The organism is Micromonospora trifolii, assembly GCF_050516465.1.
Classification (GTDB): Bacteria; Actinomycetota; Actinomycetes; order Mycobacteriales; family Micromonosporaceae; genus Micromonospora; species Micromonospora trifolii.
The window spans coordinates 6,800,651-7,028,430 of record NZ_CP191526.1 but is presented as its reverse complement, the minus strand read 5'-3'; the positions used below and the strand labels follow the sequence as shown (position 1 = coordinate 7,028,430).

The 227,780-nt window shown below is 71.6% G+C and carries 214 protein-coding genes, 3 tRNA genes and 2 pseudogenes (2 of these 219 running past the window's edge); 84 read left to right on the top strand and 135 right to left on the bottom strand.

Annotated features, from left to right (window positions below):
- Positions 1-449 carry the 5' portion of a mycothiol conjugate amidase Mca gene (gene mca, locus ACQRWP_RS32830; protein ID WP_430500013.1) on the bottom strand. The gene continues 433 nt to the left of window position 1, outside the view, so 449 of the gene's 882 nt are visible here — the first part of the coding sequence; it begins with the start codon at positions 447-449; its stop codon lies off the left edge, out of view.
- Positions 450-652: 203 nt separating this feature from the next.
- Here mca and ACQRWP_RS32825 point away from each other — a divergent pair, with 203 nt between their 5' ends.
- Together ACQRWP_RS32825 and greA are read left to right on the top strand one after the other, a co-directional pair.
- A complete protein-coding gene (locus tag ACQRWP_RS32825) occupies positions 653-1,093 on the top strand; it encodes a DUF4307 domain-containing protein (protein WP_430500012.1) in 441 nt (146 codons plus the stop codon).
- Positions 1,094-1,249: 156 nt separating this feature from the next.
- The gene (gene greA, locus ACQRWP_RS32820) at positions 1,250-1,747 is read left to right on the top strand and encodes a transcription elongation factor GreA (protein WP_030337948.1); all 498 of its coding nucleotides are present in this window, start codon (positions 1,250-1,252) and stop codon (positions 1,745-1,747) included.
- A gap of 96 nt (positions 1,748-1,843) precedes the next feature.
- Here greA and ilvA read toward each other — a convergent pair whose 3' ends face one another.
- The 4 genes from ilvA to ACQRWP_RS32800 are packed head-to-tail and all read right to left on the bottom strand — an operon-like array spanning position 1,844 to position 6,674.
- The gene (ilvA, locus tag ACQRWP_RS32815) at positions 1,844-3,064 is read right to left on the bottom strand and encodes a threonine ammonia-lyase (protein WP_430500011.1); all 1,221 of its coding nucleotides are present in this window, start codon (positions 3,062-3,064) and stop codon (positions 1,844-1,846) included.
- On the bottom strand, positions 3,061-4,062 hold the full coding sequence (locus tag ACQRWP_RS32810) for a DUF4328 domain-containing protein (protein ID WP_430500010.1): 1,002 nt from the start codon (positions 4,060-4,062) through the stop codon (positions 3,061-3,063). Before ACQRWP_RS32810 ends, ilvA begins: the two co-directional genes overlap by 4 nt.
- Positions 4,063-4,108: 46 nt before the next feature.
- Positions 4,109-5,518: an amidase gene (locus tag ACQRWP_RS32805; protein WP_430500009.1), complete on the bottom strand. Its 1,410-nt coding sequence runs from the start codon at positions 5,516-5,518 to the stop codon at positions 4,109-4,111.
- A 13-nt stretch (positions 5,519-5,531) separates the two neighbouring features.
- Positions 5,532-6,674: a cystathionine gamma-synthase gene (locus ACQRWP_RS32800; RefSeq protein WP_196921129.1), complete on the bottom strand. Its 1,143-nt coding sequence runs from the start codon at positions 6,672-6,674 to the stop codon at positions 5,532-5,534.
- Between the two features lie 97 nt (positions 6,675-6,771).
- Between ACQRWP_RS32800 and ACQRWP_RS32795 the strand changes: the two genes are divergently transcribed.
- From ACQRWP_RS32795 to ACQRWP_RS32780, 4 genes are all read left to right on the top strand, one after another.
- Positions 6,772-7,194: an HIT family protein gene (locus ACQRWP_RS32795; RefSeq protein WP_430500008.1), complete on the top strand. Its 423-nt coding sequence runs from the start codon at positions 6,772-6,774 to the stop codon at positions 7,192-7,194.
- Positions 7,195-7,270: 76 nt separating this feature from the next.
- The gene (msrA, locus tag ACQRWP_RS32790; protein WP_430500007.1) at positions 7,271-7,933 is read left to right on the top strand and encodes a peptide-methionine (S)-S-oxide reductase MsrA; all 663 of its coding nucleotides are present in this window, start codon (positions 7,271-7,273) and stop codon (positions 7,931-7,933) included.
- Between the two features lie 366 nt (positions 7,934-8,299).
- Positions 8,300-9,229 carry a ribonuclease Z gene (locus ACQRWP_RS32785; RefSeq protein WP_430500006.1) on the top strand — a complete coding sequence of 310 codons (930 nt, stop codon included), beginning with the start codon at positions 8,300-8,302 and terminating at the stop codon, positions 9,227-9,229.
- Complete coding sequence (locus ACQRWP_RS32780; RefSeq protein ID WP_430500005.1) at positions 9,226-9,735, top strand: N-acetyltransferase family protein; 510 nt, start codon at positions 9,226-9,228, stop codon at positions 9,733-9,735. The genes ACQRWP_RS32785 and ACQRWP_RS32780 overlap by 4 nt, the downstream gene beginning before the upstream one ends.
- Positions 9,736-9,851: 116 nt before the next feature.
- On the opposite strand, the gene ACQRWP_RS32775 is transcribed toward ACQRWP_RS32780, so the two are convergent.
- Positions 9,852-11,222, bottom strand: coding sequence for a cystathionine beta-synthase (locus ACQRWP_RS32775; protein WP_430500004.1), 1,371 nt, complete (start codon positions 11,220-11,222; stop codon positions 9,852-9,854).
- Between the two features lie 73 nt (positions 11,223-11,295).
- A complete protein-coding gene (locus ACQRWP_RS32770; protein ID WP_112582466.1) occupies positions 11,296-11,652 on the bottom strand; it encodes a YkvA family protein in 357 nt (118 codons plus the stop codon).
- 150 nt (positions 11,653-11,802) lie between these two features.
- Between ACQRWP_RS32770 and ACQRWP_RS32765 the strand changes: the two are divergent.
- The 3 genes and pseudogenes from ACQRWP_RS32765 to ACQRWP_RS32755 form a co-directional block, all read left to right on the top strand.
- Positions 11,803-12,866: pseudogene (locus ACQRWP_RS32765) on the top strand (SGNH/GDSL hydrolase family protein); the annotation flags it as partial.
- Positions 12,852-13,664 (top strand): SGNH/GDSL hydrolase family protein, encoded by an 813-nt coding sequence (locus ACQRWP_RS32760; protein ID WP_430503364.1) that lies wholly within the window; start codon positions 12,852-12,854, stop codon positions 13,662-13,664. The pseudogene ACQRWP_RS32765 and the gene ACQRWP_RS32760, both read left to right, overlap by 15 nt.
- 78 nt (positions 13,665-13,742) lie before the next feature.
- On the top strand, positions 13,743-15,005 hold the full coding sequence (locus ACQRWP_RS32755) for an acetyl-CoA C-acetyltransferase (protein ID WP_430500003.1): 1,263 nt from the start codon (positions 13,743-13,745) through the stop codon (positions 15,003-15,005).
- Positions 15,006-15,016: 11 nt separating this feature from the next.
- Here ACQRWP_RS32755 and ACQRWP_RS32750 read toward each other — a convergent pair whose 3' ends face one another.
- The 4 genes from ACQRWP_RS32750 to ACQRWP_RS32735 form a co-directional block, all read right to left on the bottom strand.
- On the bottom strand, positions 15,017-15,337 hold the full coding sequence (locus tag ACQRWP_RS32750; protein ID WP_430500002.1) for a hypothetical protein: 321 nt from the start codon (positions 15,335-15,337) through the stop codon (positions 15,017-15,019).
- Between the two features lie 46 nt (positions 15,338-15,383).
- Positions 15,384-16,142 carry a Bax inhibitor-1/YccA family protein gene (locus ACQRWP_RS32745; RefSeq protein ID WP_430500001.1) on the bottom strand — a complete coding sequence of 253 codons (759 nt, stop codon included), beginning with the start codon at positions 16,140-16,142 and terminating at the stop codon, positions 15,384-15,386.
- Between the two features lie 135 nt (positions 16,143-16,277).
- Positions 16,278-17,093 (bottom strand): Bax inhibitor-1/YccA family protein, encoded by an 816-nt coding sequence (locus ACQRWP_RS32740; protein WP_238683173.1) that lies wholly within the window; start codon positions 17,091-17,093, stop codon positions 16,278-16,280.
- A 106-nt stretch (positions 17,094-17,199) separates the two neighbouring features.
- Positions 17,200-17,280 (bottom strand) — tRNA-Leu (locus ACQRWP_RS32735).
- Between the two features lie 101 nt (positions 17,281-17,381).
- Between ACQRWP_RS32735 and ACQRWP_RS32730 the strand changes: the two genes are divergently transcribed.
- Complete coding sequence (locus tag ACQRWP_RS32730) at positions 17,382-19,241, top strand: hypothetical protein (RefSeq protein ID WP_430500000.1); 1,860 nt, start codon at positions 17,382-17,384, stop codon at positions 19,239-19,241.
- A gap of 106 nt (positions 19,242-19,347) precedes the next feature.
- Here ACQRWP_RS32730 and ACQRWP_RS32725 read toward each other — a convergent pair whose 3' ends face one another.
- The 13 genes from ACQRWP_RS32725 to ACQRWP_RS32665 form a co-directional block, all read right to left on the bottom strand.
- Positions 19,348-20,679, bottom strand: a complete 1,332-nt coding sequence (locus ACQRWP_RS32725) for an NAD(P)/FAD-dependent oxidoreductase (protein ID WP_124857748.1) — start codon at positions 20,677-20,679, stop codon at positions 19,348-19,350.
- Positions 20,680-20,781: 102 nt separating this feature from the next.
- On the bottom strand, positions 20,782-21,342 hold the full coding sequence (locus ACQRWP_RS32720; protein ID WP_430499999.1) for a hypothetical protein: 561 nt from the start codon (positions 21,340-21,342) through the stop codon (positions 20,782-20,784).
- 108 nt (positions 21,343-21,450) lie between these two features.
- A complete protein-coding gene (locus tag ACQRWP_RS32715; protein WP_430499998.1) occupies positions 21,451-22,893 on the bottom strand; it encodes a DUF58 domain-containing protein in 1,443 nt (480 codons plus the stop codon).
- The gene (locus tag ACQRWP_RS32710) at positions 22,893-23,900 is read right to left on the bottom strand and encodes an AAA family ATPase (RefSeq protein WP_430499997.1); all 1,008 of its coding nucleotides are present in this window, start codon (positions 23,898-23,900) and stop codon (positions 22,893-22,895) included. Before ACQRWP_RS32710 ends, ACQRWP_RS32715 begins: the two co-directional genes overlap by 1 nt.
- Positions 23,900-24,484 (bottom strand): hypothetical protein, encoded by a 585-nt coding sequence (locus tag ACQRWP_RS32705; RefSeq protein ID WP_425697807.1) that lies wholly within the window; start codon positions 24,482-24,484, stop codon positions 23,900-23,902. Before ACQRWP_RS32705 ends, ACQRWP_RS32710 begins: the two co-directional genes overlap by 1 nt.
- A gap of 58 nt (positions 24,485-24,542) precedes the next feature.
- The gene (locus ACQRWP_RS32700; protein WP_430499996.1) at positions 24,543-25,328 is read right to left on the bottom strand and encodes a DUF4129 domain-containing protein; all 786 of its coding nucleotides are present in this window, start codon (positions 25,326-25,328) and stop codon (positions 24,543-24,545) included.
- A 22-nt stretch (positions 25,329-25,350) separates the two neighbouring features.
- On the bottom strand, positions 25,351-26,064 hold the full coding sequence (locus ACQRWP_RS32695) for a uracil-DNA glycosylase (RefSeq protein ID WP_430499995.1): 714 nt from the start codon (positions 26,062-26,064) through the stop codon (positions 25,351-25,353).
- A gap of 19 nt (positions 26,065-26,083) precedes the next feature.
- Complete coding sequence (locus ACQRWP_RS32690; protein WP_112621668.1) at positions 26,084-26,770, bottom strand: dienelactone hydrolase family protein; 687 nt, start codon at positions 26,768-26,770, stop codon at positions 26,084-26,086.
- A gap of 199 nt (positions 26,771-26,969) precedes the next feature.
- Positions 26,970-27,542 (bottom strand): LppU/SCO3897 family protein, encoded by a 573-nt coding sequence (locus ACQRWP_RS32685; RefSeq protein ID WP_430499994.1) that lies wholly within the window; start codon positions 27,540-27,542, stop codon positions 26,970-26,972.
- Positions 27,543-27,674: 132 nt separating this feature from the next.
- Positions 27,675-28,664, bottom strand: coding sequence for an HAAS signaling domain-containing protein (locus ACQRWP_RS32680; protein ID WP_430499993.1), 990 nt, complete (start codon positions 28,662-28,664; stop codon positions 27,675-27,677).
- Complete coding sequence (locus ACQRWP_RS32675; protein ID WP_074316865.1) at positions 28,661-28,993, bottom strand: PadR family transcriptional regulator; 333 nt, start codon at positions 28,991-28,993, stop codon at positions 28,661-28,663. The genes ACQRWP_RS32680 and ACQRWP_RS32675 overlap by 4 nt, the downstream gene beginning before the upstream one ends.
- Positions 28,994-29,158: 165 nt before the next feature.
- Positions 29,159-30,103 carry an exopolyphosphatase gene (locus ACQRWP_RS32670; protein WP_430503363.1) on the bottom strand — a complete coding sequence of 315 codons (945 nt, stop codon included), beginning with the start codon at positions 30,101-30,103 and terminating at the stop codon, positions 29,159-29,161.
- A 22-nt stretch (positions 30,104-30,125) separates the two neighbouring features.
- Positions 30,126-31,166, bottom strand: coding sequence for an ArsR/SmtB family transcription factor (locus ACQRWP_RS32665; protein WP_430499992.1), 1,041 nt, complete (start codon positions 31,164-31,166; stop codon positions 30,126-30,128).
- 97 nt (positions 31,167-31,263) lie between these two features.
- Between ACQRWP_RS32665 and ACQRWP_RS32660 the strand changes: the two genes are divergently transcribed.
- A complete protein-coding gene (locus tag ACQRWP_RS32660) occupies positions 31,264-32,154 on the top strand; it encodes an alpha/beta hydrolase family esterase (RefSeq protein WP_430499991.1) in 891 nt (296 codons plus the stop codon).
- Positions 32,155-32,178: 24 nt separating this feature from the next.
- On the opposite strand, the gene ACQRWP_RS32655 is transcribed toward ACQRWP_RS32660, so the two are convergent.
- From ACQRWP_RS32655 to eno, 4 genes are read right to left on the bottom strand one after another with little or no spacing between them, the layout of a single operon-like run.
- Positions 32,179-32,715, bottom strand: coding sequence for an amino-acid N-acetyltransferase (locus tag ACQRWP_RS32655; RefSeq protein ID WP_430499990.1), 537 nt, complete (start codon positions 32,713-32,715; stop codon positions 32,179-32,181).
- On the bottom strand, positions 32,712-33,269 hold the full coding sequence (locus tag ACQRWP_RS32650; protein ID WP_238660960.1) for a DUF501 domain-containing protein: 558 nt from the start codon (positions 33,267-33,269) through the stop codon (positions 32,712-32,714). The genes ACQRWP_RS32655 and ACQRWP_RS32650 overlap by 4 nt, the downstream gene beginning before the upstream one ends.
- Positions 33,270-33,303: 34 nt before the next feature.
- Positions 33,304-33,942, bottom strand: coding sequence for an FtsB family cell division protein (locus ACQRWP_RS32645; RefSeq protein WP_238679743.1), 639 nt, complete (start codon positions 33,940-33,942; stop codon positions 33,304-33,306).
- A gap of 32 nt (positions 33,943-33,974) precedes the next feature.
- Complete coding sequence (gene eno / locus ACQRWP_RS32640; protein ID WP_430499989.1) at positions 33,975-35,258, bottom strand: phosphopyruvate hydratase; 1,284 nt, start codon at positions 35,256-35,258, stop codon at positions 33,975-33,977.
- A gap of 213 nt (positions 35,259-35,471) precedes the next feature.
- On the opposite strand from eno, the gene ACQRWP_RS32635 reads away from it, so the two are divergent.
- Together ACQRWP_RS32635 and nudC are read left to right on the top strand one after the other, a co-directional pair.
- Entirely contained in the window at positions 35,472-36,167 is a 696-nt protein-coding gene (locus ACQRWP_RS32635; protein ID WP_430499988.1) for a hypothetical protein, read from the top strand.
- Complete coding sequence (gene nudC / locus ACQRWP_RS32630) at positions 36,164-37,015, top strand: NAD(+) diphosphatase (RefSeq protein ID WP_430499987.1); 852 nt, start codon at positions 36,164-36,166, stop codon at positions 37,013-37,015. The genes ACQRWP_RS32635 and nudC overlap by 4 nt, the downstream gene beginning before the upstream one ends.
- Positions 37,016-37,039: 24 nt before the next feature.
- Here nudC and ACQRWP_RS32625 read toward each other — a convergent pair whose 3' ends face one another.
- The 4 genes from ACQRWP_RS32625 to mfd form a co-directional block, all read right to left on the bottom strand.
- Positions 37,040-38,659, bottom strand: coding sequence for a DUF885 domain-containing protein (locus ACQRWP_RS32625; protein ID WP_430499986.1), 1,620 nt, complete (start codon positions 38,657-38,659; stop codon positions 37,040-37,042).
- Positions 38,660-38,766: 107 nt separating this feature from the next.
- The gene (locus ACQRWP_RS32620; RefSeq protein ID WP_430499985.1) at positions 38,767-39,753 is read right to left on the bottom strand and encodes a nucleoside triphosphate pyrophosphohydrolase; all 987 of its coding nucleotides are present in this window, start codon (positions 39,751-39,753) and stop codon (positions 38,767-38,769) included.
- 2 nt (positions 39,754-39,755) lie between these two features.
- Positions 39,756-40,511 carry a hypothetical protein gene (locus tag ACQRWP_RS32615; protein WP_430499984.1) on the bottom strand — a complete coding sequence of 252 codons (756 nt, stop codon included), beginning with the start codon at positions 40,509-40,511 and terminating at the stop codon, positions 39,756-39,758.
- A gap of 116 nt (positions 40,512-40,627) precedes the next feature.
- A complete protein-coding gene (gene mfd / locus ACQRWP_RS32610; RefSeq protein WP_430499983.1) occupies positions 40,628-44,269 on the bottom strand; it encodes a transcription-repair coupling factor in 3,642 nt (1,213 codons plus the stop codon).
- 218 nt (positions 44,270-44,487) lie between these two features.
- On the opposite strand from mfd, the gene ACQRWP_RS32605 reads away from it, so the two are divergent.
- The 3 genes from ACQRWP_RS32605 (at position 44,488) to ppc (ending at position 49,481) form a co-directional block, all read left to right on the top strand.
- Positions 44,488-45,402 carry a cyclase family protein gene (locus ACQRWP_RS32605; RefSeq protein WP_430499982.1) on the top strand — a complete coding sequence of 305 codons (915 nt, stop codon included), beginning with the start codon at positions 44,488-44,490 and terminating at the stop codon, positions 45,400-45,402.
- Between the two features lie 110 nt (positions 45,403-45,512).
- On the top strand, positions 45,513-46,565 hold the full coding sequence (locus tag ACQRWP_RS32600) for a hypothetical protein (RefSeq protein WP_430499981.1): 1,053 nt from the start codon (positions 45,513-45,515) through the stop codon (positions 46,563-46,565).
- 129 nt (positions 46,566-46,694) lie between these two features.
- Entirely contained in the window at positions 46,695-49,481 is a 2,787-nt protein-coding gene (gene ppc / locus ACQRWP_RS32595) for a phosphoenolpyruvate carboxylase (RefSeq protein ID WP_112581942.1), read from the top strand.
- Between the two features lie 69 nt (positions 49,482-49,550).
- Here the strand turns inward: ppc and ACQRWP_RS32590 are convergent, their stop codons facing one another.
- A complete protein-coding gene (locus ACQRWP_RS32590; protein WP_430499980.1) occupies positions 49,551-50,387 on the bottom strand; it encodes a hypothetical protein in 837 nt (278 codons plus the stop codon).
- Between the two features lie 54 nt (positions 50,388-50,441).
- On the opposite strand from ACQRWP_RS32590, the gene ACQRWP_RS32585 reads away from it, so the two are divergent.
- Entirely contained in the window at positions 50,442-51,626 is a 1,185-nt protein-coding gene (locus ACQRWP_RS32585) for a DNA recombination protein RmuC (protein WP_430499979.1), read from the top strand.
- Positions 51,627-51,763: 137 nt separating this feature from the next.
- Positions 51,764-55,060 carry a S8 family serine peptidase gene (locus ACQRWP_RS32580; RefSeq protein WP_430499978.1) on the top strand — a complete coding sequence of 1,099 codons (3,297 nt, stop codon included), beginning with the start codon at positions 51,764-51,766 and terminating at the stop codon, positions 55,058-55,060.
- A gap of 71 nt (positions 55,061-55,131) precedes the next feature.
- Here ACQRWP_RS32580 and ACQRWP_RS32575 read toward each other — a convergent pair whose 3' ends face one another.
- The gene (locus ACQRWP_RS32575; RefSeq protein ID WP_430499977.1) at positions 55,132-55,572 is read right to left on the bottom strand and encodes a hypothetical protein; all 441 of its coding nucleotides are present in this window, start codon (positions 55,570-55,572) and stop codon (positions 55,132-55,134) included.
- Between the two features lie 41 nt (positions 55,573-55,613).
- On the bottom strand, positions 55,614-56,600 hold the full coding sequence (locus ACQRWP_RS32570) for a 4-hydroxy-3-methylbut-2-enyl diphosphate reductase (protein ID WP_238679730.1): 987 nt from the start codon (positions 56,598-56,600) through the stop codon (positions 55,614-55,616).
- Positions 56,601-56,762: 162 nt separating this feature from the next.
- Between ACQRWP_RS32570 and xseA the strand changes: the two genes are divergently transcribed.
- The gene (xseA, locus tag ACQRWP_RS32565) at positions 56,763-58,010 is read left to right on the top strand and encodes an exodeoxyribonuclease VII large subunit (protein WP_430503362.1); all 1,248 of its coding nucleotides are present in this window, start codon (positions 56,763-56,765) and stop codon (positions 58,008-58,010) included.
- Between the two features lie 45 nt (positions 58,011-58,055).
- Complete coding sequence (locus ACQRWP_RS32560; RefSeq protein ID WP_030328827.1) at positions 58,056-58,277, top strand: exodeoxyribonuclease VII small subunit; 222 nt, start codon at positions 58,056-58,058, stop codon at positions 58,275-58,277.
- A gap of 43 nt (positions 58,278-58,320) precedes the next feature.
- On the opposite strand, the gene ACQRWP_RS32555 is transcribed toward ACQRWP_RS32560, so the two are convergent.
- Together ACQRWP_RS32555 and ACQRWP_RS32550 are read right to left on the bottom strand one after the other, a co-directional pair.
- Positions 58,321-59,166 carry a hypothetical protein gene (locus ACQRWP_RS32555; RefSeq protein WP_430499976.1) on the bottom strand — a complete coding sequence of 282 codons (846 nt, stop codon included), beginning with the start codon at positions 59,164-59,166 and terminating at the stop codon, positions 58,321-58,323.
- Between the two features lie 212 nt (positions 59,167-59,378).
- A complete protein-coding gene (locus ACQRWP_RS32550; protein ID WP_430499975.1) occupies positions 59,379-60,026 on the bottom strand; it encodes a DUF4245 domain-containing protein in 648 nt (215 codons plus the stop codon).
- A 159-nt stretch (positions 60,027-60,185) separates the two neighbouring features.
- Here ACQRWP_RS32550 and glpX point away from each other — a divergent pair, with 159 nt between their 5' ends.
- Together glpX and ACQRWP_RS32540 are read left to right on the top strand one after the other, a co-directional pair.
- Positions 60,186-61,217 (top strand): class II fructose-bisphosphatase, encoded by a 1,032-nt coding sequence (gene glpX, locus ACQRWP_RS32545; protein WP_430499974.1) that lies wholly within the window; start codon positions 60,186-60,188, stop codon positions 61,215-61,217.
- Positions 61,214-62,185 carry a DMT family transporter gene (locus tag ACQRWP_RS32540; protein ID WP_430499973.1) on the top strand — a complete coding sequence of 324 codons (972 nt, stop codon included), beginning with the start codon at positions 61,214-61,216 and terminating at the stop codon, positions 62,183-62,185. Before glpX ends, ACQRWP_RS32540 begins: the two co-directional genes overlap by 4 nt.
- A gap of 76 nt (positions 62,186-62,261) precedes the next feature.
- On the opposite strand, the gene ACQRWP_RS32535 is transcribed toward ACQRWP_RS32540, so the two are convergent.
- From ACQRWP_RS32535 to ACQRWP_RS32505, 7 genes are all read right to left on the bottom strand, one after another.
- The gene (locus tag ACQRWP_RS32535) at positions 62,262-63,932 is read right to left on the bottom strand and encodes a hypothetical protein (protein WP_430499972.1); all 1,671 of its coding nucleotides are present in this window, start codon (positions 63,930-63,932) and stop codon (positions 62,262-62,264) included.
- Positions 63,933-63,997: 65 nt separating this feature from the next.
- Positions 63,998-64,966: an NAD(P)/FAD-dependent oxidoreductase gene (locus ACQRWP_RS32530; protein WP_430503361.1), complete on the bottom strand. Its 969-nt coding sequence runs from the start codon at positions 64,964-64,966 to the stop codon at positions 63,998-64,000.
- A gap of 106 nt (positions 64,967-65,072) precedes the next feature.
- Positions 65,073-65,726 (bottom strand): rhomboid family intramembrane serine protease, encoded by a 654-nt coding sequence (locus ACQRWP_RS32525; RefSeq protein ID WP_238679720.1) that lies wholly within the window; start codon positions 65,724-65,726, stop codon positions 65,073-65,075.
- A gap of 105 nt (positions 65,727-65,831) precedes the next feature.
- The gene (locus ACQRWP_RS32520; protein ID WP_430499971.1) at positions 65,832-66,509 is read right to left on the bottom strand and encodes a lytic transglycosylase domain-containing protein; all 678 of its coding nucleotides are present in this window, start codon (positions 66,507-66,509) and stop codon (positions 65,832-65,834) included.
- Positions 66,510-66,786: 277 nt separating this feature from the next.
- Entirely contained in the window at positions 66,787-68,202 is a 1,416-nt protein-coding gene (locus tag ACQRWP_RS32515; RefSeq protein ID WP_238666702.1) for a PhoH family protein, read from the bottom strand.
- A 413-nt stretch (positions 68,203-68,615) separates the two neighbouring features.
- Positions 68,616-68,951, bottom strand: a complete 336-nt coding sequence (locus ACQRWP_RS32510; RefSeq protein ID WP_091394339.1) for a hypothetical protein — start codon at positions 68,949-68,951, stop codon at positions 68,616-68,618.
- A gap of 31 nt (positions 68,952-68,982) precedes the next feature.
- A complete protein-coding gene (locus tag ACQRWP_RS32505; protein ID WP_030328857.1) occupies positions 68,983-69,327 on the bottom strand; it encodes a hypothetical protein in 345 nt (114 codons plus the stop codon).
- Positions 69,328-69,591: 264 nt separating this feature from the next.
- Here ACQRWP_RS32505 and ACQRWP_RS32500 point away from each other — a divergent pair, with 264 nt between their 5' ends.
- The 3 genes from ACQRWP_RS32500 to otsB all read left to right on the top strand — a co-directional run bounded on the left by ACQRWP_RS32500 (position 69,592) and on the right by otsB (position 71,444).
- Positions 69,592-70,035, top strand: coding sequence for an XRE family transcriptional regulator (locus ACQRWP_RS32500; protein ID WP_091394342.1), 444 nt, complete (start codon positions 69,592-69,594; stop codon positions 70,033-70,035).
- A gap of 162 nt (positions 70,036-70,197) precedes the next feature.
- Positions 70,198-70,551, top strand: a complete 354-nt coding sequence (locus ACQRWP_RS32495) for a hypothetical protein (protein WP_091394345.1) — start codon at positions 70,198-70,200, stop codon at positions 70,549-70,551.
- Between the two features lie 68 nt (positions 70,552-70,619).
- On the top strand, positions 70,620-71,444 hold the full coding sequence (otsB, locus tag ACQRWP_RS32490; RefSeq protein WP_430499970.1) for a trehalose-phosphatase: 825 nt from the start codon (positions 70,620-70,622) through the stop codon (positions 71,442-71,444).
- 41 nt (positions 71,445-71,485) lie between these two features.
- On the opposite strand, the gene ACQRWP_RS32485 is transcribed toward otsB, so the two are convergent.
- From ACQRWP_RS32485 to ACQRWP_RS32470, 4 genes are all read right to left on the bottom strand, one after another.
- The gene (locus ACQRWP_RS32485; protein ID WP_396705928.1) at positions 71,486-72,256 is read right to left on the bottom strand and encodes an isoprenyl transferase; all 771 of its coding nucleotides are present in this window, start codon (positions 72,254-72,256) and stop codon (positions 71,486-71,488) included.
- A 31-nt stretch (positions 72,257-72,287) separates the two neighbouring features.
- Complete coding sequence (locus ACQRWP_RS32480; RefSeq protein ID WP_091394351.1) at positions 72,288-73,430, bottom strand: geranylgeranyl reductase family protein; 1,143 nt, start codon at positions 73,428-73,430, stop codon at positions 72,288-72,290.
- 232 nt (positions 73,431-73,662) lie between these two features.
- Positions 73,663-74,520, bottom strand: a complete 858-nt coding sequence (locus ACQRWP_RS32475) for a hypothetical protein (protein WP_430499969.1) — start codon at positions 74,518-74,520, stop codon at positions 73,663-73,665.
- A gap of 37 nt (positions 74,521-74,557) precedes the next feature.
- Positions 74,558-76,402, bottom strand: a complete 1,845-nt coding sequence (locus tag ACQRWP_RS32470; RefSeq protein WP_430499968.1) for a phosphoenolpyruvate carboxykinase (GTP) — start codon at positions 76,400-76,402, stop codon at positions 74,558-74,560.
- A 439-nt stretch (positions 76,403-76,841) separates the two neighbouring features.
- Between ACQRWP_RS32470 and ACQRWP_RS32465 the strand changes: the two genes are divergently transcribed.
- From ACQRWP_RS32465 to ACQRWP_RS32455, 3 genes are all read left to right on the top strand, one after another.
- Positions 76,842-77,378, top strand: a complete 537-nt coding sequence (locus ACQRWP_RS32465; protein WP_430503360.1) for a GtrA family protein — start codon at positions 76,842-76,844, stop codon at positions 77,376-77,378.
- A gap of 63 nt (positions 77,379-77,441) precedes the next feature.
- Positions 77,442-78,149 (top strand): GtrA family protein, encoded by a 708-nt coding sequence (locus tag ACQRWP_RS32460; protein ID WP_430499967.1) that lies wholly within the window; start codon positions 77,442-77,444, stop codon positions 78,147-78,149.
- On the top strand, positions 78,146-78,862 hold the full coding sequence (locus ACQRWP_RS32455; protein ID WP_430499966.1) for a MaoC/PaaZ C-terminal domain-containing protein: 717 nt from the start codon (positions 78,146-78,148) through the stop codon (positions 78,860-78,862). Before ACQRWP_RS32460 ends, ACQRWP_RS32455 begins: the two co-directional genes overlap by 4 nt.
- A 44-nt stretch (positions 78,863-78,906) precedes the next feature.
- Here ACQRWP_RS32455 and ACQRWP_RS32450 read toward each other — a convergent pair whose 3' ends face one another.
- Both ACQRWP_RS32450 and ACQRWP_RS32445 read right to left on the bottom strand, forming a co-directional pair.
- Positions 78,907-79,479 carry a PH domain-containing protein gene (locus ACQRWP_RS32450; protein ID WP_210784420.1) on the bottom strand — a complete coding sequence of 191 codons (573 nt, stop codon included), beginning with the start codon at positions 79,477-79,479 and terminating at the stop codon, positions 78,907-78,909.
- Between the two features lie 107 nt (positions 79,480-79,586).
- The gene (locus ACQRWP_RS32445; RefSeq protein WP_430499965.1) at positions 79,587-80,462 is read right to left on the bottom strand and encodes a biotin--[acetyl-CoA-carboxylase] ligase; all 876 of its coding nucleotides are present in this window, start codon (positions 80,460-80,462) and stop codon (positions 79,587-79,589) included.
- An 84-nt stretch (positions 80,463-80,546) separates the two neighbouring features.
- Between ACQRWP_RS32445 and ACQRWP_RS32440 the strand changes: the two genes are divergently transcribed.
- The gene (locus ACQRWP_RS32440; protein WP_410820280.1) at positions 80,547-82,130 is read left to right on the top strand and encodes an acyl-CoA carboxylase subunit beta; all 1,584 of its coding nucleotides are present in this window, start codon (positions 80,547-80,549) and stop codon (positions 82,128-82,130) included.
- 16 nt (positions 82,131-82,146) lie between these two features.
- Here ACQRWP_RS32440 and ACQRWP_RS32435 read toward each other — a convergent pair whose 3' ends face one another.
- From ACQRWP_RS32435 to ACQRWP_RS32420, 4 genes are all read right to left on the bottom strand, one after another.
- Entirely contained in the window at positions 82,147-83,016 is an 870-nt protein-coding gene (locus ACQRWP_RS32435; protein ID WP_430499964.1) for a hypothetical protein, read from the bottom strand.
- Positions 83,009-83,509, bottom strand: coding sequence for a SigE family RNA polymerase sigma factor (locus ACQRWP_RS32430; RefSeq protein ID WP_196921048.1), 501 nt, complete (start codon positions 83,507-83,509; stop codon positions 83,009-83,011). Before ACQRWP_RS32430 ends, ACQRWP_RS32435 begins: the two co-directional genes overlap by 8 nt.
- A 62-nt stretch (positions 83,510-83,571) precedes the next feature.
- Positions 83,572-84,555, bottom strand: a complete 984-nt coding sequence (locus ACQRWP_RS32425) for a ketopantoate reductase family protein (protein WP_430499963.1) — start codon at positions 84,553-84,555, stop codon at positions 83,572-83,574.
- Between the two features lie 39 nt (positions 84,556-84,594).
- Positions 84,595-85,341 (bottom strand): M50 family metallopeptidase, encoded by a 747-nt coding sequence (locus tag ACQRWP_RS32420; RefSeq protein ID WP_430499962.1) that lies wholly within the window; start codon positions 85,339-85,341, stop codon positions 84,595-84,597.
- Positions 85,342-85,513: 172 nt separating this feature from the next.
- Between ACQRWP_RS32420 and ACQRWP_RS32415 the strand changes: the two genes are divergently transcribed.
- Positions 85,514-86,266, top strand: a complete 753-nt coding sequence (locus ACQRWP_RS32415) for a GH25 family lysozyme (RefSeq protein WP_430499961.1) — start codon at positions 85,514-85,516, stop codon at positions 86,264-86,266.
- Between the two features lie 84 nt (positions 86,267-86,350).
- Here ACQRWP_RS32415 and ACQRWP_RS32410 read toward each other — a convergent pair whose 3' ends face one another.
- Both ACQRWP_RS32410 and ACQRWP_RS32405 read right to left on the bottom strand, forming a co-directional pair.
- Positions 86,351-86,578 carry a hypothetical protein gene (locus ACQRWP_RS32410; RefSeq protein ID WP_430499960.1) on the bottom strand — a complete coding sequence of 76 codons (228 nt, stop codon included), beginning with the start codon at positions 86,576-86,578 and terminating at the stop codon, positions 86,351-86,353.
- A gap of 65 nt (positions 86,579-86,643) precedes the next feature.
- On the bottom strand, positions 86,644-88,644 hold the full coding sequence (locus ACQRWP_RS32405) for a protein kinase domain-containing protein (protein ID WP_430499959.1): 2,001 nt from the start codon (positions 88,642-88,644) through the stop codon (positions 86,644-86,646).
- Between the two features lie 90 nt (positions 88,645-88,734).
- On the opposite strand from ACQRWP_RS32405, the gene ACQRWP_RS32400 reads away from it, so the two are divergent.
- Both ACQRWP_RS32400 and ACQRWP_RS32395 read left to right on the top strand, forming a co-directional pair.
- Positions 88,735-88,929 carry an acyl-CoA carboxylase subunit epsilon gene (locus ACQRWP_RS32400; RefSeq protein WP_430499958.1) on the top strand — a complete coding sequence of 65 codons (195 nt, stop codon included), beginning with the start codon at positions 88,735-88,737 and terminating at the stop codon, positions 88,927-88,929.
- A gap of 91 nt (positions 88,930-89,020) precedes the next feature.
- The gene (locus ACQRWP_RS32395; protein WP_091394404.1) at positions 89,021-89,479 is read left to right on the top strand and encodes a hypothetical protein; all 459 of its coding nucleotides are present in this window, start codon (positions 89,021-89,023) and stop codon (positions 89,477-89,479) included.
- Positions 89,480-89,771: 292 nt separating this feature from the next.
- Here ACQRWP_RS32395 and ACQRWP_RS32390 read toward each other — a convergent pair whose 3' ends face one another.
- On the bottom strand, positions 89,772-89,915 hold the full coding sequence (locus ACQRWP_RS32390) for a hypothetical protein (RefSeq protein WP_430499957.1): 144 nt from the start codon (positions 89,913-89,915) through the stop codon (positions 89,772-89,774).
- Between the two features lie 948 nt (positions 89,916-90,863).
- Between ACQRWP_RS32390 and mycP the strand changes: the two genes are divergently transcribed.
- The 3 genes from mycP to ACQRWP_RS32375 all read left to right on the top strand — a co-directional run bounded on the left by mycP (position 90,864) and on the right by ACQRWP_RS32375 (position 93,587).
- On the top strand, positions 90,864-92,015 hold the full coding sequence (mycP, locus tag ACQRWP_RS32385) for a type VII secretion-associated serine protease mycosin (protein ID WP_430503359.1): 1,152 nt from the start codon (positions 90,864-90,866) through the stop codon (positions 92,013-92,015).
- Between the two features lie 253 nt (positions 92,016-92,268).
- Complete coding sequence (locus tag ACQRWP_RS32380) at positions 92,269-92,937, top strand: Maf family protein (protein WP_430499956.1); 669 nt, start codon at positions 92,269-92,271, stop codon at positions 92,935-92,937.
- Complete coding sequence (locus ACQRWP_RS32375) at positions 92,934-93,587, top strand: O-methyltransferase (protein WP_430499955.1); 654 nt, start codon at positions 92,934-92,936, stop codon at positions 93,585-93,587. The genes ACQRWP_RS32380 and ACQRWP_RS32375 overlap by 4 nt, the downstream gene beginning before the upstream one ends.
- Before the next feature lie 119 nt (positions 93,588-93,706).
- On the opposite strand, the gene ACQRWP_RS32370 is transcribed toward ACQRWP_RS32375, so the two are convergent.
- From ACQRWP_RS32370 to ACQRWP_RS32360, 3 genes are all read right to left on the bottom strand, one after another.
- Complete coding sequence (locus ACQRWP_RS32370) at positions 93,707-94,462, bottom strand: ABC transporter permease (protein WP_196928371.1); 756 nt, start codon at positions 94,460-94,462, stop codon at positions 93,707-93,709.
- Between the two features lie 18 nt (positions 94,463-94,480).
- Positions 94,481-95,440, bottom strand: coding sequence for an ATP-binding cassette domain-containing protein (locus ACQRWP_RS32365; RefSeq protein ID WP_430499954.1), 960 nt, complete (start codon positions 95,438-95,440; stop codon positions 94,481-94,483).
- 121 nt (positions 95,441-95,561) lie between these two features.
- Positions 95,562-96,173 carry a PadR family transcriptional regulator gene (locus ACQRWP_RS32360; protein ID WP_430503358.1) on the bottom strand — a complete coding sequence of 204 codons (612 nt, stop codon included), beginning with the start codon at positions 96,171-96,173 and terminating at the stop codon, positions 95,562-95,564.
- Positions 96,174-96,323: 150 nt separating this feature from the next.
- On the opposite strand from ACQRWP_RS32360, the gene ACQRWP_RS32355 reads away from it, so the two are divergent.
- Positions 96,324-98,069, top strand: coding sequence for an acetyl/propionyl/methylcrotonyl-CoA carboxylase subunit alpha (locus tag ACQRWP_RS32355; RefSeq protein ID WP_430499953.1), 1,746 nt, complete (start codon positions 96,324-96,326; stop codon positions 98,067-98,069).
- A gap of 16 nt (positions 98,070-98,085) precedes the next feature.
- On the opposite strand, the gene ACQRWP_RS32350 is transcribed toward ACQRWP_RS32355, so the two are convergent.
- Positions 98,086-98,979: a LysR family transcriptional regulator ArgP gene (locus ACQRWP_RS32350; RefSeq protein ID WP_430499952.1), complete on the bottom strand. Its 894-nt coding sequence runs from the start codon at positions 98,977-98,979 to the stop codon at positions 98,086-98,088.
- A 70-nt stretch (positions 98,980-99,049) separates the two neighbouring features.
- Here ACQRWP_RS32350 and ACQRWP_RS32345 point away from each other — a divergent pair, with 70 nt between their 5' ends.
- The gene (locus ACQRWP_RS32345) at positions 99,050-99,646 is read left to right on the top strand and encodes a LysE/ArgO family amino acid transporter (RefSeq protein ID WP_430499951.1); all 597 of its coding nucleotides are present in this window, start codon (positions 99,050-99,052) and stop codon (positions 99,644-99,646) included.
- A gap of 113 nt (positions 99,647-99,759) precedes the next feature.
- The gene (locus tag ACQRWP_RS32340; protein WP_430499950.1) at positions 99,760-101,199 is read left to right on the top strand and encodes a GuaB1 family IMP dehydrogenase-related protein; all 1,440 of its coding nucleotides are present in this window, start codon (positions 99,760-99,762) and stop codon (positions 101,197-101,199) included.
- A 145-nt stretch (positions 101,200-101,344) separates the two neighbouring features.
- Here the strand turns inward: ACQRWP_RS32340 and ACQRWP_RS32335 are convergent, their stop codons facing one another.
- On the bottom strand, positions 101,345-101,905 hold the full coding sequence (locus tag ACQRWP_RS32335) for a TetR/AcrR family transcriptional regulator (RefSeq protein WP_430499949.1): 561 nt from the start codon (positions 101,903-101,905) through the stop codon (positions 101,345-101,347).
- An 83-nt stretch (positions 101,906-101,988) separates the two neighbouring features.
- Here ACQRWP_RS32335 and ACQRWP_RS32330 point away from each other — a divergent pair, with 83 nt between their 5' ends.
- From ACQRWP_RS32330 to ACQRWP_RS32315, 4 genes are read left to right on the top strand one after another with little or no spacing between them, the layout of a single operon-like run.
- Entirely contained in the window at positions 101,989-102,435 is a 447-nt protein-coding gene (locus ACQRWP_RS32330) for a DoxX family protein (RefSeq protein ID WP_430499948.1), read from the top strand.
- Between the two features lie 25 nt (positions 102,436-102,460).
- A complete protein-coding gene (locus ACQRWP_RS32325; RefSeq protein ID WP_091394443.1) occupies positions 102,461-102,943 on the top strand; it encodes a MarR family winged helix-turn-helix transcriptional regulator in 483 nt (160 codons plus the stop codon).
- Positions 102,937-104,670 (top strand): ABC transporter ATP-binding protein, encoded by a 1,734-nt coding sequence (locus ACQRWP_RS32320; RefSeq protein ID WP_430499947.1) that lies wholly within the window; start codon positions 102,937-102,939, stop codon positions 104,668-104,670. Before ACQRWP_RS32325 ends, ACQRWP_RS32320 begins: the two co-directional genes overlap by 7 nt.
- A complete protein-coding gene (locus ACQRWP_RS32315; protein WP_430499946.1) occupies positions 104,667-106,772 on the top strand; it encodes an ABC transporter ATP-binding protein in 2,106 nt (701 codons plus the stop codon). Before ACQRWP_RS32320 ends, ACQRWP_RS32315 begins: the two co-directional genes overlap by 4 nt.
- Positions 106,773-106,811: 39 nt before the next feature.
- On the opposite strand, the gene thrS is transcribed toward ACQRWP_RS32315, so the two are convergent.
- Positions 106,812-108,029, bottom strand: coding sequence for a threonine--tRNA ligase (gene thrS, locus ACQRWP_RS32310; RefSeq protein ID WP_430499945.1), 1,218 nt, complete (start codon positions 108,027-108,029; stop codon positions 106,812-106,814).
- Positions 108,030-108,537: 508 nt separating this feature from the next.
- Here thrS and ACQRWP_RS32305 point away from each other — a divergent pair.
- Both ACQRWP_RS32305 and ACQRWP_RS32300 read left to right on the top strand, forming a co-directional pair.
- A complete protein-coding gene (locus ACQRWP_RS32305) occupies positions 108,538-109,164 on the top strand; it encodes a DedA family protein (RefSeq protein ID WP_430499944.1) in 627 nt (208 codons plus the stop codon).
- Positions 109,165-109,350: 186 nt separating this feature from the next.
- Positions 109,351-109,977 carry a DUF998 domain-containing protein gene (locus ACQRWP_RS32300; RefSeq protein ID WP_430499943.1) on the top strand — a complete coding sequence of 209 codons (627 nt, stop codon included), beginning with the start codon at positions 109,351-109,353 and terminating at the stop codon, positions 109,975-109,977.
- 127 nt (positions 109,978-110,104) lie between these two features.
- On the opposite strand, the gene ACQRWP_RS32295 is transcribed toward ACQRWP_RS32300, so the two are convergent.
- Positions 110,105-111,508 (bottom strand): NAD(P)H-quinone dehydrogenase, encoded by a 1,404-nt coding sequence (locus ACQRWP_RS32295; protein WP_091394456.1) that lies wholly within the window; start codon positions 111,506-111,508, stop codon positions 110,105-110,107.
- Positions 111,509-111,614: 106 nt separating this feature from the next.
- Here ACQRWP_RS32295 and ACQRWP_RS32290 point away from each other — a divergent pair, with 106 nt between their 5' ends.
- Entirely contained in the window at positions 111,615-112,070 is a 456-nt protein-coding gene (locus ACQRWP_RS32290; protein WP_091394460.1) for a gamma-glutamylcyclotransferase, read from the top strand.
- 75 nt (positions 112,071-112,145) lie between these two features.
- Here the strand turns inward: ACQRWP_RS32290 and ACQRWP_RS32285 are convergent, their stop codons facing one another.
- From ACQRWP_RS32285 to ACQRWP_RS32270, 4 genes are all read right to left on the bottom strand, one after another.
- Positions 112,146-113,105 carry a GNAT family N-acetyltransferase gene (locus ACQRWP_RS32285; RefSeq protein ID WP_430499942.1) on the bottom strand — a complete coding sequence of 320 codons (960 nt, stop codon included), beginning with the start codon at positions 113,103-113,105 and terminating at the stop codon, positions 112,146-112,148.
- A 62-nt stretch (positions 113,106-113,167) separates the two neighbouring features.
- Complete coding sequence (locus ACQRWP_RS32280) at positions 113,168-113,902, bottom strand: SCO6745 family protein (protein WP_430499941.1); 735 nt, start codon at positions 113,900-113,902, stop codon at positions 113,168-113,170.
- 104 nt (positions 113,903-114,006) lie between these two features.
- Entirely contained in the window at positions 114,007-115,002 is a 996-nt protein-coding gene (locus tag ACQRWP_RS32275; RefSeq protein WP_430499940.1) for a hypothetical protein, read from the bottom strand.
- 4 nt (positions 115,003-115,006) lie between these two features.
- Complete coding sequence (locus ACQRWP_RS32270; protein ID WP_430499939.1) at positions 115,007-115,639, bottom strand: MBL fold metallo-hydrolase; 633 nt, start codon at positions 115,637-115,639, stop codon at positions 115,007-115,009.
- Positions 115,640-115,732: 93 nt separating this feature from the next.
- Between ACQRWP_RS32270 and ACQRWP_RS32265 the strand changes: the two genes are divergently transcribed.
- Positions 115,733-116,698, top strand: a complete 966-nt coding sequence (locus ACQRWP_RS32265) for a DUF4349 domain-containing protein (protein ID WP_430499938.1) — start codon at positions 115,733-115,735, stop codon at positions 116,696-116,698.
- Here ACQRWP_RS32265 and ACQRWP_RS32260 read toward each other — a convergent pair.
- The gene (locus tag ACQRWP_RS32260; RefSeq protein WP_430499937.1) at positions 116,655-117,914 is read right to left on the bottom strand and encodes an amidohydrolase; all 1,260 of its coding nucleotides are present in this window, start codon (positions 117,912-117,914) and stop codon (positions 116,655-116,657) included. The genes ACQRWP_RS32265 and ACQRWP_RS32260 overlap by 44 nt on opposite strands.
- A 480-nt stretch (positions 117,915-118,394) precedes the next feature.
- Positions 118,395-119,978 carry an acyl-CoA mutase large subunit family protein gene (locus ACQRWP_RS32255; protein ID WP_430499936.1) on the bottom strand — a complete coding sequence of 528 codons (1,584 nt, stop codon included), beginning with the start codon at positions 119,976-119,978 and terminating at the stop codon, positions 118,395-118,397.
- A gap of 206 nt (positions 119,979-120,184) precedes the next feature.
- Between ACQRWP_RS32255 and ACQRWP_RS32250 the strand changes: the two genes are divergently transcribed.
- Both ACQRWP_RS32250 and ACQRWP_RS32245 read left to right on the top strand, forming a co-directional pair.
- Positions 120,185-122,251, top strand: a complete 2,067-nt coding sequence (locus tag ACQRWP_RS32250) for a serine/threonine-protein kinase (RefSeq protein WP_430499935.1) — start codon at positions 120,185-120,187, stop codon at positions 122,249-122,251.
- A 48-nt stretch (positions 122,252-122,299) separates the two neighbouring features.
- Positions 122,300-123,967 (top strand): phospho-sugar mutase, encoded by a 1,668-nt coding sequence (locus ACQRWP_RS32245; protein ID WP_430499934.1) that lies wholly within the window; start codon positions 122,300-122,302, stop codon positions 123,965-123,967.
- A 13-nt stretch (positions 123,968-123,980) separates the two neighbouring features.
- Here the strand turns inward: ACQRWP_RS32245 and ACQRWP_RS32240 are convergent, their stop codons facing one another.
- Positions 123,981-124,658, bottom strand: coding sequence for a GOLPH3/VPS74 family protein (locus ACQRWP_RS32240; protein ID WP_430499933.1), 678 nt, complete (start codon positions 124,656-124,658; stop codon positions 123,981-123,983).
- A gap of 72 nt (positions 124,659-124,730) precedes the next feature.
- A complete protein-coding gene (gene upp / locus ACQRWP_RS32235) occupies positions 124,731-125,363 on the bottom strand; it encodes a uracil phosphoribosyltransferase (protein WP_091394488.1) in 633 nt (210 codons plus the stop codon).
- A 133-nt stretch (positions 125,364-125,496) separates the two neighbouring features.
- Between upp and deoC the strand changes: the two genes are divergently transcribed.
- The 10 genes from deoC to ACQRWP_RS32185 all read left to right on the top strand — a co-directional run bounded on the left by deoC (position 125,497) and on the right by ACQRWP_RS32185 (position 137,218).
- Positions 125,497-126,456, top strand: coding sequence for a deoxyribose-phosphate aldolase (deoC, locus tag ACQRWP_RS32230; RefSeq protein ID WP_430499932.1), 960 nt, complete (start codon positions 125,497-125,499; stop codon positions 126,454-126,456).
- Positions 126,457-126,462: 6 nt separating this feature from the next.
- Positions 126,463-127,893 carry an aldehyde dehydrogenase family protein gene (locus ACQRWP_RS32225; protein WP_430499931.1) on the top strand — a complete coding sequence of 477 codons (1,431 nt, stop codon included), beginning with the start codon at positions 126,463-126,465 and terminating at the stop codon, positions 127,891-127,893.
- Positions 127,886-128,710 (top strand): aldehyde dehydrogenase family protein, encoded by an 825-nt coding sequence (locus ACQRWP_RS32220; RefSeq protein ID WP_430499930.1) that lies wholly within the window; start codon positions 127,886-127,888, stop codon positions 128,708-128,710. Before ACQRWP_RS32225 ends, ACQRWP_RS32220 begins: the two co-directional genes overlap by 8 nt.
- A gap of 273 nt (positions 128,711-128,983) precedes the next feature.
- Complete coding sequence (locus tag ACQRWP_RS32215) at positions 128,984-129,457, top strand: BlaI/MecI/CopY family transcriptional regulator (RefSeq protein ID WP_112679098.1); 474 nt, start codon at positions 128,984-128,986, stop codon at positions 129,455-129,457.
- Positions 129,458-129,467: 10 nt separating this feature from the next.
- Positions 129,468-130,373, top strand: a complete 906-nt coding sequence (locus ACQRWP_RS32210; RefSeq protein WP_112624284.1) for a M56 family metallopeptidase — start codon at positions 129,468-129,470, stop codon at positions 130,371-130,373.
- A gap of 373 nt (positions 130,374-130,746) precedes the next feature.
- Positions 130,747-132,000 (top strand): cytochrome ubiquinol oxidase subunit I, encoded by a 1,254-nt coding sequence (locus tag ACQRWP_RS32205; protein ID WP_430499929.1) that lies wholly within the window; start codon positions 130,747-130,749, stop codon positions 131,998-132,000.
- A gap of 10 nt (positions 132,001-132,010) precedes the next feature.
- Positions 132,011-133,018, top strand: coding sequence for a cytochrome d ubiquinol oxidase subunit II (locus tag ACQRWP_RS32200; RefSeq protein WP_430499928.1), 1,008 nt, complete (start codon positions 132,011-132,013; stop codon positions 133,016-133,018).
- Positions 133,015-134,691: a thiol reductant ABC exporter subunit CydD gene (cydD, locus tag ACQRWP_RS32195; RefSeq protein ID WP_430499927.1), complete on the top strand. Its 1,677-nt coding sequence runs from the start codon at positions 133,015-133,017 to the stop codon at positions 134,689-134,691. The genes ACQRWP_RS32200 and cydD overlap by 4 nt, the downstream gene beginning before the upstream one ends.
- A complete protein-coding gene (gene cydC / locus ACQRWP_RS32190; RefSeq protein WP_430499926.1) occupies positions 134,688-136,475 on the top strand; it encodes a thiol reductant ABC exporter subunit CydC in 1,788 nt (595 codons plus the stop codon). The genes cydD and cydC overlap by 4 nt, the downstream gene beginning before the upstream one ends.
- A 68-nt stretch (positions 136,476-136,543) precedes the next feature.
- The gene (locus ACQRWP_RS32185) at positions 136,544-137,218 is read left to right on the top strand and encodes a permease prefix domain 1-containing protein (protein WP_430499925.1); all 675 of its coding nucleotides are present in this window, start codon (positions 136,544-136,546) and stop codon (positions 137,216-137,218) included.
- Between the two features lie 21 nt (positions 137,219-137,239).
- Here ACQRWP_RS32185 and ACQRWP_RS32180 read toward each other — a convergent pair whose 3' ends face one another.
- Positions 137,240-137,578: a PadR family transcriptional regulator gene (locus ACQRWP_RS32180; protein ID WP_430499924.1), complete on the bottom strand. Its 339-nt coding sequence runs from the start codon at positions 137,576-137,578 to the stop codon at positions 137,240-137,242.
- A gap of 160 nt (positions 137,579-137,738) precedes the next feature.
- Between ACQRWP_RS32180 and ACQRWP_RS32175 the strand changes: the two genes are divergently transcribed.
- Both ACQRWP_RS32175 and ACQRWP_RS32170 read left to right on the top strand, forming a co-directional pair.
- Complete coding sequence (locus ACQRWP_RS32175) at positions 137,739-138,689, top strand: DNA primase (RefSeq protein WP_430499923.1); 951 nt, start codon at positions 137,739-137,741, stop codon at positions 138,687-138,689.
- A gap of 39 nt (positions 138,690-138,728) precedes the next feature.
- On the top strand, positions 138,729-141,173 hold the full coding sequence (locus ACQRWP_RS32170) for a transposase (RefSeq protein ID WP_430503357.1): 2,445 nt from the start codon (positions 138,729-138,731) through the stop codon (positions 141,171-141,173).
- A 255-nt stretch (positions 141,174-141,428) separates the two neighbouring features.
- Here the strand turns inward: ACQRWP_RS32170 and ACQRWP_RS32165 are convergent, their stop codons facing one another.
- The 4 genes from ACQRWP_RS32165 to ACQRWP_RS32150 all read right to left on the bottom strand — a co-directional run bounded on the left by ACQRWP_RS32165 (position 141,429) and on the right by ACQRWP_RS32150 (position 146,548).
- Complete coding sequence (locus ACQRWP_RS32165) at positions 141,429-142,022, bottom strand: GTP-binding protein (RefSeq protein ID WP_430499922.1); 594 nt, start codon at positions 142,020-142,022, stop codon at positions 141,429-141,431.
- A gap of 1 nt (position 142,023) precedes the next feature.
- Positions 142,024-142,398 carry a DUF742 domain-containing protein gene (locus tag ACQRWP_RS32160; RefSeq protein ID WP_124820399.1) on the bottom strand — a complete coding sequence of 125 codons (375 nt, stop codon included), beginning with the start codon at positions 142,396-142,398 and terminating at the stop codon, positions 142,024-142,026.
- Between the two features lie 98 nt (positions 142,399-142,496).
- Positions 142,497-142,901 (bottom strand): roadblock/LC7 domain-containing protein, encoded by a 405-nt coding sequence (locus tag ACQRWP_RS32155; RefSeq protein WP_030329023.1) that lies wholly within the window; start codon positions 142,899-142,901, stop codon positions 142,497-142,499.
- Entirely contained in the window at positions 142,898-146,548 is a 3,651-nt protein-coding gene (locus ACQRWP_RS32150; RefSeq protein ID WP_430499921.1) for a nitrate- and nitrite sensing domain-containing protein, read from the bottom strand. The genes ACQRWP_RS32155 and ACQRWP_RS32150 overlap by 4 nt, the downstream gene beginning before the upstream one ends.
- A gap of 502 nt (positions 146,549-147,050) precedes the next feature.
- Here ACQRWP_RS32150 and ACQRWP_RS32145 point away from each other — a divergent pair.
- Complete coding sequence (locus ACQRWP_RS32145) at positions 147,051-147,344, top strand: hypothetical protein (protein WP_355493894.1); 294 nt, start codon at positions 147,051-147,053, stop codon at positions 147,342-147,344.
- Positions 147,345-147,346: 2 nt separating this feature from the next.
- On the opposite strand, the gene ACQRWP_RS32140 is transcribed toward ACQRWP_RS32145, so the two are convergent.
- Both ACQRWP_RS32140 and ACQRWP_RS32135 read right to left on the bottom strand, forming a co-directional pair.
- Positions 147,347-148,420, bottom strand: coding sequence for an adenosine deaminase (locus ACQRWP_RS32140; protein ID WP_430499920.1), 1,074 nt, complete (start codon positions 148,418-148,420; stop codon positions 147,347-147,349).
- Between the two features lie 52 nt (positions 148,421-148,472).
- Positions 148,473-148,940, bottom strand: a complete 468-nt coding sequence (locus ACQRWP_RS32135; protein WP_430499919.1) for a PPOX class F420-dependent oxidoreductase — start codon at positions 148,938-148,940, stop codon at positions 148,473-148,475.
- A gap of 57 nt (positions 148,941-148,997) precedes the next feature.
- On the opposite strand from ACQRWP_RS32135, the gene ACQRWP_RS32130 reads away from it, so the two are divergent.
- Together ACQRWP_RS32130 and ACQRWP_RS32125 are read left to right on the top strand one after the other, a co-directional pair.
- Complete coding sequence (locus ACQRWP_RS32130) at positions 148,998-149,495, top strand: MarR family winged helix-turn-helix transcriptional regulator (RefSeq protein ID WP_430499918.1); 498 nt, start codon at positions 148,998-149,000, stop codon at positions 149,493-149,495.
- A gap of 1 nt (position 149,496) precedes the next feature.
- The gene (locus tag ACQRWP_RS32125) at positions 149,497-150,375 is read left to right on the top strand and encodes a putative RNA methyltransferase (RefSeq protein WP_430499917.1); all 879 of its coding nucleotides are present in this window, start codon (positions 149,497-149,499) and stop codon (positions 150,373-150,375) included.
- A gap of 2 nt (positions 150,376-150,377) precedes the next feature.
- On the opposite strand, the gene ACQRWP_RS32120 is transcribed toward ACQRWP_RS32125, so the two are convergent.
- From ACQRWP_RS32120 to ACQRWP_RS32055, 14 genes are all read right to left on the bottom strand, one after another.
- Positions 150,378-151,058 carry a DUF4272 domain-containing protein gene (locus ACQRWP_RS32120; protein WP_112677367.1) on the bottom strand — a complete coding sequence of 227 codons (681 nt, stop codon included), beginning with the start codon at positions 151,056-151,058 and terminating at the stop codon, positions 150,378-150,380.
- 110 nt (positions 151,059-151,168) lie between these two features.
- The gene (locus ACQRWP_RS32115; protein WP_430499916.1) at positions 151,169-152,452 is read right to left on the bottom strand and encodes a thymidine phosphorylase; all 1,284 of its coding nucleotides are present in this window, start codon (positions 152,450-152,452) and stop codon (positions 151,169-151,171) included.
- Between the two features lie 146 nt (positions 152,453-152,598).
- Entirely contained in the window at positions 152,599-153,303 is a 705-nt protein-coding gene (locus ACQRWP_RS32110) for a cytidine deaminase (RefSeq protein ID WP_350861810.1), read from the bottom strand.
- Positions 153,304-153,391: 88 nt separating this feature from the next.
- Positions 153,392-154,672: an ABC transporter permease gene (locus tag ACQRWP_RS32105; protein ID WP_430499915.1), complete on the bottom strand. Its 1,281-nt coding sequence runs from the start codon at positions 154,670-154,672 to the stop codon at positions 153,392-153,394.
- 3 nt (positions 154,673-154,675) lie between these two features.
- Positions 154,676-156,049 (bottom strand): ABC transporter permease, encoded by a 1,374-nt coding sequence (locus ACQRWP_RS32100; protein WP_430499914.1) that lies wholly within the window; start codon positions 156,047-156,049, stop codon positions 154,676-154,678.
- Complete coding sequence (locus tag ACQRWP_RS32095; protein ID WP_430503356.1) at positions 156,046-157,557, bottom strand: ABC transporter ATP-binding protein; 1,512 nt, start codon at positions 157,555-157,557, stop codon at positions 156,046-156,048. Before ACQRWP_RS32095 ends, ACQRWP_RS32100 begins: the two co-directional genes overlap by 4 nt.
- Before the next feature lie 250 nt (positions 157,558-157,807).
- Positions 157,808-158,875, bottom strand: a complete 1,068-nt coding sequence (locus ACQRWP_RS32090; RefSeq protein ID WP_430503355.1) for a BMP family lipoprotein — start codon at positions 158,873-158,875, stop codon at positions 157,808-157,810.
- Between the two features lie 276 nt (positions 158,876-159,151).
- Positions 159,152-159,493 (bottom strand): hypothetical protein, encoded by a 342-nt coding sequence (locus ACQRWP_RS32085; protein ID WP_091397247.1) that lies wholly within the window; start codon positions 159,491-159,493, stop codon positions 159,152-159,154.
- Between the two features lie 61 nt (positions 159,494-159,554).
- Entirely contained in the window at positions 159,555-160,934 is a 1,380-nt protein-coding gene (locus tag ACQRWP_RS32080) for a hypothetical protein (protein ID WP_430499913.1), read from the bottom strand.
- A 4-nt stretch (positions 160,935-160,938) separates the two neighbouring features.
- Entirely contained in the window at positions 160,939-161,349 is a 411-nt protein-coding gene (locus tag ACQRWP_RS32075; protein WP_430499912.1) for a hypothetical protein, read from the bottom strand.
- The gene (locus ACQRWP_RS32070; protein ID WP_430499911.1) at positions 161,346-162,068 is read right to left on the bottom strand and encodes a glycosyltransferase family 2 protein; all 723 of its coding nucleotides are present in this window, start codon (positions 162,066-162,068) and stop codon (positions 161,346-161,348) included. The genes ACQRWP_RS32075 and ACQRWP_RS32070 overlap by 4 nt, the downstream gene beginning before the upstream one ends.
- A gap of 171 nt (positions 162,069-162,239) precedes the next feature.
- On the bottom strand, positions 162,240-163,130 hold the full coding sequence (locus tag ACQRWP_RS32065; RefSeq protein ID WP_430499910.1) for a sugar ABC transporter permease: 891 nt from the start codon (positions 163,128-163,130) through the stop codon (positions 162,240-162,242).
- A gap of 108 nt (positions 163,131-163,238) precedes the next feature.
- Positions 163,239-164,882, bottom strand: a complete 1,644-nt coding sequence (locus ACQRWP_RS32060; RefSeq protein WP_430499909.1) for an ABC transporter permease subunit — start codon at positions 164,880-164,882, stop codon at positions 163,239-163,241.
- Entirely contained in the window at positions 164,882-166,129 is a 1,248-nt protein-coding gene (locus tag ACQRWP_RS32055) for a sugar ABC transporter substrate-binding protein (RefSeq protein WP_430499908.1), read from the bottom strand. The genes ACQRWP_RS32060 and ACQRWP_RS32055 overlap by 1 nt, the downstream gene beginning before the upstream one ends.
- A 199-nt stretch (positions 166,130-166,328) precedes the next feature.
- Here ACQRWP_RS32055 and ACQRWP_RS32050 point away from each other — a divergent pair, with 199 nt between their 5' ends.
- The 3 genes from ACQRWP_RS32050 (at position 166,329) to ACQRWP_RS32040 (ending at position 169,621) form a co-directional block, all read left to right on the top strand.
- Positions 166,329-167,375, top strand: coding sequence for a LacI family DNA-binding transcriptional regulator (locus ACQRWP_RS32050; RefSeq protein WP_238680467.1), 1,047 nt, complete (start codon positions 166,329-166,331; stop codon positions 167,373-167,375).
- Between the two features lie 32 nt (positions 167,376-167,407).
- Positions 167,408-169,042 (top strand): glycoside hydrolase family 13 protein, encoded by a 1,635-nt coding sequence (locus tag ACQRWP_RS32045; RefSeq protein WP_430499907.1) that lies wholly within the window; start codon positions 167,408-167,410, stop codon positions 169,040-169,042.
- Between the two features lie 207 nt (positions 169,043-169,249).
- Complete coding sequence (locus ACQRWP_RS32040; protein ID WP_430499906.1) at positions 169,250-169,621, top strand: VOC family protein; 372 nt, start codon at positions 169,250-169,252, stop codon at positions 169,619-169,621.
- A 4-nt stretch (positions 169,622-169,625) separates the two neighbouring features.
- Here the strand turns inward: ACQRWP_RS32040 and ACQRWP_RS32035 are convergent, their stop codons facing one another.
- From ACQRWP_RS32035 to ACQRWP_RS32010, 6 genes are all read right to left on the bottom strand, one after another.
- Positions 169,626-170,063 carry a hypothetical protein gene (locus ACQRWP_RS32035; RefSeq protein ID WP_091394593.1) on the bottom strand — a complete coding sequence of 146 codons (438 nt, stop codon included), beginning with the start codon at positions 170,061-170,063 and terminating at the stop codon, positions 169,626-169,628.
- An 81-nt stretch (positions 170,064-170,144) separates the two neighbouring features.
- Entirely contained in the window at positions 170,145-170,531 is a 387-nt protein-coding gene (locus ACQRWP_RS32030) for a GntR family transcriptional regulator (RefSeq protein WP_430499905.1), read from the bottom strand.
- Positions 170,531-171,457 (bottom strand): YihY/virulence factor BrkB family protein, encoded by a 927-nt coding sequence (locus ACQRWP_RS32025; RefSeq protein WP_430499904.1) that lies wholly within the window; start codon positions 171,455-171,457, stop codon positions 170,531-170,533. Before ACQRWP_RS32025 ends, ACQRWP_RS32030 begins: the two co-directional genes overlap by 1 nt.
- A 154-nt stretch (positions 171,458-171,611) precedes the next feature.
- Positions 171,612-172,181: a 2'-5' RNA ligase family protein gene (locus tag ACQRWP_RS32020; protein WP_430499903.1), complete on the bottom strand. Its 570-nt coding sequence runs from the start codon at positions 172,179-172,181 to the stop codon at positions 171,612-171,614.
- Positions 172,182-172,206: 25 nt separating this feature from the next.
- Positions 172,207-173,232 (bottom strand): tryptophan--tRNA ligase, encoded by a 1,026-nt coding sequence (gene trpS, locus ACQRWP_RS32015; RefSeq protein ID WP_124820377.1) that lies wholly within the window; start codon positions 173,230-173,232, stop codon positions 172,207-172,209.
- A gap of 33 nt (positions 173,233-173,265) precedes the next feature.
- Positions 173,266-174,435, bottom strand: coding sequence for a hemolysin family protein (locus tag ACQRWP_RS32010; RefSeq protein ID WP_430499902.1), 1,170 nt, complete (start codon positions 174,433-174,435; stop codon positions 173,266-173,268).
- A 195-nt stretch (positions 174,436-174,630) separates the two neighbouring features.
- Here ACQRWP_RS32010 and galE point away from each other — a divergent pair, with 195 nt between their 5' ends.
- Entirely contained in the window at positions 174,631-175,614 is a 984-nt protein-coding gene (galE, locus tag ACQRWP_RS32005; RefSeq protein WP_308193209.1) for a UDP-glucose 4-epimerase GalE, read from the top strand.
- Positions 175,611-176,780, top strand: a complete 1,170-nt coding sequence (gene galK / locus ACQRWP_RS32000; protein WP_430499901.1) for a galactokinase — start codon at positions 175,611-175,613, stop codon at positions 176,778-176,780. Before galE ends, galK begins: the two co-directional genes overlap by 4 nt.
- Before the next feature lie 203 nt (positions 176,781-176,983).
- On the opposite strand, the gene ACQRWP_RS31995 is transcribed toward galK, so the two are convergent.
- The 8 genes from ACQRWP_RS31995 to ACQRWP_RS31960 all read right to left on the bottom strand — a co-directional run bounded on the left by ACQRWP_RS31995 (position 176,984) and on the right by ACQRWP_RS31960 (position 184,689).
- Positions 176,984-178,279, bottom strand: coding sequence for a sulfate adenylyltransferase subunit 1 (locus tag ACQRWP_RS31995; protein ID WP_430499900.1), 1,296 nt, complete (start codon positions 178,277-178,279; stop codon positions 176,984-176,986).
- Positions 178,279-179,190 carry a sulfate adenylyltransferase subunit CysD gene (gene cysD, locus ACQRWP_RS31990; RefSeq protein ID WP_091394617.1) on the bottom strand — a complete coding sequence of 304 codons (912 nt, stop codon included), beginning with the start codon at positions 179,188-179,190 and terminating at the stop codon, positions 178,279-178,281. The genes ACQRWP_RS31995 and cysD overlap by 1 nt, the downstream gene beginning before the upstream one ends.
- Positions 179,191-179,265: 75 nt before the next feature.
- Entirely contained in the window at positions 179,266-180,096 is an 831-nt protein-coding gene (locus tag ACQRWP_RS31985; protein WP_430499899.1) for a 3'(2'),5'-bisphosphate nucleotidase CysQ, read from the bottom strand.
- A 132-nt stretch (positions 180,097-180,228) separates the two neighbouring features.
- Entirely contained in the window at positions 180,229-180,819 is a 591-nt protein-coding gene (gene pth, locus ACQRWP_RS31980) for an aminoacyl-tRNA hydrolase (protein WP_410820214.1), read from the bottom strand.
- A 94-nt stretch (positions 180,820-180,913) separates the two neighbouring features.
- A complete protein-coding gene (locus ACQRWP_RS31975) occupies positions 180,914-181,603 on the bottom strand; it encodes a 50S ribosomal protein L25/general stress protein Ctc (protein ID WP_430499898.1) in 690 nt (229 codons plus the stop codon).
- A 332-nt stretch (positions 181,604-181,935) separates the two neighbouring features.
- Complete coding sequence (locus ACQRWP_RS31970) at positions 181,936-182,916, bottom strand: ribose-phosphate diphosphokinase (RefSeq protein WP_030329105.1); 981 nt, start codon at positions 182,914-182,916, stop codon at positions 181,936-181,938.
- Positions 182,917-182,974: 58 nt separating this feature from the next.
- Positions 182,975-184,507, bottom strand: a complete 1,533-nt coding sequence (gene glmU, locus ACQRWP_RS31965) for a bifunctional UDP-N-acetylglucosamine diphosphorylase/glucosamine-1-phosphate N-acetyltransferase GlmU (RefSeq protein WP_430499897.1) — start codon at positions 184,505-184,507, stop codon at positions 182,975-182,977.
- A gap of 110 nt (positions 184,508-184,617) precedes the next feature.
- A tRNA-Gln gene (locus ACQRWP_RS31960) sits at positions 184,618-184,689 on the bottom strand.
- Positions 184,690-185,002: 313 nt separating this feature from the next.
- On the opposite strand from ACQRWP_RS31960, the gene ACQRWP_RS31955 reads away from it, so the two are divergent.
- Both ACQRWP_RS31955 and ACQRWP_RS31950 read left to right on the top strand, forming a co-directional pair.
- Positions 185,003-185,968, top strand: a complete 966-nt coding sequence (locus ACQRWP_RS31955; RefSeq protein ID WP_238680455.1) for an acyl-CoA desaturase — start codon at positions 185,003-185,005, stop codon at positions 185,966-185,968.
- Between the two features lie 224 nt (positions 185,969-186,192).
- Positions 186,193-186,894 carry a TetR family transcriptional regulator gene (locus ACQRWP_RS31950; protein WP_430499896.1) on the top strand — a complete coding sequence of 234 codons (702 nt, stop codon included), beginning with the start codon at positions 186,193-186,195 and terminating at the stop codon, positions 186,892-186,894.
- A gap of 6 nt (positions 186,895-186,900) precedes the next feature.
- Here the strand turns inward: ACQRWP_RS31950 and ACQRWP_RS31945 are convergent, their stop codons facing one another.
- The 6 genes from ACQRWP_RS31945 to ACQRWP_RS31920 form a co-directional block, all read right to left on the bottom strand.
- Positions 186,901-187,377 (bottom strand): DUF4383 domain-containing protein, encoded by a 477-nt coding sequence (locus tag ACQRWP_RS31945; protein WP_430499895.1) that lies wholly within the window; start codon positions 187,375-187,377, stop codon positions 186,901-186,903.
- Between the two features lie 223 nt (positions 187,378-187,600).
- On the bottom strand, positions 187,601-188,056 hold the full coding sequence (locus ACQRWP_RS31940) for a DUF4383 domain-containing protein (RefSeq protein WP_091394646.1): 456 nt from the start codon (positions 188,054-188,056) through the stop codon (positions 187,601-187,603).
- 100 nt (positions 188,057-188,156) lie between these two features.
- Complete coding sequence (locus ACQRWP_RS31935) at positions 188,157-189,962, bottom strand: ABC-F family ATP-binding cassette domain-containing protein (RefSeq protein ID WP_430499894.1); 1,806 nt, start codon at positions 189,960-189,962, stop codon at positions 188,157-188,159.
- A 120-nt stretch (positions 189,963-190,082) separates the two neighbouring features.
- Positions 190,083-191,030, bottom strand: coding sequence for a 4-(cytidine 5'-diphospho)-2-C-methyl-D-erythritol kinase (locus ACQRWP_RS31930; protein WP_430499893.1), 948 nt, complete (start codon positions 191,028-191,030; stop codon positions 190,083-190,085).
- Between the two features lie 86 nt (positions 191,031-191,116).
- The gene (rsmA, locus tag ACQRWP_RS31925; protein WP_430499892.1) at positions 191,117-191,986 is read right to left on the bottom strand and encodes a 16S rRNA (adenine(1518)-N(6)/adenine(1519)-N(6))-dimethyltransferase RsmA; all 870 of its coding nucleotides are present in this window, start codon (positions 191,984-191,986) and stop codon (positions 191,117-191,119) included.
- Between the two features lie 46 nt (positions 191,987-192,032).
- Positions 192,033-192,932 carry a TatD family hydrolase gene (locus tag ACQRWP_RS31920; RefSeq protein WP_430499891.1) on the bottom strand — a complete coding sequence of 300 codons (900 nt, stop codon included), beginning with the start codon at positions 192,930-192,932 and terminating at the stop codon, positions 192,033-192,035.
- A 129-nt stretch (positions 192,933-193,061) separates the two neighbouring features.
- On the opposite strand from ACQRWP_RS31920, the gene ACQRWP_RS31915 reads away from it, so the two are divergent.
- Positions 193,062-194,309, top strand: a complete 1,248-nt coding sequence (locus ACQRWP_RS31915) for a hypothetical protein (protein ID WP_430499890.1) — start codon at positions 193,062-193,064, stop codon at positions 194,307-194,309.
- 43 nt (positions 194,310-194,352) lie between these two features.
- On the opposite strand, the gene metG is transcribed toward ACQRWP_RS31915, so the two are convergent.
- Positions 194,353-196,155, bottom strand: a complete 1,803-nt coding sequence (metG, locus tag ACQRWP_RS31910) for a methionine--tRNA ligase (RefSeq protein WP_430499889.1) — start codon at positions 196,153-196,155, stop codon at positions 194,353-194,355.
- A gap of 149 nt (positions 196,156-196,304) precedes the next feature.
- Between metG and ACQRWP_RS31905 the strand changes: the two genes are divergently transcribed.
- Positions 196,305-197,366, top strand: coding sequence for a hypothetical protein (locus ACQRWP_RS31905; RefSeq protein WP_430499888.1), 1,062 nt, complete (start codon positions 196,305-196,307; stop codon positions 197,364-197,366).
- A 31-nt stretch (positions 197,367-197,397) separates the two neighbouring features.
- Here ACQRWP_RS31905 and rsmI read toward each other — a convergent pair whose 3' ends face one another.
- Positions 197,398-198,237 carry a 16S rRNA (cytidine(1402)-2'-O)-methyltransferase gene (gene rsmI, locus ACQRWP_RS31900; protein WP_430503354.1) on the bottom strand — a complete coding sequence of 280 codons (840 nt, stop codon included), beginning with the start codon at positions 198,235-198,237 and terminating at the stop codon, positions 197,398-197,400.
- Between the two features lie 140 nt (positions 198,238-198,377).
- Here rsmI and ACQRWP_RS31895 point away from each other — a divergent pair, with 140 nt between their 5' ends.
- From ACQRWP_RS31895 to ACQRWP_RS31885, 3 genes are all read left to right on the top strand, one after another.
- The gene (locus tag ACQRWP_RS31895) at positions 198,378-200,039 is read left to right on the top strand and encodes a dolichyl-phosphate-mannose--protein mannosyltransferase (RefSeq protein ID WP_430503353.1); all 1,662 of its coding nucleotides are present in this window, start codon (positions 198,378-198,380) and stop codon (positions 200,037-200,039) included.
- Positions 200,040-200,404: 365 nt separating this feature from the next.
- Positions 200,405-201,682: a VWA domain-containing protein gene (locus ACQRWP_RS31890; protein WP_430499887.1), complete on the top strand. Its 1,278-nt coding sequence runs from the start codon at positions 200,405-200,407 to the stop codon at positions 201,680-201,682.
- Complete coding sequence (locus tag ACQRWP_RS31885) at positions 201,682-202,464, top strand: peptidase (RefSeq protein ID WP_430499886.1); 783 nt, start codon at positions 201,682-201,684, stop codon at positions 202,462-202,464. The genes ACQRWP_RS31890 and ACQRWP_RS31885 overlap by 1 nt, the downstream gene beginning before the upstream one ends.
- A gap of 46 nt (positions 202,465-202,510) precedes the next feature.
- Here the strand turns inward: ACQRWP_RS31885 and ACQRWP_RS31880 are convergent, their stop codons facing one another.
- The gene (locus ACQRWP_RS31880; protein WP_396780275.1) at positions 202,511-202,780 is read right to left on the bottom strand and encodes a hypothetical protein; all 270 of its coding nucleotides are present in this window, start codon (positions 202,778-202,780) and stop codon (positions 202,511-202,513) included.
- Between the two features lie 198 nt (positions 202,781-202,978).
- On the opposite strand from ACQRWP_RS31880, the gene ACQRWP_RS31875 reads away from it, so the two are divergent.
- A complete protein-coding gene (locus ACQRWP_RS31875; RefSeq protein WP_430499885.1) occupies positions 202,979-203,635 on the top strand; it encodes a 4'-phosphopantetheinyl transferase family protein in 657 nt (218 codons plus the stop codon).
- A gap of 202 nt (positions 203,636-203,837) precedes the next feature.
- Positions 203,838-204,608 carry a DUF4352 domain-containing protein gene (locus ACQRWP_RS31870; RefSeq protein ID WP_430499884.1) on the top strand — a complete coding sequence of 257 codons (771 nt, stop codon included), beginning with the start codon at positions 203,838-203,840 and terminating at the stop codon, positions 204,606-204,608.
- 51 nt (positions 204,609-204,659) lie between these two features.
- Here the strand turns inward: ACQRWP_RS31870 and ACQRWP_RS31865 are convergent, their stop codons facing one another.
- Positions 204,660-205,178, bottom strand: a complete 519-nt coding sequence (locus ACQRWP_RS31865) for a hypothetical protein (protein ID WP_430499883.1) — start codon at positions 205,176-205,178, stop codon at positions 204,660-204,662.
- 30 nt (positions 205,179-205,208) lie between these two features.
- On the bottom strand, positions 205,209-206,294 hold the full coding sequence (locus ACQRWP_RS31860) for a Gfo/Idh/MocA family protein (protein ID WP_430499882.1): 1,086 nt from the start codon (positions 206,292-206,294) through the stop codon (positions 205,209-205,211).
- A 59-nt stretch (positions 206,295-206,353) separates the two neighbouring features.
- On the opposite strand from ACQRWP_RS31860, the gene ACQRWP_RS31855 reads away from it, so the two are divergent.
- Positions 206,354-207,088 (top strand): hypothetical protein, encoded by a 735-nt coding sequence (locus ACQRWP_RS31855; protein WP_430499881.1) that lies wholly within the window; start codon positions 206,354-206,356, stop codon positions 207,086-207,088.
- 107 nt (positions 207,089-207,195) lie between these two features.
- Here the strand turns inward: ACQRWP_RS31855 and ACQRWP_RS31850 are convergent, their stop codons facing one another.
- The 7 genes from ACQRWP_RS31850 to ACQRWP_RS31820 form a co-directional block, all read right to left on the bottom strand.
- Entirely contained in the window at positions 207,196-210,411 is a 3,216-nt protein-coding gene (locus ACQRWP_RS31850; protein ID WP_430499880.1) for an RHS repeat-associated core domain-containing protein, read from the bottom strand.
- Between the two features lie 388 nt (positions 210,412-210,799).
- A tRNA-Ala gene (locus ACQRWP_RS31845) sits at positions 210,800-210,873 on the bottom strand.
- A 259-nt stretch (positions 210,874-211,132) separates the two neighbouring features.
- Positions 211,133-211,915, bottom strand: a complete 783-nt coding sequence (gene sepX, locus ACQRWP_RS31840; RefSeq protein WP_430499879.1) for a divisome protein SepX/GlpR — start codon at positions 211,913-211,915, stop codon at positions 211,133-211,135.
- A gap of 200 nt (positions 211,916-212,115) precedes the next feature.
- Positions 212,116-212,727, bottom strand: coding sequence for a GNAT family N-acetyltransferase (locus tag ACQRWP_RS31835; protein ID WP_430503352.1), 612 nt, complete (start codon positions 212,725-212,727; stop codon positions 212,116-212,118).
- Positions 212,728-212,877: 150 nt separating this feature from the next.
- Positions 212,878-214,191, bottom strand: coding sequence for a molybdopterin molybdotransferase MoeA (locus tag ACQRWP_RS31830; RefSeq protein WP_091394702.1), 1,314 nt, complete (start codon positions 214,189-214,191; stop codon positions 212,878-212,880).
- Complete coding sequence (locus ACQRWP_RS31825) at positions 214,188-215,150, bottom strand: UTP--glucose-1-phosphate uridylyltransferase (protein ID WP_430499878.1); 963 nt, start codon at positions 215,148-215,150, stop codon at positions 214,188-214,190. Before ACQRWP_RS31825 ends, ACQRWP_RS31830 begins: the two co-directional genes overlap by 4 nt.
- Before the next feature lie 9 nt (positions 215,151-215,159).
- Positions 215,160-217,514: a diguanylate cyclase gene (locus ACQRWP_RS31820; RefSeq protein WP_430499877.1), complete on the bottom strand. Its 2,355-nt coding sequence runs from the start codon at positions 217,512-217,514 to the stop codon at positions 215,160-215,162.
- An 85-nt stretch (positions 217,515-217,599) separates the two neighbouring features.
- On the opposite strand from ACQRWP_RS31820, the gene ACQRWP_RS31815 reads away from it, so the two are divergent.
- Complete coding sequence (locus tag ACQRWP_RS31815) at positions 217,600-218,277, top strand: 5-formyltetrahydrofolate cyclo-ligase (RefSeq protein ID WP_430499876.1); 678 nt, start codon at positions 217,600-217,602, stop codon at positions 218,275-218,277.
- Positions 218,274-218,480 (top strand): annotated as a pseudogene (locus ACQRWP_RS31810) (FmdB family zinc ribbon protein); the annotation flags it as partial. The gene ACQRWP_RS31815 and the pseudogene ACQRWP_RS31810, both read left to right, overlap by 4 nt.
- A gap of 14 nt (positions 218,481-218,494) precedes the next feature.
- Here ACQRWP_RS31810 and ACQRWP_RS31805 read toward each other — a convergent pair.
- Positions 218,495-218,713, bottom strand: coding sequence for a hypothetical protein (locus ACQRWP_RS31805; protein ID WP_430503406.1), 219 nt, complete (start codon positions 218,711-218,713; stop codon positions 218,495-218,497).
- Positions 218,714-218,995: 282 nt separating this feature from the next.
- Between ACQRWP_RS31805 and ACQRWP_RS31800 the strand changes: the two genes are divergently transcribed.
- Positions 218,996-219,334 carry a hypothetical protein gene (locus ACQRWP_RS31800; protein ID WP_430499875.1) on the top strand — a complete coding sequence of 113 codons (339 nt, stop codon included), beginning with the start codon at positions 218,996-218,998 and terminating at the stop codon, positions 219,332-219,334.
- A 22-nt stretch (positions 219,335-219,356) separates the two neighbouring features.
- Here ACQRWP_RS31800 and ACQRWP_RS31795 read toward each other — a convergent pair whose 3' ends face one another.
- Positions 219,357-219,539 carry a hypothetical protein gene (locus ACQRWP_RS31795; protein ID WP_210781845.1) on the bottom strand — a complete coding sequence of 61 codons (183 nt, stop codon included), beginning with the start codon at positions 219,537-219,539 and terminating at the stop codon, positions 219,357-219,359.
- A 141-nt stretch (positions 219,540-219,680) separates the two neighbouring features.
- On the opposite strand from ACQRWP_RS31795, the gene ACQRWP_RS31790 reads away from it, so the two are divergent.
- A complete protein-coding gene (locus ACQRWP_RS31790; protein WP_430499874.1) occupies positions 219,681-220,061 on the top strand; it encodes a hypothetical protein in 381 nt (126 codons plus the stop codon).
- 34 nt (positions 220,062-220,095) lie between these two features.
- On the opposite strand, the gene ACQRWP_RS31785 is transcribed toward ACQRWP_RS31790, so the two are convergent.
- A complete protein-coding gene (locus tag ACQRWP_RS31785; protein WP_430503351.1) occupies positions 220,096-220,578 on the bottom strand; it encodes a DUF2231 domain-containing protein in 483 nt (160 codons plus the stop codon).
- A 201-nt stretch (positions 220,579-220,779) separates the two neighbouring features.
- On the opposite strand from ACQRWP_RS31785, the gene ACQRWP_RS31780 reads away from it, so the two are divergent.
- Both ACQRWP_RS31780 and ACQRWP_RS31775 read left to right on the top strand, forming a co-directional pair.
- Positions 220,780-221,208, top strand: a complete 429-nt coding sequence (locus tag ACQRWP_RS31780) for a Fur family transcriptional regulator (RefSeq protein ID WP_112581661.1) — start codon at positions 220,780-220,782, stop codon at positions 221,206-221,208.
- A gap of 78 nt (positions 221,209-221,286) precedes the next feature.
- Entirely contained in the window at positions 221,287-222,150 is an 864-nt protein-coding gene (locus ACQRWP_RS31775; RefSeq protein WP_430499873.1) for an oxygenase MpaB family protein, read from the top strand.
- 19 nt (positions 222,151-222,169) lie between these two features.
- On the opposite strand, the gene ACQRWP_RS31770 is transcribed toward ACQRWP_RS31775, so the two are convergent.
- The 7 genes from ACQRWP_RS31770 to ACQRWP_RS31740 form a co-directional block, all read right to left on the bottom strand.
- On the bottom strand, positions 222,170-223,120 hold the full coding sequence (locus ACQRWP_RS31770; RefSeq protein WP_430499872.1) for a RecB family exonuclease: 951 nt from the start codon (positions 223,118-223,120) through the stop codon (positions 222,170-222,172).
- Between the two features lie 13 nt (positions 223,121-223,133).
- Complete coding sequence (locus ACQRWP_RS31765; protein WP_091394729.1) at positions 223,134-223,748, bottom strand: MarC family protein; 615 nt, start codon at positions 223,746-223,748, stop codon at positions 223,134-223,136.
- A 41-nt stretch (positions 223,749-223,789) separates the two neighbouring features.
- Positions 223,790-224,662: a PHP domain-containing protein gene (locus tag ACQRWP_RS31760; RefSeq protein ID WP_430499871.1), complete on the bottom strand. Its 873-nt coding sequence runs from the start codon at positions 224,660-224,662 to the stop codon at positions 223,790-223,792.
- 62 nt (positions 224,663-224,724) lie between these two features.
- Complete coding sequence (locus ACQRWP_RS31755; protein WP_430499870.1) at positions 224,725-225,927, bottom strand: hypothetical protein; 1,203 nt, start codon at positions 225,925-225,927, stop codon at positions 224,725-224,727.
- A 56-nt stretch (positions 225,928-225,983) separates the two neighbouring features.
- Entirely contained in the window at positions 225,984-226,718 is a 735-nt protein-coding gene (locus tag ACQRWP_RS31750; RefSeq protein WP_430499869.1) for a SigE family RNA polymerase sigma factor, read from the bottom strand.
- 103 nt (positions 226,719-226,821) lie between these two features.
- On the bottom strand, positions 226,822-227,697 hold the full coding sequence (locus tag ACQRWP_RS31745; protein WP_210781838.1) for a PH domain-containing protein: 876 nt from the start codon (positions 227,695-227,697) through the stop codon (positions 226,822-226,824).
- A 6-nt stretch (positions 227,698-227,703) separates the two neighbouring features.
- Positions 227,704-227,780 carry the end of a hypothetical protein gene (locus ACQRWP_RS31740; protein WP_007455302.1) on the bottom strand. 82 nt of this gene lie beyond the right edge of the window, so 77 of the gene's 159 nt are visible here — the last part of the coding sequence; the start codon falls outside the window, past its right edge — the gene reads right to left on this strand; its stop codon occupies positions 227,704-227,706.

The window sequence follows — 227,780 nt, the reverse complement described above, 5'->3', positions numbered from 1 at the left end:
CTCACCTTGTGGCACATGATGTGGTCGGGGTGCGGGTAGCCACCCTCCTCGTCGTACGTGGTCACCACGTGCGGACGGAACTCGCGCATCAGCCGCACCAGCGGGCCCGCGGCGACCTCGACGTCCTGGAGGGCGAAACAGCCCTCGGGCAGCGGCGGCAGCGGATCGCCCTCGGGCAGACCCGAGTCGACGAAGCCCAGCCATGCCTGGTCGACGCCGAGGATGGCCCGCGCGGAGTCCATCTCGGCACGCCGGATCTCGCCGATGTTGGCCCACACGTCGGGCCGGTCGAGCTTGGGGTTGAGCACGCTCCCGCGCTCGCCGCCGGTGCACGTCACGACCAGGACGTCCACCCCCTGAGCGACATACTTCGCCGTCGTCGCCGCGCCCTTGCTCGACTCGTCGTCCGGGTGCGCGTGCACGGCCATGAGACGCAGTTGCTCTGCCAACTTCGGCGCTCCTCGTCTGTGCCGGACGGTGGACCCGACCGGGCTCGACCGGCTGACCTGCCGGGATCTTTCCTCGCCGCACCCTGTCGCCGGCCACCAGCGCCGGGCATGACCTGCCATTCCTGCCGCTGGACCGGGTGGGAAGATGGGGCTCTGTCATTCTTGCCGATGCCGCCGACAACAACGCCAGGAGATACCCGCCGGTGACCGAGACGCACGCCACAATTTCACCAGGCGCGCCGGTATTCCCGGCCGGGCGCTACGGCCGCCGTCGGGCACCGGGCGGAAAGCGCCGCCGTACGCTGCTGGCCGCGCTGGCGCTGTTGGCGCTCGTGGCGACGCTGACCGTGATCTCGGTCCGGCTCTACCGCCAGTACGGGGACCCGGTCTACGACGCCCAGGTGATCACGTACACCGACATCACGGACAAGCAGGTGCTTGTCGACTTTCGGGTGACCGTCCCCCCGGGCGGATCAGCGGTCTGCGTGCTGCGCGCTCGGGACCGTGCCGGCGCCGAGGTGGGCCGCGAACAGGTCACCGTGACCGCCGATCCCGGGGATCGGCACGTGACGACCCAGCACCTCCTGACCACCACCGCGCGGCCGTTCATCGGCGAGGTTCTGCGCTGCCGACCACCGTCCTGAGCTGCGCGAACAGCACCAGAAGCGGGGCTGGCGGGGCGCCTACCCCCGGTGTTGGATCCGGACACCGGCGGTGATGGCCGACACGCTGTGTCGTACCGCACTGGTAACTTGGTAGTTCACCTGTCAGCCAGCCACGCACAACTGAGGAGAACGCCTGTGTCCACTGGCAACGAGGCGCCCGCCACCTGGCTGTCGCAGGACGCGTACGACCGCCTCCAGGCCGAGCTCGACGAGCACATCGCCAACCGTCCGGCGATCGCAGCTGAGATCAACGCTCGGCGCGAGGAGGGCGACCTGCGGGAGAACGGCGGCTACCACGCCGCCCGCGAGGAGCAGGGCAAGGCCGAGGGTCGCATCCGCTACCTGCAGGAGCTGCTGCGCACCGCGAAGGTCGGCGAGGCACCGTCCGCCGACGCGGTGTCGCCGGGCATGGTGGTGACGATCTACTTCGACGACGACACCAACGACACCGAGACGTTCCTGCTCGGTTCCCGGGAGATCGCGGCCACGACCGACCTGACCGTCTACAGCCCCGAGTCCGCGCTGGGCAAGGCGATCCTGGGCGGTCGAGCCGGGCAGACCTGCACCTACACGGCGCCCAGCGGCGCCGACATCAAGGTGACAGTGGTCAGCTTCGAGCCGTTCTCCGGCTGACCGTCGCCGATCGCGCTACCCGCTGCCGGCCGGGTCGACCGACGCCGGCACCCGCTGTCGAAACACCGCGCATCCGAGGCGTGGCACCCACCGGTGTCACGCCTCGGCCGCGAAGACCACCTGGTAGCCGCTGGCCCGTAGGGCGCTGATCAGCGTGTCCGAGTGCTCGACGCCCCGGGTCTCCACCGACAGCGCCACCTCCACCTCACCGAGGCTGAGGTGCGGGTTGGCCCGCTGGTGCTCCACGTCCACCACGTTGGCCCGGTGCTCGGCGATCTGGCTGAGCAGCGACGCGAGCTGCCCCGGCCGGTCCGAACAGCGGACGGTCACCCGCAGGTAGCGACCCGCCGCGGCCAACCCGTGCTCGATCACCCGCAGCATCAGCAACGGGTCGATGTTGCCGCCGGAGAGCACCGCGACCACCGGGGTCTCCACCTCGACCACGCCGGCCAGCAGCGCGGCCACACCGACCGCCCCGGCCGGCTCGACCACCTGCTTGCCCCGCTCCAGCAGCATCAGCAGGGCCCGGGAGATGTCCTCCTCGGAGACCGTGACGATCTCGTCGACCAGCTTGCGCACGTGGTTGAAGGTGATCTCCCCCGGCCGGCCGACCGCGATGCCGTCGGCGATGGTGGAGAAGATGGGCAGCCGTACCGGTTCCCCGGCCACCAGTGAGGGCGGGAACGCCGCCGCCCCGGCCGCCTGCACGCCGATGATCCGGACGTCCGGCCGCAACGCCTTCGCGGCCACCGCCATGCCCGAGATCAGACCGCCGCCACCCACCCCGGTGATGATCGTCTTCACCTCCGGGCACTGTTCGAGGATCTCCAGCGCCACAGTGCCCTGCCCGGCGATCACATCGGGGTGGTCGAACGGGTGGATCAGCACCGCGCCGGTGCGCTCGGCGTACGTGTGCGCGGCGACCAGCGACTCGTCGACGGTATTCCCGGCCAGCTCGACCTGCGCGCCGTACCCCTTGGTGGCGGCCACCTTCGGCAGCGGCGCGTTGACCGGCATGAAGACGGTGGCGTGCGTGCCGACCAGGCCGGCGGCGAGAGCCACGCCCTGCGCGTGGTTGCCCGCGCTCGCCGCGACCACGCCGCGCTCCCGCTCCGCCGCCGACAACCGGGAGATCCGCACGTACGCCCCCCGCACCTTGTACGAGCCGGCGCGCTGCACGTTCTCGCACTTGAGCCACGTCGGGCCGCCCAGTGCCGCGCTGAGCGGCCGGGAGGGCTCCAGCGGGGTGGTGCGGATGACGCCAGCGAGCAACTCCCGTGCGGCCCGCACGTCGTCGAGACCGACCAGTTCCGTCATGCCCCGATCGTGCCACCCGACTCCGGAGCCCTCGGCGGCGACACCGGGCTCGACTGGTGCGCCGGCGGGGTCACGGCCGGCGCGGGAACGTCCGGCAGCGGCAGGCCCGCACCGACCGGCGCCTCCCCGCCCGGCCCAGAGGCCGACGGCACGGCACCACCAACGGGATCTCCACCCGGAACCGGCCCAGCCGGCCAGACGGGGGCGTTCGGCCAGACCGGGGCGGTCGGCCAGGCTGGCAGCGCGCGGGCGATGCGGCCTTCCTGAGCTGCGGAGATCCGCTGGATCAGCAGGTACAGCGCCACCGCGGCGACCACGCAGGCCACCGCGGGCACGATGTTGCGCAGGAGGGAGTCGCGGTAGTAGTCGGCGTACGCCTGGTAGTCGCCGTCGGTCAACGGTGTCTCCGGCAGCCTGTCGTACGCCCGGCTGTCGAGGCGACTGACCACCCGCTCGCCGATGCTGAAGACCAGCCAGGCACTCCACCAGACGGCCACCAGGGTCGGGGTGAACCGCCGCCAGAGGCTGTCGCGGGCCACGTTGGCGACCACCCGGGCCGGCACCACGAGATTGGCGAAGGGCACCAGCCAACCGGCGATCGCCCAACCCGCACCGAGCGTCGGCAGGGCACCCGGGAACGCCTCGATGTTCTTCCGCGCCCGCCAGGTCCAGATGATCACAAGTACGGCGGCGGTGAGGTACGCGACCACCATGGGCAGCGACAGCACCACCTGCACGATCACCGCAGCGAGCAGCAGCTCATGCTCGTTGTCGACCCGGGCCTGCCGAGCCAGGGCCATTCCCACCAGCGGCGAGAGCGCCACTGCCAGGTAGAGCACGGCGGTCACGCCGACCGCGATGCGGACGGCCAGACCGATCCCGCGTACCCGATAGGTCGGCAGCCCCGGCGTGACGGGGGGCTGGCCGAGCGGTGTGTGGCAACGCTGGCATTCGTGGTACTCGGGGGACGTGGCGTCCCCGCAGGTCTGGCAGCGCATTGGTGTCCCCCGGGTCCGCGCGACGATGCGCGCACACCCTAGACGATCATGCGGTGGCCGGTGACCCGGTGCCGACTCGGGGATAGCCGGGGGCGTGGCGCGTCCACGGGGCGGCCATCTCGAACTGACCGGCCACGCCGAGCAGCAGCAGCTCCGAGCCGGGCGGACCGACCAGTTGCACGGCGACCGGCAGGCCGTCCGGGCGGCGTCCGACCGGCACGACGACCGCCGGCAGGCCGGCGATGTTCCAGGGCGCGGCGTACGGGGCGTACCGGATGTTGGCTGCCATGTTCGCCCGCCAGGACCGCTCCGACCAGCGGGCCGCCTCCGGTGGCGCGCTGGCCAGCGCCGGGGTGAGCAGCAGGTCGACCGAGTGGTCGGTGAAGAAGTCGACCGACCGTTGCCGCCAGGCGGCCCGGTCCGCCTCCCGCACGTAGCCGCGACGCTGCGCCCACTCGCCCAGCGCGACGTGCCGTCGGGTACGCCGTTGCAGCCCACGCCGGTCCAGACCGGAGGCCCGGACGTCGGTGGCGGCTGCGGCGAACCAGGTGGCGATGCCCTGGAGGCCGAGCGCGGTCGGGTAGACCGGATCGGCCGGCACCGTGTCGTGCCCGGCAGTGGCGAGGAGCCGACCGGCGGCGGCGACCGCGTCCCGGTTGGGCGCGTCCGGTGCGACACCGCGCACCGGGGAGCGCAGCGAGACCCCCACCCGCAGCCGCTGCGGGGGGACCAGCTTCTCGGGACGCCGGCCGGCGAGCACCGAGAAGCCGACCGCCGCGTCGGCGACCGTGCTGGTCAACATGCCGTGCTCGGTCAGGCCGAACCAGTCGTCCGCCCCGAGCTGGCAGGGGACCACGCCCCGACCGGGCTTGAGCCCGACGAGTCCGCAGCAGGCAGCGGGAATCCGGATCGAGCCGAGACCATCGTTGGCGTGCGCGATCGGCACCAGCCCGGCGGCGACCGCGGCGGCGGCACCACCCGAGGACCCACCGGGGGTACGCGTGCTGTCCCACGGGTTACGGGTCACCGCGCTGTCGTCGTCGGTCAGTGCCCACAGCCCCAGCTCCGGCATCCGGGTCACGCCGAGGATCACCGCGCCGGCGCCGCGCAGCCGACGCACCACCTCGTGGTCGGCCTCCGCCACGTCGGTGCGGGCGGCGGCCGACCCGTTCCAGGTGGGCAGGCCGGCGACCGGGGTGTTCTCCTTGACCGCCACCGGAACCCCGGCCAGCGGCAGGTTGGCCAGGTCCTCCTGCTCGTCGACCTTCTCCGCCTCGGTGATCGCCTCACCGCCGCGAACGACGCGGAACGCGGCCAGCTCACGGTCGGCTCGGGAGATGTACTCGAGGTGGTCGGCGACGACCTGGGTCGCCGAGACGTCACCTCGGCGTACGCCCCGGGCGATCTGCTTGGCGGTCGCTCCGACCCAGGTCGCCATGATGTCCTGCACGGCCATCCTCCCCCAGCGGTCAGCCCAGCGCCTGCTCCAGATCGGCGAGTAGGTCGTCGACCGTCTCGATGCCGACAGACAGTCGCACGAGATCGCCGGGAACTTCAAGCGGCGAGCCGGCAGCACTTGCGTGTGTCATCCGACCCGGGTGCTCGATCAGGGATTCCACGCCGCCCAGCGACTCGGCGAGCACGAAGAGCTTGGCCCGGTTGCAGATGTCCACGGCGTGGTCCTCACCACCGGCGGCGCGGAACGAGATCATGCCGCCGAACCGGCGCATCTGCTTGGCGGCCACCTCGTGACCGGGGTGCGAGGGCAGCCCCGGATAGATCACCTGGGCGACCTTGGCGTGCCCGTCGAGGTACGCGGCGAGCCGCTCGGCGTTGTCGCAGTGCCGGTCCATGCGTACCCCGAGGGTCTTGATGCCGCGCAGGGTGAGCCAGGCGTCGAACGGGCCGTTGATCGCGCCCATCGCGTTCTGGTGGTAGCGCAACTCCTCGCCGAGCCCGGCGTCGGCGACGACGAGCGCGCCACCGACCACGTCGGAGTGCCCGCCGATGTACTTGGTGGTGGAGTGCACCACCACGTCCGCGCCGAAGGCGATCGGCTGCTGGAGGTACGGCGAGGCGAAGGTGTTGTCCACCACCAGCAGGGCGCCCGCGTCGTGTGCCACGGCGGCCAGTGCGGCGATGTCGGCGATGCCGAGCAGCGGATTGGTCGGCGTCTCCACCCAGACGATCTTCGTGCGGCCGGGCTGCACGGCCGCCCGGATCGCGGCCGGGTCGGAGACCTTGGCCGGGCTGAACTCCAGGCCCCAGCGCTGGGCGACCCGGGCGAAGAGCCGGTACGTGCCGCCGTACGCGTCGTCCGGGATCACCACGTGGTCGCCGGGCTGGCACACGGCCCGCAGCAGGGTGTCCTCCGCCGCCAGGCCGCTGGCGAAGGCGAGCCCCACCGGCCCGCCCTCCAGCGCCGCCAGGCACTCCTGGAGCGCGTCACGGGTCGGGTTGCCGGAGCGGCTGTACTCGTAGCCGAGGCGAGGTGCGCCGACCGCGTCCTGGGCGTACGTGCTGGTCTGGTAGATCGGTGGGATCACCGCGCCGGTGCGGGCCTCAGGGTCCTGACCGGCGTGGATGGCGAGCGTCTCGAAGCCGTGACTCATTCTGGTGAGGCTAGTGCCCCGTCCCGAGGGCTGGAACGGAACCCGTGCTCCCGGGCGTGGGCGGGACCGTCCGGGACCGCCGGCATAGCCTGGCCCGATGAGCGGTTGCGTGTTCTGCGGGATCGTGGCGGGCGAGGTGCCGGCGTTCCGGGTGGCCGACACCCCGGACGGGGTGGCGTTCCTGGACACCCGCCCGGTGTTCAAGGGGCATGTGCTGGTGGTGCCCCGGGCGCACCTGGTCACCCTGGCGGTGTTGCCGGCCGACCTGCTGCCCGGTTACTTCGCCATGGTCCAGCGGATGGCGGTGGCGGTGGAGACCGCTCTCGGCGCTGGTGGGACGTTCGTGGCGATGAACAACAAGGTGTCCCAATCGGTGCCCCACCTGCACACCCACGTGGTTCCGCGTACCAAGGGCGACGGGTTGCGCGGCTTCTTCTGGCCACGCACCCGGTACGAGGACGACACCGAGGCCCAGGCGTACGCGGACCGGATCGCGACGGCGCTTCCCGGTAGGGCCTGACTGACGGTCACGCGGGTAAGGAAGCTGGACCCTCCGGTGTTACACGCTGGGAGAGGTACGAGAGGAGATCCCCACCGTGTTTTTGCGCCGTATGAACGCCGATATGGTCTCGCCCGACCAGGCCCTGCCGGGCCGCCCGATCGCCATGCCGGTCGCCGACCGCCACGAGGTGCTGGGCACCCCGTTGAAGGGCCCGTTCCCTGAGGGCCTCCAGGTCGCGGTCTTCGGCATGGGCTGTTTCTGGGGTGCCGAGCGGCTGTTCTGGACGCTGCCCGGCGTCTACACCACCTCCGCCGGCTACGCGGGTGGCATCACCAAGAACCCGACGTACGAGGAGACGTGCTCCGGCCGGACCGGGCACGCCGAGGTCGTCCAGGTGGTGTACGACCCCAGCAAGATCAACTATGAGGACCTGCTGAAGGTCTTCTGGGAGAACCACGACCCGACCCAGGGCATGCGCCAGGGCAACGACGTGGGCACCCAGTACCGCTCGGCGATCTACACGACCACCGACGAGCAGCGGACCATCGCGGAGTCGTCCCGGGACGCGTTCCAGCCGATCGTGACGCGGGCCGGCAAGGGTGAGATCACCACTGAGATCGCCCCGCTCAGCAGCTACTACTTCGCCGAGGACTACCACCAGCAGTACCTGGCGCCGACCAAGAACCCGAACGGGTACTGCAACCACGGCCCGAACGGGCTGAGCTGCCCGGTCGGGGTGGCCCGAGTCGGCGGCTGACAACCGCCACCCGCACACGTGTGATGCCCGGCCACCCAGGAGGTGGCCGGGCATTCCCGTCCGGCCCTGTGATCGAAATCCGTTGCCGAGCCCGACGAGAACTCGATAACGTGGCCGTACACGTGAAAGGAGGTGGTCCAGACTTGTATAGCAATCGGACTCGTGAGGTGGCTGTCAGCTAGCCGCTGTCCCCGACAGTGATCGGCCTGCCGCGAAGCGGGCAAAAGCACCATCGTCGAGACCGTGTGGCAGCGGTGCGGCGAATCCACGACAGCCACCCGACCCCCGGGGTGCCGGCCAAGTCCAGCCGGCCCGCGCACATGCGCGGAGCGCCCCGGGGGTCGCTCCATATCCGCGGGAGTGGCGATGTCCATGCGCGAGCTGGTGGTGCTGGGGACGGCCAGCCAGGCGCCGACCCGTCAGCGCAACCACAACGGGTACGTGCTGCGCTGGGACGACGAGGTGATCCTCTTCGACCCGGGTGAGGGCAGCCAGCGTCAACTCCTGCACACTACGGTCACCGCCACCGACCTGACCCGGATCTGCGTCACCCACTTCCACGGCGACCACTGCCTGGGCCTGCCCGGCACCATCCAGCGACTCTCCCTGGACCGGGTGGCCCACCCGGTCGCCGTGCACTTTCCCGCCGGCGGCACCGAATACTTCGCCCGGCTGCGGTACGCCACCTCCTTCTACGAGACCGCTGAACTGCGGGTCGAACCCATCGAGGCCGACGGGCAGCGGATCGCCCTGCGCTGCGGCACGCTGGAGGCACGCCGGCTCCGCCACCCCATCGAGACGTACGGCTACCGGCTGGTCGAGCCGGACGGGCACCGGATGCTGCCGGAGAAGCTGGCCGCGTACGGCATCGCCGGGCCGGCCGTCGGCGAGCTGATCCGCGTCGGGCACCTGGACCTCGACGGACGCCGCGTCACCCGTGCCGAGGTGAGCGTGCCCCGGCCGGGCCAGCGGTTCGCGTTCGTGATGGACACCGGCCTCTGCGACGGGGTGTACGCCCTCGCCGAGCACGCCGACCTGCTGGTCATCGAGTCGACGTTCCTGGAGTCGGAGGCCGCGCTCGCCGCCGAGGTCGGCCACCTGACCGCGGCGCAGGCCGCCCGGGTGGCGACCGAGTCCGGGGTACGCCGACTCGTGCTCACCCACTTCTCCCAGCGCTACCCCGACCCACGCCGGTTCCACGACGAGGCGCGCGCGCACTTCGACGGCGACCTGATCATCGCCGAGGATCTGACCACGGTGCAGCTCCCGCCGCGCCGGGTAGCCTCGGCCGGGTGACCGTCACGCTCCGCCCCGCGACCGAAGGCGACCTGATGGCGGTGGGTGCCCTGCACCAGCGCTCCCGGGTCGCCGCGTACTCCGCCTTCCTACCGGCCGAGGCACTGGCCGACCCGACACCGGAGGCGATGGGGCGGTACTGGGTCGAGCGGTGGATCTGGGAGCGGGACACCCACCGGATGGCCGTGGCCGAGCGGGCCGGGGCGCTGGTCGGGTTCAGCCATCTGGGCCCGGACGACGAGGACGACCCGGCCACCGGGCTGCTCAACGCGATCCACCTCGACCCGGCCGAGCAGGGCCGTGGCGTCGGCCGAACCCTGATGGTGGACGCGCTGGACGCCATGCGGGCGCAGGGCTGGCGGCGTGCCGTGCTCTGGGTGCTGCGGGACAACGCCCACGCCCGCTCGTTCTACGAGCGCGGCGGCTGGACCCCGACCGGAGCGGAGCGTGAGGAGCACATCGGTACGGCCCTCACGCCCCAACTCCGCTACGCCCGCCTGCTCTAACCCCAGGCACTGGTCGATCATGGAGTTGCGGTGGGCGCTTTGGGCACGAGTGCCTGCTTTGCGCACCACCACAACTCCATGATCGACGCGAGCCGGGTTGGGTGGGGTGGGGTGGGTTAGTGGGCGCCCAGGTGGGACAGGAGGTCTTGGCGGGTTAGGACGCCCTTGGGCTTGCCGTCGACCAGGACCAGGGCGGCGTCGGACTTCTCCAGCATGCCCACCGCCTCGCTCACCGGCTGACCACCACCGATCATCGGCAGCGGGTCGCCCATGTGCCGCTCGATCGTGTCGTGCAGGTGGGCCTGGCCGGTGAACAGCGCGTCGAGCAGGTCCCGCTCGGCGATCGAGCCGGCGACCTCACCGGTCACCACGGGCGGCTCGGCCTTGAGCACCGGAAGCTGCGAGACGCCGTACTCGCGCATGTAGTCGATCGCGTCGCGGACGGTCTCGGTCGGGTGCACGTGCACCAGCTCAGGCAGCCCGCCCGGCTTGCTGGCCAGCGCGTCGGCCACCGTCGGCTCGGCACCGGAGTTGTCGAGGAAGCCGTACCGGGCCATCCACGAGTCGTTGAAGATCTTGGAGAGGTAGCCTCGGCCGCCGTCGGGCAGCAGCACCACCACCACGTCGTCCGGGCCGGCCCGACGGGCGACCTCCAGGGCGGCGACCACCGCCATGCCGCAGGAACCGCCGACCAGCAGCCCCTCCTCGCGGGCCAGTCGCCGGGTCATCTCGAAGGACGCCTTGTCGGAGACCTCCACGATCTCGTCGGCGACACCCTGGTCGTACGTCTCCGGCCAGAAGTCCTCGCCGACGCCCTCCACCAGGTACGGCCGGCCGGTGCCGCCGGAGTAGACCGAGCCCTCCGGGTCGGCCCCGACGATCCGCACGCGGCCCTCGGACGCCTCCTTGAGGTACCGGCCGATGCCGGAGATGGTGCCGCCGGTGCCGACGCCGGTCACGAAGTGGGTGAGCTCGCCGTCAGTCTGCTTCCACAGCTCCGGGCCGGTCGTCTCGTAGTGCGAGCGCGGGTTGGCCGGGTTGCTGTACTGGTTGGGCTTCCAGGCGCCGGGGATCTCCCGGGTCAGCCGGTCGGAGACGTTGTAGTACGAGCGCGGGTCCTCCGGCGCGACGGCGGTCGGGCAGACCACCACCTCGGCGCCGTACGCCCGGAGCACGTCCTGCTTGTCCTGGCTGACCTTGTCGGGGCAGACGAAGACGCACTTGTAGCCCTTGAGCTGGGCCACCAGGGCCAACCCGACGCCGGTGTTGCCGCTGGTCGGCTCGACGATGGTGCCGCCGGGCTTGAGCAGGCCGGCGGCCTCGGCGTCCTCCACCATCCGCAGCGCGATGCGATCCTTCACCGAGCCGCCCGGGTTGACGTACTCCACCTTGGCCAGCACGGTGGCCTGGATGCCCTCGGTGACGTTACGCAGACGCACCAGCGGGGTGTTTCCGATCATGTCGACGACGTTGTCGTAGTACTGCACGGTGTGCCCTTCGTTGCGGCGCCGGCGGTGGGCGGCCGGGAAGACGTTTGCTCACCGCCCAGCGTACGTGTCGTCAGGGCACCAGCCCCCCGGGGATGACCGAGCTGCGACGGGCCTCCCACTCCAGGAACCGGTCGGTCTCGGCGAGCACGCTGCCGGCCAACCAGGTGACCATGACCGCGTCGTCGGCCAGCCCGAAGATCGCCAGCGGGATCTCCGGGAGCAGGTCGATCGGCGAGACGATGTACGCCGTCGCCGCGGTCATCAGGGCCAGCCGAAGGCCGCCGTCGTACTCCCCCTTGGTGGTGGCTCGGATCATCCGGGGCAGCGCGGCCAACCGCGTGCCGATCGACGGCCCGTTGCGCGCCCCGGCCGCCAGGGCCCGCGCCAGGGCCGTGAACGCCGCGCTGCGCTTCAGTGTCTTACCCATCGTCGCGCTCCTCTCCGCCGGATCAGCGTGGCGGGTCGGCGCAAGTCGGCCGGCCTCTGGAACCCAGGTACCCCGTCGCGTCGCTTTCCAGGCACCCGGGTGCCGTCACGACGACAGCGGTGTGTCGGGCCAGCGCGATAATGTCGCGGTATGGGGGTGGCACATTCCGTCGTACCCGGTGGTGAGCGCTGGCGGCAGGCCCGGCGGTTCGTCCGGCTGGCCGCCATCGGCACCGGCGCCACCGCGGCGGCCGCGGTGGCGACCGGCGGGGTGCTGGTCGGCCAGGCCCGCCAGGCTCGACGGACCATCCCGATGGCCGAGGCGCCGCCGCCCCGCTGCGACGGGATGTACGGCGCGAAGTTCCCCGGTCCGGCGCTCACCATGGTCGTGCTCGGTGACTCGTCGGCGGCCGGCTACGGGGTGTACCGCCGTCGGGAGACGCCCGGGGCGCTGCTCGCCACCGGCCTGTCCCGTCGACTGCACCGGCCGGTGCAGCTGCACCGCTTCGCGGTGGTCGGCGCCATCTCGGCGGTGCTGCGCCACCAGGTGGAGGCGGCGCTGGAGTGCCGACCCGACATCGCGGTGATCCTCATCGGCGGCAACGACATCACCAACCGCACCCCGCGCGGCCTGGCGGTGCGCTACCTGGTCGAGGCGGTGCACACCCTGCGCGACGCCGGGTGCGAGGTGGTCGTCGGCACCTGCCCCGACCTGGGCGCGATCCGCCCGATCCAGCCACCTCTGCGCTGGCTGGCACACCGCTGGAGCCGCCAGCTCGCCGCCGCACAGACAGTGGCAGTGGTCGAGGCAGGCGGCTGGACGGTCTCCCTCGGTGACCTGCTCGGCCCCCGGTTCGCGGCCGAGCCGACCCGGATGTTCGCCTGGGACCGGTTCCATCCCTCCGCCGAGGGGTACGCGATGGCCGCCGCCGCGCTCCTGCCGACGATGCTCTCCGCCCTCGGCGCGACCCCGGAACGACGGGCCACACCGACCCGCGGCGACGGCGTACGGTCGCTGCCGGAGGCCGCGCAGGAGGCGGCTCGACACGCCGGCACGGAGGTCAGCGGCGTCCAGGTCCGGGGCCGCGACCGAGGGCCGGCCGGCCGGTGGGCGCAGCTGCGCCGACGGGCGTTCTTCGGTGTCGGCGCGGTGCCGCAGCACGGGTCCGCCTCGGACACCTCGACAGTGGAGGGACTGGCATGAACGAGCGCAGCGCGCGGAGCGTGACCTCCGGCCTCGCCGGCCGACTGGGTCGGGCGGCGGCGTTCTCGCTGCTCGCCGGCACCGTCGGGGGCGCGGCCGTCCTCGCTGGTGAGGCGTTCGTCGCCCGGCACCGACGCTACGCCGAACCGGAGCTGGGTCTTGCCCTGCGCGCCACGATCGGCCGGGCGGGCGCCTCCCCGCTGCGACTGGTGCTGCTGGGCGACTCGTCGGCACTGGGCGTGGGTGTCGACCGCCTGGAGGACACCATCGGCGGGCAGTTGGCCAACCTGCTCGCCGAGGGTCCGACCGGCCGTCGGGTGCACCTGTCCAGCGTCGGCGTCTCCGGGTCCCGCTCGACGGACCTCGCCACCCAGGTGGCCCGGGCCCTGCTAGGTGAGCGGCCCGACGTGGCGTTGATCCTGATCGGCGCGAACGACGCCACCGGGTTGCGCCGACCCTCCGACGCGGCGGCCTATCTCGGCGCGGCGGTGCACCGGCTGCGTGAGGCGCGCGTCGAGGTCGTGGTGGGCACCTGCCCCGACCTGGGCGCGGTGCGTGCGATCGCGCCTCCGCTGCGCCAGGTGGTCGGCTGGTCCGGGCGCCGGGTGGCCCGCGCGCAGACCACGGCCGTGCTCGAGGCGGGCGGCTCGGTGGTCGACCTGGCCACCGAGACCGGGCCGGTGTTCCGGGCCGACGCCGGGACGCTGTGCCAGGACGGCTTCCACCCCTCCGCCGACGGCTACCGGGTGTGGGCGCACGCGCTGCTGCCCGCCATCGTCGCCGCGGCGGCGGCCACGACCCGGCGCTAGATCGTCGCCGGCCAGGGTGACATTTCCCGCCGCGCCGGCTTCTTCCGCGCCATGTTACCGGCGGGTTAACGTTGGTCCATGCCGATTGAGTCGTCCCGCGACGCCGTCATCGTCGCCACCGCCCGCTCCCCCATCGGCCGGGCGCACAAGGGGTCCCTGCGCGACGTCCGCTCCGACGACCTCGCCGCGACCATCGTCCAGGCCGCACTGGACAAGATCCCCGCTCTCGATCCGACCACGATCGACGACCTCTACCTCGGGTGCGGCCTGCCCGGTGGCGAGCAGGGCTTCAACATGGCCCGGGTGGTGTCCACCCTCCTCGGTCTGGACACTGTCCCCGGCGCCACGCTGACCCGCTACTGCGCCTCCTCGTTGCAGACCACCCGGATGGCGATGCACGCGATCCGGGCCGGCGAGGGCGACGTGTTTGTCTCCGCCGGGGTGGAGATGGTCTCCCGCTACGCCCGCGGCAGCTCCGACGGCCTTCCGCCCGAGGCGCAGGCCCTGGTCGGCGGCAGCTGGGAGAACCCCCGCTTCGGGTCGGCCGGCGAGCGTTCGAAGCGCCGCGCGCAGGGCGGCGCCGAGGTGTGGACCGACCCGCGTGAGGCCGGCGAACTGCCCGACATCTACCTGACCATGGGGCAGACCGCGGAGAACCTGGCCCAGGTGCACGACGTCACCCGCGCCGACATGGACGAGTTCGGCGTACGCAGCCAGAATCTCGCCGAGAAGGCCATCGCCGACGGTTTCTGGGCCCGGGAGATCACCCCGGTCACCACGCCGGACGGCACCGTGGTGAGCACCGACGACGGGCCCCGGGCCGGCGTCACCCTCGACGCGGTCTCCGGCCTGAAGCCGGTGTTCCGCCCGGACGGTCGGATCACCGCCGGCAACTGCTGCCCGCTCAACGACGGCGCGGCCGCCGTGGTGGTGATGAGCGCCCAGCGGGCCGAGGAACTCGGGCTCACCCCGCTGGCCCGGATCGTCTCGACCGGCGTGACCGCACTCTCGCCGGAGATCATGGGACTCGGCCCGGTCGAGGCGTCCCGGCAGGCGCTGCGCCGAGCCGGCATGACCATCGACGACGTCGACCTCGTCGAGATCAACGAGGCGTTCGCCGCGCAGGTCATCCCCTCCTACCGCCAACTGGGCATCCCGGAGGAGAAGCTGAACGTGATGGGCGGGGCCATCGCGGTCGGCCACCCGTTCGGCATGACCGGCGCCCGGATCACCGGCACCCTGCTCAACGCGCTGGAGTGGCACGACAAGACCATCGGTCTGGAGACCATGTGCGTGGGCGGTGGCCAGGGCATGGCCATGGTGCTGGAACGGCTCAGCTGAGCCGAGCCCCCTCAGAGCGCGCTGCGGGTCGCCGTCACCTCGGCGGCGGCCCGGTTCAGCGCCTCGACCCCCGGGTCGGCGGCCAACAGGTCCGCCGTGACCACCCGCAACTGATCGGGTAGGGCCAGGTCGTTGTCGAGCCGGGGCACCACCCGACGGGGCTCCCCCTCGGCGTCGGCGGCCAGGTTGGCGATCTCCTGCACAAGGCGGTGCACCAGGTCGGCGCGGGACACGTTGCCTGCGGTCGCGGCCGCCGCCCACCGGGGCTGCTGCCAGTGCGCGATCTGACGGACCAGCAACTGCACGGCCTTGTCCAACTCCGCTGCGCTCATCGCCGCCGAGTCTACGGCCGACACCGACCGCGCCCGGTCGGGCCGGTCAGCGGCGCAGGTAACTGAGCAGCCGCAGCAGCTGCCAGTAGAGGAAGACCAACCCGGTGAGCAGGCCGAACGCGCTCAGCCACGCGTACCGACGGGCTCGACCGTCACGCACCGAGCGCTCGACGAGATCGAAGTCGAGGATGAAGCTGAACGCCCCGGCGATGATGGCCACCACCGAGAAGGCGTACGGCAGCCAGCCGACCTCCCCGCTGACGCTGTAGACCGCCAGGCCCGATCGCCCGGTGATCAGGTACGACACCAGATTGACCACGCTGAGCACGGCGATGCCGAGCAGGGTGCCGATCACCAGGCGGGCCAGCCGGGGCGTCGCCCGGATCACCCGGGCCCGGTAGAGCGCCGCCATGCCGAGGAAGACGCCGAAGGTGCCGGCCACCGCCTGCACCACGATGCCCGGATAGACCTGCTCGAAGGTGCGGCTCGCCACCCCCAGCAGCAGCCCCTGGAGGATGGCGTAGCCGACGATCGGCACCGGGTTGGTGATCCCCCGCAACGAGATGACCAGGACCAGCGCGATCGAGGCGAGCGCGCTGCCGGCCAGCGCGGCGCCCAGCCACACCGCGTCGGGGATCACCGCCCAGGACACCGCCGCGGCCGCGCCGGTCACCAGCAGCAACCCGACGGTACGGACCACCACGTCGTCGACGGTCATCGGCTCGACGTCACGGGCGCCGAGCACCCGGGCCTCCACCCGGCCGGTCTCGTCCAGCCGGTTGAGCACCGGGTTGTTGCTGCGCACCGCCGCCTCCTTCGCCCGCATACCCCCGAAGTCACTCTGCCCCGGGCGGACCGGCGGTGGCGGGCAAACGGCGCGGACGACGGCGCCCGCCCCCACCGGAGTGGGGACGGGCGCCGGTCGGCAGTGCGGACGAGGTCAGTCGTCGCCCTGGAAGTAGCTCAGCAGGCGCAGGATCTCGATGTAGAGCCAAACCAGGCTGACCAGGATGCCGAACGCGGCCACCCAGGAGTAGCGCTGGGGCAGGCCCATCCGGACGCCGTCCTCGATCTCCTTGAAGCTGAGCACGAAGCTCAGCGAGGCCACCACGATGCAGACCAGGCTGAAGCCGATGGCGAGCGGGCTGCCGTCGCGCAGGCCGGTGTTGACGCCGAACAGCGCCAGCACCAGATTGATCATCATGACCGCGAAGAGGCCGACCATCACGGCGATCATGCCCTTGACGAAGGCCGGGGTGGCCCGGATGACCTTCGCCCGGTAGAGCATCGCCATCAGGAAGAAGATGCCGAAGCTGGCCGCGGCGGCCTGGAGCACGATGCCGTCGAAGCGCGTCTCGAACGCCTTGCTGACCATGCCGACGAAAACACCCTCGACGACCGCGTACGCGATCACGAGCGCCGGGTTGGCCATCCGGGAGAACGAGATGATCAAGCCGAGGACCAGGCCGACCACCGCCGCGCCGATCCAGGCGGTACCGACCAGCGCGTCGGGCACGAGCACCCAGGCGGCCGCGGCGGTGATGCCGAGAATGCCGAGCAGAGCGACCGTCTTGACGACCACGTCGTCGACGGTCATCGGCGCAACGGTCGGCGGCGCGGCCGGGTAGTCGGCCTGGGACGGGTACTGCTGGGGAATGCCGGGCTGTCCGTACGGCCCGGCCGGGGCGTACCCGGCGGAGCGCTCCCGCTCGGCCGCTTGGCCGAGCCGGGCGAGCACCGGGTTCGAGGTCTTCACTGTCTGGCCTCCCTCAGGGGGTCGTTTGCACGTGAACGTGCCCTCCAAGAGTAAACGGCAGAGCCAAGTCCTGGAGATCACGAATGAGAATGTGTGAGTCGACCGGTGCCCGGGGCGGGGGTCGAACCCGCACGCCTTTCGGCAGCCGCTTTTAAGGCGGCCGTGTCTGCCTTTCCACCACCCGGGCGAGTGGCACCGGCGCGCCGACACGCCTGGTGCAGTGTCACCGTAGCCGGTCTACGGCGACCCGGCGTACCCCGCCGGCCTGGCCACATTAGGGTCGATGCCGTGAGCAGCGCAGCCCCCACGGCCCCCGACGCCGCCCCTGAGCAGGCATTCCGCCTCGCCGATCAGGTCAACCGCCGACCCCGGGCCACCCGGCTGCTGGCCGCCGTCCGCCGCCACCGGGCGGACCTGCTGGCCGCTCTGATCTTCGCGGTGCTGGCCGGCTGGCTCACCCACGGGCTGTGGCCCGACCCGGGCGGCCGCATCCTGGCGCTCAACCCGGAGGACCAGGCCCTCTACGAGTGGTTCCTGGCGGTGGACGCCCGCGCGCTGCTCGGCGAATTCGACCTGCTCACCGACCGGCTCAACGCCCCCGACGGCGTCAACCTGATGACCAACACCACGGTGATCGCCCTCGGCGTCCTCTTCGCGCCGGTCACCCTGCTGCTGGGCGCACCGGTCACCTTCGCGCTGCTCGCCGCCGCCAACCTCGCCGGCACCGCCCTCGCCTGGTACCTGCTGTTCCACCGGACGCTGCGCACGCGCCGGGTGGCCGCCGCACTCGGCGGCGGGCTGTGCGGATTCGGACCCGGCATGGTCTCGCAGACCAACAGCCACCTGCACATGACCGCCCAGTGGCTGGTGCCGGTGATCGTCTGGCTGGTGGTCCGGCTACTGCGAGCGGCAGACCCGGGGCCCGGCACTCCCGGCGAGGCCGGCCGTACCCGAGCCACCGGCCCGGACCGCCGTCGACTCCTCACCTCCGCGGCGGGGCTGGCCGGCGCGGTCACCGCGCAGGTCTTCATCGGCGAGGAGGTGCTCTTCCTCGCCGCGATCACGCTGCTGGTGATGGCGATCAGCTACGCCGTGGCGGACCGGGACCTGGCCCGCCGGGCGCTCCCCGGGTTCGCCGGCGGGTTGGCGATCGCCGCCGGGCTCGCCCTGCTGGTGCTCGGCTATCCGCTGTGGTTCCAGTTCGCCGGGCCGCAGGGAGTCGCCGACGGGATGTTCACCCCGGCCTACTTCTCCGCCGACCTGAGCAGTTGGTGGACGCTCTCCCCACTGTCGGTGGCCGGCAGCGACGAATCCGCCGGGCTGACCACCGGCCCCGCCGAATACAACACCTTCCTCGGCTGGCCACTGCTGCTGGTCGCCGCGGTCTGCGCGATCTGGGCCGGGCGACGCCGGCTGGTCTTCGCCTGCGTCGTGGCGGGCCTGGTGATGGGGGCGCTCTCGCTCGGCCCGGAGGTGGTGCTCGGCGGCACCAGGACGGCGATCCCCGGTCCGTACGCCCTGATCGGAGGGCTGCCGGTGGTGGACGGGGCGTTGCCGATGCGGTTCGCGCTGGCGTTGCTGCCGATCGTCGCGACACTGCTGGTGCTCGCGGTCGACCGGGCCCTGCGCAGCCCCGGTCGGGCGCGGCAGCTGGTGCCCCTGGCCGTCGGCGTGGCGCTGCTGCCGATCTTCCCGACCCCTCTGCCGACCGCCGGACGACCCGCCGTGCCGGAATTCATCACCGGTGGCCACTGGCGGCAGTGCGTACCGCCGGGCGGGGTGCTGGTCCCGGTGCCGCTGCCCACCCCGAAGGAGCCCTGGCCGATGCGCTGGGCGACCGCCGCCGACGCCGGTTTCGGGCTGCCGGAAGGCTTCTTCATCGGCCCGTACGGGAGGGGCGGCACCGCGGCGATGGGCACCTTCAAGCAGCCCACCTCCGCGCTACTGGCCGATGTCGCCCGGCGCGGCGACCAACCGGCCATCGGCGACGAGCAGCGCCGCCAGGCCGTTCGCGACGCGGACTTCTGGGGCGCCTCCTGCGTGGCGCTCACCGACGACGCCCCCCACGCGGAAAGCCTGCGCGCCACCCTGGAGCAGCTCTACGGCCCACCCACCCGCATCGCCGACGCCTGGACGTGGCGGGTCTAGACCAAGCAAAACCCCGCCGATCTTGCACTTTCTGTCCGAAACGCACCAGAAGGCGCATTACGGCATCCGGAAGTGCAAGATCGACGGGGTCAGCGTCGGTCTCTGCTCAGACGCGGGGCGCGCCTACCGGCTGGGAGGCCTCGACGAACTCCTCGCGCGGGTCGTGCAGCTGGCCCAGAGCGACAACCTCACGCTTGAGGAAGAACGCCAGGGACCAGTCCACCACCACGCGGACCTTCCGGTTGAACGACGGGATCCGGCTCATGTGGTACGTCCGGTGCATCACCCAGGCCGGCCAACCGGTCATCTTGATCCCGTACACCTGGGCCACGCCCTTGTGCAGGCCGAGGCTCGCCACGCTGCCGACGTGCTTGTGCTTGTAGTTCACCGGCTCGCGACCCCGGATCACGGCCGCGATGTTGTCGGCCATCCGGGCGGCCTGGCGCACCGCGTGCTGTGCGCTCGGCGAGCAGAAGTTGCCCGGCTCCTTGGTCAGGTCCGGTACGGCAGCGCAGTCGCCGGCGCTCCAGGCACCCTCGAGCACCTGGTCACCGTCGACCACCTGGAGCGTGGGCAGGCAGGTGATCCGGCGACGGTCGTCACGCGGGAAGTCCGTCGAGTCCAGCATCGGCGACGGCTTCACACCGGCCGTCCAGACGATCGTGTCGGAGCGGAAGCTGTCACCGTCGGAGAGCTTGACCACCCCGTCGACGCAGGACTCCAGGCGGGTGTCCAGCCGGATGTCCATGTTCCGCTTCAGCAGCTGCTGCACGGTGTAGGCACCCATGTCCCGGTCAACCTCGGGCAGCACCCGCTGCGTGGCCTCGACCAGCACCCAGCGGACCTCGTCCTGCTTGAGCTCCGGGTAGTAACGCAGGGCGTCGCGAGCCATGTCCTCCATCTCGGCGAGCGCCTCGATGCCGGCATACCCACCGCCGACGAAGGTGAAGGTCAGCGCCGAACGGCGGACGTCCGGATCCGGCGTGGCAGCCGCCACATCGAGCCGATCCAGCACGTGGTTGCGCAGGTAGATCGCCTCGCCGATGGTCTTGAACCCGATGCCCTGCTCGTGCAGGCCGGGAATCGGCAGGGTGCGGGAGACCGAACCCGGGGCCACGATCACGTGGTCGTAGGTGATCTCTCGGGCCGGGCCGCTGATCGGCTGCACAGTGGCCACCTTGCGGTCGTGCTCGATCCGCGTGACCGTGCCGGCCACCATCTTGCACCGGCGCAACTCCCGCCGCAGCGGCACCACGGAGTGCCGCGGGGAGATGTTGCCCGCCGCCGCCTCCGGCAGGAACGGCTGATAGGTCATGTGGGGCTGAGGGTCAACCACCATGACCTCAGCCTCACGGGAGCTGAGCTTCTTCGACAGGCGCAGGGCCGCGTACAGACCGACGTGCCCGGCACCAACCACAAGGATCCGCTTCGGATTCACGTTGTCTATCATTCCCCGGCCGGCTCAGGTAATCCCGCTCGCGCCCCCCATCTGTGACGGAGCACAACCCATGTGACCTGCGTAACCCTCACTTCGCAGTGGTCACCGGCGTCGCAGCAGCCAGCCCAGCAACGCTGCCAACCCCACCGCCACCAGCAGCCCCAGCACCGTCACCCACTGGTATCCGGCGCCTCCACCCGTCCCCGCCGTCTGCAACAACAGCACGCCGAGCACGGCGGCGCCCAACAGCACGGCGGCCGACCGCATCAACCAACGGGTGATCAACTCGGGGTCCACCACCGCGTCGTAGGGCAACAGCGCGGCCAGGGCACAGAGGGTGTGCCCCAGATAGAGCAGGGCCGCGACGGCGAGCAGCCGCCAGAGGGCGACCGGACGGCCGTACCCGTCGGTGGCGAACAGCCAGCCGCCGACCGTGACCAACGCCGTGAAGGTCGCCCAGACCTTGCGCGGCCCGATCGCGGGCAACAGGGCGGCCAGCGCCAGGAAGAGGATCGGCCGGCCGGACAGCACCTCCGCGGGGAACGCCAGGGCGAACCCGGCAAACACGATGACGAAGATCCCGGCCCGGACCAGCAGCGGGGCCGCACTGATGCGCGCGACCGCGTACTGCGCCGCCCGAACCCGCTCCACGACAGCGCTCACCGGGCCCGCCTCTCGTTCGCGACTGCGGGGCTCGCAAGCTCACTCCTCGCGCTCACCGCATCCGCCTCTCGTTCGCGACTGCGGGGCTCGCAAGCTCACTCCTCGCGCTCACCGGCCACCCACCCTTGGGGCCGTCGCCAACCGGGCCACGTCCCGCAACACCTGGTCCAGGCTGCCGGCGCCGGCCCAGCGCACCACCGGTACGCCGTGCTCCCGGAGCTGCCCGATCATGATCTCCCGATCCAGGCGCCACAGTCGGTACGCCACCTCGGCCCAACCCTGGTCCTTCGGCGACGCCAGGTCGGTCGGCAACGTGTCGACCGCCACCACGAACCGCCCGCCGCGGGCCAGCCGGGCGAGCATCTGCGCCGACCGTTCGTCCAGCAGCGGAGTGAGCACCACCACCAACGCGTCCGAGGAGAGCAACTGCGGGCCGAAGACCTGGTCGTAAGGCTCGTGCGCGGACGCGTGGACCCGGACGTCGAGCAACCACTCCAGGACGGTCAGGTACTGCCGTCGCCCGGCGGCCGGCCGGAGCCGGCGGGCGGCCGGCCCGTACTCCAGCAGCGAGACCCGATCACCTCGGTGCAGGTAGTGCTCGGCGATCGCGGCGGTGGCCCGGACGGTGGTGTCCAGCACCGAGGCGGCACCGTCCACCCCACCCGAGCGGCCCGCCTCGGCGAGCACGTCGAGCAGCACCACCACCTCCGCGTCCCGGTCGGAGAGAGTGGCGGCCACGTGCAGCTGCCGGGCCCGCAACGAGACCCGCCAGTCGATCCGGCGCAGCCGGTCCCCGGGGGCGAAGACGCGTACGCCGGCCAACTCGCCGCCCTCACCGGGTCGGCGAGAGTGGTGCGCCCCGACCAGGCCGGCGGCGCGGGGCATCGCCTCGACCGCCTCGAACGGCTCTGTACGCGGGTACACCCGCACCCGGACCGGCTCGGTGATCACCGCGCGGGAGACCAGCAGACCGCCGGCCGTGGCGACCCGGGCACCGGCGGGGCCGATCGGGTGCCGGCCCCAGCGCAGGGCCTTGCCGGCCAACTCCAGGTCCACCGCAGCGGCGATCGGCACCGAGGTCACGAACGGCCGGTCGGCGACGGAACGGCGCCCGCCGAAGCCCGGAGCCGCCGCACCGGTCGCCGGGACGGCGCTCGGTCCCCCGGCGTCGACGGCCTCGTCGCGGGCGAAACCGGCCCGGTCGATCCGCAGCCACGGCGACACCCGGGACCGCATCACCACCAGGTCGTAGTCGACCGTGTCCGGGTTACCGACGCTCACCGCCGCCGCCACGTCACCGCCCTCGACCAGCGGCCCGCCGTCATCCTGGGTGATCCACACCTGTGGCAGCGCCGTGGGCCGTCGACGCAGCGCGTACGCGGTGCCCAACGCGAACGGGGCGGCGAGCACGATCAGGTCCACCCGACCCAGCAGCACGCCGGCCACCAGCAGCAGGCCGGCGAGCAGCACCGCGCGGCCGAGCGCCGGGGTGGGCGCCCAGCCGGCAGCCGGTTCCGCTTCGGTGGCCGTCGGCACGGTCGGTCCGGTCATCAGTGCCGGGGCCCGCCGGCGGCGTAGCTGGGCAGCGCGCCACTGGCCGGGGCGGGAGTCGCCTCCAGCACCTCGCTCACCACGAACGCCGGGTCGACCCGGCGCAACCACATCTCCGGGCGCAGGGTGATCCGGTGGGCCAGGGCGGGCGCAGCCACCGACTTGACGTCCTCCGGCACCACGTAGTCCCGTCCGCCGAACACCGCGCGGACCCGGGCCAGCAGCAGCAGCGCCAGCGAACCGCGAGGTGAGGCGCCGACCAGCACCGACGGGTGCTCCCGGGTGGCCGCGGTGAGCGACACGATGTAGCGGCCGATGGAGTCCTCCACCACCACGTCCTCCAGGGCAGCCTGCATGGCCCGCAGCGTCGCCGCGTCGACCACCGCCTTGATGTCCGCCTCCTCCCGGCGACGGCTCATCCGACGGCGCAGCACCTCCCACTCCTCTTCGTGCTGCGGGTAACCGAACGAGACCCGCAGCAGGAACCGGTCCAGCTGCGCCTCGGGCAGCGGGTAGGTGCCCTCGTACTCGATGGGGTTGGCGGTGGCCAGCACGTGGAACGGCTCGTCGAGCTTGTAGGTCACACCCTCGACCGACACCTGCTTCTCCTGCATCGCCTCCAGCAGCGCGGACTGGGTCTTCGGCGGCGTCCGGTTGATCTCGTCGGCGAGGAGCAGGTTGGTGAAGACCGGACCGGCCCGGAAGGTGAAGTCGCCGTTGCGCTGGTCGTAGAGGAACGAGCCGGTGACGTCGGCGGGCAGCAGGTCGGGGGTGAACTGCAACCGACGGAAGTCCAACCCGAGGGCCTGGGCGAACGAGCGGGCGGTGAGCGTCTTGCCGAGCCCCGGCAGGTCCTCCAGGAGCACGTGCCCGCCCGCGAGGATGCCGGCGAGGACCAGCTCCAACGAGTCCCGCTTGCCGACCACGACGGTGCCGACCGCGTCCAGGACCGCCCGAGCCAGGTGCCCGACCTCGGCGGGGGCAATGCTCCGGTCCACGTCGTTCATCAGATGCTCTCCAGTTCGGCGACGATCACCGCGAGGTCGCGCGGCGACGGGGTGCGGCGAGGCGGGGTCTCCAGGAACGTCCACAGGCGGTCACCCAGCAGGACGCGAGCACGGGCGGGATCCGACTCACGGGTGACGCCGTGTTTCAGCCGCATCCGTTCGTCGGCCAGTTCACCGATCCGAGGCAGTACCGTCCCGGTGAACCGTTCGGGTCGGGTCGAGGACCAGTCCAGGGGCCATTCCCACCGGTTGATCGCGCTGCGCAGTGCGTCCCGGGCACCCCAGTTGTAGCTGCCGTCCTCCTCGCCCGTGCCGACCCGACCCCCGCCGGGTGGCGGGGGCGGCGGCGCAAGTAGGGCGGTGACCCGGCGGACCGCCAGCACGGCGAGCACCCCGGCGATCAGTACGGGTAGCGAGACCTGGAGGCCCACCGCGCGGAGGCCGACCAGCAGGACCGCGACCAGCGCGGCGGCCCACGCGAGCGAGCGCAGCACCGGACGCCATCGGGAGTCGCGCGCCTGCGGACCGGCCGGCGCCGCCTCCTCCTCGAACGCGAGCAGATCGTCGATGCTGGTGCTGCTCATGCGCTGGCACCTCCGGTTCGCGACTGCGGGGCTCGCAAACCCGGCTCACTCCTCGCGCTCACGAGGTCACCACCGCGGTGAGTTCGCCGCGCAGCCGGCCGAGCGCGGCGCGGGCCTGGTCCCGGGTGCTTTCGCCGACCGGATGGGTGGCGTACCGGGCCTCCCGGTAGACGTGCGCGAACTCGGCCAGCACGTCGGTGCTGGCGATGGCCGGCACGCCCGCCTCAGCGTCACCCTGCAACAGTCGGCTGACCAGGTCGGTGGGGGTGTCCCCGGCGAGCCTCGGCACACCGGCCGCGGCGGCGGTCTCCTCCAGGCGCACCCAGCAGGCGATCACCGCCACCCGGGGGTCGGTGTCCCGGTCGTCGAGCTCCACCAGGCCGGCGTCGAGGGCGGCGACCACCTCGCGGGCGGTGCCCTCGGCGGTACGGCGGGCCCGCTGCGCGGGTAGTGCCCGGGTGGTGCGGCGCAGCGCGCCCCGGATCAGTACCCAGCAGAGGTAGCCGAGCGCGGCGAGGATGGCCAACCCGAGCAGGACCACCGCCACCGTGCCGACCCACTGCGGGATGTGCGCCTGGGTGGCCTCGCCGGCGTCACGCGGCTCGATCGGGATGGACGGCGACGGCTCGACGGTCGGGTACTCGGGAACCCAGGGAACGTTGTCCGCGGCCGGCGGAATCCGGCTGGCCCCGATCGACGAGTGCGCGGACGCCAGCGCGGCACCGGCGAGCAGGGCGGCGACCGCGCCGACCGGCCACCACCGGCGGAACAGGCCGAGCACCGGCCGCAGCACACCCGGCTCGGCGGACGGTACCGGTGTGGGCGGGCGCGTTCCGTCTGTCATCGCCACCACCCCACGCGTCGTCTCAGTCCACTCCGGCCAGCTGTTTAGCCTGGCCGAAGACGTCGTCCAACATCTCTGGTGTCAACCGCCCGGTGAAGGTGTTCTGCTGACTGACGTGGTAGCAGCCCAGCAAGTCCGGAGCGTTCGTGCCGGACCAGTGTGCCCCATGACCGAACGCCGGTCGCGGGCTGGGCGGGCGCTGCCCGTACACCGCTCGGAGCACTGGCCACCACGCGGCCCAGGCGAACGCGCCCAGCGCGACCACGACCCGCAGCGTGGGCCGGATCAGGGTGACCTCGCGGTGCACCCAGGGTGCGCAGGTGTCCCGTTCCAGTGGCGTCGGCTTGTTGTCCGGAGGCGCACACCGGACGGCCGAGAAGATCCGCAGGTCGCGCACTGTGAGCCCGTCGTCGGCGGCCACGCTGGTCGGCTGGTTGGCCAACCCGGCCCGGTGCAGCGCGGCGAACAGCACGTCACCCGACCGGTCACCGGTGAAGATCCGGCCGGTGCGGTTGCCACCGTGAGCGGCGGGTGCCAGCCCGAGGATGGCGATCCGGGCGTCACCGCTGCCGAGGCCCGGCACCGGCCGCCCCCAGTACTCCTGGTCACGGAAGGCCGCCCGGCGGGTGCGGGCGACCTCCTCCCGCCATTGGACCAGCCGTGGGCAGGCGAAACAGTCGCTCACCGCCGCGTCGAGGTCGGCCAGGTCGGTCGCCCGCGCTGCGCGGGCGACCACCTGTGCGGGGGTACGCGTCTCAGCCAAGCTTGGCCCGGAAGAGTTCCAGGGTGCGGGCCCAGGCGCTGGCGGCGGCGCGCTGGTCGAATGCCTCCGGCCGGTCGTCGTTGAAGAAGGCGTGCGAGGTGCCCGGGTAGTCGTAGAGGTGGCAGTCGCCGCCGGCCTCCTCGATGGCCCGACGGGCGGTCTGTACGCCCTCGTTGGCCGAGGTGCCGTCCTCTTCGGAGCAGTGGATGACCGCTGCCTTGCCGGCGTAGTCGGCCCAGTCGGGGCGCATCGACTCCCAGGGCAGCACGGGATAGAAACCGGCGGTCGCGACGATCCGCTCGGAGATGGTGGCCGACCAGAGGGCCAGGCTGCCACCGGCGCAGAAGCCCACGGCACCGACCTTACCGGTGACCTCGGGCCGCCCGGCGAGATAGTCGGCCGCTCCGGCGATGTCCTTCGCCGCCTCGTCCATCCGCATCGCCAGCAGGAGCCGCTGCGCCTCGTCCGGCTCGCTGGTCGTCTCACCGTGGTAGAAGTCCGGGGCGAGGGCGACGAAACCAGCCTCGGCGAACCGGTCCGCCACCGACCGGATGTGCGGGACCAGGCCCCACCATTCCTGAATGACGATGACGGCGGGGCTGGCCGTGCCGCTGGCGGGTATCGCGAGATACCCCTCGCTCGTGCCCCCGTTGCTGCGGTAGCTCACCATTTCGCCCATGGGCCGTCCTCCTAGCGGTCAGTCATCGTTGGCTGGTCGCCCAGTGGTCCTACGTGCCGGTAGCCTGCCACGCCACACGGCCGTCGGGAAGACGCCGGAACAGTGGCATTCACCTCCTGTTCGCCCCCCGGTGACTCCGGGTACGCCGACGGCGGCGGGGTCTACTCCCGCCGCCGTCGATACCGAGCTGTCGCTGCGGTCAGACCTTCTTGGTCAGGCAGAGCACGTAGCCCGTCTTGCCCGGCTCGATGCTGGAGAAGACGTAGCCCTCCTCGCTCTCCTTGAAGAACTGGGTGCAGGTGGTGTCGGCCTTGGCCTGAGCCTCGCTCTGGCCGTCCAACCGACCGACCACGTTGTACGCCGCGTCGGTGGAGGTGCACTCGACGACCTTTGCGCCGTCGACCTCCTCCTGCTCGGTGCCGGTGACCTCGGGCAGCTCGGCGATGCAGTCGCCGGTCTTGGCGGCTGCGGTCTCGTCCTTGTTGAAGTAGTTGCCGATCGCCGAGACGACACCGAACTTCAGGCCGGCGATGACGACGACGACGAGGATCGCCCCGACGATGCCGAGGGCCTTCTTCGCACCCGACTTCTCCGCCTTCGGCTCGGCCGGCTGGGGCTCGGCCGGCTGCTGCCCGGCAGGCTGCGGCGTCTCGGCGGCCGGCTGCGGCTGCGGCTGCGCGGCAGGCTGTGGCTCGGCCGCTTGCGGCGTCTCGACGGCCGGCTCAGGGGTTGCGGCGTCGGGCGCGGGGGGCGGTGCGACCTGCTCTGGCACTGGGGTTCCTTCCGAGGGGTTGATGAGCAGACGACACCGTAACGATCATTGATTTACGGTGCCGTCCCGCTCGCCTCGTCCGTTCAGCTATTTCCCAGCTTCAACTGCATGATCCAGTTCACACACTGTGGTTCAGCGCGTCGGGGTAGGGGTTGGCGTTTCGCTCGGCGGCAGGCCGGTGGCCGTACCGGTCGGCAGCGGCGTCCCGGTCTCGCCGGGCGTGCCGCTCGGGCCCGGCGTGCTGGTCGGCGACACGGCCGGGAGGGGCGCGCCCGGTGCGCGGGGCACGAAGGGCGCCTGCTCCGGGCAGTACGGGTACGCCCGCAGCATCGGCTTGCCATAGGCGTCTTCCGAGCAGCTCGGGTAGCCAAGCCGGATCGGATTCCCGTCCTGGTCGAAGAGCCGGGCGTTCTCCACCAGGCGGCCCTCGCTGTCGTAGACGAAGACGTCCCGGACCCGGTCGTACGGGCTGTCGACCGAGGTCTGGTCGTAGCCGTAGTCGCCGTAGCGCATCCGGTCCTCGGCCTGCATCAGAGCGGCGAACGCGAAGACCACCAGCACCACGCTGCCGACCTGCACGGCCGAACGCGGCCAGCGGGTCAACCGCCCGGAGCGGCGGCCGATCCAGATGGAGGCGAGCACGAAGCCGACCAGCATGATCATGCCGGCGAGCAACTCACCACCGAACCTCGGCAGCAACCCGAAGCTGCCGCCGGTGCTGATCACCGTGACCAGCATCGCCGCCAGGTAGCCCCGGAGCACCCACCAGCCGGGGCGCAGCAGCTGGAGGAAGTCGCTGGCCGTCGCGTACCCCAGGGGTGGGCCGAGACGGGTGTCCATGGTGCGCAGCCGGCCGCGGACCCGGGCCATCGCGCTCGCCACCCGCTGGTCGAGGTTGCGCCCGCTGCCCGGCGCGGCGCCGGCCGCGGCGCGCAGCTCGGCGGCGTACGTCTCGGGCTCGCCCAACCGCTCGACCAGGGTGCCCTCGGACTCGGCGGCGACCTCGGTGAGGTGGTCGGCGAGATCCTCGGTCAGCTCGTCGCGTTGCCCGGGCGGCAGGTCGGCCAGAGCGGCCCGGACCCGCGCCACATAGTCGGTGATCTCCTGCTCCGCGACGGTCATGCCGCCATCCCCCGATCGTCGAGCAGACTGTCCATGGTGGTGGCGAACGAACGCCAGAGCTTGCCGGAGCGGGTCAGCTGGTCACGCCCCGCGGCGTTGAGTGAGTAGTACTTGCGGTGCGGCCCGGATTCGCTCGGCACAACGTAGGTGGTGAGCAGGCCGGCGGCGAAGAGGCGGCGCAGGGTCCCGTAGACCGAGGCGTCACCGACCTCCTCCAAGCCGGCCTCGCGCAGCCGGCGCAGGATGTCGTAACCGTAACCGTCCTCCTCTCGGAGCACGGCCAGGACGGCCAGATCGAGCACGCCCTTCAGCAACTGTGTGGTGTCCACGCATTGCACACTACTGCGTATTGCGAAGTAGCGTCAACGAATCCGCCGCGACACGCCGAGCCAGGCTCAGCGTCCGGGTCGGTGATCGACTCGGTTTTCAGGAAGTCGGGGCATCCACGCTGCCCGGACACCGCGACTTCAATGAAGGCGAGTTGATCAAGCCCGCTAGCGCGCGGTGGCTGGCTGGAGGCTCCAGGCGATGCCGTCGAGGATGTCGTGCTCCGAGGCGACCACCGACGGCATCCCGGCCCGCTCCATGATCACGCGAAGCACCAGCGCGCCCGCGCCGATCACGTCGGCCCGGCCCGGGTGCATCACCGGGTTCGCCAACCGCTGCGCACGGGTCTGACCCAGCAGCTCCGCGGTCACCCGGGCGACCTCGTCGTAGGACACCCGGGCGTGGTGGATGCGCTCCGGGTCGTACTCCCGCAGGCCCTGCGCCAGGGCGACCACTGTGGTGACCGACCCGGCGAGGCCGACAAGAGTGGCCGCCTCGCGACCGGGCACCACGGCGAGCGCCCGGTCCACCGCCGCCGCGATGTCGGCCTGCGCCGCCGCGACCTGCTCGGGCGTCGGCGGGTCGCCGGGCAGGTGCCGCTCGGTCATCCGGACGCAGCCGATGTCCACCGAGATCGCCGACCGCACCCCGGCGGCCCGGTCTCCGACCACGAACTCGGTGGAACCACCACCGATGTCGACGACCAGGAACGGCTCTTTCGCATCGGCGGGCAGCCCGCGCACCGCGCCGGTGAACGACAGCCGGGCCTCCTCGTCGCCGCTGACCACCTCGGGCGCGACACCGAGGGTGGCCTGCACCATCTCGGTGAAGTCGGCGGCGTTGGCGGCATCGCGGGAGGCCGAGGTGGCACACATCCGCACCCGCTGCGCACCCAGCTTCTCGATGTCGGCGGCGTACGACGCCAACGCCACCCGGGTGCGCTCGATCGCCTCCGGCGCCAGTCGGCCGGTGCGGTCCACGCCCTGCCCCAACCGGACGATCTCCATCCGCCGGGTCAGGTCGACCAGCGGCGCCTGCGGCCCGGCCGAGGCGTCGGGCAGGTCGGCGACCAGCAGTCGGATCGAGTTGGTCCCGCAGTCGATGGCCGCCACACGCGTCGTCACGGCAGCAACCTTACGGCAGGACGGGCGGCCACCCGGTGGCTTGGTTGGCAGTGGGCCACCACTCGCCCGGGTCGCCCGACGGGCCCCGCAACAACCCCGCCCCGAGCGTGGTCAGGTGATGTCGGACCGCGCCGCCCTCCCGCTCGCTGGTCACCAGACCGGCGGTCCGCAGCGCGCGGGCGTGCTCCGAGGCCGAGGAGAGACTGATCCCGACCGCCCGGGACAACACTGTGGTGGTCAACCCGCCGTCGGCCGCCAGTCGGCGCAGCACCAGCGCCCGGGTGACGCCGAGCAGCCGACCGAGGGCATCGTCGTCAGCGCGAGCCCTCCGCGCGGGCATCACCACCGGGTAGACGAGCAGGATCGGGTAACCCTGCTCAACCAGCACCCGGGGCCGTGGCCCGGCCAACGGGGAGGGCAGCAGGATGAGCCCGTGGCCGGTGCCGGGGAGATCGCCGTCCCACCACGTCCGTACCTCCAGCACCGGCTCCCGCCACCGGATCCCCGGGTGCAGACCGGCGAAGAGGCTGGCCAGGCCATGCTGCGCCAGCCGCTGGCTGGCAGCCGTCACCTGCTGACGGTACGCGGACACCAGCTCGACCCAGTGCGGTTCGAGCACCGCGTCGAACCAGGTCCGCACGGCCCCGCCGAACAGGTCCAGCACCTCCGGGTCGGCCGCCGCGAACCGCCGCCGCAGCGGGCTGACCGGCGTGTCCGCGTACGCCGAGGTGACCTCGGCGCGGACCCGCCGCGCCGGGGTGGCCCGAATCGCCTCCAGACCGGCCTGCACCGACTCCAGGCCGTCGAAGGGCGTGACGAAGTCCGGCAGGCGCCCCCGGTCGGGCAGCAGGTGCCGCAGGACCGCGGTGGCCGCCTGGGCGGCAGCCGTGCCCTCGGCCGCTGCCGCCCGCTCGGCCAGTGTCGGCGCCATCGCCGCGACCGTGGGATCGCGCAGCCACTGACCGGCCAGCAGTGCGGTCCCGACCGGATGGAGCCGATCGGCGAACCGCACCCGGCACAGGTCGGCCGACCCGAGCTGGAGGCGAAGCATGGCAACAGCCTGCCTGCCTTCGCCCAGGACCGAAAGGGTTGATCCACACCCGAATGATCTCCAGTGTGGACATCGGGGTCGACGGGGGGTGACCGGCGTGCGGCGAACGGTGGCAGTGTTGACGGGGCTCTGCCTCATCGTCGTGGCCGCAGCTTGTGGTGAGCGGGGGCAGCCCTCGTCGGCCCCGCCAGCCACACCGTCCGCGTCGATCGAACGACCAGCGGCCGGCGACCACCAGCTCACCCTGAAGCACAACGGGCTCGACCGCACCTACCTGCTGCACGCGCCGCCCGGGTACGACCCGGCCAGACCCTCCGCGCTGGTCATCGCGCTGCACTTCTATCCCGGCACCGGATCCTCGATGTGGGAGTTGGCGGGCCTGGACGCCAAGGCCGACAAGGACAACGTGCTGGTCGCCTACCCCGATGGGCAGGGCGGCGGTTTCAACGCGCTGATCTGCTGCGGCAGCGCGGACGACGTCGGCTTCCTCAACGCCCTCACTGACCATCTGGTGCAGACCTGGCACGCCGACCCGAACCGGGTGTTCCTCACCGGCATCTCGAACGGCGGCGACATGAGCTTCCGGGCGGCGGTGGAGAGCACTGGCAAGTTCGCCGCGATCGGGGTGGTCAGCGGTGGTTACAGCGGAAAGTTGACCACGGCCGACAGCTACGTGCCGAAGAGCCCGGTCTCCGTGATCACCTTCATCGGCGGCCAGGACCGGTACGTCTCGACCTTCCAGACCGGAATGCGGACCTGGCAGCAGCGGCTCGGCTGCCGACCGAGCCCGAAGGCGTCCGGGGTGCCGGGTGTGACGCACACGGTGGCGGGCTGCGCGGACGGCAGCGAGGTCAGCGTCTACACGCTCGAAAACATGGGCCACAGTTGGCCGGGCGCGAAAGCGGGCCAACTCGCCGCATCCTCCGCCGGGCTGTCCGCCACCGACCTGATGTGGGAGTTCTTCGCCGCGCACCCCCGCAAGGGCTGAGCCGCCCACCCCCGCAAGGCCTGATCACAGGTGCAGCAGCATCCGGCTGTTGCCCAGCGTGTTCGGCTTGACCCGCTCCAGATCCAGGAACTGGGCGACACCCTCGTCGTACGAGAGCAGCAACTGCTCGTAGACCGGCTGCGGCACCGGAGCGCCGTCGATCTCGCGAAAGCCGAACGAGCCGAAGAACCGTGTCTCGAAGGTGAGGACGAAGATCCGTGCCACACCCAGCTCCCGGGCCGCGTCGATCAGCTCGCCGACCAGCCGGTGGCCGATCCGTCGGCCCTGGCAGGACGGATCCACCGCCACCGTGCGGATCTCGGCCAGGTCCTCCCACATGACGTGCAGCGCACCGCAGCCCACCACGGCGTCATCCTCGGCCCGGACCGCCACCCGGAACTCCTGCACGTCCTCGAAGAGGGTGACGGTGGCCTTGCTCAGCAGCCGCCGGTCGTCGGTGTAGGTGTCGACCAGCCGCCGGATGCCCCGTACGTCTCCGGTGCGGGCTCGCCGCACCAGGATCTGGCTCTCGGGTGCCGAGGACCCGTTCGGCGCGTTCATTCGCCCGCCGGTACGTCCACGCACGGCCCCGCCGACCACCAGGGCTCGACCAGCTCCAGCGTCTCGTCGCCGAACGGGTTCACACCGGGGCCGGCGCCCAGCGCGTGACCCAGGTGCACGTGCAGGCACTTCACCCGGCCCGGCATTCCACCGGCCGAGATGCCGGCGATCTCCGGCACCTCGCCGATCGCCTCCCGGCGGGTGAGGTAGTCCTCGTGCGCGGCACGGTAGTGGGCGGCCAGCTCCGGGTCCGTCGTCAGCCGGTCCGCCATCTCCTTCATCAGCCCCGCCGACTCCAGGCGGCTGCACGCCGCGGTGGCCCGGGGGCAGGTCAGGTAGTAGAGCGTCGGGAACGGGGTGCCGTCGGCGAGGCGGGGGGTCGTCTCCACCACGTCGGGAAGGCCACAGGGGCACCGGTGGGCCACCGCCCGGGTGCCACGGGGCGTCCGGCCGAGCTGCGCGGCCACCGCGGCCAGGTCGGCCTCGGTGGCCGGCTCGCGCTGCGGCAGGGGAACGGAATCCGCCGCCGGCTCCGACGGTGGTACGACAGTCACGGTGCCCATCTCTCCTGGTGTGCTGGTCGGTGGATCACTGGCCCGGCTGCTGGCTGTCCGCAGCCCGCACGCTCGACCAGAGCGTGTCGTACCAGGTCACCGGCCCGGCCGGCGGGGCCGAACCGGCCGACTTCCCGGCGTCCCGAGCGGCGCCCTCCGGGTCGTGCAGCACCACCATCATCTTCTCGCCGGGCCGGCCCATGAAGAACCGCTCCCGAGCCTGCGTCTTGATGTACTCGGGGTCTTTCCAGTTGGCGGCCTCGGCGGCGAGCTTGGCGATCTCCCGCTCCTGCACCGCCTGGGCCGCCTCCATCCGCTCGATGTCGGCCTGCTGGTCCAGGTAGACCCGGACCGGATAGGTGTAGGCCAGAGCGAGCGCGATCAGGACCGCGAACAGCACGGTGGCCCGACCGGTGAAGCGACGGGGGTTGGGTGCGGCGAGCCGCTTCACGGCACCAGCGGCGGCGGTACGCCGAGCGGCGGCAGGACGATTCGCGGAGCGCACGCCTTCGGCGCCCCGGGCAGCACCCGGCGCGCGGCCGGCGGCGCGCGGCTCGGCGCGTACGCCGGCCTCCCGGACCGATCCCCGCGTGGCGCGCCCGCCGCCCGGCCGGCCGGACTGACCCGGCCGGCGGGCGGGACGCTGACCACCCGGTGTGCGGCGCTGCTGCATCGTCACACCCCTCCCCCGAGGCTTCGTGCGTCTCAGGCCGAACGGTAGCGCGGGAACGCGCCAGCGCCGGCGTAGCGCGCCGCGTCGGCCAGCTCCTCCTCGATCCGGAGCAACTGGTTGTACTTGGCGACACGGTCCGAACGGGCCGGTGCGCCGGTCTTGATCTGACCGCAGCCGGTGGCCACCGCCAGGTCGGCGATGGTGGTGTCCTCGGTCTCGCCGGAGCGGTGGCTCATCATGCACTTGAAGCCGGCCCGGTGGGCCAGGTCCACCGCGTCCAGGGTCTCGGTCAGCGAGCCGATCTGGTTGACCTTGACGAGAACCGCGTTCGCCGCCTTCTCCGCGATGCCGCGGGCGATGCGCTGCGGGTTGGTCACGAACAGGTCGTCACCGACGATCTGCACCCGGTCGCCGATCGAGGCGGTCAGCGTCTGCCAACCGCTCCAGTCGTCCTCGGCCAGCGGGTCCTCGATCGACACGATCGGGTACTCGTCGGCCAGCTTCGTGTAATAAGTGCTCATCTCCTCGGCGGACTTCGCGGCACCCTCGAACGTGTAGGTGCCGTTGTCGAAGAACTCCGTGGCGGCCACATCGAGCGCGAACACGATGTCGCTGCCGAGCCGGTAACCGGCCTTCTCGACCGCCTCGGCGATCAGGTCCAGGGCCGCCGCGTTCGTCGGCAGGTTCGGCGCGAAGCCACCCTCGTCGCCGAGCCCGGTGGAGAGGCCCTTCTTCTTCAGCACCGACTTCAGCGCGTGGTAGACCTCCGCGCCCGAGCGCAGCGCCTCACGGAAGGTGGGCGCGCCGATCGGCGCGATCATGAACTCCTGGATGTCGACGTTCGAGTCGGCGTGCGCGCCACCGTTGAGGATGTTCATCATCGGCACGGGCAGGAGGTGCGCGTTCGGGCCGCCCAGGTAGCGGAAGAGGCTCAGCTCGGCGCTGCCGGCAGCGGCCTTCGCCACCGCCAGGGAGACCCCGAGGATGGCGTTCGCGCCCAGCTCCGACTTGCTCTCGGTGCCGTCGATGTCGAGCATCTTCTGGTCGATCAGCCGCTGCTCGCTGGCCTCGTACCCGATGATCTGGTCGACGATCTTGTCTTCGACGTTGGAGACCGCCTTCTCCACGCCCTTGCCCTGGTAGCGGTCGGCGTCACCGTCGCGCAGCTCGATCGCCTCGAAGGCGCCGGTGGAGGCGCCGGACGGCACGGCGGCGCGGGCTACCGTGCCGTCGTCCAGACCGACCTCGACCTCGACCGTCGGGTTACCCCGCGAGTCGAGAATCTCCCTGGCGACGATTCCCTCGATGGTTGCCACTAAGTCGCTCCTCGTTGTTGTGATCCGGTCCGTGGGTGGGCCGCGACGGTGCGGCTGAGGCAGGTGTTGAACGCAGCGTATCGGGCGACGCGAACGGGCACGGCGTCGCCCGCGCACCCGGGTCACCCCGCGTTGACGGACATTCCCGGATTTCCGGGCGTCAACCGGCAACGGGTTTGCGCTGCGCGGACCAGATCCACCAGGCTGGTCGCCATGCCCGCCGCCTCGACCACCCTCCGCATGCTCGCCGTGTCGGTCATCGCGTCGCTCACGGTCACCGGCTGTCAGACATTCGAGGACGCCGGAGTCGCCATGGGCCGCTCGGAACTCGTCAACGACCTCGCCGCCCGGCTCGATCGGGCACTGGAGTTGACCTACTCGGCCGACTACCAGTTGCCCGGCGGCCAACGCGCCGCGATCGTGCAGGCGCAGGACCCGGCGCGATCCACGTACACCTATCCGGGCGGGCAACTCACCGTCACCCCGGAGGCCATCACCCGGTGCACGACGACCGGCGCCCGCCCGCAGTGCACGCTGATCACCCCGCCCACCCCGGGCAGCAAGCCCACCGTGACGCTGTTCGGCGAGGCCAACCAGCAGGGCCTCGTCACGCCGCCGGTGGTGGTCGGGCTGCTCACCGCCGCCGCGCTCGACCCACAGGCGGTCATCAAGCAGAGTGACACCACCGTCGCGGGGCACCACGCCGCCTGCGTCGCGGTGCAGAGCTCGTCGTCCGGCGACTTCACCGCCTGCGTGACCACCGAGGGCGTGCTCGGCAGCTTCACCGGGCCGGTCGACGGCAAGCCGATGGAGCTGGCACTGAGCAACTACTCCGCGACCGTCGACGAGGGCGCGTTCGAACCGCCCACCGGCGCCGACGTCGTCGACCGTCGCCCCGGCGGCTCGTGACCGACCCGCCGGCCGCGCCGCCCGGCGGGTTCACGCCCGGAGCCGATCGGAGCCGGCCTCCCGGCCCCGGCGACCTGGCCCTGCCGGTGACCGGCGCGAAGCTGCTGACCGGCGTCGACGGCCAACCCCTCCGGGTCGCCGACCTGCCCGCCGACACCGAGTGGGTGCCGCTGGGCACGCTCGACGGGGTGCCCGCCTGGGGCGCCGACCTGACCACCGCCGACGACCTTCCCGGCCAGGCGCGCGGCTGGGCGTCACTCGCCGCCGAGGTGCCGGAGCCGCACGCCACGCTCGCCGGCCGGGCGTTGGCGGTGCTGACCTGGCGGCGTACCCACCGGTGGTGCGGCGCCTGCCGAGCGGAGCTGACAGAGCGACCCGGCGAGACCGCCCGACAATGCCCCGACTGCGGCCTGTACGTGCCGATGCAGCTCTCCGCCGCCGTGCTGGTGGCGATCACCCGGCCCGGCCCGCCCGGGCACGCTGACGAGCTGCTGCTGGTCCGGCACGCCACCGGTCCGACCGGGCTGTGGGCGCTGGTGGCCGGCTTCGTCGAGGCCGGCGAGACACTTGAGGCGGCAGTGCACCGGGAGGTCGGCGAGGAGGTCGGGCTGCCCGTCGACCGGCTGGCCTACTTCGGCAGCCAACCGTGGGCGATTTCCGGCCCGGGCGTGCTGCTCGCCGGCTTCACCGCCCGTGCCGCCGACCCGCAGGCCGAACCGGTGGTCGACGGGCGGGAGCTGACCAGGGCTCAGTGGTTCGGCCTCGATGCGCTGCCGGCGCAACTGCCGCCCGCGTACTCCATCTCGCGCTGGCTCATCGACGCGACGGTGACCGCCGGGCGGCGCTGAACCCGCGCGGCCCGGCATTTCTCCTCAGAGACCGAGCAGGGTGCGCAGGTGGCGCGGGGGCGGGCAGTCGTGGGCGAGCATCGCGTCGTGCCAGTCGCGGACCGACACCCCGTCCGGGCGAGCGGCGGCGATCTCGGCCACCTCGCTGTACCCGACGAAGTAGGTGGAGAGCTGGGTGGAGGTCAGTTGCGCGCGCCGCCACTTGCCGGCCGCCTCGCCCTCCTCCTGGAAGCCGCGCCCGGTCATCAACGCCATCGCCTCGGCCTCGGGCAGGTCCTCGGCGTGCACCAACTGGTCGAGCAGCGCGTTGATGGTCATCCGTAGTTGCATCTTGAGCTGCTGCAACCGCACCGGCAGGCCGCCGAAGCCGAGCCCCGTCATCACCTCCTCCGCGTAGACCGCCCAGCCCTCGATGAACGGGCCGGACTCGGCCAGCGCGCGGACCCGCGTGCCACCGACGTAGCGGCGGGCGTGGGCGAGCTGGAGGAAGTGCCCCGGCATCGCCTCGTGCACCGTCAGGTTGCGGATCATGTGATCGTTGTATTCCCGGTAGAACGACTCGACCCGCTGCGCCGACCAGTCCGACGGGGTGGGCGCGATGCAGTAGAAGGTCGGCAGGGCGGCGGTCTCCAGCGGGCCGGGCGCGTCGCAGTACGCCACAGCGACCCCCCTGGCGAACTCCGGCATCTCCTGGATCACGCACCGGTCGTCGACCAGGGTGACCAGGTCGTGTGCGCGGACGAAATCGGTCGCCTCGTCCAGGGTCACCCCGGCCAGCTCGACGATCGTCGCGTCGTTCGGGTGCTCGGCGGCGAGCAGGTCCAGCGCCCGACGTACCGTCGCGTCGTCGGCCGGGCCACCGACCAGCTCGACGGCCGCCTCGCGGATCTCCGCGGTGACCCGGTCCAGGTTGGCCCAGGCGCGACGCTGGATCTCGGCGGCGCCCAACTCGGTGTCGAGGGTGTGCCAGAGCCGGGCCTCCCAGCGGCGCCGGCCCAGTCGCGGGTCACGGCCGGGGCCGGCATCGGCGGCCAGGCCGGTGCGCAGCCAGGCGACGAACTCCTCCAGCGCGGCGATCGCGGCGGTGGCCGCCGGCTCGACCCGGTCGAGGTGGCCCGGCGCCTGGGCGAGCAACGGTGGCAGCTCGTCGCGGATCAGCGCGGCCGTGCCGGCGAACTGCCCGACCGCCGTCTCCGCGTGGATGCGCGGCATGTCCCGCAGCGTCGCGCGGGCGGTGGCGAGGGCGTCCGGTACGGCGGCGAGCCGGCCGGCGAGTTGGGTCAGCCGCACTTCTGCGGGGGCGTACGGGCGGGCCAGCAGCGGATGCAGCAGCGGGCCGGGGTTGTGCCGCAGTGGATCCCACTCGTGCGACCGGATCTCGGTCAGCTCGAACAGCTCCCGATCCACGAATGAGGTGAGCAGCGCGTGGTCGACCTGCTCGTCGACGTCGAGCGAGTCCGGGTCCAGTTCGGACAGTGCGTTGGCCGCGTCGGAGAGCATCGCCCGATCGGCGCTCAACCCGTCGGCGGACAGGTCCGGCAGTCGGTCGTCGAACCGGTGGTCCCCGGCGGCGGTGGCAGCCCCCGGCCGCGACTCCAGTAAAGCCTCGACAACCCGCTCAGCCAGCACCCCAAACGCTTCCACCCGCCCACCCTACCGACCGCCGTGCGCTCCACCGCCGGTTCCGCCCACTCCGTCGATCATGAGGTTGTTGCCATCCACCTCGGCGCGTCGGGGCAATAACCTCTTGATCAACGCGGGCTGACGGGCGGGGGTTCGGCCTGGCGGATGGCTTCGGCGTGGGCCAGGGTGGTGCGGCGGAGGGCCGCTTCGGGGTCTATGCCCGCCTCGCGGGCTGCCGCGACCCTTGCCAGAAGGTCGGCGCCCAGCCTTGCCACGGCATCCGCCTGGGTGTCCGCCGGTGGGAGCGGGACCTCGATGCCCCTGCGGGCGGCCCGGTCCAGGATCTGCGTTGCCAGGGCCAGCGCGGGCTGGCTCAGGGCCACACCGTCCAACGCCGAGTGCCGCGCCTTCTCGGCGCGCTTGATCCGCTCCCAGTTCTCGGTGATCTCCTCCAGGGTGCCCGCCTCGGCACCCGCGAAGACGTGCGGATTACGCCGGATCATCTTGTCGACCAGGCCACCGGCCACGTCGTCGATGGTCCACCGCTCGTCCTCGGGCAACTCCTCGGCGAGCCGCGCGTGCAGCACCACCTGCAACAACACGTCGCCCAACTCCTCGCGCAGCGCGTCGGTGTCGTCGGCGCTGATGGCGTCGTACGCCTCGTAGCTCTCCTCCAGCAGGTAACCGGCGAGGCTGCGGTGCGTCTGCGCCCGCTTCCACGGATCGCCACCCGGAGAGGCCAGTCGATCCAGCACGGCCACCGCGTCGAGCAGCCGGGCACCCGGCGGATCCCACGAGCCGTACATCAACTCCATCTCGGCCAACCCCGGCTGCCGAGCCAGCCGCAGACCCAACTCCCGGGCCAGCGCCTCGTCACCCGTCGGACCGGCCAGCCACACCGCAGTGCCGTGCGTCGCCACCGCGTCCAGCAACGGCTGCGTCGCCGGGCCGTCCACCACCGTGACCTCGGCGCCCGCCTGGCGGATGGCCGTGGTCAACTCGCTGTCCGCGCCGGTGAACACCGGGTGCTGGCGTACGACGTCCCAGGCCGCAGAGGTCATCAGGCCGGCGGGCAACCGGGGTGAGGTGACCAGGAGGACGATCCGTGCGGTCATGCTCAGCTGGCCGTGCCCTCGGCCTCCGGCGTCGCGGTCGGCCCCTCCGGGGTGGAAATGTCGGTGACCGCGTCGGAGCCCGGCTCACCCAACGGCACGCTCACCGCAGGTGCGTCATCGGTGAAGCTGAGCAGCGGGAACTCAAGCGGACGGTACCGAGGGCTGACTGTGACGTCGTAACGACCGACCGCCTCGGCCAGGATCCTCTTGGTCGCCAGCGCGCCGCGCAGCTGCTCGCCGTCGAGCTGCTGGACAGCGGCTTCGTCGGTCACCTCGGCCGGGATCTTGCCGGCCGCACGCCCGGCGGCGATCACGTCGGCGAGCTCCTCCTTGGTCGGCTCGACCGGCTCGGCCGGCAACCCGGACAGGCAGGTGAAGAACTTCGCCACCTCCCGCACGTGCTCGGTCTCCGGGTCGAGGCTGAGCTGCTGGGCGGCCTGCTCGGCCGTCACCTGGCCGCGCGGCTGGTAGTTCTTCTCGGCGGAGAGCTTCTCGCACACCTTGGTCAGCACCATGGCCCGAACCACGTCTGCCACCTTGGGCAGGGTCGGTTGCGGCGCCGCGGGCTGCCCGCTGGCGGCGGAGGACTCCGGCGCCGGGTTCTTCGTCCGCAGGTCCTTCATCGCGGCGGTGACCTGAACGTCGGTGATGCGCTGGTCACCGACGTAAGCGGCGATACCAGGCTCAGCACGGCAACCGGAGAGGGCGACGAGGCCGAGCGCCACAGTGGCGACGGCGGCAAGACGGCGAGCACGCATAGCCGTCACTCTCTCACGCCGTCACCCGGGGTTGTGACGCCCCCCACCTTCGCCGATCCCCCGACCAGGGGCGGCGTCGACGCGCGACCGCCCCTGGTCCAGAGCACACCGCAGGCTCAGGCGCTCGCGCCCGCCGCGACGGCAAGTGGGGCGGGGGCACCGAGCACATCGGAGAGCAGTTGCGCGCACCACTGGAGCAGCGCCTGGTCACGCAGCGGCTCGCCACCGATCCGACGGGTGGTCGGTCGGGGCACGCTGACCTGGTCGGTGGCCTGCTTGTAGACGGCATCCGGGTGGTAGCGCTTGAGCCGCAACTGCTTCGAATCCGGTAGGGGCAGCGGGCCGAACCGTACGTGCTTGCCCTGCATGGACACGTCGGACAGGCCGTAGCGGCGGGCCAGCAGACGGAACCGGGCCACCTCCACCAGGTTCTGCACCGGGGCCGGCGGCTCGCCGTACCGGTCGGTCATCTCGGCGATCACCTCGCCCAGCCGCTCCTCGTCGCGCGCCTCGGCCAGCTTGCGGTACATCTCCAGGCGCAGCCGCTCCACGCTCACGTAGTCGTGTGGCAGGTGCGCGTCGACCGGCAGGTCGATCTTGACGTCGGTTTCCTCCTCCGGCCGCTCACCCTTGAACGCGGAGACCGCCTCGCCGACCATCCGCACGTACAGGTCGAAGCCGACGCCCTCGATGTGCCCGGACTGCTCGCCGCCGAGCAGGTTGCCGGCGCCCCGGATCTCCAGGTCCTTCATCGCCACGTACATGCCGGCGCCCAACTCGGTGTGCTGGGCGATGGTCGCCAACCGCTCGTGGGCGTGCTCGGTGAGCGGCTTCTCCGGCGGGTAGAGGAAGTAGGCGTACGCCCGCTCCCGGCCCCGGCCGACCCGGCCCCGGATCTGGTGCAGCTGGGCCAGGCCGAGCAGGTCGGCCCGCTCCACGATCAGCGTGTTGGCGTTCGGGATGTCGATGCCCGACTCGACGATCGTGGTGCAGACCAGGACGTCGAACTCCTTCTCCCAGAAGCCGACCATCACCTTCTCCAGGGCGTCCTCGCCCATCTGGCCGTGCGCCACCGCTACCCGCGCCTCGGGCACCAGCTCCCGCAGCCGCCGTGCCGCCCGGTCGATCGACTCGACCCGGTTGTGCAGGTAGAAGACCTGCCCGTCGCGGAGCAGCTCACGGTGGATGGACGCGGCCACCTGCCGGTCGTCCTGCGCGCCGACGAAGGTGAGCACCGGGTGCCGCTCCTCCGGCGGGGTGGCGATGGTGGACATCTCCCGGATGCCGGTGATCGCCATCTCCAGGGTGCGCGGGATCGGCGTGGCCGACATGCTGAGCACGTCGACCGACGCGCGCAACGTCTTCAGGTGCTCCTTGTGCTCGACACCGAAGCGCTGCTCCTCGTCGACGATCACCAGACCCAGCTGCTTGAAGCGGGTCGCCGTCTGCAACAGCCGGTGCGTACCGATGACGATGTCGACGGTGCCGTCGGCGACCATCTCCAGCGTCCGCTCGGTCTCCTTCGGCGTCTGGAACCGCGACAGCTGCCGGATCTGGACCGGGAACTGGCTCATCCGCTCGGCGAACGTGTTGTAGTGCTGCTGCACCAGCAGGGTGGTCGGCACCAGCACCGCCACCTGCTTACCGTCCTGCACCGCCTTGAACGCCGCCCGGACCGCGATCTCGGTCTTGCCGTAGCCGACATCACCGCAGATCAGCCGGTCCATCGGGACGGTCTGCTCCATGTCCCGCTTGACCTCGTCGATAGCGGCGAGCTGGTCCGGCGTCTCCTGCCAGGGGAAGGCGTCCTCCAGCTCCCGCTGCCACGGCGTGTCCGGGCCGAACGAGTGCCCCTTGGACGCCTTGCGGGCGGCATAGAGCTGGATGAGCTGCGCGGCGATCTCCCGGACCGCCTTGCGGGCCCGGGCCTTGGACTTCTGCCAGTCCGAGCCGCCCATCTTGTGCAGGGTCGGCTGCTCGCCGCCCACGTAGCGGGAGAGCTGGTCGAGCTGGTCGGTCGGGACGAACAACCGGTCGCCGGGCTGGCCCCGCTTGCTGGCCGCGTACTCGATGACGAGGTATTCCCGGCTGGCGCCGTTGACGGTGCGCTGCACCAGCTCGACGTAGCGGCCGATGCCGTGCTGCTCGTGCACCACGTGGTCGCCGGTCTTCAACTCCAGCGGGTCGATGGTGTTGCGCCGACGGCTCGGCATCTTGCGCATGTCCCGCGTCGAGGTGCCCCGACCGCCGGTCACGTCATTGCCGGTGAGCAGCACGAAGCGGGACGCCTCGTCGACGAACCCGCTGCTCAGCGCGCCACAGGTGACCACCAGCTCGCCGGGGACAGGCGCGGTCGGCACCTCCTCGGTCAACCGGGCACCCAGGCCGGCGTCGCGCAGCACCTCCACCGCCCGCTGGGCGGGGCCGTGCCCCTCGAAGACCAGCGCGATCGACCAACCCTCGCCGGCCCAGCGCTTGAGGTCCTCGACCACCCGCGAGGTCTCGCCGTGATAGAGCGGCGCCGGTTGGGCGGACAGGGTGACCGCGATGGCGTCGTCCGGGGTGACGGCGGCTTGCTCCGGCGCGTCCTCCCAGGGCTGCCGCGTCTCGGTCGCCGTCTCCCCCTCGACAAGGCCGAACGGGGACAGCGTCCACCACGGCTGGCCGAGCTTGCCCGCGGCGGCGCGTACCTCACCGAGGGTGCGGAAGGCGGCGGCGCCGACGTCCACCGGGGCCTGGCCGCCGACTGCGGCGGCGGCCCAGCTGGCCTGCAGGAACTCCTCCGAGGTACGCACCAGGTCGTGCGCCCGGGTGCGGATCCGCTCCGGGTCGCAGAGCAGGACGTGGGTGCCGGCCGGCATGGCGTCCAGCAGCAGCTCCAGCGAGTCGGGGCCGACCAGCACCGGAGCGAGGGACTCCATCCCCTCCACCGGGATCCCCTCGGCCAGCTTGTCGAGGATCTCGGCCAGCTCGGGGTGCTGCTCGGCGAGCGCGGCGGCCCGGTCGCGGACCGCCGGGGTGAGCAGCAGCTCCCGACAGGGCGGCGCCCAGAGCAGCGGTACCTGCTCGATGGTGCGCTGGTCGGCGACGGCGAAGGTGCGGATCTCCTCCACCTCGTCGCCCCAGAACTCGACTCGGGACGGGTGCTCGTCGGTGGGCGGGAAGACGTCCAGGATGCCGCCGCGTACCGCGAACTCGCCGCGCTTGGTGACCAGGTCGACCCGGGCGTACGCCATGTCGATCAGCCGGCGGGCGACCTCTTCCAGGTCCGCCTCCTCGCCGGCGGCGAGCTGCACCGGCTCCAGATCACCGAGCCCCTTGAGCTGCGGCTGGAGCAGCGAACGGACCGGGGCCACCACCACTCGCAGTGGCCCGGTGCCGCCGTGCGCGTCGGTCGCGTCCGGATGGGCCAGCCGGCGCAGCACGGCCAGCCGCCGGCCGACAGTGTCGGAGCGGGGGGACAGCCGCTCGTGGGGCAGCGTCTCCCAGGAGGGGAAGACCACGACCTGCTCGGCCGGCAGCAACCCGCCCAGCGCGGCGGCCAGGTCGTCGGCCTCCCGGGTGGTGGCGGTCACCGCCAGCACCGGTCGCCCGGCACCGTCGTTGTCCGCGGCGACCGCCGCGACGGCGAAGGGGCGCAGCGCCGCCGGAGCGGTGATGTCGAGGCCGTCGACCTGGGCGGCACCGGAGCGCGCCAGGTCACGCGCCCGGGTCAGCCCGGGGTCGGCCAGGGCGGCGGTGAACAGACCGGTGAGCAAGGGAAACCTTTCGGGGAGTCGACGCACACGACGGCGGCCCCTCGTCCAGCCGGACGGGGGGTGCACGACAACAAGCCTAGCCCCGTCGACCGACAGCCACCCCCTTCCGCCCAGGTCCGCGCCGCGCGCGTCACCCCGCGTCCCCGGCGATCTTGGGATCGAGCGCTGCCGCTGCCAGGGATCTTGACCGCCACCGGCAGGCATGGTCGGGTTTCGGTATGGGTGAGCAGTGGCGGGCACAGTTCGACGCGGAGGTGAGCTTCGCCAACGGCGGCGGGCTGCGTACCGAGGGATTCCGGCTGGACATTCCCGGTCAGGAGATCACCGACGACGACCTGGCGGCGTTGTTCGTCCGGCACCTCGGGCTGCTGATGGTCGCCGACGTACGGATCAGCGCCAAAACGATCATCGAGGAGCCGCACAAGGGCGGCCGGGGTGTCGCGGTCGACGAATCCGGCGCCGATCGTCGGCTGGTCGAGCTGAGCCACGTGATCAGCGATGGGATGACCACCCTGCCGGGTTGGCCTGGCCCCCGGATCACCGACTGGCTGACCTTCGAGGCATCCCGCGAGCGGTACGCCCCGGGCACCGAGTTCCACGTGGGCCGAATCGACATGATCGCCAATACCGGCACGTACCTGGACACGCCCGCCCACCGCTGGGCCGGCCGGGACGACCTGACCGGGGTGTCGCTGGACCGTCTCGCCGACCTACCGGGGGTGGTGGTCCGGGTGCCGGCCGACATCCGCGCTGTGGACCGGCTGATGCTTGCCCCGTACGAGGTGGCCGGCCGGGCGGTGTTGCTGCACACCGGGTGGGACGCGCACTTCGGCACCGAGCGGTACGGCGCGCCGGAAGCGCCGTACCTGACCGGGGACGCCGCCCAGGCGCTGGCCGACGCGGGGGCGGCCCTGGTCGGCATCGACTCGATCAACATCGACGACATGAGCTCGATGGCCGCCGGCGTACGCTCCGCACACAGCACGCTGCTCGCCGCCGGCATCCCGATCGTCGAGCACCTGACCGGCCTGGACGCGTTGCCGCCGAGCGGGTTCCGGTTCACCGCGGCCCCGCCGATGGTGGCCGGCATGGGCACCTTTCCGGTTCGCGCCTTCGCCGTCGTCGACGCCTGACGCCATCCGCGACGCCGTCGACGCACGGCCGGCCTCCGTAGCGATCCCGCCAGCCGCCCGGCCGACTGGTTCGGCCCGGCTGCCCACAAAGCGGACCATAGGCTACAGACGTGGACAAAGAATCGCACGGCACAGCTCGCGACTGGGCGCCGCGCAGCATCGGACTGCTCCTCGGCACCCTCGTGCTGGCCACGGCGTTCATCGCGGCCTACGTCGGCGCGTTGCACCAGCCCACACCCCGCGACCTGCCGATCGGCGTCGTCTCCGGCGACCAACGCGCCCAGGCGACGCTCGACGCCGTGCGCGGCCAGACCACCATCCTCAAACCCGTCGGGTACGACGACCCCGCCGCCGCCGAGCACGGACTGCTCAGCCGCGCGGTGTACGCAGTACTCAGCACCGGACCCGACAACGGCCTGCTCCTGACCGTGGCGAGCGCCTCCGGCCCCTCCGCCACCAGCGCGATCAAGGAGGTCCTCGGCACCGCCACCGGCCGCACCGGCACCCCGTTGCAGATCGTCGACAAGGTGCCGGTCACCTCGGCCGACCCGCGCGGGGTGGTGCCCTTCTACCTGAACGTCGGGTACGTGCTCGGCGGCTACCTCGCCTCGACCGTGCTCGGGATATCCGCCGGCACCACCCCGCGTACGGCGCGACGGGCCGGACTGCGCATCGCCGCCCTGGCGGTCTACAGCGTGCTGCTCGGCATCGCCGGCGCGGTGGTGGTCGGACCCGTCCTGGACATCTGGCACCACGACGTTCCGACGATCGCCGCCATCGGCGCGCTGGCAGTCTTCGCCGCCGCCATGTTCGCCAGCGCCATCCAGGGCTGGCTCGGCGTCGCGGGCACCGCGCTGGTCATCCTGCTGCTGGTGGTGCTCGGCAACCCGGGCTCCGGCGGCATCTACGCGCCCGAGTTCCTGCCCGGGGTGCTGCGCGGCATGCACCGCTGGAACATCCCCGGGCTCGCCAACGACCTGACCAAGGCCGCTGTGTACTTCGACTGGCGGTCGGCCGGCTGGCCGGCTGCCGCCCTCGGGATCTGGGCTGTGCTCGGCGGGCTCGGGTTGATCAGCGCGAGCCTGGTCCGGGGTCGCCGGGCCGCACCCTCCGGCCCCGGGACGACCCGCTCCCGCCCCTCGCCGGACCGCGACGGTGGTTGAGATCACCCCGGAAAACACCCTCCCGGAGGCAGTGGATCACCAGGGGGTCCTCCAGACATCCCCTGCGCGCGGATACCATCCAGTAAGTCGGACAGCGCTGTCCTTCGTATCCACGCAAGGGAGCGCATCGTGACCGACCAGCACGACCATGACGGCCCCGACGCCGCACTGCGCGCCGACATTCGCCGACTCGGCACCCTGCTCGGCCAGACCCTGGCCCGCCAGGAGGGTCGCCCGCTGCTCGACCTCGTCGAGGAGATCCGCGCCCAGGTCCGCTCCGACGCCCCGGCGGCCGCCCAGCGCCTCGGCGGGCTCGACGTGACCACCGGCACCAAGCTGGCCCGCGCCTTCTCCACCTACTTCCACCTGGCCAACATCACCGAGCAGGTGCACCGGGCGCGGGATCTGCGCCGCCGCCGCGCGGTGCAGGGCGGCTGGCTGGACCAGGCCGCCAAGATGATCGCCGAGCGCGGGGTGCCGGCCGAGGAGATCGCCAACGCGGCTCGCCGGCTGGCGGTGCGACCGGTCTTCACCGCGCACCCGACCGAGGCGGCCCGCCGCTCGATCCTGTCCAAGCTGCGCGCGATCGCCGACGAGTTGGACACCGAGACCGCCAACGCGATCCTCTACGGCGCCAGCGACGAGGGCCCGGCCAACCGTCGGCTGGCCGAGTTGCTGGACCTGATGTGGCAGACCGACGAGCTGCGGCTCGACCGGCCGGACCCGACCGACGAGGCCCGCAACGCGATCTACTACCTGCGCGACCTGTACGCCGAGGCCGCACCACAGGTGCTCGACGACCTGGCCGACACGTTGCGCACGCTCGGCGTGGAGACCTCACCGACGGCCCGGCCGCTGAGCTTCGGCACCTGGATCGGCGGTGACCGCGACGGCAACCCGTTCGTCACCCCGGCCGTCACCCGCGAGGTGCTGACCATCCAGCACGAGCACGGCATCGCGGCCACCGAGAAGGCGATGGACCACCTGATCAACGAGGTGTCGGTGTCCCGCCGACTGCGCGGGGTGTCCCTGGACCTCTCCGCCAGCCTCGCCGCCGACCTGGACGCGCTGCCCGAGGTGGCGCAGCGCTTCCGCCGGGTCAACGCGGAGGAGCCGTACCGGCTCAAGGCGCGCTGCGTGAAGGCGAAGCTCGCCAACACCCGGCTGCGGTTGCGCCAGGGCACCGCGCACGTACCCGGCCGGGACTACCGGGGCTCCGCCGAGCTGATCGCCGACCTGGACCTGCTGCGCGCCTCGCTGGCCCGCAACTCCGGGCAGCTCACCGCGGTCGGCCGGCTGGCCTCCACCATCCGTACGGTCTCCGCGTTCGGCCTGCACCTGGCCACCATGGACGTCCGGGAGCATGCCGAGGCGCACCACGCGGTGCTCGCGCAGCTCTACGAGGCGGTCGGCGAGGTCTCCGACTACCCGGCGCTGACCCGGCTGGAACGCACCAAGCTGCTCGCCGACGAGCTGACCGGCCGCCGCCCGCTGTCGACAGTGGACACGTCGCTGTCCGAGCCGGCCCGCAAGACGTTCGACGTGTTCGGGACCATCCGGGAGGCACAGGACCGGTTCGGCGCCGAGGTGATCGAGTCGTACATCATCTCGATGACCCTGGGCGTCGACGACGTGCTGGCCGCCGTGGTGCTGGCCCGCGAGGCCGGCCTGGTGGACGTGCACAGCGGACGGGCCCGGGTCGGGTTCGTGCCGCTCCTGGAGACCCCGGCCGAGCTGAACTCAGGCGGCGAACTCCTCGACGAGCTGCTGTCGCTGCCCGCGTACCGGGCGCTGGTGACGGCCCGGGGTGACGTGCAGGAGGTCATGCTCGGCTACTCCGACTCGAACAAGGAAGCGGGGATCACCACCAGCCAGTGGTCGATCCACCGGGCGCAGCGCGCGCTGCGTGACGTGGCCGCCCGGCACGGTGTGCACCTGCGGCTCTTCCACGGCCGGGGCGGCACGGTCGGGCGCGGCGGCGGCCCGACGCACGAGGCGATCCTGGCGCAGCCGTACGGCACCATGGACGGCGCGATCAAGGTGACCGAGCAGGGAGAGGTGATCTCCGACAAGTACACCCTGCCCTCGCTGGCCCGGGAGAACCTGGAGCTCACCCTCGCCGCGGTGCTCCAGGCGACCCTGCTGCACACCGCACCCCGGCAGCCGGCCGAGATGTTGGAGCGCTGGGACGCGACGATGGACGTGGTCTCCGAGTCGGCGTTCCGGTCCTACCGGTCGCTCGTCGAAGACCCGGACCTGCCCGCTTACTTCTGGGCGTCCACCCCCACCGAGCTGCTCGGCGCGCTGAACATCGGCTCCCGGCCGGCGAAGCGCCCGAACACCGGCGCCGGGCTGTCCGGGCTGCGGGCCATCCCGTGGGTGTTCGGTTGGACGCAGACCCGGCAGATCGTGCCGGGCTGGTTCGGCGTCGGCTCCGGGCTGGCCGCCGCCCGCGAGGCGGGGCTGGCGGACGTACTGGCCGAGATGCACCGCAACTGGCACTTCTTCCGCACGTTCCTGTCGAACGTCGAGATGATGCTGACCAAGACCGACCTGAGCATCGCCCGCCGGTACGTCGAGACGCTGGTGCCGAAGAAGCTGCACCCGATCTTCGAGCAGATCGAGCAGGAGTACGAGCTGACCAAGCGGGAGGTGCTGGCGGTGACCGCCTCACCGGCCCTGCTGGAGAACTCGCCGGTGCTCCAGCGCACCCTGGCCGTCCGCGACACCTACCTGGAGCCGCTGCACCATCTCCAGGTGGCGCTGCTGCGGCAGTACCGGGAGTCGGGCGCCGCCGGGCGGGCGATCGCCACCGCCCCGGGCGGCCGACGCGCGCCGAGCGACGGCACCGCCCTGGAACGCGCGCTGCTCACCACGGTGAACGGCATCGCCGCCGGAATGCGCAACACTGGCTGATCAACAGGTACGAGAACGGGCCCCGGTCGCTGTGACCGGGGCCCGTTTCGTAACAGGTCTGAACGACGGTCAGAAGTCGCCGCCGCCGAAGTCGCCGCCGCCGAAGTCGCCGCCGCCGAAGTCGCCGCCGCCACCGAAGTCGCCCCCGCCGAAGTCCCCACCGGCGTAGTCGCCGCCGCCGACGTCCCCACCCTGGTCGCCGCCGCCGAAGTCGCCGCCCTGGTCACCGCCGTCGCCGCCCTGGTCGACACCGTCACCGAAGCCCTCCTGGTAGCCGGCGTCGTAGCCGTACCCCGGGTCGGCGAAGGCGGGCGAGAAGAGCGCGTCGGCGATCAGGATGCCGCCGAGCACACCCGCGCCGGCACCCAGCGCCGTCTTCCACCAGGGCGTCGAATACCAGCCGGCGGGCACCGGTCGACCCTGATACCGCCCACCGGGGTAGTAGTAGGGCGTTTCCCGGCCCGGTTGCGGCCCGGCCCGGAAGGTCTGCCCCTGCACGTCGACCTCACGCTCCTTGGTGAGCTGCCCCACGCCGCGGGCGGCGGCCAGGGTCGGCACCTCGGGACCCGGATCGATGCCCAGCGCCGTGCGCGCCGCCCGGATGTACGCCAGACCCTCCAGCGCGGTCTCCCGGGCCAGCCCGAACTGGTGCGGCGTGGACGCCTGCTCCAGCTGGGAGCCCGCCGCGTTGTACCGCTCACCGGCGTCGGCCAGCGCCTGGCGTACCGCTGGTTCCTCGCCGTGCAGGTTCATCAACTGGCCGCCGAGGCGCTCGTACCACCGCTGCGCCTCCGCGCGGGCGTCGCCGAGCTCGGTACGCCGACGGGCATTGGCCTGAGCGCGGATGAGCGCGGCGGCGCCCAGCGCGCCGACCAGCACAACGGCGAGGCAGAGCACAAGTTCCATGTCATCGAACGTACCCCCGGGTCGCACGTCGTATCCGTCTGGCAAGCTCCGGTGATGGACGTCTCGACCCTGCTCCTGGTGATCGTGTGCCTCGGTGCCGGCGGGGCGGTGGGCTGGCTCGCGGCCCGGTCCCGGTCGGCGGCCGACATCGCCCGCCTGGATGCCACCCTGGCCGCCACCCGGGAGGGTGAGGGTCGGCTGGAGCAGTCCATGCGGGCGTTGAGCTACGAGGCCACCGCGCAGTCCCAGGAGGCGGTGGCCCGGGCGGTCGCGCCGCTGCACGACACCCTGCGCCGCTACGAGCAGCGGGTGGCCGAGTTGGAGCACGACCGCGTCGACGCGTACGCCGAGCTGCGTGAGCAGGTCCGCTCGATGAACGCGGTCTCCGGTGAGCTGCGCACCGAGACCAAGCAGTTGGTGGCGGCGCTGCGCGCACCGCAGGTGCGGGGCCGCTGGGGCGAGCACCAGCTGCGCCGGATCGTCGAGGCTGCCGGCATGCTGGAGCACTGCGACTTCTCCGAGCAGGTCACCGCCGCCACCGACCAGCAGGTCGTCCGACCGGATCTGGTGGTCCGCCTGCACGGCGGTCGCTCGGTGGTGGTGGACGCCAAGGCACCGTTCGACGCGTACCTGACAGCCATGGAGGCCCGCGACGAGCGCGGCCGGGACACCCACCTCGACGCGCACGCGCGGCACCTGCGCGGGCACGTCGACGCCCTGGCCGCCAAGTCGTACTGGTCGGCGTTCGACAACTCACCCGAGTTCGTGGTGCTGTTCGTCCCCGCCGACCCGTTCCTCGACGTCGCGCTCCAGCGAGACCCGACGCTGCTGGAGCACGCCTTCACCCGCAACGTGGTGCTCGCCACGCCGGCCACGCTGGTCGCCCTGCTCCGCACGGTCGCCTACTCCTGGCGGCAGGAGGCGCTGGCCCGCAACGCGCTCGCCGTGCACACCCTCGCCCGCGAGCTGTACGGTCGGCTCTCCACCCTGGGCGACCACGTGGGCAAGCTCGGGTCCTCGCTGGCCGGTGCGGTGACCGCCTACAACCGGGCGGTCGGCTCGCTGGAGGCCCGGGTGCTGGTCAGCGCCCGCAAGCTCGCCGAGTTGGGCGTCTCGGACGACGAGTTGGCCACGCCGGCCCAGGTCGAGTTGACGCCCCGGCAGCCGCAGGCACCCGAGCTGGCCGATCCGGTCGATCCGGCCCGCGCCGAGGTCTCGACCCGCCCGCCAATCATGTGACAGTGCGTATACCCGCATGTCACGAACTGGTCACAAGGGACTGACCAGTAGTGACAGTGCTCGTCGATACCACGAAAGATTCTGCTCACCCGAGCGCCCTTCTCTGAAGGGCCCTGTTCTCTGGAGGTAAAGAGAACGTGAGCAGACTCCGAAACCTGAGCCGGCGCACCTCAGCCGCGCTCTTCGCGTCGGTCCTGGCGGCGAGCGCCATGACGACCATGGGTGGTGCCGCCACCGCGGCCGCCGCTCCCGCCACCACACCGGACGCTTCCCCGGCCACCGCCGCCGAGACGCTGGGCGCCCACGACGCCAAACTGCTCAGCGAGGCCCGCGCCAAGAAGGCCCCGACCGTCACGTTGATCGTCGCCACCGAGAAGGGTGAGGCAGGGGACGTCGCCGACAGCCTCACCAAGCTCGGCGGCACCGTCAGCCAGCGGCAGGACCGGGTCGGCTTCGTGCTGGCCAAGGTCCCGACCGACCGGGTCCTCAAGGCGGCACGGCTGCCCGGCGTCTCGGCCGTCGACCTGGACGAGGTCATCCAACTGCCGGACCCGGCCCCGGAGCGCACTCCCGCCGGCGCCGCCGGCGCACGGCAGGCCGCCGTCGGGGCGCCGGGAGAGACCACCCCGGCCGACAACCCCTACATGCCGACGAACGAGACCGGCGCGGTGGCGTTCACCGCGGCCCACCCCGCGTGGGACGGCCGGGGCGTCACGATCGGCATCATGGACTCCGGTGTGGACCTGGCCCACCCGGCGTTGCAGCAGACCACCACCGGCGAGCGCAAGATCGTCGACTGGGTCACCGCGACCGATCCGCTGGAGGACGGCACGTGGCGGCGGATGCAGGCCGAGGTGGCCGGCCCGTCGTTCACCATCGCCGGCGGCACCTGGACGGCACCGGCCGGCGCGTACCGGTTCAACCTGTTCAGCGAGTCGGTCACCACCGCGAGCGACGCCCGGGGTGACGTCAACCGCGACGGCGACACGACCGACACCTGGGGTGTGCTCTTCGACGCGGCCACCAACAACATCCGGGTGGACGCCAACCAGAACCTCAACTTCACCGACGACCCGGTCATGCGGCCGTACAAGGAGAAGTACGACATCGGCTACTTCGGCACCGACAACCAGGCCACGCCGGTCGCCGAGCGGCAGCCCTTCGTCGTCGAGTTCCGCAAGAACGTGAACACCACGCCGATCGGGCTGCCGGGCACCTACGACTACGTCAACATCGGCATCGTCGAGAGCACCCACGGCACCCACGTCGCCGGCATCACCGCCGCCAACGACATGCTCGGCAACGGGGCCTTCGACGGTGCCGCGCCCGGCGCCAAGCTGGTCTCCGCCCGCGCCTGCTCGTGGGGCGGCGGCTGCACCGCTGCGGCCCTCACCACCGGCATGATCGACCTGGTGGCCAACCGTGGCGTCGACATCGTCAACATGTCAATCGGTGGCCTTCCGGGCCTGAACGACGGCAACAACGCGCGGACGAACCTCTACAACGAACTGATCGAGACGTACGGCGTGCAGTTGGTCATCTCGGCCGGCAACTCCGGCCCGGGCCTCAACACCGTCGGCGACCCGTCCGTCGCCAGCAACGTGATCAGCGTTGCCGCCAACATCAGCAAGGACACCTGGCTGGCCAACTACGGCTCGGTCGTCAAGAAGAAGAACGCCCTGTTCAACTTCTCCTCCCGTGGCCCGCGCGAGGACGGCGGCTTCAAGCCGAACATCGCCGCCCCCGGCTCGGCCATCTCCACCGCGCCGACCTGGCAGCTCGGCGCCCCGGTCCCCGAGGCCGGATACGCGCTGCCCCCGGGCTACGCGATGCTGAACGGCACCTCGATGGCGTCTCCGCAGACCGCCGGCGCCGGCGCGTTGCTGCTGTCGGCCGCCAAGGCCACCGACCGGGGCGTCAGCCCGGCGGCGTTGCGGCGGGCGCTGTTCAGCTCCGCCAAGCCGATCGCGGACGTGCCGACGTACGCGCAGGGCTACGGCATGGTCAACGTTCCGGGTGCCTGGCAGCTGCTGCGCCAGGGCGTCGAAACCAGGTCGTACGTCTCCGACGCGCCGGTCTGCAGCCCTCTCGCGGAGCAGCTGACCATCTGGAACGGTGTGAAGTTCGTGCCGAACCCGGGTCGGGGCACCGGCGTCTACAACCGCTGCACCTCGGCCGAGGGCGGCCACAAGGTCGGCCAGAGCAGGACCTACCCGGTCAAGCTGACCCGCACCAGCGGCCCGGCCGGCACCATCAAGCACGACATCACGCTCCAGGGCAACGACGGCACCTTCAAGGCGCCGAAGACCGTCGCGTTGCCGCTCAACAAGGCCGTCACCATCAGCGTCACCGCCAAGCCGGCCACCGAGGGCGCGCACGGCGCGATCGTGCGGATCGACGATCCGGCCACCAACGTGGTCGACTTCGAGGTGTCCACAGTGGTGGTGGCCTCGAACGACGTGAAGAAGCCCAACTTCTCGTACGCCAACGAGGGCTCGGTCGACCGGAACGGCTTCACGTCGTACTTCGTCACGGTGCCGGAGGGCGCCAAGGCCCTCCAGGTGAACCTCTCCGGGATCGGCACCGGTTCGCAGACCCGGTTCATCGCGATCAACCCGTTGGGTGTGCCGGTGGAGGCCACCACCAGCACCGTCTGCTACACCAACTTCTCCGACGTCAACGTCTGCAAGCCGCAGGAGCGTGACTACCAGAACCCGCTTCCCGGGGTCTGGGAGATCGAGGTGGAGTCGCGGCGGACGTCCCCGGCGCTGAACAACCCGTTCAAGCTCCAGGCGCGGGTGCAGGGTCTGACGGTCGAGCCGGCGCTGGTCGAGCTGCCCAGTGTCGAGGCCGGCGAGCCGACCCCGGTGAGCTGGAACGTCACCAACGCCTTCGGCCCGGTCTCGGTCAGCGGCCGCAGTGGCGCGCTGACCGGTGTGCGTACCGAGCGTCCGACCATCACCGAGGGCGGCCCCAACCAGGAGTGGACCGTCGAGATCCCGGCGGGCACGTCGACGTTCACCGCCCGGATCGGCAACCCCGCCAACGCGGGCGCCGACCTGGACCTGTTCGTCTACCGGGGCACCACCGAGGTCGGTCGGGCCGCGGACGGCGACTCGGAGGAGGCGGTCACGCTGACCAACCCGCCCGCCGGCACCTACCGCGTCGTGGTGGAGCCGTACGGGGTCGACGGGCCGGGGACCAGCACCGCCTACGACTACTACGACGCGTTCGCGTCCGCGTCGCTGGGCACGATCACCGCTCCGGCCGTCGCGGTGCCGCTGATGCACGGCGAGTCGGCCACCATCACCGGCACGGTGACCGCGGTGGCCGTTCCGGCCGACGGGCGTCAACTCTCCGGTGAACTGGCGATCGTCACCACCGAGGGTGCGATCGTGGGTCGCGGCAACGTGACCATCGGTGCCGTGAACTGATCCGCTCGTAACACCGGCAGGAGCCCGTCCCCACGTTCGGGGGCGGGCTCCCGCGTGTCAGGGGTGAACGGTCAGGACCGGTGGGCGGCCGTGACGACGAACGGGGTGCCCTGCTGGCAGGTGGTCATCATGCCGGGCTCCACCCGACCGGTGACCTCGACCCGCGCGCCCGGCGTCAGCACGTCACGCGGGCCGCCGAGCAGCAGGTAACCGTCGAGCAGTACGCAACCGGGCTCCACGCCGCCCTGGAGGGTGCCGCTCAGGGTGGTGGCCCCGACGCCTGGCGGCGTGCTCGGGCCGCCCGGCTTCGGAGTCTTCACCCCGGATGGCGCGGTGGGGGTGCCGGTCGCCGGTGGGGCGGTCGGGTCGGGCGTGGGCGTGGGCTGGCTGGTCACCGGCTGCGCTCCCGTCGGTGTCGGGGTGGGTGTGCCGCCCCCGACACCCTGGCCGCCGCAGGCGCTCAGCGCCACGCAGACGGCCAGCGCGGGAACGGCGAGCCGAAGAGTCCTCATGCCGAATCTGACGTACGCCGACCCGAGTTCGTTCCCGCGCCTCAGCCGCGCGCCGCGGCGGCCTTCATGTCCCGCCTCAGCTCCTGCGGGAGCGAGAACGTGAGCCGCTCGTTGGCGGTGGTGATCTCCTCGACGTCGGCGAAGCCGCGGGCGGCGAGGTGGACCAGCACCTCCTGGACCAGGTCGTCCGGGACGCTCGCGCCCGAGGTCAGGCCGACCGTGGTGGCCCCTTCCAGCCAGGCGTCGTCGATCTCGTGCGCGAAGTCGACCAGGTGACCGGCGCGGGCGCCGGCGTCCAGGGCGACCTCGACCAGGCGAACCGAGTTGGAGGAGTTCGTCGAGCCGACCACGATCACCACGTCACAGTCGGCGGCGATCTCCTTGACCACGTGCTGCCGGTTGGAGGTGGCGTAGCAGATGTCGTCGCTGGGCGGGGACTGCAACAGCGGCAGCCGCTGCTTGAGCCGGGCCACCGTCTCCAGCGTCTCGTCGACCGAGAGCGTGGTCTGGGAGAGCCAGACCACCTTCTCCGGATCACGTACGGTGATCTTGTCAGCGCCGTCCGGGCCGTCCACCAGCTGGATGTGCGCGGGGGCCTCACCGGCGGTGCCGATGACCTCTTCGTGCCCCTCGTGGCCGATGAGCAGGATGTCGTAGTCCTCGGCCGCGAAGCGCCGCGCCTCGTGGTGCACCTTGGTGACCAGCGGACAGGTCGCGTCGATCGCCTTCAGCGAACGCGCCTTGGCCTGCTCGTAGACCTCCGGCGCCACACCGTGCGCGGAGAAGATGACGGTGGCGCCCTCCGGCACCTCCTCGTTCTCTTCCACGAAGATCGCGCCCTGGGCCTCCAGGGTCTGCACCACGTGCTTGTTGTGCACGATCTGCTTGCGCACGTAGATCGGGGCGCCGTAGAGCTTCAGCGCCTCCTCCACAGTCTGCACCGCGCGGTCGACACCCGCGCAGTAGCCGCGGGGCTTGGCCAGGAGCACGCGCTTGCCGGTCCGGTGAGTCGCCTGAGCCTCAGTCACCACCCCATCGTACGTGCCACCCCTCCACCCGCCACCGGGCCGCAACCCACCCCCAACCCCCGGTGATCAAGAGGTTTGCGTCAGAAACGCGCCCAGCGCCGACGCAAACCTCTTGATCACCGGGGAGGTCCGTAGGGTGGGCGGGTGAGCGAGGGTGGGCGGGTGGGAAGCGGCGGAAGCGGCGGAAGCGGCGGCGGAAGCGGCGGCGGGGCCAGCAGCGCTGAGGAGCCTTGGCCGGTACGGGTGGTCAGCCAGAAGGTGGGGGCCTGGATCGCCAAGCTGGGCTGGGTGTGGGTGGACGGGCAGGTGGCGCAGATCAGCCGCCGCCCCGGAGCCAGCACTGTCTTCCTCACCCTGCGTGACCCGTCGGCCGACCTGAGCCTGACCGTCACCACCAACCGGGACGTCCTGGACACCGGCGCGCCGGAGCTACGTGAGGGCGCCCGTGTGGTGCTGCACGCCAAGCCGGAGTTCTACGCCGCCCGGGGCACGCTGAGCCTGCGGGCCGACGAGATTCGCCAGGTGGGGCTCGGGGAGCTGCTGGCCCGACTGGAGAAGCTCAAGAAGCTGCTCGCCGCCGAAGGGCTCTTCGACCGCGCCCGCAAGCGTCGGCTGCCGTTCCTGCCCGGCCGGATCGGGCTCATCACCGGTCGCGCGTCGGCGGCGGAGCGGGACGTGCTGACCAATGCCCGTCGGCGCTGGCCGGCGGTGGAGTTCCGGACGGTCAACGTGGCCGTGCAGGGCCCGTCCGCGGTGCCACAGATCGTCGACGCGCTCAAGGTGCTGGACGCCGACCCGAGCATCGACGTGATCATCATCGCCCGGGGTGGCGGCGGCATCGAGGACCTGCTGCCCTTCTCCGACGAGGCGCTCTGCCGGGCGGTGTTCGGCTGTCGTACCCCGGTGGTCAGCGCGATCGGCCACGAGACGGACGCGCCGCTGATCGACTACGTCGCCGACGTCCGCGCCTCCACCCCGACCGACGCGGCGAAGCGGGTCGTCCCCGACCTCACCGAGGAGGTACGCCTCATCGGTCAGGCCCGGCACCGCCTCGAACGGGCGGTGCGCAACCTGGTCGACCGGGAGACGCACCGGCTCGACGGGCTGCGTTCCCGGCCGGTGCTGGCCCGGCCCCAGGTGATGGTGGAGCATCGGGCGACCGAGCTGACCGCGTTGCGTCAGCGGGCCGGCCGCTGCCTGGAGCATCGACTCGCCGCGGCCGAGGATGACCTGCGGCACACCCTCGCGCGGCTGCGCGCCCTCTCCCCCGCCGCCACCCTCGACCGGGGGTACGCGATCGTGCAGCGCGCGGACGGCCACGTGGTCCGCGCGGCGGCGGAGGTCGGCAAGGGCGACCCGCTGCGGGTACGACTGGCCGACGGCGAGCTGGCCGCCACGGTCGATGGCTGAGTGGCGACGCGGCGCGGCGGGGAGTGGTGTGCTGAGATGAACGCGATGACTGACGACACGAAGGCCGGGCCGGACGAACGGCTCAGTTACGAGCAGGCCCGCGCCGAGCTGGCCTCGGTGGTGGAGCGGCTGGAGGCCGGCGGCACGTCCCTGGAGGAGTCGCTGGCGCTCTGGGAGCGCGGCGAGGCGCTGGCGGTGATCTGTCAACGCTGGCTGGATGGTGCGCGGGCGCGGATCGACGCCGCCCGGCAGGAGCCCGCTTCCTGACCGACCGCCGGTGGGGCGGCCGAAGCCGCCCCACCCGGGTACGTCAGTTGAACAGGCTGTACAGCTCGGCCGGCGCCTCGACGACCTGGCCCGCCGGCGGCTTCTGCGCTGCGGTGGCGGCACCGTAGTCGGAGTAGGTCATCTTGATCTCCTGGGCGGCGGTCTGCCCGGCGGCCGGCAACTGCAGCACCAGCTCGCTGAGCCGGCCCTGCGGATCCACCTTCGCGGTGAACGGGACGGTCTTCGCCTGGGTGCCCAGCGCGGCGATCGTGGCGGCGTTCAGCGAGCCCGCCTCGGCGGCCTTGGTGACGTCGATGGTGCCGGCGTACGCGCCGGTGCCGGTGCTGCGGACCTCGGTGATGCCCTGGGTGAGCACCGCGCTACCGGCCGGGTCGACCTTCTCGAAGTCGAAGCCGAGGTTGCGGTTGCCCTTGATCCGGTTCTGGTCGAGGTGCTGGTACTTGCCGAGGTTGAGCTGCTTGATGGCGGGCAGGCTGTCGGCGGTGGGGCCGGTCAACTCCAGCTTGACCCAGCTGTCCGGCTTGAAGTGGACCACGTCGAGCTTCATCGCCAGGTCGGACGAGGGGCCACCGATCGCGATCTTCATCGCCGCGCTCTGGCTCGGCTGGTGCACCAGCCCCTCCGCCGTCGAGCCGGCGCCGGCCAGGGTGAACCGGAAGTTCCCGTTGCTGATCTCCTTGGTGGAGTCGAGCAGGGCCTGCTTGGCGTCGCCCGCCACCGGGGCTCCGGACGGGCTCGCCGTGCCGGACGCGCTCACCGTCGGGGATGGCGTCGATCCGGCGGTGCCGGTTCCGCTGGCGCAGGCGGCCAGTGCGGGCGTGATCAGAGCGGCGGCTACCAGGCCGGCGCCGAGTCGTCGAACAGTCATACGTGTCTCCCAAGGGGGTCACCCGACGACCTGGACGGCGCCGGAAACCGGGCGACGCAGCAGCACCGTCGGCTGCGTCGCGCGATCCGGGCCGAGCAGCGCGCCCGGATCACCCCCTCCTTGTTCCCTGTCGACGCGTCGGACAATCACCCTTCGGCCCGGTTGCCCAGATTCGGTGCCAGCGGGGTCAGCGACCACCGGGTCGGGTCAGGTCAGCGCAGCGAGCCGGCCAGTTCGCGGAGTTCGTTGTCCCGGGCGTCGCCCACGATGATCACCGTGCGGGTCGGTTCCAGCAGGACCAGCGCCTGCTGGTTTCCCCGGGCCGTGTAGAGCTGCCAGGTGCGCCCGGCCAGCTCGGTGGGGCCCTGCGGCTGGCCCTGACTGGTCAGCTCGGCGGGGAGCAGACGATCCGCCGGGACGCTGCTCTGCAGCAGTTGGACGCCCCGCCCCTCCGGGGTGAGATAGCCGAGTCGCAGGTTCGCACCGCCCTCGACGGTCTGGTAGCGGGCGCTGACCGTCGTCCAGTCGGAGCCGAGCCCCTGCGGCTGGCTCACCGGAAAGACGTTCGCCGAGCGGGCCTGCTCGATGGCGGGTGCCGGATCGACGGTGGTGGCCTGGTCGCCGCCGAGGAATCCCCGGTAGAACGCCAGCAGCAGCGCGATCGGGACGAGCAGCACCAGCAGCGAGATCGCCATGTCCTTCGGCGACCGCTCGGACTTGCCGGACACCGCCGGCGGCGGTGGGGTCGGATCGGTCGCGGCGGGCTCACCGCCGCGGCCGGCGGGGACGTCGGCCGGCGGCTGACCGTCGGGCGGCGTGTGGTCGGCGGGTACGCGGTCGGCTGGCTGTGCGGGTTCCACCCCGCTATCTTCGCAGCCGCCCGACCGGCGGTATCCGGGCCATCACCGCCCCGCGCCGACGCCCGGTCGGCCATCGTGTGAGGATCAGCGACAAAGCCGGCAGTGGGGGCCTCCCCGCCGCCGGTCGTCCCCGCACCGTCGCGAGGAGGAGTAGCCGTCATGACGAACACCAGGACGCGGATCCCACAGGATCTCGACCGAAACCTTGCCCTCGACCTGGTCCGGGTCACCGAGGCCGCGGCGATGGCCGCCGGCCGGTGGGTCGGTCGGGGCGACAAGGAGGGCGGCGACGGGGCCGCGGTCGACGCGATGCGCAAGCTGATCAACTCGATCCAGATGCGCGGTGTGGTGGTGATCGGCGAGGGCGAGAAGGACAACGCCCCGATGCTCTTCAACGGCGAACACGTCGGCGACGGCACGGGCCCGGAGGTGGACGTCGCCGTCGACCCGGTCGACGGCACCACCCTGATGAGCAAGGGCATGCCGAACGCCGTGGCGGTGCTCGCCGTCTCCGAGCGGGGTGCGATGTTCGACCCCAGCGCCGTGTTCTACATGGAGAAGCTCGCCGTCGGGCCCGCGTACGCCGACGTGATCGACATCAACGCCGGTGTGGCGGAGAACCTGCGCCGGATCGCCAAGGTCAAGGGCACCGACGTCTCCGAGGTGACCGTCTGCGTGCTGGACCGGAGCCGCCACGACGACCTCGTCGCGCAGATCCGCCGGACCGGGGCGGGGATCCGGTTCATCTCCGACGGTGACATCGCTGGCTCCATCGCGGCCGCCCGGGGCGAGTCGGACGTGGACGTGCTGATGGGCATCGGCGGCACCCCGGAGGGCATCATCTCCGCGTGCGCGCTGAAGTGCATGGGCGGTGCGATGCAGGCCAAGCTCTGGCCGCGCGACGAGCAGGAGCGGGAGAAGGCGATCGCCGCCGGTCACGACCTGGACCGGGTGCTGAGCACCGATGATCTGGTCACCGGCGACAACTGCTTCTTCGTGGCGACCGGGGTCACCTCCGGCGACCTGCTGCGCGGGGTGCGTTACCGGGCCGGCGGCGCGTACACCCAGTCGATCGTGATGCGCTCGAAGAGCGGCACCATCCGGGTGATCGACTCGTACCACCGCCTGGAGAAGCTGGCGCTCTACTCGGCGGTCGACTTCGATGGTCGTCCGCTGGCCGAGCAGGAGTGACAGCCGCCGACACGGCGACCCCGCAGACCCTGTCGGCCGCCCGCCGGATCACCGGCGTCGCGCTGGCGTCGGCCTCCGGGGTCGCGGTGGCGGTGCAGTCGCGCATCAACGGCGAGCTGGGGGTACGCCTCGACGACGGTTTCGCCGCCGCGGTCGTCTCGTTCGGCATCGGCCTGCTGGTGCTGCTGGTGCTGGTGCCCGCGACCCCCGGTGGTCGGCGAGGGCTGGTCGCGACGCGGAAGGCCCTGCGGACGGGCACGCTACGGCCGTGGCAGTGCCTCGGCGGGATGTGCGGGGCGTTCCTGGTGGCCACCCAGGGGCTCACCATCGGCACGTTGGGCGTGGCGGTCTTCACCGTGGCGGTGGTCGCCGGCCAGACCGGCAGCAGCCTTGCCGTGGACCGGGCCGGGATCGGGCCGACCGGCCGGCAGCCGGTCACCCGGCAGCGGCTGGCCGGCGCGGTGCTCACCGTGCTGGCGGTCGGCCTGGCGGTCGGTGACCGACTCGGCGACCCGGGCGCGTTGGCGCTGGCCCTGCTGCCGCTGCTCGCCGGGGTGGGCATCGCCTGGCAGCAGGCCGTCAACGGCCGGGTCCGGGCGGCGGCCGACAGCGCGTTGACCGCCACGCTCGTCAACTTCGCCGTCGGCACTGTCACCCTGCTCGTCGCGTTCGCGATCGACATCGCCGTACGCGGCTGGCCCGGCGGCCACCTGCCGACCGAGCCGTGGCTCTACCTGGGCGGCCCGATCGGCATCGTGTTCATCGCGATCGCCGCCGCGATCGTGCGCTTCACCGGTGTGCTGCTGCTCGGCCTGGCCACCATCGCCGGGCAGATCGTGGGTGCCGTCCTGCTGGACCTGGTCCTTCCCACGGCGGCCTCGCACCCCGGTGTGAACACCCTGCTCGGGGCGGCGCTGACCATGGTGGCCGTGCTGATCGCCGCGCTGGCGCCACCCGCCCGCCGCTGACCAGCCGCCTGCCGAGAGGTCAGCCACCTATCGGAGGGTCAGCCGCCCATCGGAGGGTCGGCCGCACCTCTGAGGTTCACTGCGGCGGCGATTGCGACGGGTACGGCGGATCAGGCACCGCCGGTGGGTGCGCAGGGTAGGGCGCAGGCGGATAGGGCCCGTACGGCGGATAGGGCGGGCGCGGCGGGTACCGGCGCTCGAACCCACGGGCCGGGTCCACCAGCCGAGCGATCCGGGTGGCCAGCAGCACGCCCGGCACCGTGGCCAGCAGGGCGAGCGCCACCGCGAACCGGGTCCGCGACGGGGTGCCGTACAGCCAACCGACCAGCGGCAGCCCAGCCAGGAGCGCGGTGAGCAGGAGCCCGGTGAGCACCCACCTGATCCAGCGCCGCAGAGCGCCCTGGTAGGAAGCTCGAACGATCATGGCCACCGCGGTGAGGACGCCCACCGCCAGCACGAACGGCACGGCCATGAACGCCAGGGTGTCGTCGTCGCGCCCCCAGGCCGCGGCCAACACGATCCCCGCGACCAGCATCGACGCACTGCTGACGATCCCCCACCAGCGTGGACCTCCACCACGGCGGATCGCGAGATGACCGGCGAGCGCGGCGACCGCGCAGCCGAGAGTCAGCGCCAGCGCGACGACGAGCAACAGGTCCATCTGGCGGTCGCCGGGTCCGCCACCGCCCAGCCGGGGCGGTTCGTTCCACGACGTGCCGAGCTGCCCCTCCTCGAAGAGGAACCCGTCGCGCTGCCACCCACCGTCGGGCAGGCGGCGCAGAAACCCGTCCCGCCCGTTGGCGACCAGCACCTCGTGACCACCCCCGGCGTGGGGATAGACGACCAGATCGCGGGAGGCGAAGTGCCGCTGGACATCGCCCGGGTTCGGCGACCGGCGGGCCAACTCCTCCCGCTGCCCGTCGGGCACCTCCCAGGCCACCCGCCAGGTCGCACCGGCGTCGTCACTCTCCTCGACCCGTAGGTGCCCGGTGACGATCCGGTAGCAACGCCGGGGCTCGTCCGAAGCGCACGCCTGCTGCTGCCCGACCTCCTGGCGGGACAGTCGCCGCTGCTCATCCTCCGTGACCGGCCGCCAGGTGGTCGCGCCGTCCTCGCTGACCGACCACTGCCCGTCCAACGGGCTGGCCGGCCAGTCCGACGTGCTGTAGCCGCTGCCGACCGAGATCGCCGGGTGGCCGTCGAGGGTCGCGGTGCCCACTGCGTACGGATAGTAGATCGGGCTGGTCGCTGCCACCGCCAACACCGCCGGTGGCAGCACCACCAGCAGCCGGACCAGCCGTGCGGTCCGTTGGCGCACCGGGCGGCGACGTGACCGCGTCCAACTCCACCAGGCCAGGCCGAGCGCCGGCAGGGTGAGCAGGTCGGTCCAGTCGGCCCGGACCAGCGACGGCCCGGCCAGCACGGTCCAGGCCGAGGAGGCGAGTTCGGCGGCGTACCCGCTGGATTTGACGACCGCGAACCCGGCGCCCACCGCGACCAGGCCGGCCACCGCGGCGGCCCGGGACGGCAGCCGTGGCACCAGGAGGGTCAGCATCACCGCGACCAGCGGCGGGGCGAGCACCAGGCCGGCGACGTCGCTCAGCTTGCCGGTCACCAGGCCGGGGAAGGCCGTCTTCAGCACATGGTCGTTGACCAGCAGCAGGACCAGCGCGAACAGGGTGGCGGGGTGGCAGAGCCAGGACAGCGTGGTGGGCGCGCCGTCCTGCGGTGTCTCGGAACCCGTCATCCACTCAGGATCCGGTCGACCCGTCTCGATCCGGACTCAGGTCGGTCTGGGTCCGATACCGACGCTCAGCCGGCGTCGGAGGAGTGCCCGGGGAAGAGGTGTGCGCTCGGGTCGATGGCCACGGCCGCGTTGTTGACCGCCGTCGCCGCCTCACCGAAGCCGGTGGCGATCAGCCGGACCTTGCCCGGGTATTCGGTGATGTCACCCGCCGCGAAGACCCGGGGCAGGTTGGTGGCCATCGCGCTGTCGACCAGGATGTGCCGGCGGTCCAGCCGTAGCCCCCACTCGGCGAGCGGGCCCAGGTCGGCGGTGAAGCCGAGAGCGGCCACCACGATGTCCACCGGCAACGTCTCGGTCGCGCCGCCGCGCACGGTGACCTCGGCACCGGTCACGGTGCCGTCCCCGAGCAGCCTGGTGACCTCGGCATTGACCACCACCCGCACCGGCAGGGAGAGCACCCGGGCGACCGTCGAGGCGTGGGCCCGGAACTTCTCCCGGCGGTGCACCAGGGTCACCGACCGGGCCAGTGGTTGCAGCGCCAGCGCCCAGTCGAAGGCGGAGTCGCCGCCACCGACGATCAGCACGTCCCGATCGGTCAGCTCGGTCGGCTCGGTCACGAAGTAGACGATCCCCGAGCCGGGGGCGCCGTCGGCGCACGGCAACGGCCGAGGGCTGAAGCTGCCGAGCCCGCCGGTGACCACGATCGCGCCGCACGCGAGCTGCTCGCCACCGGCCAGGCCGAGCACCGGGCGACCGTCGGTGTACGCGAGCTTCTCCGCCCGGGTGCCGAGCAGGTACTGCGGACCGAACGGGGCTGCCTGGGCCACCAGGTTGGCCACCAGATCGCGGCCCTTGACCGCAGGGAAGCCAGCGACGTCGAGGATCAGCTTCTCCGGGTACATGGCGGTGACCTGACCGCCCGGCTCGGGCAACGCGTCGATCACCGCCACCGACAGCCCTCGGAACCCGGCGTAGTACGCGGCGAAGAGACCGGCCGGACCGGCCCCGATCACGGCGACATCGACCTCGCGCATGGCGTACCGTCGCTTTCCGCTCACGGATCAACGCGTGCTGATCTCGACCGTAAGCGGGCGGCGACGGTCGGGCAAGCACGTCCCAGAGGCGCGCCGGAGAATCGCCTCAGGGCAGGCTGAGCGTGGAGCCCGAGTAGTCCGGGCCGTCCACGGCGGGTCGCCGCCGACGGAACAGGATCGCCGCCACCACCCCGCCGAGCAGGCCGAACAGGTGCCCCTGCCAGGAGATCCGCTCGTCGGTGGGGAGGATGCCGACCAGCTGCCAGCCGTAGAGCAGACCGACCAGGAGGAAGACCGCGAAGTTCCACCAGCTGCGCTCGACGATGCCCCGGGTGAGCAGGATGCCCAGGTAGCCGAAGATGACGCCGCTGGCGCCGACAACCACCGAGTTGGGTGAGCCGGTGAACCACACGCCGAGCCCGCTTACCAGGATGATGACCAGGGTCGACCAGAGGAACCGGCGGGCGCCGGCGGCGAGGACGAAGGTGCCCAGCAGGATCAGCGGGATGCTGTTGCTGTAGAGGTGGTCGAAGCCGTGGTGCAGGAACGGGGAGAAGAAGACCCCGTCCAGCCCGTCGATGCGCTGCGGGATGATGCCGGCGGTGGCGTCCAGTCCGAACGCGAGCCCTTGGTCGACGGCCTCGATGAGAAAGAGGAACGGAACCACCGCGCACATGGCGACGAACGCCCGGCCGAGCGCGGCGTAGAACGCCTCGGTGCCGAACCGGTAGGGGTCGCCGCTTGACGGGTGCAGGGTCACTCCACAACTGCTATCAGCAAAAGCGGCCGACCGCCACTCACGTCCCGTCCGGAGTACGCGAAGGCGGGGCGAGTGGAGAGCCACCTGCCCCGCCTTCGAGAGCCGTCAGTAGTGCCCGTTGTTCTGGAAGTAGGTCCAGGCGCCGCAGGGCGTCTTGTACCTGCCCTTGATGTAGCCCAGCCCCCACTTGATCTGCGTGGCCGGGTTGGTCCGCCAGTCGGACGCGACGGAGCCCATCTTGCTGCCCGGCAGAGACTGCGGGATGCCGTACGCACCGGACGAGGAGTTGCTGGCCTTGTGGTTCCAGCCGCTCTCCTTGGTCCAGAGCTTCTCCAGGCAGGGGAACTCGGCGATGCCGAAACCCGCGCTGATCATCAGGGCGCAGCCGGTCTTGCGGTTGCCGCTGTACTCGGCGCAGGACGCCGGGATCGGCCCGTCGTACGGCTTGGCGGGCGCGTTGGCGGCGGCGCGCTCGCGCTTACGGGACGCCGCGGCGGCTTCGGCCCTACGGGCCCGCTCGGCGGCTTCCTTGGCGGCCTGCGCGGCCCGCAGCTTGGCCTGGTACTCGGCGGCCCGCTGCTTGGAGAACTGCACCTGGTGGGCGGCCTGCCGCTCGCGCTGGTACGCGAGGTCGGCCCGGTCGACCTCGAGACTGACCTGCTCGGTCAGACCCTGTTGCTGGGTTTCCCGGTCTTCGCCCAGGTAGAAGCCACCGGCAACGCCCACGGAGAGCAGCGCTACAGCAGCCGTACGGGCGCCCAACCGGCTCCACAGCCGACTCACGAAGTGGTCCCTTCGTCGGGAGCAAGGACGTGGCGCGGCGCAGACCACAGGTGGGCCGTCAGCCGTGCCACGAGCGCCCCGACCGGTTGCCGGTCGCACCGACGCACCGACCTTCGCCGATGCCGTCCGTCTCGGGACGAACGATCGCCAACGATTCCGGTGGTGCATGGACGCTCGTGGGACACGATTGCGCACAGTGAGGCTGATGGGAAACCAACCAGGCCGTTTGTGATCTGCGCCACACCGAAAATGCGGACAAAAGCCCGCATAACACCCGTCAGATCGGGATGTCCTCCAGGAGGTCCGTGACCATAGCGGCGATCGGCGACCGCTCCGAACGGCTGAGGGTGACGTGCGCGAAGAGCGGATGGCCCTTGAGCGCTTCGATGACAGCCGTCACCCCGTCGTGCCGGCCGACCCGCAGATTGTCCCGCTGGGCCACGTCGTGGGTGAGCACCACCCGGGAGCCCTGCCCGATCCGGGACAGCACTGTCAACAGCACCCCCCGCTCCAGCGACTGCGCCTCGTCCACGATCACGTAGGCGTCGTGCAGGCTGCGCCCGCGGATGTGGGTCAGCGGCAGCACCTCCAGGATGCCCCGCGAGGTGACCTCCTCCAGCACGTTCTCGTGCACCACCGCGCCGAGCGTGTCGAAGACCGCCTGGGCCCACGGCGACATCTTCTCCGACTCCGAGCCCGGCAGGTAGCCCAACTCCTGGCCACCGACGGCGTACAGCGGGCGGAACACGATCACCTTCTTGTGCCGGCGGCGCTCCATCACCGCCTCCAGCCCGGCGCAGAGCGCCAGTGCCGACTTGCCGGTGCCGGCCCGGCCACCCAGCGAGACGATCCCGATCGACTCGTCCAACAGCAGGTCGAGAGCGATCCGCTGCTCGGCCGAGCGGCCGTGCAGCCCGAACGCCTCCCGGTCGCCCCGGACCAGACGCACCGACTTGTCCGGCAGCACCCGACCGAGCGCGGAGCCACGCCCGGAGTGCAGCACCAGACCGGTGTGGCAGGGCAGCCCGGCCGCCTCGTCGAGGTCGAGCGTCTCGCCGGCGTACAGCTGGCCGATCTGCTCCTCGCTCAACTCCATCTCCGACATGCCGGTCCAGGTCGGGTCGCTGGCCTGGCCGTGGCGGTACTCGTCGGCACGCAGACCCACCGAGGCCGCCTTGACCCGCAACGGCATGTCCTTGCTGACCAGGGTCACCTCCCGCCCCTCGGCGGCGAGGTTGAGCGCGACGGAGAGGATCCGGGCGTCATTGCTCTCGGTGCGGAACCCGGGCGGCAGGACGCCGTCGTCGGTGTGGTTGAGCTCCACCCGCAGGGTGCCGCCGACGTCGTTGGCGGGCACCGGGCGGTCGAGTCGGCCGTGCCGAACCCGCAGGTCGTCGAGCATCCGCAGCGACTGCCGGGCGAACCAGCCCAGCTCCGGATGGTGCCGCTTGCCTTCCAGCTCGGTGATGACCACCAGAGGTAGCACCACCTCGTGCTCCGCGAACCGGTGGAACGCCGCCGGATCGGAGAGAAGCACCGACGTGTCCAGGACAAAGGCCTGGCCGGCTGGTCGTGGCTCCTTGGGGTCGGCCGGCGCGGCGGCCGCCGAACGGCGGCTCCTGGTGGCTCGGCGGGGCGTGGCAGTCGCGGCCGGGGTCTGGTCGGCACCGGCGATGGTACGGCGAGTCGTCACAGGCCTGCTCCGACGGATGGGCACCCGCCACCCGTGTTCCGCCTCCTCCGGTGCCCGGGGACACGGGGTCGGATGCGGAACCCCATGCGCGAGGTCGCAGATCCGGGCGGACCGGCTGGCTCGGGAGAACCCCGTGCCATGCCTAGACGCTAGCCCCGCCGGACCTTCCCGGCTAGAGGCCGAACGTGGATCTCCCAAGACGCGCTCATGAACAGCGCTCCGTCGACGCCCGCACCAGCCGAAAGGCATTGTCGCGGACGCGGCGGAACCGGCCGGGATGCATGCCCCCTGCGCGCATCCCGGCCGGTGGGGCCACCGTCACCGGTCTGACGTGGCCCCGACGGTGCGTGTCCGCCGCGGACGACGCACCGCGTTCGTGGCGCCGGTCGGCGGGGTAGCCCCGCCGACCGACCTCAACCGGTACGTCGGACGAGCGTGCCGGTCGGGTGCCGCCCGGTGATCGGGGCGGCCGGCGCGCTGAACGACGAGCCGGTGTACGTGGTGCCGGGGCGTTCGACAGCACCGGCGGAGCGGACCACGCCCGCGGGCGAGACCGACAGGGCCGAGGCGATCGCCGCCTGGGCGTCCCGACGACGCCGGTTCCAGGCGCCCCGGTCACCGTCGAAGTAGCCCTGCCGGTAACCGAAGCGGTAGCCGATGCGGTAGCTGAGCTGCCCGTGCAGCCGGCCGGCCGCGTAACTGGTGGCACCGAGCACCAGGACGAGGAACACCGCGAGAAACGGGCTCATCGGGCAACTCCGGCCCAGCCGGGACGCCAGGTCATCGCTCCTCCGGCTCGATCGTGGTGGGGTCGGCGACGAGCAGCCGGTCCAGGTCGTCGGTGCTGACCTCCTCGACCAACTCGACGCTGATCCGGCAGCCGTCCAGCACGACTTCGGCCACCGAGGACCGGCGGATCTCGCCGCCGGCGTCGTAGACCCGGACGCTCAGCTCCGGGCAGCCGAGATGGGTACGCCAGGCGTTCCACTCGGCACGATCACCGACGCTCAGCGACAGGTAGCGGCAGCCTCGGGCCAGGTAGAGGCGCCAGGGGGCGGTCAGCCCTGCGGCGACCCCCTCGGCGATCAGCCCGAAGGCCTGGGCGCGGGTGGCGAGCTCGGTCACCACGACCCCCTGGAACCGGGGGCGTGACGCATGTGAGCACCAATCGTCTCATGCACGTGACACACCGTAGATTGTCCCATGGGCGTGACAGTATCAGCTTTTCGTCCGCTTACGTTTGCCACTACGTTCATCTATTCTGCCCGCGTGACACCCCTCAACAGTGGCACTGACTCGTTTACCGGAAATCCGAACTCCTCGTCACGTCTGCGTGACAGTGGCGAGCCGGGGCACGCAACCGCGGCCGGCTGGCCGTACCGTCACGGAGTGACCGAGACGGCCAATGCGCGGAAGATCGCCTTCGCCACCTTCGTCCGGCGGGCTCTGGACGAGGCGCGGGCAACCCGAGCCTGGAGCGGCACCGAGGTGTCCCGGCGCACCGGCGTCTCCCGGCAGACCATCAACCGCTGGGTCCGGGGCGACTGGGCCAGCGACCCGGAGGCCGAGCGGGTGGTCGCCTTCTGCGAGGGCCTGGGGTTGAACCCGGCCGCCGCCTTCGCGGCGCTCGGCTGGGACCGCGCCGCGGCCGGCCCCCGCACCGGCCAGGCCGCCCCTCCGATGGACCCCGACGTGGAGGCGCTGCTACGCCGTCTGGTCGATCCGCAGGTGTCGGACGCGGAGAAGTTCCACATCCGCGAAACCATTAGATACCTCGCATACCGCCCAACGTTGCCGGTCGATGTCCGAAAAAGGGGCAATCAGGCAGGCTAGTTCCTCAGATAGCGAAAGAACGCCTGGTCAGGTTCATTCGTTTGCCTCCGGGGCTGGAACGGGCACGCTAGCGTCCCTATTCGTACTGCTTGGGCTCGTCATCGGCGGGGGGACGGGACAAGGCCGAACCCAGCCCTGCGGGACAGAAGGAGGGGTCTGTCCATGACCCTGAAGTGGTTGGCAGTCGTGGTCGCAACGGTGTCGGTGACACTGTGGGCGACCGGCAACACAGTGACCCTGGCGGTCGACGGCGGGCAGCTGCCGCTGCTCGTCAACCTCTTTGCGCTCATCACCGCCGGCACCGCGGTCGTTCTGGCCGTCGTCGCCGAGCTGCACGAGCGTCTGAACAACCGAATCAGCGCGCTCACCGAGTTCCTGGTGGCCCGGCTCAACGAGATCGAGAACCACACCGGCGATCGCAACACCGGGTTCGTGGAGGGCTACCTGTTGAGCCACGGCCAGGAGGCGGCAGTGGTGCCGTTCGGCAGGCGCGGACGAGGAGCCGCCGAACGCTGATCGCGTAACCGCTCAATGGGTCCGCTCGGCCAGGAATGAGCCTGGATCGCCGGGGTACGCTGACGCGCGTGCCGCCGTTGAATCTGGGCAATCAGCAGCCGAGAACCCCGTTGAACGCCGACCAGGCCTGGCGGATAACCGCCAGCCGGGCGGCCGGGACCGTGCTCTTCTTCGACTTCGACGGCACGCTCGCGCCCGTCGACGACGATCCGACCGCGGTACGCCCGGCTCCCAAGGCGCTTGCCGCGATCGAGGCGCTCGCCCCGGTCGTGCAGCGGGTCGCGATCGTCTCCGCCCGACCTGTCGAGTTCCTTCGGGATCAGCTCGGCGGGCTCGCTGGCGTGGACCTCTACGGCCTGTACGGGCTGGAGCACAGCCACTCCGGCGGGGAGACAGTCACCGAACCGGCCGCGCTGCCCTGGGTGCCGACCATGGCGGAGCTGGCCGACCTGGCTCGGGCGGAGCTGCCGCCCGGCACGCTCGTGGAGTACAAGCGGCTCTCGGTCGCGCTGCACTGGCGTACCGCCCCGCAACTCGGCGCGACCGTGCAGCAGTGGGGGCAGGCGCAGGCCGACCGTCTGGGGTTGCGCTCGCAGGCCGGGCGGATGGTGCTGGAGCTCAAGCCACCGGTCGACCGGGACAAGGGCATGGTGATCGGCGAGGCGATCAAGGGTGCCACCGGCGCCTGGTACTTCGGCGACGACGTCTCCGACATCAAGGCCTTCGCCGCCCTGCGCGCTCGCGCCGCCGCCGACCCGGACTTCCTCGGCGTCTGCGTGGCGGTGGCCAACCCGGAGACCGGACACGAGGTGGCCAACGCCGCCGACCTGACCATCGAGTCGCCGGCCGCCCTGGGCGACTTCCTCACCCGGGCACTGACCCACCTGCCCTGACCTGACCTGACCGAGCGGCGACCGACGACGTCGCCGCCGGGTCAGGCGCCGTAGCGGCGTTGTCTGGTGGCGTACGAGCGCAGGGCCCGCAGGAAGTCGATGTGCCGGAAATCCGGCCAGTTGAGCTCGCAGAAGTAGAACTCCGAGTGCGCGGACTGCCAGAGCATGAAACCGGACAGCCGCTGCTCGCCGCTGGTGCGGATGACCAGGTCCGGGTCGGGCTGGCCCCGGGTGTAGAGGTGCTCGGCGATGTGCTCGACGTCCAGCACCTCGGCCAACTCCTCGAGCGTGCCCCCGGTGGCGGCGTGCTCCAGCAGCAGCGAACGGACCGCGTCGGTGATCTCCCGGCGACCGCCGTAGCCAACCGCGATGTTGACCTCCGCACCGCCGGTGCGCTCGCGGGTGCGCTCCTCGGCGCCCTTGAGCGCCGCCGCGGTCTGCGCCGGCAGCAGGTCGAGCGCCCCGACGATGCGCAGCCGCCAGGGGTTGCCCTCCTCGGAGAGCTCCACCACCAGATCCTCAATGATCTTGAGGAGCGGGTCCAGCTCAGCGGCCGGACGGCGCAGGTTGTCGGTGGCCAGCAGGTAGAGGGTCACGTGCCCGACGCCGGCCTGGTCACACCAGCCGAGGACATGCTTGATCTTCGCCGCGCCGACCCGGTGCCCGTCGTTCGGGTCGACGAAGCCCATTTCCCTCGCCCATCGGCGGTTGCCGTCGCACATCACCCCGACATGCCGGGGCACCGGCTTACCCGCGAGCTTCGCCGTGAGCCGGCGCTCGTACACGGAGTAGATAAGGTTCCGCAGCGTCATCACCTAGCAGCGTAGCGACCCTTCAGCCGGTTCACTGCCTCGGAGCCCCATCCCCGCCGCCCAGACCGGCGCCGATCAGTGCGAGCGTACGAGCGGTGAGGCGTCCGTCACCCAGTCCCAACTCGACCACGTCGTAGAAGACCCGGTCGTCCCGACGGGCGGCCCGGACCGCCGCGTCCACCACCCGACGTCGCCGGGCCAGCCAGGCCGCGACCGAACTGTGCCGCAGGTGGGTGCCGAGGCGGCGACGCAACCCGTCGGCGTAGCGGCCAGCCGCGCCCTCGGGCGACCGGGCCGCCGCCGACCCGGCGAGCGCGCCGGAGAGCAACGCGTAGAAGATCCCCTCCCCGGTGAACGGATTGATCAGTGACAGCGCGTCCCCGGCCAGCAGCGTGCGCCCTCGCCCCGGCGACGGCCGGTGCGTGGAGAGCGGCAGATGGTGGGCGCGCAACGCGGTCACGGTCGCCAGATCGGTGCCGGGCAGCAGCGCGGCCAGTCGGTCCAGCAGATACGCGCGGCTCAGCGGCTCACCGCGCAGGACCTCCCCGTACCCGACGTTCGCCCGTCCGTCGCCGATCGGGAACGACCAGGCGTACGCCGGCCAGCGCGCCTTCGAGGTGACGATGAGCTGCTCGGACGGGCCGGGCAGAGCCGGGGCGTACCCCCGGATGGCCAGCGCGAGATGCCGGTCGGGGTTCTGCGGGTGGCCGAGCGCCCGACGTACCACCGAGCCGGCGCCGTCCGCGCCGATCACCACCCGGCCGGACACCTGCCCGTCGAGCACCACCCGGTCGGCGCGCGGCTCGACCTGGCGCACGGTGTGCCGTCGCAGCTGCGCGCCGGCGGCCACCGCGGCCGCCACCAGCCGCGCGTCGAAGACCTCCCGGGGCACTGTGTACGCGGGTCGGGGCAGTGCCCGAGCCACCGCACCGCCGCCCGGCGAGATCATGCGTAACGCCGGCAGCGGGGCGTAACCCGCCACCGCCTCGGTCACCCCCAGCTCGGCGAGCACGTCCACCGAGTGCGCGGCGATCCCGTCACCACATGCCTTGTCCCGGGGAAAGTCGGCCCGGTCCAGCAGCAGCACGCTGGCACCGGCCCGGCGCGCCGTCAGCGCGGCTGCCGCCCCGGCCGGCCCCGCCCCCACCACCACCACGTCGAACTCGTCGCCCACCGCGCGCCTCCCTCCGGCCGACGCGACTGCTCCCGCACCGCCCCTACGATCCACCTGGCCGACGTCGACCGTTGTGACCGACGCCACCTCGCCATCCTGCCCCCTGCCGGCTCGCACGGGCCGCTCCCGCACAGCGCCGCCCGGCCCCATGTGGTCGATCATGGAGTTGTGGTGGGTCACGGAAGCGGCAAACCGGAGTGCACCGGGCACCACAACTCCATGATCGACGGGGTTAGGCCGGGGTGGGGTCTTCGGTGCGGGCGGCGCGGCGGAGGCCGTAGAGGGCCAGGCCGGCGGCAGCTAGCAGCGGGGCGCCGTCGCGGATCAGGCCGTCCACGCCCAGCAGCCACCAGCACAGCGGCAGATCCACGGCGAGTACGGCGACCGTGACCACGACCAGCAGGCCACGCGCCCAGTCCTTGCCCCGCATCAGGAACGCGGTGCAGAACAGCACCGCGTAGCTGGCCGTGATGCCGGCACCGAACCAGAACAGCACGGCCGGCAGGGCGGTCGGTCGACCATCCAGGATGGAACCTCCGGCCACCAGGGCCGGCACCAGCATCAGCGGGCTGTAGGTGAAGGCCGCCACCCGGCTGGTCAACAACCAGGCGCTGGCCTGGGGTCGGCGCGGAGGGGTCTCCCGCCAGGAAATGCCGTCCCGGTCGATGACGAGGCGTGGACGGTGCCGGACCAGGTGCCCGGCCAACGCCGACGAGCGGTAGAGCAACCAGACCACCGCGACGCAGAGCGCCGTGAGAATGGCGAAGCCGAGCAGGCCGGGCAGTGGCGGCACCCCCTGCCGGGGCACGATGAGCCGGCCGACCGCGAAGATCGTGGTGACCGCGAGGATCAGCCCGAACGGGCGGGCCACCGTACGACCCCGTCGCACATGCCCGATCAGCAGCAGGAAGCCGAACGAGCGCAGCATGGCCCAGCCGGTCCGTACGGCCAGCCCGAAACCCTGCTCCGGGGCGTACCACCAGTTGAGCAGCTCGACCACGACGGTGGCCGCCGCCGTCGTCGCCAGCAGGGTGGTGAGCACCCGGACGGCGGACGGCCGCCGGACCTGGGTCTCGGCGGCCGTCCTCATGAAATCCGATGTTGCCCGCGAAGGCTCTCGTTCACACCTACCGCTGCGGTTGCGCGGCGTCCAGACGGGCGCGCAGCGCGTCCAACTCGGCCCAGAGCACGCCGGGCAGCTTGTCACCGAACTTCTCGAACCACTCGGTGATCATCGGCAGCTCGTTACGCCACTCGTCCGGGTCGACCTTGAGCGCGATCCGAACATCCTCCGGGGTCATGTCCAGGCCCTCGACGTCCAGGGCGTCCGGCGCGGGAACCATGCCGACCGGGGTCTCCACCGCGTCGGCCGTGCCCTCGATCCGCTCGACGACCCACTTGAGCACCCGGGAGTTCTCCCCGAAGCCCGGCCAGAGGAACGAGCCGTCCGGGTCCTTGCGGAACCAGTTGACGTAGTAGATCTTCGGCAGCTTCGCCTCGTCGCCGTCGGTGCCCTTACCCATCTCGATCCAGTGCCGGAAGTAGTCGCCGGCGTGGTAGCCGATGAACGGCAGCATCGCCATCGGGTCCCGCCGGACCACGCCGACGGCACCGGACGCGGCGGCGGTCGTCTCCGAGGAGAGCGTGGCGCCCATGTAGACGCCGTGCACCCAGTCGCGGGCCTCGGTCACCAGCGGGACGGTGTCCTTGCGGCGTCCGCCGAAGAGGATCGCGTCGATCGGCACGCCGTTCGGGTCGAAGTACTCGTCGGCGAGGATCGGGCACTGGGTGATCGGGGTGCAGAACCGGCTGTTCGCGTGGGAGGACAGGCTGTCGCTCTCCGGCGTCCAGTCGTTGCCCTTCCAGTCGATCAGGTGCGCCGGCGGCTCGCCCATGCCTTCCCACCAGACGTCCCCGTCATCGGTGAGGCCGACGTTGGTGAAGACGGAGTTGCCCCGGTCCAGGGTGCGCATGGCGTTGGCGTTGGTCTTCCAGTCGGTGCCGGGCGCGACGCCGAACAGGCCGTACTCGGGGTTGACCGCGTAGAGGCGGCCGTCCGGGCCGAATCGCATCCAGGCGATGTCGTCGCCGATGGTCTCGACCTTCCAGCCCGGAATCGTCGGCTCCACCATGGCGAGGTTGGTCTTGCCGCAGGCCGACGGGAACGCGCCGGCGATGTGGTAGACCCGACCCTCCGGGGAAGTGATCTTGAGGATCAGCATGTGCTCGGCGAGCCAGCCCTCGTCCCGGCCCATCACGCTGGCGATCCGCAGCGAGTAGCACTTCTTGCCCAGCAGCGAGTTGCCGCCGTAACCCGAGCCGTACGACCAGATCTCCCGGCTCTCCGGGAAGTGCGAGATGTACTTGGTGTCGTTGCAGGGCCAGGCGACATCCTGCTGGCCGGGGGCGAGCGGGGCGCCGATCGAGTGCAGCGCGTGCACGAAGTCCGCGTCGTCGCCCATGGCCTCGAGGACCCGGGTGCCCATCCGCGTCATGATGCGCATCGAGGCGACCACGTACGGACTGTCGGTGATCTCGACACCGAACATCGGGGACTCGGCCTCGACCGGGCCCATGACGAACGGGATGACGTACATGGTGCGACCGCGCATGGAGCCCCGGTACAAGTCCGTCATCGTCCGCTTCATCTCGGCCGGCGCCATCCAGTTGTTGGTGGGGCCGGCGTCCGCCTCGTCGACGGAACAGATGTAGGTGCGCTCCTCGACCCGGGCGACGTCCGTCGGGTCGGTGCGCGCGTAGAACGAGTTGGGCTTCTTCTCGGGGTTGAGCCGGATCAGGGTGCCGGCCTCGACCAGCTCATCGGTGAGGCGGCGCCACTCCTCGTCGGACCCGTCCACCCAGACGACACGGTCGGGGGTGGTCAGTTCCGCGACCTCACGGACCCAGGCGAGCAGTTTCGGATGGGACGTCGGGGCCTGATCAATACCCCGCACAACAGCCGGAGCAACCATGACACATCTCCTTGTGGTCGACGCTGACCGATCTATGGGATGCACGAGACTCGGCGGCGCGATGCGTCGCCTTCGTGGAAACCTGGGATTGGCCTCAGCGTAAACCGGGCAGCCTTCCGAGTCAGTGGGACAGGTTGTGAAGAACTGCACAAGCTACGGCCTCGCTGCGGCATCACGAGCTGATACCCGCTTTCCCGCGCAGTTTCACGCAAATCTTGTTTTGCACCCCGGCGGACGCTTGTTGCGGTCGGGCCGTGGACCTGCCCCGCCGACCGGTGCGGTGATTCCCGTTCCACGGCGGCTCAGTCCTCCCAATTGGCTACGCTCTGTGCAGTGGTTACGCACGCGGCGCTGGGCCCATCCGGGAGACCACGCCCGCTTGCCGTTGCTACCCCTCTGACTGGCCGGCAGCCGGTAGGCTCCCTCCGTGGCCGCCACGATGACCGGGGAACAACCGGGCCCCCGGCAGACCCGACGGGGTCTCGTCGGCATGCTTCTCGACCGCTTCGGTCACCTCATTCGCGAGATGAGCAAGTTCGCCACAGTGGGCGGCTTCGCCTTCCTCGTCGACTTCGCGCTCTTCAACTACCTGACGAGCAAGCACGGCGTCGAAGAGCTGACGGCGAAGACGATCTCCACCGTGATCGCCGCGTCCGTCGCCTTCGTGGGCAACCGGTTCTGGACCTGGCGGCACCGCCAGCGCAACAACGCGGCCCGCGAGTACGCGCTCTTCTTCTTCTTCAACGCGGTCGGTCTCGGCATCACGGTGGCCTGCCTCGCGCTCAGCCGCTACGGGCTCGGCGCCATCTGGCCGGCGGTGTTCCAGACGCGCCTGGCGGACAACCTCGCCAGCTACATCGTCGGCACGGGGTTCGCCACGCTGTTTCGATTCTGGTCGTACCGGCGGTTCGTCTTCGTCGAAGCGGGAACCCCGACCCTTCCGCAGGTGAATCCCGACCGTGACCACGGGGCGTGACCTGCCGCCCATCTCGTTCGGCCGGTGATCGCCGGCCGCACCGACTGCCCTAAGGTGTTTCGCATGCGTCTTGTCCGCCTGCTGCCTGAGCGCTGGCAGAAGTTCATCCACGAGGCGCTCAAGTTCGGCATCGTCGGCGGCATCAACACCGTCATCAATTACGCGGTGTTCAATGCCCTTGCACTGACCGTTTTCGTCAATGGTCAGTTGAAGGCGACCGTGATCGCGACCATCGTCGCCACCATCACGTCGTACCTCATGAATCGGCACTGGACGTACCGCGATCGCCCGAAATCGGCGCTTCGCCGGGAATACCTCCTTTTCTTCCTTTTCAACGGCGCTGGCCTGCTCATTGAACTCGGCGCCGTCGCGGCGGCCAAGTACGGCCTGGGCGTACACGGCCTGCTGGCGCTGAATCTGGCCAAGACCGTCGGCGTCATGCTGGCCACGCTGTTCCGGTTCTGGTCATACCGCACCTTCGTCTTCCAACCCGTCGCACCGGCCGAGGACGAGGCCGCGAAGCCCGATTCCACCTGGCACGACATTCCGCGCGACGAGTGGGACACCATGGCGGAGATGGACCCGGTCGCCGAGTTGGCGGAATCCGTGTCCGAGCTGGAGGAGGCGGAGGCCGCGCAACGCCTCGACTCCCCGCCCGGCGCACCCACTCAGGGTCGGCCCCAGCGGCTGAGCGTCAGCCCCGCCGTCGACCTGGACGCGGAACTCGCCGCGGAGCTTCACGTCAGCACCCGCCGCGCGCCCCGCCGGTGACGACGCCCGACGCCCGCTCCGGCACGGGGCGACCGGCCGAGCTGTTCTTCGAGGATCTCGTCCCGGGGCTCACCGTCGACCTGGGCGTGGTCACCGTGGACGCCGACGAGATGGTCGCCTTCGCCCGCCGCTTCGACCCGCAGTGGTACCACGTCGACCCCGACCTGGCCGCCGCGAGCCGACACGGCGGCCTGATCGCCAGCGGCTTCTACACGGTCAGCCTGTTCATGCGCGCGTACGTCGACCACCTGCTGTCCCGGGCCGCCGCGGACGCGTCCCCCGGCCTGGAGGAGCTGCGCTGGCTCGCGCCCGTGCGGGCCGGCGACCGGCTCGCGGTCCGGGTCGACGTGATGGGCGCCCGGCCGTCGACCGCCCGCCCCGGGCTCGGCACCGTGAGCCTCACCGGCACCATGCTGCGCCTCGGCCCGGACGACCGGCCCGAGCAGGAGGTGCTGCGGACCCGCTTCCGTGGCTGGTTCGCCGTGCGACCGGCCGAGGCCGACCCCGCCGAAGCCGAAGCCCCCAAAGCCGCCCCGACCGACGCGGACCAGCCCGGCGTTGACCAGCCCGGCGTTGACCAGCCCGGCGTTGACCAGCCCGGAGTCGACCAGCCCGACAGCGACCTGACCGCAGCGGACCCGTCCACCGTCGGGTCGTCCGACGGCAACCCGACGGAGAGCAGCGGCTCACCCGAGGCTCAACGACCCGACTGACCCGCCCCCGACAGCGCGGCAGGGACGGGTCCCAACCGTCCGGTTCAGGTGGTGGTGTCGCGCAGCGGCTTGCCGTCCTGCATGTCGGCGAGCATGTCGCGCATCTCGCCATCGCCCAGCGAGTGCTTGTCGTGCTGTGCCTCGACCAGCTCGTACAGGGTGGTCTGCACCTTGCCGACGTCCGGCACGTCGGCGAGCACCGACTGGCCACGCTCACCGGCCGACTCGATGGTGAGCGTCCCGCAGCCGAGCAGGCGCTCGACGAAACGCTGGTTCATCGAGTGGTCGTTGACCCGGGCGAGCGGGAGGTCCCGCCGGTCGCGGGAGAACACACCCTGCTGGAGCAGGACTCGCTCGTTCGTGAACAGGTAGTGGGTGGTGCGCCAGACCAGGAACGGCCACAGGCCGAGCCAGAGCACCGCGACCAGGGCGATCGCCCCGATCACGGCCAGCGCGATCGAACCGCCGCCACTCTCGGGCAACAGGAGCACGCCGACCACCACCGCGGCGATGGCCAGCACCAGCACCGCGATCGGCCGGATCAGCGCCTTCCAGTGCGGGTGCAGGTGCAGCACGACGTGCTCGTCCTCGGTGAGCACGTCTTCAGGAAACGCCACGGGAACCTCCAACGCGATTTTCTGGACGCGCAGACGGTAAACCCCCCAAGCCCCACCACGACATCCGCCGCGCGGTCCCACTCGGCTCTTCGTGATCTTGCCTGTTCTCAGCGGAGGTGCAGGACGTCGCCGGCGGCCAGGGTTCGGGCGCCGGTGGACGTGGTGACCATCAGTTGGCCGTCCGGGTCCACCCCGGTGGCGGTGCCGGTCAGGGAGTCGCCGCTGGGGAGCAGGACGCGTACCTCACGGCCGATCGTCGCGCAGGCCGCCAGGTAGGCGTCGCGCAGGCCGCTGGCCACCGCGTCGCCGCCCGCCGAACGCCAACGGTCGTACCAGTCGGCGACCGCCCGCAGCAGCGCCCGCAGCAGCGGATCCCGATCGGTGGCCACCGCGCCGGCCAGCTGGAGCGAGGTGGCCGGCAGCCCGGTCGGATTCACCGGCAGCTCGTCGGCGCGCAGCGTCACGTTGAGCCCGATGCCCAGCACGATGGCCGGCGGTTGGTCCGGCGCACGTCCGGGCACCGCCTCGGCCAGCACGCCCGCGCACTTCGCGTCGTCGATCAGCAGGTCGTTCGGCCACTTGAGGGTGGCCTCCAGCTCGGCCAGCCGGGCCACCGCCTCGACCAGCGCCACGCCGGCCAGCAACGGCAGCCACCCGTACCCCGTGGGTGTCGCCGGCAGCCAGCCGCGCTCCGGCACGGCCTCGCCGGGCCGCAGCAGCACGCTCGTCGCGATGCCGGCCCGCGCCGGCGACTGCCAGACCCGACCGCGCCGGCCCCGCCCCGCGGTCTGCCGCTCAGCGACCACGACCAGACCCTCGGGCTCGTCGGCCCGGGCGGCCTCGGCCACGTCGGCGTTGGTGGAGCCGGTCTCGGCACGCAGCTCCAGCCGGGCCCACGGCCCGTTCGGCGCGATCAACGCGCGGCGCAGCCGGGCCGCCGACAGCGGCGGCCGGTCCAGATCGGTGTACGGGGAGCCCGACATTCCGCCAGCCTACGGCGGTGCTCCGGCCGACACTGAGGCGTACTGCACAGCGGCACCCACCTGAACCATCGTTATATTCCCTGGGTGACTACCGAGACCGGGACCAACATCCACAGCACCGCGGGCAAGCTGGCGGACCTGGAGCGCCGGGTCGACGAGGCGGTGCACGCCGGGTCGGCTCGCGCCGTGGAGAAGCAGCACGCGCGCGGCAAGAAGACCGCCCGCGAGCGGATCGAGATGCTCCTCGACGAGGGCTCCTTCGTCGAACTCGACGAACTGGCCCGGCACCGGTCCACGGCCTTCGGGCTGGAGCGGAACCGCCCGTACGGCGACGGTGTGGTCACCGGCTACGGCACGGTGGACGGCCGGCAGGTGTGCGTCTTCGCGCAGGACTTCACGGTCTTCGGTGGCTCGCTCGGCGAGGTCTTCGGCGAGAAGATCGTCAAGGTGATGGACCTGGCCATGAAGATCGGCTGCCCGGTGGTCGGCATCAACGACTCCGGCGGCGCGCGCATCCAGGAGGGCGTCGTCTCGCTCGGCCTCTACGGCGAGATCTTCTTCCGCAACGTGCGGGCCTCCGGCGTCATCCCGCAGATCTCCCTGGTGATGGGGCCCTGTGCCGGCGGCGCGGTCTACTCCCCGGCGGTCACCGACTTCACCGTGATGGTCGACAAGACCTCACACATGTTCATCACCGGCCCGGACGTGATCAAGACGGTGACCGGCGAGGACGTCGGCATGGAGGAGCTGGGCGGCGCGCGTACGCACAACTCCCGCAGCGGCAACGCGCACTACCTCGCCAGCGACGAGGAGGACGCGGTCGACTACGTCAAGGCGCTGCTGTCGTACCTGCCGTCGAACAACCTCGACGAGCCGGTGGTCGTCGACGCCCCCGCCGAGCTGGCGATCAGCGACGAGGACCGGGAGTTGGACACCCTGATCCCGGACTCGGCCAACCAGCCGTACGACATGCACACCGTCCTCGAGCACGTCCTCGACGATGGGGAGTTCCTGGAGGTCCAGCCGCTCTACGCGCAGAACATCGTGGTCGGCTACGGCCGGGTCGAGGGGCGACCGGTCGGTGTGGTGGCCAACCAGCCGATGCACTTCGCCGGCACCCTGGACATCGCCGCCTCGGAGAAGGCCGCCCGGTTCGTTCGCACCTGCGACGCGTTCAACATCCCGGTGCTGACCTTCGTGGACGTGCCCGGCTTCCTACCCGGCACCGGTCAGGAGTGGGACGGCATCATCCGCCGGGGCGCCAAGCTCATCTACGCGTACGCCGAGGCGACCGTCCCCAAGGTCACCGTGATCACCCGCAAGGCGTACGGCGGGGCGTACGACGTGATGGGCTCCAAGCACCTCGGCGCGGACCTGAACTTCGCCTGGCCGACCGCGCAGATCGCGGTGATGGGCGCGCAGGGCGCGGTGAACATCCTCTACCGCTCCGAGCTGGCCGGCGCCGAGGACCCGGCGGCGGTCCGGGCCGAGAAGATCGCCGAGTACGAGGACACCCTGGCCAACCCGTACGTGGCCGCCGAGCGCGGGTACATCGATTCGGTGATCCCGCCGCACGAGACGCGTACCCAGATCGTCCGGGCGCTACGCGTGCTGCGCACCAAGCGGGAGACCCTGCCGCCCAAGAAGCACGGCAACATCCCGCTCTGATCATCGCCGGGGCGGGTCAGCAGGCCGGGTTGGCGGCGGCGCACATCCGCGCTGCCGCCGCCACGGAGAGCTGACGGAGTTCGGCCTCGGTGCCGTCGTAGCCGAGCCGGAGCACCGAGACGGTGTCGCCGACCCGGACGATCGCCAGCAGGATCGGCGGAGGGTCGTCGCCGTGTACCTGCCCGCTCTTCACGTCCTTGGCGGCCGTGAGCGAGGTCCGCAGGATGGCGGCGTCGTCCCCGGCGAAACCCCGCTGCGTCACCGCCCACCTGTGGACGACCTCTACCGTGGTGACAACGCCTGCCGTGTCCAGCGGCCCGACGCTTCGCCATTCGGCGCACGGGGCGATCAGGTCGTCCAGACCGGCGAAGAGCTGTGTGGCCGCCTCGGGCGTCAGCCGGTAGAGGTCCTGCGCGACCAGATCGTCGCCATCCGTGCGAGGGCCCGGAGGATGCTTCCGTAGCAGCGTCTGCGAGCGGGACAGGATTGACGGCTGCCAGCCCTCCGAGCGTCCCTGGCTCGTCCGGCAGGCCCCGAGCAGGGGATCCAGCAGGACCGGCTCGCCCAGCCCCGACTGGCTGAGCTGCCAGGGGTACATCGGGTCGGCGACCGGCTGTGGCAGATCGGCCGGCTGCAACAGTGCGTCCGTGGTGATCTCGTGGCGGGTCGGCGAGGCGGAGGCGGCCGGCAGAGCCGGCGCCGGGGACTGCCGCGGCGCGGCGACCGCCACGGCGGAGGCCCCGGCGAGGGTCAGCACGGCGGTCGCCACGACGATCCTGCGCTGGGTGCGACGGCGGGCCCGGGAGCGAATCTCCTCCGGGGCCGGCCACCGGACATCCCGCAGTTCATTGTGGATCTGCTCGACGAGCGTCGGGTCGTCACGCATCGGTGGCCTCCTCCAGGTCAGAGACGGCGAGCAGGCCGGCGAGCGCAGTGCGCCCCCGGGAGAGACGGGCCTTGACCGTGCCCACCGGGGCCGCGGTCTCCCGCGCGACCTCGGCGACCGGCATGCCCACCAGGTAGTAGAGGGCGATGGCGACGCGTTGCTCCTCGGGCAGTCGGCGCAGGGCGGCGACCACCGCGACGGTGTCGGTGCCCGGCCCGGGAACGGTCTCGGTGGCCCCGTGTCGCAGGTAGGCGCGGGCACGGCTGCGTAGGCTGCGCCACCGGCTGACCGCGATCCGGCTGGCCACCACCCGCACCCACGCCTCCGGGTCGTCGTACTCGCTGACCGTCGACCAACGCTGCCACGCCCGGACGTACGCCTCCTGCACGGCGTCCTGCGCCTCGCCCCGATCGCCGGTGAGGGCGTAGACGAACCCGAGGAGTCGTTGCCGACTCCCCCGGTAGAACTCGTCGAACCCGTCGACGTCCGGCACCCGCTACCTCCCCGTGTCGGTCGCTGGGAACACGCACCGGGCCGGGTCGTCGGTTGCCCCGATCAGGCGATCATCTTTTCCAGCTCGGTGAGCGGGAACGCGCCAGGCCCGATCCGCTCCCGGACCGCCCGGCGTACGGCCCGCTGCACGGCGACGTTGACCGGCGTCGGTACGCCGTGCAGCCGGCCGAGCAGCGCGATCTCGCCGTTGAGGTGGTCGACCTCGGTGGAGCCGGTGCCTCGGGCCAGGCTCTGCCAGGTGGAGCCGCCGGAGCGGGCCTCGCCGTCGACCGGGCGCTGCCCGACCAGGTCGCCGCGTTCGGCCTTCTCCTCCTCTGGCGAGGTGTGCGCGATGCCAGCGGCGGCGAGCGCGGCGACGCCCTCGGCGCGTACCCGCTCGACCAGCGCGTCCGGGATGTCCCGGCCGAGCAGCGCCTGTAGGCCGTTACCGAGGTTGCTGAGCAGCTTGCCGTACTTCCAGCGCAGCACGTCGGTGCGGACGGGGGCGACGAACCCGGCGGCGGTCAGGTCGGCGGCGATCGCCCGGTCGGTGTCGTCGGCGCCCCCGGGGTACCGCCCGATGTGGAGCATCCCGGGATGCGGGTACCCGTTGGCGACCACCACGCCCGGGTCCAGGTGGGTGGCCGGCAGCCAGACGCAGACCGGGTGCACGTCGGCGAAGAGCCGCAGCGCGGCCCGCTCGTTCGCCACCCCGTTCTGCGCGGTCACGAGCGGCAGACGTTCGCCCGCCGTGCCGCCGCCGACCACCGGCGCGTCCACCCAGGCGGCAAGCGCGCCGGCGGTGTCCTGCGACTTCACGGTGAGGATCAGCACGGTGTCCGCTGGCAGCGGCTGGTCAGTGGGCCGGTCCACCGCCGCGAGCCGGGCGGTGACCTCACCCTCGGGCTGCCGCAGGGTCAGACCCCGCGCGCGGATCGCGTCCAGGTGGGCACCGCGGGCCACCACTGTCACGTCCCGGTCGGCGTCAGCCAGCCGTACGCCGATGGTCCCGCCGACCGCACCCGCCCCGATGATCACGTATCGCATGGCCCCATTCTGCCCGCCGGTGCGCCTTCCGCCCGCCGGTCAGCCGGTGGTCAGGCCGGCGTCGGTGAGGAACGGGCCGGCGAGCAGGAGCGCGCCGGCGATCAGCGCCGCCAGGTTGACGAGGGCGAAGACGCCGACCCAGAAGAGCGGCGGAAACGGGGTGAGCCCGGCGAGCTGGTCGGCGTCGGAGGCGGGCATCCGGCCCCGCGAGCGCAACCGCTGCAGCTCGACCACCGGCCGCACCCCGCCGAGCAGCAGAAACCACACCCCGGCGTACGCGAAGGCGGCCTGGACCTGCGGCGTCGCGTACCACGAGACGGCGAACACCAGCGCCCCGGTGATCAGCAACGACACCACGCCGAAGGCGTTGCGGATCATGACGAGCATGGCCAGCAACAGCGCGACTGCCACCCAGAGCAGCAGGGTGATTCGGTTACCACCGAGCAGCCAGGCACCGGCCAGCCCGACCAGCGGCGGTGCGACATATCCGGCGAGCAGGGTGAGGATCATGCCCGGCCCGGTGGGGCGGCCGGCGGAGAGCGTCAGCCCGGACGTGTCCGAGTGCAACCGGATGCCGTGCAGCTTGCGGCCGGTGAGCAGGGCGACCAGGGCGTGCCCACCCTCGTGCGCGATGGTGATGGCGTTACGGGCGATCCGCCACGGCAGCCGGGTGGAGACCACCACCAGCGCGACGGCCCCGGTGATCAGCACCAGCAGTGCGGGCGGGTCCGGCTGCGCGCCGAACAGCGTGTCCCACAGGTCGCCCAGCCCGTCGATCGACATCATGGGGCGCGAGCCTACCGGCGGCGTTCCGTGTCGCTCCCGAGGCACCGGCTCGAATGTCGACCACTGGGGCGCCTGACGCCGGTCGATGAAGCTTTTTTCCGGTCGCCCTTGTGATCTAGGGCACTTACCTCCAAAGATGAATGTCGATAGAGCGACGTCCTTGGAGGCACTCATGGCCCGTACCCGATCATCGCTGCGCCGCGCGCTCGCGGCCGGCCTCACCGTCCTCGCCACCGCGGCGGCGGCCCTGGTCGCGACCGCCGGACCGGCGGCCGCCGCCACCACACCCGGTGTCGACGTCTCCCGCTACCAGGGCACCATCAACTGGACCAGCGTCCGCAACGCGGGCATCCAGTTCGCCTTCATCAAGGCGACCGAGGGCACCAGCTACAAGGACCCGAACTTCAACGCCAACTACGTCAACGCGTACAACGCCGGGGTGATCCGCGGGGCGTACCACTTCGCCCGCCCGAACATCTCCGCCGGCTCGACCCAGGCCAACTACCTGGCCTCCAACGGCGGCGCCTGGTCCGCGGACAGCCGTACCCTGCCGGCCGCGCTGGACATCGAGGGCAACCCGTACGCCGGTGGCTACTGCTACGGGCTCAGCACGACCGGGATGCGCAACTGGGTGCAGGACTTCCTGAACACCTACCGCTCCCGCACCGGCCGATACGCGGTCATCTACACCACCACGAGCTGGTGGAACCAGTGCACCGGCAACTGGACCGGCCCGTGGGCGAACCACCCGCTCTGGCTGGCCCGCTGGTCGAGCACCCCCGGCGCACTGCCGGCCGGCGCGTCGGTGTGGAGCTTCTGGCAGTACACCAGCACCGGCGCGGTCTCCGGGATCAGCGGCAACGTGGACCGCAACTACTGGAACGGCGACCGGAGCCGCCTGATCGCGTTGGCCAACAACACCTGACCGGGCCGTTGGCGGCAGCGGGATCGACGGTCACCCTCACGGTCGACAATCGGTCCGGCTGCCGCCACACCAACCGGGTACGGGTCAAGCCCGCCGCCGGCTCAGGGCCGGCACCACAGCATCCTCACGAGCCAGCGCGCCCCGGCGGGTCAACCGCCAGGCAGCCACGCCAAAGCCGGCAACGATCACGACGCCGAGCAGTGCGATGAGCACCGAAACCCCCGCGCTGACCAGCAGCAGGATCGCGTCGCCGAGCGCCACGAGCATCCACAGTGCCAGCCGGGGCCGAGCGTCCCTCCGTCGGTAACCCATGTCGTGCCTCCTTCCGTCGTCGAAGGTCAATTACCCACGACGACGGCAGGTCATGCGAATGAGTTTCAGTCCTGACGGTCGGGCACGAAACCCTTGGCGATCCGGTCGAAGTCCGGCAGCTTGGCCTGCCAGTCCTTGTCGGCGACCTCCCACCGCATGGCGTAACCGCGGTTCTTGGCCGTCACGAACCCGCGGTTGCGGACGTGGATCCGCTGCCCGTCGCGGGTCTCCAGCCACTCCCAGTCCGCACACGTCTTCCAGAAGTTGCAGCGTTTGATGTCGATGTACTGGTAATCGTTGACGATGTTCTTGCGGCCGCCCTCGATGCTCTTCCAGTCGGCGTAGGCGTCGTCCTTCGGGTTGGGAGTCCACTGCACAAGCAGCTCACCCGGCCCGTTGGACTGGTCGAAGACGACAGTGTCGCTGCCGCCCGAGCGCCGCACCCAGCCATCGGGCAGAGGCAGGGCGAAGCCGGCCGGGTCCCGGTGCAGCTTCCAGCCCGCCGGCAGCGCGTTCGGGTCGACCGAGGGGGTGGCCGAGGCCGACGGGCTGGGCGCACCGGTGGTGGGCGGCGGTGGCGCGGCAGCGGAGGTCGGCGCGGGCGCCGACGTCGCGGCGGCACCTGTCGGGTTGGCCTGCGGGGTCTTGTCGTTGTCCTTGGTCAGCATCGGCACGACAACCACGAGGCCGATCAGCAGCAGGGCGACCACGGCCCCGATCAGCAGGTTACGTCGGGTGTTGTTCGGCTTCGTGCCATCCGAGAGCGGCACCGCCGCGCGGCCTGCCGGACTCACCGGCGGCATGAGCGACGTCGGCGTGATCGGCTTGCGCTGCTCCGGAGCCACCGGCGGACCGTCGACAACCGTCGGCTCGTCGTCGACGTTCGTCGTACCGCCGCCGCTCGTGTCGGGCGCGGCCGTCACCTTCGCGGTCGGCTCGGCATCGGACGGGTCGGCATCGGACGGACGGTCGATCGTGGCGGTCGGCTCGGCCGGCGCCGCTGCGGTCGGCTCGGCCGGCACGACCGCGGTCGGGTCGGCGACCGCACCGGAGGAAACGACGGCCGTCGGCGTGGCATCCGCGGCGGAGGTCGTGGCAGCAGCGGAGGTAGCGGCCGGCGGCGGCGATACCGGCCGGTCGGCACTCTCGGCCGGTCGCGGGGCCGGCACCACCGGCAGGCGCGGCTCACGCGGACCGTTCGGCCCAGGCCGGCGTACGCCATCAAGCAGGGAGATGCCGCGCGACCGCTTGCCGCCGGCGCGGCGCAGCAGGCGCTCCGCCACCTCGGCGGTGATCCGTTCGTTCGGGTCCTTGCGCAGCAGCCCGTTGAGCACGGCCTTGAGCGGACCGGCGTTCTTCGGCGGCGGAATCGGCTCGGTGGCCAACGCGGCCAGGGTGCCGATCGCCGACGGCCGGGCGTACGGCGACTTGCCCTCGACCGCCGCGTAGAGCGTCGCGCCCAGCGACCACAGGTCGGCCTCCGGCCCGGCTGTGCCGTCCCGAGCCCGCTCCGGCGAGATGTACGCGGGCGAGCCGAGCACCATGCCGGTGCGGGTCACATTGGGGTCGCCGGGGATCGTGGCGAGACCGAAATCGGTCAGCACCACCCGGCCATCGTCGCCGAGCAGGACGTTGCCGGGCTTCACGTCGCGGTGCATGACACCCGCCTTGTGCGCGGCGCTGAGCGCGCCCAGCACGCCCAGGCCGATCTCCACCGTGCGGGCCACCGACACGGGGCCGTCCTCGGCGAGAGTGTCCTGCAACGACTTCGACGCCACGTACTCCATGACGATCCACGGATCGCCGTCGGTGCGCAGCACGTCGAAGATGCGGACCACGTTGGCGTGGTTGAGCCGGGCGATGGCCCGCGCCTCCCGCAACGAGCGCTCGCGCATCTCGCGGCGCTCCTCATCGGTGAGACCGGGCGGCGGCACCAACTCCTTGATGGCGACATCCCGATGCAGCACCTCGTCGCGCGCCTTCCACACCCGGCCCATGCCACCCTGGCCGAGCGGCGACTGGAGCCGGTATCGGTCAGCGACGAGTTGGGGAAGCGCGTTCGACATCGGTGAGACGGTACCCGGACCGGCTGACGCTCACACCGCCGGCACGCCACTGTGCGCTTCGCGTAACTTCGCGCCGCGTACCCTGGCGGCATGTCTGCCGAAGAGCCGCTGTTCCGGGTCGTCCGCGGCGTGCCCACCGCCGAGGAGTTGGCCGCTCTGGTGGGGGCGATCATCATCCGGTCCCGTCCGACCGCCGCCCCCGCGGAGGCGACCGCGTCCGCCTGGGCGCGCAGCGGTCGACCGGGCAACTCCCGTGGGTGGCGTGCCGCCAGCCTGCCCCGCTGACGCCGAGACCCGCCGTATGGGGGCTGTCAGGGTGGCGTTGAGCCGTTAACCTCACTCAGGGAAACGGTGCCGTTACGGGTAGGGAGGTTCCATGATCCCCGAAGAGGACCGGCCAGCACCCTGGCTACGCGGTTACGGCGGCATCGAAGCCGACATCAGCCAGCTCAGAGAGTTCGCCGACCGGCTCGCCGCCGAGGTCGAGAGCAACTACGCGCCGCACCTGTCGTACATCGCCGAAGACATGTCCGCGAAGCTGCCCAACCCGTGCGACGCCTTCATCGAGCTGGTCACGTTCCTGCACGCGCACCACGAGACGCAGCAGGCCACCGCCGACATGGTGTACGCCGTCCGAGGCGCCACCGGCCACCTGGCCGCCGCCGCCGATCAGGTCGCCACCCACTACGCCGACAGCGACGCCTTCACCGCCGCCCGAGTGGTGGACGTGCAACGAGCCCTCGCCAACCCGGCCAGCGTCCTCCCCGGCGGTCCGACGCCGACCCTCACCGACCCGACCAGCCCCGACGCCGCAGGGCCGGTGGTGCTGCCATGATCGAACGGGGCACCGGCCGCACCTCCGGCCTCACCGACTGGCACCTCATGGACGTCAACAGCATGTGGGCCTGCCTCCAGGACCACGACACCGCCAACCACTGGAAACAGGTCGCCGGCTGGCGCAAGGTCTGCGACCTGGCGCAAATCCACCTCGGCCGCCTCCAGCAGTACCGACGCGGACTCGCCGAAGCATGGCCCCCCGAAACCAGCGCCGCCTCCCGCACGTACCTCGCCGAACTCGACGAACTCATCGACAAGGTGCAGCGCACCCACGACGCCGCCGCCGCGAACTACACCGCGCTGTCCGCCGCAACCCAGGCCATCGGCACCACCCGCGCCGCACTCCGCAAGATCCACGAGGAGTACGCGACCAAGTTCCAGCAGAAGCAGGCGTACGAGTCGATGGTCGCCGACCCGAAAGCGGTGATGGGCAACCGGGCCACCGCGCCGCCCGTTGCTGATGGGGAGTTGGAACGGCTCAACGTGCAGGCCCGATCCATGATGTTCAACCTGAGCGGCGAACTCCAACAAGCCCAAGCAACTCTCCAAAAACCACCCGCGGCGCCTAAGACAAACCCCGGGATCGATCAGAGCGAGGTGAATGTTTACGGCGGGGCTTCCGCTGCGCCTGTAATTCCTCCAGTAATAGCGGTACCTCTCCCGAAATCCCCTACAACTCGCCCGAGGGCTTCCGCTGGTCAAGGCTGGCCAATAACAAACCCTGGCGTCGGACCAGTTCTTGGCGGAACAGGTAACGTAATCGCTCCTGGCTCCACAACCCCTGTCCCGCCAATCGGAGCTACGCCGCCAGCAGTTTCCGGTTCAACACCTGGAGTCGGGGTGACACCCCTACCGCCTGCAAATTCCGGACGTGGTGATGCTTCTGGGGCATCGCACCCCCACTCAGCCAACCCTCCAGCCAGCACCACAGACTCTGCGGGCAAACCTGCGGCGCAACCGCGCCCGATGCCTCCTGGCGGCCTAATCGGCGGAGTGCCTGCGATGGGATTTGGCTCACCCGCAGCCGGTGCCGGCGCACCCCGCCGCATTAATCCGGTGGGCGGAGTAATAGGTGGCGGCAGCGCCGGGACAGGGCCTACTGGCGGCGCCGGCTCTCGCCCCGGAGGTGGCCGAGGCTTGAACGCGCTTCAGGGAACCCCTCCCTTCGGCTTCGGCTCCAGCATCGGTCAAAGCGCCGGCCAAAACCCCAGTGGCGGAGCATCCCCACGGCCCGGCTTTCGGATAGATCCAGACGCGGAAAGGCGCCGCCGGGATCCTGACAACCCCTGGACGACAGACGAAGGCGTCGCCCCAATCGTTCGACCACCGAATGATGAAGGCCCCATCGACCCAGGTCCGGCTATTGGCATAGACCGTTGACCCTGCGGGCCTCCGGAGTGCTGTTAGCCAGTATCAGCCTCACATTCACATTACTTCCAACCCCGGCCTCAGCTCAGAACAATCCTCAACCGAAAGATGTTGAGCGGATACGTAACGATCAGTGGCACCTGGACTATCTAAAAGCCAACGAAGCTCAAAGGTTAAGCAAAGGCAAGGGCGTAATTGTGGCCGTCCCAGACACCGGCGTCGCACCGCACCCCGACCTTCACGATAATCTCTTAACCGGTACCGACATCGTCCTCCCCAACGGCGGCGACGGCTGGCGGGACGACAACAGCCATGGCACCGGAATGGCCGGGCTAATCGCTGCCCACGGACAGTCCGTAAATCTCGGCGCTCTTGGCATCGCTCCAGAGGCGAAAATCCTACCAATCCGAACCAGCCGAACAGATCAAGATGGCGACAGCGACAACCTCGCGACCGGGATCGATCTTGCTGTCGCCAAAGGCGCTTCGGTTATCAGTGTCTCTTCCGTCGCGGGACCAAATAGTCGACTAAAACGAGCCATCGAGATGGCAATGCAAGCGAATGTCGTCGTGGTTGCAGGGGTAGGTAATGAACCTCGGGACAAATATGTTAGCTTTCCGGCCGCCTATCCGGGTGTGGTCGCTGTAGGCGGCATAGATCGAAACGGGAGTCACGCCAGCTTTTCGGTATCTGGGCCGGAGATTGACGTGGTTGCGCCCGCCGTCGACATTTACAGCACGAGCATCGGCGGCAAATACCGCAAAGGCACCGGAACCTCTGACGCGACGGCGATCGTTGCGGGCGCGGCTGCGTTGATCAGGTCCAAGTACCCGTACCTGCCGGCCCGCGAGGTGGCGCACCGGCTCACAGCAACCGCCGTCGACAAAGGCCCTCCTGGGCGTGACGACGAGTACGGCTACGGGGTGATCGATCTTGTGGCGGCGCTGACGGCAGACGTACCGCCGCTGGGGTTTGACTCGGTGAGCGTTCCGGCTGGCGCTGGCCCGACCACGACGGCTGGCGCTCAGCCGGGTGATGAGAGCGATGGCGCGACCGCACGCGGCCTGGCCACCCTCGGCGTGCTCGTGGCTGCCGGGGTTGGGTGGGCCGTGATAGCGCGGCGACGCCGTCGCGGTGATGATCCGCCGCCCAGAATCAGTCGCTGATCGATCAACGAGGCGCTGATCCACTCGCGTTTCAGGAAATCGCAGTGTCCGGGGCGATGGGATACCGCGATTTCCTGAAAGTCGAGTGGATCAAGGGCGGCCGACCGCCGGGTCGCCCGACCACCAGGCCACCCCACCACCCGGGCCACCCCACCACCCGGGCCACACCACCACCAGGCCGCCCGACGGCCGGGCGGTGGGTGCTGGGCGGGGTGTCGGTCTTGGTGGGGGGATGGGCGGTAACGTCGGGCTGGTGTCTGAGACTTTGCCGCTCCGCCTCGTGCTCGCTTCGGCGAGCCCTGCCCGTCGTAAGTTGCTCCAAGCTGCTGGTATCGAGCCGGAGGTGCTGGTCAGCGGGGTGGACGAGTCCCTGGTGGTGACCGAGCGGGCCGAGGAGTTGTGTCTGGAGTTGGCTCGCCTGAAGGCGCAGGCGGTGTTGACCCGGCTGAACCCGAGCGCCGATCAGCGGACGTTGGTGATCGGCTGCGACTCGGTGCTCGCCTTCGACGGGGAAATTCTCGGCAAGCCGACGGATGCGGCCGACGCGACCCGGCGATGGCTGCGGATGCGGGGGCGCAGCGGCGTTCTGCACAGCGGGCACTGCCTGGTCGACGTTGCCGCGGGGCGGCGCGCGGAGGCGGTCGCGTCGACCACGGTCCACTTCGCTCACATCAGTGACGACGAGATCGCCGAGTACGTTGCCACGGGTGAGCCGCTGGCGGTGGCCGGCGCGTTCACGATCGACGGCCTTGGTGGACCGTTCGTGGAACGGATCGAGGGTGACCCGGGGACTGTGGTCGGGCTGTCGATGCCGCTGCTGCGCCGGCTCCTCGCCGAGCTGGATCTGCGGATCACCGACCTGTGGACGAAGGTCGCGCCGGGCGGCCAAACGGTCGAGCCGCTCGGTAACGTCCGGTCATGACCACCAAGTCGATCCCGCTCACCAACGAGCTGCACGCCTATCTGGTCGCACACGGCTCCCCGCCGGACGAGATCATCCATGACCTGGCCGAGGAGACCCGGTCGGTGCTGCCGGAGCACGCCACCATGCAGGTGGCTCCGGAGCAGGCCGCGTTCCTGACGTTCCTCACCCGGCTGCTCGGCGTGCGGCAGGCCGTCGAGGTCGGCACGTTCACCGGGCTTTCGTCGCTGGCGATCGCCCGCGGGTTGCCCGAGGGTGGGCGGCTGACCTGCTTCGACATCTCCGAAGAATTCACCGGCATCGCCCGGCGCTACTGGGCGCGGGCCGGCGTGCAGGATTCGATCGATCTGCGCATCGGTCCGGCCGCGGACGGGCTGCGGGAGTTGCCACACGAGCGGCACCTGGACTTCGCGTTCATCGACGCGGACAAGACCGGCTACCCGATCTACTGGGCGGAGTTGGTTCCCCGGATGCGTCCGGGTGGGGTGATCGCCGTCGACAACGTGTTGCGTGGCGGGCGGGTCATCGCCCCGCAGGACGCTGGTGACCGGGCCATCGCCGCGTTCAACGACGAGGTTCTCGCCGACGTGCGGGTGGACCCGGTGATGCTGCCGATCGCGGACGGCCTGACCCTCGCCCGGGTCCGCTGACCGCCGACAACCGCCGACCGTCGACCGTCGACCGTCGACCGTCGACAACCGCCGAACACGGATATTGGGGTGTCCCCACCAGGGGACACCCCAATATCAAGGAACAGCTAAAGCGGGCGTCAGCGGACGCTGCGGGCGAACTGGCGGGCTGCCCAGTAGACGCCCAGCGCGGCGAGGACCGCCGTGATGCTGAGGCCCTGCCAGACCTTGTCGCTGCCCAGGTCACCGGCGAACAGTGCCCGAGTGCCGTCCACCGCCCAGGAGAACGGGTTCCAGTTGGCGATGCCCTGCAACCAGCCGGGTGCGAAGGTCAGCGGCAGCAGGATGCCGGAGAGCAGCAGCACCGGCTGCGCCACGGTGTTCATCAGCGGGGCCAGCGCGTCCTCACTCTTGACCTTGAGGGCGACGCCGTAGGAGACGGCCGAGGTCATGAGGGCGATCAGGGCGAGCATCAGGTACGCCAGCAGCAGGTCCCCGATGAACACCCGTAGGTCGAAGATGAGCGCCAAGAGCGTGATGATGACGGCCTGCGCCAGGAGCGAGACCACGTCGCGCAGCGAGCGGCCGAGCAGCAGGGCGAGCCGGCTGATCGGGGTGACCCGGGAGCGTTCGATGACGCCGGCTCGCAGCTCGGCGATCAGGCCGAAGCCCTGGAACAGGCCACCGAAGATGGCCAGCAGCACCAGCAGACCCGGTACGAAGATCTTGTAGGCGGCGGCCTGGGTGGGCGCGTTAAGGGCGGGCTTGAGCAGCGGGGCGAAGAGCAGCAGGTACATGACCGGCTGGAACACGCCGACAAAGACCCAGACCGGGTTGCGTAGCAGGAGTTGGATCTGGCGCTGGAAGATCAGCCACGTGTCACGGGCGAATTTCATGAGAGTCTTCTCCGGTGGTCAGGACTCGCGCAGCGAGCGGCCGGTCTTGGTGAGGAAGACGTCGTCCAGGCTGGGTCGGTGCAGCTCGATCGAGCGCAGTTCCAGCCCGGCGTGGTCGAGTCGGCGCAGCACCTGCGGGATGGCGGTGGCGCCCTCGTCGACGTAGAGGCGCAGGCCGCCCTCGTCGACCGTCTCCAGCTTGTTGACGTACGGCTCGCCGTCGAGCGTCTGGGCGGCCTGCGGGGTGGCGGCCAGGTCGAGACCGACCAGCACCACGTCGCCAGAGATCTCCCGCTTGAGTTCGGTTGGCGTGCCCTCGGCCACCACCTCGCCGTTGTCCATGATCGCGATCCGGTCGCAGAGCGCGTCGGCCTCGTCCAGGTAGTGCGTGGTGATGAAGACGGTCATCCCGTCGGCGCGGAGCCGCCGGATCTCGTCCCACATGTGGGCGCGACTCTGCGGGTCGAGGCCGGTGGTCGGCTCGTCCAGGAAGACGATCTTCGGCTCGTGGATGATGCCGAGGGCGATCTCCACCCGGCGACGCTGGCCGCCGGAGTAGGTCTTGCACTTGCGGTCGGCGTACTCGGTGAGCTGGAAGGCGTCCAGCGCGCGAGCCGCGCGCCGTTGCGCGTCGGCCTTGCTGATGCCGTACATCCGGGCGTGCAGCACCAGCTCCTCGCGGGCGGTGGACTCGTCCCAGGTGCTGCCGCCCTGCGGGACGTACCCGATGCGGCGGCGCACCTCGGCCGGGTCCTTGCGCAGGTCGGCGCCCGCGATGGTGGCCTCGCCGCCTTCCGGCTCGATCAGCGTGGCGAGCATCCGCAGCGTGGTGGTCTTGCCGGCGCCGTTCGGGCCGAGGAAGCCGAAGATCTCGCCCTTGGCAACGTCAAGGTCGACGCCCCGCACGGCGTCCACCGTCTTCGTCTCTCGACCCGCGCGGGAGCGGAACGACTTCCGCAGCCCCCTGGTCTCGATCATTTCTGCTCCTGGTCGTTCGGGCCGGTCGGGCCGGCCGTCGAGTGGGACGACGCCGGACGGCGCACTCCCCCGCTGTGCCGCCAGCAGGCTAACGCGATATAGCTTTTTTAGTCAACGTTGATTATTGCGCGTCGGTGCCGGGCGACTCCGCGCCGTCCCTCCACCCCGACCAACCCTGCGCTTCATCCAGCTCAGCAGGCAGGTACGACACTCCGGAATCGATCCGCTCGGCGATCCGCTCGCACCAGCTCATCTCCGCCTCCGCCCGTGCCGACCACAGCTCGAGCATCCAGCCCACGTGCGCCGGCTTGCGGTTGCGCACCCAGTCCGAATCGAGCGAGGCGCGCATCGACTCGACGCCGGCACGCAGCAGATTGGCCCGGTTGCGCAGGGCGGCGGCCGCCTCGTCCCGGGGCATCGCCGGCAGGAAGGAGAAGGCCGCCGCGAACGGGTCGGCGGGCTCGCTGATGTTCCACCACAGGTTGCGCAGCAACGTCTCGAACTCGTCCTCCCCCTTGACGGTCACCTCGTACGTGGTCCGCGCCGGGCGGGCGCCGACCTGCTCGGTCGCGACGGCGCGGAGCAGCCCCTCCTCGGTGAGCTTGCGCAGGGCGTGATAGATCGATCCGGGCTGTATGTTCGCCCACTTGTCGGCGCTCCAGCTCAGCAGCTCGCGGCGCACGTCGTAGCCGTGCACGGGCTGCATCCACCGCACCAGACCGAGAATCATCATCCGAGTCGAAGACACCCGACAAGCGTAATAGCCAAGTTTGACTAAACCGTGGCGGGTGCAGTGCGGCATCCCACACTGAGTGATCGTTAGGGCCGCCGTGGGCGGCCGATACACTCCCCGTCAGTAACCTGCCCGGGAGGAGCCACGAAGGTGCGCAAGGTACTCATCGCCAACCGCGGCGAGATCGCCGTCCGGGTGATCCGCGCGTGCCGCGACGCCGGCCTGGGCAGCGTCGCCGTGTACGCGGACTCCGACCGCGACGCCCTGCACGCCACCCTCGCGGACGAGGCGTACGCCCTCGGCGGGGACAGCGCGACCGAGACCTACCTGCGCATCGACAAGCTGCTCGACGTCGCCGCTCGGGCCGGCGCCGACGCCGTACACCCGGGTTATGGCTTCCTCAGTGAGAACGCCGACTTCGCCCAGGCCGTCATCGACGCCGGGCTGACCTGGATCGGCCCCACCCCGCAGGCGATCCGCGACCTGGGCGACAAGGTCACCGCCCGGCACATCGCCCAACGGGCAGGCGCGCCGCTGGTCCCCGGCACCCCGGACCCGGTGGCCAGCCCGGACGAGGTGATGGCCTTCGCCGTCGACCACGGCCTGCCGGTCGCCATCAAGGCCGCCTTCGGTGGCGGTGGGCGCGGCCTCAAGGTCGCCCGCACGATGGAGGAGATCCCCCAACTGTTCGAGTCGGCCACCCGGGAGGCGGTCGCGGCGTTCGGTCGGGGCGAGTGCTTCGTCGAGCGGTACCTCGACCAGCCCCGGCACGTCGAGGCGCAGGTCCTCGCCGACCAGCACGGCAACGTGATCGTGGTGGGCACCCGCGACTGCTCGTTGCAGCGACGCCACCAGAAGCTCGTCGAGGAGGCGCCCGCGCCGTTCCTCACCGACGCCCAGCGCGCGCAGATCCACGAGAGCGCCAAGGCGATCTGCCGCGAAGCCGGCTACCACGGTGCCGGCACCGTGGAATACCTGGTCGGCGTCGACGGCACCATCTCCTTCCTGGAGGTCAACACCCGACTCCAGGTCGAGCACCCGGTCACCGAGGAGACCGCCGGCATCGACCTGGTCCGCGAGCAGTTCCGGATCGCCGACGGCGAGAAGCTGCGGATCACCGAGGACCCGACGCCGCGCGGGCACGCGATCGAGTTCCGGATCAACGGCGAGGACCCGGGCCGCAACTTCCTGCCCGCCCCCGGCACGGTCACCGCGCTGCGCCTGCCCAGCGGGCCGGGTGTGCGGGTCGACACCGGCATCTCGGCCGGCGACGTCATCGGCGGCAACTTCGACTCACTGCTCGCCAAGGTGATCATCACGGGTGAGACGCGGACCGAGGCGCTGGAGCGCGCCCGCCGCGCGCTGGACGAGATGGTCCTGGACGGGATGGCCACCGCGCTGCCGTTCCACCGGCTCGTCGTGCGGGACGAGGCGTTCACCGCCGAGCCGTTCACAGTGCACACCCGGTGGATCGAGACCGAGTTCCACAACACCGTGCCGCCGTTCACCGCCGCCGCCGGCACCGCCGAGGCGCCGGCCGAGCGCGACACCGTCGTGGTCGAGGTGGGCGGCAAGCGCCTCGAGGTCAGCCTTCCCGCCGGCTTCGGCGGGAGTACGACCACCGCGGCACCCCGCAAGCCGACTCGGCGCGGCGGCGGCGCCAAGGCCGGCGCCCCGGTCGGCGGCGACGCGCTCACCTCGCCGATGCAGGGCACCATCGTCAAGATCGCGGTGGCGGACGGCGACACCGTGGCCGAGGGTGACCTGGTCGTGGTGCTGGAGGCGATGAAGATGGAGCAGCCGCTGCACGCGCACAAGGCGGGCACGGTCAGCGGCCTCAGCGCCGAGGTCGGCGCCGTCATCACCGCCGGCGCTCCCATCTGCACCATCGCCTGAGCCGCCCGGCGGGCGGTCAGCGCAGGGCTTCGGTGGCGACCGCTCGGACGGCGGCGGTCAGGGCGTTCAGCACGTCCGACTCCAGCCTCCAGTGCTGCCAGTACAGCGGGACGTCGAGGTGTCGGCCCGGTGCGAGGTCGACACAGCCGCCGGCGGTCAGGTCGGCCTGGGCGATCTGTTCCGGCACCATACTCCAGCCCAACCCGAGCCTGATCATTTCGCTGAACGCCGGGATCGACGGTACGTAGTGCACCGGCGGGTCGAGCGGTCGACCGGCCACCGCCCGGATGAACCGGTGTTGCACCCGGTCCTTCCGGTCGAAGACGACAAGCGGGGCGCTCGCCAGCGCGGCGGCGGTGAGTCCCTTGGCGAAGTGGGCCGCCGCGAATTCCGGCGTGGCCAGTGTGCGGTAGCGCATGGACCCGAGCCGCAGCACCCGGCAGCCCTGCACGGCCTCCCGCTGGGCGGTGACCGCCGCCGTCACCGAACCGTCGCGGAGCAGTTCGGCGGTGTGGTCCTGATCGTCCTGCCGTAGGTCGAACGAGAGCCCGGCCCGCTGCGGCAACCGGGCCAGCGCGGCGGGAAACCAGGTGGCCAGCGAGTCCGCGTTGACCACCACGGCGACCCGGATCCGGCCACCGCCGGCCAGCGGGCCGCGGGCGTCGGCCAGCGCCTCCCGTTCGAGCAGCGCGAGCTGGCCGGCCAGGCGCAGCAGCGGGCGGCCGGCGTCGGTTGCCACGCACGGACGAGCGCGGCGGACCAGCACCTGACCGACGGTCTCCTCCAGCGCCTTGATGCGTTGGCTCACCGCCGACGGCGTGACGTGCAGCAGCCGGGCTGCGGCGTCGAAGCTGCCCTCCGCCACCACCGCCGCGAGTGTCCGTAGCTGCGCCGAGTCGAGACCATTCATTAGCTGAGCTTAAGTTGCGTCAGAATCTTTAGTTGGACTGGTGGCCGTCGACGGCCCTAGCGTCGAGTCCGTGCTCACCTCCGCCCTCGCCGGCTTCTCGATCTCCATCGCCCTCATCGTCGCCATCGGCGCCCAGAACGCCTTCGTCCTGCGCCAGGGCCTGCGACGCGAACACGTCGTACCCGTGGTGCTCACCTGCGCCGCGTCGGACGCGCTGCTGATCATGGCGGGGGTGGCCGGGGTCGGTTCGCTGGTAACCGGCCGACCGGGCCTGCTGATGGCGATCCGGTGGGGCGGTGCGGCCTTCCTGCTCTGCTACGCGGGGCTCGCCGCCCGCCGCGCCCTGCGTCCCGGCGCTCTGCTACCCACCGAGCGGCCGCCGGCCACGTTGGGGGCGACCCTGCTCGCCTGCGCCGCCTTCACCTACCTGAACCCGCACGTCTACCTGGACACCGTCCTGCTCCTCGGCAGCGTGGCCCAACAACACCCGCACCGGTGGGTCTTCGGCGCCGGCGCCGTCCTGGCCAGTGTGGTCTGGTTCACCGCGCTCGGCGTCGGCGCGCAGCGCCTCGCGCCGCTGCTCGCCCGCGCCATGGCCTGGCGGGTGCTGGACGCGGTCATCGCCGTGGTGATGGCCGGGCTCGCCGCGGCACTCCTGCTGGGCTGACCGGCTCCCACGGCGAGCACCGACGACGCCGCAGGGACCAGGCCCAACGACGATGCGAGTGTTTTCCGCGACCACCGGCGGTGGAACTGGCCGCGAGCGGGAATGATTGCCGGGTGCGGTTCCTTCACGGCGCGGCTCCCGCGCACGACCTGACCTATACCGACGTCTTCATGGCGCCGGCCCGCTCCGACCTGGCCTCTCGGCTCGACGTCGACCTCTCCACCGGCGACGGCACCGGCACCACCATTCCGTTGGTGGTGTCGAACATGACCGCGGTCGCCGGACGGCGGATGGCGGAGACGGTCGCCCGCCGGGGTGCCATCACGGTGATTCCGCAGGACATTCCGATCGAGGTGGTGGCGAATGTCGTCGCCTGGGTCAAGCAGCGCCACCTGGTCTACGACACGCCCATCACGCTGGGCCCGACCGACACCGTGGGCGATGCCATCCACCTGCTACCCAAGCGCTCGCACGGTGCGGTGATCGTGGTCGACGACGCCGGCCGGCCGATGGGTGTGGTCACCGAGGCGGACACCACGGGCGTGGACCGCTTCGCGCAGCTGCGTCACGTGATGTCCACCGAGCTGCACACCGTCCCGGCGGACGCGGATCCGCGTACCGGCTTCGACCTGCTCTCGGCGGGCCGACGCCGACTCGCCCCGGTGGTGGACGCCGAGGGTCGGCTGGTCGGGGTGCTGACCCGACAGGGCGCGTTGCGCGCCACCCTCTACACGCCGGCCGTGGACGACCGGGGCCGGCTGCGGATCGCGGCGGCCGTCGGGATCAACGGGGACGTGACCGGCAAGGCAGCGGCGCTGCTGGAGGCGGGGGTGGACACGTTGGTCGTGGACACCGCGCACGGCCACCAGGCACGGATGATCTCCGCACTCCAGGCGGTCCGGAAGCTCGACCCGGGGGTGCCGGTGGCGGCCGGCAACGTGGTCACCGCCGAGGGCGTACGCGACCTCGTGGAGGCGGGGGCGGACATCATCAAGGTCGGCGTCGGCCCCGGCGCGATGTGCACCACCCGGATGATGACCGGCGTGGGTCGACCGCAGTTCTCCGCCGTGCTCGACTGCGCGGCCGCCGCCCGTCAACTGGGGAGGCACGTGTGGGCCGACGGCGGGGTGCGGCACCCCCGGGACGTGGCGCTCGCGCTCGCCGCCGGCGCGTCGAACGTGATGATCGGCTCCTGGTTCGCCGGCACCTACGAGTCCCCCGGTGACCTGTACACCGACGCGGACGGCCGGCGGTACAAGGAGAGCTTCGGAATGGCCTCGGCTCGGGCGGTCAGCGCCCGTACCGCCGACGACAGCCCGTACGACCGGGCCCGCAAGGCGGTGTTCGAGGAGGGCATCTCCTCGGCCCGGATGCACCTGGACCCGGCCCGCCCCGGTGTCGAGGACCTGATCGACGAGATCATCGCGGGGGTACGCAGCGCCTTCACCTACGCCGGCGCACGGGACCTGACCCAGTTCCACGAGCGGGCCATCGTCGGCGTGCAGAGCGCCGCCGGCTTCACCGAAGGAATGCCCCTCCCCACCAGCTGGTAACCCCCCGCCCCCGCCCCCTCCCCCGACGCGTCGATCATGGAGTTGTGGTGCCTCACAAAAGGGGCACGAGTGGGTGAACCGCCCACCACAACTCCATGATCGACGTGCAGGGCCGGGGGCGAGGGCGGGGTGGGGTGGGGTGGGGTTAGGTCGTCAGGCGGCGCAGTACGGCGCGGGCTGCTTCGCGGGGGTTGTCGCCCACTCGGTCGGGTAGTGCGCCGGCCAGCCAGAGGGTGGCGAAGCCGTGCGCGATCGACCAGGCCGCGAGCGAATCCCGGTCGGTGTCGGCGGGCGCGCCGCCGGTGGGCAGCGCCGCCACCCCGGAGCGGAGCGCGGCGCCCGCCCGGCCCCGTGCCGCGCTCAACTCGGCGTCGTCGGCCCGGTAGAGCTCCGGCCGGAACATCACCTCGAAGTACGCCCGGTGCGTGACGGCGAAGTCGACGTACGCGACACCGGCCTCCAACAGGTCGTCATCCGCCTCGGTCAACGTCTGGGCCAGCAGGTCGAAGCCCTGCGCGGCGAGCGCGGTGAGCAGGCCCGCCTTGTCGCCGAAGTGGTGCGCGGGCGCGGCGTGCGAGACACCCGCCCGCCGGGCCAGGTCGCGCAGGCTCAGCGCGGCGGGCCCGACCTCCGCGACGGCCTCCAGCGCCGCGGCGAGCAGGGTGCGACGCAGATCGCCGTGGTGGTAGGCGCGGGTGTCGGTCATACACGAATCCTATCTTGCCATTGACAAGATGTGCCCTTGGCGCGCAATCTTGTCACTGGCAAGTTTCCCCGAGGAGGATTCCTATGGCACCCCTGATCGCCTTGATCGTCGGCACCGCGCTGGCCCGACTCGCCGGCCTGGCCGGCATCTCCGCACTGGACGGCTGGCACCCCGCACTGCGCGTCGGGCTGGCCGTGATGTTCATGCTGACCGCCGTCGCACACTTCGTCGGCCAGCGCCGCGCCGACCTGATCGCGATGGTCCCGCCCCGACTGCCCCGACCTGACCTGCTGGTCACCGTCACCGGCGTGCTGGAACTGGTCGGCGCGGTCGGCCTCCTGGTGCCGGCGACCGCCCGGGTCGCGGCGGCCGGGCTCGGCCTGCTCATGCTCGCCATGTTCCCGGCCAACATCTCGGCCGCCCGTCGCGAACTGACCCTCGCCGGCCGCCCGGTCACCCCGCTCGCACAGCGCACCGCCCTACAGATCGTGTTCGTGGCCACCGCTGCGGCAATTTCGTTTGGCCCCTGACTATCAGGGGGCTAACCTGCCTGTCGTGGAACTCGTGACCCTCCAGGACGTGCCGCTCGGCCGGCTGCTGGTGGTGGCCGGGCACCTGGTCGGGCAGCGGTGGAACCGCTACCTCGCCGAGGAGCACGGCCTCACCCAGGCCGGCATGATCACCCTGATGACGCTCGCCCGACACGGCGAGTTGCCGCACCGAGCGGTCGCCGAGAAGGGGTTCGTCCGCCCGGCGACGCTGACCGGCATCGTCGACACGCTCGAGCGCGACGGTCTGGTCGAGCGGCAGCGCGACGACAACGACCGACGCAGCATCCGACTCGCCATCACCCCCGCCGGGCGGGAACGGGTGGCCGCGCTCGGCGCGCTCATGCACTCCGGACGGCCCCTCACCTCGGTCGACGCCGACCCGGCGAAGGCCCAGGTGATCCGGGAGTTCCTGCTTGAGGTCATCGGCAGCGGAGACGACCCGCGGATGACCGGACGCCCTACCGAAACGAAGGACCCGGCGTGCTGATCCGACTCCTGCGCGGCCAACTGCGCACCTATCAGAGACCGTTGCTGGCGGTCGTGCTGCTCCAGTTCGTGGGCACCATGGCCTCGCTCTACCTGCCCAGCCTCAACGCGGACATCATCGACCAGGGCGTGGCCCGGGGCGACACCGACTACATCGTGCGCACCGGTGGTTGGATGCTGCTGGTCAGCCTGATCCAGATCGTCTGCTCGATCGCCGCCGTCTACCTGGGCGCCCGGGTCGCGATGGGCTTCGGCCGCGACGTACGCGCCGAACTGTTCGGGCACGTCAACCGCTTCTCCGCCCGCGAGGTGGCCCGGTTCGGGGCGCCGTCGCTGATCACCCGCAACACCAACGACGTGCAGCAGGTGCAGATGCTCGTGCTGATGAGCTGCACGATGCTCGTCGCCGCACCGATCATGAGCGTCGGCGGCGTGTTCATGGCCCTGCGTGAGGACGTCGGGCTCTCCTGGCTGATGCTGGTCAGCGTGCCCGTGCTGGCCATCGCCCTCGGCGCGATCATCCGTCGGATGGTGCCGGGCTTCCGGCTGATGCAGACCCGCATCGACACGGTCAACCGGGTGCTGCGGGAGCAGATCACCGGCATCCGGGTGGTCCGCGCGTTCGTCCGCGAGCCGTACGAGACGGACCGCTTCGGCGTCGCCAACGCCGACCTGACCGCCACCGCGCTGCGTACCGGTCGGTTGCTGGCGTTGATCTTCCCGGTGGTCATGCTGGTGCTGAACGTCTCCAGCGTGGCGGTGCTCTGGTTCGGCGCGCAGCGGGTGGACGGCGGCGCGATCCAGGTCGGCGCGCTCACCGCGTTCCTGCAGTACCTGATGCAGATCCTGATGGCGGTCATGATGGCCACCTTCATGCTGATGATGGTGCCGAGAGCGGCGGTCTGCGCCGAGCGGATCGTCGAGGTGCTGGACACCGACTCCTCGGTGGTCCCGGCCGCCGCGCCGGTCACCGAGCTGCCCACCCGAGCCGAGCTGGAGCTGCGCGGGGTGCGCTTCCAGTACCCGGGCGCGGTGGAGCCGGTGCTGCGCGACATCTCCTTCCGGGCGACCCCGGGCACCACCACGGCGATCATCGGCAGCACCGGCGCGGGCAAGACGACGCTGCTGTCGCTGATCCCCCGCCTGGTCGACGTCACCGCCGGCGCGGTGCTGGTCGACGGGGTGGACGTGCGGGAGTTGGCGCCGGACGAGCTGTGGCGGCGCATCGGCCTGGTGCCGCAGAGGCCGTACCTGTTCACCGGAACGGTCGCCAGCAACCTGCGCTACGGCAACCCGGACGCGACCGACGAGGAGCTGTGGACGGCGCTGGAGATCGCCCAGGCCCGGGACTTCGTGGCCCAGATGCCCGGCGGGCTGGACGCCCCGGTAGCGCAGGGCGGCACCACCGTCTCCGGTGGGCAGCGGCAGCGCCTGGCCATCGCCCGGGCCCTGGTCCGGCAACCGGAGATCTACCTCTTCGACGACTCGTTCTCCGCGCTCGACCTGGGCACCGACGCGCGGCTGCGAGCGGCACTGCGGCCGGTCACCGCGCAGGCGGCGGTGGTGATCGTGGCCCAGCGGGTCTCCACGATCATCGACGCCGATCAGATCATCGTCCTGGAAAACGGAGGCGTCGTCGGAGTGGGACGACATGCGGAGTTGCTGAAAACCTGCCCGACGTACGCCGAGATCGTGGCCTCGCAGCAGACCACGGAGGTGGCGGCATGAGCGAGCGTGACGAGCCGCGCACCGCGGCCGTACCCAGTCAGAAGCCGGCCGGCGACGGACGGACGCCGGATGAGACCGCGCAGCAACCCGGCGGAGGAACCGCGCCGGAGACCGGCGGTGGCGCGGCGACGCCGAAGCGGCTGCCGCCCGGCGGTCAGCGCGGCGGCCCGGGATGGATGAGCGCCGGAATGCCCGCCGAGAAGTCGATGAACTTCGGGCCGTCGGCCCGACGGTTGCTCGGCCGGCTGCGCTCGCACCGACTGCACCTGGCCGCGATCATCACGTTGGCCGTGGTGAGCGTCGGGTTCAGCGTGGCCGGGCCGAAGATCCTCGGCCACGCGACCGACCTGATCTTCACTGGGGTGATCGGCCGGCAACTGCCCGCCGGCACCACCGCCGAGCAGGCCGTCGCGGCGGCCCGGGCCAGCGGCAACAACAGCTTCGCCGACATGCTGGCCCGGATGGACGTGGTGCCCGGGGTGGGCATCGACTTCAGCGCCCTGAGTCGGGTGCTGCTGCTGGCGCTCGGGCTCTACCTGGCGGCGAGCCTGCTGTCCTGGTGGCAGGGTTGGCTGCTCAACGGGGTGGTCCAGCGCACCGTGCTGCGGCTGCGCGCCGAGGTGGAGGAGAAGCTCAACCGGCTGCCGCTGCCCTACTTCGACCGGCAGCCGCGCGGTGAGTTGCTCAGCCGGGTCACCAACGACATCGACAACATCTCCACCAGCCTCCAGCAGACCCTCAGCCAGTTGCTCACCTCGCTGCTGACCGTCGTCGGCGTGCTGGCGGTGATGTTCTGGATCTCGCCGGTGCTGGCCCTGGTGGCGCTGGTCGCGGTGCCGCTGTCGGTGCTGGTCACCCAGCGCATAGCCAAGCGCTCGCAGAAGCAGTTCATCGCCCAGTGGACGCACACCGGCGAGTTGAACGGCCAGATCGAGGAGGCGTACACCGGTCATGAGCTGGTGAAGGTCTTCGGCCGGCAGCGTGAGGTCGAGGCCGCGTTCCACGCGAAGAACGAGGAACTGTTCCGAGCCAGCTTCGGGGCACAGTTCATCTCCGGGATCATCATGCCGTCGATGATGTTCATCGGAAACCTGAGCTACGTGGCGATCGCCGTGGTCGGCGGGCTGCGGGTCGCCTCCGGCACGATGAGCCTCGGCGACGTGCAGGCGTTCATCCAGTACTCCCGCCAGTTCACCCAGCCGCTCACCCAACTCGCCTCGATGGCCAACCTGCTCCAGTCCGGGGTGGCGTCGGCCGAGCGGGTCTTCGCGGTGCTCGACGCGGACGAGCAGACCCCCGACCCGGTGAAGCCGACCCGGGTCACCGACCCGCACGGTCGGGTCGAGTTCGAGCACGTCTCGTTCCGCTACGAGCCGGACAAGCCGCTGATCGACGACCTGTCGCTGATCGCCGAGCCCGGGCACACGGTGGCCATCGTCGGCCCGACCGGCGCCGGCAAGACCACCCTGGTCAACCTGGTGATGCGGTTCTACGAGCTGGACGCCGGCCGGATCACCCTCGACGGGGTGGACATCACGACCATGCGCCGCGATGACCTGCGTGGCCGGATCGGCATGGTGCTCCAGGACACCTGGTTGTTCGGCGGCACCATCCGGGACAACATCGCCTACGGGCGGCCGGACGCGACCGAGGAGGAGATCCTCACCGCCGCCCGGGCCACCTTCGTGGACCGGTTCGTGCGCAGCCTGCCCGACGGCTACGACACCGTCATCGACGAGGAGGGCAGCAACGTCAGCGCCGGCGAGAAGCAGCTCATCACCATCGCGCGGGCGTTCCTCGCCGAGCCGTCGCTGCTGATCCTCGACGAGGCCACCAGCTCGGTGGACACCCGCACCGAGGTGCTGCTGCAACGGGCGATGGCCGCGCTGCGCTCGGACCGGACCAGCTTCGTGATCGCGCACCGGCTCTCCACCATCCGCGACGCCGACCTGATCCTGATGATGGAGAACGGTCGGATCGTCGAGCAGGGCACCCACGAGCAGTTGCTCGCCGCCCAGGGCGCGTACCACCGGCTCTACCGCTCACAGTTCACCGGCGCGGTGGTCGACGAGGAACCGGCCGCCCAACCGGCGTCGGTCTGAGGTCGGGCGGCCGTGCGCGCGAGACGATCGGTGGGCGGGTCAGTCCGGCGGCAGCAGGTCGGTCGCGCGGGCGGCGACCTGCCCGCCGATCAGGGCGAGCGCGGCTTCGGCGGGCATCGGGGCCAGGGCGCGGCCGCCGCGCAGGCGCAGCGCGAGGTGCCCGTCGGCCACCTCCCGGGCACCCAGCACCCCGAGGTACGGGACGCGGCGGCGGGCCGCGTCCCGGACCCGGGCGCCCAGCGAGCCGGCGGCGTCGACCTCGACCCGCAGGCCGGCGTCGCCCGCCCGTCGGGCCAGGTCGGCCGCCGCGTCGGCCTGGCCGTCGTCGACCGGCAGCAGCACCAACTGGACGGGCGCGTACCAGGCCGGGAACGCGCCCTCGTGCACCTCGATGAGGTACGCGAACAGCCGCTCCATGCTGCCGACCAGGCTGCGGTGCACCATGACCGGCCGACGCCGGCTGCCGTCCGAGTCGGTGTACGACAGGTCGAACCGTTCCGGCTTGTCGAAGTCCAGCTGGATGGTGGAGATGGTCGACTCCCGGCCGGCGGCGTCGACGATCTGAATGTCGATCTTCGGGCCGTAGAAGGCGGCCTCCCCCGGTGCCTCGACGTACTCCACCCCGGCCAGCGCCTCCCGGAGCAACTCCTCGGCGCGGGCCCACTGGGCGTCGTCGCCGACGTACTTCTCGCCCGGTCCGCGCAGCGACAGCCGGAACCCGGCCGGCCGGACACCGAGCGCGGCGTGCGCGACACGGATCAGCCCGAGGATCTCGACGACCTCCGCGCCGACCTGCTCGGGGGCGCAGAAGGTGTGCGCGTCGTTGAGCGAGATGGCGCGTACCCGGGACAGCCCGCCGAGCACACCGGAGCGCTCCGAGCGGTACATCCCGCCCAGCTCGGCGATCCGCAACGGCAGCTCCCGGTAGGAACGGCCCCGCGCCCGGAAGACCAACGCGTGGTGCGGGCAGAGCGCCGGTCGGAGCACGAACTCGTCGTCGGCGCTCAGCCGCATCGGCGGGAACATGTCGTCGGCGAAGTAGCCGAGATGGCCGGAGAGTTCGAAGAGTTCCCGCTTGCCCAGCGGCGGCGAGTAGACGTGCTGGTGGCCGGAGCGGCGCTCCAACTCCCGGACGTACTCCTCGACGGCGTGCCGGGCTGCGGCGCCGGCCGGCAGCCAGATCGGCAGGCCGGCGCCGGCCAGCGGGTCGGAGACGAAGAGGTCCAGCTCGCGGCCGAGCCTACGGTGGTCGATCATGTCGGGCTCCTGGATCGGGTACGACCCGGAGGCGACCTGAGCTCCGAACGGCGCGCTGCCCTCGGGGGCGGATCGCCCCGGGGCCTGTTCGACGGTGGTTACGTCAGAGCGGCGCGCCGGGGACACCCGGCGTCGTGGTCATCACTACCGCGCTGCGCATACGGCGACCGTACCCGCCAGACGATCGGGGATGCACCCGGATTTGCGGCGGAGGGGTGGGCCGCCGGCGCGGGACCCGCCGGCGGCCCTGGCGGCCGAATCGTCAGGAACGGGGGACCCGACGGGCATGGCCGCGCCGACAACGGTACGCCGACGAACGCCGTTCTGCCGCCCGCCTCGGACGGGTGGAACAGCCTCCGAACCCGTCACCCGGCAGCGATCGGCCTCGTTGTAGGCGGGTGGCCCAGTCGTGTCGACGGTCACGACGGGCCGGGGCCGTCCACCGTGACGCCGGACACGACGTCAGGCTCAAGACACCCAATCGGCCGCATCCGGCGAGGTGGCAGGCGTGCCCGAACTTCTGACTGACGTCGCGTCGCCGACGTGGGCGTACCTGGTGCTGCTCACGCTGCTGATCGCGGACGCCTTCGTGCCGGTGATCCCCACCCAGATCGTCATGATCACCAGTGGTGCGCTCACCGTCTACGGCGGGCTCAGCCTGCCGGTCACCATCGCCGTCGGCGCGCTCGGCGTATTCGCCGGCGACCTGGCCTGCTACCTGTTGGGGCGCAGCGCACCGGACCGGCGGCCACCCCGGCACGCCGAGCTGAGCCGCGCCCGCCGGGTGGCCAGCCGGGTCACCCAGGGGCTGCGACAACCCGGGCCGCTGGTCATCCTGCTCTGCCGGTTCGTGCCCGGCGGCCGGATGGCGGCCTGCTTCTCGGCCGGGCGTAGCCGCTACCCGTACCGCCTGTTCGTGCTCTACGAGGCCATCGCCGCGTTGGGCTGGGCCACCTACGGCGCGCTGGTCGGGCACCTGGGCGGCACCGCACTGACCGAGTCGGCCTGGCGGCTGGCCATCATCGCCACCGCCGCGGCGGCCGGATTCGCCGCGGCCGGATGGGCGATGACACTGGTCAGCGCCCGCCACGCCCGCGCCACCGCCGCCGCCGCGGTCGACGTCCCCATCGACTGAGTGCCGCCCCCAGCCTTCGCGATCTTGCACTTACTGTGCCAGCAATTGGGGCATGCCGCACATACGAACGACCGAAAATGCGAGATCGCGGCGGGTTGTTGGCAGGACCTCTAGGGGTGGTCCCGGGGGGCGATTTCGGTGGCTGTCCCGGATTCGGCTGGGGTGTCCGCGGCGACAGGCTGAGGCATGCCTGTTACCCGGAGTACCGGCCTGCTGGCCCTGGGCGGGATCGCCCTGGCGGCGCTGCTCACCGTGATCGGCCACCTCGAAGTCAACGACGACCTCAACCCGTGGGCGTTGACCATCAGCGACTTCGCGGTCTCCGACCGGGGAGGCGTCATCGACATCGCCATGGTGGTGCTCGCGCTCGCCACCGTGGCGTTGCTGTACGGACTGCGCCGCGCCGGCCCACCCCGGCCGCGCTCCGGTCGAACGGCCGAGCTGCTGCTCGGCGCATGGGTGGGTGGGCTGCTGCTGGCCGCCGTGGTGCCGACGAACGAGCCGGGCACCGCCATGACCACCGCCGCCTACCTGCACAGGTACGCGTCGGTGATCGCCTTCCTGGCGTTGCCGGTCGGCGGCTGGCTGCTCGCCCGGCGGGACCAGCTCACACCGGCCGCCCGATGGCTGCGCGGGCTGGCGGTGGCCAGTCTCGTCCTGGCCGCGGCAATGGTGTGGTCGGCCTATCCGGGAGAGCGTGTGTTGCTCGGACTGGCCGAGCGTCTGCTCATCCTCACCGAGGTCGGTGTGCTCACCGTGGTGGCACTCGTCCTCGCCCGCTCCGGATCATCCACCCGAGCCATCGCCGTTTAAGCTCCCACCCCGAGACGACGGAGGGTGGGCGCGGTGGGCGACAGGAATCGGCCGGTCGGCCACCCGGTCGGTCTGCTGCTCCTGTTCACCGCGGGCGTGGGCTGCACGGCATCGGAGCCCGCCGCCGTCACTCCAGCTCGTGCAGCATGAGCTGGCGGGCCGCCTCGGTGATGGAGCCGGACAGCGACGGGTAGATGGTGATGGTCTGGGCCAGCTCGTTGACGGTGAGGTTGTTCTCCACCGCCATGGTGATGGGCAGGATCAGCTCGCTGGCCTTCGGAGCGACCACCACACCGCCGATCACCTGACCGCTGGCGGGACGGCAGAACAGCTTCACGAAACCGTCGGAGAGGTCGTCCATCTTGGCCCGGGCGTTGCCGGACAGCGGCAGCATCACCTGCCGGGCCGGCACCTTGCCCGCGTCCACCTCGTCCTGCGAGACACCCACGGTGGCCAGCTCCGGGTCGGTGAAGACGTTCGCCGCGACGGTACGCAGCCGCAGCGGGCGGACCGCCTCGCCGAGCGCGTGCCACATGGCGATCCGGCCCTGCATGGCGGCGACGCTGGCCAGCAGCAGCACGCCCGTGCAGTCGCCGGCGGCGTAGATGCCGGGCACGTTGGTCCGGGAAGCCCGATCGACGGTCAGGTAGCCGCCCCGGCCCAGCTCCACCCCGTACTCGGTCAGGCCCAGGTTGGCCGTGTTGGGGATCGAACCGACGGTGATCAGCGCGTGCGAGCCGGTCACCTTACGACCGTCGGAGAGCTCCACCTCGACGCCGTCGGCGGTACGCCGGACCGCGTCGGCCCGGGAGTTGTTGAGGATCTCCATGCCCCGGTTGCGGAACACCCGCTCGATGGCGGAGGCGGCGTCGGCGTCCTCGTGGGGCATCACCCGGTCCCGGCTGGAGACCAGGGTCACCTCGACCCCCATCGCCAGGTACGCGCTGGCGAACTCCGCGCCGGTCACGCCGGACCCGACCACGATCAGGTGCTCGGGCAGCTCCGGCAGGTCGTACACCTGTCGCCAGGTCAGGATGCGCTCGCCGTCCGGTACGGCGGTGGGCAGCTGGCGGGGTGTCGAGCCGGTGGCCACCAGCACGGTGGACGCGTCGATCGAGTACTCCTCGCCACCATCAGCAGGGGTGACGACGACCCGGTGGGTGTGCCCGAGGGAGTCCTCGCCGAGCCGGGCGGTGCCGGCCACGAAGGTGACCCCCGCCTTCAGCAGCTTGGCGTGGATGTCCGCGGACTGCGCCAGTGCCAACCGCTTGACCCGCCCGTGCACCGCCCGGGCGTCGACGGTGACCGCCTCCAGGCCGTCCGAGTGCACCCCGAACTCCTCGGTGTCGCGGTAGCCGGTGACCACCTGCGAGCTGGCGATGAAGGTCTTCGACGGTACGCAGTCGGAGAGCACGCAGGCGCCGCCAGCACCGTCGGCCTCCACCACTGTGACATCGGCGTCCAGCTGGGCGGCGACCAGAGCCGCCTCGTACCCGGCCGGCCCCCCACCGATGATCACGATCCGGCTCACAGCGTTCGCCCTTCGTCCATGCTCACAGTGACTTTCTTCTCCCGAGCGCATTCGACACGCACTGTCGTATTCTCCCCCACCCGTCGGCCGGGCTATCGTCATCGCCGTGCGTCATCACGCCGCCTACGGCTCAAATCTCGACCCCGCCCGGATGCGCGCCTACTGTCCGCATTCGCCGATGGTGGGCACCGGCTGGCTGGAGGGCTGGCGGCTGACCTTCGCCGGTGCGGACGTGATCGGCTGGGAGGGTGCGGTGAGCACCCTGGTCGAGTCTCCCGGTGACCGGGTCTTCGTGGCGCTCTACGACATCCACCCGTACGACGCGGGCCAGCTCGACGAGATCGAGGGGGTGACCGCCGGCACGTACCGCAAGCTGCACGTGCGCGTCTCCACCCTCGACGGCGACGTGACCGCGTGGATCTACGTCTTCAACGGGTACGAGGGTGGCCTGCCGACCTCGTGGTATCTGTCGGAGATCGCGAACGCCGCCGAGAAGGCGGGCGCCCCGGACGACTACGTCACCGAGCTGCGGGCCCGCCCCACCGGCACCGCCTCGCCGTAGCAGCGCGTATCGCACCCCTCCAGTCTGCTACCGCTGTCCACCGGAGCGCCGGGCGGGCCGGACCGGGGTCGTCAATCACACACCGGCCGCCGGAACGGAAAGCTCGTACATGTCGGTCCACCGGGTCTCCCGCAGGCCCACCGACCGGTACAGCGACAGCGGGGCGGTCGGGTTGGTGAGGTCGACGCCCAGGCCGACCGACCGCCGCCCCTTCTCGGCGTAGCGGACAAAGGCGCGGCGCAGCAACGCCGCACCCACCCCCCGGCGCCGGTACGCGGACAGCACCGACAGACTCTTCACCCAGCCCGACTGCTGGTCGAGCGCCTGATCCGAGGACTGCAGCGCGCCGACCGGCACCCCGTCCACCTCGGCGACGAACCACTCGTCCCAGGCGGTCAGGTCGCCGATCCGGGCCCGCCACCGCTCGTACGACAGCGGCTCGTGATCCGGGGTGTCACCGAAGGCGGCCTCGTAGATCCGGTGGAACTCCACCAGGTCGGCCTCGTCGTCCGGGCGGACCGGCCGCACCGTCACGGCCGATGGCCCGGCCGGCTCGTCGGGCAGGTCGTCCAACGGCCGGCTCATCCGGACGTACCGCTTCACGAGGGCGAACCCGAGCCCGCGCAGGGTGTGTTCCCAGTCACGTTCCGGGGCGAAGACCGCGCAGCGGACGGTGAGCGACGGCAGCCCTCGCTCGGCAGCGCGCTCGGCGACCCGGTCCAGTTGGCGGAGCAGCAACGGCGCGCGGAAGGCGGCGGCCCGTACCGGTTCGACGTAGACCTCCACGAACTCGCGGCCCACCCCGGTCGGGTTGTCCACCGTCGCCCAGCCGACCACTGTGTCGTCCGGGTCGATGGCCAGCCAGGAGTCCCGGGTCGGGTCGAAGTGGGGGGCGGTCAGCGACGCCGCGACGTCCTCGGCGTCGAAGTCGGGATGGCCGATGGCGAAGGTGTCGGCGGCGTGCACCACCGCGAGGATCGCCGGCACGTCGTCGAGGGTGGGCCGGCGCGTCGTCCAACCAGCGGGAAGGGTCACGGCAGGACATCCTGGCAGCCGATCCGCTGCGGCGCCGCCCATTTTCCCGGCCGGCGGCAGGCTCAGCCGAGGTCGACCCGGGTGCGGTGCAGCAACTCCACCAGCTCCGCGCCGTCGGCGGGGCCGAGGGCCGTGAACGCCGGCGCGGCCAGCCGGTTGGTCACCGCCTCCGCCCAGAGTCGGCGGCGCACCAGCGGCCCGATCGGCGGGTACGGCGGCGGCCAGCCACAGGCCAGCGCCCCGGCCTCGCCCTCCGGCCCGGCCAGCACGGCCTCCAGCGGGGTCATCCCGGCGGCGCGTACCGCCAGCAGGTAGGCGCCGGTGAAGTGTTCCCGGAGCAGCCGCAGCCCGGCGGCGCTGCGGGCCCCGGGAGAGAGGTCCGGAAGCGGCATGGCCCGCCACGCGGCGAAGAGCGGCATCGCGCTGGCCTCCGCGGCCACCACGGCCCGCTCGACGAGCGCCGACAGGCGCTCGGTGCCGGGCAGGGGGCCGAGCTGCTGGGCCCCCCACCGGCAGCATTCGGCGAGGCTCGCGGCCGCCACCTCGAACGGCGGAACGACCCGGGCGGCGGCGTCCCAACCGTCGGCGACCGCGTCCGGGGCGATGAACCCGAGGGCGGCGGCGGCCGTCTCGGCCCGCACATCGCCGAGCGCGCCAGCCCGGCCGCTGATGTAGAAGGCCCAGCCGGAGATGCCGAGCAGTCGGGCCCGACGCAACGTGGTCGGGTCCCGGCTGAAGGCGTCGCCCAGGTCGAGCACGACGGGCTTACTGGCGGCCGCGACCTGCTCCGGAGTCACCGCGATGCCCCGCTCGGGCAACCGGACCCGCCGACCACGACCACGCCCCGACCAGGGGCCACTCGCCGTGTACGGCCCGCACACTCGTAGTCGTCCATCGATGGTCAGTCTGCCGCGCCACCGCCCGCGTCCGCATTCCCCTCTTCGGCCGCCAGTGCCTCGACCGCCGCCTCGACCTCACCGGCGCGCCGCCGGGCAACGGTGACCGCCCGCTCGGCGGCACGCCGGGCCAGCTTGGCCCGGCTGAGATCCTGCTCGGCGACCGCGCGCCGCCGCTCCAGCTCGGCCAGCTCGGCCTCAAGGCGATCGAGTACGGCCGCACCGTCGCGCTCCTGCCCGGTCGCCTCGGTCAGCTCGGCCTCGGCCCGCTCCTGGTCGGCCTGGGCCTTCGCCAACTCCCGGTCCAGGGCGCGGCGCTGCCGGGCCCGCTCGGCTCGGGCCGCCCGCTGTGCGACCCGTTCGGCCTGCTCGGCACGCTCGGCCGCCCGGTCCGTGCGGGGTGCTGCCTCCGCACGCCCCCGTTGGGGGCCGGGTCGGCGGGCCGGGCGCTCATCCTCGCGCTCCTCCTCGCGCTTCTCGTCATCGCCGGTGACCAGCCGCAGTTGCGGCCGGGGCACCTCACCGAAGCCGGCGTAGCTGGCCGCCCGCAGCAGCCGGCCGGCCCGCACCTGCTCGGCGACCTCCACGTCGGAGAACGCCGCGTTCAGCGTCGCCTCCACCTCGGCCAGGGGCAGCCGGCTCGCCGGTGGAGCGTCCGGCTCGGCCGCGGCGAGCTTGCGCACCTCGGCGACCAGGGCGCCGACCACCGCCCGACGCTGCGCGGACAGCTCCCGCAGTCGGGGCCCGCGCAGCTCCCGCTGGGCGACTCGCAGTGCGTCGGCGAGCTGCACCAGATCGGCGACCAGCTCCGGACGTCGGATGGCGAGCAGGTTCACCAACCAGGCGGCCACCGTCGGGCGACGCAGCCGGGCCAGTTGCCGGGCGGTGGTCGGGTCGCCGGACCGGCGGGCCTCGGCCACAGCGGCGTCCCGGGCGGCCACGAACCGGTCCGGTGGGGTGCGGTAGAGCTGCTGCACCAGCTCCGCGGAGAGGCCGGGCATCGGGTCAGACGTCCACCCGGCTACCGGGCTCCAGCCGCTGGTATTCGGTGCCGGACAGCGCTGTGTACTGCCGGTCGAGCACGCCCAGCCCGTTGTCGTTGAGCAACGCGTCGTGCAGGGCGTACGCGCGCCGCGGCGCGACCGCGCGGATGAAGTTGACCACCTCGGAGAACTTCGACCAGGGAGCGTGGATCGGCGCGAAGAGCGTGTCGACGGGTGTCTCGTCGGGCACCACCAGGGAGTCGCCCGGGTGGTAGACCACGTCGTTGATCAGGTAGCCGAGGTTGTCGACCACCGGGATGTCGGGGTGGATCACGGCGTGCCGCCCCCCGTACGCGCGCACCGCGACTCCGGCGGCGGTGAACGACTCACCGACGCTGACCGGGCGCAGCACGTCGGCCGCGTCACCCAGGGCCTCGCCGAGCGAGGCGGGCCCGTGGATCGGGAACGGCTGTCGGTCGAGCTGGCGGCGCACCGCTGCCAGGTCGAGGTGGTCGGGGTGTTCGTGGGTGATCAGCACCGCGTCCGCACCGTCCAGCGCCGCATCGGCGTCGCTGAACACACCGGGGTCGACGACGAGCACTCCCCCGTCGTGTTCCACCCGAAGGCAGGAGTGGGCGTACTTGGTGAGCCGCATCGTGACTCCTCGATTATCGAATCGTGACGTCCTCAGCGCAGTCTGCCGGAACCAGCCGGCGTGCGCGTCGCGTCCGAGCTATCGCCACACCGGTTGACGACGATGGGAGCGGGGATGGACGGACAGGTGGGACGACGCCGCAGTGCACTGCTGGCGGCGACGACACTGGCGGCGGCGCTGGCGCTGACGGGGTGCGGCGCTGGCGACAGCGGGTCGAAGGACGCCGCGGGCTCGGCGGCCGAGGCGCCGGCGGCCAACGGCGGCGAGGCGGGCCGGGACGCCGCCGCAGGCGCACCGGAGGGGGCCGGCGCCGGCGCGCCGGACCTGCGGGTCGACCAGCGGGCGATCATCTACACCGGAGCGATGCGGGTGCAGGTGGACGATGTGGACTCGGCCGCCCGCGAAGCCACTGCCGTGGCCACCCGCGCCGGTGGCTTCGTCGGTGGTGACGAGCGGCGCAGTGCCGACGACGACGACGCGGTGGCGGAGCTGGAGCTGCGAGTGCCGGCGGCGAAGTTCACCGACGTGGTGGAGGAGATCGCGAAGCTCGGTCGGCAGCAGAGCCGGGAGATCAACACTCAGGACGTCACCGAGGAGACCGTCGACCTGGACGCCCGGATCACCAGTCAGCGCGCGCGGGTGGAGAGCGCCCGCCGGTTGCTGGCCAGGGCTTCCTCCATCACCGACCTGGTGTCGTTGGAGAACGAGTTGGGTCGCCGGGAGGCCGACCTGGCCTCGCTGGAGGCCAAGAAGCGACGCCTGGCCGACCTGACCGCCCTCTCCACGATCACCGTGTCGCTGGCGGGCCCGGCGGCGAAGGACACGGAGGAGGAGGCCGAGACCGGCTTCCTGGTCGGGCTCAGGGGCGGATGGAAGGCGTTCGTCGTCTCGATGACCGTCCTGCTCACGGTGCTGGGCGCGTTGCTGCCCTGGCTGGTGGCGTTCGGCGTACCGCTGGTGGTGCTGCTGGTGGTGCTGCGCCGGCGGCGCAAGGCACCGGCTCAGGTCACGCCGGTCAGCGCGCCGCCGCCAGTGCCCTCAGCGCGGTCTGCACCATGACGCGGACGCCGACCGGGATGGCCCGCTCGTCCACGTCGAAGCTCGCCCGGTGCAGGTCGACATTGGGGCCGGAGCGACCCACGCCGAGCCGGGCGAGGGCGCCGGGGACGTACTCCAGGTACCAGGAGAAGTCCTCGCCGCCCATGCTCTGCGGTGTCTCGGCGATCCCGTCGGGGCCGAGTGCGGCGGCGGTGGCAGCGGTCAGCACCTGGATGGCGCGGGCGTCGTTGCACACCGGCGGCCGGCCGCGCAGGTATTCGAGGTCAACAGTGGCGCCGGTCGGCGCGATCACGTCCCGCACCACCTGAGCGACGATCTTGGGAGCCTGCTCCCAGGTGTCGCGGTCCATCACCCGGAGGGTGCCGGAGGCGCTCGCCTCGGACGGGATGACGTTGTAGCGGGTGCCGGCCGAGGCGTGGCCGAAGACCAGCAGCAGGCCACTGTTGGCCGGCACCCGGCGGCTGACCAGGGCGGGCACCTCGGTGATCAGCCGACCGAGGGCGTCGACCATGTCGACGGTCAGGTGCGGGCGGGCGGTGTGCCCACCCGGGCCGGAGAGTCGGACGGTCACGTTGTCGGCGGCCGCGGTGATCGGGCCGACCCGCAGGCCGACCTGGCCCACCGGCAGGTTCGGGTCGCAGTGCAGCGCGAAGATCTGCACCACGTCGTCCAGGCCGCCGGCCTCGATGACCTCCAGCGAACCGCAGGGCAGGATCTCCTCGGCCGGCTGGAAGATGAGCCGGACCCGGCCGTCCAGCTCACCGAGGTCGGCGAGCTGGGCCAGCAGCATGCCGACGCCGAGCAGGATCGAGGTGTGCACGTCGTGCCCGCAGGCGTGGCAGACGCCCTCCACGGTCGACCGGTACGGGACGTCCTTGGGGTCGTCCAGCGGCAGGGCGTCGATGTCGGCGCGCAGCGCCACGACCGGGCCGTCCGGCCTGCCGTTGACGTCGCAGATCACGCCGTTGCCCTTGGGCAGCAGGCGCGGGGTCAGCCCGGCCAGCGACAGCTCCCGGGCGATCAGCGCGGCCGTCTCGAACTCGTTGCCGGAGAGCTCAGGGTGCGAGTGGAGGTGACGGCGCGTAGCGATCAACCCCGGTGCCCGGAGCGCGAGAAGGTGGTCCAGCTCGCGGGGCAGGGGCTGGGATCCCGGTGGCGTCTCCGGCCAGGACGACGCCAGCTGGCCATTTGTGGGCAGCGTCAACGCACTCGTCACGTCGAATTCTCGATCACTAGGAATGGATGGATCATCGGGGACAGCAGACAGCCTAGACCTCCGACGGTGACGCTGCGCAACCTCGTTACGGTAATGATCGGACCGCGCAGAGTCACGTATGCCCTGCTGGGGGCGCTCGTCAAGGCGGGGGACAGCAGGTAGATCACGGTCGAATGCCGTCATCAGCCCCTCACCTCCTACAACGCGTAACCGATCGCGGCGGTCGCGAATCCCGACGCCAGTCGGAGCCCCGTTGCCAAATTGTCGCATTAGTCGGGGTGGTGAACTGACACTCCGACAATTAGCCGACCACACTCCGCAACGAGCCGGATAAGGACGCTCACACGCACCCACCCACCGTGGGCGCACAGGGTGTGCGTCCCGACTCAACCGACCGGATACCCGCTGCGAGCGCTGGACACACCGCGCCCCGAGGCCGCAGTCGCGGCCGGGCGCTCAGAAGCAGCCGCGGCCGGGCGCTCAGAAGCGGTCGGTGGGCCGGTACAACCCCCACACCTCACGCAGCGTCCCGCAGACCTCGCCCACTGTCGCCCGGGCCCGCAGCGCCTCCTTCATCGGGTACAACACGTTGTCCGTGCCCTCGGCGGCGGCCCGAAGGTCGGCGAGCGCCCGCGCCACCGCGTCGGCGTCCCGCTCGGAGCGCAGCCGGGCCAGGCGGTCGGCCTGGGCCGCCTCGATCGTCGGGTCGACCCGCAGCGGCTCGTACGGCTCCTCCTCGTCGACGGTGAACCGGTTGAGCCCGACCACCACCCGCTCCCCCGAGTCGATCTCCTGGGCGATCCGGTACGCGGACTGCTCGATCTCCCGCTTCTGGAAACCGGCCTCGATCGCGTCCACCGCCGAGCCGTGGTCGGCCACCCGCTCCATCAACTCGACGGCGGCGGCCTCGATCTCGGCGGTCATCGCCTCCACCACGTACGACCCGGCGAACGGGTCGACGGTGGCGGTCAGGTCCGTCTCGTAGGCCAGCACCTGCTGGGTACGTAGCGCGAGCCGGGCCGCCTTCTCGGTGGGCAGCGCGATCGCCTCATCGAAGCTGTTGGTGTGCAACGACTGGGTGCCACCGAGCACGGCGGCCAACCCCTGCACCGCCACCCGAACCAGGTTCACCTCCGGCTGCTGGGCGGTGAGCTGCACGCCTGCGGTCTGGGTGTGGAACCGCAGCATCATCGACTTCGGATCCTTGGCGCCGAAGTCGTCCCGCATCAGCCGGGCCCAGATCCGCCGGGCGGCGCGGAACTTCGCCACCTCCTCCAGCAGCGTGGTGCGGGCCACGAAGAAGAACGACAGCCGGGGCGCGAAGTCGTCGACGGCGAGCCCGGCGGCCAGCGCCGCCCGTACGTACTCCACCCCGTTGGCCAGGGTGAACGCGATCTCCTGCGCGGGCGTCGCGCCGGCCTCCGCCATGTGGTAGCCGGAGATGGAAATGGTGTTCCACTTCGGCACCTCGCTGCGGCAGTACGCGAATGTGTCGGCCACCAGGCGCAGCGACGGCTTCGGCGGGAAGATGTAGGTCCCCCGGGCGATGTACTCCTTAAGGATGTCGTTCTGGATGGTGCCGTTGAGCGCCGTGCCCGGCACCCCGTTCTCCTCGGCGACGAGTTGGTAGAGCAGCAGCAGCACCGAGCCGGGCGCGTTGATCGTCATCGAGGTGGACACCTTCTCCAGCGGGATGTCGGCGAAGAGCAGCCGCATGTCCTCGATGGAGTCGATCGCGACACCCACCTTGCCGACCTCGCCGTGCGCGATCGGCTCGTCGGAGTCGTAGCCCATCTGGGTCGGCAGGTCGAACGCGACCGAGAGGCCCATAGTGCCGGCCCGCAACAGCTGGTGGTACCGCGTGTTGGACTCGGTGGCGGTGCCGAAGCCGGCGTACTGGCGCATGGTCCACGGGCGGGAGGTGTACATGGTGGGGTAGACACCCCGGGTGTACGGGAACTCGCCCGGGCTGCCGAGCCGGGAGTCCAGGTCCTCCGGAAGGTCGGCCTCCGTGTAGACGCCGTTGATCGGGAAACCGGACTCACTTGACCGCCGTTGGTTCATCCCCGGATGGTAGGACGCCTGGCCACGTCGCCGGGTGAGGGATACCGCACAGTGCGTCCCGACCGGTCGACACCAGGTGAACGACAGGGCACGTTCTGTCGACTTCGACAAACGTCCGTCGCGTCGGCTTTCGCATCGGGCGTCGGAACCAGCAAGATAGGGGGGTTGTGTCCCAGCCCCCCTCGATTTCCCCCGGTGGCTTTTCTGTGACTCAGATCCCGACGTGGAGCGGCGGACCAGTTAGTCCCGCCAACGGACGAGCGGCGCCCGGCACCACCATTGGTGGCCGGTACTCGCTGCGGTCCTCGGTGGGCAACGGCGGCATGGGCACGGTGTGGCGCGCCACAGACACCCTGCTGCGCCGTGACGTGGCGGTGAAGGAGGTCGTCCTGCCCCCGGGGCTGGCCCCCAGCGACCGCGACGCGATGTACGAACGCACCCTGCGCGAGGCCCGCGCCGCCGCCGCCATCCAGCACCCCGCGGTGGTGCAGGTGTACGACGTGGTCACCGAGGCCGGCCGGCCGTGGATCGTGATGGAGCTGCTGGACGCCCGCAGCCTCGCCGACATGGTGATCGAGGACGGGCCGGTCGCGCCCCGCGCCGTCGCCAAGATCGGCATCGCGCTGCTCGGCGCGTTGGAGGTCGCGCACGCGATCGGTGTGCTGCACCGCGACGTCAAACCCGCAAACGTGCTGATCTGCACCGACGGGCGCTGCGTGCTGACCGACTTCGGGGTCGCCCGGATGCCCACCGACGTGCAGCTCACCACCCCCGGCATGGTGCTCGGCTCGCCGCACTTCATCTCGCCCGAGCGGGCCATGGGTCAGGAGTTCGGCCCGCCCAGTGACCTCTTCTCGCTGGGTGTGACGCTCTACACCGCGGTCGAGGGGCGGCCCCCGTTCGACAAGGGCGACCCGATCGAGACCATGCACGCCGTGGTGGAGGACCCGCCCGCCCCACCGCAGCGCAGCGGCCCGCTGACCCGGGTGCTGATGGGTCTTTTGGAGAAGGACCCGGCGCGCCGACTCGACGTGCACACCTCCCGGGCGATGCTGCGCGAGCTGCTCGCCGGCCCGCTGGGCAGCACGGCGACGGCTGTGCACTCGGTCACCGACCCGTACGCCGTGGTGCCGGTGCAGCAGCGCCCCATCCCCGTCCTCCCGCCGGCCCAGCCGGAGCCGAAGCCGGACAGCCAGATCGGCGGCCCGGCGATGCTGGCCCCGGGCGAGTCCCTGACCGACCGGCTGGCCGCCTTGCGCCGGGGCGAGCGCCCCCCGGCAGCTCGCGCGGCCGGCGCCACCGGTGGGCTCGACGAGACCAGCGCCGACGCGTTGGCCGGCCCACTGCACACGCCGACCGGCGCGATGCCGACCCCCGGCCGGCCGGCGGCCGGGCGCACCTACGGCGGCAACGCGGACGCCACCCAGCGGGTGGACGCCGGCGGACACCCCGACGCCACCCAGCGGGTCAACTACGGCAGCCCGGCCGACGCCACCCAGCAGGTCGGGTACGGCGGCGCACCGGAGGCCACCCAGCGTGTCGGCGGCACCTACGGCGGCGGCAACCAGTGGTCGGTGCCGGGCACCGGCCAGCCCTGGGCCACCACTCCCGCCGCTTCGGGTGGCAGCGCGCTGGACAAGGTCCGGGCCACCGGTGGTCAGCTCGTCACCACGGTCAAGGGCTGGCCGCGCAAGGTGCAGCTCGCCGCGGCCGGCGGTCTGGTCGTCGTGTTGCTGCTCACCGCGGTCGCGCTCTCCAGCGGCGACGACCCCCCGCCGAACACGCCGGCGGCGCAGCCCACCGCGTCGTCCGCCCCGGTGGCTCCCACTGTCGAGATGCAGGAGCACACGTCCCGCGGAATCCAGGTCATGGTGCCGAAGGGCTGGAAGAAGACCACCGGCGGCTCGTACACCGACTACGTCGACCCGGCGGACAGCGGCCGCAAGGTCCGCATCATCACCGAGAAGTGGAGCAGCAGCTCCACCCGGTGGGCCGAGACGGCCGAGAACGGCCTGAAGACCCGGAGCACCTCCTGCGTCAAGCCGTACAACCAGATCTCCTCCACCGAGACCGAGCTGGCCAGCAAGCCGGCAGCGGAATTCGAGTACACCTGCGGTGAGGGTGACGCGATGCGGCACGGCGTCTGGCGGGGCGTGGCGCAGGACGGCAAGGCGTACTCGTTCTACCTCACCGCCACAGACGCCAAGTTCGCGGAGAGCAAGCCGATCTTCGAGGAGATGGCGCGGACGTTCCAGCTCACCGGAAACGGCTGAGCCGGAGGGAACCCACAGGGGTGATCCGTCGCCGTGCTATCAAGGGGCATGGCGGCGGACACCACTGACATCGACGACATTCGCGAGCAAGCCCGGCGCTGGCTGGCCGACGACCCCGACCCGGCCAGCCGGGACGAGCTGACGGCGGTGCTCGACGGGCTGCCGGCGAGCGCCCCGGAACTGGCCGACCGGTTCGCCGGCCCGCTGACCTTCGGCACGGCGGGCCTGCGCGGCCCGCTGCGGGCCGGCCCGAACGGCATGAACCTCGCCGTGGTCACCCAGGCCGCTGCCGGCCTGGTCACCTGGCTCGCGGCCCAGGGTGGCACCGGCCCGCTGGTGATCGGGTACGACGCCCGGCACGGCTCCCGGCAGTTCGCGGAGCGCACCGCCCAGGTGGCCACCGGCGCGGGCCGCCCGGCGCTGCTGCTGCCTCACCCGCTGCCCACCCCGGTGCTGGCGTACGCCGTGCGGCACCTCGGCGGTGTCGCGGGCGTGATGGTCACGGCCAGCCACAACCCGCCGCAGGACAACGGCTACAAGGTCTACCTCGGCGCGGAACTGGGCGGCGAGTTGGGCGCGGGCGCCCAGATCGTGCCGCCCGCCGACGCCGGTATCGAGGCGGCCATCCGATCGGTCGGGCCGCTGGCCCAGGTGCCGTTGGGCGAGCCCGGTCAGGTGCTCGGCGACGACCTTGTCGCCTCGTACGTCGAACGGGCCACCGCGGTGATCGAGCCGGACGGGCCGCGGGATCTGACGGTGGCCTACACCCCGCTGCACGGGGTGGGCGCGGCGGTGCTCACCGCCGCCTTCGCCCGCGCTGGCTTCCCGACCCCCGGGGTGGTGCCCGACCAGGCCGAGCCGGACCCGGCGTTCCCCACCGTGTCGTTCCCCAACCCGGAGGAGCCCGGTGCGGTGGACCGGCTGATCGCCCTGGCCGACTCCACCGGCGCGGACCTCGCCATCGCCAACGACCCGGACGCCGACCGTTGCGCTGTGGTCGTCCGGGACGACAGCGACGGCTGGCGGATGCTGCGCGGCGACGAGGTGGGTGTCCTGCTCGCCGACCACCTGATGCGCCGGGGGGTGACCGGGCTCTACGCCACCACCATCGTGTCGTCGTCACTGCTGCGGGCGATGTGCGCGGCCCGGGGCCTGCCCTACGACGAGACGCTGACCGGCTTCAAGTGGATCGTGCGGGCCGGCGGCGGGAGTGCGCCACTGGTCTTCGGCTACGAGGAGGCGCTCGGTTACTGCGTCGCCCCGGAACACGTCCGGGACAAGGACGGCATCACCGCCGCGCTGACCGTGGCCGAGTTGGCCGCCGGCCTGAAGACGCAGGGTCGTACGCTGACCGACCGGCTGGACGAGCTGGCCGCCGAGTTCGGCGTACACCACACCGACCAGCTCTCCGCCCGGGTGGACGACCTGCGGGTCATCTCCGACGCGATGGCCCGGATCCGGGCGGCCACCCCGGCCACCCTGCTCGGGCAGCCGGTGGACAGTGTCCGGGACCTGCTGCCCGAGTCGGACGTGGTGATCCTTCGGACCGCGGTGGCCCGGGTGGTGATCCGCCCGTCCGGGACCGAGCCGAAGCTCAAGGCGTACCTCGAGGTGGTGGAACCGGTCGAGGACGGTGACGTCCAGACGGCCCGCAGCAGGGCGGCGTCGGCCGTCGCCGCCCTGCGCGGCGAGATCGCCGCAGCTCTGGGGCTCTGACCGGCGCGCGGGGTCAGCGGCGCGGGCCGAGGGCCTGGTCGACGGCCTTGGCCAGGGCGGCGACGACCAGGCCGACTGACGGGCGGACCACCGAGTCGTCGGTGCTCACCTCTCCGGAGAACCCGGCGCCGGTGGCGATCTCCGTCAACCGGCGACGGGCGTCGGCGGCGGCCTCGCCGCTCACCCCGAGCGCGGACTCCATCCGGAGCACCACGACCAGGGTGGCCAGCGCGGCGGTCCGCTCGTCCGGGGCTGCCGCGCCGGTCAGCGCCTCGGCCAGCCGCTGCCGGGTCTCCGCCTCGACGGAGGAGTCCACGACCGGGTAGCGGTGCACGTGGATGAAGCCCAGCTCGGTCTCGTCGATGTCCCGGACGACACCCTGCCGGCACAGGTCGGCGAGGATCCGGTCGCGCAGGCCGTGCCGCAGACGCTGCACCCAGGACGCCGGGGTGTGCGGGGTGTCGGCGGTGATCCGGCTGAGGACATCGTCGCTGAACGGCTCGCCGGTCGGCGTCGGGTCGATCACCGTCAGGGATCCGTCGGCGTACGCGATCCGGCCGGCCAGGGCCAGCTCGACCAGCACCGCGGCGGCCATGCCCAGGTCCAGGCTGATCCGTGGCATGGTCGCCTTGCCGGTCGTGTCGTCGTAGGCGAGGAGCAGCAACTCCTCGGCGAGCGCAACACCAGTCATGGCCGGAGACGGTAGCGGGTCCACGCACCGCGCGCACGGACCCGCCGGACCCGGCACCGACCGGGTATCCCCTCAGAAGCGGGGCATGCCACCAAACTGGCGGTCGCCGGCGTCGCCGAGGCCGGGGACGATGAACATGCTGTCGTTGAGCCCTTCGTCGATCGAGGCCGTGACCAGGCGCAACGGCAGGCCGGAGCGCTCCAGCCGCTCGATGCCGACCGGGGCGGCGAGCACACAGAGCACTGTGATGTCGGTGCAGCCCCGATCGGCCAGCAGCCGACAGGAGTGCTCCAGCGAACCTCCGGTGGCCAGCATCGGGTCGAGCACCAGCACCGGCAGCCCGGCCAGGTCGCGCGGCAACGACTCCATGTACGCGCGGGGCTCGTAGGTCACCTCGTCGCGGGCCAGGCCGACGAAGCCCATCGACGACTCGGGCAGCAGGCCCAGCGCGGCGTCCGCCATGCCCAGGCCGGCCCGCAGCACCGGGACCAGCAGCGGCGGGTTGGCCAGCCGGGTGCCCTCGGTGCCGGTGACCGGCGTCTGCACCGGGTACCGCTCGACGGGGAAGGTGCGCGCCGCCTCGTACACCAGCATGGTGGTCAGTTCGTGCAGCGCCGCCCGGAACGTCGAGGAATCGGTGCGCGCGTCCCGCATGGCGGTCAACCTTGACTGGGCCAGCGGGTGGTCAATGACGTGTACGTCCACGATCGCTCAACCTACCGGTCCGTACCGCGCGGCGGTGCGGGTGCGGTCGGACCAGGGACGTCGCTCACGTCGGCAGGTCACCGAGCGCTCGTGAGCAAGATCACTCGGCGGTCCGGTGCGTAGACTTCTCGGCATGACGGCGACAACGACGTCGGCCCGGTCGGAGCTCTCCGAGCTGGGACGATCCGAGACCGCTCTGCGGACCTTCCTGCACGGCCTGCCCGGCGTGGACCAGGTCGGCGCGGAGCAGCGGGCGGCACAGCTCGGCACCCGCTCCATCAAGACCACCGCCAAGGCCCAGGCAATCGACCTGGCGATCCGGATGGTCGACCTGACCACCCTGGAAGGGGCGGACACCCCGGGCAAGGTGCGCGCGCTCGCCGCGAAGGCGCTGCGCCCGGACCCGGCCGACCCGTCCTGCCCGCACGTCGGTGCGGTCTGCGTCTACCCGGCGATGGTTCCCCACGTGGCCGAGGTGCTGCGGGGAAGTGGCGTGCACCTGGCCAGCGTGGCGACCGCGTTCCCGTCGGGCCAGGCGCCGTTGGAGATCAAGCTGGCCGACACCCGGGCCGCCGTCGCGGCCGGCGCCGACGAGATCGACATGGTGATCAACCGGGGCGCGTTCCTGGCCGGGCGCTACAAGGAGGTCTACGACGAGATCGTGGCCACCAAGGAAGCCTCCGGGGATGCCCACCTCAAGGTGATCCTGGAGACCGGCGAGCTGGCCACCTACGACAACGTCCGGCGGGCCTCCTGGCTGGCCATGCTGGCCGGCGGCGACTTCATCAAGACCTCCACCGGCAAGGTCCCGGTCGCGGCGACGATGCCGGTGACCCTGGTGATGCTCGAGGCGGTCCGCGACTTCCGCGAGGCCACCGGGCGGCAGGTGGGCGTGAAGCCCGCCGGTGGCATCAAGACCACCAAGGACGCGATCAAGTACCTGGTGATGGTCAACGAGACCGTCGGCCCGGACTGGCTCGACCCGGACTGGTTCCGCTTCGGCGCGTCCAGCCTGCTCAACGACCTGCTGATGCAGCGCACCAAGCTGACGACCGGCACCTACTCCGGTCCCGACTACTTCACCCTGGACTGATAGCCGATGTTCGAATACGCCCCCGCCCCCGAGTCCCGCTCGGTGGTGGACCTCAAACCCTCGTACGGGCTGTTCATCGACGGTACGTTCGTCGACCCGACCGACGGTGGCAGCTTCAAGTCGATCAACCCCGCCTCCGAGGAGGTGCTGGCCGAGGTAGCCGAGGCCGGCCCCCAGGACGTGGAACGCGCGGTCCGCGCCGCCCGCAAGGCGTACGACAAGGTCTGGGGCCCGATGTCGGGCCGGGACCGGGCGAAGTACCTGTACCGGATCGCCCGGCTCATCCAGGAGCGCTCCCGCGAGCTGGCCGTCCTGGAGTCGCTGGACAACGGCAAGCCGATCCGGGAGAGCCGCGACGTCGACCTGCCGCTGGTCGCCGCGCACTTCTTCTACTACGCGGGCTGGGCCGACAAGCTCGGTCATGCCGGCTTCGGCCCGAACCCGCAGCCGATCGGCGTGGCCGCACAGGTCATCCCGTGGAACTTCCCGCTGCTCATGCTGGCCTGGAAGATCGCCCCGGCGCTCGCCGCGGGCAACACTGTGGTGCTGAAGCCGGCCGAGACCACCCCGCTGACCGCGCTGCTCTTCGCCGAGATCTGCCAGCAGGCCGAGCTGCCGGCCGGTGTGGTCAACATCCTCACCGGCGCCGGCGACACCGGCCGCGCGCTGGTCGAGCACCCCGGCGTGGACAAGGTCGCCTTCACCGGCTCCACCGACGTGGGCCGGGCCATCGCCCGGTCGATCGCCGGCACCCGCAAGAAGCTCACCCTGGAGCTGGGCGGCAAGGCCGCCAACATCGTCTTCGACGACGCACCCATCGACCAGGCCGTCGAGGGCATCGTCAACGGCATCTTCTTCAACCAGGGGCACGTCTGCTGCGCCGGCTCCCGACTGCTGGTCCAGGAGAACGTGGCCGACCGGGTGCTGGAGTCGCTGAAGCGACGGATGGCTCAGCTCCGGGTCGGCGACCCGCTGGACAAGAACACCGACGTCGGCGCGATCAACTCGGCCGCCCAGCTGGAGCGGATCCGCGAACTGTCCGACGCCGGCTCGGCCGAGGGCGCCGAGCGCTGGTCACCGCCGTGCGACCTGCCCGACCGGGGCTTCTGGTTCGCGCCGACCATTTTCACCGGCGTCACCCAGGCACACCGGATCGCCCGCGAGGAGATCTTCGGCCCGGTGCTGTCGGTGCTCACCTTCCGCACCCCGGCCGAGGCCGTGGAGAAGGCCAACAACACGCCGTTCGGGCTGTCGGCCGGGATCTGGACCGACAAGGGCTCCCGGATCCTGTGGATGGCCGACCGGCTGCGCGCCGGCGTCGTCTGGGCCAACACCTTCAACAAGTTCGACCCCACCTCGCCGTTCGGTGGGTACAAGGAGTCGGGCTACGGTCGCGAGGGCGGCCGGCACGGGCTGGAGGGCTACCTCAATGTCTGAGCGGGTCGCGGTACGCAAGACGTACAAGCTCTTCATCGGCGGGAAGTTCCCGCGCAGCGAGTCGGGACGGTCGTATCTCGTGCAGTCCTCGAATGTGTCACTGGCCTCCCGCAAGGACGCCCGGGACGCGGTGGTCGCCGCCCGCGCCGCCGTCAAGGGCTGGGCCGGCGCGACCGCGTACAACCGGGGTCAGATCCTCTACCGGGCCGCCGAGATGCTGGAGGGCCGCCGCGAACAGTTCGTCGCCCTGGGCATCCCCGGCGACGAGGTGGACGCCGCGGTCGACCGCTGGGTCTGGTACGCCGGCTGGGCCGACAAGCTCGCCCAGGTGTACGGCGGCGCCAACCCGGTCGCCGGCCCGTACTTCAACATCTCCGCGCCCGAGCCGACCGGCGTGGTCGCGGTGGTCGCCCCGGAGCGCCCGGCGCTGCTCGGCCTGGTCAGCGTGATCGCCCCGGCGATCGTCACCGGCAACACAGTGGTGGTGGCGGCCTCGCCGAGCGAGCCGCTGGCAGCGGTGACGCTGGCCGAGGTGCTGGCCACCTCCGACCTGCCCGGCGGTGTGGTCAACATCCTCACCGGCGCGATCACCGAAACCGCGCCGACGTTGGCCGCGCACATGGACGTCAACGCGATCGACCTGACCGGGGTCACCGACGCCGCGCTCGCCACCGACCTGGAGGTCAAGGCGGCGGAGAACCTCAAGCGGGTGCTCCGACCGGCCCCGGCCGACCACGACTGGACCGGTGACCCGGGGATGGCGCCGATGACCGCGCTGTTGGAGACGAAGACGGTGTGGCACCCCAAGGGGGTGTGATCGTTTTCCTCGTCCTTCTGGGTTTTCCGGGGGAGCCCCGCCCGCTCCGGGCGGTCAGGCTTGATCCCTGCGCGGGCGGGGCTCCCCCGGAAAACCTGACGTGGGCCGGGTTCGTCGGGTGGGTCAGCTCAGGGGTTCTGCCTCGGGTAGGGCGGCCCCCCAAAGTGCGGTGATCATGGGGTTGGCGGGGGTGTTGATCTCCTGGGGGTCGGTCAACCTCATGATCGCCCGGTGGGGTGGGTGGGGGTCTACTACCGGGGGTAGGATTGGTTTGTGACTCGGTTAGGCGATCTTGAGCGTGCGGTGATGGACGTGCTGTGGGACGTGGTTCCCGGCACGTCGGACGGGGTGACCGTGCGCGAGGTGGCCGACGCGCTCGATGGCCGTGAGTTGGCATACACCACGGTGATGACCGTGCTGGACCGGCTCGCCGGCAAGGGCATGGTGCAGCGGGAGCGGGAGGGTCGGGCCTGGCGGTACCGTCCGGCGGCCAGCCGCGAGGCGCACATCGCTCAACTCATGCTCGACGCCCTCGATCTGGGTGGCAGCCGGGACGCCGCGCTGGTGCGGTTCGCCCGCTCGGTGACCGGCACCGAGGCCGAGGTGCTGCGAGCAGCCCTGGGCAGCGAGGCCGGCCTGACCGGGCCGGGCTCCACCGGCAGTGACGCGGGCGGGGCCGACGCCCTGACCGATCGGGTGGACGGGCCGGCGGGCCGACGGCCCGCCGGCGAGGCAGCGGAGCGGTAGGGCGCACACCATGGCCTACGCCGTGCACTTCGCCGCCACGATGCTGGCCTGCTATCTGACCGCCCAGGTGTTGGCCCGCTCCACCTGGACGTGGCGCAGCCCCCGGGTGGCGATCGTCTGCTGGCAGGCCGTCGGGCTGGCGTTGGGCCTCTCGGCGATGGGCCTACCGATGGCGCTCGGGCTGAGCGCGTACGACCGGCCGACCGGTAGCGCACTGCTCGCCCTGGCAAACGACCTCGCCCACGGCGCCCTGCCGATCGGGGTGGGCACGTTCCACCTGGCCGGCGTCGGCGTGGGCTTCGGCATCGGGGCGGTGCTGGTCACGACGACCGTGCGCAGCATCCACGGCACCGTACGCGCCCAGCGTCGCCACCGGGACCTGCTCTCCCTGGTCGCCCGGAACGACCCGGCCGCGCCGGGCGCGCTGGTGCTGGATCATCCGAGCGCCGCCGCGTACTGCCTGCCGGGCGTGAAGCCGCAGGTGGTGGTCAGCGCCGGCACCCTGAGCCTGTTGGACCGGGCCGAGCTGGCCGCGGTTCTCAGTCACGAGCGTGCGCACGCCCACGAGCGGCACGACCTGGTGCTGCTGCCGTTCACCGCGCTGTGCCGGGCGCTGCCGTGGTTCGGCTGGGTGCGCGACGCGCACGAGCGGGTCGCCCTGCTGGTCGAGATGCGCGCCGACGACAAGGCCCGCGAGCTGCACGCCGAGGCCCCGCTGGCGGGGGCGCTACGCCGGTTCGCCGCCGCCGGGCACCGGATCACCCCGGCCGGCGCGCTCGGCATGGGCGACCGGGATCTTGACGTACGGGTGCAGCGCCTGCTGGTCAGCGACCGGCCGCCCCGGGTGCTGGGCGCCACCGCCCTCGCGGTCGCCACCACGCTGGTCGCCCTCCCGGTCACCCTCTTCCTGAGCTGACGCCCACAGGGCGCCACTGAGCCCACGCGGGCAGGACCGCGCGGGATGCGCTGCCCCACGCGCCCCTGCGGTGCCGCGTCCCGCCCCACCCCGCGCCCTCGCCCCACGCGCCACGCGCCCTGCGCGCGCCACGCGCCCTGCGCGCGCCGAGCGCCCCCGCGCCCCCCGCACCCCTCGCAAGATCGCGCTCGATCCTGGATCGAGGGGCATCCCGGGGCCGCGAGGCCACTGCATCCAGGATCGAGTGCAATCTCCCCCAGTTACTACGTGACGTAGTAGGGTTGCCTACGACAGGGCGTAGTAGTTCCTACCAGTAGGCAAACTACGTGTAGGGTGGCTACGACAAGGCAGCCAACGCTATGGAGGGCTGGTCATGGACACCCTGCTCCTCGCCCGCCTGCAGTTCGCCACCACCACTTCGATCCACTTCCTGTTCGTCGTCGTCACGCTCGGGCTGGTCACCCTGCTGGTCGGTATGCAGACCGCCTGGGTGCTCACCGGCAACCCGAAGTGGGAGCGGCTGACCCGCTACTGGGGCCAGCTGTACGTGATCAACTACGTGCTCGGCATCGCCACCGGGATCGTGATGGAGTTCCAGTTCGGGCTGAACTGGAGTGGCCTGTCGCGCTACGTCGGCAACGTCTTCGGGGCACCCCTGGCCATCGAGACGCTTGTGGCGTTCTTCCTGGAGTCCACGTTCCTCGGCATGTGGATCTTCGGCTGGCACCGGCTCGGCAAGGGCGTCCACCTCGCGCTGCTCTGGGGCGTGGCGATCACCGCGTACGCCTCGGCGTTCTGGATCATGGTGGCCAACTCCTGGCTCCAGAACCCGGTCGGGTACGAGGTCCGCGACGGGATCGCCCACCTCACCGACTTCGGCGCGCTGCTCACCAACCCCAGCCTCGGCATGGCCTTCGGGCACGTGGTCTCGGCGGCGCTGCTGGTCGGCGGGATGCTGATGGCGGCGGTCAGCGCCGGGCACCTGATCCGGCGTACCCCGGACTTCGCGCTCTTCCGCACCTCGCTGCGGATCGGCCTGGTCACCGCGGCACTGGCCATCACGATGGTGCAGGGCTTCGGTTTCGCCCAGTTCGGCCCGGTGGGCTCGGTGCAGCCGACCAAGTTCGGCGGCGACAGCCTGGAGAGCCAGGCGCTGATCGCCGAGTGGACCACCCGGTTCGGCCCCGGCGACTACACCCCGCCGGTGCTGGCCAGCGTCGGGTTGGGCTTCATGATCCTGATCGGCTTCACCCTCGGCTGCGTCTGGCTCCTGCTGCCCCTTCTCTTCCGGGACTGGGTCATCCGACTGCGCTTCCCGCTCTGGCTGATCCTGCTCGCCCTGCCGCTGCCGTTCATCGCGGTGATCCTCGGCTGGATCTCCCGGGAGGTCGGCCGTCAACCGTGGGTGGCGTACGGGCTGCTCCCCACCGAGCAGGCCGTCTCCCCGGTGAGCGCACCGCTGATGCTCGCCTCGCTGATCGGGTTCAGCCTGCTGCTGGGCACCCTCGCCGTCACCAACTGGGTGCTGCTCGCCCGGCACGCCAGGCGCGGTGCGGCCGACCCGGCGCTCGGCCGCCCACCGGCACCGCCCAGCGAGCCGGCCCACCCCGAACCCGCCCTCATCTGAGGAGTAGACCGTGGACCTCGCCTGGTACGCCCTGCTCGGCCTCTTCTTCGCCAGCTATCTGGTGCTCGCCGGCTACGACTACGGCGTCGGGCTGCTGCTCGCCCGCGGCGTCGGTCCGGCCGGCCGGCGGGAGGCGCTCACCGCGCTCGGCCCGTTCTTCCTCGGCAACGAGGTCTGGCTGGTGGCCGCCATGGGCATCCTCTTCGGCGCGTTCCCCCTCCTGGAGGGCGAGTTGCTCGCCGGCTGCTATCCGGTCGTCGTCGGCGCCCTGGTCGGCGTCATCCTGGTCACCGTCGGGGTGCAGTTGCGCAGCCGACCCAGTGACGAGCGGATCCGTGCCCGCTGGGACCGCGTCGTGGTGATCGGAAGCGCCCTCGCCGCGCTGGGCTGGGGTGCGCTGCTCGCCGCGCTGTTGCAGGGCGTACCCCTCCAGGCCGACGGGCACGTGGCCGGGGTGACGCACCTGGCAACCCCGTTCGCGGCCGCTGCCGGGCTGGCCATGGTCACCCTGGTCGCGGTGCACGGGGCGACCTTCCTCACCCTGCGCCTGTCGGCCGAGGCCGCCGCCGCGGTCGGCCGTACGGCCCGCCGGCTGGTCCCGGTGGCGCTCACCGCCGTCGTCCTGGCCACCGTCGTGGGCCTGCTCTCGGCCCGGGTACGCGACGCCGTGCAGCGGCCGGCGGTGGCCGTACTCCTGCCGGTGCTGCTCGTGGCGGCGCTACTGGCGGCCCGCGCGGCGCTGACCCGGCGGCGGCCAGGTTGGGCTCTGGTCGCCACCGGCGCGGCCCTGGCGCTGCCGGTGGTGCTGGTCGGAGCGGCTCTCTGGCCCTACGTGCTGGTGTCCACGACCGACCCGGACGCCTCGCTGCGGGTGGCCGACGCCGCCGCCAGCGCGCCGACCCTCCGGCTGCTGGGCTGGGTGGCGCTGCCGCTACTTCCGGCCCTACTAGGCTTCCAGGCGATGTGCTGGTGGGTTTTCCGAGGACGGACCGACGGTAGGGCACCGGTGTACTGGTGAGCCGCCGTCCGTTCGACCCGCGTCTGCTGCGCCGGGTCCCTGCGGCCCGGGGCGATCTTGCTGTGCTCGCACTCCTGGGGGTGCTGGCCGCCGGGTTGATCGTGGCGCAGGCCACCGCGCTCGCGTCGCTGCTGGCCACCGCGATCGACGGTCGGCTGGATCGACCGGCGCTGGCCGGCTTCGTGGTCGCGGTCGCCGCCCGCTCGGCCCTGGTCTGGGCGCAGGGCACGGTTTCGGCGCGGGTCGCCGCCACGGTCAAGGCCACGCTGCGGGCCGACCTGCTCGGCGCTGTGGGCCGGCACGGGCCCGGCTGGGTGGCCGGGCAGCGGGCCGGTGAGATCGCCACCCTGGCCGGGCGTGGGTTGGACGCGCTGGACGCGTACTTCACCGGGTACCTGCCCCAACTGGTGCTCAGCGTGACGGTGCCCCTGGCGGTGCTGGCGCGGGTCGTCTTCGCCGACTGGAGTTCAGCGGTGATCATCGCGCTGACCCTGCCGCTGATCCCGGTCTTCGGAGCGCTGCTCGGCTGGCAGGCGCAGGCCGCCACCGAACGGCAGTGGCGGCGGCTCGCGTTGCTCGGCGGGCACTTCCTGGACATGGTCGCCGGGCTGCCCACGCTGCGCGCGTTCGGGCGGGCCCGGGCGCAGACCGACGTGGTGCGCCGGATGGCCGACGGTCACCGCGTCGCCACCATGAAGACGCTGCGGATCGCGTTCCTCTCCGCGCTGGTCCTCGAGTTGGTAGCCACCCTCTCGGTGGCGCTGGTCGCGGTGCCGGTCGGCATCCGCCTGCTCGGCGGCGGGCTGGCCCTGCAGACCGCGCTGCTGGTGCTGCTGTTGACCCCGGAGGCGTACCTGCCGCTGCGGGCCGCCGGCAGCCGTTTCCACGCCAGCATGGAAGGGCTGGCCGCGCTGGATGAGGCGTTGACCGTCTCCGCCGCACCCACCGCGCCCCGGGCCGCCGAGGGCGCTTCCGTTCCGAACGCGCGGGCCGAGATCCGGTTCGAGGGGGTGACAGTGGCGTACGAGCGGACCACCGCGCTGCGCGACGTGACCCTGACCATCCGGCCCGGTGAGCGGATCGCCATCATCGGGCCCAGCGGCGCCGGCAAGAGCACCCTGCTCGGCCTGCTGCTGGGCTTCGTGGTGCCAACCAGCGGCCGGATCACCGTGGATGGGGTCGACCTCGCCACCGCCGACCCGGACGCCTGGCGTCGGCAGCTCGCCTGGGTGCCGCAGCGGGCGCACCTCTTCGCCGCCTCGCTGGCCGACAACATCCGCCTCGGCGCGCCGGACACCCCGGCCGACGCACTCACCGCCGCGGTGCACGATGCCGCCCTGGACGACGTGGTGGCCGGCCTGCCCGACGGGCTGGACACCCTGCTCGGCGAGCGCGGTCACGGGCTGTCCAGCGGGCAGCGGCAGCGCGTGGCACTGGCCCGGGCGTTCCTGCGTGCCGCCCCGGTGGTGTTGCTCGACGAACCCACCGCCCGACTCGACACGGCAGCCGAGGCGGTGGTGCTCGACGCCACCCGTCGCCTGGTCGCCGGGCGGACGGCGCTGCTGGTCGCGCACCGACCGGCGTTGCTGGCCGACGCCGACCGGATCCTGCGTATCGAGGACGGTCGGGTCACCGAGTTGACGCCCGAACCGACCGGGAAGGCCACCCGATGACCGGGGAACACGGGCCGGCGGTGGCCGACACGGCACCGGCCGGGCGGGCCGCCGCCGAGCGGGCCGTGCTGCGACTGGCCCGGCCGTACCTGGGCCGCCTGGTCGGAGCCGGGCTGCTGGCGGCCGCCACCGAGTTCGCCGGGCTCGCCCTGATGGCCACCGCCACCTGGCTGCTGATGAGCGCGGCCGGTCAGCCTCCGCTGGACCGCCTCACCGTGGCGATCGTCGCGGTCCGGGCGCTGGCGATCAGCCGGGGCGTGTTCCGCTACACCGAACGGCTGGCCGGGCACGACGCGGTGCTCCGCATGATCACCGACGTCCGGGCCCGGGTCTTCGCCACTCTGGCGGCCCGCCGTGGCACGACGCACCGCTCGGGGGACGTGCTGAGCCGCCTGGTCTCCGACGTGGAGGCCGTCCAGGACCTGTTGCTGCGGGTGCTGGTGCCCGCTTCGGCGGCGGCCCTGGTCGGGGTGTTGGCGGTCGCCGTGGCGGCGCTGATCTCGCCGCCGGCCGCCGGCGCGCTCGCCGTCGGGCTGCTGGTTGCCGGGGTGGCGCTGCCCGCGTTGGCCACCGCGGTCACCCGCCGCAGCGCGGCCGAGGTGGCCCCCCTGCGGGGCGCGTTGGCCACCGACGCGATCGACCTCACCCACGGTGCCGCCGACCTGGCCGCGTTCGGGGCGACCGAAATCACGCTGCGCGCCGCCGAGCAGCGCGCCCACCGGCTGGCCCGGCTGGAACGTCGGCTGGCCGCCACCGGGTTCGCCGTGGACGCGGCCGGAGTGCTGGCCGCCGGCGTGGCCGCCGCAGCGGTGGTGCTGGTCGCGCTCGCCGCCGATGTGCCGGGGGTGCTGGTGGGCGTCCTGGCCGTCGGCACACTGGCCGCCGTCGAGGTGACGCTGGCGTTGGTCGCGGCGGCCCGGCAGTGGACGCAGCTGCGGCCCGGCCTGACCCGGGTGGCCGATCTGCTCGACACCGACCCGCCGACCGCGCCGCCGGCGACCGGTCCAACGGACCTGACCGGTCCACACGAGCTGCGCTTCGTCGACGTGACAGTGCGGTACCGGGCCGGTGCGGCGCCCGCCCTGGACGGGGTCAGCCTGGACCTGCCGGCGGGACGCCGGATCGCGGTCGTCGGCCCGAGCGGCGCCGGCAAGAGCACCCTGGCCGCCGTGCTGACCGGCACCGTGCGGCCCGCGTCCGGCCGGGTCACCCTGGACGGTCACGACCTCTCCACGTACGCCGAGGAGGCGCTGCCCCGCGCGGTCGGCGGGCTGCTGGCCGAGGCGTACGTCTTCCATGCCACGGTGCGGGAGAACCTGCTGCTCGGGCGGGCCGCAGCGGGCGAGGAGGAGCTGACCGCGGCCACCGAGGCCGCCGGCCTGCTGGAGTGGGTCCGCGCTCAGCCCGCGGGTTGGGACACGCTGGTCGGCGAGGAGGGCGGGCAGCTCTCCGGCGGGCAGCGGCAGCGGCTGGCGCTCGCCCGGGCCCTGCTCGCCGCGCCGCCGGTGCTGGTGCTCGACGAACCCACCGAAGGTCTGGACCCGACCGCCGCGGACGCGGTGCTCGGGTCCGCCCTCGCCGCCACCCCCGCCGGGCACTCGGTGCTGCTGATCAGCCACCGGCTCAGCGGGTTGGACGAGCTGGACGAGATCGTGGTCCTGGACGGCGGCCGGGTGATCCAGCGCGGTCGGCACGCCGAGTTGGTCGCGGCCCCGGGCTGGTACCGGGACCAGTGGCTGCTCCAGGCCGCGGCCGAACGGGGTTACCTGGCGCTCGCCCCCTGACCCGACTCGGGGGCGGACCAGGGTTGTCCCGGACGTCGACCGGCGGGAGTCCGTGGCAGGGTGGTGCCATGGCGCGCGGTGAGGACGTGATGGTCGACGAGCACCTGCGGGAGCTGGCCGCTCGGTTGCAGGGGCCGGCGCGTCTCAAGTCCGACCTGCTGACCGAGGCCCGGCACGGGTTGCTGGACGCCGTCGAGGCGTACCGCGAGAGCGGGGTGCCACCCACCGAGGCGCAGCGCCGGGCGGTGGTGGAGTTCGGCTCACCGGCGCAGGTGCTTCCGTCCTGGCAGGCCGAGCTGGCGGTGGGCGCCCTGCGTGGGCTCTCGCTGCGAATGCTGGCGATCGCCGGGGTGGGGGTGGTCGCCGGTGATCTGACCTGGCGGGGGTCGAGCTGGAGTGGCGGCCCACGTCCCCCGGCCGGCTACCTGCTGCTCTCCAACTCGGTCGACTGGATCTGGATGAGCGCGTTGCTGCTCTCGGTGGCCGGTCTGCTGGTGGTCTGGGCGAGCGCGCGGGCGCCCCGGCCGGGCCTGGCTCTGGCCCAGCGTGCGGTTGGCACCGGCCTGACCGGCGTCCTGATCCTCGGCATAGTGGCCGGCAGCGCCCTCTTCACCTGGTCGCTGAACCTCTGGGACGCGGCGTTGCACTGGCCCCCGATGATCATCGGGGCGGTGTTGGTGGGCGTCGGATACTTCTCGCTGACCCGCGCGGCGCGCGGCTGGCTGCTGGCCACCACCCGCTGATCGGCAGCGGATCCGAGCGGATCAGGCCGGGGTGGGCGGGCTGCCGGGATCGAGGAACCGGCCGACGGTCAGTTGGAACTCGCGCCAACCGGCCCGCTCCCCGGCCAGTGCCCGCCGGCCGGAGTCGGTGAGCTGGTACGTCCGCCGTTCCCGGCCGCTGACCGTGCTCCAGGTGCTCGCCACATTACCGGCGCGTTCCAGGCGACGGAGCGCCGGATAGATGGTGCCGGTGGGCAGATCCAGATTGCCGTCACTGCGGGCGCGCAGCGCCTCGATGATCGCGTAGCCGTGCAGCGCGCCCTGTTCGAGCACGGCGAGCAGCAGAGCGTCGAGATGGCCGTGCAGCGCCTGGGCCTTCATACGTAGCTACGCTACTTGTCGAAGCGCCGCTTCGCCAGCGGTGACGACCAGCAGGTCGGACCCGTGCGCCAACCGGCCACCGGGGTGCGGGCATCGGTCACCCAGGGCCGCCGACTAGGGTATGTGCCCAGAGTCACTCGCCGGTCAGAGACCCCGGTGGGTGGGCAACCCGAAGCACACGGAGGTCAGCGTGGCCCGCCAGTCGCCCCAACGGCCCGACGCCGACGAGCCCGAGCTCGACGACACCACCGGCGCGGCCGAGCCAGACGAGACCGAGACCGACCTCCCGTCGGCGTCGATCGACCGTTCACTCTGGGACGAGCTGCGCATCGACCCAGTGGAGATCGCCCTGCCCGCCGGCACCGGCTTCACGCTCCGGGCGTACCGACCGGCCAGCTCGCTGACCCCGACCGACGTGACCGAGCGCGACCAGGACGACCCGTTCCTCGCCCGCCGCCAGGCGATCGAGGAGGAGGAGGACGACGAGACCGTCGTCATCCTCGACGAGGAGCTGGCCCAGGAGTTCGCCGAGGACGACGACGAGTCGAAGCGCCGCCGGGACGGCGCCGCCACCGACGACGAGTCGGACGAGGCCGTCACGGACGAGGCGGACGAGGCGGACGACGAGGAGGTGCCGGTCTTCCTCAGCAACCGAGGCAAGCTGCTGCTGTTCAAGACCCCCGAGTCGCTTGTCAGTTTCATCCGATCCGGTGCGCCCAACGATCTGTCCCAACTGGACAGCTGGAATGAATTGTCCGAACGGGTGGAGCCGGCAGATATCGCTCCGCTCGACGAGGACACCTACGAGCTCGACCTGGTCGTGGAGAACCTGCGCGGCGGGCACGACACGTGGGATTCGACCCTGCTGATCGAGGCGGGCGAGGCTGCGCGTGACCTCTCGTACGCATTGCGGCTGCCTGCGGTACTCGACATGCTCTCCGCCGGCTCCAGCCTCGACGACCTGGACGAGGCGCTGCGTGCCACCGCCAACGGTGGGATCGGCGCGTTCATGGGTCGGCGACGGCTGAAGAAGATCGGGGCGCAGACCGCAAGTTTGGGTTGGCGCACCATTGTCGGCAAGATCTCTGCGGTGGTGGACTGGCGCGACTGACCCGTACCGGGGAGCATCAGTTGCTGGCAGAGGAAAGACCTGTCCCGGGAGGAGGACGACGCCGTGGCGCTCGTGCGCGTTTACTGCGGTCTGGCCTCGGCGGATCCGGCTGACCGACCGGCCTCCGCCGGTTCGACGCTGACGTCCGCTGTGGTCGACGACGCAGGCCGTCTGCTGCATGTCTGCGAGATCAGCGATGACGCCGCTGGCTACGCCCAGCTCGTCGCGCTGCTCGTGGAGCGGTCGGGCGGGCCGAGCGGTGCGGCCATCGCCGCCGACAGCGACGACCACACGGTCACCTCGCTGCTGAGCGCGGCGGGGCGACCCCTGGCGATCGCCGACGACGACTCGGTGGACGACTTCGCCGAGCGGTTCGCCGACGACGACTCCCTTGAGGAGATGCAGTCGCCTCCGGCCGAACGGCGGGCGGTCGGTCTCGCCCGCGCGTTGCAGGCGGGGGCGCTCTCCGCCGTCACCCTGCCGGCACCCCGGGACCTCGCCGGGTACAAGCAGGTGCTCTCCGCGCACGCCGCTCTGGCCAGCGGGCGACACTCCGCCGCCGTGGCGCTCCGCGAGGTTCTGCGGGAGCTCTACCCGGCGGCCCTGCGCGCCTACCCGGACCCGGCCGAGCCGGTCTCTCTGGCCGTGCTGGACGCGCTGCCCGAGCCGGGCATGCTCGGCGGCACGGTGGCCCGAGGCCGCGAGGTCTCGGTCGCGGCGGATGCCATCGCCGCGCACCTCGCAGCGGACGGGGTCGCCGACGCCGAGGAGATCAACGAGGCGGTCACCGCCCTGCGGGTCGCCATCTCCGAGACACCCCGACGGGCTGCGGTCAACCGGGCGCTCACGTCCGCGGTGGCCGAGACGGTCCGCCAGGCCGTCGCCTCCGTACGGGCCTGCGACGCCGGGTGCGAGGCGCTGGTCAGCGCGCTCAGCTCACGGGTCAGCACGCCTGCCCAGGCACCCGGCCGCCGGGCCGCGGCCCGCCGTGGCGAGTCCGTCGGCGAGCTGACCGGCCTGGCCGGCACCAACGCCGGGATGGCCGGCCTCGCCGGCACCAACGCCGGGTTGCGGTCGGTCCGACCCGCCCCGCCGGCCGCCGACCCGGCACCCGCCCTCGGGCGGCGCAGCCGTCCCGAGCCGATCCCCGGTAACGCGCCATTGGCGTCGCCCCGCCCGCTCGGGCCACCGCCGGTCGCCCCGGCGCCGGTCACGCCGCCACCGGTCGCACCCGCGCCGATGACGCCGGCGGCGATGGCTGGTCCGCCGGCCTCCACGCTGCCCAGTCGCAGCGAACCGCTCCCCAGCCGGATCGACGGCCCGACCAACCGGCCCGTCTCCTCGCCGCCGCCTCCACCGCCCGGGATCACCCCGATCGCGCCGGCACAGCGCGGCATGGTGCCTCCGGCCGAGGCCGGCGAGCCGTTCCGGCCGACGCTGACCACTGCCGCGATCAACAACGCGCGGGCCGAACGTCAGCGGACGGTCATTCCGCCCCGCCCCAAGACCAACGGCGAGCCCCGGCCGAGCCACCTGCAACGCCCGGTCGACGAGCCACCCACCGGCGGGTTCAGCGCCACCGATCTCAGCATTCCGGTGCCGACCCCCCGACCCGGGCAGGAGGCCGCACCGCCCGGCTCTCGTGCCAACTGGCCGCTGGTCAACAACCCGGAGGACCCGTCCGACAGCTCACCGAACAACCCGGTGGCCTACTCGTACGGCGGCAGCCGCGGTGTCGACGCCCCGACCGACCCGGGCCGGGCCGACGGTCGGGTCACCCCGCCTTGGTTGGCGGACGACCTGCCACCGGAGCCGCCGATGCTGCGGCTGGTGGAGCCGCCGCCGCTGGCCGACCGGGCGCTACGCGAAGGGCTCAACCCTCCTGCGGACCAGCACCTGGAGACACCACCGCTGCGCCTGGTCGACCGCGAGCAGGCCGCTCGCAACGGAAGGGCGGCTGCCCGCACCGAGCGTGCCGTCGAGCATCGGCCGGCGCCCCCGGTCGAGCACCGGCCACCACCGATGGAGCACCGGCCGCCGCCGGTCGCCGACGAGGGCGACGGCGATCTGCTGATCTTCGCCCAGGCCAAGTCGGCCTGGTTCGTCGGGCAGCCTGAGGAGTCCGACCTGGACTGGTCGACCACGGCTGACACCGGCTGGCAGGCCGCGGAGCAGGCCGCCCGCCCGGCGGTGGGCGCCGAGACCAACGCCGGGCTGCCGAAGCGCGTGCCGCAGGCCAACCTGGTGCCGGGTTCGCCGCTGCGCGAGGAGCGCCCATTGCGGATAGTGCGTGATGCGGCAAGCCTCGCGGAGAACACGACCGGCTACTTCCGTGGCTGGCGTCGCGGCCAGGAGATCGGCGGTTTCGCGGTGGGTGGTCGGCCCGGTCGTGAGGCGGCCGGCGGCTGGGACTTCAGCCGCGACCACGGGGACCGCGACGACGACCGGGAGTACGAGTACCGCTCGGCGGGCTACCAGTCCTGATCCTTGTGCTACGTGAGAGCGCCCTCAGTCAGCTGACTGAGGGCGCTCTCACGTATGCCGGAGAACCCCGGACACGACGACGCCGCCTCCTCGACGATCGGCGAAGAACCACGGCCCTCAGGGTTGCAGGGCCGGCAGCTTCCACGATCGTCCAGGAGGCGGCGTATCGGACGCGCTGGCGCACGGCGGCGCAGCGGGCATGGTGCTACGCCCGGTGGCGGCCGGAGCCACCACCGGGGCGTGCAGCGTCCCGGATCAGGCCGGGGCGACAGCGCGCGTACGGCGCATGGTCAGCACGTACTCGACCAGCGAGATCAGCACGTGCTTCGTCGACTCCCGGTTACGGGCGTCGCAGGCCACCACCGGCACGTCGCTCGAGATCGCCAAGGCGTCCCGAACGTCCTGCGGGTCGTGGTACTGCATCCCGTCGAAGCAGTTGATCGCCACCAGGTACGGCAGGCGTCGGTGCTCGAAGAAGTCGATCGCCGCGAAGCAGTCGGCCAGCCGGCGAGTATCCACCAGCACGACCGCACCGATCGCACCCCGCACCAGTTCGTCCCACATGAACCAGAAACGGGTCTGACCCGGCGTACCGAACAGGTACAGGATCAGGTCACGGTCGATCGAGATCCGGCCGAAGTCCATGGCCACCGTGGTCGTCGTCCTGCCCGGCACCTGCCGGGTGTCGTCGACGCCCACGCCAGCGGAGGTCATGATGGCCTCGGTGGTCAGCGGCGTGATCTCCGAGACCGAGCCGACCAGCGTCGTCTTACCGACGCCGAATCCACCGGCAATAACGATCTTCGCCGACGTCACGCGGCCGCTCGGGTTCGGCGGGCGGTGCGACATGTCAGAGCCTGCGAAGTCCACTCAGCACCCTCTCCAGCAGTTCAGTGCCCACCGCGTCGTCGGAGTCGTCCAAAATGGTCGGCTCGTGGACCGCGACCAGGCCGTCCGTCGCCATGTCGGCGATGAGCACCCGGGCCACACCGAGCGGGAGCTGCATCCGCGCCGCGATCTCTGCGAGCGATTGCACGCGTCCGTCACACAGCGCGGCGATGTACTGGTGTTCGCGGCCGCCACCGTTGCCATTGGCAGCGGTCCGGCCGCGCACCGTCGTCTCGACGAGCGCCTCCAGCGCGATGTCGAGCCGAGGACGGGTGCGACCACGGGTCACGGCGTATGGACGGACCAACGCTCCGGTTGGTTCGTCACGATCGGCCATCTCGCCGCTCACCTCCTTCGCACCCGTTACCGGCTCCCACCGGTGAAACCCGTCGTTGTCGTTGTTGCAGTCGCGCCGACCCCACGATCGGCGAAACGTCAGCCCAGCATGCCCGCAGCCGCACGCGGCTGCGGGGTCAGCGCGTCGCCCACCCGGTCGACCAGCAGCGCCATCTCGTAGCCAACCTGGCCCACGTCGGAGCTGCGGGCTGCCAGCACGGCGAAGGACGAGCCGTCCGAGATGGACATCAGGAACAGGAAGCCATTGTCCATCTCCACGACGGTCTGCAACACCGCGCCTCCCTCGAAGCAGCGTGCTGCCCCCTGGGTCAGGCTGACCAGACCCGATGAGATCGCGGCGAGCTGGTCTGCCCGGTCGCGCGGCAGATCCCGTGACGACGCGAGGAGTAGGCCGTCCGCCGATACGGCGACCGCATGCGCGACGCCGGGCACCCGGTCGGCGAAGTTGGCCAGCAGCCAACCAAGATCCTGCGTAGTTGTCATCCTTCTTGCTCCTTCTGCCCGCTCCCGGCCACCGGGCCTGAGCCAGACTGCGAGGATTGCCCTCCCGGAGTCGCCTCCGGGCTGGTCGGGTTGTCCGAGGTGCTACGCCCTCGCTGCACGCCCCGGTGGTAGGCGGAGAGCAGGCCACGAACCGCCTCCGGGGAGCGCCGCTGGACCGAGGTGGTGGGCTTCTCTACCGCACCGGGCACCAGCTGCGCCATCGGCTTGCGCTTCGGCAGACCGGTCGTGGTGGTCTCGCTCACCGGCGTCGCGCCAGCCGCCGCGGAGGCAGCACGCCAGCCGTCGTCGGCGGCGGTCTGCCAGCCGTTGCTCTGCGGTTGGGGCCGGCGGTTCGGCAGGCTCTCGGCGAGGCTGGGGCGGGTGCCCTCGCTCGCTGTGGAGCCGTTGTCCCGCGGCGCTCCTCCAACCGTCGGAGTGTCTGCCATCGGTGTGTTACCTGTCGTCCCGGGTGGTGTCTTGTGGACTGCCCGACCGGTGGCCTCGACCGTGGCGAACTGCTGGGTCGCGGAGTCGCCGTTCGTCGCTGGCTGCGCGCCGGCCGCGGTCTCCTCGGAGCCCGGGCGACGGGTACGGAACCAGGCCGACTCGAGCTCCCGGAAGATCGGCAGCTCCATCGTCTCATCCGCGTACCGCTGACGGTTCTGCGCCTGCGGCTGCTGCGGCGCCGGCCGAGCCTGCGAAGCCGGCCGAGCCTGCGGAGCCGGGGCCGGCGCTGCGGCCTGGGTCGGGGCGGGAGCCGGAGGCTGGGCTGCGGCCGGCTGCTCGCCCGGTCGCGGCACCCGCGGCAGCTCCGTGGTCATGTCCAGCGCGGCGGCGAGCCGCTCGGGCACCGGCGGGGTGGCCGTGTCCCGCTCGCTACCCGGCACTGGCGGCCAGGCCGGCGGCGCCGGGGCGCTGGGCGCCTGCGCGGGCGGGGCGGATCGTGGCGCGAAGCCGCTGAACGACTGGCTGGAGGCCGGCGGCGCCGAGTACGGCTGGTTCGAGTACGGCTGACCGGACGCCGGCGAGGCCGAGACCGGCGACGCGGACACCGGCGGACCGGCGTACGGCTGCCCGGAGGCTGGGGCGGCGGACACCGGCGCGCCGCCGTACGGCGCACCCGAGTAGGGCTGCCCGGAGTACGGCTGCCCGGAGTACGGCTGGCCGGAGGCCGGCGAGGCGGAGACCGGCGCGCCGGAGTAGGGCTGCGCGGAGACCGGCGGCGCCGAGTACGGGTGCGCCTCGGGGCTGCTCGGCAGCTGACGCGGGATGGACGGCTGCTGGCCGGTGGTCGGGGTCTCGTCCCCGGCCCGGCGCTGCGGCAGCGGGTCGATCCCCGGGCCGTTGGCCGACCGGGGGGTGAACCCGTCGCCGCCGTTGACGCCGTTCGTCCCGGCCGCGCCGGTCAGATCGGACCAGGCCGGCATCGACCGGTATGCGCCGCCGTTGGCGGGGGTACCGGCACCGTTGCGCGTCGCGGGGTCGAACGGGCGACCGCCCAGGGTGACCTGGTTGCCGGACTCGCTCGGGCGAGGGCCGTTGCCCAGCGCGGGCAGCGCGCCGAACACCGGCGCGGGCCCACCGGACTGCGGACCACCGAACTGGGGAGCACCGGCCGCCGGCAGCGCCGGGGGCTGCTGCACCCGACCGGACAGCGCCCGGGGCACCAGCACCGAGGTGGGCAGGGTCACGTCGGCGACCGTGCCGCGTTCGTTGCCGGGGCGCAGTTCGACCCGGACACCGTGCCGGGACGCCAGCCGGGCGACCACGACCAGGCCCATCATCCGGGACACGGCCACGTCCACCTGCGGCGGCGTCGCGAGCCGCTCGTTCAGGTCGTGCAACTGCTCGGCGCTGATGCCGATGCCGCGGTCCTCGACGTACAGCGAGGAGCGGTCGCCGACCCGGCGTGCCTCGACCATGACCTGCGAGTCGGGCGGGGAGAACGCGGTGGCGTTGTCGAACAGCTCCGCGACGAGGTGCACCAGGTCGTTGACCGCGTGCGCGGCGACCTCGATGTCGCGGTCGATGACACCGAACTCGATCCGGGTGTAGTGCTCGACCTCGGACTGCGCGGCGCGCAGCACGTCGATGAGAGCGGCCGGCTCACGCTGCACACGGGTGGAGTCGGCACCGGCGAGCACCAGCAGGTTCTCGTCGTTACGGCGCATCCGGGTGGCCAGGTGGTCGAGCTGGAACAGCTCGGCCAGCCGGTCCGGGTCCTCTTCGCCGCGCTCCAGCCGGTCGAGGTGCCCGATGAGGCGGTCGACCAGGATCTGGGAACGGCGGGCCAGGTTGACGAACATGGTCGCGACGGAGGCACGCAGTGCCGCCTGCTCGGCGGCCGTACGGACGGCCTCCAGGTGGACGGCGTTGAACGCCTCGGTCACCTGGCCGAACTCGTCCTTGCTGCGCACCGGAAGCGGTTCGGCGATCTGGTTGGCCAGCTGCACCGGCGAGAGCTGCCCGACGACTTGCGGGTCGCGCAGTCGGGCCACCGCCTGTGGCAGGCCGTACTGGGCCACGGAGAGCGCGCCCTGCCGCAGCTCACGCAGTGAGCGGGCCATCGAGCGGGCCACCAGGTAGGCGAAGAGGATGGCCAGCAGCAGCATGCTGAGCAGCAGGCCGGTCTCCAGGAAGACCTGGCGCTGGACGTCCGAGCGGAGCGTGTCGGCCTGGTTGACCACTTCGCCGTCGAGCTTCGTCTCGACGGTGCGGATCAGCTTGGCGTTGGCCGTCATGGCGGCTTCCCACTGGTCCGGGCCGAACGGCGCACCGCGCATGTTGCCGGTGGTGTTGCCGTCGATCCAACCGGTGTAGTTCTGTGCCTGCCGGCGGTCGCCGCCCGCGACCGTCTGGTCGTGGAACTTCGCGTCGTCGGGAGTGGCGACGGCCTTGAAGCTCTGCAGGGCCTGCTGCTGGCCGGTGTCACTGGCGACGTAGTCCCTGCGCAGTGCCGGGGTCAGGCGTTGCCCGCCCTTCACGCCCAGCGCGCGGTGCACCACGACCCGGCGTACGGCGAGGAACTCCTTCTCCCGGGCGACAGCCGCGGCGGCGCGCATCCGGTCGCTCAGCTGGTTGTCACCGGCGAGCTGGGTGGAGGAGTCGCGGATGGCGAGCAGGTCACTGATCAGACCCTCGTACGCCTGCACGGTCTCGGTGAGCGCGAGCTTCCCGTTGAACACCTGGCTGCGGACGCCCGACAGGTCCTGAAGGTTCTGGTCGATGCCATCGAGCAGACTCTCCAGGCTGCTCGGCAGGTCCTCGATCTCGGTCCGCTGCTGCCGGTAGGGCGCCGCTGCCTGGTCCACCCGGGAGTTCACCCGGTTGTAGGCCTCCTGGTACTGCGCCGTCGGCTGCGTCCCGTCCGCACCCAGCAGCAGCACGGCGGCGGTCCGCTCGTCCTGGAGGGTGTCGACCAGGTCACCTGAATAGCTCGACAGGTTGGCCAGGTCGCCAGCTCGGTTGGCATTGTTGAGCGTCTCCACGTGGTCGACAAGACCACTGGTGCCCACCACGACCGTGGCGATGGTCGGCACGATCATGATGAGACCGAGCTTGGACCAGATCGGCATGTCCCGGAGCCGGCTGGCCGGCCGGCGCAGCCGCGACAGGAAGGAGCCCGCCGTCTTTGGCCGTTTGCTCACGTCACCGCCCTCGCGATTACAGCTTGAACGCGTTGCCCCGGGCAACGCCCAGCGACCGACCCGGCGGGTCGGACCCCCGAGATTCCATCACGCCGGTCGACAAGAAGAAAGCCCAGGTTGTCCCCAACCGAAGGTGTGATGAGATGTTGATGCGATTTGATAGCAGTCTGTCTGGCCGGAGTAACTGAAGGTAATGGAACATCCGCACCGAGTTGTCCTACTGGCCGGCCCATCAGGGTCCGGAAAGTCGTACATAGCGCAGCAAACCGGCTTGCCGGTGCTTTGCTTGGACGACTTCTACAAAGACGGCGATGACCCTACGTTGCCGAGACGAAACGGCCAGGTGGATTGGGAATCGCCGCACTCCTGGGACGCCCTCAGTGCGGTGGAAATCATTGCCCAACTTGCCCGCGAGGGCCGAGCCGATGTGCCGGTTTATGCGATCGGCGCAGATCGACGGGTAGCCACCCGGCCATTTGATGTCGCCGGATCGCCACTTTTCGTGGCCGAAGGGATCTTCGCCGCCGAGATCGTCGAGGAGTGCCGTCGCCGTGGCCTGCTCGCCGGGGCGTACGCGCTGCGCCGTCCGCGCGGGGCCACCTTCGTGCGCCGGCTCGCCCGTGACCTGTCCGAGCAGCGCAAGGCGCCTCGGGTGCTGATTCGGCGCGGGGTGGCGCTGCTGCGGGCCGAGCCCGCGGTGCTGCGTCGGCAGATGGGGCTCGGCGCGGAGGCGGCCCGGGCTCGGGAGGTGCTGCGCCGGGTGGCCGGGCTGCTCGCCGGCCACCCACATGGCTGAGCTCAGGCCAGCAACTTCGCGTACGCCGGCTTGATCACGTCATCGATGATCCGCAGCCGCTCGTCGAACGGGATGAAGGCGCTCTTCATCGCGTTGATGGTGAACCACTGCAACTCTTTCCACCCGTAGCCGAACGTCTCCACCAGCAGCGACATCTCCCGCGACATCGAGGTGCCGCTCATCAGCCGGTTGTCGGTGTTGACGGTGGCCCGGAAGCGCAGGTCCCGCAGCAGGCCGATCGGGTGGTCCGCGATCGAGGCCACCGCGCCGGTCTGCACGTTCGACGACGGGCACAGCTCCAGGGGGATCCGCTTGTCCCGGACGTACGCGGCCAACCTGCCGAGCGAGCCGTCGGGGGCGATGTCGTCGACGATCCGCACCCCGTGGCCGAGCCGGTCCGCGCCGCACCACTGGATCGCCTGCCAGATCGACGGCAGACCGAACGCCTCGCCGGCGTGGATGGTGAAGTGGAAGTTCTCCCGCTGGAGGTATTCGAAGGCGTCCAGGTGCCGGGTGGGCGGAAAGCCCGCCTCGGCGCCGGCGATGTCGAAGCCGACCACCCCGGCGTCCCGGTGCCGCACGGCCAGCTCGGCGATCTCCTGGGAGCGGGCGGCGTGCCGCATCGCGGTGAGCAGGGTGCCCACCCGGATGGTCAGGCCCGCCTCGACCGCCTGGGCGGTGCCCTCGGCGAACCCGACCAGCACCGCCTCGACCACCTCGTCCAGGCTGAGGTCCCGTTCCAGGTGCTGCTCCGGGGCGAAGCGCACCTCGGCGTAGACCACTCCGTCGGCGGCCAGGTCCAGGGCGCACTCGCGGGCCACCCGACGCAGCGCGGGCGCGGTCTGCATGACCGCCACGGTGTGTGCGAACGTCTCGAGGTAGCGCTCCAGGGAACCGGAGTCCGCCGCGTCCGCGAACCAGCGTCCGAGCGCCTCCGGGTCGGTGGTGGGCAGTTCGTGGCCCACCTCGGCGGCCAGGTCGACGATCGTCGCCGGCCGCAGCCCGCCGTCGAGGTGGTCGTGCAGCAGCGCCTTCGGGACCTTGACGATGTCCTCGTACCGGATAGTTGCGACCATGCTCAGACCCTAGTCAGCGGCCTGGGCGGACCGGTACGGGACCGGCCGGGCGTCATGGCCGCCAGCCGTACACCCGGTGTACGTCGAGGCGGATCACGAGCCTCCCGTCGGCAACCATTGCGGCGCGGTAGTCCGCCCAGTCCGGGTGGTCGCCGCGAATCCGGCGGTAGACCTCGACCAGCTCGTCGACCGTCTCGTCGGTGGTGGCCACGGCCGGCTCGGTGAGCGTCACGGTCCCCTCGGCGACCGCGTACGCGCCGCCGTCCGGCGTGGTCACGTGGAAGCTGGCCCGGGGATCGCGGCGCAGGTTGCGCACCTTCGCCCGATTCCCGGTGGTGGAGCAGCGGATCAACCCCGGCTCGGCCAGGTAGTCGAGGTTGGACAGCTGGGGCCGCCCGTCCCGGCGCAGGGTGACCAGCACGCCGCGCCCTCGCTGACCGAACAGCTCCCACAGTCGGTCGCTCACACCGGCATCCGCGCGGCGGCCGGTCGGATCACCCTGGCGGGAATTGGTTGACATGTCATCGAAGCTAGAGGCAAATCGATGACATGTCAACGAAAGCGCTAGACTCGCCGCATGGACGCACCCCGGTGGCTGGACGAACGGGAGGACCGCGCCTGGCGCGGCTACCGCAGGATGCGTCGACTGCTCGACCTGGAGCTGGCCCGGGAGCTGACCCAGGACGCCGGCCTCTCCGAGCCGGACTACGACGTGCTGTCCGACCTCTCCGAGACACCCCAGGGGCGCCTGCGCCTCAGCGAGCTGGCGGACAGGATGCTGTGGTCACGTAGCCGGCTCTCCCACCACCTGAGCCGCATGCAGCAGCGTGGCCTGGTGACCCGCGAGGAGTGCGCCGACGATGCCCGCGGCTCGATCGTCGTGCTCACCCCGGCGGGCCGGCAGGCCATCGAGTCCGCCGCACCCGGTCACGTGGCCGCCGTCCGCCGGCACCTGATCGACCTGCTCACCCCCGCGGAGGTCGACGCCCTCGGCGCGCTCACCCACCGGGTGGTCGAAAACCTCGCCGAACCGGGCCCTCGGGCCACCCGGCCGCAGCCCGCAGCGGAGGCCTGACGTGGACCCCCGCATCCTGGACCGACTCCGCTGCCCGGTCTGCGGCGAGCCGCTGGCCGAGGCGACCGCCGGCACCACCAGTGCGCTGCGCTGCCCGCGCCGGCACAGCTTCGACATCGCCCGGCAGGGGTACGTCAACCTCCTCGCCGGGCGCGCCCCGCACGTCGGCGACAGCGCCGAGATGGTGGCCGCCCGGGCGGACTTCCTCGCCGCCGGCCACTACGACCTCATCTCGGCCGCCCTCTCCGACGCCGCGACGGAAGCCGTCGGTCGGCTCCGCGCGACGCCGACGCCCGACTTCGAGGCGTACCCCCTGGTGGTGGATGCCGGCGCCGGCACCGGCCGATACCTCGGCGCGGTGCTGGCGGCGTTGCCGGACGCCGTGGGTCTGGCCCTGGACGTGTCCAAGCCGGCGCTGCGCCGCGCGGCCCGCGCGCATCCCCGGGCCGCCGCCGCGCTCGCCGACACCTGGCAGCGACTGCCGCTCGCCGACGCCTCGACCGCCGTGCTGCTGAACGTCTTCGCCCCGCGCAACGGCCCGGAGTTCCACCGGGTGCTCGACCCGGCCGGCACGTTGCTGGTGGTCACGCCCGACACCGACCACCTCGCCGAGTTGGTGGACGCCCTCGACCTGCTGCGGGTGGACCCGGACAAGGCCGACCGGGTGGCCGGCAGCCTGGGCGGGCACTTCACGCCGGTCAGCTCGGCCGTGCACCGGGCGGAGCTGGCGTTGACCCAGCCGGAGGTCGCCACCCTGGTCGGAATGGGCCCCAGCGCCTGGCACACCGACCCGGCCGCGCTCGCCGCCCGGCTGGCCGCGCTGCCCGAACCGGTCCGGGTCACCGTGGCGGTCCGGCTCGACGTCCTGCGACCTCGCTGACCTCAGGTGGAGAGGTCGACCTCTTCCCAGCCGGGCGGCTCGTCGTGGTACGGCCCGCGCAGGATCACCGCCCACTCCAGCGCCCAACGCCGCTGCCCGATCGCGTTCGCGTCGACCAGGCCCGGCGCACGCCGGCCGCCGCGCTCGGTCTCCAGGTACGCCCAGTCCAGGCAGTAGTGCAGATCCAGCAGGGCGGCCGCGTCGGCCGGGTGCTGCGGCGCGGTGAGGATCCGGGAGCGCCAGTGCGGGAAGGTCTCCCCCTCGGCGATGTGCGGCAGCCGCTCGACCAGCCGCTCGTCGACGGCCAGCGTCGGGTCGAGCTGCTTGCTCAGCCCGAGCACCCAGGCCAGCGCGAAGAGCGCGTCGTGGTGCAGCACGAACGACCGGTGGTCGCCCTTGCCGCCCATCACGAACTGCCACTCCGGCGGGGTGACCATGTCGACCAGGTGCGAGCCGAGCAGCCAGCTCATCGCCGCCTGCGGGGGCATCCCGAAACAGCGGGCCAGGATCAGGTGCAGCACCGCGATCCGCGCCTCGATCTCCACGGTCGGGCGCAGATCGATCTGGTCACCCGGCTCCCAGACGAGGGGAAACTGGGCCGGCGGCAACGGCAGGCCGAGCCGGGACAGCTCGTCCAGGCTCGCCTCGCGCACCTCACGTGGGTCGGGGGCAGCAACGGTCACGGCGGATCTTCCTGTCTGCTCGCGCCGGCGCAAGGCCGGTTGTCCCCCCTTGGCCTGGGACAATAGCGCTCCCAGGTGACCGGCACCACGCCAGGGCGACGCCGGATCGATCAGCCGATGCGTTCGATGACCAACGACGTCGCCGCCGGGGCCGTCGACGCGATCCGCACCGCGTTGGCGGCCTCGGTCAGCGCGGCCGGAATCCGCGTCACGTCGTCGGCACGCAGCTCGTAGAGCGGGTCACCGGCCCGCACCTCGTCACCCGGCCGCTTGTGCAACACCACACCGGCCGGAACGCTGACCGGGTCCTCCTTGCGCGCCCGACCCGCGCCGAGCCGCCACGCCGCAACCCCCATGGCGTACGCGTCGACGGCCGCGACGTACCCGTCCCGCTCGGCGCGGACCACCTCCACCTCGGCGGCCGCTGGCATCGGCGCGTCCGGGTCGCCGCCCTGCGCCCGGATCATCGCCCGCCAGGAGTCCATGGCCCGGCCGTCACGCAGCGCCGCCGCCGGATCGGCGTCCGGCAGACCGGCGGCGTCGAGCATCTCCCGGGCCAGTGCGAGGGTCAGCTCCACCACGTCGGCCGGTCCACCACCGGCCAGCACCTCGACCGACTCGGTCACCTCGACCGCGTTGCCGATCGCCAGGCCGAGCGGGGTGGACATGTCGGTGAGCAGGGCGACCGTCCGCACCCCGTGCGCACCGCCCAGCTCGACCATGGTGCGCGCCAACTCGCGGGCCTGGTCGACGGACTTCATGAAGGCGCCCGAGCCGACCTTCACGTCGAGGACGAGCGCCCCGGTGCCCTCGGCGATCTTCTTACTCATGATCGAGCTGGCGATCAGCGGGATCGCCTCGACGGTGCCGGTCACGTCGCGCAACGCGTACAGCTTGCGGTCGGCGGGGGCGAGCCCGGCACCGGCCGCGCAGATCACCGCACCGACCTCGTCCAGCTGGGCGATGAACTCGTCGTTGCTCACCGTGGCCCGCCAGCCCGGGATGGACTCCAACTTGTCCAGCGTGCCGCCGGTGTGCCCGAGACCCCGCCCGCTCAGCTGCGGTACGGCCGCGCCACACGCGGCCACCAGCGGGGTGAGCGGCAGAGTGATCTTGTCGCCGACGCCGCCGGTGGAGTGCTTGTCGACAGTCGGCCGGCGTACCGCCGACAGGTCCAACCGCTCACCGCTGGCGATCATCGCGGCGGTCCACCGGGCGATCTCCGGGCCGGTCATGCCGTTGAGCAGGATCGCCATCGCCAGCGCGGACATCTGCTCGTCGGCGACAACCCCCCGGGTGTACGCGTCGACCACCCAGTCGATCTGCGCGTCCGACAGCACACCCCCATCCCGCTTCACCCGAATAACGTCAACAGCAGCAAACCCAGAACTCATCAGAAGATCTTTCCTAGTCGAATGGCGGCACCGACGCACGGCCGGTTACCACGACGGGGGCGGGGCCGACCGTGCCCGGCGGAGGGATCAAGCCTGACCGCCCGGAGCCGGGCACGGCCGGCCCCGCCCCCAAACAGCAACCACAGTCAAGACCAGCGCACGGGGATCTCCGCTGGCGGCTCACCCTCACCGGCCCAGAAGATCGTGCCGGTGGCGTCCACCACGACCACCCGGGGCGTCCGGGCCAGGCCCCAGGTGATCGCCTCGGCCGGGTCGTCCCAGCTCGGCGCCTCCTCCAGCACCCCGGTCTCGGCGCCGGCGTCGTCGCCGGCCGACCGCTCCCAGTACGCCGTCCAGACCTGCTGACCGGCGGACATGTCCGGGTGCACGAAGACGGTGCCGCGCCCGCGCCAGGCAGCGAGCCGCTCCGGGACCACCGGCACCGGCGTCTCCCCGGTGACGGCCTCCAGGTCCTCCACGCCGAAGGCGTGCGGCAGCAGCTCGGCCATCCGCAGTGGCCGGGTCTTGCTCTCGATCAGGCACTCCGGCCCGCCGTGCTCCCAGAGCAGCTGGCGGCAGCGGCCGCACGGCATCAACGGCTCGCCGGTCGCGTCGACGCAGGAGAGCGCAACGAGCCGACCGCCGCCGGTGGCGTGCAGGCTGGACACGACCCCGCACTCGGCGCAGAGCGTCACCCCGTACGCGGCGTTCTCCACGTTGCAGCCGACCACCACCCGGCCGTCGTCGACCAGCGCGGCCGCGCCGACCGGGAACGTCGAGTACGGCGCGTACGCGTGCCGCATCGCGTCGGTGGCGGCGGCGCGCAACTGCGCCCAGTCAATGTCGGTCATGCCATCATTCTGCCGAAGTAACCCAGGTCAGAAGCGGGCAGGGGCCGGGTCCCCGGCCCCTGCCAGCGCAGCGGACTGCGGTGATCGGTCAACCCTTGATGTACGGCTTGCCGTCGGCGGCCGGTGCCCGGACCCGGCCGACCAGCCCGGCGACGGCCAGGATGGTCGCCAGGTACGGCAGCATGGCCAGGAACTGGCTGGGGATGACGCTGTTGATGGCCCCCAGGTAGGTGGCGAGCTGGTCGGCGAAGCCGAAGAAGAGCGCGGCGAGCAGCGCGCCGGTCGGGTTCCACCGGCCGAAGATCAGCGCGGCCAGGGCGATGAAGCCCTTACCGCCGATCATGTTCTTGGTGAACGAGTAGAGCGCCAGCGTGTAGGACGCCCCGCCGATGCCGGCGACCACGCCGGCCAGCAGCACGTTGCGGTAGCGGACCCGCAGCACCTTGACACCGAGCGTGTCGGCGGCGATCGGGTGCTCACCGACCGAGCGGGTCCGCAGCCCCCACCGGGTGCGGAACAGCCCGATGTGGATCACCAGCACCAGGAGCAGCCCGAGGTAGAGGAAGATGTTGCCGCGGAACAACGCCGGCCCGAGCACCGGGATGTCCTTCAGCAGCGGGATCTCCCAGTTGCTGAAGCGGGGCGCGCTGTTGTACTTCGCGGCGTCGGTCTGCATCAGCCGCTCGTAGAGGAAGCCGGTGACGCCGACGGCCAGCAGGTTCAGCACGATGCCCATGACGACCTGGTCGACCAGGTAGCGGATGGCGAAGACGGCCAGCAGCAGCGAGATGAACGCGCCGCCGATGGCGGCGGCGACCAGGCCCACCCAGACGCTGCCGGAGATGCTGCCGAACAGGGCACCGCTGAACGCGCCCATCAGCAGTTGGCCCTCGATGGCCACGTTGACCACGCCGGACCGCTCGCAGAGCACCCCGGCGAGCGCGCCGAAGATCAGCGGCAGGGCCAGGATGAACGTGCCCCGGATGATGTTGACCAGCGGCATGAAGTTCTGCCCGGCCGGCGCGGCGGAGACCTGCCAGCAGAGGAACGACAGCACGAAGGCGACCAGCCCGACGCCGAGCACGGGAAGGAACCACCGCTTCGGCACCCCGGCGAGCAGCGCCGCGCCGGCGGCGATCGTGATGATCCCGAACAGGATCGCCCCGATCGTTCCGTTGATCTCCAACGCGGCACCGGCCGCGTCGTCGCTGAGTGTGAACCGGGCCTGCTGGTCGGTGGCGAGCGCGCCGAAGAGCACCGCGGACAGCAGGCCGAGCCCCAGCAGCGTGAGACCGACCTTCCGGCTGCGGGTCCAGAAGCCCTCGTCGACCGGGGCGACCGCGATGTCGGGGACAGCCATGGTGGACATGAGTTACCAGCCCTTCGCCAGGCTCGTCTGCAACCGGGCGGCGCGCGCGGCCCGGAGCTGGAAGATCGCCTTCACCAGGGCCGGTGCGGCGATGAAGATGACGATCAGCGCCTGGAGCACTGTCACCAGCTCCAGCGAGATCCCGGAGTACGACTGCATCCGGTTACCACCGGCCTGAAGCGCACCGAACAGCAGCGCGGCCAGCAGCACCCCCCAGGGCTTCACCCGCCCGAGCAGCGCCACCAGGATGCCGTCGAAGCCGATCTGCGCGACCACCAGCGGAGTCAGCGCGCTGGCGGTGGAGCCGAGCACCATGTTCGAACCGCCGAGGCCGGCCAGGATCCCGGCGAAGACCATGATCAGGATGTACGTCCGGGTGACGCTGATGCCGGCGGTCCGGGCGGCGTCCGGGTTGGCGCCGACCGCGCGCAGCTCGAAGCCGAGCGTCGAGCGGTTGAGCAGCCAGGCGACCGCCCAGGTGGCCAGCACGGCGAGCAGGATGCCGGCGTGCACCCGCAGGTTGTCGCCGAGCAGTCGGGGCAGCTGGGCGGAGTTGTCCACCGCCTTGCTGATCGCGTCGGTACGGTTCGGGTCCTGCACGCCGTTCTGCACGATCAGCCAGGTGAGGAAGTACGTGGCGACGTAGTTGAGCATGATCGTGTTGATCACCTCGTGCGCGCCGGCACGGGCCTTGAGGATGCCGGGGATGAAACCCCAGATCGCTCCACCCAGCGCGCCGGCCAGCACCGCCACCAGCAGGTGCAGGCCGGGCGGCAGCGGCAGCAGGAAGCCGGCCAGCGCCGCCATGATCACGCCGATGGTGGCCTGGCCCTGGGCGCCGATGTTGAAGAGGCCGCCACGGAAGGCCAGCGCCACCGACAGACCGGTGAAGACCAGCGGCGCCGCGTAGGTCAGCGTCTCCGAGATCGGCGCGAGCACTGCCTGCCAGCCGTTGGCGCCGTCCAACCAGCCGGAGAACGCCTCGGGGTCGAAGACCGAGCCCTTGAACAGGTTCGCGTACGCCTCGCTGACGAGCGTCCAACTGGAGTTGATCGCGTCGGACGGGCGCGAGGTGATGTACGAGTAGGTGGCGAGCACGTCGGGATCAGAAATGATCATCAGCACCGCGCCGACAACGATCGCCAGCACCAACGACAGCAGCGTCACCGTGAAGGTGTTGGCCGCCCAGAGGTTGTCCAGGAACAACCGGCCCAGGCTCGGCTTCGGCTCCGGCTCCGGGCCCGGCTTCGCCACCGAGCGGTCCGGCTCGGTCGCCACCTCGGCCCGTTCGGTGTTGCCGAGAGCGTTCTGCGCGGCCTGCGCCTCGCTCGCCGGCTCCTTGTCCGGCGAGCCGGACTGCGGGTTGGGGTTGGTCATGCCTTGTCCTCGCTCGCGGAACCATCGGCGCTCGCCGGGCCCTCGGTGGCGTCGTGGGCCGCGTCCGGGCTGATGCCGGCCATCAGCAGACCGATCTCCTCACGCGGGGTGTCCGGGCCGACGATGCCGATGATCCGACCGCGGTACATCACCGCGATCCGGTCGGCCAACCCGATCACCTCGTCGAGTTCGCTGGAGACCACCATGACGGCGGTGCCGATGTCCCGTTCGTGGATGATCTGACTGTGGATGAACTCGATCGACCCGACGTCGACGCCACGGGTCGGCTGGGCGGCGATGAGGAGCTTCAGCGGCCGGGACAGCTCCCGGGCCACGATCACCTTCTGCTGGTTGCCGCCGGAGAGGGTGCCCACCGCCGCGTCGGCCGATGAGGTACGGACGTCGAACTGCTCGATCCGCTCCTTCGCCGAGGCGGCGATCGCGTCCGGCTTCAGCGCGAGCCCGGCACCGAACGGCGGTCGGTCGTAGATGTCCAGCACCAGGTTCTCCGCGACGCTGAACTCCTTGACCAGGCCGTCCACGCTGCGGTCCTCGGGCACGTAGCCGACGCCCGCCCGGAGCACCTTCTTGGGCTTCCAGCCGTCGATCCGGTCGCCGGCCAGGCTGATCGTGCCGGCGAGCACCGGGCGCAGGCCCATGACCGCCTCGATCAGCTCGGTCTGACCGTTGCCCTGTACGCCCGCCACGCCGAGCACCTCACCCGCGCGCACGGTCAGGTCCACACCGTCGACCGCGCGGATCTGCCGGTCGTCGTCGACCACGAGCCCGGCCACCTCCAGCACGGGCTCGCCCGGCGTGGCCGGGGTCTTGTCCACGGTGAGCCGGACGTTGCGCCCGACCATCAACGCGGCCAGTTCGTCCCGGCTGGCCTCGGGCGAGGCGGTGCCGACGGTCTTGCCGCGTCGGATCACCGTGATCCGGTCGGCGATGGCCTTGACCTCGCCGAGCTTGTGGGTGATGAAGACGATCGACTTGCCGGCCGCCTTGAGCGTCCGCATGACCGTCAGCAGTTCCTCGGTCTCCTGGGGAGTGAGCACCGCGGTCGGCTCGTCCAGGATGAGCAGGTCGACGTCGCGGGTGAGCGCTTTGACGATCTCGACTCGTTGCTGGATGCCGACCGGCAGGTCCTCGATCACCGCGTCCGGGTCGACCCGCAGGTTGTAGCGCTCGGACACCTCGGTGACCTCGCGCCGGGCCCGACGCCGGTCCAGGAAGCCGGCGATGCCGCCCCGGACCTGCTCGGCGCCGAGCATGATGTTTTCGGCGACGGTGAAGACCGGCACCAGCATGAAGTGCTGGTGCACCATGCCGATCCCGGCTCCGATCGCGTCGGAGGGGCCCTTCAGCTTCAGCGGCTTGCCGTCGACCAGGATCTCGCCCTCGTCGGGCTGGTAGAGCCCGTAGAGCACGTTCATCAGGGTCGACTTGCCCGCGCCGTTCTCGCCGAGGAGGGCGTGAATCTCTCCAGGCTCCACCGTCAGGTCGATGTGATCGTTGGCGACCAGATCACCGAACCGCTTGGTGATGCCGCGCAGTTCGAGTCTCAGCGCAACCTCCTGGAGTGCGAGCGATGGTGCAGCCTAGCTGCCGTGGAACCGACCGGACCGGACCGGCCGCCGTGGTGCGCGATCGGCCGCTCCGACCCCGCGGGGTATCCGCAGAGCCGGAGCGGCCGATCGGTCGTACCTGTCCCCCGCCGATCCTCCCGATGATCTCATCGGAGGGGCCGGCCGGTTGTCACTTGGTCGGCTGGGCCTTCGAGGTGACGGTGATGGTGCCGGCGGCGATATCCGCCTTGATCTTGTCGACCTCGGCCTTCAGCTCGGCCGGAACCTTGCTGTCGAAGTCGTGGTACGGGGCGATCGAGACACCGCTGTTGGCCAGGGTGCCGACGAAGCCCGGGTTGGCCGGCAGCTTGTCGCCAGCGGCGGCCTTGACCACGGCCTCCTTGACGGCCTCCGGGATGTTCTTGACCACGGTGGTGATGATGGCCGCGCAGTCCGGGGTGCTCTCGCAGCCGTCGACGTCCACCCAGATGGTGCTGTACTTGCCACCCGAGGCCTTGGCCGCGGCGGTGGTGCCGAGGCCGGAGCCACCGGCGACCGGCATGATGATGTCCGCACCCTGGGCGACCAGCGCGTCGGAGACCTTCTTGCCCTCGTCCTGCTTGGCGAAGTCGTTGGTGAAGGAGCCCTTCTGGGTCTCCTTGTTCCAACCCAGCGCCTGGACGTTCTTCTTCTTGGTGGTGTTGTAGTACGTCACACCGTCGACGAAGCCGTCCATGAAGATGGTGACCGGCGGGATCGGCAGACCACCGTAGGTGCCCACCTTGCCGGTCTTGCTCATCCCAGCGGCGAGGTAGCCGGCCTGGAACGCGGCCTGGGCGGTGTCGAACTGCATCGGGTAGACGTTGGCGTCACCCGGGTTCGCGTCGACGATGCCGAACTCCTGGTTGGGGTTCGCCTTGGCGATCTTCGAGGTGGCGTTGGCCATCAGGCCACCGACCGCCAGGATGAAGTCGCACTTCTGGTTGACGTACTGCGTCAGGTTCGGCTCGTAGTCGGCCTCGGCCTTGGACGCGACGAACTTGATGTCGATGTTGTCGTTGGCGGCCTTGGCCTCCTGCAGACCCTTCCAGGCCGAGGTGTTGAACGACTTGTCGTCGATGCCGCCGACGTCGGTCACCATGCAGGCGCTGAACTTCTTGGCGCCACTGCCGGCGTTGTTGTCATCCTTGGGGGCCTCGCCACAAGCGGCGGCGGTGAGCGCGAGCCCACCCACCGCGAAGATCGAGGCGATCCGCATCCCACGCACCGAGCGCAAGACGTCTCCTTCCCATTGCACACCGCGCCTAATGCGGTGGCAGCCCATCAGCCGACCTGCGGTATGCCGCCGGCTGTCCCACGTTACGGACGGGAGCGTACGCCCGCGCCCACCCACCGGCCGACAATCGTGCACGACTGTTGAGCGCCTGTTACCCGCGTGTAACCCTTGCGTGGGGCAAGTCACTCTTCGTGCTGGTAACCGAGCGCCGAGGCGTCCGCAACGTCCGTTTTCTGGAGGCGCTTTCCTCCTCGGACGTTACCGCCAAAAGACCGCGACCGCCGCGTTGACCAGGGTCAGACCGACGATCGCGAGGAAATGACCGCGGTTGACCACGTCCCGCTTCCGGGAGAAGAAGACCATGACGAAGATCAGCAGCGCGATCACCAACTTCGTCACAAGTTTTGCCGGGGCCGGCTCGTCGCCGTCGCGCAGCGGCGCGGAGAGGCCGAGCCCGGTCAGCAACTGGATCACCGCGCCCCACAGCATGGCCGGGTTGATGCGTAGCCGACCGCTGGCGTACTGGGCGATCGAGCCACCGAGCAGCAGGGCGAACCCGATCAGATGGACGTAGAGGAGGATGAGTCTGAGAGCTTCCACGGTCGCCATACTTCCCTATGAACGACGGATCGTAGTAGTGGGAACCGCCGACGGGCGCGGATCAGTCGATCAACCGGTCGCTGTGGGGGGTGGCACCCGACAGGGCCGGCTCGCGCGGCTGGTCGAGCACCGGTTGCGACTCCGCCCGGCTGTCACCGCCGAACGCGACGGCGACCCAACCGGCGAGGCTCACCGCAGCCAGGAGCAGCACCGGCAGCGTCACCCGGTGCACCGAGGTCGCCAACCACCACTCGATGTCGTTCGGGCCGGACAGGTACGTCCCGACCAGAACAGCCAGGTAGTAGCCGTTGGCCGCCCACACCCAGCCGTCGGCCGCCAGCCCGGCGGCACGCCGTCGCCCTCGCAGGAACAGCGTGCCGAGCAGCGCCACCACGGCAGCACCCACCAGCACCGGACCGACCACGTCCCACAGCGCCGCGATGGTGAACTGGAACCGCTCCACCACCTCCGCGCCCCGGTCACCCGAGCCGCCGTTGGTGATGTCCGACTGGGCGTCCAACAGGCGGGCCAGCACCGCCCAGGCGCCCCCGGCCAGCACCGGCAGCCAGACCAGCGCGGCTCGCCGCAGGTCGGCGCGGGCCCGCACGGTGACCAGCACGGCCAGGCCCGCGGCGGCGATCAGCCCCTCGTTCTTACTGAGCGCCGCGACGGTCAGCAGCAACAGCGGCAACAGGGGTCGGCGCAGCGGTTCCGCACTGAGCAGCAGGGCCACCACCGCTCCGGCGAAGGCGGCGGACCAGAGCGCGTCGGCGAGCCCGCCGGTCACCGCGTACGGGACGTTCGACCAGGTTGCCAGGCCCACCGCGATGGCCAGCGCCCAGGCCACCCGCGCGGACACCCGGCCCAGCGCCCGCCGGACCAGGTAGACCAGCATCGCGACCGCGGAGACGGTGACCAGCGCGCCAACGAGTTGGGCGGTCCGGAAGTCCGGCTCGACGACGCTCCACACGGCCGCGACGGGCGCGGAGGCCAGTGGCGGATAGTCGGTGTGCGAGAAGACGAAGGCGGGGCTGCCGATCGTCGCCCGCGCGTACTCGCTCCCGTTGGCGAAGTAGCCGGCGTGCAGCCACCAGATCGAGTGCGCGTCCCACTGGTGGGCCGGTTCGAAGATCATGAGGCACGGCGGGAGCAGTGGTAGCGCGATCAGCAGCGCGTGCGACCACCGCCCGTACGGCGCGGGCTCGCCGGGGCGGCGCAACAGCCACCAGGCGCCAGCCGCCCCGGCGGCCAGCACCAGGGCTATCCAGAGCGGCAGTGGACCGCCGACGACCAGCATCAGGACCACCGCGACAGTGCTCAGCAACGCCGCCACCAGGGGCGCGAGCAGCAGGGCGAGGAAGGGACTGCGCAGTATCGCGAAGGCCAGCGGGAAACCGGCGACGAGGAGGGCGAGTACGGCGAGCACCGGGGTGGGATCCATGCCGTCAGTCGACCTTCCGTACGACCAGCCGCACGCCGGCGCTGGTCGGCCGCTTCCGCTGCACCGAGGCGACGCCCACCGAGTAGTCCTGCGGCGCACCCTGGACGACCACACATCCGTGCAGCACGGCCAGCTCACTCAACCGCTGACGCCACAGGTCCTTGTTGGCCCGGGCCGGGGTGAGCGAGATCCGGCTGCCCGGCGGCACCTGCTCGACGAACTGGCCCCAGAGCGTCTCCAGGTCCACCTGGTGCTGGAGTGCGGGGAGGTCGTGTTCGCGGTCACTCATCAGGGCGGCGCCGCGGCCGGTGGCCTGCACGGCGCCCTGGACGGTCAGGAGCAGGCAGCCCACCCCGACGAGCGCCACGACGATCCGAGCGATAGTGGTCGGGTTCCGGTGCTTCGTGGTCGTCATCGGTCAGCGAGCGTCTTGGCGGGGACGCCGTCGGGACGACGCCGGGCCCGTTCCCGGCCCAGGATCCACAACGCCTCGACCCCGTCCCGCCAGGTGATCTTCTTGCCCTCGTCCCGGCCCCGCGCCCGGTAGGTGATCGGCACGTCGTAGGGGCGGATCCGCCGCCGCAGCAGTTTGCCCGTCACCTCGGCCTCCATGCCGAACCCGCGGGAGCGGATGTTCAGCGACCGGTACAGCTCCACCGGCATCAGCTTGAAGCACGTCTCCAGGTCGCCGATGTAGGAGTTGAACAGGACGTTCGCCGCCGTGGTGACCCCTCGGTTTCCGACCACGTACCAGAAGCTGTAGGCGCTGTGGCTGCCGAAGGTGCGGTTGCCGTAGACGACTGTCGCGTGCCCCTCCAGGACCGGTGCCAGCAGCCTCGGAATGTCCTGTGGGTCGTACTCCAGGTCGGCGTCCAGGATCACCATGTATTCGCCGCGGGCGCTGTCCACGGCCGTCTTGATCGCCGCGCCCTTGCCCGCGTTACGCGGGTGCGTCACGACCCGCAGCCGCGCGTCATCCATCCGACCGAGGATCTCCGCAGTTGCGTCAGTACTACCGTCGTCGACCACCACGATCTCAATCTCGCACGGGTACCGCACGGCGAGGGCCTGCTTCAGGGCCTCCGCGACGCGTTCCGCTTCGTTGTAGACCGGCATCAAGATCGACAATTGCACGAGAGTTCTCCCCGGGAACCGCACCGGACGGCGGATGAAGAGGCGGCGAAACCGCCAGCGGCTAGTGAAGCAGGCGCGCCACACGTTCGCTGGCCCGCTCTCGCTGAGCAGCGTCGTGGCGGTGCCGAAGCACCCTACCTCGCGCCACCGGAGATCGACCGCCCCCAGGTCTCAACCCTTGACGGCGCCCGAGGTCAGCCCGGAGACGATGTACCGCTGGAGGAACTGGAAGACCAGCACCGTCGGGATCGCGGTCAGCAGGGTGCCGGCCGCGAAGATGCCGAAGTTGTTGTTGCGCTCATTGCCCTCCAACAGGCCGTACATCCCCACCGCCAGGGTCTTGGAGTCCGTGCTGGTGAGGAAGACGTTGGCCATCAGGAACTCATTGATGGTGCCGATGAAGGCCAACAGCCCGGCGACCGCCAGGATCGGCGCCACCAGCGGCAGCATGATCCGGAAGAAGACCTGGGCGTGCGAGGCGCCGTCCATGGTCGCCGACTCGTCCAGCTCCCGGGGCAGCGTGTCGAAGAAACCCTTCATCAACCAGGTGTTCACCCCGAGTGCGCCACCCAGGTAGAGCAGCAGCAGGCCCCAGGGAGTGTTGAAACCGATCGACGGCCACAGGTCGGTGATCGTGCCGAAGATCAGGTAGATCGCCACGATCGCCAGGAACTGCGGGAACATCTGGATCAGCAGCAGCGAGAGCAGCCCCACCCGGCGGCCGCGGAACCGCATCCGGGAGAACGCGTACGCGGCGAGCGCCGAGAGGAACACCGACGCGAACGACGCCACCCCGGCGATCAGCAGCGAGTTGAGGAACCATCGCCCGAAGGCGGTTCGCTCGAACAGTCCGCCGAAGTTGCCGAGGGACACCCCGCCGGTCGGCACCAACTCGGTGGTGGACAACGTGCCGAGCGGGTTCAGTGCGGCGGAGAGCACGAACACGATCGGGAAGAGGCTGAACAGCACGCCGAGCAGGGCCACCAGATGCCGCCAGCCGACCTGGGCGAACCAGCGATTACGCCGCCGTGCGGGGCTCGCAAGCTCACTCCTCGCGCTCACGCGAGCCACCTTTCGTTCGCGACTGCGGGGCTCGCAAGCTCACTCCTCGCGCTCACGCGAGCCACCTTTCGTTCGCGACTGCGGGGCTCGCAAGCTCACTCCTCGCGCTCACGCGTACACCTCTTCCTGTTTGCGGGTCCGCCGGAAGCTGACCGCGGAGACCACCGCGACGATGGCGAAGATGAACAGTGAGATCGCGGCGGCGAAGCCAAACTGCGCGCCCTGCCCGCCGAAGGCCAGCCGGTAGGTGTACGTGATGAGCAGGTCGGTGGCGCCTCTGGCCGGGTTGTCGGCGGGGAAGGGAGCACCCTCGGTGGTCAGGTAGATCGCGTTGAAGTTGTTGAAGTTGAACGCGAACGACGAGATCAGCAGCGGGGAGAGCGCGACCAGCAGCAGCGGCAGGGTGACCGCACGGAAGGACTGCCAGGGCGAGGCGCCGTCGACCGCTGTGGCCTCGGTCAGCTCACGCGGGATGGCCTGCAACGCGCCGGTGGCGACCAAAAACATGTACGGGTAGCCGAGCCAGAGCTGCACGAGGATGACCGCGAAGCGGGCCGTCCACGCCTGCCCGAACCAGTCCACATTCACCCCGAACAGGTTGTTGATCAGGCCAAAGTCGGCGTTGAACATGTCCCGCCAGGCCAGCAGCATCGCGAACGACGGCATGGCGTACGGCAGGACGAGCAACACCCGGTAGAGGTTGGTGCCGCGCATCCGGGGCGAGTGCAGGACCAGGGCGATCAGCATGCCGAGCAGGAACGTTCCGCCGGTGGAGCCGATGGCGAAGGCGAAGTTCCAGATGAGACTGCTCAGGAACGGGCCGGAGATGTTCTCGTCGGTGAGCACCCGGGTGAAGTTCGTCAGCCCGACGTTGACCTTCCAGCCCTGGGCCAGCCGCTCACCGTCGGCGGCGACGAAGGCGCCCGCCTCGGCGTCGGCGGTCCAGGTCTGCCCGGTCTCGGTGTCCCGGACGCAGTCGCAGCCGGCGTCGTACGCCCGCACCGCCTTGCCCTCGTACGCGCGGGACAGACCGCTGGAGCGCACCGCGCCGCCCGGGGTGGGCACCACCAGGTCGGTGATCTCCTTGCTGCGGGAGCTGGCCTGGCCGACGGTCAGCACTGTGTACCCGTCGGCGGCGGTGACCCGGCCACCGGTGGCGACAGTGACGTCGGCGGGGTCGAGTCGGCGCAGCCCGTCGGTGTCGCCGACGGAGACCGCGCCGGTGCCCGGGTCGGTGACCAGGAAGACCAGCGCACCGGTGGCCGGGTCGCCCTTCGTGGCGATGGACAGGGCGTACTCGGCGGATCCGGGTACCTGGGTGACCGACGAGGACTGGATGGCGACGATCGCGTCGTCCTTGCTGCCCCGGTGCCCGTCGCCGAAGTTGGTGAAGGCGGTGCTGGCGGTGTAGAGCACCGGGAAGACCTGGAAGGCGATCAGGAACAGGGTCCCCGGGACCAGGTACTTGGCCGGGATGTGCCGGCGGGTGAGGTACAGGTAGAACAGCCCGGCGGTGGACGCCGCCAGCAGTGCCAGGCCGGGCCACATTCCGGCGGCGATGAGCGGGAACGCCGCCCAGACCGCGACACCGGCGGTCAGGCCGAGCAGGAGCACCTTGCCGGCGAGCCCGGTCAGGGTGATCGGCGCGTCGTCGCGGGTACGCGACGGACGAGATCGCGGAGGGCGGGAGCCGGCGGGCTCCCGGCCCGGGGCCTGCGTGGCAGACCCCGGGCCGGACAGCGGCGTACTCATTACTTGATCTGGCCGGAGATGGTCTTGCCGGCCGCGGTGATGGTGCTGGTCGGGTCTGCCCCGCCGATGACGGCTGCCTCGGCCTTGCCGAACGGGTCCCAGATCGCGGCCATCGCCGGGATGGCCGGAAGCACCTGCCCGTTCTTGCCCGCCTCCTGGAACTTGGCCAGGTCCGGGTCGGTGCCCTTGACCTGGTCGAGGGCGGCGTTCAGCGCCGGCGGCCGGGGCTCGGCGTTGTACAGCGCTACGGCCAGCTCGGGAGTGGTGGTGTAGTTGGCCACGAACTCCTGGGCCAGCGCCTTGTTCTTGCCCTTGGCGGCGACGTAGAACGCCTGCACGCCCACGAACGGCTGGGCCTCCTTGCCGCCGGCGAAGCCGGGGATCGCCGAGATGTCGTACTTGATGTTGGCCTTCTTCACGTCGGCCACGGCCCACGGCCCGGAGACCAGGTACGCGCACTTCTTGCCGGTGAAGGTGGCGATCGAGTTGGTGTCGGCGATGGAGCGCTTGAGCACGCCCGCGCCCTTCTCGCCGAGCGCGCCGATCTTCTTGAAGGCTTCGATCGACTCGGGCTTGCCCACGCCCAGGTCCTTCGGGTCGTAGTCCCCGTTGGCGCCGGTTCCGAAGAGGTAACCGCCGGCCGAGGTGTACAGCGGGTAGATGTGGTACGCGTCGCCGTTCTGGCCGACCTGGAGGCAGAGCGTCTCGGTGGCCTTCTTCGACGCCTTGAGCGTCCTGCCGTTGGCGACCAGGTCCTCGATGGTCTTCGGCGCCTCCGGGGCCAGCTCGGTGTTGCGGATCAGCGCCAGGTTCTCCTGCGCGTACGGAACGCCGTAGAGCTGACCGTTGAAGGTGACCGCCTTGATGGCGGTCGCGTTGAAGGCGCTCTTCTGCTCGGCGGCGAGCTGCACCGGGTCGATGGCGCCGTTCTGCACCAGGTTGCCGATCCAGTCGTGCGCGCCGACCACCACGTCCGGCCCGCTGCCCTGCTGGGACGCGGTGACGAAGTTGGTCTGGAGGTCCTTGCTGACGGCCTGGACCTCGACGGTGACGCCGTTCTCCTGGCCGAACTTCTCGGCGAACGGCTTGAGGGCGGCGGTCCGCTTGTCGTCCGCCCAGATCACCAGTTTGCCGCCGGCGGCCTTGGGGGTGTCCTTCGCGGCCGGCTCGTCGCTGTCGCCACCGCAGCCCGAGGCGGCGAGCGCCAGGGCGAAGAGGGCGACCACACCCGCGGTACGGATGCGCATCGGTGCTCCTGTCGTCATGGCGGGTCCGCCGGGGGAAGGGCGGCCCGCCAGTGGAAACCTCTGGAAGTTCTTGCCATCCGGCGCACGGATGCTGCGCCGCTGCTCTCGCATGTTGCGGGGACGTTAGCAAGACGTTGCAAGTAATGGAAGGGCTTGCAGAGCACCCCGCAAGAACTTGCCGGTGGGCTAAAGTGCCGCCATGCGCGCTCGACTGTCCGACATCGCCCAGCAGGCCGAAGTCAGCGAGGCCACGGTGTCGCGGGTGCTCAACGACCGCCCCGGCGTGGCCCCGGAGACCCGGCAGGCCGTCCTCACCGCCCTCGACGTGCTCGGGTACGAGCGCCCGGCCCGGCTGCGTAAGCGCAGCGCCGGGCTGGTCGGCCTGGTGGTGCCGGAGCTGGACAACCCGATCTTCCCCGCCTTCGCACAGGTCATCGAGTCCACACTGGCGCAGAGCGGGTTCACCCCGGTGCTCTGCACCCAGACCGCCGGCGGCGTGACCGAGGACGAGTACGTGGAGATGCTGCTGGACCGGCAGGTCTCCGGGATCGTCTTCGTCTCCGGCCTGCACGCCGACACCGCCGCCAACCACGACCGCTACCGGGCACTGCTCGCCCGGCCGTTGCCGGTCGTGATGATCAACGGGTACGTGCCCGGCATCGGCGCGCCCTTCGTCTCCTGCGACGACCGGGAGGCTGCCGAACTGGCCGTCGCCCACCTGGTCGCGCTCGGGCACCGGCGGATCGGCCTGATCACCGGCCCGGACCGGTTCGTCCCGGTGCAGCGCAAGGTGGCCGGCTGGCGCTCCGCGATGACTCGACTGGCCGGCGTCGCCGAAGCCGACCTGGGCCCGCTGGCCGAGTTGTCACTGTTCGGTGTGGAGGGTGGCGAGGCGGCGGCCGGCCGCCTGCTGGACCGCGGCGTCACCGGCGTGGTCTGCGGCTCCGACCTGATGGCGCTCGGCGCGATCCGGGCCGCCCGCCAGCGCGGCCTCAACGTCCCCGACGGCCTCTCCGTGGTCGGCTACGACGACTCCCCGCTGATGGCCTTCACCGACCCGCCGCTGACCACCATGCGGCAACCGGTCACCGCGATGGCGGTGGCCGCCGTCCGCGCCCTGGTGGACGAGATCAACGGGCACGGCGCCCCGCACTCGGAGTACCTGTTCCGCCCGGAGCTGGTGGTGCGCGGTTCCACAGCTGTCGCGCCGAGTTCCGCCCGCCTGTCTTACGCAAGATCTGCTTGACTCTTGCAGCGGCGGGCCGGCATATTGCTCGAATGATCAGCGCTGCCACCCCGCCGCACGCCACCGACGACGACTGGTGGCGCTCCGCGGTCGTCTATCAGGTGTACGTCCGCAGCTTCGCCGACAGCGACGGCGACGGCACCGGCGACCTCCAGGGCATCCGGCAGCGCCTGCCGTACCTGCGCGACCTCGGGGTGGACGCGCTCTGGCTGACCCCCTTCTACACCTCGCCGATGATCGACGGCGGGTACGACGTGGCCGACTACCGGGACGTCGACCCGATGTTCGGCACCCTCGCCGACTTCGACGCGATGATCACCGACGCGCACGCCCACGGCCTGCGGATCATCGTCGACCTGGTGCCCAACCACACCTCCAGCGCGCACCACTGGTTCACCGCCGCGCTCGCCGCCGGCCCCGGCTCGCCGGAGCGGGCCCGCTACCTCTTCGCCGACGGCCAGGGCGCGCACGGTGAGTTGCCCCCGAACGACTGGGAGAGCATCTTCGGCGGCCCCGCCTGGACCCGGATCGCGGACGGTCAGTGGTACCTGCACCTGTTCGACCCGTCGCAGCCGGACCTGAACTGGCGCCACCCGGAGGTCCGCGCCGAGTTCGAGGACGTGCTGCGGTTCTGGCTGGACCGGGGCGTCGACGGATTCCGCGTCGACGTGGCGCACGGCATGATCAAGGCGGAAGGGCTGCCGGACGTCGGCTTCAGCTCGGCCACCACCGGTCAGCGCCAGGTCGAACTGCTCGGCAAGGGCCGGCTGCCGTACTTTGACCAGGACGAGGTGCACGAGATCTACCGGGCCTGGCGGCCCATCCTGGACAGCTACCCGGGCGGTCGGATGGCGGTCGCCGAGGCGTGGGCCGAGACGCCACAGCGCCTGGCCCGCTACATCGGCCCAAACGAGCTGCACCAGGCGTTCAGCTTCGACTTCCTCGACGCCACCTGGTCGGCCGACTCGTTCCGCAAGGTGATCGACACCGCGTTGGCCGAGGCGACAGTGGTCGGGGCGCCGACCACCTGGGTGCTGTCCAACCACGACAAGCAGCGGCACGTCACCCGGTACGGCGACGGCGTCGAAGGGCTGCGCCGAGCCCGGGCCGCCAGCCTGCTGATGCTCGCCCTGCCCGGCTGCGCCTACCTCTACCAGGGCGAGGAACTGGGCCTGCCGGAGGTCCTCGACCTCCCCGACGAGCTGCGCCAGGATCCGGCGTTCCTGCGCACCGGCGAGAGCCGCGACGGGTGCCGGGTGCCCATCCCGTGGAGCGGCGAGCTGGCCCCGTACGGCTTCGGACCGGCCGGCAGCGAACTGAGCTGGCTACCCGCCCCGGCACTCTGGCAGGCGCTGTCCGTCACGGCGCAGACCGACGTGCCCGGTTCGACCCTGGAGCTGTACCGGGCCGCGCTGCGGATCCGCCACGTTCATCCCGCGCTCGCCCTCGACGCCGACGAGGTCACCTGGCGGGAGAGCGAGCCGGGCGTGCTGGCCTTCTCCCGCTCCGCCGGCGCGACCGTGCTGACCTGCGTGGTCAACTTCAGCGGCGCGCCGGTCCTGATCGACGGGTACGGTCAGCCGCTCGTCGCCAGCGACGAGCTCACCGAACAGGGCTCCGGTCAGCTGCTGCCAATTGACGCGGCAGTCTGGTTGGAACAGCGCTGAACGGGTAACTCGTTCTCGACCTGGTCGTTCGTCGTGCCCCGCGCCGACGGGCGACTGGGCTACCGGCCCCTTGTGGTGGGGGGTGAGGTGCCACCGGCGCCGCGCGGAGTCCGCTCCGCGTGGCGCCGGTGTCCGTGTAACGCCAGTGGTTAGACCCGCAGACGTCACGGGTACCGCATCGGGCACCATCACTACGGAGGTGAGCCCATGGTGGTACGGATCGCCCAGTGCACGCTCGACGTCGAGGATCTGGACCTGATGGTCTCGTTCTGGTCCGCTGCGCTCGGCTACGAGGTCGAGCAGGGCGACGACGGCAGCGCCAAGCTCTGGCCGCCGGGGCAGCCGTCCGCCGCCGCGCCCACAGTGTGGTTGCAGGGCTCGGGCACCGCCAAGCGGGGCAAGAACCGGCTGCACCTCGACCTGGTCGCGGACACGGACCCCCAGGCTGAGGTACGACGGCTGCTGAGCCTCGGCGCGCGGCAGGTCGACGTCGGGCAGACCGGGGCCGAACAGTTCACGGTGCTCGCCGATCCCGAGGGCAACGAGTTCTGCGTGCTGGACCGCACGCCGACCCGCTGACCTCTCACTTCGCGGTGAGCAACGCCGCGATCCGGGTGAAACCAGCGCGTACCTCGGCCTCGTCCGGCGGTTCGGCGGGCTCACCGTGGCCGGCCTCGTCGGCTGCCGCGTCCAACTCCTCGTCGATCACGTCCTCGAAGTCCCCGTACAGGTCGGCCCCCTCCACCTGGCGGGCCTCGTCCTCGGCGGCGACCTGCGCGGCGGCGATCTCGCTGCGGATCTCGTCGGCCGACAGCGCCGGCAGCAACGGCTCCACCACCGCCATCAGCTGCTCCTCGGCCACCACCGCCTCGGCCAGGGCCAACGCGTGCGGTCGCTCGTACGGCCCGCAGACCACCGGCTCCCACTCGTCGAGGTCACCGAGCGGCCCGAAGGTGATGATCCACGGCAGGCCGAGGAGCGGTGAGTCCGCCGGCAGGTCCAGTGTCATGAGTGCGCCCACCGGCTCATCATGGTCCGCGAACGCGAGCGACGACGCCGTTCTGCTCAGTTATCGCCCGTCCGACGGTCGATCGGCGGCCGGTTAGCCGGGGCGGACGGCGTCCAGGGCGGCGCGGACCAGAGCGAGCGCGGTGGCCGGCGGCACGCCGAGCCGGGCCGCCTCCGCCGCGTAGCCGGCCGCCGCACGCTGCAACCGGTCGACGGCGTCGTCCCGCCCGGGGGCGACGAAGGTGCCGTTGCGACCCCGGGTCTCCAGCAGCCCGGCCGCCTCCAACTCCCGGTAGGCGCGGGCCACCGTGTTCGCGGCCAACCGCAGGTCGGCGGCGAGCTGCCGGACGGTCGGCAGCCGGCTGCCCACCGGCAACCGGCCGTCGCCGATCAGCTCGGCGAGCTGCACGCGCACCTGCTCGTACGGGGGCACCGACGAGTCCGAGTCGACCGAGATCAGCACCTGTGCGCCTTCCGTCATCAGCCCGCACCGCCCGGCGTACCGGGGTCGATGCCCTCGTCGACATCCTTCGGTGGCGCGGGGGTTTCCGCCAGGTCCACCACTCGGCCGTTGGTGCTGGTCGCCAGGAGCGCCGCGCCGAACAGCACCAACTGGTTGAGCAGGTAGAGGTAGAGCAGCAGACCGACGGCGCCGGCCACCACGGTGTACGCCGGGTTCCGCTCGGTCCGCACCACGTAGTACCGCCCGACGGTGTTCAGCAGCGTGATGCCGACCGCCACCAGCACCACCACCGGGCGCAGCCGGGACCGGCTCATCCGCAGCCGGGGCACGGCCAGCAGCAACGCGGTGGCGAGCACTGTGTTGACCAGCACGCTGAGCACCGCGCTGATGGTGGTCAGACCCACCGACCCGGTGCTGCGCAGCAGGAAACGCAGCAGCGACTCCAACGCGTCCACCGCCGCGACCGAGACGCCGAGCAGCACGAAGACGCCGATCATCACGCCCAGGTCGACGAGCCGCCGCACCACCAGATTGCCCGGCTGCTGGTTGAGCTGGTACATCAACCGCTGCGAGGACCGGATGGCCTCGACCCAACCGATCCCGGTGAAGACCAGGATGACCAGGCCGACCACACCGACAGTGCCGCTGGAGTTGGCGATCTGCTCGGCGTCCAGGAACGGCAGATTCTCCTTGAGGAAGTCGGCCGCCGCCGCGCTGACCTCGTCGTTGTCCTCCAGGATCGCGCCGAAGATGGAGAACGCCACCAGGGCGAGGGCGAACACCGCGAAGAAGCCGTAGTAGGCGATCGCGGCGGCCAACCGGCCGGCCAGCACCTCGCCGTACAGCACGCCGGCCCGCCACACATGATCGAAGAGCCCCGACCGGTGGCGCGCGGCGCTCACCCAGCGGTCGATGCCCGCCTCGATCCGGCCGATCACGTTCACGCGATCATCCTCGCCGATCTCCCACCGCTGTAGTGGCAACCGGCTCCCGATGCTCGCCGGCCGGCGCGTCGCCGACGCTTCAGGTGCTGGCGGTTCGGTTGCCGGCAATTCGGTTGCTGGCGGTTCGGTTGCTGGCGGTTCGGTTGCCGGCGCTTCAGTTGCCGAGGCAGAAGTCCCGACGCGGCTGCCACCTGGCCTGCCCGCTGTGCGAGAAGAGGGTGAACCCGTCGACCTCGAACATCGCGGAGAAGTCGGCCAGATCCTCGTACACCTTGTCCAGGGCCTCCGGTGCCACGTCCTGAGCCACTGTGACGTGCGGATGGTACGGGAACCGGAGTTCGCGGTGCAGACCCGGCGCCGCGGCGATGGCCGCGGCCAGGAGCTCGCACTCGCTGATCCCGGCAGCCACCGCGACGAACACCACCTGGGTGACCGGACGGAACGTGCCGGTGCCCCGCAGATGCAGCGTGAACGGCAGGTGCGCGGCGGCGACGGCGGCCAGGTGCCGCTCGATCGCCGGCAGGTTCGCCGTCCGGATCTCGGTGGGCCCGAGCAACGTCACGTGCGCGGGCACCGCCAGCGGGTCACCGGCCTCGACCCGCCGCCGGGTGAGCAGGGCACCCCACGGCTCGGGGATGTCCACCGCGATGCCGATCTGGATGGTGTCGCCGGTCGGCGGCACCCCGCCACTGCGATCCACGCTTCGCGCCGCCCCTCCGACCACCGAGCCGTCCACCTGTACCGCGGAGCTACTCGCCGCGCACGGGCGGGAAGAACCCAACCCGCTCGTACGCGGACCGCAGGGTCGTCGCGGCCACCGCACGGGCCTTCTCCGCGCCGGCCGCGAGCAGCTTGTCCAACTGCGCCGGGTCATCGAGGTAGGCGCGGGTGCGCTCCTGGATCGGCCGGACGAAGTCCGTCACCACCTCGGCCAGCTCCTTCTTCAGATCGCCGTAGCCCCGGCCCGCGTACGCGGCCACCAGCTCGTCGATGCTGCGGCCGCTGAGCGCCGAGTGGATGGTCAACAGGTTGGACACACCGGGCTTGGTCTCGGCGTCGAAGACGATCTCCCGACCGGTGTCGGTCACCGCCGAACGGATCTTCTTCGCGGACCGGGCCGGATCGTCCAGCAGGTCGATGATGCCGGCCGGCGAGGACGACGACTTCGACATCTTCGCGGTCGGGTCCTGCAAGTCGGTGATCTTGGCAGTGTCCTTGACGATGTGCGGCGCGGGCACCGTGAACGTCGCGCCGAACAGCGAGTTGAAGCGCTGGGCCAGATCGCGGGAGAGCTCCAGGTGCTGGCGCTGGTCCTCGCCGACCGGCACCGCGTTGGCCTGGTAGAGCAGGATGTCGGCGGCCTGGAGGACCGGGTAGGTGAACAGCCCCACGCTGGCCCGCTCGTTACCCTGCTTCTGCGACTTGTCCTTGAACTGGGTCATCCGGCTGGCCTCGCCGAAGCCGGTGATGCAGCCGAGCACCCAGGCCAGCTGCGGGTGCTCGGGCACCTGCGACTGGACGAACAGGGTGCTGCGTTCCGGGTCGAGCCCGACCGCGAAGAGCTGGGCCGCAGCCACCCGGGTCCGCTGGCGCAGCAGCGCCGGATCATGCCCCGCGGTGATGGCGTGCAGGTCCACCACGCAGTAGAACGCGTCGTGGGTGTCCTGTAGCGCCACCCAGTGCCGCACCGCGCCGAGATAGTTGCCGAGGTGGAACGAGTCGGCTGTCGGCTGGATGCCGGAGAAGACGCGGGGCCGGGCGGGAACGTCGGACATGGCGATAATTCTGTCAGCAAGCAACCCGGTCCGTCATGACGGGCCGGCGGGTCGGCTGCGGCCCGCCGGTGCCGGGGTGCTGACCTCGCGTGGTTCGCCCGCGCCGACCCGGCGCGTCGGCCCGACCGCGACCCGGCGGTGCTGCCCCGCCATCGCCTCCCGGGCCTGTTCGGGGCCGCCAACCGAGGCCGAGGCGGCGTCGTACTCGCGGCGCCGCCCGGGGCGCTGCCCGGTGCTCTGCTCGGTGGTGTGGGCGGCGGAGACGGCGAGTCGGGCCACCCGGCGGCCGTCCAACGTGAGCACCCGCAGCAGCCAGCCGGCCGGCAGCTCGGCCGGATCGGGCGCGCCGACCTCGGCGGGCGCACCCGACACCGGCACCTCGTCGCCGGTCACCGGGAGCCGGCCCAGCGCGGCCATGACGAACCCGCCCACCGTCTCGTACGGTCCGGCGGGTAGTGCCACCCCGGTCCGCTCGGCGAAGTCAGCGAGGTTGAGGCGGCCGTCCACCACGGCGGGCAGGCCGGCGTGCACCGGGTCCGGAGTGGCGTCGTACTCGTCGTGGATCTCGCCGATCAACTCCTCGATCAGGTCCTCCAGGGTGACGATCCCGGCCGTGCCGCCGTACTCGTCGACCACCACCGCGAGGTGCTGGCCCTCCCGGCGCATCTCGGTCAGCGCGGCGAGCACCCGTTTGCTGCCCGGGAGCCGCTTCACCTCCCGGGCCAACTCGCCGACGGTGAGGCACGGGTCGGCGTCCGGACGCAGCAGCACGTCACGCAGGTGCACGAAGCCGACCACGTCGTCGTGCGTGCCGTCGGTGACCGGGTAACGGGTGTGCGTCTCGGCGCGGACCAGTCGGGCGGCTTCGACGATGGTCAGCCGCGCCGGGAGGAAGACCACCTCGGTGCGCGGCATCATCACCTCGCGGATCAGACTGGCACCGGCCACCAGGACCTCGTCGATGATCCGCCGCTCGTCCGGGTCGAGCACCGTGTTCGCCGCGACCAGGTCACGCAGATCGGCCTCGGAGATGTGCTCCCGGCCGGCCGTCGGACCGGTCCCGAGCAGGTCGGTCACGAGTCGGGTGGCGCCATCCGCGGCGCGAACCAGCACCCGGGCGACGGCCCGGGCGAGCGGGCCAGGGTCGCGGCGGGGGTGTGCCCGCGCGTGTCGCCGGAGCCCGGTACGGGCCGCTTCCCGCATGACAGAGATGGTAGACACCGTGGGCCCACCGCACCGGGGATCACGCGGAGCGGCGGACAGATGTTCGGCTCTGTTTAATCATGAGAGATTATGATGGAATGGGGTTGACGGTGGTAACGGCGAGAGCGCCGGCCACCGCCCTAGTGTGATCACCGAAGGGCCACGTCCCGGGCGGGCCAGGCAGGAGGCAACGACGTGAAACTGCTCGTCACCGGGGGCGCCGGCTTCATCGGGAGCGTGGTGACCCGGATGCTGCTGGACGCGGGTCACCAGGTGGTCATCCTGGACGACCTACGCACCGGCCACCGCGAGGCCCTCGCCCCGGACGCCACCCACGTGGAGGCGTCCATCCACGACGCCGCCCAGGTCGTCACCGCGGACGCCGGGTTCGACGGGGTGCTGCACTTCGCCGCCCTGATCGCCGCCGGCGAGTCGATGGTCAAGCCGGAGCTGTACTGGCAGAACAACACCATCGGCACGCTCGCCCTGATCGACGCGGTCCGGGCCGCCGGAGTGCCCCGGATGGTCTTCTCCTCCACCGCCGCCGTCTACGGCAACCCCACCGAGCTGCCCATCACCGAAAACGCGGTCAAGGCACCCACCAACACGTACGGCGCCACCAAACTCGCCGTCGACATGGCACTCACCTCCGAGGCGATCGCGCACGGGCTGGCCGCCGTGTCGCTGCGCTACTTCAACGTGGCCGGCGCCCACCTCGACGGCGACATCACGCTCGGCGAGCGACACGACCCGGAGACGCACCTGATTCCGATCGCGCTGGACGTCGCCGCCGGCCGCCGGGAGAAGCTCCAGCTCTTCGGGGACGACTACCCCACAGTGGACGGCACCTGCGTCCGCGACTACATCCACGTCGCCGACCTGGCCCGCGCGCATCTGCTGGCGCTGGACGCGGCCACCAGCGGCCAGCACCGGATCTACAACCTGGGCAACGGCAACGGCTTCACCAACCGCCAGGTCGTCGACGTGGTCCGTGAGGTCACCGGGCACCAACTGCCCGTCGAGGTCGCGCCGCGCCGCGAGGGCGACCCGGCCGAGTTGGTCGCGTCCTCCGCGCTGGCCCGCGAGGAGCTGGGCTGGGTGCCGCAGAAGCCGACCCTGCACGACATGGTCGGGGATGCCTGGGCGTTCTACCGCACGCACATCCTGGGGCAGTCATGACCCATCCGAGCGGTGATGTCGCCGCGCGGGCAGCCGCCGGCTTCTCCGCGCAGTTCGGTGGCGAGGCTGCCGGCCGCTGGGCAGCCCCGGGCCGGGTCAACCTGATCGGTGAGCACACCGACTACAACGAAGGCTTCGTGCTGCCGTTCGCGCTGCCGATGCGCACCGTCGTCGCTGCCGACCGGCAGGACGGGGAGCACTGGACGGCCTGGTCCGAGCTCTCCGGCGAGGCGATCACGTTCGGCGCGGACGACGTCGCCGAGCCGGGTCGAGTCACCGGCTGGGCCGCGTACGTCGCGGGTGTGGTCTGGGCGCTGCGCGAGGCCGGTCACCCGGTGCCCGGTGCCCGGCTGGCGATCGCCTCCGACGTGCCACTGGGCGCCGGGCTCTCCTCCTCGGCCGCGCTGGAGTCGGCCGTGCTGGCTGCCCTGCTGGACCTCGGCGAGCTGGAGCTCGCCCCGGAACTGCAACCCCGGCTGGCGCAACGGGCGGAGAACGTCTACGTGGGCGCGCCGACCGGCATCATGGATCAGTCCGCGGCCATCCGTTGCCGCGCTGGGCACGCCCTCTTCCTCGACTGTCGGGACGAGTCGGTCGAGCACATCCCGTTCGACCTGGACGCCGACGGGCTGGCTGTGCTGGTCATCGACAGCCGGGCGCCGCACCGCCACGCCGACGGGGAGTACGCGGCCCGCCGTCGCTCCTGCGAGGCCGGGGCCAGCGCGCTCGGCGTTGCCGCGCTGCGGGACGTGGGCGTCGACCAGCTCGACGCCGCGTTGGCGCAACTCGACGACGAGGAGACCCGGCGACGGGTCCGGCACGTGGTGACCGAGGACCAGCGCGTACTGGACACGGTGGCGCTGCTCCGCGCCGCCCGGGTCCGTGACATCGGCCCGTTGCTGACTGCCTCCCACGTCTCGATGCGCGACGACTTCGAGATCACCGTGCCGGAGATCGACACCGCGGTCGAGGCGGCGTTGGCGGCCGGCGCGCTGGGTGCCCGAATGACCGGCGGCGGCTTCGGCGGCTGCGTGCTCGCGCTGATCGAGGCCGACCGTGCCGACGCGGTAGCCGCCGCCGTGACCGACGCGTACGCGGAGCGAGGTTTCACCGCCCCCGGCACCGTGACGGTCCTCCCCTCCCCCGGCGCCACCCGCCTGCCCTAACCCGAACCGCTCCCCACCCACCCCCAACTCCACCCACCTCTGCCGGTGGCCGGGCGGAGGGCCGGGCGGGAGGCGGGGATGGAGATCGTGCTCGTTCATTGAAGTAGTGGCCTCGCCCATTGGGCGAGGCCACTACTTCCTGGATCGAGCGCGATCTTGCGGGCAGCCGCGCGCTGGCGGACCCGGCGAGCTGGCGGGTGGGGCTAGCTGGCTTCGACGATCATGGCGGCGCCTACCGTGCGGTTGGTCGCCTCGTCGATGATGACGAAGCCGCCGGTGGTGCGGTTACGGCGGTACTCGTCGGCCAGCAGCGGCACCGTGGTGCGCAGTCGCACCCGGCCGATCTCGTTGAGCCGCAGTTCGTCGGCGGACTCGTCGCGGTGCAGGGAGTTGATGTCCAGCCGGTAGTACAGCCCGCGCACGATCGCCCGCGCCGACCGGGTGGTGTGCTTGATCGCGTACCGGCCGCCAACCCGCAGGGGGGCCGTCTCGTCCATCCAGCAGACCATCGCCTCGATGTCCTGGGCCACCGCCGGTGCGTTGTTCGGCCGGCAGATCAGGTCACCCCGCGAGATGTCGATCTCGTCGGCCAGTCGTACCGTCACCGACATCGGCGGGAACGCCTCCGGGACCGGCCCGTCGGCGGTCTCCACGGCGGCGATCCGGCTGGTGAAGCCGGACGGCAGCACCATCACCTCGTCGCCCGGCTTCAGCACGCCGGAGGCGACCTGGCCGGCGTAGCCGCGGTAGTCGGTGACCGTGGTGGACTGCGGACGGATCACGTACTGCACCGGGAACCGGACGTCGACCAGGTTGCGGTCGCTGGCGATGTGCACCCGCTCCAGGTGGTGCAGCAGCGACGGGCCCTCGTACCAGGGCATGTTGTCCGACCGGGTGACGATGTTGTCGCCGCGCAACGCGGAGACCGGCACCACGGTCAGGTCCGGTACGTCGAGCTTCGCCGCGAACGCGGTGAACTCGTCGGCGATCCGCTCGTAGACCTCCTGCGACCAGTCGACCAGGTCCATCTTGTTGACACAGAGGACCAGGTGCGGCACCCGCAGCAGGGAGCAGAGGAACGCGTGCCGGCGGGACTGCTCGACGAGGCCCTTGCGCGCGTCCACCAGGATCAGCGCCAGGTCCGCGGTCGATGCGCCGGTGACCATGTTGCGGGTGTACTGGATGTGGCCCGGGGTGTCGGCGATGATGAACTTGCGCCGGGGGGTGGCGAAGTACCGGTACGCCACGTCGATGGTGATGCCCTGCTCCCGCTCGGCACGCAGACCGTCGGTGAGCAACGCCAGGTTGGTGTATTCGTCGCCGCGGGCCGCGCTGACCGCCTCCACGGCGGCCAGTTGGTCGGTGAAGAGCGACTTGGTGTCGTAGAGCAGCCGGCCGATGAGGGTCGACTTGCCGTCGTCCACGCTGCCGGCGGTCGCGAAGCGCAGCAGGTCCATCGGCCGCGCCTCGGCCGTCGGGGCCACGATCTCGGTGCTCATCAGAAGTAGCCCTCCCGCTTGCGGTCCTCCATGGCGGCCTCACTGACCCGGTCGTCACCACGGGTGGCGCCGCGCTCGGTGATCCGGGTGGCCGCCACCTCCTCGATGACCTTCTCCACGGTGTCCGCGTCGGAGCGGACCGCGGCGGTGCAGGAGGCGTCGCCGACGGTGCGGTAGCGCACCTGCGCCTTGAACCGCTCCTCACCCGCGCGGGGGCGGAAGAACTCGTTGACGGCGTAGAACATGCCGTCCCGCTCGATCACCTCGCGCTCGTGCGCGTAGTAGATCGACGGCAGCGGGATGCGTTCCCGGGCGATGTAGTGCCAGACGTCCAGCTCGGTCCAGTTGGACAGCGGGAAGACCCGGATCGACTCGCCCGGGTGGTGCCGGCCGTTGTACAGCGACCACAGCTCCGGCCGCTGATTCTTCGGGTCCCACTGACCGAACTCGTCGCGGAAGCTGAACACCCGCTCCTTGGCCCGGGCCTTCTCCTCGTCCCGGCGGGCACCTCCGAACAGCGCGTCGAAGCGGTGCTTCTCCACCGCGTCCAGCAGCACCGGCGTCTGGATCCGGTTGCGCATGCCGTCACCGGACTCCCGGACCATGCCGCTGGCCAGGGCCTCCGGCACGCTCGCCACCACGAGCTGCAACCCCAGTTCGGCGACCCGTTGGTCGCGGTATTCCAGGACCTCGGGGAAGTTGTGCCCGGTGTCGACGTGCATGACCGGGAAGGGGACGTTGGCCGGGGCGAACGCCTTCTGCGCGAGCCGCAGCATGACGATCGAGTCCTTGCCACCGGAGAAGAGCATCACCGGGCGTTCCATCTCGGCGACCACCTCGCGCATCACGAAGATGCTCTCCGCTTCCAGGGCGTCCAGGTGGGAGACCTGGTACGCCGCGGGGGTGGTCATGACACCGGCTCGATTCGCTCGCTCATCCGATTTCCAGACCTTTCCGGTCGGGCATGTCAAGAAAGTTCGCTCAGGCTACCCGGAATGTTTTTGCAGCGCTGCAAGCAACCGGGTGGCGAGATCCTCGCGGCAGACCAGGAGGTCGGGCAGCCGCGGATCCGCCTCGTTGTATTTCAGCGCAGAACCGTCGATCCGGGAAGCGTGCAGTCCGGTGGCCGTCGCCACAGCGATCGGGGCCGCCGAGTCCCACTCGTACTGCCCACCTGCGTGGATGTACGCGTCCACCTCGCCGGTGACCACGGCGGCGATTTTCGCTCCGGCCGAGCCCATCGGCACCAGGTGGGCCCCGACGTCCTCGGCCAGATCGGTCAGGAAAACCGGTGGCCGGCTCCGGCTCGCGGCCAGGCGGATCTTCCGCTCGCCGGCCGTCGCCGCCTCCACCGTCATCGGCGGGTACGCCGGCGGGTAGTCCGTGCCCAGCACCCGTTGCTGCGCCGGCAACCCCACCGCCCCGGCGACCAGCCCGTGCGGACTCGGCGCGTTGCGTGCCCAGAGCGCCACGTGCACCGCCCAGTCCGAGCGGCCCTCCTCCGAGAACTCCCGGGTGCCGTCCAACGGGTCAACGATCCACACCCGGTCCGCGTTCAACCGCGACACCGCTCCGGTGTTCACCTCCGCGGCCCAGGCCAACCGCGACCCCTCGTCCTCCTCGGAGAGCACCGCGTCACCCGGACGCCACTTCGCCAACTCCGTGCGGATCAGGTCGTGCGACACCTTGTCCCCGGCCGACTTCAGCGCGCCGGCGTCGGCGAAACCCATCTCCGTGCGCAGGTCGAGCAGCGCCTGCCCGGCCCGGGACGCCAACCATCGGGCGAACGCGCCATCGATCATCGGAGGACTGCTCATCTGTCCGCTCCCGTCGCCTCGCCGCGCTGCCCGCACGGGCCGATCCGCCGCGACTCGCGTCGCCGGTCGCGGCACGCTGAAAGGCGCAGACTACCGGCCCGCCGTTTCCGATTCGGGTACGCCCCGCCCGGCTCAGCTGCCGTGGTAGAGGTTCTGGGTCGGCTCCACGCCCTTGGTGATCACCGACTCCACCACGTCGGCGGCCCGGTCCACCAGGAAATCGAGTTCCTTGCGCTCGGCCGCGCCAAAATCCGACAGCACGTAATCCGCCGGATCCTGCCGCCCCGGCGGGCGGCCAACGCCGAACCGCACCCGGGCGTAGTCCTTCGTCCCCAATGACTTCGACATCGAGCGCAGGCCGTTGTGCCCGCCCTCGCCGCCGCCGAACTTGATCCGCACCTGACCGAAGTCGATGTCCAGCTCGTCATGCACCGCGATCACCTGCGTCGTCGGCACCTTGTAGAACTGCGCCAACGCCGCTACCGGCCCGCCGGACAGGTTCATGTACGTCAGTGGCTTCACCAGCACCAGCTTCGGCCCACCGAACCCCAGCCGCGCCTCGGCCACCTCGGCCACCGCCCGCTTGTGCCGCCCGAACCGCGCACTCACCCGCCCGGCCAGCAGCTCGGCCACCATGAACCCGACGTTGTGCCGGTTGCCGGCGTACTCCCGACCCGGGTTGCCCAGGCCGACCACCAGCCACGGCCCCGCCTCGTCCGTCACGACCCGTCCCTTCCGACGCCCATCCCACCGACTCCCGATATGCCGACAGGCGCCCCCGAACATTCGGGGACGCCTGTCGCACAGTACGAACCGATCAGGCCTCGGTGCGCCCCTCGGTGGCCTCGGCGGCCGCCTCGGTGTCCGCGCCCTCGGAGCCCTCGGTGGTCTCGCCGACCTCGGCCTCGGCCTCGTCGGTGGCGGTCTCGACCTCGGGCAGCGTCGCCTCGAGCTGCTCGGCGGTCGGAGCGGCGGTGATCGACGCGACGGTCAGCTCCGAGTCGACGGCCAGCTCGACGCCGGCCGGCAGCTCGACGTCACCAGCGGTCACCTGGGTGCCCGCCTCCAGGCCCTCGATCGACGCGTCGAGGTGGTCCGGAACCTTGGTGGCGTCCGCGGTCACCGAGAGGGTGTCGTGGTCGTGCACGATCAGGGTGTCCCGGGCGGCCTCGCCGGTCAGCTGGACCGGAACGTCGACGGTGACCTTCTCGCCCCGGCGGACCAGGATCAGGTCGACGTGCTCGAAGGTGTCGCGGATCGGGTCACGCTGGATCGCCTTCGGCAGCGCCAGCACCTGGGTGCCGTCGGTGATGTCGATCGCGAAGAGCTGGTTGGCACCGCCCTTGCGGATCGCGGCGGCGAACTCCCGCGACGGCAGCGCGATGTGCTTGGGCTTCTCGCCGTGGCCGTACAGCACGGCGGGCACCTTGCCGGCCCGGCGGGTACGGCGGGCACCACCCTTGCCGAACTCGGTACGGGGCTCGGCGCTGATCTTTACCTCGGACACGGGGAAACTCCTGATGCTTTTCGCTGCGGCGGCTTGTCGTCTAACGGTGCTGGGGCGAGGGGCTCGCTGGGGCTCATGCGTCATGAACGACTGCCCGGAGCACCGCGTCGATGACGGTGCCTCCGTGCGGCGCTTTTCAGCGGCCCGCCGGGCACCCTCGCCGTGGCAACCGCACCAGTCTACCCGAGCTGTTTCCAGGGTTTCCGGCAGTCCCCGATCACGGCTCAAGACCGGCGCGTCGGTGGTGCTCCCACCAGCGTGCCGGCCCCGTTTCCACCAGTTTGCCAGCCCCGCCCCGCCAGCGTGTCGAGTGGCGGAAACGGGGCTCAGGATCAGCTCAGGCCACCGAAGAGGGTGGTCACCGAGCCGTCGTCGAAGACCTCCCGGATCGCCCGCGCCAGCAGCGGCGCGATCGACAGCACGGTGAGCTTGTCCAGCTGCTTCTCCGGCGGGAGCGGCAGGGTGTTCGTCACCACGATCTCGCTGATCGAGCTGTTCTTCAGTCGCTCGGTCGCCGGGTCGGACAGCAGCGCGTGGGTGGACGCGACCACGATCTCCGCCGCGCCCGACTCCTTGAGGATGTCGGCGGCCTTGGCGATGGTGCCCCCGGTGTCGATCATGTCGTCGACGATCAGGCAGACCCGGCCCTCCACCTCACCGACGACCCGGTTGGCCACGACCTGGTTCGGCTTCATCGGGTCACGGGTCTTGTGGATGAACGCCAGCGGGCAGCCGCCCAGCCGGTCGGTCCACCGCTCGGCCACCCGCACCCGGCCCGAATCCGGCGCCACCACGGTCATCGGCCGGCCGGCGTACTTGTGCTCCACGTACTCGGCCAGGATGTCCATCGCGAAGAGGTGGTCCACCGGGCCGTCAAAGAAGCCCTGGATCTGCGCGGTGTGCAGGTCCACGGTGAGGATGCGGTTCGCGCCGGCGGTCTTCAGCAGGTCCGCCACCAGTCGGGCCGAGATCGGCTCCCGACCACGGTGCTTCTTGTCCTGGCGCGCGTACGGGTAGAACGGAAGCACCACGGTGATCCGCTTGGCCGACCCCCGCTTCAGCGCGTCCACCATGATCAGGGTCTCCATGACCCAGGTGTTCACCCCGTGCGTGACGGACTGCACCACGAAGGCGTCCGAACCACGTACCGAGTCCTTGAACCGTACGAAGATCTCGCCGTTGGCGAACTCGTACGCGTCGGCCGGCGTCGGCGCGACGCCGAGCACCTCGCCGATCTCCTTGGCCAACTCCGGAAAGCCACGTCCGGAAAAGAGCATCAGGCTTTTGCGGTTTTCGGCGACGATGCTGCCCATGGGCCCGTCTGCTCCCGTTATGTCGGCGGTACCCGACCCGGTGGTGGTGGGTCGGGGACTATTCGGTTGCAGTATCTCCCGCGCCGGATGCGCCGCCCACCGTCTCGGTCGCCCCGTGGATTGCCTCACTGTGGCTTGCGGCACCAGTCGTACCGGACGCACCCTTCGCGTCGCGGGCCCGCTGCGCCGCCTCCGCCGCGGCAGTGCCGGCGCGCCGCTTGACCACCCAGCCCTCGATGTTGCGCTGGCGCGCCCGGGCGACGCCCATCGCTCCTGCCGGCACGTCGTCGACGATCACCGAACCAGCTGCCGTGTACGCCCCGTCACCCACCTCGACCGGTGCCACGAACATGTTGTCCGCACCGGTCCGCGCGTGGCTGCCGATCACCGTGCGGTGCTTGTTGACCCCGTCGTAGTTCACGAAGACCGACGCGGCGCCGATGTTGGTCTGCTCGCCGATCGTCGCGTCGCCGACGTACGTCAGGTGCGGCACCTTCGCGCCGGCGCCGATCTGCGAGTTCTTGACCTCGACGAACGTGCCGACCTTCGCCTTCTCGGCCAACTGGGCGGCCGGCCGGAGGTACGCGTACGGCCCGACGGTCGCGCCCGCGCCCACCTCGGCGCCGACGGCGTGGCTGCGGACCACCGACGCGGCGGGGCCGACGATCGTGTCGATCAGGGTGACGTCCGGCCCGATCAGCGCGCCCGCGCCGACCACGGTGCCGCCGCGCAACTGGGTGTTCTGGTCGACCACCGCGTCCCGGTCCAGCGCGACCGTCACGTCGATCCAGGTGGTGGCGGGGTCGAGCAGGCTCACCCCGGTGCGCATCCACGCCTCGTTGATCCGGTCGCGCAGCAGCCGGCGCAGCGTGGCCAGCTCCACCCGGTCGTTGCAGCCCAACGTCTCGACGTGGTCCACGGCGACGTGCACCGCCACCGGCTCGCCGGCGGAACGGAGCAGACCGAAGACGTCGGTCAGGTACTCCTCGCCCTGGTCGTTGTCGGTGGAGAGCTTGCCCAGCGCCTCGCGCAACCGCACCGCGTCGAACGCGTAGATGCCGGCGTTGATCTCCCGAATGGCGCGCTGCCTCGTGTCGGCGTCGCGTTCCTCGACGATCTGCTCCAGGCGGCCGTCGGCGTCCCGGACGATCCGCCCGAGGCCGGTCGGGTCGGGCACCTCGGCGGCCAGCACAGTGGCCGCCGCGGCGGCCTCCTCGTGGGCGGTCACCAGCGCGCCCACCGTCTCGGGGCGCAGCAGGGGCACGTCACCGTTGATCACCACGACCGTGCCGGCACCGTCCGGTACGGCCTCCAGCGCGATCCGTACGGCGTGCCCGGTGCCGAGCTGCTCGGCCTGGAGAACCGGCGTGGCGTCCGGGGCGACCTCGGACAGGTGCGCTCGCACCTGGTCGGCGCCGTGCCCCACCACGACGACGGTGCGGTCGGCGCCCAACGGGGCGGCGGCGCTCAGCACGTGACCGAGGAGCGTCCGACCGAGCAGGGGGTGCAGCACCTTGGGCAGTGTCGACTTCATCCGCTTGCCCTCACCGGCGGCAAGTACGACGACGGTACGGAGGTGGGGCTGGGGCACGACGTGGCTCCCGTCGGGACGGCGGACACTCTCGCGGCCATGCTAGCCGCGAGGCCCGGCACGTTCCCCTCTTACCCCCACCGGATCCTAAAACGGACGTAGGTGGGCAGCTCGGCCGCCAGGGTTCGAACCTGAAATACGGGTACCAAAGACCCGGGTGTTGCCAATTACACCACGGCCGATCAGCGACGCGAGCACGTCGCACGAGGGATGGACATCCCGCCGCTACACCTTAGCGCCCCGGCCGTCGGGCGCCAGCGCTCATCCCGCCGCACGGCGAGCGATCGATGCCGTCGACAGTCCTGGGGTGGTCGGCCCGCACCTCGGCCGCCCGCTTCCCGGGCCAGTCAGGTACCCGCCACCGGGCCGACTGACCTGCTACTTCGAGCAGTTACGCGAAGGCGATTCGAAACTTCCCCGTGCGATCTACGGTGCCGTAAGTTACGGTGACGTAGGCGTAGCTTCGTGATCGTAACCATCCCCCTGCGAGGTCCCATGTCCACTGCTCTGCTCGATCCCAACACCGCCGGACCCGGCCCCAAACCACTCACCGACGGCAGCCAGTCCCCCGGCATCCTGGCCGCCCTCTGGGCCTTCGTGGTGATCCCCTTCGTCGCTCTACTGGTCGCCGTGCCGGTGGCGTGGGGCGGCTGGTTGGGCTGGTCTGACGTGATCATCGGCCTGGTCTGGTACGTCGTCTCCGGGCTCGGCATCACCGTCGGCTTCCACCGCTACTTCACGCACGGCTCGTTCAAGGCCAAGCGGTGGCTGCGGGTGACTCTGGCGGTCGCGGGTTCGCTGGCGGTGCAGGGCGAGATCATTCAGTGGGTCGCCGACCACCGGCGCCACCACGCGTTCTCCGACCTGGAGGGTGACCCGCACTCGCCGTGGCGCTTCGGCACCAGCTTCTGGGCGTTGACCCGGGGCCTGTTCCACGCACACGTGGGCTGGCTGTTCCGCCGGGAGCTGTCCAACCGCGGTCGTTTCGCACCGGACCTCATCGCCGACCGGGACATCAGCCGGGTCGATCGACTCTTCCCCGCGCTGGTGGCCATCTCGCTGCTCGGCCCGGCGCTGATCGGCGGCCTGGTGACCTGGTCATGGCAGGGCGCGCTGACCGCGTTCTTCTGGGCCGGGCTGGTCCGGATCGGCCTTCTGCACCACGTCACCTGGGCGATCAACTCGGTGTGCCACGTCTACGGTGAGCGTCCGTTCGCGATGCGCCAGGGCGACCGCGCGTCGAACTTCTGGCCGCTGGCGATCCTGTCGTTCGGCGAGAGCTGGCACAACCTGCACCACGCCGACCCGACCAGCGCCCGACACGGCGTGTTGCGCGGTCAGGTGGACATCTCCGCCCGGGTGATCTGGTTGTTCGAGAAGGTCGGCGCGGCAACGCAGGTGCGCTGGCCAAAGCCCGAGCGCCTCGCCGCCAAGCTGGTGAAGCCGGTCGCACCCCGCTGAAACCGGGCGGTGCACGACGATGCCGCCTGGCAGGATGGCCGGGTGATCGAGCCATGCGGGGGGACCGGGCGGCTCGGCGGACGGGGGGCCGAGCCCGATCCGGGTACGGTCGAACGGCGCGTCAGGGTGCTCGGACCGCCCGACAGTGAGGCGACGACGTGAACGGGCACAGCGGAGGCACCATTCCACGGCAGGGCGTCACCGAGCGCCAGCGAGGCGGCGACATGCCTGAGGTCAGCGACGACGCGGCGGCAGCTGTCGGCGGCCGACGGGCGACGCCGACGGCGGCGGCACCGAAGGCCAAAGCCCCTTCCCGGGTCCGCATGTCGGCCGCCCAACGCCGGGAGCAGTTGATCGCGACCGGCCGGCAACTCTTCGCGGAGCGCGGTTTCGACGCCACCTCCATCGAGGAGGTGGCGTCCCGCGCCAAGGTCTCCAAGCCGGTGGTGTACGAGCACTTCGGTGGCAAGGAAGGGCTCTACGCGGTGGTGGTGGACCGGGAGGTCCGGGCCCTGTTGGACCGGATCACCACGGCGTTGACCGCCGGGCATCCGCGGGAGCTGCTGGAACAGGCGGCGCTCGCCCTGCTGACCTACATCGAGGAGGAGACCAGCGGTTTCCGGGTGCTGGTCCGCGAGTCGCCGCTGATGTCCGGCACGGCCACCTTCAGCAGCGTCATGAACGACGTGGCGCACCAGGTCGAGCACATCCTGGGCGCCGAGTACAAGAGCCGCGGGTACGACCCGAAGCTCGCCGAGCTGTACTCGCAGGCGCTGGTCGGCATGGTGGCGTTGACCGGCCGCTGGTGGTTGGAGGTGCGTAAGCCGCGCAAGGAGACGGTGGCGGCGCACCTCGTCAACCTGGCCTGGAACGGGTTGTCGCACCTGGAGGCGAAGCCGACGCTGATTACCGCGCGGCGGACCTGACCCCGATCAGCTGCGGTGTACGTCGGCCACCGGGTGCTTGCGGTGCTCCAACTCCGCCTCGGCGGATTCCGGTGGGCCGACCTTGTCGTAGAGGCCGGTGCCGAGCAGGATCAGGCCGAACAGCATCGACACGACCACTGTCGACATCGAGAAGTTGAGAAAGTTCGCTCCGGTCTGCAGCACCGACATCATCAGGATGCTGGTCACCAGGAACACCACGCCAGCGGTGAGGTTCATGTAGTGGCCGAGGTTGGTGCGCCGTGAGGCCCCGATGATCAAGACGACCCCGAAGATCACCGAGGCGAGCGAGAAGGCCAGGTTGGTCCGGAGCCCGAGGGCCCAGGTGCTGCTGCGGGCAAAGAGCGGATCCCCGATCGTCTCGGCGACGCCCCAGACGCCGAAGACCAGGATGTAGACGCCGATCAGCCCGGAGAGGACCCGGTAGAGCGGCCGTGCCGGATGGTTGACCGGAAAATGCGGCATGCCCAGACCCCCTGATGTGACCGTTTCAGGGGAATTGTCGCCCAGGCCAGACCCAACTGTCCGAAGAACCACAAAGCCGACGGGGTCCGCCGAAAGGCTGGACCAGGTCAGGTTTTCGCCGGAGCCCGAGCTGCGCAGGGATCAAGCCTGACCGCCCGGAGCAGCTCGGGCTCCGGCGAAAACCCACGGCCGCAACCAGCGGCCGCAACCACCAAGAGGAAGCTCAGAGAACGAGCCGAGCCTTCTGGAACGCCTCCGCCTCATCCTCCGTGCCGACCTTGCCGTACATGCCGACCATGAGCAGCACCAGGGCGGCCGTCATCACCACGACCACTGTGGTGATGCTGAAGTTGAAGATGTTGGCGTCGGTCCGGATGAACGCGAGACCGGCCAGGCTGACCACCATGAGGCTGTACGCCAGCCACTGGTTGATCGCTACGTCGATGTTGCGGCCGAGCGCGGTGCCGACCAGTACGACGATCCCGAGCAGCACGCTGAGCAGCGAGAATCCGAGGTTGGTGCCCTGGCCGAGGACGCGGGTGTCGTCCTGGGCGAGGATCTCGTTGCCGGTGCTAGCGATGATGCCGAGCACACCGAAGACGACCAGGTACAGACCGGTCAGCCCGCCGATCGCCCGGTAGATCGGCCGCGCGGGGTGGTTGACGGGGGTGTGTGCCATGTCTGTGTCTCCAACGCCGTGGGGTAGGTGTCGCCGACGATTGTCTCGCATGTGGTGGTGTGACGCCGCACACGGGGCCCGGGCCGGCGCGCCCGACCGGTCAGCTCTCGGGCAGGTCCTCGGCGAGGGTCATCCAGCTCTCCTCGATCCGCTCCCGTTCGGCGCGCAGATCCTTGAGCTGGGTGTCCAACTCGGCGACCCGGGCGTAGTCGGTGGCGTCCGCCGCGAGCTGATCGAGCAGCGTGGTCTCGCGCTGGTCGAGCTTGCTGAGTTGCCGCTCCAGCCGGGTCAGCTCCTTGCGGGCCTGACGGACCTCCGCGGCGGACATGCCACCTCCCGAGGGGGCAGCGGGTGCGGAGGTCGAGGTGACGCCCGCCCGAGGAGAGCCGGCCCGCTCGGCGGTCCGCGCGAGGTACTCGTCCACACCGCCCGGCAGGTGCACCAGCCGGCCGTCGCCGAACATCCCGTACGCCGTGTCGGTGACCCGCTCGATCAGGTACCGGTCGTGGCTGGCCACGATGATCGTGCCGGGCCACGAGTCGAGCAGGTCCTCCAGCGAGGCGAGGGTGTCCGTGTCCAGGTCGTTGGTGGGCTCGTCGAAGAGCAGCACGTTGGGCTCGCCGGCCAGCAGCCGCAGCATCTGCAACCGGCGGCGTTCCCCACCGGAGAGGTCACTGACCGGGGTCCAGAGGCGGCGGTCGTCGAAGCCGAACACCTCGGCGAGCTGCGCGGCGGAGACCTCCCGGTCGCCGAGCTGAACCCGGCGGGCGACCTCCTCCACCGCCTCCAGCACCCGCAGGTGCCCGGGCAGCTCGGTGAGCTCCTGGGAGAGGAACGCGGGCCGCACGGTGGAGCCGGTGCCGAGGCGGCCACCATCGGGGCGGGTGATGCCGGCGAGCATCCGCAGCAGCGTGGTCTTGCCGGCGCCGTTGGCACCGAGGATGGCGATCCGGTCGCCGGGGCCGACCAGCCAGGTGACGTCGCGAAGGATCTCCTTCGGGCCGGCGTGCAGCTCGACGTTCTCCAGGTCGTACACCTGCTTGCCCAGCCGGGAGGTGGCCATGCGCTGCAACGACATGGTGTCGCGCGCCGGCGGCACGTCGGCGATCAACGCGTTCGCGGCGTCGATGCGGAACTGCGGCTTGGAGGTCCGCGCGGGCGGGCCACGACGCAGCCAGGCGATCTCCTTGCGGAGCAGGTTCTGCCGGCGGGCCTCGGTGGCGGCGGCGACCCGCTCGCGCTCGGCGCGGGCGAGGGTCCAGGCGGCGAAGCCACCCTCGTAGGCGCGAACGGTCTGGTCGGCGACCTCCCAGGTGTTGGTGCAGACCGCGTCCAGGAACCACCGGTCGTGGGTGACCACGACCAGGGCGCCCTTGCGGCCGACCAGGTGCCGGGCCAGCCAGTCGACCCCGCCGACGTCCAGGTGGTTGGTGGGCTCGTCGAGGATGAGCAGGTCGGAGTCCCGGACGAGCAGCGCGGCGAGCGCCACCCGGCGGCGTTCGCCACCGGACATCGGGCCGACCGGCTGGTCGAGGCCGAGGTGCGGCATGCCGAGGCCGTCGAGGATGGCCCGCACCCCGGAGTCGCCGGCCCACTCGTGCTCGGCGCCCATGCCCTCGGCGAGCCAGGCGGTGCCGAGCACCACGTCCCGGACGGTGGCTTCGGGAGCGAGGGTGAGCTGCTGCGGCAGCCAGAGCACACGCAGGTCACGGCGGTGGGTCACCCGACCGTCGTCGGGGTCCTCCTGCTTGGTGAGCAGCCGCAGCAGGGTGGACTTGCCGGCGCCGTTGAGGCCGACCACGCCGATCCGGTCGGCGTCGTCCAGGCCGAGCGAGACGTCCGTGAGCAGCCGCCCGGCGGCGCCGTACCCCTTGGACACCCGGTCCAGATTGACGATGTTCGCCACGTTCCACCCTTCATGATCAAGGCGTCCCGGTGCCGGCGGGCACCTGGACGCCTGTCCCAAGGGTACGCGGATGCCCCGAACGCCCGCGCCGCGCGCCAGCAGCTCCGGTGGAATGCGTCGTCAGCCGACGCGGGCGCCAGCTACCGGACCGTGCGCGACCCGCGCCTCCCGGCAGACACCCGCGGCGGTCAGCTCGGCGGCGATCCGTTCCGCGTCGGCCGCGTTGGCGGCGAGAAACACGCAGGTCGGGCCGGAGCCGGAGACGATGCCGGTGAGCGCGCCGGCCGCCTCGCCGGCCTTGAGCGTGTCGGCCAGCGCCGGGCGCATGGCCAGCGCGGCGTCCTGGAGGTCGTTGCCGAGCGTACGAGCGAGCACCCGGGGGTCACGCTGGCGCAGCGCGCCCAGCAGGGCGTCGGTGCTGCCCAGCGGTGCGCCGGCGGCACCGGAGTCGCGGAGCCGATCCAGCTCCCGGTACGCGGCCGGGGTGGACAGGCCGACGTCGGCGATCGCCACCACCCAGTGCCAGGAGGTGGGGCGGGCCAGCACCGGGCTGATCGCCTCACCCCGGCCGGTGCCCAGCGCGGTGCCACCGTAGATCAGGAACGGCACGTCAGAGCCGAGGTCGGCGGCGATGCCGGCCAACTCGTCGCGGGACAGCCCGGTGCCCCAGAGCGCGTCGCAGGCCACCAGCGCGGCGGCCGCGTCGGCGCTGCCACCGGCCAACCCGCCGGCGAGTGGGATCTGCTTGCGCAGGTGCAGTCGGGCGTGCGGCAGCACCCCCGCGTACCCGGCGAGGGCATGCGCGGCGCGGATCACCAGGTTGGTGTCGTCCAGGGCCAGCTCGCCGGTGCCCTCACCCTCCATGGTCAGGGCGAGGGTGTCGCCCCGTCGGGCGGTCAGCTCGTCGTAGATCGAGATGGCGTGGTAGATCGTGTTCAGCTCGTGGTAGCCGTCCCGGCGCAGCGGGCCCACCCCGAGGTGCAGGTTGACCTTCGCGGGCACCCGTACCCGCACCGGGCCGACGGCCCCGCGCCGCTCGTCGTCGTCCGGTCGCCAGGCCTCGGTCACGGGGTGATGTCCCGCACGCGCAGACGGATGTCGAACGGCTTGGCCACGATCAGCTCCTCAGCGTCCTGGGCGGGCACGGCGTCAGCCTACTTCCCGGCCGGCGTACCGACCGGAGCCGACGCGGCGATGGCGGCGAACTGCTCGACGGTCAGTGACTCCCCGCGGGCGCCGGGGTCGACGCCGGCGGCGGTGAGCGCCGCGGCGGCCCGGTCCGCGCCACCGGCCCAGCCGGCCAGCGCGGCCCGCAGCGTCTTGCGCCGCTGCGCGAACGCCGCATCCACCACGGCGAAGACCCGCTCCCGCGGTACGTCGGTGCGGGGCGGCTCGTGGCAGGTGAAGGAGACCAGGCCGGAGTCGACGTTGGGCACCGGCCAGAACACGTTCGGCGGCACCTTGCCGGCGCCCCGGGCCTGGGCGTACCAGGCGAGCTTCACCGACGGAATGCCGTACACCTTGGAGCCGGGACCGGCGACGAGCCGGTCGGCGACCTCCTTCTGCACCATCACCAGGCCGTGTCGCAGGGTGGGCAGCACGGCGAGCAGGTGCAGCACCACGGGCACGGCGACGTTGTAGGGCAGGTTCGCCACCAGCGCGGTCGGTGCCGGGTCGGCCAGCTCGGCGGCGGCGATACGCAACGCGTCCGCGCGGTGCACGGTGAGCCGGGCGGCGTCAGCCCCGGCGTGCCGCGCGGCGGTCTCCGGGAGCGCCCCGGCGAGCACCGGGTCGATCTCCACGGCGTGCACGTGCCCGGCGACCGGCAGCAGCCCCAGGGTCAGCGAACCGAGCCCGGGCCCCACCTCCAGGGCCACGTCGTCGGGGGTCAGGCCGGCGGCGGTCACGATCCGGCGCACGGTGTTCGGGTCGTGCACGAAGTTCTGGCCCAGCTTCTTGGTGGGCGCGACGCCCAGCCGGGCGGCGAGTTCCCGGATCTCCGCCGGGCCGAGGAGACCGGTCATGGCTGGCAGCGTAGCGACGGGGTCGGTGCCGACCGTCGGGCCGGGCTCACCATGGGCCGAAGGCCCGGTCGCCGGTGGCGGAGATGGCCGCGCACAGCTCGTCCAGGTCGCTGCCGGTGGTCGCGGCGAGCGCGCGGACGGTGAGCGGGATCAGGTACGACGCGTTCGGCCGGCCGCGGTACGGCATCGGGGTGAGGTACGGGGCGTCGGTCTCCACCAGCATCTGATCCACCGGGGTGAGCGCGGCGGCCTCGCGCAGCGCCGTCGCGCTGCCGAAGGTGACGGTGCCGGCGAAGCTCAGCAGGTAGCCGCGGCGGACGCACTCGCGGGCGAAGTCGGCGTCGCCGGAGAAGCAGTGCAGCACCACCCGGTCGGGAGCGCCCTCGTCGTCGAGGATCCGCAGCACGTCGGTGTGCGCGTCGCGGTCGTGGATGACCAGCGTCTTGCCGTACCGCTTGGCGATGGCGATGTGCGCCCGGAAACTCTGCTCCTGCGCGGCGCGCCCCTCGTCGCCGGTCCGGAAGAAGTCCATTCCGGTCTCGCCGATCCCCCGGACCCGGTCGCGGGCGGCGAGTGACTCGATCTCCCGCAACGCCTCGTCGAGGTCGCCGAGCCGGGGTGCCTCGTTGGGGTGCAGCGCCACGGTGGCCAGCACGGCGGGGTACCGGTCGGCAGTGTCCGCGCCCCACCGGGAGGAGGCGACGTCCACGCCCACCTGGACCAGCCGGTCCACGCCGACCTTCGTGGCCAACGCGATGGCCACGGCGACCGGGTCGTCGGCCGGCCCGCCGCCGGGCACACCGGCCTCGCTGACCGTGATGTCCAGGTGGGTGTGGCTGTCCAGCACCGCCCGGGGCAACGACTCGGGGGCGGGCGGAAACTCTCCGGCCCGCCGGGCGGCACGCTCGCGGCGGGATTCAGTGGGCTCGCTCATCAGCGACAGCATCACACACCGGGCCTGTCCATCTGCCCGCCACCCGACGTTCACCTCGACTACGCCGCGCGACTCTACGGTCGCTCACGAACGGACGCGACAGCGTGCGAACCTCATCCCACCGAGCAGGGAGGCGACGGCGTGAGCGTCACCCCCCAGGCCGGCGGCAGCGCCGGCGAACGGACCGGACTGCACGTGGCGTTCGACGGCGGCGTGTACCCGGCCGAGGAGATTGCCCGAGGCGCCGCGTACGAATTGTTCAGCGCCGACGAGGTGGCCGGCTTCGAGTGGGCGCCCCGCCCGGGTAGCGCCCTGCCGTGGCGCCGGTTCGTGCACGTCACCGAGGTGACCGCGGTGCACGGGGCGACGGAGCCGGCCGACGAGCCGGAGACGCCGCTGCTGATGCCCGCCCACCGCGAGCGGGGTTGGGCGTACCTGCACCAGCTCAGCCAGCAGCCGGCGGCGGCGGGCGACCCGATGCTGGCGGTGGCGCGCGCGTCGGCGGTGGTCCGGCGGGGCACCCGGATGATGAAGGTGCTCTCGGCCCAGCAGCTCGCCGGCTTCGTACGGGGTTGGCTGCCGCACGGCTTCTGCTACCGCGAGCACGATGTGGCGCACCTGCGTACGCCGGCGACGACGACGGTGCTGCGTACGGATGGCGACGCTGGCCGGGACGGCCCGGACGTCGCGTACGCGCTGCGCTGGCGCGCGTCCGACCCGGGTGACTATGACGTGCCGGTGGGCCTTGCACACCGCGGCCTGACCGCGCTGGCCTCCCGGGACCGGCTCGGCGCCCCGGTGCTCGGCACCGGCTTCGTGCCCAGCAATGGTCAGCTCATCCCGGAGTTCATCACCCGGGACTTCGCCGACCTGCCGATGCCGGCGAACGCCGCCCTCATCGCGTACCCGGCCGAGGGGGTGGAGGTGGTGCTGTACACCTACCAGGCCGAGCAGCGCGGGTGGCTGCGGATGGTGGGCCCGCAGTGGCGGCACCTGCTGGCCGCGGTGCCGGGCCTCTCCCCGGACCAGGAGTACGTGCCGAACGGCGACGCCCCCCGCTCCACCCAGCTGGTCGGCATGTACGGCGACAGCGAGTACGAGGCGGTCGCCGACCTACCCGGTGGGTTCCGAGTGCTGGCGATGACCCGGGCGGCCCGTTACCCGGTGGACGCGGTGGCCCGCCGGGTCCGGTTCGCCCAGTGGCGGGGGGTGCCGTGCCTGGTGCTGCGGGAGGAGGCCGGCTGGCTGCGGGTGCGCCTGCGCTACCCGAACCCGGACACCGTGGTCACGACCGGCGCGCAGTGTCAGGAACGTGGCGTCTACGAGGCCTGGGCGCCCGGCGCCGAGGTGACCGACGACCAGGTGATGGACACCCGGTACGCGATGTGACGGCGCGCGGCGGCAGGGCACCCCGCCGCCGCGCGCCGTGTGCTCAGTCGGCGAGCCGGGCCAGTTCCTCGTCGACGATCGACGGGTCGAGCTTGCGGAACACCGGCTTCGGCGCGGCCAGCGGACGGCCCGCCTCGATCGACACCGACTCCCAGCGCGCGCCGACGGTGTAATCCCCGGTGAGCACCGGGTACGCCGGGCCGCCGTCCAGGTCGTCGACCTGCTCGATCACCGGCATCGGCGCGTGCACCCCGGTGCCGCCGAGCAGCTCGTGCACCTGCTGCGCGGAGTGCGGCAGGAACGGGGTGAGCAGCGTGTTGGCATCGCTGATCACCTGGAGGGCGACGTGCAGGATGATGCCCATCCGGGGCTTGTCCGCCTCGTCCTTGAGCTTCCAGGGCGCCTGCTCGGAGAGGTACCTGTTGGCCTCGGCGACCACCTTCATGGCCTCACCGATCGCCTGCTTCTGCCGGTGCCGGCCAATCAGGTCGCCGACAGTGGTGAAGCCGGTCCGGGAGACAGCGAGCAGCGCCTCGTCGGCCTCGGTGAGCCCGGCCGGGTCGACCGGCGGGATCGCCCCGAAGTTCTTCGCGGCCATCGAGACGCACCGGTTGACCAGGTTGCCCCAGCCGGCGACCAACTCGTCGTTGTTGCGGCGCAGGAACTCGGCCCAGGTGAAGTCGGTGTCGTTGCTCTCCGGGCCGGCGGCGGCGATGAAGTAGCGCAACGCGTCGGCGTCGTAGCGCTCCAGGAAGTCGCGAACGTAGATGACCACCTTGCGGGACGAGGAGAACTTGCGCCCCTCCATGGTCAGGTATTCGCTCGAGACCACCTCGGTGGGCAGGTTGAGCCGACCCAGCTCGCCCGGCTCACCGTCGCGGGACCCCTCACCGGAATAGCCGGAGAGCAGCGCCGGCCAGATCACCGAGTGGAAGACGATGTTGTCCTTGCCCATGAAGTAGTAGGACTGGGCGTCCTTCCCCGCGCCGTCGGCGGACCAGTACTTCCGCCACGCGTCCGGGTCGCCGGACCGGCGGGCCCATTCGATCGAGGCGGACAGGTAGCCGATCACGGCGTCGAACCACACGTAGATCCGCTTGTCCGGCCGGTCGCGCCAACCGTCGAGCGGGATCGGTACGCCCCACTCCAGGTCACGGGTGATCGCCCGGGGCTGGAGGTCGTCGAGCAGGTTGCGGGAGAACCGCAGCACGTTGGGCCGCCACCCCTCACGGGTGTCCAGCCACTGCCGCAGCACCTCGGCCAGGGCCGGCAGGTCCAGGAAGAAGTGCTCGGTCTCGACGAACTTCGGGGTCTCCCCGTTGATCCGCGACTTCGGGTTGATCAGGTCGATCGGGTCGAGCTGGTTGCCGCAGTTGTCGCACTGGTCACCGCGGGCGCTGTCGTACCCGCAGATCGGGCAGGTGCCCTCGATGTAGCGGTCGGGCAGGGTGCGCCCGGTGGACGGGGAGATCGCGCCCATGGTGGTCTTCGGCACGATGTAGCCGTTGCGGTACATCCCCTCGAACAACTCCTGCACCACCGCGTAGTGGTTGCGGGTGGTGGTGCGGGTGAACAGGTCGTAGGAGAGGCCGAGGCCGTGCAGGTCCTCGACGATCACCCTGTTGTACCGGTCGGCCAGCTCGCGCGGGGTCACACCGTCGGCGTCGGCCTGCACCTGGATCGGGGTGCCGTGCTCGTCGGTGCCGGAGACCATGAGCACGTCGTGGCCGGCCATCCGCATGTACCGGGCGAAGACGTCGGAGGGAACGCCGAAACCGGAGACGTGGCCGATGTGGCGGGGGCCGTTGGCGTACGGCCAGGCCACTGCCGCGAGAACGTGACTCATGAGCAGTGAGCCTAGTGACCCGTCCGGGGCGTTCGCGAACCAATGGGGGGTGCCCGACCGGCGGACCGGTCCAACCACCTCGCCCGTTGGTCCGATTTGTCGTCGACACGCGGCTCACCTGCCCGTTTCACCTCCTGGCGCGGTGTGCAATGAACGTCGTGACGGGCAGAGGAGCGGCGCGGGACCACGAGGACCGTCCCACCGGGCCGGCGGTCGGTGACGACCCGGGGCCCGAGCCCGCCGCGCCCCGGGTCGCCGGGGTCGCGCCGCAGCCCCGGCTGGTGCCCAACGCCGACCCGGGAGCGCACCGGCCCACCCCGGCGGGGAGGTCCGCCGCCCCGGCCCGCCCCACGCCGGCGGCGCCGTCGCCCACCCCGACCCGTCCGACCCCGGGGGCACCCGTACCCAGCCCGGTCCGACCCGGCTCGTCGAGCCCGCCGGCCGGCTCGGCACCGGCCAACGCGGAGCCCGTCGAGGTGGAGCCGACCACCGGCGCGCCGGTGGACGCGGTGCCGCGTCGGGTGCCGGTCCGGCAGCAGGGCCGCCGGCAGCGGGACCATGGGCCCGACGGCGACCCGATGGGCGACGACGGCGGCGCTTTCTGGGCCCCGATCGAGCAGGTCCACTGGGACGGCACCCCGGTTCGCGAGGACGCGGCACCGGCGCGGCTTCGCGGCTTCCGACTGGCGCGGCGCCAGGCACCCAGCCGCACGCCCCCACCGCCGGATCCGCTGCCCGGGCTCGCCGCGCTGGTGGTGCTGAGCCTGGTCGCTGCCTTCTTCGCCTGGGTCAGCGCCGGCCCGTTCTGGCTCGCGGTCGGGCACGCCCGGACGGGCACAGTGGTGATCGACGACTGCTCCGGCGGCGGGCTCACTCAGCGGTGCCGGGGGATCTTCACGGCCGAGGACGGGCGGTTCATCGCCCATGGTGTCCGGGTCAGCGGCGTGCCCGTCGAGGGGAGCGCGGCCGGCACCCCGCTGCCGGCGCGGATGACCGGCCCGGACAGCGGCACCGCGTACGCGGACGTCGGAGTGGGCCGGCACCTGCGGTGGCTGCCCGGTCTGCTGGTGGTGCTGGCCTGCACCGCCGGCATCGTCCGGTGGACCGGCTCGGCCCGGCTGCCCGGTCGACGGCACCGTCGCTGGGCGATGGCCGCCGCCGTCGCCGGCCCCACGCTGATCACCGTCGGCTTCCTGGCCGCCGCGTGGTGAACCCGCCGTCCGGCGAGCCGGACCATCTTGGTCAGCTGTGCACGATCGTGTAGACGTCCCGGCGGCGCATCGCGTACTCGGTGGCGACGTCGGTGATGGCGTCCCGGCGGGACCGGCCGGCGGCCTCCCGCTCGGCGACGGCTGCGCGCAGGGTGTCGTCGTCGGGGCGTTCGGCCGCGGTCACCGGGGCTCCGGCCACCACCAGGGTGATCTCTCCGCGCGGGTCCCCCTCGGTGGCCCACCGGGCCAGCTCGCCGAGGGGGCGGCGGAGCACCTCCTCGTAGGTCTTTGTGAGTTCGCGGCAGAGCGCGGCCGGCCGGTCCGCCCCGAACGTGTCGGCCAGGTCGGTGAGTGTCGCTCCGATCCGGTGTGGCGCCTCGAAGAAGACCAGGGTGCGCTCCTCGGCGGCGAGAGCGCGCAGCCGGGATCGACGCCCGCCGGGGGTGCGGGGCAGGAAGCCCTCGAAGCAGAACCGGTCGCAGGGCAGCCCGGAGACGGCCAGCGCTGTGGTGACCGCGCTGGGCCCGGGGGCGACGGTGATCGGCGCCCCGACATCCAACGTGGCACGGACCAGCCGGTAGCCGGGGTCGGAGACGCTGGGCATCCCGCCGTCGGTGACCAGCGCCACCACGTACCCGCCGAGGATGGCCTCGACCAGCTCGGGGGTGCGCCGCTCCTCGTTGCCTTCGAAGTAGGAGACGATTCGACCGCCGACGGTGAGGTCGAGGTCGCGGGCCAGCCGGGTGAGCCGGCGGGTGTCCTCGGCGGCGACCACGTCGGCGCTGATCAGCACCTCCCGGAGCCGGGCCGACGCGTCGGAGGGGTTGCCGAGCGGAGCACCGAGCAGAATCAGGCGCCCAACTTCGGACATTTCACCCACGAATTCGTCTCCTTCATTGCTGGGAATACCGGTATCAGGGACGACGGACGCCACCGGACACCTTGGCAGCCTACGATCGCCGGGTGACGAGTGCGTCGACAGCGCAGAGCCCGAGCGCGGATCCGGACAAGATGATCCAGGTGACGGGCGAGCCCAGTGCCACCCAGGAGCCGACGGCACCGAGCGCCGAGGGCGGCGGGGTGGCCGCCACGGTCCGGCGACGGTTCGCCACCGTCGACACCCAGGTGGACCGGTTCTCCTGGCTGGCCACGGCAGTGGTGGTGGCCATCGCGGCGATCGTGCGCTTCGTCGGGCTGTCCAGCCCGAAGGGCAAGATCTTCGACGAGACGTACTACGCCAAGGACGCCTACGGGCTGATCTCCCGTGGCGTGGAGTGGAACTACAAGGACAACGTCGCGTCGTACGTGGTGCACCCGCCACTGGGCAAGTGGTTGATCGGCGTCGGTGAGTGGGCCTTCGGCTATCAGGACGCGGATTCCAAGGTCTCCGTCCCCGGGCACCTGATGACCACCGCGCCGGAGTTCGGCTGGCGATTCTCGGCGGCGGTGATCGGCACGCTGTCGGTGCTGCTGCTGGTCCGCATCGGTCGGCGGATGTTCCGCTCGACGGTGCTCGGCTGCGCGGCCGGCCTGCTGCTCGCCCTGGACGGGTTCCACCTGGTGCTGTCCCGCGCGGCCCTGCTCGACATCTTCCTGCTCTTCTTCGTGTTGGCGGCGTTCGGTGCGCTGGTGCTCGATCGGGACGCCCGCCGTCGGCGCTGGGCTCGGGCTCTGGACGACGGGCTCGATCCGAGCCAGCCGGGCCGGGCCGGCCGCCCGCCGACCGGTTGGCGCACCTGGCCGTGGTGGCGGCTGGCGGCCGGGGTGCTGATCGGCTGCGCGTGTGCGGTGAAGTGGAGCGCCCTGTACTTCGTGCCGGCCTTCGCGCTGCTGGTGCTCTTCTGGGAGGTCGGCGTCCGCCGCTCGGCGGGGGTCCGCCGGCCCTGGCGGGACACGCTCGTCGACGAGCTGCCCTGGCTGGTGCTCGCCGGCGTGGTCATGGTGGGCACCTACCTCGCCACCTGGTCGGGCTGGCTGCTCACCGACGACGGTTACTACCGGCTCGCGTCGGCCCACCCGGGCGCCCCGCTCAGCGACCGCCCGGTGATCGGCCCGCTGATCAATCTCTTCGAATACCATCGCGCGGCGTACGGTTTCCACGCCCAGCTCGACGACGCGCACAAGTACCAGTCGTGGCCGTGGCAGTGGCTGCTGTTGGGCCGGCCGGTGGCGTTCCACTACGCCAGCAACGGCGTCTGCGGCGCGCCGACCTGCGCCTCCGAGATTCTGCTGCTCGGCACCCCGCTGCTCTGGTGGTCGTTCCTGCCCGCCCTGGTGGCGCTGGCCTGGCTGGGTGTGGCCCGTCGCGACTGGCGGGCCGGCGCGATCCTGCTCACCGTGGCCGCCGGGCTGCTGCCGTGGTTCTGGTTCGCCCTCGACGGCCGGACGATGTTCTCGTTCTACGCCGCGCCGGTGGTGCCGTTCCTGGTGCTGGCCGTGGTGTACGTGCTGGGCGCGCTGATCGCGCCCGCCGGGGGTGACGTGGGTGCGGTGGCGCCACTGGTGCCCGGTGACCCGAGTTATGAGCGCCGGCTGGTGGGCAGCATCGCGGCGGGGGCGTACGTGCTGCTGGTGGCGCTCTGCTTCGCGTACTTCTATCCGATCTTCGTCGGCCGGGTGATTCCGTACTCGGACTGGCTGTCCCGGATGTGGCTCGACGGTCGGTGGATATGAGCATCGACAGGCGACGCGCCGCATAGCGCGACGGAAGAAGGGCCCGCACGCCGAAGCGTGCGGGCCCTTCTTGACAAAGACGCGCGCCCCGATCGCCTGCCACGGGGGAAGCGGGCGATTGGGGCGCGCATGAAGAGCTTAACCACCGCGCACCACCGGCACAACGGGTCGACTTGGGTCAGATTTCCGACGGATGCTGGCCGGGCCGACACCTCTCCTCGCACAGTTGACCGAGGGTGACCCGCCGTGGACCCTGAGCGCGGGCGCGGCCGGTCAGAGGCGGTTCCCGACCCGGCTGGAGCCGTCGGTTCCGTCCCCCTCCACCCAAACGATCATCCAAAGTGGATCTCACTACACTGCGGATCGTGATCAACTTCAGACGATCGACGGCGGTCCTTCTCGGACTGCTGGCGACCACCGCGCTGACCGGGCCGGCGCAGGCCGACGAGGAGCCGGCGCCCGAGCCGCCCCGGGTCGAGCTGGTGCTCGACGTCAGCGGGTCGATGCGCGCCGCCGACATCGACGGACGCACCCGGATCGCGGTCGCCCAGCAGGCCTTCAACGAGGTCGTGGACGCGCTGCCCGAGGAGACACAGCTCGGCATCCGGGTGCTCGGCGCGACCTACCGCGGCAAGGACAAGAAGGTTGGCTGCCAGGACACCCAGCAGATCGTTCCGGTCGGCCCGGTGGACCGGTCCGCTGCCAAGGCGGCGGTGGCGACACTTCGGCCGACCGGGTTCACTCCGGTCGGGCTGGCGCTGCGCTCCGCCGCGCAGGACCTGGGCACCGGGGCCACGACCCGGCGAATCGTGCTGATCACCGACGGCGAGGACACCTGCGCTCCGCCGGACCCGTGCGAGGTGGCCCGGGAACTGGCCGCCCAGGGCACCAGCCTGGTCGTCGACACCCTCGGCCTGGCCCCCGACGAGAAGGTTCGCCGGCAACTGCTCTGCATCGCCAGCGCAACCGGCGGGACCTACACCGCCGCGCAGAGCGCCGAGGAGCTGACCGACCGGATCAAACAGCTCGTCGAGCGGGCCGCCGACACGCACACCCGGGCTCCGACCGTGGTCGGCGGCACGAACGCGTGCGACTCGGCGCCGCTGCTCGCCCCTGGCGTCTACGCCGATCGGGAGGCGTTCTCCGAGCATCGCTACTACCGGGTGCCGATCCGCCCCGGGCAGGAGCTGAGGGCCTCGGTGAGCATGGCGTTGGACCGGGCCGTCAACCGGGACTACGGGGTGCTGCTGCGGGCCACCGCGGCCGACGGCCGGGAACTCGTCCGGGGCGCCGATGCCGGCAGCGGACGGGCCGACGTCCTCTCAGCCGGGCTGCGCTGGTCGGCCACGGCCGACGACGAGGATGCCGACGAGACCGAGGAGAGCGCGGCGCCGGTCATCGAACCGACCACCGTCTGCCTGGTGGTCAGCAACTCGTTCGCCCCACGTCCCGGCACCGCGGCCACCCCGGGCATGCCGGTGGAGTTGACCATCGACGTGGTCGCCGCCGCACCCGCACCGGACGGACCGGACCTCGGCCGGGGCTGGGTGCTGCTCGCCCTGCTCACCATCGCCGGGCTGATCACCGGTCTGCTCGCCGGTCTGCTCACCCGCTGGTGGGTCGCCACCTGGAGGGAGAACTGATGCGTACCGCACTGTTCCGGTCGATGGCGGCGCTGCTCGCCGCCGGCGGGGCCGCTCTGCTTCCCGCTGCGGCCGTCGCCGCACCGACCCCCTCCCCGGGTGCCACGCCGGTGAACCGTGCCGGCACGTCGTTCCTCACCGCCACCCCGATCACCGCCGGACAACCGGTACGGGTGGACGCCTCGATCGGCGACCACCTCTACTGGTCGTTCCCGGCGACGGCCGGCCAGGTGCACGAGATCAACGCCACCGTCACCTTCCCGAAGGGACGCAGCGGCGCGTCCACCTGGACGGTGGACGTCTTCGACGGGCTGCGCCGACGCCAGGCGTGCACGGCGGGAGCCCAGACCCCGACCGTGGACGCGAAGGCGTCGAGCGTGGTGCTGGGCTGCACGCTGCGCGAGGTGCGGCCGTGGGCGGAGCCCTGGTCGGCCGACCCACTGCCCGGCACGTACGTCGTCCGACTGTCCGTGACCGAGCTGCCGGAGCCGGATCTGGGTGCGCCGATCGACGTCGACCTGCTGGTCGGTACCGTCGCCGACCGGGGCGCCTCGGCTGACGACGGCGAGTTGGCCGCCCCGCTGGTGCCGAACACCAAGGCCGGCACGGTGCTCAACGCCGTACCCCCGGTGGACGCGGAGGCCGACGACGAGGGCGGCCTGCTGGCGGGCTGGTTGCCGGATCTGGGCTCGCGCTGGGCCTGGACCAGCATCGGCGGCGCGCTCGCCGCGGTGGCTGGCGTGTTCGGCTTCGCGGTGACCCGACGGCCTCGACGTCGCTGAGACGCTCCCTCTGGTGGCCCCGCCCAACGGCGGGGCCACCAGAGGCTCAGCTACGCCGGGAGCCGCGCGGCAACCAGCCGATGAACCGGTCCTGGAGCGACATCACCGGGGCGGCACGCAGATCTTCGGTGGCAGCGGCGAGGCAGGAGCCCAGATAGACGCTGAGCATGGCGCGATCACCCCCGTACTCCGCCAGCAGCCGGGTGCGCTTCGTCGCGCACGGCCACTCGTCACCGCAGGAGCCGCAGCTCCAGCAGGGGGTCTTCGGGGCGTGCTCGTCAGCCCGCACCCCCGGCCGTTCCGGACCATCGGTCATCGCGCGTCCTTCCAGATGTCCACGGGACTGGCGGCTGCCGTGCCGGCCAGCATTGATGGTGGTCCCCCCGGAGCCATCAGAGAGGGCGCTGCGCGTCCCTCCGGTGTTACATCCTTGCGGTACCTTCAGCGGTCGTGGGAGTCGGAAAGTTGACGGTTGACCCGATGCGCCATTCCTACCGACCAGTAGGTCACCGGAATGCGTGACCTGCTGCCATCGACGGTCGCAGTCGCCATCGCCGGGCCGGCGGACTGGACGGGTGAGTTGCTCCCCGCTGAGCAGGCATGTCTCGGCGAACGAGCGGCGCAGACCCGTCGGCGGGACTTTGCCGCGGGGAGGATTTGCGCCCGCAGGGCATTGCGGGACCTCGGGCTGCCGCCGACCGCCGTGCCGGCCGCCGCCGACCGCGCGCCGGTCTGGCCGGCCGGGGTGGTCGGCAGCATCACCCACACCGCTGGCTACTGCGCCGCCGCGGCGGCGCACAGCACCGACATCCGGTCCGTCGGGATGGATGCCGAGCAGCACCGCGAGGTCAATCCGGGAGTACGCAGACTCGTGCTGCTGCCCGAGGAGGAGGCCGCGTGCGCGCGGCTACCCGGCGGCACCTGCTGGCCGGTCGTGCTGTTCAGCGCGAAGGAGACCGTCTACAAGGTGTGGTACCCGATCGTCCGCGGTTGGTTGGACTTCCACGACGCCCGACTCGACATTGATCCGGATGCCGGCACGTTCACCGCCCGGATCGCACCGGCCCGGGTCGACGCGGCGGGGGTCGACGACCCGCCGGCATCGATCAGCGGCCGATTCGTGATCGCGGACGGGCTGGTCCGCACCGCCGCCGTACTTCCGGCGCGTTGACCTCGCCTGGTTACTCATAGCGATGAATGGGATACCGATCCACATTGGCGTTCGGTGACCATTCGAACACCGTCCACGCTGGCCAGAGCGGTCTCGCGCCCTCACGGTGGGAAGCCCTCCGGCGTGGCGGCTGGACGTTCCGCCACCCACGGTAACGTCGAGGAGTTCCCGCACCGCACGTACCGAAGCGTCAAGGAGTACGGTGACCCACCCCCAGCCCCCCGTCAGGCCGCACGACCCCCAACAGCCGAACCGGCAGCCGCCGACCCGCTCGTTCGCGGCGACACCGCAGCCGCCGTTCTCGGGGGCTGCGTACCCGGCGGCCAGCGGGTACGCGGACACTGGCGGCGGATATCGGGCACCCGGTGGCCCCGGCTACCCGATCATCGCACCACCACCGGCGCAGACGGAGCGCGCCAAGAGGTCCGTCGTGGTCGTCGCGGTCACCGCGGCCGTACTCACCCTGCTCTCCTGCGCCGGTGGCATCGTGGCGGTCGTCATCGGCACCAAAGGCACCTCGACCACTGTGAGCGAGGCGCGGGCCACCCCGCCGACGCCACCGTCGACGCACGTTGACACCCGCGGCATGTCGCCGGGCGACACCCTGGTCGTCAACAGCGAGGCCGGCACCGTCGAGATCACCGTGACGAAGTTCAGCAGCGCCACCAAACCCTGCAAGTCCCACGGACTGAAGCCCGGCGAGGGCATGTACGTGATCGCCGACGTGACGGTGGCCGTCACCAAGGGCACCGCGTCGACGAACCCGCTCTACTTCCAATGGGTCGCCGCCGACGGCACCAAGACCACCGCGATCGGTGGAGCATTCTCCGGCTGCGGCAAACCGATGCCGGCCGTCGACGACCTGACCGCCGGCACCAGACGCACCGGCAGCGTGGTGTTCGACGTGCACGACACCTCGGGCGCATTGGAGTACCAGGACCATTTCCAGACCGCCGGTTCCTGGAAGCCGTGAACGTCCGGGCCCGGGGCTGGCCCAACCGGTCCAGCCCCGCCCACGGCGCCGTCAGTAGGCGTAGCGGGCGAGCAGGTAGACGCTGAGCGCGTTGCCGTCGCGCACCGCCGCCACGTCTCCGGTCACGAGGTCCCCCTGGCGCCGGTAGACCTGGTACGACGGCGCGTCGAAGCGCCACCCGATCGTGTCTGGAATGGACGCGGCGGGAAGCGGGAACCCGGGATCGGACGGCGCCATCGTCGACGGCTCCGCCGGTACGGCGGCCCAGCCGTCGAGGATCCGGTCCAGGCACTCCCGGGACGTGGTGAAGTGCAGATACAGCTGACCCATCGGGCCGGTCATGTCCTCGGCGTTGCTGTACCGGAGGCCGTCCACGTCACACGGCAGGCTGACCTGGTAGTGCGGCAGTATGTCGTCCTCGAAGTCGCCCCGGGTCACACCGAACAACCCGTCCGGGTGCCGGTAGGGCCTCGGACCCCAGAAGTGCGCGGGCGGGTAGAGCGCCACCGCCAACCCGACGATCACCAGCGCGATCGCTCCCCAGCGCCAGAGCCGAACCCTGCGTCTCATGTTGCTCCCCCGTTCTTTCCCGATCGTGGATTACCGTCCCCACGCCTCGGTGGCGGTGACGACCGGCTGGCCGGTGCGTACCGATTCTTCGATGGCGAGGCTGATCAGGTGGTCCTGGCAGGCCTCGGCGAGTGGGTACGGCGCCGGACCCTCCTGTCGCGCCCACGCCCCGGCGCGGGCGACGATGTCGGCCACCGCGATGTCGTCGTCGGACATCCCACTGCCGACGAACGGATTGCGGTAGACCACGTCGCCGTCGAAGCTGATGTGCTTCAGGTCGAGCCCCTCCAGGTTGAGGTCGAGACCCGTCTGGCGTCGCACGAGCGATGACTCCACCGGCGTGGTCGGGTCGACCAGGCGGACCACCAAGTCGTCCACCAGCTCACCGCGCGAGCCCCGGACCACCAACCGGCGGGTACGCAGCGGGTTCCACCACTGGTTGTCGGTGAAGTCGTACAACCCCATCCGCCCGCCGAAGTCGATGGTCGCGAGGGTGGTGGTGAGCTGCTGCGGGGTGTCGTCGCCGCTCCAGCCGGCCGGCGAGAGCGGGTTGGCCAGCGGCGCGACGAAGGCGCGAGCGCTCACCTCGGCGCTCTCGTGACCGACGCCGAGCAGACCCCGGATCAGTGAGACCGCGTGGTACAGGTGGGTCGAGGAGATCTGCACCGACGTCGGCTCACCGAGCACCCCGGCGCGGACCAACGCCAGGCGCGCAGCATGCCCGGGCATCAGCAGGTACTGCTCGGCGACCTGCACCAGGCCGCTGCCTCCGACGTCGGTCCAGAGCGAGCGCAGACCCGCCAGGTCGGGGGCGGGCGGCGTCTCGGCGAGCACCGGTACGCCGGCCGCCACCAACTCCCGGGTCACCTCGGGCGTCACCGGCCACGGCACCGACACGATGACGAAGTCCGGCCGCTCGTGGGCGAGCAACTCCGCCGTCGTGCGGAACGTCGGCACGCCCCAGTCGGCCGCCACGGCAGTTCCCCGCGATTCGGTACGCGTCACCACCCCGGTCACCCGGAACCGCTCGGGGAGCAGCCGGGCCAGGCGAAGGAAGAACTCACCCCGCCAGCCGCTGCCGACGATGCCGAACCGGGTCTGGGTCACCGCAGTCATCTGGGCTCCTCACGTAGAGGTCCGGATGCTAACCGTTCTCCTTCGGTACGGTTGTGTTGATGACCATCGACCCGATGCGCGCCGTACCCGTGCTGGTACCCGACGCGGGACCGCGCCTGGACTACTACCTGGTCCTACCTCCACTCGGCGACCGTGGCCCGGCCACCACTGTGGAGGGGATCGTGGTCGAGGAGTTCACCCGCCACCACGACTTCACCACGACGGGGCTGGACAGCGCTGGCTGGACGCCGGAGGCCGGGTGGTGGAGTTCCGTCGCGCTGAGCCGCGGCATGCGCACCGACCCCGAGGTGCTGGCGCGGGTGGTGCCGACCTCGCGCCGCGAGGCCGAGGCCGTCTACCGCGCGCTCGGTGGTGGGCAACTGCCGGACGAGTGGGTGCTTCGTACGCACTTCCTCGACCATCAACCGATCGCCACCGCCCCGCCGCTGCGGCTCGGCCCCGCGCAGGCACCGGCCGGCTTCAACGAGCGGCGGGTGTACCGCGTCCTCTTCGCCGGGGATCTCCGCGCCGAGCAGGTGGCCAGCCTCCGGACGGCCTGGCGAACCCCAGATGACAGCACCAGTGCATCCGTCGCGGGCGGTCGTCTTGAAATGGGTGGCGACCAGATCACCTGGGACCTGCGACGGGTCGGCGGCAGCCTTGCCTGGGGTCTCGACGTGACAGTCCTGCTGAGCACCGATGCGACCGACACGGTGGGCTCGGCCCTGACCGACCTGACCAACGTCCTGCGCGAGCACGGTCTGATACCGGTGACGACCGAACGCTTCTCCTAACGCTGAAGAGGGCGGTGAGAATCCACCGCCCTCTTCAGGATCCATCAATTACCTCGGTGCCACCAAGTACTCCCGAGCCGCCCTTCCACGACGGACAGCAGCAGCGATCAACAGTCGTCTTCGATATCTGATGCCTGGGCAATGGCCCCAATACCGGACAGATAAGCGATGGCCGCCGCGACGCTTGTCCCGGCGGTCGGAACGGCTGTCACGACAGCGGCCACCGTCAGTCCGGCTGCGGCGACCGCCATGAGCACCGTGCTCTCACAGGACAGGCCGGTGGGATCGACGTTGTTGACCGGATTGTCGGCGGCGTAGGCGTAGCGGTTGCCCTCGTTCACGTCCCCCAGGAGTTCAACGGCGTCCTGCTGGGTGAAGCGCCCGGTGTTCGGGTCGTACCAGCGGCGACCGAACTTGGTCAGGTCGTCGTGACGGGTGCCGCTGGCGAAACCGATGGCGTTGTCGATGATCTCGTTGCTGCTGCCGACCGTCTTGACCACCTTGCCGTACGGGTCGTAGGTGTAGGAACCGGACAGCGACCCGTCGTACTTGATCAGGGCGACCACCGAGCCCAGCCCGTCGAACACGTAGAAGTAGTGGTGGAAGGTGCTCCCGGTCTTGCCCCGGAAGCCGAGCGGCGTGCCGAGCTGGTCACGCTCGATGTAGTGCCGGCCGTAGGTGCCCGGCACTGTGTAGCTCTGCACCACGCTCTGACCGTTCTGGTCGTTGCGGCCGAAGAAGTACTCGTACTCGAACCGGGGTGTGCCCTTCCAGCCCAGCTCGATCTGGTCGGCCCCGTTGTACGCCCAACCCAGCTCCGCGCCCCCGGCGGTGAAGCCGCGCATCAGCTGACCGGCGGAGTTGTACTCGAAGTCGCGCAGCGCCGAACCGCCGAGCTGGTTGCCGGCACCGTCGTAGGAGTAGCCGGAGCTGGTGATCTGGTTGCCCGGGTTGTACGTCAGCGTCTGCCTGGTGACTCCGTTCACCTTCTCCGAGGTGCGGTTGCCGTTGCTGTCGTACGTGTAGTCGTAGGTCTTGCCGTCGATGTCGGTGGCCTTGGTGAGCCGGTTGCCCTTGTCGTAGGTGTAGAGGCTGACCGCGCCCCCTCGGTGGTGGTCGGTCTGCCACTGCCGCAGGCCGGTGTCATCGGCCTTGGCGGTCGAGCAGGCGGCGGTGCCGACCCGCTTGGCGTAGCAGTAGGACACGTCGAAGACGGTGCTGGCCGTGCCGGACTGCCACCGCTTGCTGGTGGTGCGGCTGATCCGGCCGGACTGGTCGAGGGTGTTGACGGTCTCGGCCACCTTTACCGAGGAGACGGCCAACGTGGTGGAGGTGCGGCGTCCCTCGTCGTCGTAGCCGAAGGTGTAGGTGCCGTTGGCGGCCACCAGCTTGGTGAGCAGGTTGCGCGCGTTGTAGGTGTAGTACGAGCTGCCGCGCTCGTCCTGCTGCTCGATCAGGTTGCCGACCGGGTCGTAGACGTACCACAGTCCGCCGACGCTGCCGGTCCGCCGGCCGGTGAGCCGGTTCAGCCGGTCGTAGAAGAAGTTCTGGTAGGCGTTGCCGTCGATGCGGGCGTAGACGTTGCCGCCGCCGTCGTACTCGTAGGCGACGTCGGGGATGTCCGGGTACTTGATCCGGGTGACCCGGTCGTCCAGGTCGTACTCGTACTCCTGGGTCCGTCCGGTGCCGTCGGTCGTCGTGCGTACCCGGCCGAACTCGTCGTAGGTGAACTGACGGGTGCCGAGCGTCGTCCCCGTCGGTGGGGTGATCGAGGTCAGCTGCTTGTTGGCGTCGTACTGGTAGGTGGTCCTGTTCGTGCCGTTGCCGGGGTCGGTCGACGAGGCGATCGTGCCGTCGGTGTTGTACTCGACCTTGGCCTCGGCGGCCAGGGCGTCCGTCGCCGACAATCGGTTACCCGCCCCGTTGTAGGTGTAGAGGCTGGCGTTCCCCTGGGTGTCCGCGCCGGACGACGGCTGGAAGTTCGCCGTCGGGTTGGTCGGTGTCGCCACGTTCGCATAGGCGAGGGAGGACTTCGCCCCGGTCGGCGCGACGACCAGGGTCGGCGACTGCCCACCGTTCGCCTCGTACGAGATGCTGGTGACGCCGCCGGTGCCGCTCTGCGTCGACGCCACGTCGAGGCTGGGCGTGTAGGAGATGCTGCGGGCCTTGCCGTCGGGGTCGACCAGGCCGGTCACCCGCTTGTCGGCGTTGACCGTGTACGTGCTGCGCGGCACCGAGGTGACCGGCTGCGACTGGTTGGTGTTGGCGTCGGCGACGAGCGTCTGGGTGGCCGACGGGTACGCCCACCGGGTGGTGGCGCCCACCGACGGGTTCTGCGGCTGGAAGGCCCGGGTCAACGAGGTCACCCGGTGCGCCGCGTCATAGGTGATCGTCGAGGCGTTCCCGAGATTGGAACCCTGGATGCCGCCCGAGATCTTGGTGACTCGGCGGGACGAGTCGTACTCGAACCGGGTGTCCGTTCCGGTGGCCGAGCGGATCTGGGTCAGGTTGCCGTTGCTGGCGTAGCTGTACTTGACGCTGCGGTACTGCCCACCGGCGACGGTCTGCTCGATCGCCGAGAGGTAGCCGTTCGAGCCGTAGAGCACCTTCGCGGTGCGGACGCCCGTGGCGCCTCGGTTGGAGGTCACAGTGGTCAACCGGCCGCTGCCGTCGTAGCTGTAGTCGGTCACGCCCTCGTTGCGGTCCTGGCTGCGGTCCAGCTGCCCGGCGGAGGTGAAGAAGAGCTTCCGGCCGCTGTCGTGCTCGACCAGCTTCCAACCGGTGCCGTCGGTGGTGAGCGTCGCCTTGAACTCCTTCGCGGCGGTGTAGCCGGACCCGCTCGGGGTGAACCGCCCGATGACGCCGTCGGACGCGACGTACGTGACCGAGTTGTCGTCCGCCTTGATCAGCCTGACGTCCACACCGGCCCGCGTACGCCAGCTGTAGCCGAGCGAGCCGGTCGGCACCTCGCTGCCTGTGAGAAGGCTGTTGTACGCCGCGCCCAGCACGAGGCTGTCCGCGATGCCCGGCAGGGCCAGGTCGGTGCTGCGGATGAGCAGGTTTCCCGAGCCGATGTTGACCTGGGCGGTCAACCGGTCGGTCAGTTGGAACGTGCTGAACGTTCCGTTGCGGACCGGCCCGGTGCCGATCGGGACCGAGATCGGCCCGTCGAGCTGGCTGACCGGAGCGTTCGACGGTCCGAGCGCTCGCTGTTCTGGCGAGCCGGGCGACGCGGGCTGGGACGGCGGGGCCGAGGCGGGCTTCGCAGCCGCCTGCGGTGGCGCGGCGTGCGCCGGCACGACCACCACACCGGACGTGGACACCAGTAGGACACCCAGCGCGACTCCGGTGGCACGTCGTCGGCCACCCGCCCTTGGTAGGAACCTGAGCATGCAACTCCCCCTTGACGATCCTCGAGACAGGAACGGCTCCGCGGACGCACTGGTACGCGGCGCGGCCGTATGAGCTGCGGTGGTCGCCGCTGGTCAAGGACCCGCGCGCATGCCGTCGGCCGCAGTCCCCGACCGTCCGATCAGGACTGCGACGACCCGCCGCGAGATCGAGTAGAGCATCGATGATCGCCGTTTCCGGCAGAAAGGCTGTTCGGGACCGTTCGGGCCAGTACGGGCCCGTTCGGGACAGGTCGCGCCTGCCGCTACACAAGATCGAAAAAGGCCGCCTCCCACACGGGAGACGGCCTTTTACCTGGGGTGGAGCTGAGGGGATTTGAACCCCTGACCCCCTCGATGCGAACGAGGTGCGCTACCAGTCTGCGCCACAGCCCCCCGCCGGCGAACCGGCTTCGGTCCCACCCGGCTTACACCGGGCGGGCCGGCAGCAAGGCTAACAGGTCGCCGGGCTCCACCGCGAATCCGCCCCCCGCCCGGCGCTCCGGCCTACGCGAAGATCGACTCGGGTTCCTTGAAATCGGGGCATCCCGGACGCCGCGACCACCCGACTTTCAGGATCCCGAGTCGATCAAGCCGGCCGGGCGCGACCGAGCCCAGGCGCGGCCGGGCCAGGGCACGGCCGGCCCGGACCGGGTCAGGCGCCTCGGCCGGCCTCGTAGGGGCGGCCGCGCAGGCCGCCCGACCGCCGGTACGAGACCGATCCGCCGTTGACCGCCGCCGGCAGGTCGCCCGGCCGGTCCAGGCCCATGGCGGCTCGGCGTACCCCCTCGCGCTGGGCGGCCAGGCGGCGTTGCGCCTCCCGGCGGGCCGCAGCCCGGCGGGCCTGCTCCCGGCGTACCTCGGCCTGCCGGTCGGCCAACCAGGCGGCCTCGCGGGCCCGGGCGCGGCGGCGGCGACGCCCGGCGAGGGCCTGACCCCGCAGGTGGACGACGTACAGGGCCAGGAGCAGGAAGGTGACCCCGAAGCCGACCCAGAAGCCGGGGCTGACGAACAGCACGCCGATCAGCTCGACGACGTTGAGGAGCAGCAGGGCGGCGAGCACCCGGCGACGCCGGTACACGGCGGGGGTGTGCTGTCGGCGCGGTGGCGGGCGGCGACGGGACCGCTTCGGTGCGGCGGGCACGGCGCGCAACCGACCGGAGCGGCGGACGGCCGGGGGCGCGGAGACCGGCGCGCTCAACGCACCAGTAGTCGCGTCTTCACTGAGGGTGACGACCAGTGAGCGCGGAGGATGGACGGGTCGCCGTCCCGGCACAGTGCGGCGCCGCCGGCGGCGCTGGAGCACCCGCGCCGTCGACTGCGCCCGCTCCGCCACCAGCCGCTCGGTGGCGTCGTACCGGCGAACCAACGCCGGAGCCAGGGCGAGCAGGCCGGCGGCGGCGAGGACGGCGAGGAGCACCGAGGTCGGCACCCTCACCCCTCCCGTCACCGAATTCGAAGCAACCGCCATCCGGCCGCAGGATCTTCCACCGATCGCGCCTGGGCGCGTGGATCGTCCGGCCGGGGAGCGCTTGCCGCAGCTTGCAGTTACTTGAGGTTACGGCGCGCCGACCGGGATGCCACCGCGCCGCGCCGATCCCGTTCGTGGGACGAGTGGGCGGATCTCGGGAAATCCTCCTACCGCGCGTTGGCGCGAACCCGGTGCCAACGGGCCAGCAGGCCACCCTCGGCGGCGATCTCCTCACTCGTCATCGCGTACCCGATGTGGTCCCGCCACGCGCCGTCGATGTGCATGTAGCGCACGTGGTACGACTCCTCGCGGAAGCCCAACTTCTCCACCACCCGCCGGGACGGCCGGTTCTCCGGACGGATGTTCACCTCCACCCGGTGCAGCCCGCCCGGGCCGAACGCGTGGTCCACGGCGAGCGCGAGCGCCGTCGGGATCACACCCCGCCCGGCGACCCGCGCGTCCACCCAGTAGCCGACGTAGCCGGAGCAGAGCGCCCGCCGCACGATGCTGCCCACGTTGATGTGCCCGACCAGCCGGTCCCGGTCGGCCTCCCGCAGGCAGACCGCGAACGGCATGCCCTCACCCTCGCGGGCCGAACGTCGCTGGTCACGGTGCACCCAACGGAACGCGGCCGGCGAGTTCATCTCGTCCCAACCGCCGGGCAGCGACGACTCCCACGGCGCCAACCAGGCCCGGTTGGCCCGCCGCACCTCCGACCACGCCGCGGCGTCGGAGCGCCGGTAGGGCCGCAGCAGCACCGGGCCGTCGGCCAGCTCCATCGGCCAGCCCGGTGCCCGCGCGGGTCCGAAGAGACTCACCTGAACAGTCTCCCGCGCGGGACCGTGTCGCGCACAAGTGGCCCCACCGCGTTCACCGCACAGATCCGACGAGCGCCCGACGCGGGCCGCGAGCGGACCGGCCGGGACGCCTCACCGGCGGCGGTCCAGCAGCAGGACGTCCACCGTGGAGCCGGCAGCGGCCGTGGTGACCCGCTCGCCGAGCACCAGCAGCCCGTTGGCCTCGGCCAACCCGGAGAGGGTGAACGGGCCGCCGCTGAGCGGCTGGACCGTGTACCCGCCGCCGCGTCGCTCGGCGACGTGCGCCGGCCGGAACTCGCGCAGCCCCGTCGGCGACGACACGGTCTCCAGCAGGTGTGCCCGCACACTGGGTCGGAACACCGGCTCGGCGCCAGCGAGCAGTTGGATGGCGGGGCGGGCCAGCACCTCGAAGCCGATCAACGCAGCGCCCGGGTCGCCCGGCAGGCAGACCACCGGCACCTCCTCGGCGCCGACAGTGCCGAACCCGAGCGCGGTGCCGGGATAGAGCGCCACGTCGGTGAAGGTGACCGGCCCGGCGCGACCGCCCTCACGGCGGGAGAGGATCCGGCGCACCATGTCCCCGGGGCCGGTGCCCGTGCCACCGGTGGTGATGATCAGGTCGGCGCGCAGCGTCTGGTCCTCCAGCAGTCCGCGCAGCCCCTCCGGGTCGTCGTCGCAGATTCCCACCCGGTACGCCAGTGCGCCCACCTCGGCCGCGGCGGCGGTCAGCGCGTGCGAGTTCGCGTCCACCACCTGACCGGGCTGACTGCCCCGGCCCACGTCGACGAGTTCGTCACCGGTGGCCACGATGACCACCCGTGGGCTGGGCCGGACCACCACGTGCCCGATGCCGGTCGCCGCGAAGACGGCGACCAGGGCCGGGGACACGTAGGTGCCGGCCCGAGCGAGCAGGGTGCCGGCGGGCAACTCCTCACCCGCTCGGCGTACCCCGTACCCCCGTTTGGGGGTGCGGAAGATCTCCACCGCGGCCATGCCCTGGTCGGTCCACTCCACCGGTACCACGACGTCAGCGGCGACCGGCAGCGGCGCCCCGGCGGCCACCGAGAAGCACGAGCCGGGGGTGAGCCGGACCGGCCGCCAGCTCGCGGCGCCGAGATCGCCGACCACGTTGAGCCGGATGGTGCGGCCGCCGGGCGTGCCGGAGGGGGCCGGGACGTAGCTCGGCCCCCGGCCCCCTCCGGAAATGTCCTCCCAGCGCGCGGCGTAGCCGTCCACGGCCGCCTGGTCGAAGGCCGGGAAGGCGTGCGGCGCGACGACGTCCTCGGCGAGGACGTTGCCGTGCGCCTGGGTGAGGTCGAGGTCGAGTGGCGGCAGCGCGCGCAACCTGCGCAGCACGCTGCCCAGGTAGTCGGCGAGCGGCGTCAACTCGTTCGCGGCCGCCTCGGCGTCGGCCGTCGCGGTCATGTACCAGATCCGCCTGCCGCGTCGGCCTTGACGAAGTCGGCCAGCCAGGACCGGAACTCGGCGCCCAGGTCGTCGCGCTCGGCGGCGATCTGCACCACCGTCTGGAGGTAGCCCAGCGGCATACCGGTGTCGTAGCGGGTGCCCCGGTAGACGATCGCATGCACCGGGACGCCCTCGGTACGCAGCAGCTCCATCGCGTCGGTCAGCTGGATCTCGCCGCCGCTGCCCGGCTTGGTCCGCCGGATCGCGTCGAAGATCTTGCCGGGCAACACGTAGCGGCCGAGCACCGCGAGGTTGCTGGGGGCGTCCTCGGGCTGCGGCTTCTCCACCATCCCGGTCACCTTGACGACCTCGCCGATGTCGGTCAGCTCCGACTCGGCCGGCTCGACCGAGGCGATCCCGTACCGCTTGGTCTCGGCCGGGTCGACCTCGAAGAAGGCGAGCACCACACCGCCGGTGCGGGCCTGCAACTCCAGCATCGCCGGCAGCAGCGGCTCCGACGGCTTGACGAACTCGTCGCCGAGCAGCACCGCGAAGGGCTGGTCGCCGACGTGCGACTCGGCGTACCCGATGGCGTGGCCGAGCCCGAGCTGTTCGGGCTGCCGCACGGTGTAGATCTCGGCCAGCTCGCTGGGCCGACGCACGGCGGCCAACCGCTCGGAGTCGCCCTTCTCCTCCAACCTGGTCTCCAGGTCCGGGCGACGGTCGAAGTGGTCCACCATCGACGTCTTACCCCGACCGGTGATCAGCAACACGTCACCGATGCCAGCCTGCGTGGCCTCCTCGACGATGTACTGCAACACCGGCCGATCCACCACCGGCAGCAGCTCCTTGGGCACCGCCTTGGTGGCCGGCAGGAACCGGGTGGCCAGTCCGGCGGCCGGGATGACGGCCTTGACCGCCAGGGGACGGCCGTTTGCGGCGACCGTCGATGAGGGGTTCGCTGAGTGCTCCGACATGCCGCGAGACTATCGGCCACGGCTCTGCCGCGGCGGGTGTGGCCCAGAAGACGCGCCGCCACCCGGCCCCGGCCGCGCCGCCTCCGGGCCGGCCCGCGCCGCGCCCGTCGCGCTGTCCGGCATGTCGTCGGCCGAATCCGGTCGGGCGTGCGCCGGGCCCGCCAGCGATGATTCCGGTACGCCCACCGCCGGATCGGACCGGGCGGGCCCGCCCGGCTCCCGGCTGGCCTGCACCGGCTGGCCGGCGCGCGGCAGCCCGTCGGGTGGGCTCACCGCACACGCGAGCACCGGTATCTCCCGCGTCGGCAGATCCGAGCGCACCTCGGCGACCCGGTACGTGTCGCGGCCCGCCGCCTTGGCCGCGTAGAGCGCGTCGTCGGCGGCCTCCAGCACCTCCCGCCCGGTGCTGCCGTGGTCGGGGAAGACGGCGATGCCCACCGACACCGTCACCAGGACCGGCCCGGCGTACGCCTCGACGGCGATGGGCGTGTCGCGCACCGCCGCGCCGAGCCGCTCGGCCACGATCGCCGCGCCCCGCGCGTCGGTCTCCGGCAGCAGCAGCACGAACTCCTCACCACCCTGGCGGAAGGCCAGGTCGACCTCACGGATCTCCCCGCGCACCCGACGGGCGAACTCGGCCAGCACGGTGTCCCCCGCGGCGTGCCCGTAGGTGTCGTTGACGTCCTTGAACCGGTCCAGGTCCAACGCGAGGACGCTGAGCATCCGCCCGAAGCGGCTGGCCCGTTCCACCTCCCGCCGGATCGACTCGCGCAGGTAGCGGTAGTTCCACAGCCCGGTGAGCGGGTCGGTGAGGGAGAGCCGCTGCGCCTCCTCGTGCACCCGGACGTTGTCCACCGCCACGGCCGCGTGGCCGGCGAAGGTGCGCAGGGTGGCCAGGTCGTCGTCGTCGAACTCGTCGGCGCCCAGCCGGTCGTAGAGGGCCAGCACGCCGAGCGCGGCCGCCGCGCCCGCCTCGTCGACCGGCCCCGAGGGCCCGCCGAGGGTGGCCGTGGCACCGCCGGGAGGGGCGGCGAACGGAACCGCGACGTAGGTGCGGCAGCGTGGCTCACCCGTTGGCGCCTCGGTCGGCTCCGCCCTGCCCCGCTGCGGTTCCCCGGTTGCCGCGACCTCACCGACCACGCCGACGCCGACCGGCACCCGGAGCGTCTGCGACCCGTCCGCCGCCTCGGCCGGCCAGCGCCCGTCCAGACCCTCGGTGCACTGCGCGACGAGCACCCCGCCCGTCTCCACCAGCAGCACGGCACCGGCACGCGCGCCGGTGGCCCCGATGGCACTGCGCAGGATCACCCGCAGGATGCGTTGCAGGTCATGCGTGCTGGCCAGGGTGTCGCCGAGCACCGCGAGGTGCCCGCGCAGCTGATCCCGGTTGCTGGTCAACGCCGCGACGTAGGAGCCGGTCTCCCGAGTCATCCGGTTGAACGCGGCGGCCAACCGTCCCACCTCGTCGCTACTGCGTACCGGCACCCGGGCGGTCAGGTCGCCCTGGGCCACCCGGTCGACCGCCCCGGCCAACTCCGCCAGCGGTCGGGTGGTCACCCGGGCCAGCCGCCAGGCGGTCAGCACGGCGAGCAGCCCGGCCAGCACGACCACCCCGACCAGCGTGGCGTGCAGCCCCGGTGGCCGTTCACTGGGCACGGAGAGCACCAGTGGCAGCGGCTGCGCGTCGGAGGGCCCGAGCCGGCGCACGTACCGGCCCTCGTTGGTCTCGGTGACCTGCTCGCCCCGGACGCCGACGGCGGCGGCCAGCACCGCGTCGCGGACGTCTCGGGACTCGGTCGTGTGGGTGACCCGCGCGGCGCTCGCCCCACTGTCGAGCAGGGTGACCGCCACCCCGGTCACCGCCGCCAGTCGGGCCACGAAGGCCGGGTCGACCAGTTGCGCGGCGGTCACCGTGCCCAGCCGGGTGCCGGCGCGATCGTGCAGGTCGACCTGGGCGGCCAGCGCACGGACCGGGCCGGTCGAGCCTGGGTCCGAGCCCCCGTTCGAGCCCTCGGTCGAGCCGGCGCAGTCCTGCCACGGGGTCGACGGCGCACCGGGCGAGACGTAGGTGACCTGGCCGGCCACGTCGGTGATCAGCACCGCGGCGGCCAGGCCCCGACCGACCAGTTGCGCGGCGGCGACGGCCGGATCGGCGGTGAGCGCCACCGCGTCGGCGGTGGCGCGTAGCTGCTGGCAGAGCGCGTCGACCGAGGTACGCACTGTGGACGCCGCCACCGCCAGGCGCTCGGTGGAGCGGCTTCGGTCGACCGCAGCGACCGTGGAGGCGACGAAGAGCGCGCCGAGCAGGACCGGCCCGAGCACCACCACGAGGAAGGCTGCCGTCAACCGCCCGCGTAGCGTCACTCGGTCCCCCCGGAAGTTCCGCCTCCGTTGCTTGCGATGCTGACACAGAGCAACCGTGGGAGAGGCGTTGCGTCAGGAGTGTTGCGTGCCGGAATTTTCTGATGAAGCGGAAGTGACTCGAATGGCGAAGCGGGACACCCGTGTCGAACTGCTCGCTCGCCGCCGGTCGCTGCCCGCCGAGACCCGGGCAGCCGCCGCCGGGCGCGTGCAGGCCGAGCTGGTCGCCCTGGTACGCCGGCTGCGCCCACACCGGATGACGGCGTACGTGCCGGTCGGCTCCGAACCGGGCGGCGCCGACCTGCCCGAGGTACTGCGGGCGGCCCTGCCGACGGACGCCGAGTTGCTGCTGCCGGTGCTCCTCGCCGACCTGGATCTGGACTGGGCGGCGTATACCGGGCCGGCTGCCTTGATCGCGGCGGGTCGGGGTATCCGAGAACCAGTCGGTGCCCGTCTCGGCGTGACCGCCGTGGCGCACGCGGAGCTGGTGGTCGTACCGGCTCTCGCGGTCGACCACCACGGTCGGCGGCTCGGGCGCGGTGGCGGCTCGTACGACCGCGCACTCGCCCGGGTACCCGAGGCAGCCCTGACGGTGGTGCCGCTGCACGACGGTGAGCTGGTCGAGGCGCTGCCGGCGGAGCCACACGACCGTCGGGTGCGCGCGGTCGTCACCCCCGCCGACGGGGTGCGTACGCTTGACGGCGGCCCGGATGCGGCGCACGGTGTCGCGCCCCACACGTCCGCTGGACGAACCCGGGCCGAATGACGCACCATTGGCACTCGAATACGTCGAGTGCCAACTGGCCGAGCCCAGATCCGGAGGAGAACGTGCCCACGTACCAGTACGCCTGCACCACGTGCGGTCACCAGCTCGAGGCGGTGCAGTCCTTCTCTGACGAGCCGCTGACCGAGTGCCCGGCGTGTCAGGGGCGGCTGCGCAAGGTCTTCAACTCGGTCGGCATCGTCTTCAAGGGTTCGGGCTTCTACCGCACCGACTCCCGGGCGTCCGGTTCCGAGACGACGGCCGGCGGCACGGCCACCAAGCCGGCGAAGTCCGAGTCGTCCTCCGGTGACAGCTCGTCCTCGTCGTCCTCTTCGGGGTCCTCGTCCTCATCCGGGTCGTCCTCGGGCTCGTCGGGGTCGTCTTCCGGTTCGTCCTCGGGTGGATCGGGCGGCGGCAAGACGGCGGCGGCAAGCTCCACGTCCTGATCGCCGAAGGCCCGACCCCACCTCGGGTCGGGCCCCGATCAACTCGGGTTCCAGAAAGTCAGCCTGTCCCCGTCGCTCTGACCGCCCGGATTCCTTGATCGCGAGTCGATCGAGGCGGGTGCCGTAGCAGATCGCACCGACGGATGGGCGTTGTCCACAGGCCGCGCGGTTGTCCACAGGCGTCGGCCAGAGGGTCGGCCGAGGCGGTTGGAACTGCCTAGCCTGCCGTCCATGGGTGCCACCGCGGCGCTCGGGGACGGGAGGCGGCAGAGGCGATGGTCGATCCGGATTCCGCGCGGGCGTTGCGCCCGCTGCGCCAGCTCACGCTACCCGGCGGGCGCGCCCTGCTCCGGGCCGGTCTGGTCGCCGCGCTGCTCGGCCTGGCCGCCGCAGTCCTGCACTCCCCGGCCGGATGCCCGCCGGCCGCCGTCCCCGCCGACGCACCCTCGGTGGCAGACCGAACCCCACCACCACAGACTGCACCGCCGTCAGCGGGGGCCGGAACCGAGGGCGCTGACCCGCTCACCGACGGGTACGACCACGACGGGGCAGGTTCCGCTGCGAGACCGTCCGCCCCGGTCATCCCACCGTCGGCTGTCGGATCGACGTCGTGAGGGTCTGGCCGCGCCGCCGAGGTCAGTCCCAGTGCGGGGGGCGTTCCGCGAGCAGCCAGTCGTCGTTGCCGCCCGACCGCTCGCCCCAACCACGGTCGGTGTCGTCAGTGGTCTGCTCGGGCAGCACCACGAAGTCTTCGCTCAGGTCGACGGCGCGGTCATCGTCTCCACGTGCGCCGTGCGTCCCAGGGTCCTCGGTGCTCACGAGCGGCAAGACTAGCGCAGCCGACGGCGGTGGACCGGGCATCGACAGTGGGCGCGCCGGCCAGACCAGCCGGACCGCCGACCGTGGGCACGCCGGCCAGAAGCGACCGGGCCGCCGGTGGCGTTGGTAGCGTCGGACGGCGTGACGACCCCCAGCGGTGGCAGCACCCCGGACGACTACTGGCGACGGCCCGACACCGGTGACGACGCGGTGGCGGACCAACCTCCCGCCGCGCCCGCGACCACACCACCGACCGGCCAGAACGGGCAGACCGGCCCAGCGGCGACGGGGGGCACTGCCAGCGGCTACTCCGGCCCGCCCCCGAGCGTGCCGCCGCCGGCGGGTTGGCGTCCACCCGTACATCTGCAGCCGGCGCCACCGCGACAGCTGCCACCGCAGGACATGGCCGGCCTGGACGCGGCCGAGCAGCGTTCGCAGCGGGTCACCTACGGCTTCGGCGCGGCGGCCGGCGTGGTGCTGCTGGTCCTGCTCTGTCTGCTCTGCTCGCGAGTCGTCTTCTGATGCCCATCCCCGGGCAGCAGCAGAGAGCAGCAGCTCAGAGGGTGGTGCCCCAGACGGTCTCGGCGCCGGAGTGGCCGGTCAGATAGACGTAGATCAGGGCGGCGATGGCAAGCCCCACGGCCGCCACCGCCAGTACCGGGATGACCAGCGCGGGCAGCTGCGGCACCCGGGGGTGCCCACTTGTCGCCACGAGCAGCAGGATGGCCACGATCCCGAGCGGCACCACGATGCGGAACAGGATGTCGCCGTGACGGGAGTGCTCGAAGATCTGATCGAGGATCGGCCCCTGGAAGCCCCGGGCCACCAGCGCGTCGGTGAGTGCCTCACCCGACTTGACCGCGACGTAGGCGGTCACCGGCGCGGCCACGGCGAGGAGGCCCAGGGCCCAGTCCAGCCGGTGCCGCCACCGCGGCAGCCCCACGTACGCGATGGCCAGCACCGCCAGCAGCGGCACGAACACGACGACCGCGTGGATTACCAGGACGTGCACCGGTAGACCCAGGATCTCCTCGAACATCGAACCCTCCAGGTGGATCATGGTCAGGGGTGGTCAGCCTATGGTCCGCCGATCGTCCCCAGGCTCTCGACCGGTGACACGCGCGCCGCGTCGATCGGGTTCATCCGCTGGGCCGTACTTCCGATCTTGCCTGGTTGTGTCGGTGGCCACCCGGAGCGGGCGACGGTTGTCGATGCGGACCGCGCGTGCTGTCATTGGCCAATGTCCGGTGCCGAGGAGCTGCTGCGGTCGAGGGGCCTGCGTGTCACGCGGCCACGCCTCGCGGTGCTCGACGTGCTGGCCGGCGGCGGCCATCTGGAGGTCGACGAGATCACCCGGCGGGTTCGCGAACGCCTCGACTCGGTCTCCACCCAGGCGGTCTACGACGTGCTGGGCGCGCTGTCCCGGGCCGGACTGTCGCGCCGGATCGAGCCGGCGGGCAGTCCCGCCCGCTATGAGGCGCGGGTGGGCGACAACCACCACCACGTGGTCTGCCGGGGTTGCGGCGAGATCGCCGACATCGACTGCGCGGTGGGCAGCGCCCCGTGCCTGGAGCCGAACAGCGCGCACGGGTTCGAGGTGGACGAGGCCGAGGTGACCTTCTGGGGCCTCTGCCCGGGCTGCCGGGCCCGCCGCTCCGCCGACGTCTGACCAGCGACGCCGCAGTCCAGGCACGGCACCGGCGGCAGGTGAACGGCGAGGCCGGCCCGACCGTGGCACTCTTGGACGGTGGACTCCGATGACCTCGGCCTCTTCGGTCCGGGTTCGGTCACGTGGAAGGTGCACGACGAGCCGATCCTGATCGTCGCCGGCCTGCGTTCGCTCTACCTTCAGGCGTTGCACCCTCGGGCCATGGCCGGGGTCGCGCAGAACAGCAACTACCGCACAGACGCCTGGGGCCGACTGATCCGCACCGCCACCTACGTGGCGACCACCGTCTACGGGACCACCGCCGAGGCGGAGGCCGCCGGGGCCCGGCTGCGCCGCCTGCACGACCGGCTGCGGGCCACCGACACGCTCACCGGTGAACAGTTCCGGATCGACGAACCGGACCTGCTGCGCTGGGTGCACGTGACCGAGGTCGAGTCGTTCCTGAGCACGGCCCGACGCGCCGGGCTGCCGCTGAGCGACGACGAGGTGGACGGCTACTACACCGAGCAGCGCCGCGCCGCCGCCCTGGTCGGCCTGGACCCGGCCACCGTTCCGGGGACCGCCGCCGAGGTCGCGGACTACTACGAGGCCGTACGGCCACAGTTGCGGATGACCCGGGAGGCCGCAGAGACGGCGGTGTTCCTCACCGCCCCGCCGCTGCCGTGGAAGCTCAGCCTGCCGGTCCGGTTGGGGCTCACGCTGGGCCCGCCGCGCTGGGCGTACCTGGGAATCGCCAGCACCGCGTTCGCGCTGCTGCCGACGTGGGCACACCGGATCTACGGAGGTCTCGGTCTACCGACCACAGCGCTGTCGGCGGACCTGACCGTGCGCGCGCTGCGGCTCGCGTTCGCCGCCGTCCCCCGCCGTTACCTGGAGGGGCCGTTGATACAGGCAGCCAAGGAGCGGGCCGCGCGGCACGCAGCCGCCTCGCTGGCCGGCTGACCCGGCCCTCGGCGGGGGATCAGCCGTCGGCGGGCCGGTCCATGGCCGCCCACGGCTCCTTGCCCGGGACCTGCGAGCCCGTCGGGCAGTGCCGCCGGAAGTCGCACCAGCCACAGCGCGGGCTGGGCGCCACCGGGAAAGCCTCGTCCGCGTCGGCGCCGTCGGCGACTGCCCGCTCGGCGGCCATGATGTCGCGGGCTGTCTCTTCCGCACGGGTCAGTTGTCGGGCCAGTGACTCGACGGTGTGGTCGTGACCGGCGACCGTGCCGGTCGGCAGGTGATGCAGCTCCACCCGGCGGCACGGCCGACGGAACACCCGCTCGGCGGCGTACGCGTAGAGCGCCAGCGCCTGCGAGCCCCGGGCGTCGTCCGTGTCCAGCCCGGTGCGACCGGTCTTGTAGTCGACGATGACCAGCTCCGGCCCCTCCGGGCCGGGCCGCGAGTCGATCCGGTCGGCGCGGCCGTTGAACGCCAACACCGCGGTCTTGACCGCCACCACCCGCTCCACACCGAGCGGATCGGAATCCGGCTCCAGCGTCTCGATGTACGCCTCCAGCCACCCCAACGCCCGCCGGTAGGCGGCCCGCTCCTGCTCGTCGTCGCGGTAGCCCTCGCGCACCCAGGTGCCCTTGAGCAGCGTGGCCAGCGCCTCGGGGCGCCGCCGGTCGGCGGGCAGCGCATACCAGTTTTTCAGGGCGGTGTGCACGCTGGCGCCGAGCGAGTTGTGCGCCCACGGCGGGCCCTTGGGTGGGGCGGGCCGGTCGACGTAGGAGTAGCGGTAGCGACGCGGGCAGTCCGCGTACGCGCCGAGCTTGCTCGGGGTGCAGACGAACAGCCGCTCCGGCATGCCCTCGAAGCCGAGCTGCTCGGCGTCGCCGGCCCGCTGCCGAGGGGCCCGGCCGCCGGCGGCCGGCCGCCCCGCTGATGAGGATCGTCGCACGCCTGCGATCCTGCCATCCGCCCCCGACATCGCGCGCGTGCCGTCAGGCCATGTTCACGTACTGCGTGACGAAGGCGGCCACCGCGTCGGCGATGAGCTGCACGGCGATCGCGGCCAGCAGCAGTCCGGCGATCCGGGTCAGCACCTCGATCCCGCCCGGCCGGAGGATCTTCACGATGCCGCCGGAGAAGCGCAGGACGATCCAGACGGCGACCATCACGGCGAGGATCGCCACGGCGATGGCGCTGAACTCTCCCAGCCCGTCGGCCTGCTGAACGAAGAGCATGGTGGCCACGATGGCGCCCGGGCCGGCCAGCAGCGGCGTGCCCAGCGGCACCAGAGCGATGTTGGAGGTGACCTGCTGGCTCGGGTCGTCGGCCTTGCCGGTCAGCAGCTCCAGCGCGACGAGCACGAGCAGCAGCCCACCGGCCGCCTGCAACGCCGGCAGGTCCACGTGCAGATAGTCGAGCAGGGTCTGCCCCGCCACCGCGAAGATCACGATGACGCCGAGCGCCAACGCGACGGCCTGCCAGGCTGCCCGGTTGCGATCGCGGGCGGGCAGCGGGCCGGTCAGCGCCAGGAAGATCGGCATCATGCCCGGCGGGTCGGTGATCACCAGCAGGGTCACGAAAACCTCGCCGAACAGCTTCAGATCCACGTGATCAACCTAGCCGCGCAACGATGGGCGAAATACCCGGATCAGCCCGAAGCGACCTCGGTCACCCCCTCGGCGACGATCCGCTCGTACGCCTCGACGCCGGTGCTGAACGCGCCGAGTTGGACGGTCTTGTGGGTGCCGTGGAAATCCGAGGAGCCGGTGACGAGCAGACCCAGCTCGGCGGCGAGCGCCCGCACGTGTTCCCGCTCGGCCGGGCTGTGGTCCTCGTGGTCGGCCTCGAGCCCGGCGAGCCCGGCGGCGGCCAGCTCGGCGATCAGCTCGTCGGGCACCACCCGGCCGCGTCGGGTGGCCCGCGGGTGGGCGAAGACCGGCACGCCTCCGGCGGCCCGGACCAGTCGAACGGCCCGGAACACGTCGATGTCCTCCTTGGGCAGCCGGTACCGCTCGCCCAGCCAGTCCGGGCCGAACGCCTCCCGGACGCTGTCGACCAGGCCGGCGCGGATGAGTGCCTGCGCGAGGTGCGGGCGTCCCACGGTGCCGCCACCCGCGCCAGCCAGGATGTCCGGCCAGTTCACGTCGATGCCGTCGGCCCGCAGGAGGTCGACCATCCGTTCGCCGCGCTCTTCCCGGGCGGCCCGGACCCGCGCCAGCTCGGCCACCAGCTCCGGGTGGTCCGGGTCGAACAGGTACGCGAGCAGGTGCAGCGGCACCGCCGGCTGCGCGCCGGACCAGCGGCACGACAACTCCGCACCCCGGATCAGACGCAGACCTGGCGGCAGCGCGCCGACGGCCGGCGCCCAGCCGGCCGTGGTGTCGTGATCGGTGATCGCCAGCACGTCCAGCCCGGCGTCGAAGGCGGCGCCGACCAGCTCGGCCGGGGTCAGCGTGCCGTCGCTGGCCGTCGAGTGGGCGTGCAGGTCGATCCGGGGGGCGGGGCCGGTACGCGAGGTCACCGCCCGACGCTACCGAGGAAACAGTGAGCCCGGCTCACATGGGTCGTCCAGGTCACCCGGGGTCAGAAGCCCTTCACCAGGATCGGCCGCTCTCCGGCTGGCACGCCGGGCACCGCAGCGGGGCTGGCGGGCTTTCCCGCCCGCACCTGGCCGACGTCGACCCGGACAAGCGCGCCGGTGCCGTCGAGGTAGGAGGCCTGGGTCTCGTCGCTCCACACGATCGCCCCGGTCATCGGCGGACCGGCCGCGACGGCGGTCGCACCCGGCCCGAGCCGCTGGAGGTCGACCAGCAGGGACCGACCGGCCTTGCCGCTTCCCCCGTTGACCAGCAGCCACCGCCCGTCCGGCGAGACCCCGCCGACGCCGTCCTGGCTCAGGTCTGGACCGCAGCCGGTGCGTACCGGGTCGAGGTGACGTGTCGGGGCGAGGATGGCGAGGCAGGTCCGGCCCGGGTCGGTCGTGGTGACCTGGCCGACGAGCCGCCCGTCGGGCAGCCCCCCGTAGACGTTGAGGCTCTTCCGGTCGAGGGCGTCGGGCAACGGCCCCGCACCGGGCCGCCAGAGCGTGTGACCGGCGCTGGCCGGGTCGAGTCGGACCAGCACGCTGTCAGCGACGAACCGGACGGGCTCCGCCGACGCGGGCACCGGGGTGCGCACCGCCCCGATGAGTTGGGTGCCGACCACGCCTGCCACCAGCAGATCGTCTCCGTCGAGCCAGGCGACCTGGAGGCTGTCCGGGGCCAGGACGATCGCGCCGGCCCCGGCCAGCAGCACCTGCACCAGGCCGTCGTCCTGCACCACCGACAGCGAGCGTCCTGCGATGCTCGGCGCGCCGACCACCAGCCAACCGCCGCCGCTGGGCAGCGGCTGGACGCGTTCGGCAGGCCCGACGTCGGGCAGCACCAGCCGCCGCCCGTCGGCGTTGACCAGCGTCTCGCCGACGAGGTGAGAGGACGACGTCGTGGGCGAGGGGGCGGGGCCGGGAATGCTGGCCGTCGGGAGCGGTCGGTTGGTCGGGCCCGGGTCACCGATCACCACGATGGGTGTGCCGTCCCGCCTGGTTTCGGCACCGAGCTGAGCCATGCCGGCGCTGAGCAGCACTGTGGTGACCGCCGCGAGGGCGAGGCCGGCGGCGGTGCGTCGGCGTCGGATGCGGTTCGCGCGGCGGATGGCCTGGCCGGCCGGATCGACGCTCAGTGGGCGGGCAAGGGCGACCTGGTGCGAGAGTGTCTCCCGCACCGCACCTTCCAGCTCGTCAGGCCGCACCTGGTATGAACGCTGCGGGCCGTCCGTCAGGTTGTCGCGCCGGCCTGGGAACTGACTCACTGCTGTTCCCCGGAGCCCGTGCCGACGGGCACGGCCGCCGGGGCGGTGGGCAGCACGACCTGCGGTGTGATCGCACGCGGCACGGCGGGGCGCGACGCGGCCGGGCGGGGCACGGGTTGGCTGGCCGCCCGTCCGGGCCGGGGTGGTGCAGCGGCACCGGTGACCGGGACCCGCCCGGTTCGGGAACCCGAGCCCGTCGTCCGGCCGGCGATGCCGGCGGCGGCCGCGAGCTCCGGTGCGTCCGCGCCGAGCCGCCGACGCAGCGTGGCGAGGGCCCGGGACGCCTGGCTCTTCACCGTGCCCGGTGAGATGTCCAGCATCGCGGCGGTCTGCGCCTCCGACATGTCCTCGTAGTAGCGCAGCACCAGCACTGCCCGCTGCCGGTTGGGCAGCTCCCGGAGATGCCGCCAGAGCAGGTCACGGTCCAGTTGCTGCTCGATCTCGTCGACACCGGCCCGCTCGGGCAGCACCTCGGTCGGGCGTTCACCGTGCCAGCGCCGCCGCCACCAACTCGTCGACGTGTTCACCATCACACGTCGGGCGTACGGCTCGACCGCCTCGATACCGCCGAGCCGCTTCCACGCTAGGTAGGTCTTGGTCAGCGCCGTCTGGAGCAGATCCTCGGCCGTGGCCCAGTCTCCGGTGAGCAGATAAGCGGTGCGTAGGAGCGCGGCGGAGCGGGCCGCGACGAACTCGCGGAACTGCTCCTCCAACGAGTCCTTGCTCGCCACCGCCCACCTCCACACCCCTGCCGTCCTGGCAGAGTGCCACGTCAGGGGCGCTCTGGTCCATGACGAAAGGTGCGCACTTGCTCCGATGTTCGGTCGAAAACCTTCACGCCCCGTCGTCGGCCTTGGCCTCGTCGGCCTCCTTGCCGAGCCGCGCCTCGACCGCCTGCGGCTCGTACATCTCCTCAACGACGCGCAGGTAGAGCTCGTTCGGGTTGGGCAGGTTCTTGATCTCGCGGAGCGCCTGCTCCTGGCCGGCGGACTCCAGCACGAAGGTGCCGTAGTTGAGCGCGCGACCGGTCGGGGTCTGCTCGTACTTCATGTCGGTGACCCGGACCAGCGGCATCATCGCCACCTTGCGGGTGACGATGCCGTTGACCACCATGACCCGCTTGTTGGTCAGGATGAACCGGTCATACCACCAGTCGGCGACCTTCCACGCCACCCAGCCCATCACCGCGAACCACAGCAGCACGGCGATGGTGGTCAGCGCGCCGACGTCCTGGCCGGCGAGGAAGCCGGAGAGGTAGCCGAGCACGAAGGTCGCCGCGACGCCGATCAACAGCGGGTTGGTGAGGTGGATCCAGTGTCGCTTCCACTCGCCCCGGTAGCGCTCGGTGGGGAAGAGGTAGCGAGCCACCAGCGAACTGGGCTCGTCTTCCAGTGGCAGCACCCGCCGGGGGGTCGAGCCGGTCGCGTCGGCGCGCAACCCGGCCAGCTCGTCCTCGGAGATCTGCGGCGGCTGGTAGCTGGCCTCCGGATCACGGACCCACCCCCGACCGGAACGACCCTGGCCGGCATAGCCGGGCCCGTCGCCATAGCCGACGTCGTCCGAAAGGGACGGACCGTCGGACAGGCCGGGACCGGCCCCGTAGCCCGGGCCGTCATCAGGCCCGATCCGCGGGATCGGCTCGGTGTCGCGCTCGCGACGTTCCCGGTCGGGGTCGTCCGGGTCGAAGGGTGGTCCGGAGGGGCTGCCCATCGGCGGCTAGGCGACGAGGCTGGTGAAGAAGTCGCCAAACCCCTGGGCGATATCCATGATCCCGCCGCCGAGCGACTTGAACA

Excerpts from the sequence above, each read along its gene's own strand:
- ilvA (WP_430500011.1), bottom strand. The coding sequence starts at position 3,064 with ATGACGGAACTGGTCGGTCTCGACGACGTGCGGGCCGCACGGGAGTTG.
- ACQRWP_RS32810 (WP_430500010.1), bottom strand. The coding sequence starts at position 4,062 with ATGCGCTGCCAGACCTGCGGGGACGCCACGTCCCCCGAGTACCACGAA.
- ACQRWP_RS32805 (WP_430500009.1), bottom strand. The coding sequence starts at position 5,518 with ATGGCCGTGCAGGACATCATGGCGACCTGGGTCGGAGCGACCGCCAAG.
- ACQRWP_RS32800 (WP_196921129.1), bottom strand. The coding sequence starts at position 6,674 with ATGAGTCACGGCTTCGAGACGCTCGCCATCCACGCCGGTCAGGACCCT.
- ACQRWP_RS32795 (WP_430500008.1), top strand. The coding sequence starts at position 6,772 with ATGAGCGGTTGCGTGTTCTGCGGGATCGTGGCGGGCGAGGTGCCGGCG.
- ACQRWP_RS32785 (WP_430500006.1), top strand. The coding sequence starts at position 8,300 with ATGTCCATGCGCGAGCTGGTGGTGCTGGGGACGGCCAGCCAGGCGCCG.
- ACQRWP_RS32770 (WP_112582466.1), bottom strand. The coding sequence starts at position 11,652 with ATGGGTAAGACACTGAAGCGCAGCGCGGCGTTCACGGCCCTGGCGCGG.
- ACQRWP_RS32760 (WP_430503364.1), top strand. The coding sequence starts at position 12,852 with ATGAACGAGCGCAGCGCGCGGAGCGTGACCTCCGGCCTCGCCGGCCGA.
- ACQRWP_RS32755 (WP_430500003.1), top strand. The coding sequence starts at position 13,743 with ATGCCGATTGAGTCGTCCCGCGACGCCGTCATCGTCGCCACCGCCCGC.
- ACQRWP_RS32750 (WP_430500002.1), bottom strand. The coding sequence starts at position 15,337 with ATGAGCGCAGCGGAGTTGGACAAGGCCGTGCAGTTGCTGGTCCGTCAG.
- ACQRWP_RS32715 (WP_430499998.1), bottom strand. The coding sequence starts at position 22,893 with ATGACCGGACCGACCGTGCCGACGGCCACCGAAGCGGAACCGGCTGCC.
- ACQRWP_RS32710 (WP_430499997.1), bottom strand. The coding sequence starts at position 23,900 with ATGAACGACGTGGACCGGAGCATTGCCCCCGCCGAGGTCGGGCACCTG.
- ACQRWP_RS32705 (WP_425697807.1), bottom strand. The coding sequence starts at position 24,484 with ATGAGCAGCACCAGCATCGACGATCTGCTCGCGTTCGAGGAGGAGGCG.
- ACQRWP_RS32700 (WP_430499996.1), bottom strand. The coding sequence starts at position 25,328 with ATGACAGACGGAACGCGCCCGCCCACACCGGTACCGTCCGCCGAGCCG.
- ACQRWP_RS32690 (WP_112621668.1), bottom strand. The coding sequence starts at position 26,770 with ATGGGCGAAATGGTGAGCTACCGCAGCAACGGGGGCACGAGCGAGGGG.
- ACQRWP_RS32680 (WP_430499993.1), bottom strand. The coding sequence starts at position 28,664 with ATGACCGTCGCGGAGCAGGAGATCACCGACTATGTGGCGCGGGTCCGG.
- ACQRWP_RS32665 (WP_430499992.1), bottom strand. The coding sequence starts at position 31,166 with ATGCTTCGCCTCCAGCTCGGGTCGGCCGACCTGTGCCGGGTGCGGTTC.
- ACQRWP_RS32655 (WP_430499990.1), bottom strand. The coding sequence starts at position 32,715 with ATGAACGCGCCGAACGGGTCCTCGGCACCCGAGAGCCAGATCCTGGTG.
- ACQRWP_RS32645 (WP_238679743.1), bottom strand. The coding sequence starts at position 33,942 with ATGCAGCAGCGCCGCACACCGGGTGGTCAGCGTCCCGCCCGCCGGCCG.
- ACQRWP_RS32635 (WP_430499988.1), top strand. The coding sequence starts at position 35,472 with ATGCCCGCCGCCTCGACCACCCTCCGCATGCTCGCCGTGTCGGTCATC.
- ACQRWP_RS32620 (WP_430499985.1), bottom strand. The coding sequence starts at position 39,753 with ATGACCGCACGGATCGTCCTCCTGGTCACCTCACCCCGGTTGCCCGCC.
- ACQRWP_RS32615 (WP_430499984.1), bottom strand. The coding sequence starts at position 40,511 with ATGCGTGCTCGCCGTCTTGCCGCCGTCGCCACTGTGGCGCTCGGCCTC.
- ACQRWP_RS32605 (WP_430499982.1), top strand. The coding sequence starts at position 44,488 with ATGGGTGAGCAGTGGCGGGCACAGTTCGACGCGGAGGTGAGCTTCGCC.
- ACQRWP_RS32590 (WP_430499980.1), bottom strand. The coding sequence starts at position 50,387 with ATGGAACTTGTGCTCTGCCTCGCCGTTGTGCTGGTCGGCGCGCTGGGC.
- ACQRWP_RS32585 (WP_430499979.1), top strand. The coding sequence starts at position 50,442 with ATGGACGTCTCGACCCTGCTCCTGGTGATCGTGTGCCTCGGTGCCGGC.
- ACQRWP_RS32575 (WP_430499977.1), bottom strand. The coding sequence starts at position 55,572 with ATGAGGACTCTTCGGCTCGCCGTTCCCGCGCTGGCCGTCTGCGTGGCG.
- ACQRWP_RS32560 (WP_030328827.1), top strand. The coding sequence starts at position 58,056 with ATGACTGACGACACGAAGGCCGGGCCGGACGAACGGCTCAGTTACGAG.
- ACQRWP_RS32555 (WP_430499976.1), bottom strand. The coding sequence starts at position 59,166 with ATGACTGTTCGACGACTCGGCGCCGGCCTGGTAGCCGCCGCTCTGATC.
- glpX (WP_430499974.1), top strand. The coding sequence starts at position 60,186 with ATGACGAACACCAGGACGCGGATCCCACAGGATCTCGACCGAAACCTT.
- ACQRWP_RS32535 (WP_430499972.1), bottom strand. The coding sequence starts at position 63,932 with ATGACGGGTTCCGAGACACCGCAGGACGGCGCGCCCACCACGCTGTCC.
- ACQRWP_RS32530 (WP_430503361.1), bottom strand. The coding sequence starts at position 64,966 with ATGCGCGAGGTCGATGTCGCCGTGATCGGGGCCGGTCCGGCCGGTCTC.
- ACQRWP_RS32510 (WP_091394339.1), bottom strand. The coding sequence starts at position 68,951 with ATGAGCCCGTTTCTCGCGGTGTTCCTCGTCCTGGTGCTCGGTGCCACC.
- ACQRWP_RS32495 (WP_091394345.1), top strand. The coding sequence starts at position 70,198 with ATGACCCTGAAGTGGTTGGCAGTCGTGGTCGCAACGGTGTCGGTGACA.
- ACQRWP_RS32485 (WP_396705928.1), bottom strand. The coding sequence starts at position 72,256 with ATGACGCTGCGGAACCTTATCTACTCCGTGTACGAGCGCCGGCTCACG.
- ACQRWP_RS32475 (WP_430499969.1), bottom strand. The coding sequence starts at position 74,520 with ATGAGGACGGCCGCCGAGACCCAGGTCCGGCGGCCGTCCGCCGTCCGG.
- ACQRWP_RS32470 (WP_430499968.1), bottom strand. The coding sequence starts at position 76,402 with ATGGTTGCTCCGGCTGTTGTGCGGGGTATTGATCAGGCCCCGACGTCC.
- ACQRWP_RS32465 (WP_430503360.1), top strand. The coding sequence starts at position 76,842 with ATGACCGGGGAACAACCGGGCCCCCGGCAGACCCGACGGGGTCTCGTC.
- ACQRWP_RS32460 (WP_430499967.1), top strand. The coding sequence starts at position 77,442 with ATGCGTCTTGTCCGCCTGCTGCCTGAGCGCTGGCAGAAGTTCATCCAC.
- ACQRWP_RS32445 (WP_430499965.1), bottom strand. The coding sequence starts at position 80,462 with ATGTCGGGCTCCCCGTACACCGATCTGGACCGGCCGCCGCTGTCGGCG.
- ACQRWP_RS32435 (WP_430499964.1), bottom strand. The coding sequence starts at position 83,016 with ATGCGTGACGACCCGACGCTCGTCGAGCAGATCCACAATGAACTGCGG.
- ACQRWP_RS32425 (WP_430499963.1), bottom strand. The coding sequence starts at position 84,555 with ATGCGATACGTGATCATCGGGGCGGGTGCGGTCGGCGGGACCATCGGC.
- ACQRWP_RS32420 (WP_430499962.1), bottom strand. The coding sequence starts at position 85,341 with ATGATGTCGATCGACGGGCTGGGCGACCTGTGGGACACGCTGTTCGGC.
- ACQRWP_RS32415 (WP_430499961.1), top strand. The coding sequence starts at position 85,514 with ATGGCCCGTACCCGATCATCGCTGCGCCGCGCGCTCGCGGCCGGCCTC.
- ACQRWP_RS32410 (WP_430499960.1), bottom strand. The coding sequence starts at position 86,578 with ATGGGTTACCGACGGAGGGACGCTCGGCCCCGGCTGGCACTGTGGATG.
- ACQRWP_RS32405 (WP_430499959.1), bottom strand. The coding sequence starts at position 88,644 with ATGTCGAACGCGCTTCCCCAACTCGTCGCTGACCGATACCGGCTCCAG.
- ACQRWP_RS32400 (WP_430499958.1), top strand. The coding sequence starts at position 88,735 with ATGTCTGCCGAAGAGCCGCTGTTCCGGGTCGTCCGCGGCGTGCCCACC.
- ACQRWP_RS32395 (WP_091394404.1), top strand. The coding sequence starts at position 89,021 with ATGATCCCCGAAGAGGACCGGCCAGCACCCTGGCTACGCGGTTACGGC.
- ACQRWP_RS32375 (WP_430499955.1), top strand. The coding sequence starts at position 92,934 with ATGACCACCAAGTCGATCCCGCTCACCAACGAGCTGCACGCCTATCTG.
- ACQRWP_RS32370 (WP_196928371.1), bottom strand. The coding sequence starts at position 94,462 with ATGAAATTCGCCCGTGACACGTGGCTGATCTTCCAGCGCCAGATCCAA.
- ACQRWP_RS32365 (WP_430499954.1), bottom strand. The coding sequence starts at position 95,440 with ATGATCGAGACCAGGGGGCTGCGGAAGTCGTTCCGCTCCCGCGCGGGT.
- ACQRWP_RS32360 (WP_430503358.1), bottom strand. The coding sequence starts at position 96,173 with ATGATGATTCTCGGTCTGGTGCGGTGGATGCAGCCCGTGCACGGCTAC.
- ACQRWP_RS32350 (WP_430499952.1), bottom strand. The coding sequence starts at position 98,979 with ATGAATGGTCTCGACTCGGCGCAGCTACGGACACTCGCGGCGGTGGTG.
- ACQRWP_RS32335 (WP_430499949.1), bottom strand. The coding sequence starts at position 101,905 with ATGACCGACACCCGCGCCTACCACCACGGCGATCTGCGTCGCACCCTG.
- ACQRWP_RS32330 (WP_430499948.1), top strand. The coding sequence starts at position 101,989 with ATGGCACCCCTGATCGCCTTGATCGTCGGCACCGCGCTGGCCCGACTC.
- ACQRWP_RS32315 (WP_430499946.1), top strand. The coding sequence starts at position 104,667 with ATGAGCGAGCGTGACGAGCCGCGCACCGCGGCCGTACCCAGTCAGAAG.
- thrS (WP_430499945.1), bottom strand. The coding sequence starts at position 108,029 with ATGATCGACCACCGTAGGCTCGGCCGCGAGCTGGACCTCTTCGTCTCC.
- ACQRWP_RS32300 (WP_430499943.1), top strand. The coding sequence starts at position 109,351 with ATGCCTGTTACCCGGAGTACCGGCCTGCTGGCCCTGGGCGGGATCGCC.
- ACQRWP_RS32275 (WP_430499940.1), bottom strand. The coding sequence starts at position 115,002 with ATGCCCGGCCTCTCCGCGGAGCTGGTGCAGCAGCTCTACCGCACCCCA.
- ACQRWP_RS32270 (WP_430499939.1), bottom strand. The coding sequence starts at position 115,639 with ATGCGGCTCACCAAGTACGCCCACTCCTGCCTTCGGGTGGAACACGAC.
- ACQRWP_RS32255 (WP_430499936.1), bottom strand. The coding sequence starts at position 119,978 with ATGAACCAACGGCGGTCAAGTGAGTCCGGTTTCCCGATCAACGGCGTC.
- ACQRWP_RS32245 (WP_430499934.1), top strand. The coding sequence starts at position 122,300 with ATGGCGGCGGACACCACTGACATCGACGACATTCGCGAGCAAGCCCGG.
- ACQRWP_RS32240 (WP_430499933.1), bottom strand. The coding sequence starts at position 124,658 with ATGACTGGTGTTGCGCTCGCCGAGGAGTTGCTGCTCCTCGCCTACGAC.
- deoC (WP_430499932.1), top strand. The coding sequence starts at position 125,497 with ATGACGGCGACAACGACGTCGGCCCGGTCGGAGCTCTCCGAGCTGGGA.
- ACQRWP_RS32225 (WP_430499931.1), top strand. The coding sequence starts at position 126,463 with ATGTTCGAATACGCCCCCGCCCCCGAGTCCCGCTCGGTGGTGGACCTC.
- ACQRWP_RS32220 (WP_430499930.1), top strand. The coding sequence starts at position 127,886 with ATGTCTGAGCGGGTCGCGGTACGCAAGACGTACAAGCTCTTCATCGGC.
- ACQRWP_RS32210 (WP_112624284.1), top strand. The coding sequence starts at position 129,468 with ATGGCCTACGCCGTGCACTTCGCCGCCACGATGCTGGCCTGCTATCTG.
- ACQRWP_RS32205 (WP_430499929.1), top strand. The coding sequence starts at position 130,747 with ATGGACACCCTGCTCCTCGCCCGCCTGCAGTTCGCCACCACCACTTCG.
- cydC (WP_430499926.1), top strand. The coding sequence starts at position 134,688 with ATGACCGGGGAACACGGGCCGGCGGTGGCCGACACGGCACCGGCCGGG.
- ACQRWP_RS32185 (WP_430499925.1), top strand. The coding sequence starts at position 136,544 with ATGGCGCGCGGTGAGGACGTGATGGTCGACGAGCACCTGCGGGAGCTG.
- ACQRWP_RS32180 (WP_430499924.1), bottom strand. The coding sequence starts at position 137,578 with ATGAAGGCCCAGGCGCTGCACGGCCATCTCGACGCTCTGCTGCTCGCC.
- ACQRWP_RS32165 (WP_430499922.1), bottom strand. The coding sequence starts at position 142,022 with ATGTCGCACCGCCCGCCGAACCCGAGCGGCCGCGTGACGTCGGCGAAG.
- ACQRWP_RS32160 (WP_124820399.1), bottom strand. The coding sequence starts at position 142,398 with ATGGCCGATCGTGACGAACCAACCGGAGCGTTGGTCCGTCCATACGCC.
- ACQRWP_RS32155 (WP_030329023.1), bottom strand. The coding sequence starts at position 142,901 with ATGACAACTACGCAGGATCTTGGTTGGCTGCTGGCCAACTTCGCCGAC.
- ACQRWP_RS32140 (WP_430499920.1), bottom strand. The coding sequence starts at position 148,420 with ATGGTCGCAACTATCCGGTACGAGGACATCGTCAAGGTCCCGAAGGCG.
- ACQRWP_RS32135 (WP_430499919.1), bottom strand. The coding sequence starts at position 148,940 with ATGTCAACCAATTCCCGCCAGGGTGATCCGACCGGCCGCCGCGCGGAT.
- ACQRWP_RS32130 (WP_430499918.1), top strand. The coding sequence starts at position 148,998 with ATGGACGCACCCCGGTGGCTGGACGAACGGGAGGACCGCGCCTGGCGC.
- ACQRWP_RS32115 (WP_430499916.1), bottom strand. The coding sequence starts at position 152,452 with ATGAGTTCTGGGTTTGCTGCTGTTGACGTTATTCGGGTGAAGCGGGAT.
- ACQRWP_RS32110 (WP_350861810.1), bottom strand. The coding sequence starts at position 153,303 with ATGACCGACATTGACTGGGCGCAGTTGCGCGCCGCCGCCACCGACGCG.
- ACQRWP_RS32105 (WP_430499915.1), bottom strand. The coding sequence starts at position 154,672 with ATGTCCACCATGGCTGTCCCCGACATCGCGGTCGCCCCGGTCGACGAG.
- ACQRWP_RS32100 (WP_430499914.1), bottom strand. The coding sequence starts at position 156,049 with ATGACCAACCCCAACCCGCAGTCCGGCTCGCCGGACAAGGAGCCGGCG.
- ACQRWP_RS32090 (WP_430503355.1), bottom strand. The coding sequence starts at position 158,875 with ATGCGGATCGCCTCGATCTTCGCGGTGGGTGGGCTCGCGCTCACCGCC.
- ACQRWP_RS32080 (WP_430499913.1), bottom strand. The coding sequence starts at position 160,934 with ATGGATCCCACCCCGGTGCTCGCCGTACTCGCCCTCCTCGTCGCCGGT.
- ACQRWP_RS32075 (WP_430499912.1), bottom strand. The coding sequence starts at position 161,349 with ATGACGACCACGAAGCACCGGAACCCGACCACTATCGCTCGGATCGTC.
- ACQRWP_RS32060 (WP_430499909.1), bottom strand. The coding sequence starts at position 164,882 with ATGAGTACGCCGCTGTCCGGCCCGGGGTCTGCCACGCAGGCCCCGGGC.
- ACQRWP_RS32055 (WP_430499908.1), bottom strand. The coding sequence starts at position 166,129 with ATGCGCATCCGTACCGCGGGTGTGGTCGCCCTCTTCGCCCTGGCGCTC.
- ACQRWP_RS32050 (WP_238680467.1), top strand. The coding sequence starts at position 166,329 with ATGCGCGCTCGACTGTCCGACATCGCCCAGCAGGCCGAAGTCAGCGAG.
- ACQRWP_RS32045 (WP_430499907.1), top strand. The coding sequence starts at position 167,408 with ATGATCAGCGCTGCCACCCCGCCGCACGCCACCGACGACGACTGGTGG.
- ACQRWP_RS32040 (WP_430499906.1), top strand. The coding sequence starts at position 169,250 with ATGGTGGTACGGATCGCCCAGTGCACGCTCGACGTCGAGGATCTGGAC.
- ACQRWP_RS32030 (WP_430499905.1), bottom strand. The coding sequence starts at position 170,531 with ATGACGGAAGGCGCACAGGTGCTGATCTCGGTCGACTCGGACTCGTCG.
- trpS (WP_124820377.1), bottom strand. The coding sequence starts at position 173,232 with ATGTCCGACGTTCCCGCCCGGCCCCGCGTCTTCTCCGGCATCCAGCCG.
- ACQRWP_RS32010 (WP_430499902.1), bottom strand. The coding sequence starts at position 174,435 with ATGCGGGAAGCGGCCCGTACCGGGCTCCGGCGACACGCGCGGGCACAC.
- galK (WP_430499901.1), top strand. The coding sequence starts at position 175,611 with ATGACCCATCCGAGCGGTGATGTCGCCGCGCGGGCAGCCGCCGGCTTC.
- ACQRWP_RS31995 (WP_430499900.1), bottom strand. The coding sequence starts at position 178,279 with ATGAGCACCGAGATCGTGGCCCCGACGGCCGAGGCGCGGCCGATGGAC.
- cysD (WP_091394617.1), bottom strand. The coding sequence starts at position 179,190 with ATGACCACCCCCGCGGCGTACCAGGTCTCCCACCTGGACGCCCTGGAA.
- ACQRWP_RS31985 (WP_430499899.1), bottom strand. The coding sequence starts at position 180,096 with ATGAGCAGTCCTCCGATGATCGATGGCGCGTTCGCCCGATGGTTGGCG.
- ACQRWP_RS31970 (WP_030329105.1), bottom strand. The coding sequence starts at position 182,916 with ATGGGCAGCATCGTCGCCGAAAACCGCAAAAGCCTGATGCTCTTTTCC.
- ACQRWP_RS31955 (WP_238680455.1), top strand. The coding sequence starts at position 185,003 with ATGTCCACTGCTCTGCTCGATCCCAACACCGCCGGACCCGGCCCCAAA.
- ACQRWP_RS31950 (WP_430499896.1), top strand. The coding sequence starts at position 186,193 with ATGCCTGAGGTCAGCGACGACGCGGCGGCAGCTGTCGGCGGCCGACGG.
- ACQRWP_RS31945 (WP_430499895.1), bottom strand. The coding sequence starts at position 187,377 with ATGCCGCATTTTCCGGTCAACCATCCGGCACGGCCGCTCTACCGGGTC.
- ACQRWP_RS31940 (WP_091394646.1), bottom strand. The coding sequence starts at position 188,056 with ATGGCACACACCCCCGTCAACCACCCCGCGCGGCCGATCTACCGGGCG.
- rsmA (WP_430499892.1), bottom strand. The coding sequence starts at position 191,986 with ATGACCGGTCTCCTCGGCCCGGCGGAGATCCGGGAACTCGCCGCCCGG.
- ACQRWP_RS31920 (WP_430499891.1), bottom strand. The coding sequence starts at position 192,932 with ATGCTGTCGCTGATGAGCGAGCCCACTGAATCCCGCCGCGAGCGTGCC.
- metG (WP_430499889.1), bottom strand. The coding sequence starts at position 196,155 with ATGAGTCACGTTCTCGCGGCAGTGGCCTGGCCGTACGCCAACGGCCCC.
- ACQRWP_RS31905 (WP_430499888.1), top strand. The coding sequence starts at position 196,305 with ATGAACGTCGTGACGGGCAGAGGAGCGGCGCGGGACCACGAGGACCGT.
- rsmI (WP_430503354.1), bottom strand. The coding sequence starts at position 198,237 with ATGTCCGAAGTTGGGCGCCTGATTCTGCTCGGTGCTCCGCTCGGCAAC.
- ACQRWP_RS31895 (WP_430503353.1), top strand. The coding sequence starts at position 198,378 with ATGATCCAGGTGACGGGCGAGCCCAGTGCCACCCAGGAGCCGACGGCA.
- ACQRWP_RS31885 (WP_430499886.1), top strand. The coding sequence starts at position 201,682 with ATGCGTACCGCACTGTTCCGGTCGATGGCGGCGCTGCTCGCCGCCGGC.
- ACQRWP_RS31880 (WP_396780275.1), bottom strand. The coding sequence starts at position 202,780 with ATGACCGATGGTCCGGAACGGCCGGGGGTGCGGGCTGACGAGCACGCC.
- ACQRWP_RS31875 (WP_430499885.1), top strand. The coding sequence starts at position 202,979 with ATGCGTGACCTGCTGCCATCGACGGTCGCAGTCGCCATCGCCGGGCCG.
- ACQRWP_RS31865 (WP_430499883.1), bottom strand. The coding sequence starts at position 205,178 with ATGAGACGCAGGGTTCGGCTCTGGCGCTGGGGAGCGATCGCGCTGGTG.
- ACQRWP_RS31860 (WP_430499882.1), bottom strand. The coding sequence starts at position 206,294 with ATGACTGCGGTGACCCAGACCCGGTTCGGCATCGTCGGCAGCGGCTGG.
- ACQRWP_RS31855 (WP_430499881.1), top strand. The coding sequence starts at position 206,354 with ATGACCATCGACCCGATGCGCGCCGTACCCGTGCTGGTACCCGACGCG.
- ACQRWP_RS31835 (WP_430503352.1), bottom strand. The coding sequence starts at position 212,727 with ATGGAGCTGGCCGACGGCCCGGTGCTGCTGCGGCCCTACCGGCGCTCC.
- ACQRWP_RS31830 (WP_091394702.1), bottom strand. The coding sequence starts at position 214,191 with ATGACCGCGACGGCCGACGCCGAGGCGGCCGCGAACGAGTTGACGCCG.
- ACQRWP_RS31825 (WP_430499878.1), bottom strand. The coding sequence starts at position 215,150 with ATGTCGGAGCACTCAGCGAACCCCTCATCGACGGTCGCCGCAAACGGC.
- ACQRWP_RS31800 (WP_430499875.1), top strand. The coding sequence starts at position 218,996 with ATGGTCGATCCGGATTCCGCGCGGGCGTTGCGCCCGCTGCGCCAGCTC.
- ACQRWP_RS31785 (WP_430503351.1), bottom strand. The coding sequence starts at position 220,578 with ATGTTCGAGGAGATCCTGGGTCTACCGGTGCACGTCCTGGTAATCCAC.
- ACQRWP_RS31780 (WP_112581661.1), top strand. The coding sequence starts at position 220,780 with ATGTCCGGTGCCGAGGAGCTGCTGCGGTCGAGGGGCCTGCGTGTCACG.
- ACQRWP_RS31770 (WP_430499872.1), bottom strand. The coding sequence starts at position 223,120 with ATGTCGGGGGCGGATGGCAGGATCGCAGGCGTGCGACGATCCTCATCA.
- ACQRWP_RS31745 (WP_210781838.1), bottom strand. The coding sequence starts at position 227,697 with ATGGGCAGCCCCTCCGGACCACCCTTCGACCCGGACGACCCCGACCGG.